Annotated in this window: 209 protein-coding genes, 2 tRNA genes, 2 pseudogenes and 1 riboswitch (2 of these 214 cut by a window edge); of the genes and pseudogenes, 135 read left to right on the top strand and 78 right to left on the bottom strand. The window is 71.5% G+C overall.

Annotation, left to right across the window (positions count from 1 at the left end; all coding sequences use genetic code 11):
* On the bottom strand, positions 1–246 hold the start of the coding sequence (locus QPJ90_RS17705; protein WP_354670496.1) for an IPT/TIG domain-containing protein. 333 nt of this gene lie to the left of the window's left edge; only the first 246 of its 579 coding nucleotides appear in the window; it begins with the start codon at positions 244–246; its stop codon lies beyond the left edge, outside the window.
* On the opposite strand from QPJ90_RS17705, the pseudogene QPJ90_RS17700 reads away from it, so the two are divergent.
* Positions 138–371: pseudogene (locus tag QPJ90_RS17700) on the top strand (hypothetical protein); the annotation flags it as partial. The gene QPJ90_RS17705 and the pseudogene QPJ90_RS17700 overlap by 109 nt on opposite strands.
* A gap of 157 nt (positions 372–528) precedes the next feature.
* Here QPJ90_RS17700 and QPJ90_RS17695 read toward each other — a convergent pair.
* Both QPJ90_RS17695 and QPJ90_RS01305 read right to left on the bottom strand, forming a co-directional pair.
* A pseudogene (locus QPJ90_RS17695) lies at positions 529–1,284 on the bottom strand (ParB/Srx family N-terminal domain-containing protein); the annotation flags it as partial.
* Positions 1,285–1,440: 156 nt separating this feature from the next.
* Positions 1,441–2,433 carry an NAD-dependent epimerase/dehydratase family protein gene (locus QPJ90_RS01305; protein WP_290132672.1) on the bottom strand — a complete coding sequence of 331 codons (993 nt, stop codon included), beginning with the start codon at positions 2,431–2,433 and terminating at the stop codon, positions 1,441–1,443.
* A gap of 124 nt (positions 2,434–2,557) precedes the next feature.
* On the opposite strand from QPJ90_RS01305, the gene QPJ90_RS01300 reads away from it, so the two are divergent.
* The 5 genes from QPJ90_RS01300 to QPJ90_RS01280 all read left to right on the top strand — a co-directional run bounded on the left by QPJ90_RS01300 (position 2,558) and on the right by QPJ90_RS01280 (position 8,945).
* Positions 2,558–3,298 carry a TetR/AcrR family transcriptional regulator gene (locus tag QPJ90_RS01300; RefSeq protein ID WP_290132671.1) on the top strand — a complete coding sequence of 247 codons (741 nt, stop codon included), beginning with the start codon at positions 2,558–2,560 and terminating at the stop codon, positions 3,296–3,298.
* 158 nt (positions 3,299–3,456) lie between these two features.
* A complete protein-coding gene (locus QPJ90_RS01295) occupies positions 3,457–5,415 on the top strand; it encodes a glycosyltransferase (protein WP_290134141.1) in 1,959 nt (652 codons plus the stop codon).
* Positions 5,412–5,819 (top strand): ATP-binding protein, encoded by a 408-nt coding sequence (locus tag QPJ90_RS01290; protein WP_290132670.1) that lies wholly within the window; start codon positions 5,412–5,414, stop codon positions 5,817–5,819. Before QPJ90_RS01295 ends, QPJ90_RS01290 begins: the two co-directional genes overlap by 4 nt.
* Positions 5,816–8,311, top strand: a complete 2,496-nt coding sequence (gene opgC / locus QPJ90_RS01285) for an OpgC domain-containing protein (protein ID WP_290132669.1) — start codon at positions 5,816–5,818, stop codon at positions 8,309–8,311. The genes QPJ90_RS01290 and opgC overlap by 4 nt, the downstream gene beginning before the upstream one ends.
* Before the next feature lie 124 nt (positions 8,312–8,435).
* Complete coding sequence (locus QPJ90_RS01280; protein WP_290132668.1) at positions 8,436–8,945, top strand: hypothetical protein; 510 nt, start codon at positions 8,436–8,438, stop codon at positions 8,943–8,945.
* 86 nt (positions 8,946–9,031) lie between these two features.
* Here the strand turns inward: QPJ90_RS01280 and QPJ90_RS01275 are convergent, their stop codons facing one another.
* From QPJ90_RS01275 to QPJ90_RS01255, 5 genes are read right to left on the bottom strand one after another with little or no spacing between them, the layout of a single operon-like run.
* Positions 9,032–10,150, bottom strand: coding sequence for a Gfo/Idh/MocA family oxidoreductase (locus QPJ90_RS01275; protein ID WP_290132667.1), 1,119 nt, complete (start codon positions 10,148–10,150; stop codon positions 9,032–9,034).
* The gene (locus QPJ90_RS01270) at positions 10,147–10,941 is read right to left on the bottom strand and encodes a ThuA domain-containing protein (protein WP_290132666.1); all 795 of its coding nucleotides are present in this window, start codon (positions 10,939–10,941) and stop codon (positions 10,147–10,149) included. The genes QPJ90_RS01275 and QPJ90_RS01270 overlap by 4 nt, the downstream gene beginning before the upstream one ends.
* A gap of 43 nt (positions 10,942–10,984) precedes the next feature.
* Positions 10,985–11,875 (bottom strand): carbohydrate ABC transporter permease, encoded by an 891-nt coding sequence (locus QPJ90_RS01265; protein ID WP_290132665.1) that lies wholly within the window; start codon positions 11,873–11,875, stop codon positions 10,985–10,987.
* Entirely contained in the window at positions 11,872–12,843 is a 972-nt protein-coding gene (locus tag QPJ90_RS01260) for a sugar ABC transporter permease (protein WP_290132664.1), read from the bottom strand. The genes QPJ90_RS01265 and QPJ90_RS01260 overlap by 4 nt, the downstream gene beginning before the upstream one ends.
* A 58-nt stretch (positions 12,844–12,901) precedes the next feature.
* Positions 12,902–14,134 (bottom strand): extracellular solute-binding protein, encoded by a 1,233-nt coding sequence (locus tag QPJ90_RS01255; RefSeq protein ID WP_290132663.1) that lies wholly within the window; start codon positions 14,132–14,134, stop codon positions 12,902–12,904.
* A gap of 217 nt (positions 14,135–14,351) precedes the next feature.
* Here QPJ90_RS01255 and QPJ90_RS01250 point away from each other — a divergent pair, with 217 nt between their 5' ends.
* The 4 genes from QPJ90_RS01250 (at position 14,352) to QPJ90_RS01235 (ending at position 18,848) form a co-directional block, all read left to right on the top strand.
* Positions 14,352–15,359 (top strand): LacI family DNA-binding transcriptional regulator, encoded by a 1,008-nt coding sequence (locus tag QPJ90_RS01250; RefSeq protein ID WP_290134139.1) that lies wholly within the window; start codon positions 14,352–14,354, stop codon positions 15,357–15,359.
* Between the two features lie 329 nt (positions 15,360–15,688).
* A complete protein-coding gene (locus QPJ90_RS01245) occupies positions 15,689–17,008 on the top strand; it encodes an ABC transporter substrate-binding protein (RefSeq protein ID WP_290132662.1) in 1,320 nt (439 codons plus the stop codon).
* Positions 17,005–18,000 carry a sugar ABC transporter permease gene (locus QPJ90_RS01240; RefSeq protein ID WP_290132661.1) on the top strand — a complete coding sequence of 332 codons (996 nt, stop codon included), beginning with the start codon at positions 17,005–17,007 and terminating at the stop codon, positions 17,998–18,000. The genes QPJ90_RS01245 and QPJ90_RS01240 overlap by 4 nt, the downstream gene beginning before the upstream one ends.
* Complete coding sequence (locus tag QPJ90_RS01235; protein WP_290132660.1) at positions 18,000–18,848, top strand: carbohydrate ABC transporter permease; 849 nt, start codon at positions 18,000–18,002, stop codon at positions 18,846–18,848. The genes QPJ90_RS01240 and QPJ90_RS01235 overlap by 1 nt, the downstream gene beginning before the upstream one ends.
* A 143-nt stretch (positions 18,849–18,991) precedes the next feature.
* Here QPJ90_RS01235 and QPJ90_RS01230 read toward each other — a convergent pair whose 3' ends face one another.
* Positions 18,992–19,147, bottom strand: coding sequence for a hypothetical protein (locus QPJ90_RS01230; RefSeq protein ID WP_290132659.1), 156 nt, complete (start codon positions 19,145–19,147; stop codon positions 18,992–18,994).
* A gap of 163 nt (positions 19,148–19,310) precedes the next feature.
* A complete protein-coding gene (locus QPJ90_RS01225; RefSeq protein ID WP_290132658.1) occupies positions 19,311–19,757 on the bottom strand; it encodes a MarR family transcriptional regulator in 447 nt (148 codons plus the stop codon).
* A gap of 83 nt (positions 19,758–19,840) precedes the next feature.
* Here QPJ90_RS01225 and QPJ90_RS01220 point away from each other — a divergent pair, with 83 nt between their 5' ends.
* Both QPJ90_RS01220 and QPJ90_RS01215 read left to right on the top strand, forming a co-directional pair.
* Positions 19,841–20,866: a helix-turn-helix domain-containing protein gene (locus tag QPJ90_RS01220; protein ID WP_290132657.1), complete on the top strand. Its 1,026-nt coding sequence runs from the start codon at positions 19,841–19,843 to the stop codon at positions 20,864–20,866.
* Positions 20,867–20,893: 27 nt separating this feature from the next.
* Complete coding sequence (locus tag QPJ90_RS01215; protein WP_290132656.1) at positions 20,894–21,787, top strand: NmrA family NAD(P)-binding protein; 894 nt, start codon at positions 20,894–20,896, stop codon at positions 21,785–21,787.
* Positions 21,788–21,798: 11 nt separating this feature from the next.
* Here QPJ90_RS01215 and QPJ90_RS01210 read toward each other — a convergent pair whose 3' ends face one another.
* The gene (locus tag QPJ90_RS01210) at positions 21,799–22,290 is read right to left on the bottom strand and encodes a MarR family winged helix-turn-helix transcriptional regulator (protein ID WP_290132655.1); all 492 of its coding nucleotides are present in this window, start codon (positions 22,288–22,290) and stop codon (positions 21,799–21,801) included.
* 104 nt (positions 22,291–22,394) lie between these two features.
* Here QPJ90_RS01210 and QPJ90_RS01205 point away from each other — a divergent pair, with 104 nt between their 5' ends.
* Entirely contained in the window at positions 22,395–23,588 is a 1,194-nt protein-coding gene (locus QPJ90_RS01205) for an FAD-dependent monooxygenase (protein WP_290132654.1), read from the top strand.
* Positions 23,589–23,606: 18 nt separating this feature from the next.
* Here QPJ90_RS01205 and QPJ90_RS01200 read toward each other — a convergent pair whose 3' ends face one another.
* On the bottom strand, positions 23,607–23,960 hold the full coding sequence (locus tag QPJ90_RS01200) for a hypothetical protein (protein ID WP_290132653.1): 354 nt from the start codon (positions 23,958–23,960) through the stop codon (positions 23,607–23,609).
* An 88-nt stretch (positions 23,961–24,048) separates the two neighbouring features.
* On the opposite strand from QPJ90_RS01200, the gene QPJ90_RS01195 reads away from it, so the two are divergent.
* Complete coding sequence (locus QPJ90_RS01195) at positions 24,049–25,008, top strand: helix-turn-helix domain-containing protein (RefSeq protein ID WP_290132652.1); 960 nt, start codon at positions 24,049–24,051, stop codon at positions 25,006–25,008.
* Positions 25,009–25,149: 141 nt separating this feature from the next.
* On the opposite strand, the gene QPJ90_RS01190 is transcribed toward QPJ90_RS01195, so the two are convergent.
* Positions 25,150–26,181, bottom strand: a complete 1,032-nt coding sequence (locus tag QPJ90_RS01190; protein WP_290132651.1) for a LacI family DNA-binding transcriptional regulator — start codon at positions 26,179–26,181, stop codon at positions 25,150–25,152.
* A gap of 150 nt (positions 26,182–26,331) precedes the next feature.
* On the opposite strand from QPJ90_RS01190, the gene QPJ90_RS01185 reads away from it, so the two are divergent.
* The 4 genes from QPJ90_RS01185 to QPJ90_RS01170 all read left to right on the top strand — a co-directional run bounded on the left by QPJ90_RS01185 (position 26,332) and on the right by QPJ90_RS01170 (position 32,128).
* Positions 26,332–27,627, top strand: coding sequence for an extracellular solute-binding protein (locus QPJ90_RS01185; protein WP_290132650.1), 1,296 nt, complete (start codon positions 26,332–26,334; stop codon positions 27,625–27,627).
* Positions 27,628–27,630: 3 nt separating this feature from the next.
* Positions 27,631–28,647, top strand: a complete 1,017-nt coding sequence (locus QPJ90_RS01180; protein ID WP_290132649.1) for a sugar ABC transporter permease — start codon at positions 27,631–27,633, stop codon at positions 28,645–28,647.
* A complete protein-coding gene (locus QPJ90_RS01175; protein WP_290132648.1) occupies positions 28,644–29,519 on the top strand; it encodes a carbohydrate ABC transporter permease in 876 nt (291 codons plus the stop codon). The genes QPJ90_RS01180 and QPJ90_RS01175 overlap by 4 nt, the downstream gene beginning before the upstream one ends.
* Positions 29,520–29,743: 224 nt before the next feature.
* Entirely contained in the window at positions 29,744–32,128 is a 2,385-nt protein-coding gene (locus QPJ90_RS01170) for a glycoside hydrolase family 3 N-terminal domain-containing protein (RefSeq protein WP_290134138.1), read from the top strand.
* Between the two features lie 121 nt (positions 32,129–32,249).
* On the opposite strand, the gene QPJ90_RS01165 is transcribed toward QPJ90_RS01170, so the two are convergent.
* On the bottom strand, positions 32,250–33,209 hold the full coding sequence (locus QPJ90_RS01165) for an AraC family transcriptional regulator (protein WP_290132647.1): 960 nt from the start codon (positions 33,207–33,209) through the stop codon (positions 32,250–32,252).
* 189 nt (positions 33,210–33,398) lie between these two features.
* On the opposite strand from QPJ90_RS01165, the gene QPJ90_RS01160 reads away from it, so the two are divergent.
* Positions 33,399–33,809, top strand: a complete 411-nt coding sequence (locus QPJ90_RS01160; RefSeq protein ID WP_290132646.1) for a DUF1801 domain-containing protein — start codon at positions 33,399–33,401, stop codon at positions 33,807–33,809.
* A 46-nt stretch (positions 33,810–33,855) separates the two neighbouring features.
* Here the strand turns inward: QPJ90_RS01160 and QPJ90_RS01155 are convergent, their stop codons facing one another.
* Complete coding sequence (locus QPJ90_RS01155; RefSeq protein WP_290132645.1) at positions 33,856–35,775, bottom strand: ABC transporter ATP-binding protein; 1,920 nt, start codon at positions 35,773–35,775, stop codon at positions 33,856–33,858.
* The gene (locus QPJ90_RS01150) at positions 35,772–36,416 is read right to left on the bottom strand and encodes an AAA family ATPase (RefSeq protein ID WP_290132644.1); all 645 of its coding nucleotides are present in this window, start codon (positions 36,414–36,416) and stop codon (positions 35,772–35,774) included. The genes QPJ90_RS01155 and QPJ90_RS01150 overlap by 4 nt, the downstream gene beginning before the upstream one ends.
* Positions 36,417–36,626: 210 nt before the next feature.
* Between QPJ90_RS01150 and QPJ90_RS01145 the strand changes: the two genes are divergently transcribed.
* Genes QPJ90_RS01145 through QPJ90_RS01130 form a run of 4 tightly spaced genes read left to right on the top strand, consistent with a single transcriptional unit; the run spans position 36,627 to position 38,402 of the window.
* The gene (locus QPJ90_RS01145) at positions 36,627–36,836 is read left to right on the top strand and encodes a hypothetical protein (RefSeq protein ID WP_290132643.1); all 210 of its coding nucleotides are present in this window, start codon (positions 36,627–36,629) and stop codon (positions 36,834–36,836) included.
* 5 nt (positions 36,837–36,841) lie between these two features.
* The gene (locus tag QPJ90_RS01140; protein WP_290132642.1) at positions 36,842–37,003 is read left to right on the top strand and encodes a hypothetical protein; all 162 of its coding nucleotides are present in this window, start codon (positions 36,842–36,844) and stop codon (positions 37,001–37,003) included.
* A 12-nt stretch (positions 37,004–37,015) separates the two neighbouring features.
* A complete protein-coding gene (locus QPJ90_RS01135) occupies positions 37,016–37,612 on the top strand; it encodes a TetR/AcrR family transcriptional regulator (protein ID WP_290132641.1) in 597 nt (198 codons plus the stop codon).
* A 16-nt stretch (positions 37,613–37,628) separates the two neighbouring features.
* Complete coding sequence (locus tag QPJ90_RS01130; protein ID WP_290132640.1) at positions 37,629–38,402, top strand: sulfite exporter TauE/SafE family protein; 774 nt, start codon at positions 37,629–37,631, stop codon at positions 38,400–38,402.
* Between the two features lie 57 nt (positions 38,403–38,459).
* Here QPJ90_RS01130 and QPJ90_RS01125 read toward each other — a convergent pair whose 3' ends face one another.
* Together QPJ90_RS01125 and xylA are read right to left on the bottom strand one after the other, a co-directional pair.
* The gene (locus QPJ90_RS01125; protein ID WP_290132639.1) at positions 38,460–39,929 is read right to left on the bottom strand and encodes an FGGY family carbohydrate kinase; all 1,470 of its coding nucleotides are present in this window, start codon (positions 39,927–39,929) and stop codon (positions 38,460–38,462) included.
* A complete protein-coding gene (gene xylA / locus QPJ90_RS01120) occupies positions 39,926–41,116 on the bottom strand; it encodes a xylose isomerase (protein WP_290132638.1) in 1,191 nt (396 codons plus the stop codon). The genes QPJ90_RS01125 and xylA overlap by 4 nt, the downstream gene beginning before the upstream one ends.
* A gap of 96 nt (positions 41,117–41,212) precedes the next feature.
* Between xylA and QPJ90_RS01115 the strand changes: the two genes are divergently transcribed.
* The 11 genes from QPJ90_RS01115 (at position 41,213) to QPJ90_RS01065 (ending at position 54,286) form a co-directional block, all read left to right on the top strand.
* Complete coding sequence (locus QPJ90_RS01115) at positions 41,213–42,406, top strand: Gfo/Idh/MocA family oxidoreductase (protein ID WP_290132637.1); 1,194 nt, start codon at positions 41,213–41,215, stop codon at positions 42,404–42,406.
* A complete protein-coding gene (locus QPJ90_RS01110) occupies positions 42,407–43,105 on the top strand; it encodes a ThuA domain-containing protein (RefSeq protein ID WP_290132636.1) in 699 nt (232 codons plus the stop codon).
* Positions 43,090–44,202 (top strand): Gfo/Idh/MocA family oxidoreductase, encoded by a 1,113-nt coding sequence (locus QPJ90_RS01105; RefSeq protein WP_290132635.1) that lies wholly within the window; start codon positions 43,090–43,092, stop codon positions 44,200–44,202. Before QPJ90_RS01110 ends, QPJ90_RS01105 begins: the two co-directional genes overlap by 16 nt.
* Positions 44,203–44,233: 31 nt before the next feature.
* Complete coding sequence (locus tag QPJ90_RS01100; RefSeq protein ID WP_290132634.1) at positions 44,234–45,283, top strand: sugar phosphate isomerase/epimerase family protein; 1,050 nt, start codon at positions 44,234–44,236, stop codon at positions 45,281–45,283.
* Positions 45,284–45,449: 166 nt separating this feature from the next.
* On the top strand, positions 45,450–46,736 hold the full coding sequence (locus QPJ90_RS01095; RefSeq protein ID WP_290132633.1) for an ROK family transcriptional regulator: 1,287 nt from the start codon (positions 45,450–45,452) through the stop codon (positions 46,734–46,736).
* Complete coding sequence (locus QPJ90_RS01090; protein WP_290132632.1) at positions 46,733–47,776, top strand: NAD(P)-dependent alcohol dehydrogenase; 1,044 nt, start codon at positions 46,733–46,735, stop codon at positions 47,774–47,776. The genes QPJ90_RS01095 and QPJ90_RS01090 overlap by 4 nt, the downstream gene beginning before the upstream one ends.
* Positions 47,777–47,802: 26 nt before the next feature.
* Positions 47,803–49,242, top strand: coding sequence for a glycosyltransferase family 39 protein (locus QPJ90_RS01085; RefSeq protein ID WP_290132631.1), 1,440 nt, complete (start codon positions 47,803–47,805; stop codon positions 49,240–49,242).
* A 206-nt stretch (positions 49,243–49,448) separates the two neighbouring features.
* Complete coding sequence (locus QPJ90_RS01080; protein WP_290132630.1) at positions 49,449–50,822, top strand: MFS transporter; 1,374 nt, start codon at positions 49,449–49,451, stop codon at positions 50,820–50,822.
* Between the two features lie 199 nt (positions 50,823–51,021).
* Positions 51,022–52,455: a bifunctional UDP-N-acetylglucosamine diphosphorylase/glucosamine-1-phosphate N-acetyltransferase GlmU gene (gene glmU, locus QPJ90_RS01075; protein WP_290132629.1), complete on the top strand. Its 1,434-nt coding sequence runs from the start codon at positions 51,022–51,024 to the stop codon at positions 52,453–52,455.
* A 54-nt stretch (positions 52,456–52,509) separates the two neighbouring features.
* Positions 52,510–53,487, top strand: a complete 978-nt coding sequence (locus QPJ90_RS01070) for a ribose-phosphate diphosphokinase (protein WP_290132628.1) — start codon at positions 52,510–52,512, stop codon at positions 53,485–53,487.
* Positions 53,488–53,503: 16 nt separating this feature from the next.
* Positions 53,504–54,286, top strand: coding sequence for a putative protein N(5)-glutamine methyltransferase (locus tag QPJ90_RS01065; RefSeq protein WP_290132627.1), 783 nt, complete (start codon positions 53,504–53,506; stop codon positions 54,284–54,286).
* 21 nt (positions 54,287–54,307) lie between these two features.
* Here the strand turns inward: QPJ90_RS01065 and QPJ90_RS01060 are convergent, their stop codons facing one another.
* Positions 54,308–55,924, bottom strand: coding sequence for a molybdopterin-dependent oxidoreductase (locus tag QPJ90_RS01060; protein ID WP_290132626.1), 1,617 nt, complete (start codon positions 55,922–55,924; stop codon positions 54,308–54,310).
* Between the two features lie 164 nt (positions 55,925–56,088).
* On the opposite strand from QPJ90_RS01060, the gene QPJ90_RS01055 reads away from it, so the two are divergent.
* Positions 56,089–56,745: a hypothetical protein gene (locus tag QPJ90_RS01055; protein ID WP_290132625.1), complete on the top strand. Its 657-nt coding sequence runs from the start codon at positions 56,089–56,091 to the stop codon at positions 56,743–56,745.
* A gap of 111 nt (positions 56,746–56,856) precedes the next feature.
* On the opposite strand, the gene gndA is transcribed toward QPJ90_RS01055, so the two are convergent.
* Entirely contained in the window at positions 56,857–58,314 is a 1,458-nt protein-coding gene (gene gndA, locus QPJ90_RS01050) for an NADP-dependent phosphogluconate dehydrogenase (protein ID WP_290132624.1), read from the bottom strand.
* Between the two features lie 114 nt (positions 58,315–58,428).
* Between gndA and QPJ90_RS01045 the strand changes: the two genes are divergently transcribed.
* The gene (locus tag QPJ90_RS01045; RefSeq protein ID WP_290132623.1) at positions 58,429–58,968 is read left to right on the top strand and encodes a gluconokinase; all 540 of its coding nucleotides are present in this window, start codon (positions 58,429–58,431) and stop codon (positions 58,966–58,968) included.
* On the opposite strand, the gene QPJ90_RS01040 is transcribed toward QPJ90_RS01045, so the two are convergent.
* Positions 58,955–59,209 carry an SHOCT domain-containing protein gene (locus tag QPJ90_RS01040; RefSeq protein WP_290132622.1) on the bottom strand — a complete coding sequence of 85 codons (255 nt, stop codon included), beginning with the start codon at positions 59,207–59,209 and terminating at the stop codon, positions 58,955–58,957. The two genes, QPJ90_RS01045 and QPJ90_RS01040, sit on opposite strands and share 14 nt — an antisense overlap.
* 215 nt (positions 59,210–59,424) lie before the next feature.
* Here QPJ90_RS01040 and QPJ90_RS01035 point away from each other — a divergent pair, with 215 nt between their 5' ends.
* From QPJ90_RS01035 to QPJ90_RS01025, 3 genes are read left to right on the top strand one after another with little or no spacing between them, the layout of a single operon-like run.
* Positions 59,425–60,687 carry a sensor histidine kinase gene (locus QPJ90_RS01035; RefSeq protein WP_290132621.1) on the top strand — a complete coding sequence of 421 codons (1,263 nt, stop codon included), beginning with the start codon at positions 59,425–59,427 and terminating at the stop codon, positions 60,685–60,687.
* A complete protein-coding gene (locus tag QPJ90_RS01030) occupies positions 60,677–61,354 on the top strand; it encodes a response regulator transcription factor (RefSeq protein WP_290132620.1) in 678 nt (225 codons plus the stop codon). The genes QPJ90_RS01035 and QPJ90_RS01030 overlap by 11 nt, the downstream gene beginning before the upstream one ends.
* A gap of 2 nt (positions 61,355–61,356) precedes the next feature.
* A complete protein-coding gene (locus QPJ90_RS01025; protein WP_290132619.1) occupies positions 61,357–61,941 on the top strand; it encodes a GNAT family N-acetyltransferase in 585 nt (194 codons plus the stop codon).
* Here the strand turns inward: QPJ90_RS01025 and uxaC are convergent.
* Both uxaC and QPJ90_RS01015 read right to left on the bottom strand, forming a co-directional pair.
* Positions 61,931–63,361, bottom strand: a complete 1,431-nt coding sequence (gene uxaC / locus QPJ90_RS01020; RefSeq protein ID WP_290132618.1) for a glucuronate isomerase — start codon at positions 63,359–63,361, stop codon at positions 61,931–61,933. The genes QPJ90_RS01025 and uxaC overlap by 11 nt on opposite strands.
* A gap of 57 nt (positions 63,362–63,418) precedes the next feature.
* The gene (locus QPJ90_RS01015) at positions 63,419–64,444 is read right to left on the bottom strand and encodes a LacI family DNA-binding transcriptional regulator (protein WP_290134137.1); all 1,026 of its coding nucleotides are present in this window, start codon (positions 64,442–64,444) and stop codon (positions 63,419–63,421) included.
* A 212-nt stretch (positions 64,445–64,656) separates the two neighbouring features.
* On the opposite strand from QPJ90_RS01015, the gene QPJ90_RS01010 reads away from it, so the two are divergent.
* The 13 genes from QPJ90_RS01010 to mfd all read left to right on the top strand — a co-directional run bounded on the left by QPJ90_RS01010 (position 64,657) and on the right by mfd (position 81,562).
* A complete protein-coding gene (locus QPJ90_RS01010) occupies positions 64,657–66,015 on the top strand; it encodes an extracellular solute-binding protein (RefSeq protein ID WP_290132617.1) in 1,359 nt (452 codons plus the stop codon).
* On the top strand, positions 66,015–67,067 hold the full coding sequence (locus QPJ90_RS01005) for a sugar ABC transporter permease (protein WP_290132616.1): 1,053 nt from the start codon (positions 66,015–66,017) through the stop codon (positions 67,065–67,067). The genes QPJ90_RS01010 and QPJ90_RS01005 overlap by 1 nt, the downstream gene beginning before the upstream one ends.
* Positions 67,064–68,011, top strand: a complete 948-nt coding sequence (locus QPJ90_RS01000; RefSeq protein ID WP_290132615.1) for a carbohydrate ABC transporter permease — start codon at positions 67,064–67,066, stop codon at positions 68,009–68,011. The genes QPJ90_RS01005 and QPJ90_RS01000 overlap by 4 nt, the downstream gene beginning before the upstream one ends.
* A 143-nt stretch (positions 68,012–68,154) precedes the next feature.
* The gene (locus QPJ90_RS00995) at positions 68,155–68,991 is read left to right on the top strand and encodes a sugar phosphate isomerase/epimerase family protein (RefSeq protein ID WP_290132614.1); all 837 of its coding nucleotides are present in this window, start codon (positions 68,155–68,157) and stop codon (positions 68,989–68,991) included.
* Complete coding sequence (locus tag QPJ90_RS00990; RefSeq protein WP_290132613.1) at positions 68,988–70,181, top strand: Gfo/Idh/MocA family oxidoreductase; 1,194 nt, start codon at positions 68,988–68,990, stop codon at positions 70,179–70,181. Before QPJ90_RS00995 ends, QPJ90_RS00990 begins: the two co-directional genes overlap by 4 nt.
* Positions 70,178–71,065, top strand: coding sequence for a sugar phosphate isomerase/epimerase family protein (locus QPJ90_RS00985; RefSeq protein ID WP_290132612.1), 888 nt, complete (start codon positions 70,178–70,180; stop codon positions 71,063–71,065). Before QPJ90_RS00990 ends, QPJ90_RS00985 begins: the two co-directional genes overlap by 4 nt.
* Positions 71,062–72,345, top strand: coding sequence for a mannitol dehydrogenase family protein (locus QPJ90_RS00980; protein WP_290132611.1), 1,284 nt, complete (start codon positions 71,062–71,064; stop codon positions 72,343–72,345). The genes QPJ90_RS00985 and QPJ90_RS00980 overlap by 4 nt, the downstream gene beginning before the upstream one ends.
* The gene (gene manD, locus QPJ90_RS00975; RefSeq protein WP_290132610.1) at positions 72,342–73,697 is read left to right on the top strand and encodes a D-mannonate dehydratase ManD; all 1,356 of its coding nucleotides are present in this window, start codon (positions 72,342–72,344) and stop codon (positions 73,695–73,697) included. The genes QPJ90_RS00980 and manD overlap by 4 nt, the downstream gene beginning before the upstream one ends.
* A gap of 31 nt (positions 73,698–73,728) precedes the next feature.
* Positions 73,729–74,712 carry a hypothetical protein gene (locus QPJ90_RS00970; protein ID WP_290132609.1) on the top strand — a complete coding sequence of 328 codons (984 nt, stop codon included), beginning with the start codon at positions 73,729–73,731 and terminating at the stop codon, positions 74,710–74,712.
* A gap of 202 nt (positions 74,713–74,914) precedes the next feature.
* Complete coding sequence (locus QPJ90_RS00965; protein WP_290132608.1) at positions 74,915–75,562, top strand: 50S ribosomal protein L25/general stress protein Ctc; 648 nt, start codon at positions 74,915–74,917, stop codon at positions 75,560–75,562.
* A 30-nt stretch (positions 75,563–75,592) separates the two neighbouring features.
* Entirely contained in the window at positions 75,593–76,177 is a 585-nt protein-coding gene (gene pth / locus QPJ90_RS00960; protein WP_290132607.1) for an aminoacyl-tRNA hydrolase, read from the top strand.
* A gap of 125 nt (positions 76,178–76,302) precedes the next feature.
* The gene (locus QPJ90_RS00955; RefSeq protein ID WP_290132606.1) at positions 76,303–77,868 is read left to right on the top strand and encodes a hypothetical protein; all 1,566 of its coding nucleotides are present in this window, start codon (positions 76,303–76,305) and stop codon (positions 77,866–77,868) included.
* Positions 77,869–77,953: 85 nt separating this feature from the next.
* Entirely contained in the window at positions 77,954–81,562 is a 3,609-nt protein-coding gene (mfd, locus tag QPJ90_RS00950) for a transcription-repair coupling factor (RefSeq protein WP_290132605.1), read from the top strand.
* 311 nt (positions 81,563–81,873) lie between these two features.
* On the opposite strand, the gene nhaA is transcribed toward mfd, so the two are convergent.
* A complete protein-coding gene (gene nhaA, locus QPJ90_RS00945) occupies positions 81,874–83,052 on the bottom strand; it encodes a Na+/H+ antiporter NhaA (protein WP_290132604.1) in 1,179 nt (392 codons plus the stop codon).
* Between the two features lie 124 nt (positions 83,053–83,176).
* On the opposite strand from nhaA, the gene QPJ90_RS00940 reads away from it, so the two are divergent.
* The 8 genes from QPJ90_RS00940 to QPJ90_RS00905 all read left to right on the top strand — a co-directional run bounded on the left by QPJ90_RS00940 (position 83,177) and on the right by QPJ90_RS00905 (position 91,737).
* Complete coding sequence (locus QPJ90_RS00940; protein WP_290132603.1) at positions 83,177–83,980, top strand: MazG family protein; 804 nt, start codon at positions 83,177–83,179, stop codon at positions 83,978–83,980.
* Positions 83,981–84,471: 491 nt separating this feature from the next.
* Complete coding sequence (gene hisS, locus QPJ90_RS00935; RefSeq protein WP_290132602.1) at positions 84,472–85,716, top strand: histidine--tRNA ligase; 1,245 nt, start codon at positions 84,472–84,474, stop codon at positions 85,714–85,716.
* Positions 85,717–85,853: 137 nt separating this feature from the next.
* Entirely contained in the window at positions 85,854–87,137 is a 1,284-nt protein-coding gene (gene eno / locus QPJ90_RS00930; RefSeq protein WP_290132601.1) for a phosphopyruvate hydratase, read from the top strand.
* A gap of 339 nt (positions 87,138–87,476) precedes the next feature.
* A complete protein-coding gene (locus QPJ90_RS00925) occupies positions 87,477–88,013 on the top strand; it encodes a septum formation initiator family protein (protein WP_290132600.1) in 537 nt (178 codons plus the stop codon).
* A 35-nt stretch (positions 88,014–88,048) separates the two neighbouring features.
* A complete protein-coding gene (locus QPJ90_RS00920) occupies positions 88,049–88,597 on the top strand; it encodes a DUF501 domain-containing protein (RefSeq protein WP_290132599.1) in 549 nt (182 codons plus the stop codon).
* 44 nt (positions 88,598–88,641) lie between these two features.
* Entirely contained in the window at positions 88,642–90,138 is a 1,497-nt protein-coding gene (locus QPJ90_RS00915; protein ID WP_290132598.1) for an FAD-dependent oxidoreductase, read from the top strand.
* A 74-nt stretch (positions 90,139–90,212) separates the two neighbouring features.
* Positions 90,213–90,286: transfer RNA gene (locus tag QPJ90_RS00910), tRNA-Leu, on the top strand.
* 119 nt (positions 90,287–90,405) lie between these two features.
* Complete coding sequence (locus tag QPJ90_RS00905; protein ID WP_290132597.1) at positions 90,406–91,737, top strand: threonine/serine exporter family protein; 1,332 nt, start codon at positions 90,406–90,408, stop codon at positions 91,735–91,737.
* An 80-nt stretch (positions 91,738–91,817) separates the two neighbouring features.
* On the opposite strand, the gene QPJ90_RS00900 is transcribed toward QPJ90_RS00905, so the two are convergent.
* Both QPJ90_RS00900 and QPJ90_RS00895 read right to left on the bottom strand, forming a co-directional pair.
* Positions 91,818–93,479: an AMP-binding protein gene (locus QPJ90_RS00900; protein ID WP_290132596.1), complete on the bottom strand. Its 1,662-nt coding sequence runs from the start codon at positions 93,477–93,479 to the stop codon at positions 91,818–91,820.
* A 121-nt stretch (positions 93,480–93,600) separates the two neighbouring features.
* Complete coding sequence (locus QPJ90_RS00895; RefSeq protein WP_290132595.1) at positions 93,601–96,147, bottom strand: hypothetical protein; 2,547 nt, start codon at positions 96,145–96,147, stop codon at positions 93,601–93,603.
* A gap of 264 nt (positions 96,148–96,411) precedes the next feature.
* Between QPJ90_RS00895 and QPJ90_RS00890 the strand changes: the two genes are divergently transcribed.
* The gene (locus QPJ90_RS00890) at positions 96,412–96,993 is read left to right on the top strand and encodes a LemA family protein (protein ID WP_290132594.1); all 582 of its coding nucleotides are present in this window, start codon (positions 96,412–96,414) and stop codon (positions 96,991–96,993) included.
* A gap of 28 nt (positions 96,994–97,021) precedes the next feature.
* Entirely contained in the window at positions 97,022–97,918 is an 897-nt protein-coding gene (locus QPJ90_RS00885) for a M48 family metalloprotease (protein WP_290132593.1), read from the top strand.
* A gap of 160 nt (positions 97,919–98,078) precedes the next feature.
* Here QPJ90_RS00885 and QPJ90_RS00880 read toward each other — a convergent pair whose 3' ends face one another.
* Positions 98,079–99,347, bottom strand: coding sequence for a crosslink repair DNA glycosylase YcaQ family protein (locus tag QPJ90_RS00880; RefSeq protein ID WP_290132592.1), 1,269 nt, complete (start codon positions 99,345–99,347; stop codon positions 98,079–98,081).
* 95 nt (positions 99,348–99,442) lie between these two features.
* Between QPJ90_RS00880 and QPJ90_RS00875 the strand changes: the two genes are divergently transcribed.
* The 3 genes from QPJ90_RS00875 (at position 99,443) to QPJ90_RS00865 (ending at position 102,607) form a co-directional block, all read left to right on the top strand.
* Positions 99,443–100,681, top strand: coding sequence for an AI-2E family transporter (locus QPJ90_RS00875; protein WP_290132591.1), 1,239 nt, complete (start codon positions 99,443–99,445; stop codon positions 100,679–100,681).
* Positions 100,682–100,746: 65 nt separating this feature from the next.
* On the top strand, positions 100,747–102,006 hold the full coding sequence (gene ilvA / locus QPJ90_RS00870) for a threonine ammonia-lyase (protein WP_290132590.1): 1,260 nt from the start codon (positions 100,747–100,749) through the stop codon (positions 102,004–102,006).
* A gap of 109 nt (positions 102,007–102,115) precedes the next feature.
* Entirely contained in the window at positions 102,116–102,607 is a 492-nt protein-coding gene (locus QPJ90_RS00865) for a hypothetical protein (RefSeq protein ID WP_290132589.1), read from the top strand.
* A 92-nt stretch (positions 102,608–102,699) separates the two neighbouring features.
* Here the strand turns inward: QPJ90_RS00865 and greA are convergent, their stop codons facing one another.
* Positions 102,700–103,188, bottom strand: coding sequence for a transcription elongation factor GreA (gene greA / locus QPJ90_RS00860; protein ID WP_058726479.1), 489 nt, complete (start codon positions 103,186–103,188; stop codon positions 102,700–102,702).
* A gap of 67 nt (positions 103,189–103,255) precedes the next feature.
* Positions 103,256–103,744 carry a DUF4307 domain-containing protein gene (locus QPJ90_RS00855; RefSeq protein WP_290132588.1) on the bottom strand — a complete coding sequence of 163 codons (489 nt, stop codon included), beginning with the start codon at positions 103,742–103,744 and terminating at the stop codon, positions 103,256–103,258.
* Between the two features lie 54 nt (positions 103,745–103,798).
* Between QPJ90_RS00855 and mca the strand changes: the two genes are divergently transcribed.
* On the top strand, positions 103,799–104,683 hold the full coding sequence (gene mca / locus QPJ90_RS00850) for a mycothiol conjugate amidase Mca (protein ID WP_290132587.1): 885 nt from the start codon (positions 103,799–103,801) through the stop codon (positions 104,681–104,683).
* Entirely contained in the window at positions 104,680–104,982 is a 303-nt protein-coding gene (locus tag QPJ90_RS00845) for a hypothetical protein (RefSeq protein ID WP_290132586.1), read from the top strand. The genes mca and QPJ90_RS00845 overlap by 4 nt, the downstream gene beginning before the upstream one ends.
* Positions 104,983–105,083: 101 nt before the next feature.
* On the opposite strand, the gene QPJ90_RS00840 is transcribed toward QPJ90_RS00845, so the two are convergent.
* Entirely contained in the window at positions 105,084–105,791 is a 708-nt protein-coding gene (locus tag QPJ90_RS00840; protein ID WP_290132585.1) for a hemolysin III family protein, read from the bottom strand.
* 87 nt (positions 105,792–105,878) lie between these two features.
* Between QPJ90_RS00840 and QPJ90_RS00835 the strand changes: the two genes are divergently transcribed.
* The 3 genes from QPJ90_RS00835 (at position 105,879) to QPJ90_RS00825 (ending at position 109,828) form a co-directional block, all read left to right on the top strand.
* Positions 105,879–106,664 (top strand): isoprenyl transferase, encoded by a 786-nt coding sequence (locus QPJ90_RS00835; protein WP_290132584.1) that lies wholly within the window; start codon positions 105,879–105,881, stop codon positions 106,662–106,664.
* Positions 106,665–106,830: 166 nt separating this feature from the next.
* Complete coding sequence (locus QPJ90_RS00830; protein WP_290132583.1) at positions 106,831–107,940, top strand: aminotransferase class V-fold PLP-dependent enzyme; 1,110 nt, start codon at positions 106,831–106,833, stop codon at positions 107,938–107,940.
* Positions 107,941–108,472: 532 nt separating this feature from the next.
* Positions 108,473–109,828, top strand: coding sequence for a PhoH family protein (locus QPJ90_RS00825; RefSeq protein ID WP_290132582.1), 1,356 nt, complete (start codon positions 108,473–108,475; stop codon positions 109,826–109,828).
* A 175-nt stretch (positions 109,829–110,003) separates the two neighbouring features.
* Here the strand turns inward: QPJ90_RS00825 and QPJ90_RS00820 are convergent, their stop codons facing one another.
* The 5 genes from QPJ90_RS00820 to xseA form a co-directional block, all read right to left on the bottom strand.
* Entirely contained in the window at positions 110,004–111,425 is a 1,422-nt protein-coding gene (locus QPJ90_RS00820) for a class II fumarate hydratase (RefSeq protein ID WP_290132581.1), read from the bottom strand.
* Between the two features lie 133 nt (positions 111,426–111,558).
* Positions 111,559–112,173 (bottom strand): carbonic anhydrase, encoded by a 615-nt coding sequence (locus QPJ90_RS00815; RefSeq protein ID WP_290132580.1) that lies wholly within the window; start codon positions 112,171–112,173, stop codon positions 111,559–111,561.
* Between the two features lie 46 nt (positions 112,174–112,219).
* On the bottom strand, positions 112,220–112,861 hold the full coding sequence (locus QPJ90_RS00810; protein WP_290132579.1) for a DUF4245 domain-containing protein: 642 nt from the start codon (positions 112,859–112,861) through the stop codon (positions 112,220–112,222).
* Positions 112,858–113,121: an exodeoxyribonuclease VII small subunit gene (locus QPJ90_RS00805; protein WP_290132578.1), complete on the bottom strand. Its 264-nt coding sequence runs from the start codon at positions 113,119–113,121 to the stop codon at positions 112,858–112,860. Before QPJ90_RS00805 ends, QPJ90_RS00810 begins: the two co-directional genes overlap by 4 nt.
* Before the next feature lie 125 nt (positions 113,122–113,246).
* Positions 113,247–114,485, bottom strand: a complete 1,239-nt coding sequence (xseA, locus tag QPJ90_RS00800) for an exodeoxyribonuclease VII large subunit (RefSeq protein WP_290132577.1) — start codon at positions 114,483–114,485, stop codon at positions 113,247–113,249.
* Between the two features lie 143 nt (positions 114,486–114,628).
* Here xseA and QPJ90_RS00795 point away from each other — a divergent pair, with 143 nt between their 5' ends.
* Together QPJ90_RS00795 and QPJ90_RS00790 are read left to right on the top strand one after the other, a co-directional pair.
* On the top strand, positions 114,629–115,687 hold the full coding sequence (locus tag QPJ90_RS00795) for a 4-hydroxy-3-methylbut-2-enyl diphosphate reductase (RefSeq protein WP_290134136.1): 1,059 nt from the start codon (positions 114,629–114,631) through the stop codon (positions 115,685–115,687).
* Positions 115,684–116,445 carry a DUF6264 family protein gene (locus tag QPJ90_RS00790; RefSeq protein WP_290132576.1) on the top strand — a complete coding sequence of 254 codons (762 nt, stop codon included), beginning with the start codon at positions 115,684–115,686 and terminating at the stop codon, positions 116,443–116,445. The genes QPJ90_RS00795 and QPJ90_RS00790 overlap by 4 nt, the downstream gene beginning before the upstream one ends.
* Before the next feature lie 135 nt (positions 116,446–116,580).
* Here QPJ90_RS00790 and QPJ90_RS00785 read toward each other — a convergent pair whose 3' ends face one another.
* Together QPJ90_RS00785 and fbaA are read right to left on the bottom strand one after the other, a co-directional pair.
* Complete coding sequence (locus QPJ90_RS00785; RefSeq protein WP_354670484.1) at positions 116,581–117,849, bottom strand: M18 family aminopeptidase; 1,269 nt, start codon at positions 117,847–117,849, stop codon at positions 116,581–116,583.
* A gap of 101 nt (positions 117,850–117,950) precedes the next feature.
* Positions 117,951–118,979, bottom strand: a complete 1,029-nt coding sequence (fbaA, locus tag QPJ90_RS00780; protein ID WP_290132574.1) for a class II fructose-bisphosphate aldolase — start codon at positions 118,977–118,979, stop codon at positions 117,951–117,953.
* A gap of 219 nt (positions 118,980–119,198) precedes the next feature.
* On the opposite strand from fbaA, the gene glpX reads away from it, so the two are divergent.
* Positions 119,199–120,188: a class II fructose-bisphosphatase gene (gene glpX / locus QPJ90_RS00775; RefSeq protein WP_290132573.1), complete on the top strand. Its 990-nt coding sequence runs from the start codon at positions 119,199–119,201 to the stop codon at positions 120,186–120,188.
* Between the two features lie 138 nt (positions 120,189–120,326).
* Here the strand turns inward: glpX and rmuC are convergent, their stop codons facing one another.
* On the bottom strand, positions 120,327–121,589 hold the full coding sequence (gene rmuC, locus QPJ90_RS00770) for a DNA recombination protein RmuC (protein ID WP_290132572.1): 1,263 nt from the start codon (positions 121,587–121,589) through the stop codon (positions 120,327–120,329).
* A 155-nt stretch (positions 121,590–121,744) separates the two neighbouring features.
* Here rmuC and iolC point away from each other — a divergent pair, with 155 nt between their 5' ends.
* The 11 genes from iolC to QPJ90_RS00715 all read left to right on the top strand — a co-directional run bounded on the left by iolC (position 121,745) and on the right by QPJ90_RS00715 (position 133,955).
* Entirely contained in the window at positions 121,745–122,800 is a 1,056-nt protein-coding gene (gene iolC, locus QPJ90_RS00765; protein WP_290132571.1) for a 5-dehydro-2-deoxygluconokinase, read from the top strand.
* On the top strand, positions 122,793–123,824 hold the full coding sequence (locus QPJ90_RS00760) for a deoxyribose-phosphate aldolase (RefSeq protein ID WP_290132570.1): 1,032 nt from the start codon (positions 122,793–122,795) through the stop codon (positions 123,822–123,824). Before iolC ends, QPJ90_RS00760 begins: the two co-directional genes overlap by 8 nt.
* Positions 123,821–125,332, top strand: a complete 1,512-nt coding sequence (locus tag QPJ90_RS00755; RefSeq protein WP_290132569.1) for a CoA-acylating methylmalonate-semialdehyde dehydrogenase — start codon at positions 123,821–123,823, stop codon at positions 125,330–125,332. Before QPJ90_RS00760 ends, QPJ90_RS00755 begins: the two co-directional genes overlap by 4 nt.
* Before the next feature lie 8 nt (positions 125,333–125,340).
* Positions 125,341–126,240: a 5-deoxy-glucuronate isomerase gene (gene iolB / locus QPJ90_RS00750; RefSeq protein ID WP_290132568.1), complete on the top strand. Its 900-nt coding sequence runs from the start codon at positions 125,341–125,343 to the stop codon at positions 126,238–126,240.
* Positions 126,237–128,162: a 3D-(3,5/4)-trihydroxycyclohexane-1,2-dione acylhydrolase (decyclizing) gene (iolD, locus tag QPJ90_RS00745; protein ID WP_290132567.1), complete on the top strand. Its 1,926-nt coding sequence runs from the start codon at positions 126,237–126,239 to the stop codon at positions 128,160–128,162. Before iolB ends, iolD begins: the two co-directional genes overlap by 4 nt.
* Before the next feature lie 32 nt (positions 128,163–128,194).
* Positions 128,195–129,121, top strand: a complete 927-nt coding sequence (locus QPJ90_RS00740; protein ID WP_290132566.1) for a sugar phosphate isomerase/epimerase — start codon at positions 128,195–128,197, stop codon at positions 129,119–129,121.
* 40 nt (positions 129,122–129,161) lie between these two features.
* Positions 129,162–130,235, top strand: a complete 1,074-nt coding sequence (locus QPJ90_RS00735) for a Gfo/Idh/MocA family oxidoreductase (protein ID WP_290132565.1) — start codon at positions 129,162–129,164, stop codon at positions 130,233–130,235.
* A gap of 3 nt (positions 130,236–130,238) precedes the next feature.
* On the top strand, positions 130,239–131,108 hold the full coding sequence (locus QPJ90_RS00730; protein WP_290132564.1) for a sugar phosphate isomerase/epimerase family protein: 870 nt from the start codon (positions 130,239–130,241) through the stop codon (positions 131,106–131,108).
* The gene (locus tag QPJ90_RS00725; RefSeq protein ID WP_290132563.1) at positions 131,105–132,220 is read left to right on the top strand and encodes a transaldolase family protein; all 1,116 of its coding nucleotides are present in this window, start codon (positions 131,105–131,107) and stop codon (positions 132,218–132,220) included. The genes QPJ90_RS00730 and QPJ90_RS00725 overlap by 4 nt, the downstream gene beginning before the upstream one ends.
* Complete coding sequence (locus QPJ90_RS00720) at positions 132,217–133,422, top strand: Gfo/Idh/MocA family oxidoreductase (RefSeq protein WP_290132562.1); 1,206 nt, start codon at positions 132,217–132,219, stop codon at positions 133,420–133,422. The genes QPJ90_RS00725 and QPJ90_RS00720 overlap by 4 nt, the downstream gene beginning before the upstream one ends.
* Before the next feature lie 125 nt (positions 133,423–133,547).
* Entirely contained in the window at positions 133,548–133,955 is a 408-nt protein-coding gene (locus QPJ90_RS00715) for a tautomerase family protein (protein WP_290132561.1), read from the top strand.
* 18 nt (positions 133,956–133,973) lie between these two features.
* Here the strand turns inward: QPJ90_RS00715 and QPJ90_RS00710 are convergent, their stop codons facing one another.
* The 3 genes from QPJ90_RS00710 to QPJ90_RS00700 all read right to left on the bottom strand — a co-directional run bounded on the left by QPJ90_RS00710 (position 133,974) and on the right by QPJ90_RS00700 (position 136,029).
* The gene (locus tag QPJ90_RS00710) at positions 133,974–134,732 is read right to left on the bottom strand and encodes a GntR family transcriptional regulator (protein ID WP_290132560.1); all 759 of its coding nucleotides are present in this window, start codon (positions 134,730–134,732) and stop codon (positions 133,974–133,976) included.
* 100 nt (positions 134,733–134,832) lie between these two features.
* Positions 134,833–135,471, bottom strand: coding sequence for an exonuclease domain-containing protein (locus tag QPJ90_RS00705; RefSeq protein ID WP_290132559.1), 639 nt, complete (start codon positions 135,469–135,471; stop codon positions 134,833–134,835).
* Between the two features lie 117 nt (positions 135,472–135,588).
* Entirely contained in the window at positions 135,589–136,029 is a 441-nt protein-coding gene (locus tag QPJ90_RS00700; RefSeq protein ID WP_290132558.1) for a MarR family winged helix-turn-helix transcriptional regulator, read from the bottom strand.
* 46 nt (positions 136,030–136,075) lie between these two features.
* Here QPJ90_RS00700 and QPJ90_RS00695 point away from each other — a divergent pair, with 46 nt between their 5' ends.
* The 4 genes from QPJ90_RS00695 to QPJ90_RS00680 all read left to right on the top strand — a co-directional run bounded on the left by QPJ90_RS00695 (position 136,076) and on the right by QPJ90_RS00680 (position 139,245).
* Positions 136,076–137,311 carry a multidrug effflux MFS transporter gene (locus tag QPJ90_RS00695; RefSeq protein ID WP_290132557.1) on the top strand — a complete coding sequence of 412 codons (1,236 nt, stop codon included), beginning with the start codon at positions 136,076–136,078 and terminating at the stop codon, positions 137,309–137,311.
* 168 nt (positions 137,312–137,479) lie between these two features.
* Entirely contained in the window at positions 137,480–138,553 is a 1,074-nt protein-coding gene (gene ychF, locus QPJ90_RS00690; protein WP_290132556.1) for a redox-regulated ATPase YchF, read from the top strand.
* A gap of 36 nt (positions 138,554–138,589) precedes the next feature.
* Positions 138,590–138,823 (top strand): hypothetical protein, encoded by a 234-nt coding sequence (locus tag QPJ90_RS00685; RefSeq protein WP_290132555.1) that lies wholly within the window; start codon positions 138,590–138,592, stop codon positions 138,821–138,823.
* Between the two features lie 56 nt (positions 138,824–138,879).
* Positions 138,880–139,245 (top strand): hypothetical protein, encoded by a 366-nt coding sequence (locus QPJ90_RS00680; protein WP_290132554.1) that lies wholly within the window; start codon positions 138,880–138,882, stop codon positions 139,243–139,245.
* A gap of 4 nt (positions 139,246–139,249) precedes the next feature.
* On the opposite strand, the gene QPJ90_RS00675 is transcribed toward QPJ90_RS00680, so the two are convergent.
* Positions 139,250–139,555, bottom strand: coding sequence for a hypothetical protein (locus QPJ90_RS00675; protein WP_290132553.1), 306 nt, complete (start codon positions 139,553–139,555; stop codon positions 139,250–139,252).
* A gap of 74 nt (positions 139,556–139,629) precedes the next feature.
* Between QPJ90_RS00675 and QPJ90_RS00670 the strand changes: the two genes are divergently transcribed.
* From QPJ90_RS00670 to QPJ90_RS00655, 4 genes are read left to right on the top strand one after another with little or no spacing between them, the layout of a single operon-like run.
* Positions 139,630–140,019, top strand: a complete 390-nt coding sequence (locus QPJ90_RS00670; RefSeq protein ID WP_290132552.1) for a DUF2510 domain-containing protein — start codon at positions 139,630–139,632, stop codon at positions 140,017–140,019.
* Between the two features lie 3 nt (positions 140,020–140,022).
* Complete coding sequence (locus tag QPJ90_RS00665) at positions 140,023–140,433, top strand: NUDIX domain-containing protein (protein ID WP_290132551.1); 411 nt, start codon at positions 140,023–140,025, stop codon at positions 140,431–140,433.
* 43 nt (positions 140,434–140,476) lie between these two features.
* A complete protein-coding gene (locus QPJ90_RS00660; protein WP_290132550.1) occupies positions 140,477–140,938 on the top strand; it encodes a phage tail protein in 462 nt (153 codons plus the stop codon).
* A 6-nt stretch (positions 140,939–140,944) separates the two neighbouring features.
* The gene (locus tag QPJ90_RS00655) at positions 140,945–141,427 is read left to right on the top strand and encodes a nucleotidyltransferase domain-containing protein (protein ID WP_290132549.1); all 483 of its coding nucleotides are present in this window, start codon (positions 140,945–140,947) and stop codon (positions 141,425–141,427) included.
* A 635-nt stretch (positions 141,428–142,062) separates the two neighbouring features.
* Here the strand turns inward: QPJ90_RS00655 and QPJ90_RS00650 are convergent.
* Positions 142,063–142,260 carry a hypothetical protein gene (locus tag QPJ90_RS00650; RefSeq protein WP_290132548.1) on the bottom strand — a complete coding sequence of 66 codons (198 nt, stop codon included), beginning with the start codon at positions 142,258–142,260 and terminating at the stop codon, positions 142,063–142,065.
* Positions 142,261–142,413: 153 nt separating this feature from the next.
* On the opposite strand from QPJ90_RS00650, the gene QPJ90_RS00645 reads away from it, so the two are divergent.
* On the top strand, positions 142,414–142,752 hold the full coding sequence (locus QPJ90_RS00645) for a hypothetical protein (protein WP_290132547.1): 339 nt from the start codon (positions 142,414–142,416) through the stop codon (positions 142,750–142,752).
* A gap of 124 nt (positions 142,753–142,876) precedes the next feature.
* Here the strand turns inward: QPJ90_RS00645 and QPJ90_RS00640 are convergent, their stop codons facing one another.
* From QPJ90_RS00640 to QPJ90_RS00630, 3 genes are all read right to left on the bottom strand, one after another.
* Positions 142,877–143,179: a hypothetical protein gene (locus QPJ90_RS00640; RefSeq protein WP_290132546.1), complete on the bottom strand. Its 303-nt coding sequence runs from the start codon at positions 143,177–143,179 to the stop codon at positions 142,877–142,879.
* A gap of 263 nt (positions 143,180–143,442) precedes the next feature.
* The gene (locus tag QPJ90_RS00635) at positions 143,443–144,051 is read right to left on the bottom strand and encodes an HD domain-containing protein (RefSeq protein WP_290132545.1); all 609 of its coding nucleotides are present in this window, start codon (positions 144,049–144,051) and stop codon (positions 143,443–143,445) included.
* Positions 144,052–144,131: 80 nt separating this feature from the next.
* A complete protein-coding gene (locus tag QPJ90_RS00630) occupies positions 144,132–144,908 on the bottom strand; it encodes an isocitrate lyase/phosphoenolpyruvate mutase family protein (protein WP_290132544.1) in 777 nt (258 codons plus the stop codon).
* Between the two features lie 111 nt (positions 144,909–145,019).
* Between QPJ90_RS00630 and QPJ90_RS00625 the strand changes: the two genes are divergently transcribed.
* Entirely contained in the window at positions 145,020–146,207 is a 1,188-nt protein-coding gene (locus tag QPJ90_RS00625; protein ID WP_290132543.1) for an aminotransferase class I/II-fold pyridoxal phosphate-dependent enzyme, read from the top strand.
* A 194-nt stretch (positions 146,208–146,401) separates the two neighbouring features.
* Here QPJ90_RS00625 and QPJ90_RS00620 read toward each other — a convergent pair whose 3' ends face one another.
* From QPJ90_RS00620 to QPJ90_RS00610, 3 genes are all read right to left on the bottom strand, one after another.
* Positions 146,402–146,605 carry a hypothetical protein gene (locus QPJ90_RS00620; RefSeq protein ID WP_290132542.1) on the bottom strand — a complete coding sequence of 68 codons (204 nt, stop codon included), beginning with the start codon at positions 146,603–146,605 and terminating at the stop codon, positions 146,402–146,404.
* A 41-nt stretch (positions 146,606–146,646) separates the two neighbouring features.
* Positions 146,647–147,102 carry a GNAT family N-acetyltransferase gene (locus QPJ90_RS00615; RefSeq protein ID WP_290132541.1) on the bottom strand — a complete coding sequence of 152 codons (456 nt, stop codon included), beginning with the start codon at positions 147,100–147,102 and terminating at the stop codon, positions 146,647–146,649.
* Positions 147,103–147,179: 77 nt separating this feature from the next.
* Positions 147,180–147,710 (bottom strand): GNAT family N-acetyltransferase, encoded by a 531-nt coding sequence (locus QPJ90_RS00610; RefSeq protein ID WP_290132540.1) that lies wholly within the window; start codon positions 147,708–147,710, stop codon positions 147,180–147,182.
* A gap of 68 nt (positions 147,711–147,778) precedes the next feature.
* Here QPJ90_RS00610 and QPJ90_RS00605 point away from each other — a divergent pair, with 68 nt between their 5' ends.
* Positions 147,779–148,654 carry a LysR substrate-binding domain-containing protein gene (locus tag QPJ90_RS00605; RefSeq protein ID WP_290132539.1) on the top strand — a complete coding sequence of 292 codons (876 nt, stop codon included), beginning with the start codon at positions 147,779–147,781 and terminating at the stop codon, positions 148,652–148,654.
* Between the two features lie 63 nt (positions 148,655–148,717).
* On the opposite strand, the gene QPJ90_RS00600 is transcribed toward QPJ90_RS00605, so the two are convergent.
* Positions 148,718–148,975 (bottom strand): hypothetical protein, encoded by a 258-nt coding sequence (locus tag QPJ90_RS00600; RefSeq protein WP_290132538.1) that lies wholly within the window; start codon positions 148,973–148,975, stop codon positions 148,718–148,720.
* A gap of 123 nt (positions 148,976–149,098) precedes the next feature.
* Here QPJ90_RS00600 and QPJ90_RS00595 point away from each other — a divergent pair, with 123 nt between their 5' ends.
* From QPJ90_RS00595 to QPJ90_RS00585, 3 genes are all read left to right on the top strand, one after another.
* Positions 149,099–150,097, top strand: coding sequence for a helix-turn-helix transcriptional regulator (locus QPJ90_RS00595; protein ID WP_290132537.1), 999 nt, complete (start codon positions 149,099–149,101; stop codon positions 150,095–150,097).
* 38 nt (positions 150,098–150,135) lie between these two features.
* Positions 150,136–150,849, top strand: a complete 714-nt coding sequence (locus QPJ90_RS00590; RefSeq protein WP_290132536.1) for an alpha/beta hydrolase — start codon at positions 150,136–150,138, stop codon at positions 150,847–150,849.
* A gap of 83 nt (positions 150,850–150,932) precedes the next feature.
* Complete coding sequence (locus QPJ90_RS00585; RefSeq protein WP_290132535.1) at positions 150,933–151,769, top strand: alpha/beta hydrolase; 837 nt, start codon at positions 150,933–150,935, stop codon at positions 151,767–151,769.
* Positions 151,770–151,811: 42 nt separating this feature from the next.
* Here QPJ90_RS00585 and QPJ90_RS00580 read toward each other — a convergent pair whose 3' ends face one another.
* From QPJ90_RS00580 to QPJ90_RS00570, 3 genes are read right to left on the bottom strand one after another with little or no spacing between them, the layout of a single operon-like run.
* On the bottom strand, positions 151,812–152,294 hold the full coding sequence (locus tag QPJ90_RS00580; protein WP_290132534.1) for an FBP domain-containing protein: 483 nt from the start codon (positions 152,292–152,294) through the stop codon (positions 151,812–151,814).
* A 12-nt stretch (positions 152,295–152,306) separates the two neighbouring features.
* Positions 152,307–153,047 (bottom strand): M56 family metallopeptidase, encoded by a 741-nt coding sequence (locus QPJ90_RS00575; protein ID WP_290132533.1) that lies wholly within the window; start codon positions 153,045–153,047, stop codon positions 152,307–152,309.
* Positions 153,048–153,059: 12 nt separating this feature from the next.
* Complete coding sequence (locus QPJ90_RS00570) at positions 153,060–153,434, bottom strand: BlaI/MecI/CopY family transcriptional regulator (RefSeq protein WP_290132532.1); 375 nt, start codon at positions 153,432–153,434, stop codon at positions 153,060–153,062.
* A gap of 93 nt (positions 153,435–153,527) precedes the next feature.
* Positions 153,528–153,627: riboswitch (glycine riboswitch) on the top strand.
* Between the two features lie 170 nt (positions 153,628–153,797).
* Between QPJ90_RS00570 and gcvT the strand changes: the two genes are divergently transcribed.
* From gcvT to gcvP, 3 genes are read left to right on the top strand one after another with little or no spacing between them, the layout of a single operon-like run.
* A complete protein-coding gene (gene gcvT, locus QPJ90_RS00565; RefSeq protein WP_290132531.1) occupies positions 153,798–154,913 on the top strand; it encodes a glycine cleavage system aminomethyltransferase GcvT in 1,116 nt (371 codons plus the stop codon).
* Between the two features lie 4 nt (positions 154,914–154,917).
* Entirely contained in the window at positions 154,918–155,295 is a 378-nt protein-coding gene (gcvH, locus tag QPJ90_RS00560; protein ID WP_290132530.1) for a glycine cleavage system protein GcvH, read from the top strand.
* The gene (gene gcvP, locus QPJ90_RS00555) at positions 155,292–158,216 is read left to right on the top strand and encodes an aminomethyl-transferring glycine dehydrogenase (RefSeq protein WP_290132529.1); all 2,925 of its coding nucleotides are present in this window, start codon (positions 155,292–155,294) and stop codon (positions 158,214–158,216) included. Before gcvH ends, gcvP begins: the two co-directional genes overlap by 4 nt.
* An 87-nt stretch (positions 158,217–158,303) precedes the next feature.
* On the opposite strand, the gene QPJ90_RS00550 is transcribed toward gcvP, so the two are convergent.
* On the bottom strand, positions 158,304–160,331 hold the full coding sequence (locus tag QPJ90_RS00550) for a S9 family peptidase (RefSeq protein WP_290132528.1): 2,028 nt from the start codon (positions 160,329–160,331) through the stop codon (positions 158,304–158,306).
* A 318-nt stretch (positions 160,332–160,649) separates the two neighbouring features.
* On the opposite strand from QPJ90_RS00550, the gene QPJ90_RS00545 reads away from it, so the two are divergent.
* From QPJ90_RS00545 to QPJ90_RS00535, 3 genes are all read left to right on the top strand, one after another.
* Complete coding sequence (locus QPJ90_RS00545) at positions 160,650–162,413, top strand: ABC transporter family substrate-binding protein (protein WP_290132527.1); 1,764 nt, start codon at positions 160,650–160,652, stop codon at positions 162,411–162,413.
* Positions 162,414–162,651: 238 nt separating this feature from the next.
* Positions 162,652–164,175, top strand: coding sequence for an ABC transporter permease (locus QPJ90_RS00540; RefSeq protein ID WP_290132526.1), 1,524 nt, complete (start codon positions 162,652–162,654; stop codon positions 164,173–164,175).
* A gap of 64 nt (positions 164,176–164,239) precedes the next feature.
* Positions 164,240–165,256 (top strand): ABC transporter permease, encoded by a 1,017-nt coding sequence (locus tag QPJ90_RS00535; RefSeq protein ID WP_290132525.1) that lies wholly within the window; start codon positions 164,240–164,242, stop codon positions 165,254–165,256.
* Between the two features lie 14 nt (positions 165,257–165,270).
* Here QPJ90_RS00535 and QPJ90_RS00530 read toward each other — a convergent pair whose 3' ends face one another.
* Positions 165,271–165,900: a PH domain-containing protein gene (locus QPJ90_RS00530; protein ID WP_290132524.1), complete on the bottom strand. Its 630-nt coding sequence runs from the start codon at positions 165,898–165,900 to the stop codon at positions 165,271–165,273.
* Positions 165,901–166,016: 116 nt separating this feature from the next.
* Between QPJ90_RS00530 and QPJ90_RS00525 the strand changes: the two genes are divergently transcribed.
* Positions 166,017–167,795, top strand: a complete 1,779-nt coding sequence (locus tag QPJ90_RS00525) for an ABC transporter ATP-binding protein (RefSeq protein WP_290132523.1) — start codon at positions 166,017–166,019, stop codon at positions 167,793–167,795.
* 93 nt (positions 167,796–167,888) lie between these two features.
* Here QPJ90_RS00525 and QPJ90_RS00520 read toward each other — a convergent pair whose 3' ends face one another.
* From QPJ90_RS00520 to QPJ90_RS00510, 3 genes are read right to left on the bottom strand one after another with little or no spacing between them, the layout of a single operon-like run.
* Positions 167,889–170,036, bottom strand: a complete 2,148-nt coding sequence (locus QPJ90_RS00520; protein WP_290132522.1) for a dipeptide ABC transporter ATP-binding protein — start codon at positions 170,034–170,036, stop codon at positions 167,889–167,891.
* Complete coding sequence (locus tag QPJ90_RS00515; RefSeq protein ID WP_290132521.1) at positions 170,029–170,967, bottom strand: ABC transporter permease; 939 nt, start codon at positions 170,965–170,967, stop codon at positions 170,029–170,031. The genes QPJ90_RS00520 and QPJ90_RS00515 overlap by 8 nt, the downstream gene beginning before the upstream one ends.
* Before the next feature lie 3 nt (positions 170,968–170,970).
* Positions 170,971–171,951, bottom strand: a complete 981-nt coding sequence (locus tag QPJ90_RS00510) for an ABC transporter permease (protein WP_290132520.1) — start codon at positions 171,949–171,951, stop codon at positions 170,971–170,973.
* Positions 171,952–172,210: 259 nt separating this feature from the next.
* On the opposite strand from QPJ90_RS00510, the gene QPJ90_RS00505 reads away from it, so the two are divergent.
* Entirely contained in the window at positions 172,211–173,923 is a 1,713-nt protein-coding gene (locus tag QPJ90_RS00505) for an ABC transporter family substrate-binding protein (protein WP_290132519.1), read from the top strand.
* 81 nt (positions 173,924–174,004) lie between these two features.
* Here QPJ90_RS00505 and QPJ90_RS00500 read toward each other — a convergent pair whose 3' ends face one another.
* The 3 genes from QPJ90_RS00500 to QPJ90_RS00490 all read right to left on the bottom strand — a co-directional run bounded on the left by QPJ90_RS00500 (position 174,005) and on the right by QPJ90_RS00490 (position 176,152).
* Positions 174,005–174,544 carry a PH domain-containing protein gene (locus QPJ90_RS00500; RefSeq protein ID WP_290132518.1) on the bottom strand — a complete coding sequence of 180 codons (540 nt, stop codon included), beginning with the start codon at positions 174,542–174,544 and terminating at the stop codon, positions 174,005–174,007.
* Positions 174,545–174,757: 213 nt separating this feature from the next.
* Complete coding sequence (locus tag QPJ90_RS00495; RefSeq protein WP_290132517.1) at positions 174,758–175,237, bottom strand: peroxiredoxin; 480 nt, start codon at positions 175,235–175,237, stop codon at positions 174,758–174,760.
* A 165-nt stretch (positions 175,238–175,402) separates the two neighbouring features.
* Positions 175,403–176,152 carry a CPBP family intramembrane glutamic endopeptidase gene (locus QPJ90_RS00490; RefSeq protein ID WP_290132516.1) on the bottom strand — a complete coding sequence of 250 codons (750 nt, stop codon included), beginning with the start codon at positions 176,150–176,152 and terminating at the stop codon, positions 175,403–175,405.
* Positions 176,153–176,277: 125 nt separating this feature from the next.
* On the opposite strand from QPJ90_RS00490, the gene typA reads away from it, so the two are divergent.
* The 7 genes from typA (at position 176,278) to QPJ90_RS00455 (ending at position 184,342) form a co-directional block, all read left to right on the top strand.
* On the top strand, positions 176,278–178,200 hold the full coding sequence (gene typA / locus QPJ90_RS00485; RefSeq protein ID WP_290132515.1) for a translational GTPase TypA: 1,923 nt from the start codon (positions 176,278–176,280) through the stop codon (positions 178,198–178,200).
* Between the two features lie 112 nt (positions 178,201–178,312).
* Positions 178,313–179,506 carry an amidohydrolase gene (locus QPJ90_RS00480; protein ID WP_290132514.1) on the top strand — a complete coding sequence of 398 codons (1,194 nt, stop codon included), beginning with the start codon at positions 178,313–178,315 and terminating at the stop codon, positions 179,504–179,506.
* 70 nt (positions 179,507–179,576) lie between these two features.
* On the top strand, positions 179,577–180,119 hold the full coding sequence (locus tag QPJ90_RS00475; protein ID WP_290132513.1) for a hypothetical protein: 543 nt from the start codon (positions 179,577–179,579) through the stop codon (positions 180,117–180,119).
* Between the two features lie 25 nt (positions 180,120–180,144).
* Entirely contained in the window at positions 180,145–181,377 is a 1,233-nt protein-coding gene (locus tag QPJ90_RS00470; protein WP_290132512.1) for a PIG-L family deacetylase, read from the top strand.
* A gap of 9 nt (positions 181,378–181,386) precedes the next feature.
* Complete coding sequence (fdxA, locus tag QPJ90_RS00465) at positions 181,387–181,704, top strand: ferredoxin (protein WP_071292706.1); 318 nt, start codon at positions 181,387–181,389, stop codon at positions 181,702–181,704.
* Positions 181,705–181,717: 13 nt separating this feature from the next.
* Positions 181,718–182,845, top strand: coding sequence for a succinyldiaminopimelate transaminase (dapC, locus tag QPJ90_RS00460; RefSeq protein ID WP_290132511.1), 1,128 nt, complete (start codon positions 181,718–181,720; stop codon positions 182,843–182,845).
* 198 nt (positions 182,846–183,043) lie between these two features.
* Positions 183,044–184,342 carry a citrate synthase gene (locus QPJ90_RS00455; RefSeq protein WP_290134278.1) on the top strand — a complete coding sequence of 433 codons (1,299 nt, stop codon included), beginning with the start codon at positions 183,044–183,046 and terminating at the stop codon, positions 184,340–184,342.
* A 153-nt stretch (positions 184,343–184,495) separates the two neighbouring features.
* On the opposite strand, the gene QPJ90_RS00450 is transcribed toward QPJ90_RS00455, so the two are convergent.
* Both QPJ90_RS00450 and dapD read right to left on the bottom strand, forming a co-directional pair.
* Complete coding sequence (locus QPJ90_RS00450; RefSeq protein ID WP_290132510.1) at positions 184,496–185,290, bottom strand: alpha/beta hydrolase fold domain-containing protein; 795 nt, start codon at positions 185,288–185,290, stop codon at positions 184,496–184,498.
* Positions 185,291–185,299: 9 nt separating this feature from the next.
* Entirely contained in the window at positions 185,300–186,265 is a 966-nt protein-coding gene (gene dapD / locus QPJ90_RS00445; RefSeq protein WP_290132509.1) for a 2,3,4,5-tetrahydropyridine-2,6-dicarboxylate N-succinyltransferase, read from the bottom strand.
* 211 nt (positions 186,266–186,476) lie between these two features.
* Here dapD and dapE point away from each other — a divergent pair, with 211 nt between their 5' ends.
* From dapE to QPJ90_RS00415, 6 genes are all read left to right on the top strand, one after another.
* Entirely contained in the window at positions 186,477–187,559 is a 1,083-nt protein-coding gene (dapE, locus tag QPJ90_RS00440; protein ID WP_290132508.1) for a succinyl-diaminopimelate desuccinylase, read from the top strand.
* Positions 187,544–188,800, top strand: a complete 1,257-nt coding sequence (locus QPJ90_RS00435; protein WP_290132507.1) for a hypothetical protein — start codon at positions 187,544–187,546, stop codon at positions 188,798–188,800. Before dapE ends, QPJ90_RS00435 begins: the two co-directional genes overlap by 16 nt.
* Positions 188,797–189,024, top strand: coding sequence for a hypothetical protein (locus QPJ90_RS00430; protein ID WP_290132506.1), 228 nt, complete (start codon positions 188,797–188,799; stop codon positions 189,022–189,024). The genes QPJ90_RS00435 and QPJ90_RS00430 overlap by 4 nt, the downstream gene beginning before the upstream one ends.
* A 419-nt stretch (positions 189,025–189,443) precedes the next feature.
* Entirely contained in the window at positions 189,444–189,749 is a 306-nt protein-coding gene (locus QPJ90_RS00425) for a hypothetical protein (protein ID WP_290132505.1), read from the top strand.
* 98 nt (positions 189,750–189,847) lie between these two features.
* Positions 189,848–190,297 carry a DUF4279 domain-containing protein gene (locus QPJ90_RS00420; protein ID WP_290132504.1) on the top strand — a complete coding sequence of 150 codons (450 nt, stop codon included), beginning with the start codon at positions 189,848–189,850 and terminating at the stop codon, positions 190,295–190,297.
* 237 nt (positions 190,298–190,534) lie between these two features.
* Positions 190,535–191,074, top strand: a complete 540-nt coding sequence (locus tag QPJ90_RS00415) for a glyoxalase superfamily protein (RefSeq protein WP_290132503.1) — start codon at positions 190,535–190,537, stop codon at positions 191,072–191,074.
* Here QPJ90_RS00415 and QPJ90_RS00410 read toward each other — a convergent pair.
* Positions 191,071–192,225: an AI-2E family transporter gene (locus tag QPJ90_RS00410; RefSeq protein ID WP_290132502.1), complete on the bottom strand. Its 1,155-nt coding sequence runs from the start codon at positions 192,223–192,225 to the stop codon at positions 191,071–191,073. The two genes, QPJ90_RS00415 and QPJ90_RS00410, sit on opposite strands and share 4 nt — an antisense overlap.
* Before the next feature lie 127 nt (positions 192,226–192,352).
* Here QPJ90_RS00410 and QPJ90_RS00405 point away from each other — a divergent pair, with 127 nt between their 5' ends.
* Together QPJ90_RS00405 and QPJ90_RS00400 are read left to right on the top strand one after the other, a co-directional pair.
* Positions 192,353–192,523 (top strand): DUF3117 domain-containing protein, encoded by a 171-nt coding sequence (locus QPJ90_RS00405; RefSeq protein ID WP_017887054.1) that lies wholly within the window; start codon positions 192,353–192,355, stop codon positions 192,521–192,523.
* 170 nt (positions 192,524–192,693) lie between these two features.
* Positions 192,694–193,431 carry an AAA family ATPase gene (locus QPJ90_RS00400; protein WP_290132501.1) on the top strand — a complete coding sequence of 246 codons (738 nt, stop codon included), beginning with the start codon at positions 192,694–192,696 and terminating at the stop codon, positions 193,429–193,431.
* A 51-nt stretch (positions 193,432–193,482) separates the two neighbouring features.
* On the opposite strand, the gene QPJ90_RS00395 is transcribed toward QPJ90_RS00400, so the two are convergent.
* Positions 193,483–194,115, bottom strand: a complete 633-nt coding sequence (locus QPJ90_RS00395; RefSeq protein ID WP_290132500.1) for a class I SAM-dependent methyltransferase — start codon at positions 194,113–194,115, stop codon at positions 193,483–193,485.
* Between the two features lie 64 nt (positions 194,116–194,179).
* Between QPJ90_RS00395 and QPJ90_RS00390 the strand changes: the two genes are divergently transcribed.
* A complete protein-coding gene (locus tag QPJ90_RS00390; protein WP_290132499.1) occupies positions 194,180–194,548 on the top strand; it encodes a Sec-independent protein translocase TatB in 369 nt (122 codons plus the stop codon).
* A gap of 94 nt (positions 194,549–194,642) precedes the next feature.
* On the opposite strand, the gene QPJ90_RS00385 is transcribed toward QPJ90_RS00390, so the two are convergent.
* From QPJ90_RS00385 to QPJ90_RS00365, 5 genes are all read right to left on the bottom strand, one after another.
* A complete protein-coding gene (locus QPJ90_RS00385) occupies positions 194,643–195,944 on the bottom strand; it encodes a carbohydrate-binding protein (RefSeq protein WP_290132498.1) in 1,302 nt (433 codons plus the stop codon).
* Between the two features lie 154 nt (positions 195,945–196,098).
* Positions 196,099–196,947 (bottom strand): class I SAM-dependent methyltransferase, encoded by an 849-nt coding sequence (locus QPJ90_RS00380; protein WP_290132497.1) that lies wholly within the window; start codon positions 196,945–196,947, stop codon positions 196,099–196,101.
* 43 nt (positions 196,948–196,990) lie between these two features.
* Complete coding sequence (locus tag QPJ90_RS00375) at positions 196,991–198,151, bottom strand: P-loop NTPase (protein ID WP_290132496.1); 1,161 nt, start codon at positions 198,149–198,151, stop codon at positions 196,991–196,993.
* On the bottom strand, positions 198,144–198,641 hold the full coding sequence (locus tag QPJ90_RS00370; protein WP_290134277.1) for a DUF1003 domain-containing protein: 498 nt from the start codon (positions 198,639–198,641) through the stop codon (positions 198,144–198,146). The genes QPJ90_RS00375 and QPJ90_RS00370 overlap by 8 nt, the downstream gene beginning before the upstream one ends.
* 34 nt (positions 198,642–198,675) lie before the next feature.
* Positions 198,676–199,995: a CBS domain-containing protein gene (locus tag QPJ90_RS00365; RefSeq protein WP_290132495.1), complete on the bottom strand. Its 1,320-nt coding sequence runs from the start codon at positions 199,993–199,995 to the stop codon at positions 198,676–198,678.
* A gap of 150 nt (positions 199,996–200,145) precedes the next feature.
* On the opposite strand from QPJ90_RS00365, the gene QPJ90_RS00360 reads away from it, so the two are divergent.
* Positions 200,146–201,165, top strand: a complete 1,020-nt coding sequence (locus tag QPJ90_RS00360) for a general stress protein (RefSeq protein WP_290132494.1) — start codon at positions 200,146–200,148, stop codon at positions 201,163–201,165.
* A gap of 407 nt (positions 201,166–201,572) precedes the next feature.
* Here the strand turns inward: QPJ90_RS00360 and QPJ90_RS00355 are convergent, their stop codons facing one another.
* Together QPJ90_RS00355 and QPJ90_RS00350 are read right to left on the bottom strand one after the other, a co-directional pair.
* Positions 201,573–202,055 carry a GNAT family N-acetyltransferase gene (locus QPJ90_RS00355; protein ID WP_290132493.1) on the bottom strand — a complete coding sequence of 161 codons (483 nt, stop codon included), beginning with the start codon at positions 202,053–202,055 and terminating at the stop codon, positions 201,573–201,575.
* Between the two features lie 9 nt (positions 202,056–202,064).
* Positions 202,065–203,549 carry an aminopeptidase P family protein gene (locus QPJ90_RS00350; protein WP_290132492.1) on the bottom strand — a complete coding sequence of 495 codons (1,485 nt, stop codon included), beginning with the start codon at positions 203,547–203,549 and terminating at the stop codon, positions 202,065–202,067.
* Positions 203,550–203,619: 70 nt separating this feature from the next.
* Between QPJ90_RS00350 and QPJ90_RS00345 the strand changes: the two genes are divergently transcribed.
* Complete coding sequence (locus QPJ90_RS00345; protein WP_290132491.1) at positions 203,620–204,492, top strand: PHP domain-containing protein; 873 nt, start codon at positions 203,620–203,622, stop codon at positions 204,490–204,492.
* An 88-nt stretch (positions 204,493–204,580) separates the two neighbouring features.
* On the opposite strand, the gene QPJ90_RS00340 is transcribed toward QPJ90_RS00345, so the two are convergent.
* On the bottom strand, positions 204,581–206,083 hold the full coding sequence (locus QPJ90_RS00340; RefSeq protein ID WP_290132490.1) for a DEAD/DEAH box helicase: 1,503 nt from the start codon (positions 206,081–206,083) through the stop codon (positions 204,581–204,583).
* Between the two features lie 84 nt (positions 206,084–206,167).
* Between QPJ90_RS00340 and QPJ90_RS00335 the strand changes: the two genes are divergently transcribed.
* Entirely contained in the window at positions 206,168–206,881 is a 714-nt protein-coding gene (locus QPJ90_RS00335; protein WP_290132489.1) for a ferritin-like fold-containing protein, read from the top strand.
* A gap of 71 nt (positions 206,882–206,952) precedes the next feature.
* Here QPJ90_RS00335 and QPJ90_RS00330 read toward each other — a convergent pair whose 3' ends face one another.
* Positions 206,953–207,249: a hypothetical protein gene (locus QPJ90_RS00330; protein WP_290132488.1), complete on the bottom strand. Its 297-nt coding sequence runs from the start codon at positions 207,247–207,249 to the stop codon at positions 206,953–206,955.
* 1 nt (position 207,250) lies between these two features.
* A complete protein-coding gene (locus QPJ90_RS00325) occupies positions 207,251–207,475 on the bottom strand; it encodes a DUF3107 domain-containing protein (protein WP_290132487.1) in 225 nt (74 codons plus the stop codon).
* 130 nt (positions 207,476–207,605) lie between these two features.
* On the opposite strand from QPJ90_RS00325, the gene QPJ90_RS00320 reads away from it, so the two are divergent.
* Positions 207,606–210,761: a UrvD/REP family ATP-dependent DNA helicase gene (locus QPJ90_RS00320; RefSeq protein WP_290132486.1), complete on the top strand. Its 3,156-nt coding sequence runs from the start codon at positions 207,606–207,608 to the stop codon at positions 210,759–210,761.
* Complete coding sequence (locus QPJ90_RS00315) at positions 210,758–213,973, top strand: ATP-dependent DNA helicase (RefSeq protein ID WP_290132485.1); 3,216 nt, start codon at positions 210,758–210,760, stop codon at positions 213,971–213,973. Before QPJ90_RS00320 ends, QPJ90_RS00315 begins: the two co-directional genes overlap by 4 nt.
* 279 nt (positions 213,974–214,252) lie before the next feature.
* Here the strand turns inward: QPJ90_RS00315 and QPJ90_RS00310 are convergent, their stop codons facing one another.
* On the bottom strand, positions 214,253–215,251 hold the full coding sequence (locus QPJ90_RS00310) for a phosphotransferase (RefSeq protein WP_290132484.1): 999 nt from the start codon (positions 215,249–215,251) through the stop codon (positions 214,253–214,255).
* A gap of 95 nt (positions 215,252–215,346) precedes the next feature.
* Here QPJ90_RS00310 and nudC point away from each other — a divergent pair, with 95 nt between their 5' ends.
* Positions 215,347–216,282, top strand: coding sequence for an NAD(+) diphosphatase (gene nudC, locus QPJ90_RS00305; protein WP_290132483.1), 936 nt, complete (start codon positions 215,347–215,349; stop codon positions 216,280–216,282).
* Positions 216,279–218,045, top strand: coding sequence for an ATP-dependent helicase (locus QPJ90_RS00300; protein WP_290132482.1), 1,767 nt, complete (start codon positions 216,279–216,281; stop codon positions 218,043–218,045). The genes nudC and QPJ90_RS00300 overlap by 4 nt, the downstream gene beginning before the upstream one ends.
* A gap of 855 nt (positions 218,046–218,900) precedes the next feature.
* On the opposite strand, the gene QPJ90_RS00295 is transcribed toward QPJ90_RS00300, so the two are convergent.
* Positions 218,901–220,343 carry a zinc-dependent metalloprotease gene (locus QPJ90_RS00295; protein ID WP_290132481.1) on the bottom strand — a complete coding sequence of 481 codons (1,443 nt, stop codon included), beginning with the start codon at positions 220,341–220,343 and terminating at the stop codon, positions 218,901–218,903.
* A gap of 104 nt (positions 220,344–220,447) precedes the next feature.
* Between QPJ90_RS00295 and QPJ90_RS00290 the strand changes: the two genes are divergently transcribed.
* The 5 genes from QPJ90_RS00290 to QPJ90_RS00270 all read left to right on the top strand — a co-directional run bounded on the left by QPJ90_RS00290 (position 220,448) and on the right by QPJ90_RS00270 (position 227,770).
* A complete protein-coding gene (locus tag QPJ90_RS00290; RefSeq protein WP_290132480.1) occupies positions 220,448–221,557 on the top strand; it encodes a S16 family serine protease in 1,110 nt (369 codons plus the stop codon).
* 253 nt (positions 221,558–221,810) lie between these two features.
* Positions 221,811–224,828 carry a UPF0182 family protein gene (locus QPJ90_RS00285; RefSeq protein ID WP_290132479.1) on the top strand — a complete coding sequence of 1,006 codons (3,018 nt, stop codon included), beginning with the start codon at positions 221,811–221,813 and terminating at the stop codon, positions 224,826–224,828.
* 63 nt (positions 224,829–224,891) lie between these two features.
* Positions 224,892–224,968, top strand: a tRNA-Met gene (locus QPJ90_RS00280).
* 120 nt (positions 224,969–225,088) lie between these two features.
* Positions 225,089–226,882, top strand: coding sequence for an AAA family ATPase (locus QPJ90_RS00275; protein ID WP_290134276.1), 1,794 nt, complete (start codon positions 225,089–225,091; stop codon positions 226,880–226,882).
* A gap of 60 nt (positions 226,883–226,942) precedes the next feature.
* A complete protein-coding gene (locus tag QPJ90_RS00270; protein ID WP_290132478.1) occupies positions 226,943–227,770 on the top strand; it encodes a carbon-nitrogen hydrolase family protein in 828 nt (275 codons plus the stop codon).
* Between the two features lie 89 nt (positions 227,771–227,859).
* On the opposite strand, the gene QPJ90_RS00265 is transcribed toward QPJ90_RS00270, so the two are convergent.
* A complete protein-coding gene (locus QPJ90_RS00265) occupies positions 227,860–229,062 on the bottom strand; it encodes an aminotransferase class I/II-fold pyridoxal phosphate-dependent enzyme (protein WP_290132477.1) in 1,203 nt (400 codons plus the stop codon).
* Positions 229,063–229,244: 182 nt separating this feature from the next.
* Here QPJ90_RS00265 and QPJ90_RS00260 point away from each other — a divergent pair, with 182 nt between their 5' ends.
* Positions 229,245–230,686, top strand: the 5' portion of a protein-coding gene (locus QPJ90_RS00260) for a trypsin-like peptidase domain-containing protein (protein ID WP_290132476.1). 607 nt of this gene lie beyond the right edge of the window; 1,442 of the gene's 2,049 nt are visible here — the first part of the coding sequence; its start codon is at positions 229,245–229,247; its stop codon lies off the right edge, out of view.

Raw genomic sequence — 230,686 nt, 5'->3', positions numbered from 1 at the left:
CGTGCCGCGGACGGTCACGGCGCCGCCGGCAACGAGGTCACCCGTGACCGTGACCGAGCCGCGGACGGTGGCCGGGTCGGTCGGGTCGGCGCTGCCGGGGTCGGCGGGCGTGGTGCCCGGGTCGGTGGGCGTGGTGCCCGGGTCGGTGGGCGTGGTGCCCGGGTCGGTGGGTGTGGTGCCCGGGTCGGTGGGCGTCGTGCCGGGGTCGGTCGGGTCGGTGCCGGGGTCGCCCGGCTCGGCGGCCAGGGTCTTCCGGTACTCCGTCATGTACGCGAGCTTGCCGGGCTTCTCCGACGAGTACGGCGCGGAGAGCTTCGCCCACTCGCCCTTCGTCACGGCCTTGCCGTCGTTCCAGTCGGTCAGCGTGCTGAGGTCCGCGGCGGTGTACCCGCTCTCGGCGTCGACGACCTCGTCGCGGGGGAGCGCCACCTGCGCCTTCGTGATGCGCTCGACGAGCGACAGCGAGCCCGCGAAGTCGTCCTGGTCCCAGTCGGCGAGGCCGAGCTCCGGGTGGGCACGGAGCCACGAGCCCCAGTAGAACTCCTGGAACGGCACGGCGCCGTCGGCGGTGTACCCGATGTCGCGGCCGAAGTACATGATGCTCCGGGCGCTGTCGTCCTGGAACTCCGCCAGCCCGACGTTCTGCGGCAGCTGGGCGGGGGTGATGGCCTTCCCGGCGGTGTCCCGGAGCCACACCCACCGGTTGTCCTGCATCGTCTGCCAGAACGCGGACTCGGTCATGCCGGAGAGGTTGCCGAGGACCCGGAGCCGGACGTGCACGTCCGGCCCGCTGTCCTCGTCGAAGGACGTGAGCGTGTGGTGCCCGTCGGTGAGGTACAGGGTGCCGCCGGGGCCGACCACGACGGTCTTCATCGGGGCGATGGTGTCCGCCGTCTCCGAGCCGACCGGCACCGTGCAGGTGAACGACGACGGGTCGGTGAGGGTCGAGGTCGCCGTGGTGGTCTCGGCTTCCTCCTGGCCGTTCGCCTCGCACCAGTCGTCGAACTTCTTGTTGACGGCGTCCTTGCTCAGCGCGGTCGAGTAGCGGCCGAGCTTGTAGTACACCTCGTCGTAGCCGAGCGACGGTTGCGTCGGGTGCACGTCGCCGATGCGGACGTCGAGCAGGGTGTCGGGCGCGGCGCAGAGGTCGGCGGTGCTCCCCGTCGTGCAGCTCGCGGCGCGGTCGTCGGTGATCGGGGTCGGGGCGGCGGTCGCGGTCTCGGTCGAGACGGCGGCGGCGCCGAGGGTGGCGGTCAGCGCGGTGGTGAGCGCGATGATCCGCATGGTCCGGAGTGCGGGCACGGGGTTCCTGTCGGGAGGAGGCGGGCGGGGCTGAGTGTCCTCGCATGTTCGCGACCCCGGTTGACGGGGCGGTGGCCGACGGGTGAACGACAGGTGTTGCGCCACCGCGCACCCGCGCGGCCCGCCGCGCCCTCGCGCCTACAGCCCCTCCACGGTGCGGCGGCAGACCTCTTCCCACGGCGTCGGCTCGATCCCGAAGTGCGCCCGCGCCGCCGAGTCGTCGAGGACGTACGGCCGGGTCCACTGGTAGGACATGTCGGACATCTCGCGGAGGAACGGCACCACGAGTCCGCCGGCGCGGATGACCCCCGCGGGCAGGCGCCGCACCGGCACCGGCGGCTTCCCCGCCACCGCCAGCATGTCGGTCACGGCCTGCTCCTGCGTGCGCGGCGGGTTCGAGGGCACGTTCCACGTCCGGCCGTGCGCGGTCTCGTCGAGCGCCGCCGCGACGAGGGTCCGTGCGACGTCGAGCACGTCCGTGAAGGTGTGCGGGAGGTCGGTCCGGCAGAGCATCGTCACGGCCTTCCCCTGCAGTGCCGCGGGGAGGACGCGGGTCACGTGCCCGTTCCCGCCGACGCCCGGCCCGACGTAGTCCGAGCCACGGACCTCGACCGCACGCACGCGCCCGGCCCGGTGTGCCGCGAGGGCGTCGGACCAGAGCTTCGCCCGGAGGATGCCCTTGTGGTCGGTGGCCGCGTCCGGCAGTCCCTCGTGCATCGGGCCGTCGACCGGGCCGTACGGGTAGAGGTTGCCCGTGATCGCGTAGACCGCCCCGGTCCGCTCCGCAGCGGTGAGCATCGCGGTCATGAGCGGCGGCCACGTGCGCTCCCACTGCGTGTAGTCGCCGGGGTTCGCGCAGTTGTAGAGGACGGCCGCGCCGTCCGCTGCCCGGGTGAGCGCGTCGGTGTCGGAGGCATCGAGCGCGACGTGACCCACTGCCTCTCCCCACGGCCTCGGCCGGCCCGCCGCTCCGCGGGCTCCGCGACGGTCCGGAACCGGGCCGAGGGGCCCCAGGCCGGTGTCGCGACCCGAGCGGGTGGCGACCGTGACGTCCTCGCCGCGCTCTGCGAGGACGGCGGCGACGTGCCGGCCCACCGGGCCGGCTCCGATGACGAGGTGACGAGCGGACATGGGTTCCTCCTGGAGTGATCGGGAGAGCGGTGCTCTCGCAGGAGCAGTCTGCACCGGTCGCCGTCGAATTGCAAGAGCACTGCTCTCGTTTGTGTGCAGTGCTCTCACATGGCATGGTGGAGGGATGGAGACGAAGCCGCCGACCGCCCGCGCCCTGGCGCGCGAGGCCGTGTACGCGAGCATCCTCGCCGCGGCCCGGGCACGGCTCACGCAGGAGGGTCCGAGCCAGCTCGCCCTCCGCGCCGTCGCACGGGACGTCGGGATGGTCTCGTCGGCCGTGTACCGCTACTTCGCGAGCCGCGACGACCTGCTCACCGCGCTCCTCGTGCTCGACTACGACGAGCTCGGGGCGGCCGTCGAGGCGGCCGACGCCGCGGTCGACCGGGCCGACGTCGGCGGACGCTGGCGTGCCGTGTGTCGTGCGATCCGGTCGTGGGCCGTGGCCCACCCCGGCGACTTCGCCCTGCTCTACGGGTCGCCGGTCCCCGGCTACGTCGCCCCGCCGTCGACGATCGAGCCCGCGTCGCGCACGACCCACGTGCTCATCCGGGTGGTCGCGGACGCGTGGACCGCCGGGAGGCACGGTGCCCGTCCGGCGCCGGCGTCGCCTCCCGACGGACTCCCGGCCGCCATCGGCGACGCCGTCGCCTACATGCGCGAGCGGGGGATCGCACCGGACCTGCCGGACGAGCTCGTGCTCCGGATCCTGATGGCGTGGACCACGGTGTTCGGGGTCGTCTCGTTCGAGCTCTTCGGGCACACGGTCGGGGCGGTGTCCGACGACGCGGTGTACTTCGACCACGTCGTGGCGCGGCTCGCGGACGACCTCGGGATCGGCGATCGCCGTTCGACGGGTGTCGGCTGACACGAGACCCCTGCCTGCGGTAGACAGTCCTGTACGTGATCACTCACCAGGTCGCGCCAGCAGGGGTGGACCCTCCCGAGGGAAGGACGTGGATGAGCGCGCTCGACGTCAGCCGGCAGGACCGGCGCCGACTCACCACCGGCACCCCACGCCGCCGCATGGTCGCGGTGCGCACCGTCGCCCTGCTCGCGTCGATCGCCGGCGTGAACTACATCGTCTGGCGGTGGGCGGCGTCGGTGAACTGGCACTCGTGGTGGATCGCCGTCCCGCTCATCCTCGCCGAGACCTACAGCGTCATCGACTCGCTCCTGTTCGCCTTCGGCGCGTGGCGGCTCCGCGAGCGGGGTGAGCCGCCGAGGTCGCCGGGCGACCACGTCACCGTCGACGTCTTCATCACGACCTACAACGAGCCGGTCGACCTCGTCCTCCGCACCGCCCGCGCCGCGAAGGCCATCCGGCACCCACACTCCACGTGGATCCTCGACGACGGCAACCGCCCCGAGATGCGCGAGGCCGCCGAGTCGCTCGGCATCGGGATCATCACCCGCGGAGCCGACTGGGTCGACCGTCCCCGCCACGCCAAGGCCGGCAACCTCAACAACGCCCTGCTCGCGACGCAGGGCGAGTTCCTCCTCATCCTCGACGCCGACCAGGTGCCGGACCCGGCGATCCTCGACCGCACGCTCGGGTACTTCAAGGACGATCGGATGGCGCTCGTGCAGACGCCGCAGTGGTTCGAGAACGTGCCGAAGGAAGACCTCCTCGGCAGCCAGGCCCCGCTCTTCTACGGCCCGATCCAGCAGGCGAAGGACGGCTGGAACGCCGCGTTCTTCTGCGGGTCGAACGCGATCCTCCGGCGCGAGGCGCTCATGCAGCTCGGCGTCACCCGGTACGTCCGCGAGGTCGAGGCGTCGGTGCAGCGGACGATCAAGACCTCCCGGACGCTGCTCGCCCGCGCCCGTGAGACCGAGACCGACCCGCGCGTCCTCGGAGCCCTCGACGAAGCCGAGGCCGTGGTCGAACGTGCCCGCGACCAGGTGTCCCGTGGTGAACCGCTCGGTGACGTCACCTACGACTTCCAGCGCGGCATCGACGCGATCTCGTTCCGGTTCGCCGCCGACGACCTCGAGTCCGTGCGGAACGACCTGCAGGAGCTCGCGGCCATGTCGACCGAGGCCGACACGTTCGCCGGTCTCGACGACGCCGCGCTCGACGTGCTCGGGCAGCGCGAGGCCTCCCCGGTCGCCGCGATCGAGTCCATCGCCGTGCTCGCCCGCGCGCTCGACGTGAACCGTGACGACGAGGCGCAGCCGATCATGCCGCTGGCGACGATCTCGGTCACCGAGGACATGGCCACCGCGATGCGCCTGCACGGCCTCGGGTGGAAGTCCGCGTACCACGACGAGATCCTCGCCACCGGCCTCGCGCCGGACGACCTCCCCACGATGCTCGTCCAGCGCCTCCGCTGGGCGCAGGGCACCATGCAGGTGTTCTTCCGTGAGAACCCGCTCGTCCAGAAGGGCCTCTCGTGGGGCCAGCGGCTCATGTACTTCTCCACGATGTGGAGCTACCTGTCGGGCTTCGCCGCGATCGTCTACATCGCCGCCCCGGTGCTCTGCCTGTCGTTCGGGGTGGTCCCCGTCCAGGCGTACAGCGTCGACTTCTTCGTCCGGCTCATCCCGTTCCTCGTGCTCAACCAACTCCTGTTCTGGGTCGTCGCGGCCGGCCGACCGACGTGGCGCGGGCAGCAGTACTCGCTCGCGCTGTTCCCGGTGTGGATCGAGTCGGTGACGAGTGCCTTCGAGAACGTGTTCCGCGGCAAGCCCCTCGGGTTCCGGGTGACGCCGAAGGTCCGCGACGAGTCTGACCAGAAGCCTCGGTGGGACCTCGTCAAGCCGCAGCTGTACGCGATGGGGGCCCTCGTCGCCGCGCTCGTCATGATCGGGATCCGCTACGCCACCGGCCAGGCCGACGGCATCGCACCGCTCGTCAACACCGCGTGGGTGGTCTTCGACCTCTTCATCTTCAGCATCGTGATCCGCGCCGTGCTCTACCGCGCACCGGTGTTCACGCCGCCCGTCGAGCACGAGTCGAGCACCGTGGGAGGACCCCTGTGACGAGCACGACGTTCGAGGTCCCCGCGACCGCAGAGTCCCTCGACGAGGTCCAGGACCGCTTCGGTTCGTGGTGGGACGGCCTCGGCATCGACGACGTCGCGCAGCGCTTCAAGCTCGAGACCGCGCTGGCCGAGATCGCGGCGAACATCGTCGAGCACACCCGACGGAACGACCAGGAAGCAGGCAGGCGCTACACCGTGCACCTCGAGGCCACCGACCACGAACTCACCGCCGTCCTCACCGACAACGGCCGCCCGGCCGACGTCGACCTCGCGGCGGTCACCATGGCGGACGTCGACGAGGAGAGCGGCCGCGGACTCGCGCTCGCCATCGCCGCGCTCGACCGGCTGGAGCACCGACACGAGCACGGACGGAACGTGTGGACCCTGGTGTGCGACCGGTGAGGCGGTTCCTCGCACTCCTCGTCGTCGTCGCTACGCTCGTCCTCGGTGGCGCGCTGCCCGCGTCCGCGACGACCGCCGCGAAGGACACCCCATCGGGTCCGGCCTCGGGTGAGCGCTGGTTCGGTCCGGACCTCGACTGGGGCGACGACGCGCCGGACGGCTACGCGGGCCGCCTCGGTGCCGTGCCGTCGATGTACGGCGTCGAGATCGACTACCCGATCGACCGCGCGGCCGAACGCGAGCTGCTCCGCTCGACCCGGGCCGCGGCCGCGCAGGGCGCCGTCCTCGTGGTCAGCCTCGAACCCGACCACGAGCTCTCGACCCTGACGACCGCGGACGCCCGGAAGGCGAACCGACTCCTCGAACAGGTCCATGAGCAGTACGGCACGAAGGTCCTCGTCCGGTACGCGCCGCAGATGAACGGCACGTGGGTGTCGTGGGGGCAGCAGCCGACCGACTTCACGCGCACCTTCCGGGCACTCGCGAAGCAGGTCCACGCCGGCACGTCCGACGCCGCGATGGTCTGGGCGCCGTCGTACGGCGCCGGGTACCCGTTCGGCGAGTCCGCCGGCCGCCTCCGTGACCTGTCCTCGACCGACGTCGACGCGCTCGACACGAACGGCGACGGCGAGCTCACCGCGGCGGACGACCCCTACGCCCCGTACTGGCCCGGGGCGTCGAGCGTCGACTGGGTCGGGCTGTCGATGTTCTCGTTCGGCAAGGGCAAGGCGACCGAGGCGGCTGGCCGCGACGTCCCGCTCACCCGGAACGACGCCCCGGAGTCCGGCGAGGTCCAGGCCCGCTTCGACGAGACCTGGGGCTACGAGCAGCCCGTGACCGAGGGCACCTTCTATGACCGGTTCGCGAAGGGCCGCGACCTGCCGATGCTCCTGGACACCGGCGCCCTCTACGACCACTCCCTGAAGGGCGCCGCGGAGCTCACCGTCAAGCAGGGCTGGTGGCGGCAGGTCATCGCGGCGGTGCAGGACAAGCCGCTCGTCGAGGGGATCACGTTCCTCGAGACGAACCGTCGTGAGCCCGAGGCGGGGAACCGGGTCGCCGACTGGCGCGACACCGCCGTCCCCGGCATCGCCGGCTCGTTCCGAACCGACCTCGAGCGCGCGGGCGACTTCGTGTTCGGCCCCGTCACCGAGCGGGTCACCCCGCAGGACGGCGCCGCGGCGACGAACCAGCAGTACGACACCGGCGGCGACCAGATGGCCTGGATCGTGTGGCTGGCGGTCGGCCTCGCCGCGGTGTTCCTGCTCAGCGGGCTGTTCGGTCGGCTCGTCCCGAGTTGGCGGTATCCCGACGACGGCAAGCCCGGGCGCGACCTCCGGCTCGACCTGTTCCGCGGGTTCATCATCCTCGCCGTCGTCATCACCCACATCGAGATCGGCGGACCGTACTCGTACATCACGCTGCACGCGGTGGGCGCCATCACCGGCGCCGAGATGTTCGTGTTCCTGTCCGGCATGGTCCTCGGCATGACCTACCCGTTCGCCATCAAGAAGTTCGGCGAGTGGGCGGCGGCCGTCGGCGCGTGGAAGCGGGCACGCAAGCAGTACCTCGTGACGCTCGTGGTGATCCTCGTGGTCTTCGCGCTGAGCTTCGTGCCGTTCCTCAACACGGACGCGATCACGACCTTCACGGACCGGGGCACCGGCACCGGGGGCGTCGGGGCCGAGGGTCGCGTGTACGACCTCTACCCGAACGCGATGCAGCTGCTGGCCTACCCGCCGCCGTGGTTCGCGATCCGGCAGTTCCTGCTGCTCGAGATGGGTCCGTGGCCGTTCAACATCATGGGCCTCTTCGTGGTGCTCAGCCTGTTCATCCCGGTCTTCATGTGGGTGATCCGGCGCGGGTTCTGGTGGGCGCTCCTCCTCGTCAGCTGGGCGCTGTACGTCTACCAGGCGCTCAACCCGGACTTCCGCCCGCTGAACTCGCAGTTCGAGGCGGTGTTCCCCCTGCTCACCTGGCAGGTCGTGTTCACCCACGGGCTCGTCCTCGGCACCTACCGGCGGCAGATCATCGGCGCACTCACCGGGCGGCTCGGCAAGGTGCTGATCGGCGTCGGGATCGTCGGCTACGCGCTGTTCCTGGTGTACGTGTGGGCGGGCAACCACTTCGGGTTCACGCCGACGCCGTTCCCCGCGACGATGTACGACCAGCTCTACAACACTGCGTACCAGCGCGTGGACCTGCAGTGGGGGCGCCTGGTCGACATCGCGTTCTTCGCCATCGTGTCGTACGCGATCCTCACGGTGTTCTGGAAGCCGATCGCGAAGACCATCGGTTGGCTGTGGATCCCGCTCGGCCAGGCGAGCCTCTACGTGTTCGTGTGGCAGGTGTTCTTCGCACTCGCCATCGCGTCGATCCCCGGCGTCGACTGGTTCAACGGCTGGATCGGCTTCGCCGCGCACACCCTGCTCATCCTGCTCGCCTGGTACATGGTCCGGAAGAAGTTCCTGTTCTCGGTCATCCCGCGCTGACGCCGCTACCCGAGTCTCGGCTCCGCGGACACGTTCGCGGTCTCGGAACCGCGAACGTGTCCGCCGGGCTGAGTCTCGAGCTACCGGTCGCCCTGCTATGGTTCGACCACCGGAGGGGGACGACATGCGGGGAACCGGGACGATCGTGGCGGCGACGGTGGTGGCACTGGCGCTCGCCGGGTGCACCCAGCACGGCGATCGGGCCGACAGCGACGCGCACACCGGCACGAGCCGGGCCGCGGGATCGACGCAGACCGCGACCGCTGTGGTGCCTGCCGCCGCTCGGTTCCACGTGCTGGACCGCGCGTTCGCGTCGAGTGACGCGCTGCCCGACGGGGCGGCCACCCCGGAGGACCTCGACGTCGACAGTCAGCGTCGTCTCGGCGAAGCGGACGGGACGACGTACTGGGTCGCCACGACCACGCACGACGCGGTGTGCCTCATCGGGAGCAACCCCGCGGAGGACAGCACCGGCACCTTCTCGGTCTGCGGCGACGTCCCCGTGGAGACCGACTCCGTCGTCACGTCCATGTCGGACGACCACGGCCACCAGACCGCCCTCGTCACCGACGGCTTCGAGGACCACGGCACCGACGCCCTGCGCGAGCTCGTGCCGAACGTCTGGACGCGCTGACGCGCACCGCGCCCGTGGCGCGGACGAACGGACGGGAGGCTCGGTGCCAGCTGGCACCGAGCCTCCCGTCCGTCGTGTGGTCGCGCCTAGCCGAGGGCGGCCGCGTCGGGTGACCCCGTCGACAGCGCGCCGCGGACCGACCCCCACGCGGTGAGCCGCTCGCGGATCGCGGGGTCTTGCTCGTGCTCGATCGCCGTGGCGTGCGCCTGCTCGAGCACCTCGTCGATGACGATGCGCCGTCCGGACCGGGCCGAGGCGATCGCCGCGTCCACCATGGTGAGGCTCATGACGTTGCCGTGCACCTCGCCGTCCGGGACCTCGCCGGTGCGGACCGCCCGCACGAAGGACGCGAGCGAGCCGGCGATCTCGTTGCCGACGCTCGGGGCGGCCGCGGGTGTGCCCGGCGTGCCGTCGAGGTCGCTCCACGGGTCGTGGTCGCCGTCCCAGAGCGCGGTGCCCGCCGCGCCGGAGGCCCGCCAGTCGCCGTTCCACGAGGTCTCGGCACCCGGTGCGCACCACGAGCCGTCGTACACGTACCGGACGTCGTCCTCGAAGGTGAACACGGCGGCGGCGGCGGCGTCGCCGCGGTACCAGGACCACGACGGGTTCCACGACTCGCAGTAGACCGACACCGGGTCGCGCTCGAGCACGTACCGGGCCGAGTCGAACGCGTGGATCGCCATGTCGAGGAGGAGCACGTCGTCCATCTCCTCGCGGAAGCCCCCGAAGTGCGGGGCCTTCGCGAACCGGGTGTCGAGGCCGCCGATGGCCCCGAGCCCCCGGACGTGCTGCCGGAACGCCACGAGCTGGTCGTTGTACCGGCGGGACTGCGACACCATGAACAGCTTGCCGGTGGCCTCGGCGGCGGCCGCGAGGGCGAGGGCCTCCGCGACCGTCTGCGCGGCGGGCTTCTCCCCGAGGACGGGCAGACCGGCCCGGAGCGCCTCGAGCGTCACCGGGTGGTGTGCGACGGGGACGGTGATGTCGAGCACCGCCTCCGCCCCCGTCTCGGCGATGAGCGCGCTGAGGTCGGTGCCGACGGGGATCGTCGGGTCGCCCGCGACGCCGGCTCCGGCCCGCGCGGCGTCGAGGTCGAGGTCGACGATGCCGACGAGCTCGACGTCCGGGTCCGCTGCGGCGGTGCTGAGCCAGGCACGGCCCATGCCACCGGCGCCGACCTGGACGACACGCAGGGGGGCGGTCACGCCGGCACCTCCCCGTCGGCGGGCGCGTCGTCGAACGGGCCGCGGTAGTGCTGGCCGTCGAAGTACTCGCCGAGGTCGTACCGGCGGAGCGTGGGCAGCTCGCGCTCCCGCTCCGGTCGGGCCCACTCGGCGGCGTTCGCGATCACGCGGCGGACGTCCTTGTGGTGGTACACGGGGAAGTCCTGGTCGCCGGGGGAGAAGTAGAAGATCTTCCCGGCGCCGCGGCGGTAGGTCATGCCGCTCCGGAAGACCTCGCCGCCGGTGAACCCGGAGATGAAGACGAGCTCGTCCGGGGTGGGGACGTCGAAGTACTCGCCGTACATCTCCTGCTCGGGGATGACGATCGGGTTGGGGACGCCGCGGGTGATCGGGTGCTGCGGGTTCACGGTCCAGACGAGTTCCTGGTCGTGCTCGCTGCGCCACCGGAGCGTGCACGTGGTGCCCATGAGCTTGCCGAAGATCTTCGACCAGTGGCCGGAGTGCAGGACGACGAGGCCCATGCCGGACAGGACGTGCTTGTGGACCCGGTCGACCACGGCGTCGTCGACGTCGGCGTGCGCGGCGTGGCCCCACCAGGTGAGGACGTCGGTCTCGGCGAGGACCTCGTCGGTGAGGCCGTGCTCGGGCTCCTGCATCGTCGCGGTCCGGACGACGGCGTCCGGCAGGTTCTCGCGGATGCCGTCCGCGATCGCGCCGTGCATGCCGTCGGGGTACCGCTCGGCGACGTGCTGCTCGACCTGCTCGTGGACGTTCTCGCCCCACACGGTGATGCGCAAGGGAGTGGAGGTCATGGTGTGCCTTTCTGGGCTGGGTTCGGGGAGCTCGTGCCGGCCGTCACTTGACGGCGCCACCGAGGGCACCCGCGGAGATGTACCGCTGCGCGACGATGAGCAGCACGGCGGCGGGCAGCGACGCCAGGACGGAGGTGGCCATGACGGGCCCCCAGTCGGTGACGTTCGAGCCGATGTAGTTGTAGATGCCGAGCGTGATCGGGCGCACGGCCGGTGTGGAGGTCAGGGTCAGCGCGATGAGGAAGTCGCCCCAGGCCCCGAGGAAGGTGAAGAGCGCCGCGGTGACGATCGCGTTGCGGCTGATCGGCAGGACGATCGACACGAACGCACGGAAGTCGTTCGCGCCGTCCACGAGCGCCGCCTCGACGAGGCTCGGCGGGATCGACTCCATGAACGCCCGCATGAGCAGGACGGCGAACGGGACCTGCACGGCGCTGTCCGCGAGGATGAGCCCGACGTAGCTGTTGAGCAGACCGATGTTGTTGAACAGCGTGTAGAGCGCGTTCGCGATGACGATCGCCGGGATCATCTGCGTGATGAGCAGCACGAGCAGGAACACCCGCGTACCGCGCATCCGGAACCGGGCGAGCCCGTACGCGGCGGGGGTCGCGACCGCGAGGGTGAGCACGACCGTGCCGAGGCCGATGATCATGCTCGACAGGAAGTTCTGCCCCTGCTGCTGGAACGCGGCCTCGTAGCCGGCGAACGTCGGGGACCACGGGAACCAGGTCGCGGTCGCCGCCCCGGACGTCGCCTGCAGGCTGGTGTTCACCATCCAGTAGACGGGGAACACCATGACCGCGAGGAACACGATGCCGAGGATCGTGAGCGGGATGCCCTTGACGCCGCGCTTCGGCCGGGGGAGTCGCGCCGTGCGCCTCGTGGTGAGGGCTCGGGTCGCGGTGACGGTCTGGTTCGCGAGTCCGACGCTCATTCGTCGACCGCCTTCCGGGAGATCGCGATGTAGATCATCGCGAAGACGAACGAGACGACGATGAGGACGTTGCTCACCGCGGCTCCGATGCCGAACTGGAAGTTGACGAACGACTGGTGGTAGGCGTTCGTGGCGAGGGTCTGCGTCGAGTTCGCGGGTCCGCCGCCGGTCAGGCCGAGGATGATGTCGACGACCTTGAGCGTGTAGACCACCCCGAGGACGATGACGATGCTCACCACGCTCCGGATGCTCGGCCACGTGATGTACCAGAACGCCTTGAACCCGGTCGCGCCGTCCAGCGCCCCCGCTTCGTAGAGCTCCGGCGGCACCGACTGCAGGCCGCTGTAGAGGATCGTCGTGTTGAACGGGATGCCGAGCCACACGTTGACGCCGATCACCGCGATGAGCGCGAGGCTCGGGCTGACCAGCCACGGCACCGGCGCGATCCCGACGAGGCCGAGCAGCTGGTTGAGCGCGCCGCTGTCCTGGTCGAGCAGCCACTTCCACACCGCGCTCGAGGCGATGAGGGGCAGCAGCCACGGCAGGAGGAGCAGCCCGCGCAGGAAGCCGGACAGCGGGAAGTGCCGGCGGAAGAACAGGGCGAGCCCGAGGCCGATCACGAACTGCAGGACGATCGAACCGGCCGTGAAGAGCGCCGTGTTCACCACGCTCGTCGTGAAGACCGAGCTGGAGAACACGGAGACGTAGTTCGCGAGTCCCACCCAGGGGGCCTCGCCGGTGAAGAACGTGGCGGTCGTGTAGTCCTGGAAGGACATCAGGATGTTCTTGACGACCGGGTAGCCGAAGAACACCGCGACGAAGAGCGCGGCCGGGATGACGAACAGCCAGCGGGTGATGCCGCTCCGGAGACGCGCGCGGCGCTGTCCGGGGCGGACGGGCGGGGCGACGGTGGTCCGTGTCGCCGGGCGGGACGGAGTGCGAGCGGGTGCCTGTGTCGAGGCGCTCATGCGGATCCTCTCCTGGAGCGGAGAGGGAGCCGGCCGGTCCGACCGGCTCCCTCGTGCACTACTGGTTCTGGGACTGCGCCTGCTGGAGCGCTGCCTCGGGGCTGGCCTTGCCGGTGAGGGCGAGCTGGACGGCGGTGTAGATCTTCGTCGCGGCCTTGGGCCAGTCGGGGCCGAGCTCACCGGTGCGGGCACGGGCGGTCTTGACCGTGGTGACGAACGAGGCGACCTGCGGGTGGCTCTCGGCCCACTTCGCGCCGGCCTCGAGGTTCGTCGGGACGTTCCCGCTGAGCTTCGCGAGGGCCTCCTGGCCCTTCACGGAGTGGAGGCAGCCGACGAACTTGCCGGCGAGCTGCATCTTCGCCTTGTCGCCGGTCTGCGGGACGGTGAACGCCTCGCCGCCGAGCGGAGCGACGGTGGCGTCGCCGGTGCGGGTCGGGATCGGCACGCTGTCGAACTCGAGGCCCTTCTTCTCGTTCAGGGCGGGGAGCTGCCACGGGCCGTTGATCATCATCGCGGCCTTGCCGGCGAGGAACTGGTTGTTGACGTCGGCTTGGGCCCAGTTGATCGAGCTCTTCGACATCGACCCGTCGTTCTGCAGGTCCTCGACGAGCTGCAGGGCCTGCGCTGCCTGCGGCGTCGCGATGTCCTTCTCGTCACCGCCGTTCGACCAGAAGAACGGCAGGAACTGCCAGGTGCCCTCGTAGGTGTTGATGTTGCTCATCGCGAAGCCGTAGGTCGATCCCTTGGTGAGCTTCTTCGCGGCGGCCTTGAGCTCGTCCCACGTCTTCGGCGGCTGGACACCGGCCTCGGAGAGCAGCTTCTTGTTGTAGTACAGCGCGATCGAGTTCGTGTTCGACTGCACGCCGTAGAGCTTGCCCTTGTAGGTGCTCGCCGCCTTGACGCCGGGGACGTCCCCGGAGGCGCTGAGCCCGTACGCGCTGAGGTCGGAGAGCGCACCCGACGACGCGATCTGCTGCACGTCCGGGTTGTCGAGCATGAGCACGTCGGGGAGGGTCTTCGACGACGCCTGCTGCAGCACCTTCGAGATCAGGCCGGCACCGGCGACGTGGTTGATGGTGACGGTGGCGCCGACGTCCTTCGCGCACTGCTTGTACACCGGGTTGTAGCTCGCGTCGTAGTAGTCCTCGATGGTGAGGGCCTTGCTCCCGCCGGAGGAGGCGGACCCGGAGCCGGAGCAGCCGGTGAGCACCAGGGGGACCGTCGCGAGGACCGCTGCCGCGCCGAGCAGGGCACGGATCCGGCGGGGCGACGAGGGGAACTTCTGCTTCATTGCACAGCTCTTCTCTTGGTGGAGTCATGGACTTCGGGAGCACGACCACGACTCGCTGACGTCGTCGTCCCTGCGTTCCTTGGGGCGAGACGCTAACAGATAAGCGCTTCACTCGTAAAGCGCTTTTTTCCGAACCTGGGAGCTATGCTGAGCGGGTCCGGAACGAGCGGTTCCGGGACGAGCGGGACCGGACCGAGCGGGAGTGGCAGTGGCAACGATGCAGCAGGTCGCCGACCGCGCCGGGGTCTCGATCGCCACGGTGTCGTTCGTCGTGAACGGCACGAAGTACGTCACCCCCGCGACGACCGCCCGCGTCCGGACCGCGATGCGCGAGCTGAAGTTCCGCGGCAACGTCGTCGCCCGCGCGCTCGCGAGCCGCCGGACCCGCATCATCGCGCTGCTCTTCCCGACCACGGGCAACCGGTTCAGCCCGACGACCTCGGAGTTCTTCATGAGCGCGGCCGAGCGAGCCTCCGAGCGCGGCTACCACCTCGTGCTCTGGCCGGTCGACCCCGCGGGGGACGACCTCGACGACCTCGTGTCCGGTGGGCTCGTCGACGGCGTGATCCTCATGGAGGTGCGGATGGACGACCCACGCGTGGCCGTCCTCACCGACCTCGACGTCCCGTTCACGCTCATCGGTCGCACCCGGGACAGCACGGGCCTGCCGTTCGTCGACATCGACTTCGAGACGACCATCGTGGACAGCATCGGCCACCTCGAGTCGCTCGGGCACCGCCGCTTCGGCATCGTCCTGGAGAACCTCGAGGGCACACCGATGGCCGGGTACGCCCCGCACCTCCGCGCCGAGTCCACGTTCCGAGCGATGATCGCCGACCGCGGCCTCACCGGGACCGTCGTCTACGCCGGGTCCGGCAGCGAGGGTGGTCGTGCGGCCGTGGGTGAACTCCTCTCGGCCGACCCGGACTGCACCGCGGTGCTCCTGATGAAGGACGACAGCGCCGGCGGACTGCTCGTCGGGCTCTTCGACGCCGGCCGCCGCGTCCCCGAGGACGTCTCGGTGCTGAGCATCGCGTCCTCCGCGGCGAACGCCGACCAGCACTACCCGCGGCTGTCGACCATGCTCGCGCCGGGTCGTGAGCTGGGCACCCGCGCCGCCGACGCCCTCATCGACCAGCTCGACGGCACCTCGGCGGAGCTGCCGCACTTCCTGCTGCCCTGCACGCTCCGCTCCGCGGAGTCCACCGCGCCCGCGCGGCGCTGACGCGCCCACCCGCCGGCCTGGCGCGCCCCGCTCAGCGGCGACGCGAAGCGTTGCGCGGGGCGCGCCGACCGAGCCTGCGAGGGAGGTCGGGTCGGGCCCGCATCGTGCCTCCCGTCCGCTGCTCGGCGCGTCGCCTTCGCGAAAGCGACATCTTCCCGCCGCGCTGCAGGGGGCATCTGTCGCTTTCACGACCGCTCCTGGTGCCGCTCTCGGGAAAGCGACAACGTGCCGCTTCCCGGCGCGCTGCGCGCGCTCCCAGCGACCGTTGGTTGAGTGGATGCACAGGTCCGGCAGCACCACGAGCACCACCACCCGTCGAGGAGGACGCGATGGCGATCGACCGCAGACTGTTCCTGCTCGGGGGAGCGGGGGTGCTGCTCCTCGCCGGGTGCTCCAGCCGACCCGAGCGGACCACCGTCGAGGACTGGCCCACCGACCCGCCCGAGGGTGACGTCACGATCAGCTGGTGGGCCGGGCAGGTGGCCTCGAAGGACGGCGGGGACCTCCGGCGACGCCTCATCGCGGAGTTCCAGAAGGAGCACCCGAACATCCGGGTCCGCATCGTCAGCGCGCCGAGCGACACCGACACGAACCGGACGAGCCTCACGACCCAGATCGCTGCGGGCAGCCCGACGCCGGACGTGTACCTCGGGGACGTCGCGTGGCCCGGGCAGTTCTCGAAGAACAAGCTCGCGACCCCGGTGAACCGGCTCGTCGGAGAGGACTTCTTCGACCAGTTCCCCGAGGGCCTGCGTGCCGCGGCGAGCGTCGACGGCACGTACTACATGTTCCCGCTCTACATCGACGAGTCGTTCTTCCTGTACCGCAAGGACCTCCTCGACAAGCACGGCTTCCAGGTCCCGCGCTCGTGGGAGGAAGTCCGCGAGACCGCAGCGAAGCTCGTCGACACGGGCGACGTCAGCTACGGGTTCGCCTTCCAGGGTGACGTCTACGAGGGCCTCACGTGCAACGTCACCGAGTTCGTCGCGGACGCCGGCGGCTCGTTGCTGAACGACGACCTGACGAAGCCGGAGACGACCAGCTCGGAGACGAAGCGCGCGTTCGAGTTCATGCGTTCGCTCATCACCGACGGCGCCAGCCCCCGGGCGACCCTGACGTACCAGGAGCAGGACACGAACGACGCCTTCTCGGGTGGCCGCGCGGCGTTCCTCCGCAACTGGTCGTACGCGTGGGGCATCGCGAACGGCCCGGACTCCGCCGTGGCGGGCAAGGTCGGGCTCGCCGCACGCCCGACGTTCGACGGACAGGACGAGCACCACTCGACGATCGGCGGGTGGGGGAACTACATCAACCCGCACACGCAGCAGCCCGCCGCGGCGCTGACGTTCGCGAAGTGGATGTCGAGCGAGACCGCGCAGCAGTTCCTCACCCGTGAGGGCGGCGTGCTCCCCGCCCGGTCGGCGTCGCTCACGAGCCAGGACGCGAAGCGGCAGAACCGTCCGACCTACGACACCGCCGCGGGCATCACGCTGGTGCCCCGCCCGACCTCGACGGCGTACTACCCGAAGGTCTCGCAGGGCGTCTACCAGAACGGCAACAGCATCCTCGGCGGCCAGGCGTCCGTCGACGGCGGCACGCGCTCGATGGCCTCGGCCATCTCGCTCGCCCTGGCCGGTGAGGCGCTGTGAGCGCCGGCACCGCGACGCGGGGCGGTTCCCGCGGACCGGCCGGCGGTCCGGCGCTCCGGCCTGGAGGCACGGGTCGCCGTGACGGGTACCGCCCGACGAGCGCGCGGTCGCGCATGGAGCGTGTGCGCGCGCGGGGCGCGTGGGGCTTCGCGGCCCCCGCGCTCCTGGTCGTCGCCGCGGTCACGATCTTCCCGGTGGTGTACTCGATCGTCCTGAGCTTCGCGGACGTCGAGGTCGGCTACGAGGGCTTCTCGATCCAGTCCTTCGGGCTCGGCAACTACGCGGCCCTGCTCCAGAGCGCCGACTGGTACCGGGCGCTCGGGTTCACGGTGCTCTACACGGTCGTGACGGTCTTCGTGGAGCTCGTCCTCGGCATGCTCGTGGCCCTCGTGCTCGAACGGCTCGGGGCGACCCGCGGCTGGATGCTCGCGCTCATGCTGATCCCGTGGTCGCTCGTCACGATCGTGAACGCGCAGCTCTGGAAGTACGTCTACGACTCCACGTACGGCGTCGCGACGTGGTTCTTCGGGCTGTTCGGGGACGCCCCGGTGATCCTCGGCGAACCGGTCCCCGCGATCACGGGCCTCATGGTCGCGGACATCTGGAAGACGACACCGTTCGTGGCGATCATCCTGCTCGCGGGCCTCGTGCAGATCTCGGAGGACCACTACGAGGCCGCCGAGCTCGACGGCGCGAACACGTGGCAGACGTTCTGGCGCGTGGTGCTCCCGCAGCTCACCCCGACGCTGACGATCGCCGTCCTCTTCCGCATCCTGCAGGCGTTCGGCGTCTTCGACCTGCCGTTCGTGCTGACGAACGGCGGACCGGGCACCGCCACGCAGTCCCTCGCGATCATGGGCTACAAGGTGCTCTTCCAGGACATCAACATCGGCCCCGGCGCCGCGATCGCCACGAGCACGGCGGTCATCGTCGCGGCGGGCTGTCTGCTGTTCCTCCGGGCCTTCCGGAACCAGGCGAAGGGAGGGGACTGATGCCCCGCACACGTGTCCGCAAGGGCTGGCGCAAGTGGGTCAACACCGTCAACGTCAGCGGTGTCGTCATCGCGGTGCTCACCGCGCTGCCGCTGTACTGGCTCGTCACGACGGCGCTCAAGCCCGCGTCGGAGATCTCCCGGAACCCGCCGACCGCGTTCCCGCAGTCGATCACGTTCGACAACTTCGTGGTGGCGTTCCGCGACAACGCCCTCGGGCAGTACATGGTGAACAGCGTCATCGTGTCGGTGTCGACGACCGTGATCGTGCTGGCGCTGTCGTTCCTCGCCGGCTACGCGCTCGCCGGGCGGTGGATCAAGGGCCGCACCGCGATCATGACGTCGCTGCTCATGCTGTCGGTGTTCCCGGCGATCGCGGTCCTCACGCCGCTGTACCTGCTCGAGCGGAACCTCGGCCTGCTCAACTCGTACCCGGGGCTCATCGTCCCGTACGTCGCGTTCAACCTGCCGTTCGCCATCTGGATCATGCGGAACTACCTGCAGGGCATCCCCTCCACGATCGAGGAGGCCTCCGAGATCGACGGGGCCGGCGCCTGGCGCACCGTGCTCAGCGTGATCCTGCCGATGGCGAAGCCGGGCCTCTTCACGGTCGGGGTGTTCACCTTCACGGCGTCGTGGAGCGAGTTCCTCATGGCGCTGACGTTCAACAGCGAGAACTCGTTCCGGACCATCCCGGTCGGGATCGCGCTGTTCGGCACGCAGTTCACCGTGCCGTTCGCGCAGATCTTCGCGGCGAGCGTCGCGGCCACCGTGCCGATCGTCATCCTCGTCCTGGTGTTCCGTCGTTCGATCGTCTCGGGCCTCACCTCCGGCGCGGTGAAGGGCTGAGGTCGCGGGGTTACCACCTGACGGACGGGAGCGCGCCCCGCTCGGCGGCGACGCGAAGCGTTGCGCGGGGCGCGCCGACCGAGCCTGCGAGGGAGGAGGTCGGATCCGACCCGGGCCTCCCGTCCGTCAGGTGGTGCCGCTGATCAGCGGCGACGCGCGTCGCGCGCCGTGTCGCGGAAGAAGTCGTCCGGGGTCGACGGCGCCTCGCGGAGTTCGCCGTGCTTCCAGCGACGACGCATGCCGCGGATCGTCTCGATGCGCACCGGTTCGATGCCGGGCTCGGTCTCGTACGCGCCCATGGGGAGCTCCTCGATCGTCGGCGGTGCCGAGGCGGTCGCCCCGACCGTGCCGACGGTACGTGCCCGTGACGGTGGCCGACCGGTCAACTAGGTAGCAAAGTTACCTTGTTGCGTATGCTGGACAAACGGTCTGGGAGTGTCTGCAGACGCCCGTACTCTGCCGTCAGGCGCCCGGGGATCCGAGGTCGATCGCCGCGACGACGCGGTCGACGATCCGCACGAACCTGGCGCGCTCCCGTTCCGAGAAGGAGGCCATGAGGTCGTGCAGGTGCTGGTTCGTGCCGTCCATCGCAGCGGCGTACGCCCCGCGTGTGGCCTCGGTCAGTTCGATGCGGCGACTGCGTCCGTCGTCCGGGTTGGGGACCCGGCACAGGTGACCGGAGCGCTCCAGGCGATCGACGAGTCCCGTGACCGCCGGTCCTGTCAGGCCGAGGTGCGTCGCGAGGTCCTTGACCCGGACCGTCCGCTCCGCGGTCTCGGCGCGGGCCACGAACTGGATCACCGTGAGGTCGCCCTGCGAGACCTCGAGTCGCTCGCGCAGTCGTGCGCGGAGCGCAGCCACCGCACCCTCGAGGCGGGTGAGCGCGCCCAGCAGGTCGAGGTCGCTCATGCGGAGACCCCCTCACTGCGGATCGACTCCGCGCAACTGTACGCTGCGGTCACCGGACAACCGTATCCGGATAGCGCGATCGAGTGCGCATCCGGGACAGGGGCTTCCGGAACAGGGCGGCGCTCGGCGGTGACCCGGTGAGCGAGGCGTTCCTCGAGGACCAGCCCGTCGAGGCCGTACGGTTCGAACTCGCCGGCGACGAGCCGGCCGCGGCCGTCCGCGATCTCGGTGGCGTCTACGGCGGTGACGCCTGGGTCGCCCGTGGTGGTGACCGCGGGTTCTCGTACCGGTACACCGTCGTCGGCGACTCCGAGGTGTCCGTCCGGCGCTCGCAGCTGACCGGCGCGATCCGCGGGCCGATGGCGCCGTCGGACGAGTACGTCGTGGGGTGGCTCACGGAGGGCCACACCGAGCTCGACCTGGCCGGCGACGCCGTCGAGATGCGTCCGGACGTGCCGGTGCTGTACCCGACCGACAAGACCTACACGTTCGCCGCGTCCGACTACGACCAGCGTCTGGTGCACTTCGACCGGGCCTTCGTCGAGCGGGTGGCGGCCCAACACCTCGACCTGGGCGACCGGCCACTGCGGTTCGACCACCTCGCCGAGCCGGTGCCCGAGGCCGTGCGGTCCTGGCGTGTCGCGATCACCGGGCTCACCCGGGCGTTGCGGGCCGCCGGACCCGACAGTGACGCCTGGCGCACCGCGAAGGAGTCCGCTGCCCGGGTCTTCCTCGAGATGTTCCCGCCGCACCTCGACCGGCTGCCCGCCGTCCTCGGGCTGCCGAAGAACGCCCGGCTCCGTGCCGCGGTCGAGCACATCCACGCGCACGCCGCCGAGGACGTCACCGTGGCCGAGCTGTCGGCGGTCGCCGGACTCAGCGTGCGGTCGGTGCAGGAGTCCTTCCGTCGGGTGTTCGACGTCTCCCCGCTGACGTACCTCCGCCAGGTCCGGCTCGACCGCGTGCACGAGGAACTCCTCGCGCTCGATCCGCAGGTCGGAGCGGTCGGCGACGTCGCCCGGCGGTGGGGGTTCGCGCACCTCGGTCGGTTCTCGGCGTCGTACGCGGAGCGGTTCGGCGAGTACCCGAAGCAGACGCTGCGGCGCTGATCGGAGGCGTCCCGTAGCGTTCGCTGCATGACCACCACCGTGCTCGTCGCCGGCGCCACGGGCGACCTCGGCCGTCGCATCGTCCGCGAGCTCATGGGCCTCGACGTCCGCGTCCGCGCCCTCACCCGCGGCGGGGCGGCCGCCGACCGCGTGCCCGCCGACGAGCGCGTCGAGGTCGTCACCGCCGACTACGCCGACCACGCCGCGCTCGTCGAGGTCCTGCGCGGCGTCGACGTCGTCGTGTCCGTGCTGAGCGGCACCCGGAAGGTCGTCGTGGACGCGCAGCGCGCCCTGCTCGACGCCGCGGTCGAGGCCGGTGTGCCGCGGTTCGTGCCGTCGGACTACTCCGCCGACTACCGGAGCGTCACGCCGGGCACGAACCGGAACTTCGAGCTCCGACGCGAGTTCGCCGCGGTCCTCGACGCCGCGCCGATCCGGGCGACCTCGGTGCTGAACGGGGCGTTCGCGGACATGCTCACCGGGCAGGCGCCGCTGGTCCTGTTCGATCGACGGCGGGTGCTGGCGTGGTCGAGCGCCGACCAGCCGCTGGACTTCACCACGAAGGACGACGTCGCGCACGTGGTCGCCCGGGTCGCCCTCGACCCCGATGCGCCGCGGTTCGTCGAGGTCGCGGGGGACCGGGTGACGTCGCGGAGCCTCGCGGACACCATGTCCCGGCTCACCGGGCTCCGCCACCGCGTGCTCTGGGCGGGGACGACGGGGTCGCTGTCCGCGATGGCGAGGGTCGGGCGGCGGCTGTCCCGTGACGACGACGAGCCGTTCCCCGCGTGGCAGGGCATGCAGTACTTCGTCACGATGTTCAGCGGCGAGGGCGAGCTCCGCAACCTCGGCGGCGAGCGGTACCGGCCGGAGCGCTGGACGAGCGTCGAGGACGTCCTCGCGGAGCACCTCGGGGTCTGACGCCGGGTCGGTCAGCGACCGGCGAGCCGCTGGTTCGCCGCGCTCGCCGCGGCAGTCATCCGGACGAGGAACGCACGGACGGTGCGGAGCTCGGCGGCGTCGGTGTCGCGGACGGTCGCGGCGAACTCCGCGCCCGCCGCGGCCAGGAACCGCCGGGTCTCCTCGCGGGCGTGCTCGGTCGGGCGGAGGGTCACCCGGCGACGGTCCGACCCCTCGCGGTGACGACCGACGTGCCCGGCGGCGACGAGCCGGTCGACGAGGATCGACGTCGCCCCGGTCGTCATGCCGATCCGGCGGGCGAGTTCGGCGGGGGAGAGCGGGTGTCCGCCCTGCTCGGCCCAGACCACCTGCCCGAGGGCGTTCGCGTCCGATCCCGGCAGCCCCGTCCACGTCGCGAGGTGCCGGTTCAGTTCCTCGAACGCGACGGCCCAGTCGCGGAGCGCGTGCATGGCGCCGACCTCGTCGTCGGACCAGTCGACGGACAGCGGGTCGAGCGGGGACACAGGCACCTCCAGGCGGTGATCGCTTTACTGTAAAGCGATCACCGTAGACGATCAGCGCAGACGATCAGCGCAGACGATCCGCGCTCCGACGAACAGGGAAGCACATGCAGCAGCACGCACTCGTCTCCGGGGCCAGCATCGCAGGCCTCTCCGCCGCCTGGTGGCTCACCCACGCGGGGTGGCGGGTGACCGTCGTCGAGCGAGCGCCCGCGTTCCGCGACGGCGGGCAGAACGTCGACGTCCGCGGTGTCGCGAAGGAGGTCCTCGACCGGATGGGCCTGGTCGAGGCGGTCCGCGCCCGCAACACCACCGAGACCGGCACGGTCCTCGTGGACGCCGACGGCTCCGTCCGGGCGGAGCTCCCCGACGGCGGCGGGGACGGCGCGACCGCGGAGCTCGAGGTGCTCCGTGGGGACCTCGCGCACGTGCTCCTCGACGCGCTGCCGTCCGACGTCACGATCCGGTACGGCGAGACGATCGCCGAGGTCACGGACGACGGCGCGTCGGTCACCGTGCGCACCGACGCCGGGACGGCGCTCGTGGCCGACCTGCTCGTCGTGGCCGAGGGCGTCCGGTCGAGCACCCGGTCGCTCGTGTTCGCGGAAGACGAGGTCGAGGCGCGGGACCTCGGCGTCGCGATGGTCTTCGGGACGATCCCGCGGGAGCCGTCGGACGACGACCGCTGGCGCTGGTACAACGCCGTCGAGGGACGGCAGGTCCACCTCCGACCCGATCCCCACGGCACGACCCGAGCGATCCTGGCCTGCACGAACGACGACGACCTCGCTGCGCTCCCGCGCGACGGGGCCCTGGCCCGGATGCGCGAGCGGTACCGAGGTGCGGGGTGGCAGACCGAGCGCGTGCTCGACGGGTTCGACGCCTCCGACGACGTGTACGTCGACCAGCTCACGCAGATCCGGATGCCGCGCTGGGCCCGCGGCAGGGTGTGGCTCGTCGGGGACGCCGCGTGGTGCGTGACGCCGATGGGCGGCGGGGGAGCCTCCCTCGCACTGACCTCCGGGTACGTCCTCGCCGCGTCGCTCAGCACGCACGACGACAGCGCCGCGGCCGCCACGGCGTTCGACGAGTGGATGCGTCCGCTCGTGTCCGACGTGCAGGACATCCCGAAGGGCATCGTACGGTTCGCCTACCCGCAGACGCGCCTCGGGCTGGCGCTCCGGCACGTGGTGGACCGCGCGATCACCCTTCCGGTGTTCGCACCGATCACGGCACGGCTGACGCGGGTCGCCGAGACCGAGCAGCCGTTGCCGCCGCTGCGGACGACCGCCCAGGGGTGACGGCCCGGGCCAGACGGCTCAGGAGCGCGGCGGGTCGGTCCGGAGGCGCTTGGCCTCCGGCTCCTCGGAGTGCGAGGACGCGGCATCCACGAACCGACCGCCACCCACCGCCGCCGTCCGCCGCACGAGCTCGTTGACGAGGTCCTCGTCCTCCGGCTCGAGCTCGTCGTCGGGAGCGGTCTCGACCATGACCTGCGACGCCGGTCCGAGCAGCAGCTCCGCGTTCACCGCGGTGCCGCTGTCGTCCGCCGTCGGGATCTCGACGATGTCGGTCGTCCCGTTCTCGCCGAGGGCCGCGGCGTACGCGAGCACCGCGTCCGCGATCGCGTCGCCGGTCATCACCTTGTTGTCCCCGTACACCACGTACTTCACCCGACCGAGCCAACTCCTCGGCGCCGGGATTGTCCGGAGTGCGCAGTCGCAGCGGGGTGTCGGGCGGTGCCGACAGAATGAGCGGTGCATGACGACGGACGCCGAACCCCTCATCCACGTCGACCGCCACGGACTCGACATCGACGAGGCGGTCGCGTTCTACGAGCGCGTGTACTCGAGCGAGGACATCAGCGTCGGGCGGTCGGGTGACGAACGGTTCACCTGGCGCTTCCGCGCGGTCGGTGACGACGAGGTCGTCGTGGGGACGAGTTCGGTCGATGCGCCGCGGTGGGGGACCATCGGGCAGGCGCAGAGCTACGTCCTCGCCTGGACGACCCGCCCGGGCCTCGCCGTCGACACGGCCGGCCGCGACCCCATCGTGATGGACCCGGGTGTCCCGGTGATGTGGCCGTCCGGTCGCGACGTGGCCTTCGACGGGGCGCCGACCACCCTGCACACCGTGCGCTTCGACGCCCCGTTCCTCGAGTCGGTGGCCGCGGCGCAGCGGCACTCCGTGCCGGGTCCGCTCCGGTTCTCGGTGACGGCCGACCCCGGCGAACTCGACCACCTGCGGGCCGTCATCGCCTCGGCGGCACCGGAGCTCCTGCGCGCCGACACCGCGCGCGGTCGACGTGCCGCCGTGAACATGCTCGTCGCCGAGGCGGTGGTCGACGCGTACGAGGTGACGCCCCAGCTCGACCTGGAGCTGCACGAGGGGCCGGCCACGATGCGGCTCGCGCAGGAGTGGATGGTGGCGAACGCCCACCGGCCGATCACCAGCACGGACGTCAGCCGGGTCGCGGGCGTCAACGCGCGGAGCCTGCAGGCCACGTTCCAGCGGCACACGGGCACGAGTCCCATGGCGTTCCTCCGGCAGGTGCGGCTCCACCGGGTCCGGGCCCAGCTCGTCGCCGGCGACCCCGCCGAGACCACCGTCGCGGCGATCGCGGGCACCTGGGGCTTCGGGCACCTGGGCCGGTTCGCGGGGTACTACGCGGACACGTTCGGCGAGCTCCCGTCCGAGACCCTCCGGCGCCGGACCCGCTGACGCACCTCGCCGGCGCGACCTGCGCGCGCGCCCAGACCGGCGCGACCTGCGCGCGCACCGCGGCCGGCGCGACCAGCACGCGCACCGCGGCCGGCGCGACCTGCACGCGCGCCGCGGCCGGCACGAGCGCCGCGACCGGTTTCAGTGGGTCGGGGCGGGCCCGGTGCTCTGCCGCACCCGGAGCGTCGTCGGGAGCCGCACGTGGTCGGAGGTCTGCTCGCCGCGGAGCATCGCGAGCAGCATCTCGACCGCACGCGACCCGAGCTCGACCAGCGGCTGCGCGACCGTCGTCAACGGCGGCGTCGTCGTCGCGGCCTGCGGGACGTCGTCGAACCCGACCACCGAGAGGTCCTCGGGCACCCGGAGCCCGAGCGCCGCGGCCGACCGCAGGACGCCGACGGCCGACGAGTCGTTCGCCGCGAACACCGCGGTCGGACGATCGGGGCCGGACAGCAGCGCGAGGGCGACCTCGGCGGACCGGTCCTCCTGGTAGCCGCCGTCGCGCACGAGCGACTCGTCCACCGTCAGCCCCGCGGCGACGAGTGCCCGTCGGTACCCGGCCTCGCGGAGCTGGGCGGACGCCAGGTCCGGTCGCCCGCGGAGGTGTGCGATCCGCGTGTGCCCGAGTGACACGAGGTGCTCGACGGCCTGGGCGGCCCCGCCCTCGTTGTCGGAGTCGACCGTGGCGTGGCCCTCGGGTCCGGTGTGCGGGTCGATGGCCACGACGGGGATGGACGAGGCCGACAGCGCGGTGCTCGGCGTGACGACGATCGCCCCGTCGATGAGCGTGCCGGACAGGCGGGAGAGCGAGCGACGTTCCCAGCCCTTCTGCTCGGCCCCGGTCACGAGTCCGGCGTAGGCGAGGAGCTCGTAGCCCGTGCCCGTCGTGGCACCGGACACCCCGCGCAGCAGCTCGGTGGAGAACGGCTCGAACTCGGTCACGAGGATGCCGACCACGCCGGTGCGCGAGCTCCGGAGGCTCCGTGCGACGAGCGAGGTCTCGTAGCCGAGCTGCTCGACGACCTCCTGCACGCGGAGGATCGTGCCCTGGGCGACGCCGTCCCGCTGGTTGATGACCTTCGACACGGTCGGGATCGAGACGCCGGCCGCCCGCGCGACGTCCGCGATGGTGACCCGGCCGGCGCCGGGGCGTGCGCCGATCGCCGTGTCCATCTGCACACCGTACCGCCGCTGGAGCCGCCGATCGGTAAAGAAAACGTTATCGATAACGATTGACAAGCCGCAGGACGCCCTGGCACGCTCTCCGCAGAGGCGGCAGTCGATGTCGCTGCGAGTCAACGACGACACAACAGGAGTTCCACGATGACGAGGAAGATCCGTGCCGCGGCAGCCATCGCGCTGATCGGGGCGACAGCACTGACCGCCGCTGGCTGTTCGGCAGGCAGCGACGCGTCGAGCGACGGCGGGAAGGTCACGATGACCTTCTGGCACAACTCGACCACCGGCCCGGGCAAGGCGTTCTGGGACACGACGGTGAAGGACTTCGAGGCGAAGAACCCGAACGTCACCATCAAGATCCAGGCGATCCAGAACGAGGACCTGGACGGCAAGCTCCAGACCGCCCTCAACTCGAACTCCGCCCCGGACGTCTTCATGCAGCGCGGCGGCGGCAAGATGGCCGCGATGGTCAACGCCGGCCAGGTCATGGACATCTCCGACTCCATCGGCTCGAACGCCGAGAGCGAGATCAGCAAGGGGTCGTTCAAGGCCTTCGAGCTCAACGGCAAGACCTGGGCGATGCCCACCAACGTCGACCCCGAGGGCATCTGGTACAGCAAGGACCTCTTCGAGAAGGCCGGCATCGACGGCACGCCGACCACGATCGACGAGCTGAACGCGGACATCCAGAAGCTCAAGGACAAGGACATCCAGCCGGTCGCGGTGGGAGCGAAGGACGCCTGGCCCGCCGCGCACTGGTACTACAACTTCGCGCTCCGCGCCTGCTCGTCGAGCGTCCTCACGAAGACCGCGCAGGACCTCAAGTTCGACAACGCGTGCTGGAAGCAGGCGGGCGAGGACACGAAGGCGTTCTTCGACACGGAGCCCTTCAACGACGGCTACCTCACCACCTCGGCGCAGCAGGGCGCCGGCAGCTCCGCCGGTCTCATCGCGAACCACAAGGCCGCGATGGAGCTCATGGGCGCCTGGGACCCGGGCGTGATCTCCTCGCTCACCCCGGACGGCAAGCCGCTGTCCGACCTCGGCTTCTTCCCGTTCCCGGAGGTCTCCGGCGGCAAGGGCGAAGCGGGCTCGATGATGGGCGCCGTCGGCGGACTCTCCTGCTCGGCACAGGCTCCGAAGAAGGCGTGCACCGACTTCCTCAACTTCGTGACCCAGAAGAGCGTCCAGGAGAACTACTACAAGGCGTTCAACTCGATCCCGGCGAACCAGTCGGCCCAGTCGGTCGTCACCGAGCCGTACCTGAAGACCGTGCTGAAGGCGTACAACGACGCCCCGTTCGTGTCGAACTACCTCGACACCCTCTACGGCCAGAACGTCGGCAACGCGCTCAACACCAGCGTCGTCAACCTCCTCGCCGGCAAGGGGTCCGTCTCGGACATCGTGTCGACCGTCAACCAGGCCGCAGCGAAGGGCTGACGCATGACCACCTCCGTCGCACCGCGCTCGAACGAGGCGCGGTCCGGGACGGGGCGTCGCACGGGCGGGGCCGACGGTACGCCGTCGGCCCCGGCCCGCCGGGTCCGCAAGGGCACCGACGTCCGAACCCGGGTCGAGATCGCCGTCCTCGCGGGCCCCGCGGTCATCATGTTCGTCGGGTTCGTCATCCTGCCCGTCGTGCTCGCCGCCTACTACGGCTTCTACAAGTGGCAGGGCTACGGCGCCCCCGTCGACTTCGTGGGCCTGCAGAACTACAAGGTCATCTTCACCGACCCGGACTTCCGGGCCGTCCTCTGGCACAACCTCTTCATCGTCATCGGCTCGCTCCTCGTGCAGGGGCCGATCGCGATCATCCTCGCGCTGCTGCTCAACCAGCGCATCCGCGGCCGCGGACTCATCCGCGTCCTCATCTTCCTGCCCTACGTCATCTCCGAGGTCATCGTCGGCACCGGGTGGAGCCTCATGCTCCAGTCGAGCGGCGCGGTGAACGACCTGCTGCAGTCGCTCGGCCTCGGGTTCCTGCGCAACGACTGGCTCTCGAACCCCGACATCGCGATCTGGACCCTCCTCGGGATCATCTCGTGGAAGTACATCGGCTTCGCGGTGATCCTGTTCCTCGCCGGCCTGCAGAGCATCCCCGAGGAACTGTTCGAGGCCGCGCAGCTCGACGGCGCGAGCTACTGGCAGATCCAGCGGCGCATCACGCTCCCGCTCCTCGGCCCGACACTCCGCATCTGGGCGTTCCTGTCGATCATCGGATCGCTCCAGCTGTTCGACCTCGTCTACATCATCTGGGGCCAGTACATCGCCTCGACCGCCGGCACCTCGACGATGGCGACCTACATGGTCGGCAACGGGCGGCTCTCCGGCAACTACGGGTACGGCAACGCCGTCGCCGTGGTCATCTTCCTCATCTCGCTGGTCGTCGCCCTCGTCTACCAGCGGTTCGTCCTGCGCCGCGACACCGCCGGCGCCCTGACCGAGAAGGGCGACCGATGACCGCCACCGCCTCCATCGTCGCGCCGAAGCGGCGGCCTCACGACAGCCGTCCCGTCAAGCGCGAGCGCAACCTCGGCACGTACTTCATCGCACTGCTGTTCATCGCCGTGTGCGTCGGCCCGGTCGCGTACATCGTGCTCGGAGGGTTCCGCACCAACTCGCAGATCACGGCGAGCCCCGCCGGCCTGCCGAACCCGTGGCAGATCGGCAACTACGTCAACGTCCTCACGAGCGGGGTGTTCTGGCAGCAGCTCGGCAACTCCGTCGTCGCGGGTGTCACCACGACCGTCGGCGTCGTGGTGCTCGGGCTCATGGTGAGCTTCGTCCTCGCCCGCTACCGGTTCCGCGGCCGCGAGGCGCTCTACTCCCTCTTCGCCGCCGGCCTCATGTTCCCGATCACGGTCGCGATCACGCCGCTCTACATCCTGGTGAAGGACCTCGGGCTGACGAACAACCTCGCCGGCGTGATCCTGCCCCAGATCGCCTTCGCGCTGCCGACGACGGTCATCATCCTCGTGCCGTTCCTCCGGGCGATCCCGGACGAGCTCGAGGAGGCCGCCGCCATCGACGGGGCGAGCCGCATCGGGTTCTTCTTCCGCATGGTCGTCCCGCTGTCCCTGCCCGGCGTCGTGACGGTCGGCATCCTCGCCTTCATCGGCAGCTGGAACAGCTACCTCCTACCGCTGTTCATCCTCAACGACGCGTCGACCTACACGCTGCCGCTCGGCGTCCAGGCGTTCGCGTCGCAGTACTCGGTCGACACGGCCCGGGTGCTCGCGTTCACGTCGCTCTCGATGATCCCGGCCCTGGTGTTCTTCGCGATCTTCCAGAAGCGCATCGTCGGCGGTCTCACCGGGGCGGTGAAGGGGTGAGCACGTTCGGCCCGACGACGGAAGCGACGGACGGCTCGACTGCGGAGGACGGCACGGTGACCACGGACGGCCAGGAGGCGCGCCCTGCGTCGACGACGCCCGTCGCCACCGCGACCGGTGACGGACGCCAGGCGCGTGGCGGGCCCGCACCGCGCCTCCAGTCCGAGGCCACCCACCTGACGGACGCGACCGCGTCCGACCGCGTCACCACCCTGCTGGCCGCGATGACGCTCGAGGAGAAGACGGCGCAGCTCGTCGGCTACTGGCTCGACCAGAACGGCGTCGTCGCCCCGATGCAGGGCGAGATGGCCGCCGCGCAGCACGGCACCACGCTCGCCGAGATCACGCGGCACGGCATCGGCCAGTTCACCCGCGTCTACGGCACACGGCCCGTCGAACCAGACGAGCGTGCGGCGTGGCTGTGGGCCGAGCAGCGTCGCCTCAAGCGTGAGACCCGTCTCGGCATCCCGGCGCTCGTGCACGAGGAGTGCCTCACCGGGCTCGCCGCGTGGAAGGCCGCGACCTTCCCGACCCCGCTCGCGTGGGGTGCGGCGTTCGACCCGGAGCTCGTCGAGCAGGTCGGCACCGCGATCGGCGACTCGATGCGCGAGCTCGGCGTGCACCAGGGCCTCGCGCCCGTCCTCGACGTCGTCCGCGACCCGCGCTGGGGGCGGGTCGACGAGTGCATCGGCGAGGACCCGTACCTCGTCGGCACGGTCGGCACGGCCTACGTCCGCGGGCTCCAGGCGGCCGGGGTCGACGCGACCCTGAAGCACTTCCTCGGGTACTCGGCGTCGCAGGCGGGGCGGAACCACGCGCCCGTGCACGCCGGACCGCGCGAGGTCGCCGACGTCTTCCTGCCGCCGTTCGAGATGGCGCTGCGCGACGGCGGCGCCCGGTCGGTGATGAACTCCTACGCCGAGGTCGACGGGGTGCCGGTCGCCTCCGACCCGGCGCTGCTGACGGACCTGCTGCGGGACGGGCTCGGCTTCGACGGCACCGTCGTGGCCGACTACTTCTCGGTCGCGTTCCTCGAGGTCATGCACGGCGTCGCGGCCGATCGTGGCGAGGCCGCCGCGCTCGCCCTCACCGCCGGGATCGACGTCGAGCTGCCGACCGGGGACGCCTACCTCGGGCCGCTCGTCGAGCGCGTCCGGTCGGGTGCGGTGGACGAGGCGCTCGTCGACCGGGCCGTGCTCCGGGTCCTGCGGCAGAAGGAACGGCTGGGGCTGCTCGACCCCGACGCGTTCGAGGACGACGCGCCGACCGGTGTCGAACTCGACACCCCGCGGCACCGTGCCCTCGCCGGGGCGCTCGCCGCGCGGTCGCTCGTGCTGCTGTCGAACGAGCGCGTGCGCGGAGCCGCTGGCATCGCGGCCGCTGCTGGCGGCGCGGCCGCTGCTGATGGCGCGGCGCCCGTCCTCCCGCTCCCCGCAGGCGCCTCGGTGGCGGTCATCGGCCCGAACGCCGACCGAGCCGAGGCCCTGCAGGGCTGCTACTCCTTCGCGAACCACGTGCTCGCCGCCCACCCGGACCTGCCCCTCGGGTTCGCGATCCCCACCGTCCGCGAGGCCCTCGCCGACACCCTCGGCTCCGCCGCGGTGCGGTTCGCCGCCGGCTGCTCGGTCACGGGCGAGGACCGCTCCGGCATCGCCGACGCGGTCGCGGTCGCACTGGCCTCGGACGTGGCGGTCGTCGTGGTCGGCGACCAGGCAGGGCTCTTCGGACGCGGCACCGTGGGGGAGGGCAACGACACCGAGTCGCTCGACCTGCCCGGCGTGCAGCGCGAGCTCGTGGAGGCCGTCGTCGCCACCGGCACCCCGACCGTCATGGTGCTCCTGACCGGCCGACCGTACGCGATCGGATGGGCGCTCGACGGACCTGGACCCCGACCGGCCGCGGTCGTCCAGGCGTTCTTCCCCGGTGAGGCCGGCGGCACCGCGATCGCTGACCTGCTGACGGGGGTGACATCCCCGTCCGGCCGGCTGCCGGTCACCCTGCCCCGATCCGCGGGCGCGCAGCCGTACACCTACCTGCACCCGCGGCTCGGCGGGCCGTCCGACGTCACGGCGGCGGACTCGACGCCCGTGCGACCGTTCGGCTTCGGCCTCGGGTACACGTCGTTCACGTACGAGGACCTCGTCGTGGACGGGTCCGTCGCGACCTCGGGTGCGTTCTCCGTCGAGGTCACCGTCCGCAACACCGGCGACCGTGACGGTGAGGACGTCGTGCAGCTCTACGGCCACGACGTCGCCGCGTCGGTCACCCGGCCGCTCGTGCAGCTGCTCGGCTACACGCGGGTCGCGGTGCCCGCAGGGGGAGCGGTGCGGGTCCGCTTCGACGTGCCCGTGCAGCGGTTCGGGTTCACCGACCGCGCGATGCGCCGGGTCGTCGAGCCAGGTGACGTCGAGGTGTGGGTCGCGTCGCACGCGGGGGCGTCCCGGCCGGGAGGCACGGTGCGCGCCGACGGGATCGTCGCGGTCGGGCGCGGAGCGGGTCCGATCCCCGCGCCCGGTACCGCGACGGACCGTGCGGTGGTGCGCGTCACCGGCCCGGTGCGCGAGGTGCTGCCGGCCGACAGACGGGTGGTGACCGCAACGGTGCGCTGAGGCGCTGCTGATCGCGGCAGCCCGGCCCGCGCCATCGCGGCGTTCGCACGACCGGAGGCACCCCGAACCGCGCTGCCTCGTGGTTCGGGGTGCCTCCGGTCGTGCAGCGGTGCGGTGCGGGTCAGGCGGAACGGCGGAGCGTCTCGCGGGGGTACTCGCCGTGCTGCTGGTGGTAGGTCGCCGAGAAGCGCCCGGCGTGCCCGAAGCCCCAGTGCTTGGCCACCTCGGCGATGCTCGTGGTCGCCGGGTCGCCTCGGAGCAGGTCGTCCCGGACGCGGTCGAGGCGCACGCGGCGGATGTAGGCGTTCGGTGAGCAGTCGAAGGTGCGCTGGAACGCGTGCTGCAGCGCGCGGAGGCTCAGCGACGCCACCTGGGCCAGGTCGGTGCTCGTGATCGGCAGGTGGCAGTGCTCGTGGACGTACTCGACCGCCCGTCGCAGGTGCGCGTTGCGGGGGAGCAGCAGCTCGTTCGGCAGCGTCGCCGACACCACCGGGTAGAGCTCGAGCAGGGCCAGCGCACCGAGCCGTCCCATCTCCGCCTGGAGCAGCGGCGACGCCTTCCCGTCGAGCACCGTGTGCGAGATGAGCTGTACCGCGTTCCGCCAGACCTGCAGCGCCCGGTCGTCCGGACGCACCCGGTGGTCGAGCTGCAGCGACTCCGGGTCGGAACCGCGCTCGCCGGCGACCTCGCGGAGCGCCGAACGGTCCACCTGGACGAGCCGCTGGTCGTAGTCCCGGTAGTCGAACCCCGCACCGCTCTGCGGCCACAGCTGCGGTCGGCCGGGTTCCATGACGATCGGTTCCTCGCCCGGCGGGGTGATCGTCGCGCGGCCGCGTGTCGTCCACTGCACCATGTGGTCGTCGGACCGGGACATGGTGCCGGACAGGTGGCCGTCGAACCGGATCGTCCGCAGGGTCATCGCGGCGTCGCCGACGGCCCGGAACCGGAAGCCGAACGGTTCGTCCGTCCGTTCCGCCCGCCACTCGCTGCCGGCGTACTCCTCCGCGAGGAGGTCGCGCGCGACGTCGAGGTCGTCGCTCTGCGAATCGACCTGGACTCGGGTTGGGGTGGGGTGGGTCATGGGGCTACCGGTGCAGCCTGCCCGTCCGCCCGACTTCTGTCCGCGGAGCGCCGAAAGCGGCCAGTGGACTGCACACCCCAGTCCGGGGGCAGGACGACGGTCTGCCCCGGGCCAGGTTCGCCGTGGTCCGTTGACCGCCGAGGTGCCCACGTCCCATGATGGGGTCGTCCGAACCGAGGGGAGTCGCCCGTGCCGGAACGATCAGATGCGCTGTCCGCCGAGGAGCGGAAGGCGATCCGTGTCCGCGCGGCCGAGCTGAAGAAGCGCGAGGACGGCGACGCTGCCGTCCGCGCGATCATCGGCGACATGACCCCGGGCGAGCAGGAGATCGCGCTCCGCATCCACGACGCGATCCTCGAACGGGTGCCCCAGTTGCAGCCCAAGCCGCGTTACGGGCAACCCGCGTACTACCGGGACGGCAAGGTCGTCTGCTTCTTCATGGCCGCGTCGAAGTACGGGACCACGTCGTGCACCTTCGGCTTCGACGACGCCACGCTCGTCCAGGACGGCGGCGTGTGGCCGAGCGCCTACGGGATCACGGCCCTCGGCGACGAGGACGAAGCGCGGCTGCTCGCGCTCGTCGAACGCGCCGTGGGGTGACGCCTGATCGGCCCGGCTGAGCGGTCACGGGCCTCCCGGTCGGCGGTCACGGCCGCTGCGTGGCCCCGCTCCCGCTGAACGCCTGCTCGTCGGGCGCCACGTCCTTCTGCACCGCGAACTGGGTGCGGTGCAGTTCCTCGTAGCGGCCGCCGACGGCGAGGAGCTCCTCGTGCGTCCCCCGTTCGACGATCGTGCCGTCCTCGACGACGAGGATCTGGTCGGCGCTCCGGATGGTGGAGAGCCGGTGCGCGATGACGAGCGCCGTCCGGGCCTCGAGTGCTTCGCCGAGCGCTGCTTGCACCGCCGCCTCGGACGTCGAGTCGAGAGCGGCGGTGGCCTCGTCGAGGATCACGACCCGGGGTTGCGCGAGCAGGAGCCGGGCGATGGTCATCCGCTGGCGCTCGCCGCCGGAGAGCCGGTACCCGCGCTCACCGACCATGGTGTCGAGCTGGTCCGGCAGCGACCGGACGAGCGGCTCGAGGCGGGCACGACGGACGGCGTCCCAGACCTCGTCGTCGGTCGCGTCCGGTCGTGCGAGGCGGAGGTTCGACCCGATCGTCTCGTGGAACAGGTGACCGTCCTGCGTGACCATGCCCATGGTGGACCGCAGGGACGCGAACGACACGTCGCGGACGTCCGCACCCGCCAGACGGACCGCGCCGGAGTCGACGTCGTAGAGGCGCGACAGCAACTGCGCGATCGTGGACTTCCCGGCACCCGACGTGCCGACGAGCGCGACGGTCTGCCCCGGCTCGATCCGGAAGGAGACGCCGTGCAGCACCTCGTCGCCGCCGCGGGTGTCGAGCGTCGAGACCTCCTCCAGCGAGGCGAGGGAGACCTTGTCCGCCGACGGGTAGGCGAACCGCACGTCGTCGAACTCCACCGCGACCGGTCCGTCCGGCACGGCGACCGCATCGGGCTTCTCCTGGATGAGCGGCACGATGTCGAGCACCTCGAACACGCGCTCGAAGCTCACCACTGCGCTCATGATCTCGACCCGGGCGTTCGCGAGACTCGTCAGCGGCACGTAGAGACGGGTGAGGAGGAGTGCCAGCGTCACGACGTCACCCGTGTTGAGCTGCCCGCCGAGCGCCAGTGCCCCGCCGAGGCCGTACACGAGCGCGAGCGCGAGCGCGGCGACGAGCGTCAGCGCCGTGACGAACACGAACTGCAGCATCGCGGTGCGGACCCCGATGTCGCGGACGCGTGCGGCACGGACCCGGAACTCCTCGGACTCCTCGTCCGGCCGCCCGAACAGCTTCACGAGCGTGGCGCCCGGCGCCGAGAAGCGCTCCGTCATCTGGGTGCTCATCGCCGAGTTGTGGTCGGCGGCCTCGCGGCGGAGCGCGGCCAGGCGGGTGCCCATGCGCCGCGCCGGGACGAGGAACAGCGGCAGCATGACCACCGCGATGACCGTGACGAGCCACGAGGTGCTGAGCATCACGATCAGCGTCAGCACGAGCGCCACGAGGTTCGTGACGACGCCGGACAGCGTGCCGCTGAAGGCCTGCTGGGCGCCGATGACGTCGTTGTTGAGGCGGCTGACGAGCGCACCGGTCCGGGTGCGGGTGAAGAACGCGATCGGCATCTTCTGGACGTGGTCGAACACGGCCGTGCGGAGGTCGAGGATCACGCCCTCACCGATCCGTGCCGAGTACCAGCGCGTCAGGAGCGAGGCACCGGCGTCGGCGACGGCGACGAGGGCGATCACGACGGCGAGCCGGACGATCGTGCCGACCTCGCCGCGAGCTGCGATGACGTCGACCACCTGCCCGGCGAGCACCGGTGTCGCGACCGCGAGGAACGCCCCCACGACCGACAGGGCGATGAAGACGACGAGCTTCCACCGGTACGGCACCGCGAACGTCATGATCCGCCGCAGTGAGGCGCGGGAGAGCCCGTGCTTCCCGTCCTTGGCGGTGGAGATCTTGTAGAGCGAGCTCCAGGCGGCGCCTTCCATGCTCATGGTCGTTCCTCCCTCGGCCGGCGCTCCGTCCGGGCAGCACCGGGGTCCGGGCAAGGATACGGCTCGGCACCGACGTCGCCGGCCGGATCGAGTCGTCCACGGCGGCCCGCGACGGCCCCCTCGACCACGTCGCGCACCGTCCGCTCGACGGACTGCTCCGCGGTGTCGATCCACCAACCGCGGTCACCGAACCCGGAGCGCATCGAGCGCCGAAGCCCCTCGTGGTCGTCGAAGTCGAAACGGTCCGCCGCAGGCCGCTGGGCGTTCCTCGCGCGACAGACCGCTCCACCGGGGTCGAGCACCACCAACGACACCGGTACCGCGGGCAGGTGTCCCAGCAGCCGGTCAAGGTGGTCCGCGTCCGGCACGACGCAGTCGATCACCGTCGAGAACCCGGCCCGAGCGAAGTTCGCGCTCAGTGCGCCGACGTTGCGGTAGCAGAGGTCCACCTGACGAGCGGCCTCGTCGGCCGGTTCGCCCAGCGCCCAGACCGCACCGGACACCAGCATCGCCTGCAGGTCGTCCGCCGCGACGCGTGCAGCGTGGTGCAGTGCGCCGGCGAGTCCCCGGCTGACGGTCGACTCCCCCGAACCCGGCGAGCCGGTGACGATCCAGATGCTCGCAGCCGTGTCGACGCCCATGCCTCGAGTGTGCACCGGTCGACCGGCACCCGAGGCGGACCTGCGACGCCGGATGTCCACGGAACGGCACCGCAGCCCGCCCGGACATCCACCTTTCGACGACGTCGCCCGGACCGCGTGCGTGACGATCGATGCGTTCGTACCGTCATGGTCGAGAGAGCCCACGGAACAGCCGGGGCCGACCACCGAGGAAGACCCGAGGAACCCGTCGTGACCACGATCGCCGACACCGACCTGCTGGTCGGACCGAAGAGCGCACACCAGTCCGTGTCCTTCTCCGGACGTCACCACCGGAGCCCGTTCAGCGAGGTCCGTGCAGCGCGCCGACAGCGCGTGCTCGCCGTGGTCGCGGTCTGCACGGGGATCGTGTCGGTGTCGGTCGCGGCGTCGGCCGCCGTCGTCCTCGGACTGGGAGCGTGAACCGCATGCCCGCACCGTCGCTCGAGGAACTCCGCCGCGATCCGCGCGAGTGGCACCGTCGGGGTCTGACGCACCCCGCGGTGTTGCGTGCCATGGTGGTGGCACGGGTGAACGGCCACGACGGTCCCGTGCAGGAACCGTCGTACGCCGACTTCTTCGCCGGCTGACCCGAAGGAATGATGACCTCCCCGACCCTGACCCCCGCGCGGAGCGCGACCGACGCGCAACGCGCCGTCGTCGACGCCGCCGATGCCCTGTACGCCGAGCACGGCATCGCGTCCGTGTCGACGGGGGACGTCGCTCGACGAGCCGGCATCGACGCTGCGGCCGTGACCGATGCCTTCCCGACGCAGCACGACCTCGTCGTGGCCGTGCTCCAGCGGTGGCACGCGACCTGGACCACCGCACTGGACCGGATCGCCGACGAGTCGGAGGACCCACGCGACGAGGTCCTCGCGGTGTTCGACCACCTCGAACGCTGCTTCGCCGCGGAGGACTGGCACGGGTGCGCGTTCATCAACCTGCACGCCGAGCTCGGCCGGCAGGACCCCGAGATCGCCGAACTCGCGCGTGCGCACGTCGTCCAGGTCGAGCAGCACCTGACGCAGGTGTGCTCCCGCGCCGGGCTCCCCGCGCACGTCGCGCAGACGATCGTGCTGCTGGTGGAGGGTGCACGGGTCGACTCGGCCGTGCAGCGGTCCCCGCAGGCGGCCCGCACCGCACGACTCGGAGCCGCGATGCTCATGGCCGTCTACGGGACCGAGCAGTCCGCCTGACCGCTTGCTCGCCGACGTGTCAGCATGGAGCGTGCTGACGGTCTCGGTCCTCGTCGTCGCCGGCGTCGTGGCCGGCATCATCGGCACGGCCGGCGGCATCACGTCGCTCGTGGCGTACCCGGCGCTCCTGGCGGTCGGACTCCCGCCGTTCGCCGCGAACGTCACGAACTCCGTGGCCCTGCTCGGCAGCGGCGCGAGTTCTGCGTTCCGCGCGCGGGAACAGCTCCGCGACCACCCCACCACGATCCGGCGGTGGCTGCCCCTGACCGTCGGCGCCTCGACGGCCGGTGCCGTGCTGCTCGTCGTCACCCCGGCGCACCTCTTCGACCGGATCGTCCCGTTCCTGGTGCTCGCGGGCGGCGCCCTGCTCCTGCTCCAGCCCGTCCTCGACCGACGTCGCCGCCGCACGCCGACCGGAGCAGCAGCCCCGACCGGGACCGGAGCGGCCGTGCCGAGCATCGCCGGGGTCGGCCTCTACAACGGGTACTTCGGAGCCGGTGCGGGCGTGCTGATGATCGCCGTGCTGCTCCTCACGGGCGAGCCGAGCCTGCCCCGGGCGAACGCGGCGAAGAACGTCCTCCTGGTGGCGGCCGACCTCGTCCCCGCCGTGGTGTTCGCCGTGTCCGGGCACGTCGTGTGGTCCGCGGCGCTGGCACTCGGGGCGGGCGCGGTCGTCGGCGGCCTGATCGGACCGACGGTGGCGGGGCGCGTGCCGCACGGGGTGCTGCGCATCGCGATCGCGGGCTGCTCGGTCGCGCTCGCCGTGTACCTGTTCGTCACCGTCGGCTGACCCGGGGACGACGAGCGCCCCGCCCCGGCGGACCGGAGCGGGGCGGGCGGAGGACCGTCAGGCAGCCGCCGAGCGGTACCGCTCGAGCACCTCGGGGCGCGGGTCCGCCGCGATCGTCGTCGTCGCGATGCTCCACGACGGCAGGGAGCCCGTGAGCACCCACGCCGCCTGCCGGGCAGCACCGGCGGCGACGTACTCGCCCGGCTCCGGCAGTTCGACGTCGCGGCCGAACACCTGCGCCGCGACGACGCGGACGGCCTCGTTCCGTGCGGCACCGCCGATGAGGAGCAGCCGGGACACCTCGACCCCGGTGCCCTCGACGGCGGCCAGACCGTCGGCGAGGGCGCAGAGCATCCCCTCGACCGCAGCGCGGGCGAGGTGCGCCCGGTCCGTGGTCGCCGGGGTCATGCCGAGCAGGGACGCGGTCGCGTCCGGTCGGTTCGGGGTGCGCTCGCCGACGAAGTACGGCACCAGGACGAGTCCGTCGGCACCGGCGGGCGCCTGCAGCGCCAGCTCGCCGAGCGCGTCGTGATCGACGCCGAGGAGGCCGCCGATCACCTCGAGCACGCGGGCCGCGTTGAGCGTCGTGACGATCGGGAGGCGCGACCCGGTCCCGTCGGCGAAGCCCGCCACGGTCCCGCTCGGGTCCGTCACCTCGGTGTCGGTCACGCCGAAGACGGTGCCGCTCGTGCCGAGGGACACCGCGACGTCACCCGGGCCCAGCCCGAGGCCGAGCGCTGCCCCGGCGTTGTCGCCGAGTCCCGCGCCGACGACCAGCCCCGCCCGTGCGACCGAGCCGCCCGGCAGCTCGACGTCGCCGTCGAGCGCGCCCATCGCCTCGTCCGGCGCGACCACCCGCGGCACCACGACGGCCTCCGCAGCGCCGCCGGCACCAGCGGCGACCCGCAGACCACGGCCGAGGGCGGCCTCGAACAGCTCCCCGTCGTACTCGCGGCGCACCGGGTCCCAGTACGCCGTGCCGCTGGCGTCCGAGCCGTCGGTCGCGAGCGCGTCGAGGTCGGGGCCGAGCGGGCTCTCGTCCGCCGGACCGTACCCGCGCAGCCGCCACGACAGCCAGTCGTGGGGGAGTGCGACGGCCGCGACGCGCGCCGCGTTCTCCGGCTCCGCCTCGCGGAGCCACCGCAGCTTCGTGCCGGTGAACGAGGCCACCGGGACCAGCCCCGAGCGGGCGACCCATGCCTCCCGGCCGAGTTCGCCGACCATCTGCGCGGCCGCGTCCGCACTGCGCACGTCGTTCCAGAGGAGCGCGTCGCGCACCACGCGACCGTCCGCGTCGAGCGCCACCATGCCGTGCTGCTGCCCCGCGACCGCGACGGACGCGACGTCGTCGAACCCGCCGGCGTCCGCGATCGCGGCGCCGAGCGCGTCCCACCAGTGGCGGGGGTCGACGGACGTGCCGTCCGGGTGGGCCGCTCGGCCCTCCCGGACGACCGCGCCGGTGTCGGCGTCGCGGATCGTGACCTTGCAGGACTGGGTCGACGAGTCGACCCCGGCGACGAGGGTCACCGAGCGCCCATGAGGTGCTCGATCGCGAGCTGCTGGAGGCGCACGAAGCCGAAGCCCTTGCCGCCGAAGTAGGCGTCGGCGTCGAAGTCCTCGAAGGCGGAGCGGTCGGCGAGGAAGTCGTCGTACGACTCGCCGCTGTTCAGCGTCGGGGTGCTCAGCTCGTCGACCTTCGCGGCGGACAGGGCCTCCTGGACCTCGGGGTCGGCGCGGAACGCCTGCGCACGCTCCTTGAGGAGGAGGTACATGCGCATGTTCGCCTTCGCCGAGTCCCAGACGCCCGTGATGTCCTCGGTGCGCGACGGCTTGTAGTCGAAGTGGCGGGGACCGTCGTAGGCCTGGCCGCCCTGCGGTGCGCCGTGCTCGAGCAGGTCGACGAGCGAGAACGCGTTCTGCAGGTCGCCGTGGCCGAACACGAGGTCCTGGTCGTACTTGATGCCGCGCTGCCCGTTGAGGTCGATGTGGAAGAGCTTGCCCTGGTAGAGCGCCTGGGCGATGCCGGCCGTGAAGTTCAGCCCGGCCATCTGCTCGTGGCCGACCTCGGGGTTGATGCCGAAGAGCTCGGGACGCTCGAGCGTCTCGGTGAAGGCGATCGCGTGGCCGAGGGTCGGCAGCAGGATGTCGCCGCGGGGCTCGTTCGGCTTCGGCTCGATCGCGAAGCGGATGTCGTAGCCCTTGTCGGTGACGTACTGGGCGAGGAGGTTGACGGCCTCGCGGTAGCGCTCGAGCGCCGCCTGGACGTCCTTCGCGGAGTCGTACTCGGAGCCCTCGCGGCCGCCCCACATGACGAACGTCTTCGCACCGAGCTCGGCGGCGAGGTCGATGTTGCGGAGCACCTTGCGGAGCGCGAAACGACGGACGGCGCGGTCGTTCGAGGTGAACCCGCCGTCCTTGAAGACCGGCGCCGAGAACAGGTTCGTCGTGACCATCGGCACGATGATCCCGGTCGACTCGAGGGCGCCCTTGAGTCGGTCGATCTGCGCCTGACGCTCGGCGTCGGTCGACCCGAACGCGAACAGGTCGTCGTCGTGGAAGGTCAGGCCGTAGGCGCCGATCTCGTCGAGCTTCTCGACCGCCTCGACCACGTCGAGCGCGGGACGGGTCGGGCCGCCGAACGGGTCGGAGCCGTTGTAGCCGATGGTCCAGAGACCGAAGGAGAACTTGTCGTCACGGGTGGGCGTCGTTGCCATGGTGGATCACCGTTCGTCGTCGAAACAAAATGTTGCCGCGCCCAACATAAGCGGTAGTGTTGACTCTGGCAAGCGTGATCGCAAAGGAGCGAACGAATGGCATCGGACCGACAGGCGCAGGATCGACTGCGTGTGGCGATGGTGGGCCACGGCTTCATGGGAGCCGCCCACTCGCAGGGGTGGCGGACCGCCCCCAGGTTCTTCGACCTCGGGGTCGAACCGGAGATGGCGGTGATCGTCGGCCGTGACCCGGAGCGGACCGAGGCGGCCCGACGGCAGTACGGCTGGCAGACCGCGTCGACCGACTGGCGCGCTGCCGTCACGGACCCGGACATCGACGTGGTGGACATCTGCTCGCCCGGCTCGTCGCACGTCGAGGTGGCCGTCGCCGCGCTCGAGGCCGGCAAGCACGTGCTCTGCGAGAAGCCCCTCGCGAACTCGGTCGCCGAGGCCGAGGCGATGACCGCGGCCGCCGCCGCTGCGCGGGCGTCGGGCGTCCGCTCGATGGTCGGCTTCAGCTACCGTCGGGTGCCCGCCATCGCCTCCGCGAAGCGGCTGGTGGAGGCCGGGAGGCTCGGCACCGTCCGACAGGTCCGCGCGCTCTACCTGCAGGACTGGTTGGCAGATCCCGACGGCCCGATGACCTGGCGACTCGACAAGTCGCTCGCGGGCTCCGGCTCGCTCGGCGACATCGGCGCGCATGCGATCGACCTCGTGGAGCACGTCACGGGGGCGTCGCTCGCCACGGTCTCGGGCACGCTCGAGACCTTCGTGACCGAGCGGCCGCTCATGGCGGAGGGCGTCGGGCTGTCCGGCACCGCCTCCGAGGAGCGTGGCCAGGTGACGGTCGATGACGCCGCGTTCTTCACCGCACGGCTCGCGGGCGGCGCTGCCGACGGTGCGATCGGCACGTTCGAGGCCACGCGGTACGCGACCGGCCGGAAGAACGGCCTCACGCTGGAGATCAGCGGGTCGGCCGGCGCGATCCAGTTCGACCTCGAGTCGATGAACGAACTGCGCTTCTACGACGCCGCCGCCCCGGCGGGCGAGCAGGGCTTCCAACGGATCATCGTGACCGAGCCCGAGCACCCCTACATGGCGGCGTGGTGGCCGACCGGGCACCTCATCGGGTACGAGCACACCTTCAGCCACGAGGTGAAGGACTTCGTGCAGGCGATCGTGGCGGGCGAGGACCCGTCCCCGTCGTTCGAGGAAGGGCTGCACGTGCAGCGGGTCCTCGACGCGGTCGAGCGCAGCGCGGCCGACGGCAGCGCCTGGACGGTGATCTGAATGGCGGACACCAGGAAGGCCCTCGTCGTCCGCGGCGGGTGGGACGGCCACATGCCGGTCGAGACCACCGACCTGTTCGTCCCGTTCCTCCGGGACAACGGCTTCGACGTCCGTGTCGAGGACGGCACCGCGGTGTACGCCGACGAGTCCGTGATGGGCTCCGTCGACCTCGTCGTGCAGGTCGTGACGATGTCGACCATCGCCGACGACGAGTTCGCCGGACTCCAGCAGGCGGTCCTCGGCGGTGCGGGCCTCGCGGGGTGGCACGGCGGGATCGCGGACGCGTTCCGGAACACCGCCGACTACCTGCACATGGTCGGCGGGCAGTTCGCGCACCACGCAGCGAAGCCACCGGCGGAGCGCACCGGCGAGCAGTCCGACAACTACATCCCCTACACGGTGCACATCACCGAGGCGGGGCACGAGCACCCGATCACGCAGGGCATCGAGGACTTCGACCTCGTGACCGAGCAGTACTGGGTGCTCTCCGACGAGTACAACGACGTGCTGGCGACGACCACGCAGGAGGCCCGGGACTTCGACGCCTGGAACCGCCCGGTCACCGCGCCCGCGATCTGGACCCGGCAGTGGGGGCAGGGGCGCGTGTTCGTCTCGGCTCCCGGGCACCGGCTCGAGGTCGTCGAGTCGCAGCCGCTCCGCACCATCATCGAGAGGGGACTCCTGTGGGCAGCCCGGTGAACGACCGACCGTTGCGGGTGGGGGTCGTCGGCGTCGGCGTCATCAGCCAGCAGTACTTCGAGCACTTCCCGGCGCTGCCCGGGCTCGAGCTCACCGCCGTCGCGGACATCGACGTCGCCCGGGCGCAGTCGGTCGGCGAGGCCCAGGGCGTCCGGGGGTCCTCGGTCGACGACCTCCTCGCCGCGGACGACGTCGACGTCGTGCTCAACCTGACGATCCCCGCCGCGCACGCCGAGGTCGCCACGCGGGCGCTGGAGTCCGGCAAGCACGTGTACGGCGAGAAGCCGCTCGCGATGTCCACCGCCGAGGCGCAGCCCGTGCTCGACCTCGCCCGACGCGCAGGCCTGCGGGTCGGCAGCGCACCGGACACCGTGCTCGGCACCGGGATCCAGACCGCCCGCGCGGCGCTCGACGACGGGCTGATCGGCACGCCGGTCGGCGCCGCGGTGTCGTGGTCCGCCCCCGGACACGAGCTCTGGCACCCGGCGCCCGCGTTCTACTACCAGCCCGGCGGCGGCCCGCTGCTCGACATGGGGCCGTACTACCTCACGAGTCTCGTGCAGTTCTTCGGCCCGGTGGTCCGCGTGAGCGGCGCCTCCACACGGTCGGACCGCGAGCGCACGATCGCGACCGGACCCGCTGCGGGCACCCCGCTCCGGGTCGACATCGACACGCACGTCGTCGCGGTCCTGGAACACGCGGACGGGGTCGTCTCCACGGTCACGGTGTCGTTCGAGGTCTGGGCCACGAGGGCCCCGCTGTTCGAGGTGTACGGCACGTCCGGCACCCTCGGCGTGCCGGACCCGAACCGGTTCTCCGACCCGGTGTCCATCGCGACCGCCGAGGACCGCGAGTGGCGCGAGCTGCCCGTGACCGCCGGCTACGCGGACGCCGGGCGGGGCTACGGGCTCGCCGACATGGCGCACGCGATCGCGACCGACCGGCCGCACCGGGCGAGCGGCGACCTCGCGTTCCACGTGCTCGAGGTGATGGAGGCCGTCGCGACCGCCGCCCGCGAGCACACCGTGGTCGAGGTGCGCTCGCACGTCGACCGCCCCGACACGGTGCCCGCGGGTGCCACCCCAGGGTCCTGGTGACCCGCTCGACAGGCGAGGAAGGACGACGACGATGACGACGACGGACGGAACCGACGAGACGGGGACGAGCCGCGCCTCCAGGCCGGTCACCCTGTTCACCGGCCAGTGGGCCGACCTGCCCTTCGAGGAGGTGGCGCGCCTCGCCGGCGAGTGGGGCTACGACGGACTGGAGATCGCCTGCTGGGGTGACCACCTCGACGTCCGGCGCGCAGCGACGGACCCGGACTACGTGGCGGACCGCAAGGCGATCCTGGAGCGCAACGGCCTCCAGGTCTGGACGATCGCGAACCACCTTGTCGGGCAGGCCGTCTGCGACGACCCGATCGACCAGCGGCACCAGGACATCGTGCCGGAGCACGTGTGGGGCGACGGCGACCCCGAGGGTGTCCGGCAGCGGGCCGCCGAGGAGCTGCAGTGGACGGCCCGTGCCGCCGCTGCCCTCGGTGTCCGCACGGTCACCGGGTTCTCGGGCTCGTCGATCTGGAAGACCGTCGCCGGGTTCCCGCCCGTGCCGCCGGGCATGATCGACGCCGGCTACCAGGACTTCCACGACCGCTGGTCGCCGATCCTCGACGTGTTCGAGGAGGTCGGCGTGCGGTTCGCCCTCGAGGTGCACCCGTCCGAGATCGCCTACGACTACTGGACGGCTCGTCGGACCCTCGACGTCTTCGCGGACCGGCCGGCGTTCGGTTTCAACTTCGACCCGTCGCACTTCGTGTGGCAGGACCTCGACCCCGCCGCGTTCCTGCTCGACTTCGCCGACCGGGTGTACCACGTGCACTGCAAGGAGTCGGTGAAGCAGCTCGACGGGCGCAACGGACGCCTGTCGTCGCACCTGCCGTGGGGCGACCCCCGGCGCGGCTGGGACTTCGTCACCGCCGGCCACGGGGACGTGCCGTGGGAGCGGGTGTTCCGCGTGCTGAACCACATCGGGTACGACGGGCCGACCAGCGTCGAGTGGGAGGACGCCGGCATGGACCGGCTCGTCGGCGGCCCCGAGGCGCTCGCGTTCGTGCGGCAGCTCGGGACGATCGCCCCGCCGGACGCCGCGTTCGACGCCGCGTTCTCGCGCTCGCGCTGAGCGGCGCGCGCGTCGCGCCGCGGCCCGCCGCGGCCGCGCCGCGCCGGCGCCGCCCAGCCCGAGACTCGGCCGGGCGGACAGTTTCGCGGTCTCGGTGCCGCGAAACCGTCCGCTGAGCCGAGACTCGGCACCGCTCACCACCACCACCACCACGAAGGAGGACCGCATGGCACCGCAGACCGCGCCCGGCAACGCCGCGCGCGTCCTCCGACTCGTGCACGAGGAGGGCCCGATCAGCCGCGCCGAACTCACCCGGCGCACGGGGCTGAACCGCTCGACGACCCTCGCGCTCGTCGGCGAGCTCGTCGACCTCGGCCTCGTGCACGAGGAGGCCCCGCCCGCCGGTCTCCGCGGCACCGGGGTCGGTCGACCGAGTCCGGTTGTGCGGGCCTCGGCGGACGTCGTGGCCGCGGCGGCCGTGGTCGAGATCGACGCCGTCACGGTCGCACTCGTCGGCCTCGACGGCTCCGTCCGCCACCACCGCACCGCCCCGCAGGACCGCCCGCCGACCGGGGCGGAGGCCGTCGACACGATCGCGGCGCTGCTCGAGGAACTGACGGCCGGAGCGGGCGAGCGCGCGGCCGGAGCGGGCGCCCGCGTGCCCACGGTCCGCGTCGTCGGCATCGGTGTCGCCGTCCCGGGCACCGTCCGGGTCGAGGACGGCACCGTCCAGTACGCCCCGCACCTCGGCTGGCGCGACGAACCCGTCGCCGGACCCCTGGCCACCCGCACCGGCCTCCCGGTGGCCGTCGCGAACGACGCCAACCTGGGCGCGTGGGCGGAACGACTCGCCGGGAGCGGTCGCGGCGTCGACGACCTCGTGTACCTCAACGGTGGTGCGAGCGGCATCGGTGGCGGCGTCATCGCCGCCGCCCGGCCCCTGAGCGGCGCCGACGGGTACGCCGGCGAGCTCGGCCACACCTTCGTCGCGGCCAACGGCATCCGCTGCCACTGCGGCGCGGTCGGGTGCCTCGAGACCGAGGCCTCCCGCGAGGCCCTCACGACCGCGGCCGGCACGGCACCGGACGACCTCCGTGGCCTCGCCGCGGCGCTCGCCGAGGGCCGACCGGAGCTCGAGGCCGTCGTCGACCGCCAGGTGTCCGCGCTCGCGACCGCCCTGCGCAACGCGATCCACACCGTCAACCCCGAGGTCGTCGTGCTCGGCGGGTTCCTCGGAGTGCTCCTCGCGCACGTCGGCGACCGGATCCTCGACGCCGTCCGGGCGCAGTCGATGCCCGGCACCGCCGATCGGCTCCGCATCGTCCCCGCGGCCCTCGGTGACGACGTCCTGACCCGCGGCGCGGCCGAGGTCGGCTTCCGGGACCTCCTGCGGGACCCGGCCGCGGTGGCGCGGACCGGCACGGCCGCCGTCCCGGGAACCAGCCCCGCCCCCAGCACGCACGACCCCCGGACCGACCGCGACGCAGCGGTCGAGGAAGCGAGACCCGCATGACCACGCAGCTCCCGGAGCACCAGCGCACGAGCGTGCTCCTCGGCACCCAGGACCTCACCGTCGAGGAGCGCCCCGTCCCGACACCGGAGCCCGGCGACGTGCTCGTCCGTGTCGCGGCGGTCGGCGTCTGCGGCTCGGACGTCCACTACTACCGACACGGACGCATCGGCGACTTCGTGGTCGAGGAGCCCCTCGTCCTCGGTCACGAGCTGTCCGGCACGATCGTCGCCGTGGGCGAGGGCGTCGACGCCTCCCGCGTCGGCGAGCGCGTCGCGGTCGAACCGCAGCGGCCGTGCCACCGGTGCGCGCAGTGCCTCGCCGGGCGGTACAACCTCTGCCCGAACATGCGGTTCTACGCGACGCCGCCGGTCGACGGCGCCTTCACGGAGTACGTCACGATCGAGTCGGTGTTCGCACACACCCTGCCCGACACGGTCTCGTTCGAGGCCGGCGCGCTCCTCGAACCCCTGTCGGTCGGGATCGCCGCGGCCCGCAAGGCCGGCATCGTCCCCGGCTCGTCGGTGCTCATCGCCGGTGCCGGTCCGATCGGCGTGATCTGCGCGCAAGTCGCCCGGGCCTTCGGCGCGACGCGCATCGTCGTGAGCGACCTCGTCGCCGAGCGTCGTGAGCGAGCCCTGTCGTTCGGCGCGACGGAGGTCGTCGACCCGACCGCGGTCGACGTCACCGCGGACATCGTGCCGGTCGACGCCTTCATCGACGCGAGCGGTGCGCCCCGCGCGGTCTCCGACGGCATCAAGGCGGTCGGACCCGCCGGCGCCGCGGTCCTCGTCGGGCTCGGCAACTCCGAGATGACGCTGCCCGTCGAGCACATCCAGAACCTCGAGGTCACCGTCACCGGGATCTTCCGCTACACGAACACCTGGCCGGTCGCGATCGGGCTGGTGGCGTCCGGGCAGGTCGACCTCGATGCGCTCGTCACCGGGCGCTACGGCCTCGACGACGTCCGCGAGGCGCTGGAGAGCGACACCGACCCGGCGTCGCTCAAGTCGGTCGTGCACCCGGGCGGCGTCCCCGCCTGAACACCGCGCTCGGCTAGGTTCGTCTGGTGCCGTCCCGAGTCCTCGCCCTCGCCGACGACGTCCGCGTCCGCATCGGCGCCCTCGTCGTCGTCGGCCTGTGGGCGCTCTTCCAGTGCCTGTGGAACCTCGGCGGCCCGAACGTCACGGGCGACGAGGACATCTACGTCCGCGCCGGCTGGCAGTACGTGCACGGTGACTTCACCGGCAACCGCGAGCACCCGCCGACCGCCAAGTACCTCTTCGGGCTGGCGCAGTTCGTCGCCGGGCAGGGGCCGACCGGACCGCGGGTCCTCGTCGGCCTGCTGACCCTCGCGGTCGGCGTCGTGCTGTTCGTCTGGCTCCGCCGTGAGGTCGGTTGGTGGGGCGGCCTGCTCGCGGCGGCACTGTGGTGGCTCACCCCGCGCGGCGGCGCCGGGCCCCGCGTCGACCGGCTGGCGCTCCTCGACCCGGTGATGACGGCGTTCGCGGTGTTCGCGATCGTCGCCGCCTGGTGGTGGATCCGCAGCGAGCGGGCCTGGTGGGCGGCGCCGGTGTCCGGCGTGCTCATGGCCGTCTCGGTCACGTCGAAGGTGTCGACGGTGGTCCTGCTGCCCGCGTTCCTGCTGCTGCCGTTCCTGTTCCGTGCCGTCCGGAAGGGACTCGTCGGCGGGGCGCTCTGGGCCGCGGCGTTCGCGATCACGTTCGTGGCGCTCTACGTGCCGATGGGCATCCGGTCCGCGATCACCTACATGGTGACCTTCCAGGAGGGCCAGAACACCAACGGGCACCCCATCACCATCGACGGGAAGATCTACACCTTCGCGCCGTGGTGGGCGAGCCTGCAGTTCATGGCGAACGGCACCGGGAAGGTCCTGCTGCTCGTGATCGTCGTCGGGGTCCTCGCCGCCCTCATCGTCCGGTTCGATCGACTCGTGGCGTACATCGGCGTCGCGTTCCTGCTCATCGCCGGGTTCTACGTCGTCGTCGCGAAGATCGCACTCCCCACGTACTACACGGCCTGGATGCCCTTCCTCCTGGTGCTCGCCGCGATCGGTCTCGCGCGCCTCGCCACCGTCCCGCCGCGGTGGCTGACGGTGCCCGTGGTCCTCGTGCTCGTCGTCGCCCTCGTGGTGCCGTCGGTCCGGCTCAGCCAGGCGGTGGTCCGTGCGCACCCGACCGGGATCGCCCTGCTGCCCGGGTACCTCGACCGCGAGGGCGTGCCGGACGGGCCGATCCTCTTCGTCGCCGCGACGCCGACGCTCTTCCGCCCGTACGTCGGGGACCTCGGCTCGAACCGCCTCGACCGCGGGCCGTACGTCGCGATCGTGGTCGGCAACGACCAGCGGTTGCCCGCGCCCGGCGCCGTGACGCGGCTCCTCCGCGAGGACCGCTCGGCCTTCACGACGACGTCGCTCGACGGGCTCCGGGTGTACGTGCCGAAGGACGGCCGCGTGCGGGAGTCCGGCGGGTCGCTCTCCGTCGGCTGAGACGGGGTCGCGCGGACCGCGCGTGCGTCCGGCGGGCCGACGGTCGGCGTCGCGCCCCGCGCCCGGCGCGACCCGGTGACGGCCTGGAGGCGCGTGGCGGCGCCGCCACGAGCCTCCACTCCGTCCCTCCGCACCAGCCGGGCGACCGGCGGTGCCCCCTCGTCGGGGACCACCCGCGCGACACCGGGACGCGCTACGGTTCGGCCATGACCGTGTCGCCCACCGCCGTGCCACCGCAGCGCACCGATCGCCGCGCGCTCGTCTCGTGGGCGCTCTGGGACTGGGGGTCCGCGGCGTTCAACGCGGTCGTGACCACCTTCGTCTTCAGCACGTACCTCGCGAGCCGGGCGTTCGTCGACCCGGCGCTGGTGGCCGACACCTCGGCTGCCGGGAAGGCAGCCGTGGAGCGCGAGCTCGCGCACAACGCGGCCGTGGTCTCGACGACGCTCGCGATCGCCGGGCTCGTCGTCGCCCTCGTCGCGCCCGCGGTCGGCCGGCTCGCGGACAGCACCGGACACCGTCGACGGTCCGTCCTCATCGCGACGATCGGGATCGCGCTGTCCATCGGCGGCATGGTGTTCGTCGCCCCGAGCCAGCCGTACCTGTACCTCGGCGCCGCACTGCTCGGCATCGGCACCGTCGCGTACGAGATCGCCAGCGTCGGTTACAACGCGATGCTCGGACAGGTCGCACCCGCGGACCGCACGGGTCGGGTGTCGGCGATCGGCTGGGCCGCGGGCTACTTCGGTGGCATCGTGCTCCTCGTCGTCCTGCTCGTCCTCTGCATCCAGGACTTCGGACGCGGCGACGTCGCGGGGCTCCTGCAGCTGCCGGCCACCGTAGCCACCGGGCAGTGGGACGTCCGCGTCGCGATCTGCATCGCCGCCGTGTGGCTCGCCGTGAGCTCGGTACCGCTCTTCCTCGTCGTGCCCGAGGCCGCCGCCGACCGGTCCCGCGGCGGCAACGTCTTCGCCGCGTACCGGGACCTCGCACGCGACGTCGCGCGGCTGTGGCGGGAGCGCCGCAACGTCCTCGGGTTCCTCGTCGCGAGCGCCGTGTTCCGGGACGGCGTCGGCGCGGTGTTCACCTTCGGCGGGATCATCGCCGCGCAGGTGTTCGGCTTCACGCCGTCGCAGGTGATCCTGTTCGCGATCGCCGCCAACGTCGTCGCGGGGGTCGCGACGTACGCCTCCGGTCGGCTCGACGACCGGTTCGGCTCCCGGGCGCTCATCATGGTCTCGCTCGTCGGCCTCGCGCTCTGCGGGCTCGGGGTGCTCGCCGCCGGCACCTCGTCCGCGCTGTTCTGGGTGCTCGGCCTCACCCTGGCGCTCTTCGTCGGGCCGGTGCAGGCGTCCTCCAGGGCCTACCTCGCGCGGCTCGCGACCCCGGGCCGCGAGGGCGAGCTCTTCGGGCTGTACGCCACCACCGGGCGCGCGGCGACGTTCCTCGCCCCGACGCTGTTCGCGCTCGCGGTGACGATCGGGGGATCGACGCGGTACGGGATCCTCGGCATCGTGGTGGTGCTCGTCGCGGGGCTCGTGTGCATGGCGTTCGTGCGTGCGGAGCCCGCCGGCCGCTGATCGCGTGGTGCGGTACCGCCGGCCGTTGATCGCGTGGTGCGGCACCGCCGGCCGCTGATCGCGTGGTGCGGCACCGCCGGCCGCTGATCGCGTGGTGCGGCACCGCCGGCCGCTGATCGCGTCGTGCGGCACCGCGCACGGTTCGCTCGACACAGCGGTCCGGGCCACCCGCCGAGCCGACGTGCGCCAGGATGGGGGCATGACCGACCAGCGCATCGCCGTCGTCGTCCTCGCCGCAGGCCAGGGCACCCGCATGAAGTCCGCCACGCCGAAGGTGCTGCACCGCCTCGCCGGACTGCCGCTCATCGCGCACGTGCTCCGCACCGCGTCGTCGCTCGAGCCCGAGCACGTCGCCGTCGTGGTCCGTCACGAGCGGGACCGCGTCGCCGCCGAGGTCGTCGAGCGTGCGCCGGGCGCCCTCGTGGTCGACCAGGACGACGTCCCCGGCACCGGCCGCGCCGTGGAGGTCGCGGTGCAGGCGCTCCCCGACGACTTCGACGGTGCCGTCGTGGTGCTCTCGGGCGACGTGCCGCTGCTCGACGCCGTGTCCCTCCGGTCCCTCGTCGACGCCCACGTCGGCGGCGGCAACGGCGCCACCTTCGTGAGCGCGATCGCCCCGGACCCCACCGGACTCGGCCGCATCGTCCGCGACGCCGACGGCGCGTTCGTCGGGGTCGTCGAGCACAAGGACGCGACGGCCGAGCAGCTGACGATCACCGAGGCGAACGCGGGCATCTACGCGTTCGACGTCACCCACCTCCGCGCGGTCCTGCCCGCGCTCACCACGGCGAACGCGCAGGGCGAGAAGTACATCACCGACGCGCCCGCGCTCATCGGCGAGCGGGGCGGGCGCATCGACGTCGTCACGCTCACCGACCCGTGGCTCGTCGCCGGCATCAACGACCGCGCGCAGCTGTCCGACGCCGCCCGCGAGCTGAACGCCCGGATCGTCCGTCGTCACCAGGTCGCCGGTGTCACCGTGCAGGACCCGGCGACGACGTGGATCGACCTCGACGTCACGATCGAGCCGGACGCCGAGGTCCTGCCGGGCACGCAGCTCGTGGGGGCCACCGCCGTCGCGTCCGGAGCCGTCGTCGGACCGGACACCACGCTCCGTGACACCGAGGTCGGCGCGGGCGCGACCGTGAACCGGGTCGACGCGACCCTCGCCGTGATCGGTGCGGGAGCCTCCGTCGGACCGTTCGCGTACCTGCGTCCGGGGACGATCCTCGGCGACCAGGGCAAGATCGGCACCTTCGTCGAGACGAAGAACGCGGTCATCGGCCGGGGCAGCAAGGTCCCGCACCTGTCGTACATCGGCGACGCCGAGGTGGGCGAGGACTCGAACATCGGCGCGAACACGATCACCGCGAACTACGACGGCGTCGCGAAGCACCGGACCGAGGTCGGGTCGAACGTCCGCACCGGGTCGCACAACGTGTTCGTCGCCCCGGTTAGGATTGGTGACGGAGCGTACACCGGCGCCGGGACCACCGTCCGCAAGGACGTCCCTGCCGGGTCGCTGGCGATCAGCTACGCCCCACAGCGCAACACCGACGGCTGGGTCGAGGAACACCGACCCGGAACGCCGGCGGCCGAGGCGGCTCGGCGCGCGCGCGGCGAACAGATCTGACGGCCTCCGGGTCGATCGACACGGCCCCTCGGGGTCAGGGAGTGAGCACGGCACTTGTCCGGAATCAAAGCCACTGGTCAGAAGCGACTCGTCCTCGTCTCGGGCCGGGCACACCCCACGCTGTCGGCGGAGATCGCGGAGGAGCTCGGTGTCGACCTCGTCCCGACCGACGCTCGCACGTTCGCGAACGGTGAGCTCTACGCGCGGTTCGACGAGTCGGTGCGCGGCTGCGACGCGTTCGTGATCCAGTCGCACACGGCGCCGATCAACGAGTGGCTCATGGAGCAGCTCATCATCGTCGACGCCCTGAAGCGTGCCTCCGCGAAGCGCATCACCGTCGTCGCGCCGTTCTACCCGTACGCCCGTCAGGACAAGAAGGGCCGTGGTCGCGAGCCGATCTCGGCCCGACTCGTCGCCGACCTCTTCAAGGCCGCGGGCGCGCACCGGATCATGAGCGTCGACCTGCACGCCGCGCAGATCCAGGGCTTCTTCGACGGCCCGGTCGACCACCTCTTCGCGATGCCCGTGCTGCTCGAGCGCTTCCAGGAGATCCTCGACCCGTCGACGCTCACCGTCGTGTCGCCGGACATGGGCCGCGTGCGGGTGGCCGACATCTGGTCGGAGAAGCTCGGCGCACCGCTGGCGATCATCCACAAGCGTCGCGACCCGCTGGTGCCGAACCAGGTGTCCGTGCACGAGATCGTCGGCGACGTGAAGGGGCGCGTCTGCCTGCTCGTCGACGACCTCATCGACACGGGCCGCACGATCGCCAAGGCCGCCGAGGCGCTCAAGGCGAACGGTGCCACCGGTGTCGTCGTCGCCGCGACGCACGCCGTGTTCTCCGACCCGGCCACCGAACTCCTGCAGAGCGAGTTCATTGACCGGGTCGTCGTCACCGACACGCTCCCGCTGCCGGAGGAGAAGCGCTGGGACCGCCTCGAGGTCCTGCCGATCGCCCCGCTCATCGCCCGCGCCATCCACGAGGTCTTCGACGACGGCTCCGTGACGTCGATGTTCGACGGCGCGGCCTGACCTGCACCGCACTCCGGTGAGTTCGGCAGCCCGGGACGCCCTCGCTGCCCGCCTCCGCGGCGGCGGCAGCGTCTACGCGGAGGACGAAGCAGATCTGCTCCTCGCCGCCGGGGACGGTGACCCCGTCCGGCTCCGCGGTCTCGTGCAGCGGCGGCTCGGCGGCGAACCGCTCGAGTACGTCCTCGGGTGGGCGGCGTTCGACGGGCACCGTGTGCGCGTGACGAGCGGCGTGTTCGTGCCCCGTGCCCGGACCGCCGTCGTCGTGGCCGAGGCGGCTCGACGACTGCACCGGTACGACCGCGTCGTCGACCTCTGCTGCGGGGCGGGTGCGATCGCCGTCGCACTGCTCGGGCGGGTCGGTGCGCTCGACCTCGTGGCGTCCGACATCGACCCGGACGCGGTCGACGTGGCGGCGGAGAACATCGGCGATCGCGGCATCGTCGTCGCGGGGGACCTGTTCGACGCCCTGCCCGAGCGTCTCCGCGGAACCGTCGACGTCATCGCCGTCAATGCGCCGTACGTGCCGACCGACGCCGTCGCGACGATGCCGACCGAGGCTCGCGACCACGAGCACCGGGTGGCCCTCGACGGCGGTCCGGACGGGCTCGATCTCCATCGACGGATCGCCGCGGGTGCGGGAGCGTGGCTCCGACCGGGCGGTGCCGTCGTCATCGAGGTGTCGGAGTCTCAGGCATCCGCGTCTGCGCGGACGTTCGACGCCAACGGGTTCGCGGCCGAGGTCGTCCACGACGACACGGTCGACGGGACGTGTGTGGTCGCGACGCTGCGGCAGGACTGAGGCGGCTGCGACCGCCCGCGCTCAGGACGCGGTGACCGTCACCTCGTGCCACCCCGTCGCCCCGTTCGGTGCCGGCGGCCGCTCGACGCTCGTCTGCACCTCGCCGTCCGCACTCGTCGCGCGGACCTGCAGGCGGTGCGTGCCCTTCGTCGGCGTCCACCTCCAGACCCACTGGCGCCACGTGTCCGCCGAGATCGAGTCGGCGAGCGTCGCGTCCTGCCACGCGCCGTCGTCCACCCGGACCTGCACGCGCTTCACCCCGGTGTGCGGGTGCCAGGCGACCCCTGCCACCGCGACCGTCGAGCCGGACCGCACGGTGCTGCCGCCGCGAGGGACGTCGATCCGCGACTCGAGCTTGACCGGCCCCCGCTCCGACCAGCCCCGAGGGGTCCAGTAGCCCTGCGCGTCGGCGAACCGGGTGACCTCGAGGTCGGTCACCCACTTGGTCGCGGAGACGTACCCGAACAGCCCGGGCACGACCATGCGCACCGGGAAGCCGTGCTCGGGCGGCAGCGGCTCACCGTTCATCCCGACAGCCAGGAGCGCCGCCGTCCCGCGGTCCTGGAGGACGTCGAGCGGGGTCCCCGCGGTGAAACCGTCGGTGCTCGTGGAGAGCACCATGTCCGCGGACTCGTGCGGCCCCGCCTTCGCGAGCAGCTCGCGTATCGGGTACCCGAGCCACCGCGCGGTCCCGATGAGGTCGCCGCCGACCTCGTTCGACACGCAGCTCATGGTCGCGACGTGCTCTTCGAGCGGGAGCGCGAGCAGTTCGTCCCAGGTGACCTCGACCTCTCGGTCGACCGCGCCGTGGATCCGGAGCTTCCACGTCGCCGGGTCGACCTGGGGCACGCTCAGCGCGGTGTCGATCCGGTAGAACGCTTCGTTCGGGGTGATGACGGGCGTGATGCCCTCGACGTCGATGGACGCTCCGGCCGGCACGGCCGGGGCCGGTGTCGCGGGACTCGGCAGGCGGATCGCCCGGCGCGCGGCGACCGCTGCCTGCATGGTCGCCGTCCCCAGCCGGGAGGCACCGCCCACCACGACCGCGAGCGCCGCGGTCGCGACGCCCCAGACCAGGAACGCTCGACGCTCGGGTCCCGCGACGCGCCCCTCGGGTCCTGCAGCGCGCCCGTCGGGCTCCGCGGCACGACCGGCCGGCTCCGCGGTGACCGCTGCGGGTGCCTGTGCGGTCGGGACGCCCGCGGTCGCCTCCCACCGGCGGAGCCGGGCGAGCAGCACCCGGAGCACGATGATCGCCGCGGCCACGCCGACCACGGTGGGGGCCCCGTCGAGCGAGCCGCTCCCGGACCGGGTCGTGACGGCGAGGAGCGACAGGACACCGCCGATCGCGAACACCACCGCACCGCCCGGGGGACGTCGACGTTCGAGCACACCGGCTCCGGCGCTGATCGCAACGACGAGGACGAACATCAGCGCGAAGAGCGCGACCTTGTCCCCGGTGCCGAAGAGGGTGACCATCAGGTCCTTCGCGCCCCGCGGCGCGAGGTCGATCACGGCTCCGCCCACCCCGACGAGCGGGCTGCCCGCGCCGCCGAGGAACACCGCCACGAGCTCGGCCGCAGCGAGGAACACGACGGCGGCGATCACCCCGACGACTGCTGCCCACGTCTTCCACACACCGCAGATCGTAGGTCGTCCCGCCCACGCGCTCGCTGGACGCTGTGCATCCGTGGAGAACGGCCGACCGTCCACGTTCATGACACGGCCAGCACACGCACCGCGATCCGTGCGACGATCAGGGGGTGCTGAGGCGACCCGACCGCGTTCCCCGGTCCGGTCGTGTGCGACGGGATGAGCGCACGCCGTGGTCGACGGCCCGCAAGTTCGCGGCCCTGCGATGGACCATCGTCGGGGTCTGGGCGGCGCTGCTCGCGGTCCGCATCGTCGTGGTCACCACCTCGCCGGACACCGATCTCGTGTGGTTCGGCATCACCGAGGCGGTCGCCATCGCGGTCGGTGTGGCCCTCATCCTGTTCGCCCTCGTGCGTGCTCGCGGCGTGCGGCTCCGTCGTGAGGACGAGGCGCTCGCGCTCGCGATCCGCCGCATCGACCCGACGGTGTGGCTCGTCCCGGCGGCGCCGACGGAGGAACTGCGGCGCTCCGTGGCCGACCTCCGCCCGGGCCTCGCGCTCGGCGACCGGGTGACGTGGGCGTTCGGCGCGACCGAGGCATCGCTCTGGGAGCTCGACGAGCGCCGGGCGACCCGGATGCTCGTGATCCGGTGGTCGCGGATGGTGCACGTCGGGCTCGAGGACGAACGGACGCCGACCGGCGCGCGCGGCACCGCGGTCGTGCTGCACCACGTCCGGATGGACGACACCCCGGCCGTCGCGACGTTCTTCGTCCGTTCCGGCCCGGGCTCCCGGCGCATGGTCGGTCGGGGTCCACGGCTCGAGCGGCTCGTCGCCGACCTCGCTCGCGAACGCATCGTCGCGTAGCGAGCACCGCAGGCGACGTCGCGCCGACCAGACGTGGCGAGGGCCCCGCCGGTCCGGCGGGGCCCTCGTGTCGGTGCGGTCTCGTGACGCGGGTCGGTCAGCGCCGGGCGCTCAGTGCGTCGACGGCTCCTGTTCGACCTCGCGGCGGTCGTCGTCGGACCACAGCGTGTGGAACGTGCCGTCCTTGTCGACCCGCTGGTAGGTGTGCGCGCCGAAGAAGTCCCGCTGCCCCTGGATGAGCGAGGCCGGCAGCCGGTCGGACGCGAGCGAGTCGAAGTACGCCAGCGCCGACGAGAACCCGGGCGCCGGGATCCCCGACGCTGCCGCGATCCCGACGATGCGACGCCAGGCCGCTTCACCCTCGGCGACGGCGTCCGCGAAGTACGGGTCGACCAGCAGGCTCTCCAGCGAGGGGTTCTTGTCGTACGCCTCGACGATGCGGTTGAGGAACTGTGCCCGGATGATGCAGCCACCGCGCCAGATCTTTGCGACGTTGCCGAGGTCGATGTCCCAGTCGTACTCCTTCGCCCCGGCGATGATGAGGTCGAACCCCTGCGCGTAGGCGACGACCTTCGAGGCGTAGAGCGCGGCGCGGACGTCGTCGGCGAAGGTGTCCGGCACCTCCGCGATCGACGGCCGGCTCTTCACGGACTGCTGCACGGCGGCACGCTGCGTCGGCTTCGACGACACCGCCCGGGCGAACACCGCCTCACCGATGCCGGACACGGGGATGCCGAGCCCGACCGCGTTCTGCACGGTCCAGACACCGGTCCCCTTCGACCCGGCCTCGTCACGGATGACGTCCACGAGCGGCTTGCCCGTGTCGGCGTCCCGCTGCTTGAGGACCTCGCCCGTGATCTCGATGAGGTACGACTCGAGGTCGCCCCCGTTCCACTCGTCGAAGACCTCCACGAGCTGCTCGACGGAGAGCCCGCCGGCGCGGCGGAGCAGGTCGTACGACTCGGCGATGAGCTGCATGTCGGCGTACTCGATGCCGTTGTGCACCATCTTCACGAAGTGCCCGGCGCCGTCGGTGCCGATGTGGGTCACACACGGCTCACCCTCGGCGACGGCGGCGATCGACTTGAGGATGGGCCCGAGCGTCTCCCAGGCCTCCTTGGAGCCGCCGGGCATGATCGACGGACCCTTGAGGGCGCCCTCTTCACCACCGGAGATGCCGGTGCCGACGAAGTTGAGGCCCTTCTCGCGGAGGTCGTGCTCGCGCCGGATCGTGTCGTGGAAGTTCGCGTTGCCGCCGTCTACGATGATGTCGCCCTCCTCGAACCGCTCCGCGAGCTGCTCGATGACGGCGTCGGTGCCCTTGCCGGCCTGCACCATGATGATCGCGGTGCGCGGCTTCGACAGCGACGCGACGAACCCGTCGATGTCCTCCGACGCGATGAACCCGGCGTCGCCGTGCTCCTGCAGCAGCTCCTCGGTGCGGGCGTACGTGCGGTTGTACACCGCCACCGTGTTGCCCTCGCGCGATGCGAGGTTCCGTGCGAGGTTCGAACCCATCACGGCGAGCCCGATCACGCCGATGTTCGCCTGTCCGTCGTTGTCTGCCACGAGGTCTCCTTCGTCCTGTCGTACCGGCCACCAACCTACGGCGCGCGCCCTGGGTCCGGGTGGGTGTTACGGCAACTTGGGGAGCACGTCGCCCGCCGTCAATACTGTGGAGGGATGACCGACAGCGCAGTCCTCCCGCCCGTCCTCGTCATGGGGGTGTCCGGTTCGGGCAAGTCCACCATCGGAGCCGCGGTGGCGGCGGCGCTCGCGGACCGCGGGGAGCCCGCCGAGTTCGTCGACGCCGACGACCTGCACCCGGCGGCGAACAAGGAGAAGATGCGCGCCGGCACCCCGCTCACCGACGAGGACCGCTGGCCCTGGCTCGACGCGTGCGCGGCCCGCATCGCGGCGATCGAGGCGTCCGGGCACCGCGCGGTGATGGCGAACTCGGCACTCAAGCGCGCCTACCGCGACCGTCTCCGCGTCTCCGCTCCCGGACTGGTGATCGCGTTCCTCGACGGCTCGCGCGAGCTCATCGCCGAGCGGCAGTCGCACCGGCACCACGAGTACATGCCGACCTCGCTGCTCGACTCCCAGTTCGCGACGCTGGAACGGCCGCAGCCCGACGAAGCCGCCCTCGCCGTGCCGATCGACGGGTCCGTCGACGACACGGTGCGGACGATCCTCGCGGGCCTCGCGGTCACTTCCGGCTGAGCTCGGACAGCCGCGCGCGGTACTCCTCGGCGCTGATGTCGCCCCGCGCGAACCGGTCGGCGAGGACTGCCCGCGCGTCCGACACGGCCCGCCACGACCCGCGTCGGAAGACCCCGAACACGAGGAACACGACGAGGAACGCGAGGGAGAAGAACGCCGGGAAGACGAAGAACGGGAACCCGCCGCCGTGCCAGTACGGCCCGGTCGCGGCGGCTGCGGTGGTGAGTGCGGTGGTGATCATGGCTGCTCCTGTGGTCGGTTCGGTCCGCCTGGTCGGCGACCGTTCCAGCGTCCGGCCTGGAGGCCCGTCACGCGTCCGCCCCGCAGCCCCACTTCCGCCTGCTCCCGCGGTCGTACGACGGGCCTTCCTGCACAGGCTCGTACTCCCGGGGGAGTAGTCCACAGGTCCTGCTGGCGCCCGATGCCGCAGCGGGCCGCCGACCCTAGGCTCGACGCATGACCGACACGACCTCCGCACCCGGCATCCGGCCGGGCGGCCGAGCCAGCTTCGCGCGGGTCGGTCGGGTCGTGCCCGTCGCGATCCTCCAGGTGGTCGGCACCGCCGTCGCGTCGGGGTGGTCCGGCGGCGGTCGTGTCGGGCCACCGTGGCTCGCACACGGCGTCGCGACGGCGGCCGCGCCGGTCGAGCTCGGCCCGTCGGCGCTGGCGCTCCTCGTCGCCGGCGTCGTCGCCCTGCCGTTCCGCTGGTGGCGTCCGCGGGGCGTGCTCTGGTTCGTCCTGGCGACCACGCTCGGGTTCGCCGCGGTCGTCAGCCCACGGGGCCCCTTCGTCGCCGCCGTGACCATGGCACTCGCGAACGCCTGGTTCCGCGGACGTCGGGTCGAGGTCGTCGTCGCCGCCGTGCTCGCGGTCCTCTGGCTGCCCTCCGCCGACGTCGTGCTGGGCCGCTCACCCGCCATCGACCCCGCGGCCGTGCTGCTGGCGCTCGCGTGGGCGGTCGTGACCATCGTCGTGACCGAGCTGGTCCGGGTGCGCGTCGAACGTGTGGCCGAGCGTCGCCGTGCCCGGACGGACGCCGAACGTCGCCGCGCGGGGGAGGAACGCGTGCGGATCGCCCGGGAACTCCACGACTCGGTCGCGCACAGCATGTCGCTGATCAACCTGCAGTCCGGGGTCGCGCTGCACCTGGGTGCTGACCTGCCGGAGTCGACGCAGCAGGCCCTCGGGAACATCCGCGACACCAGCCGTGAAGCCCTGGTCGAGCTGCGGACGATCCTCGGCGTGCTGCGGAGCGTCGACGGCGAACCCGGGTCCGAGCGGAACCCGACGCCGGGCCTCGATCGTCTCCCGGACCTCGTCGAGCGTGCGCGGGCCGCTGGTGTCGCGGTCGACGTCGACCTCACCGGGGACCCCGCCGCCATCGACGGCACCGTGGACCGGAGCGCCTTCCGCATCGTGCAGGAGGCCCTCACGAACGTCATGAAGCACGCTCCCGCGAACCGTGCCGAGATCTCCGTGACGATCGGGGTCGAGACGGTCGACGTCGCGGTCACCGACCAGCCCCTCGACCCGGGATCCCGAGCCTCGTCCCGCACCGCCCCGATGGGTGACTCGGGGAACGGCCTGATCGGGATGCGCGAGCGTGCGACAGCTGTCGGCGGGGCGTTCCGCGCCGGACCACACCCGGACGGCGGGTGGTCGGTCGAGGCACGCCTGCCGTCGACGACCGCACGACCGGAGGCCCCCGATGAACACTGAACCGCTGCGCGTCGCGCTCGTGGACGACCAGGTCCTCGTCCGGGCCGGGCTCCGCGCGCTCGTCGAGGCCGAGCCCGGCATGACCGTCGTCGGAGAGGCCGGGGACGGGGACGAGGCCGTCGCACTCGCGCGTCGCGAGCGACCGGACGTCGTGCTCATGGACATCCGCATGCCCGGGACCGACGGCCTCGCCGCGACCCGACGCATCTCGGCCGACCAGGACCTCGCCGCCGTGCACGTCGTCGTGCTGACCACCTTCGAGGAGGACGACTACGTCTTCGAGGCCATCCGCGGCGGCGCTGCCGGGTTCCTGGTCAAGGACACCGAGCCCGCCGAACTGCTCCGCGCCGTGCGGACGGTCGCTCTGGGGGAGTCCCTGCTGTCACCGCGTGCGACCCGCTCCCTCGTCGAGGCGTACGCGACGCACGCGAAGCCGTCCTCGCTCTCGCCGGAGCTCGACGTCCTCACCGTCCGGGAACGCGAGGTGATGCGACTCGTCGCCGCCGGGCTCTCGAACGCCGAGATCGCCGAGCGGCTCTTCGTCAGTCCGATGACCACGAAGACCCACGTCTCGCGGGCGATGATCAAGCTCGGCGCCCGCGACCGTGCGCAGCTGGTGGTCTTCGCCTACGAGACCGGACTCGTCACACCCGGCTGGACACCCTGACCATGGCCGTCGAGGTGCGCCCAGCGACGTCCTTCGAGGACGTCCGGACCATGGTCGGCCCGAAGCGCCCGGACGCGAACGTCTGCTGGTGCCTGAGCTACCGCCTTCCCGGTTCGGAGAACCGGGCGCTGGCGGGGCCGGCACGCGGCGACCGCGTCCGGCGGCTGGTCGGCGAGGACCCACCGCCGGGCGTCCTCGCGTACGACGGGGACGACGTCGTCGGCTGGGCCGGCGTGCACCCACGAACCGACACGTCGTTCGCGACGAACCGCCGCATCCCCCACCTCGACGACCCGCACGACACGAGCGTCTGGTCGGTGTGGTGCCTCCGCGTCCGACCGGGACACCGCCGGCAGGGCATCGCGCACGTCCTGCTCGCCGGCGCGGTCGACTTCGCTCGCGACCACGGTGCGCGGGTCCTCGAGGGCTACCCGGTCGACAACGGCGGCGAACGTGTGGACCTGACGATGGCCTACGTCGGCACCCGCTCGTTGTTCGAGGCCGCGGGCTTCACGGTCGCCGCCGAGACGACGTCCGTGCTCGCCGGGTTCCCCCGCGTGCTCGTACGGCACCCGCTCACAGCTTGAACGTCGCCCGCGGGATGTCCGAGACGATCCGGTGCGCCGTGCGGACCGCATCCTCCTCGGACAGCTGGTGCGTGACGACGAGCGAGGCCAGGTACGCCGCGTCCGCCCGCCGCGCCATGTCGTGCCGCGCCGGGATCGAGCAGTACGCGCGGGTGTCGTCGATGAAACCGGAGGTCTTCGTGAACGACGCCGAGTCGGTGACCGCCGCCCGGTACCGGCCGATCGCCGCCGGGGTGTCGATGAACCACCAGGGCGCCCCGGCGTACACCGCGGGGTAGAACCCGGCGAGCGGGCCGATCTCGCGGGAGAACACCGTCTCGTCGACGGTGAAGAGCACGAGGTGGAAATCCGGCGCCGTCCCGAAGTCGTTGAGGAGTGGCCGGAGCGGCTCGGTGAAGGACCCGACCGCGGGCAGGTCGTGACCGGTGTCCGGCCCGAAGCGGTCGAGCGTCGGCTGGTGGTGGTTGCGCAGCACGCCGGGGTGCAACTGCATGACGAGTCCGTCGTCGACGCTCATCTCGGCCCAGCGGTAGAGCATGTCGTGTCGGTAGGCGGTGGCCTCCGCGGCGGTGACGGCGTCCGGCCCGCGCATCGCCGCGGCGTGGATGCGCTCACGCTCGGCGGCGGGCAGGGGTGCGGACCCGGCGTCGAGCACCCCGGTGTCGGTGGCCGTCGCGCCGTGCTCGATGAAGTACTGCCGCCGGGCGCGCAGCGCAGCGAGCAGGCCGTCGTGGGTGCCGGTGTCGATGCCCGCGGCCTCACCGACCGACGTCACCACGTGCCTCCAGTCCGATCGCGACGGGTCGAACACGGCGTCCGCGCGGAAGGTGGGCAGCACCCGACCGCGGAACGTGGGGTCCGCGGCGAGCCGCGCGTGCGCGGCGAGGTCGGCGTCCGGTCCGTCGGTGGTGGCGAGGACCTCGATGCCGAAGGCGTCGAAGAGGGCACGGGGCCGGAACTCGGGGGAGCGCAGGAGCGCGGCGAGGTGGTCGTACTGCTCGTCGGCGTTCTCGGCGGACGGCGCCGAGCGCAGGCCGAAGACGTCGTGGAGCTCGGTCTCGAACCAGTACCGGACGGGGGTGCCGAGGAAGTCGTCCCAGTGCGCGGCGAGGTGCCGCCAGACCTCGCGTCCGTCGACCTGCGTCCCGGAGCCCCGTCCGAGCTGGTCGAGCGGGACCCTGTTGGCGTGCAGGAGCCGGAGGACGTAGTGGTCGGGGGTGATGAGGAGCGCCGCCGGGTCCGGGAACGGTTCGTCGTCGGCGATGAGTGCCGCGTCGACGTGGCCGTGCGGGGAGATGATCGGCGCATCGGCCACCGCTTCGTACACCGACCGGGCGATGTCCCGGGCCACCGGGTCGGCTGGCAGGAGCCGGTCGGGGTGCGGTGCCAGGGGTGTCGTGGTCGTGCTGTTCCGGGTCATCGTCGACTCCTTCAGGACGGACGGTGGGACGAGCTCAGGACGGAAAGTGGGGCGAGCTCAGGACGGACGGTGGGGCGAGGTCGGCGCCGGGCCGGTGGACTCGCGGACGGTGAGGTGGGTGGGCAGGGCGACGGCCCCGGCGGCGTGCCCGTCGGGCAGGTCGTCGCCGGACGCCGAGGGCGCGGCGCCGAGCCGGCCGAGGAGCATGCGGATCGCCACCCGTCCCGCGCGCTCGATCGGCGACGTCATCGTGGTGAGCGGTGGGTTGCAGAAGTCGGCGCCGAAGATGTCGTCGCACCCCACGACCGACATGTCCTCCGGCACACGGACACCACGCTCGCGGAGTCGCGTCAGCATCCCGATCGCGATGAGGTCGTTGAACGCGATGCACGCCGTCGCCCCCGCGTTGACCGCGGCGTCGGCTGCCGCGGCGCCCGAGTCGACGAACGGGGCGTGCGGTCCGATCCGCGCGACCCGCACGCCGAGCCGCTTCGCGACCCGGACGAGCGCCCGCCACCGGCGTTCGTTCGACCAGGAGCTGTCCGGACCGGCGACGTAGAGGACGTCACGGTGCCCGAGGCTCACGAGGTGCTGCACGGCCTGCTCGACGCCGCCCGGGGTGTCGATGAGGACGGAGGGCACGCCTGCGGGCCTGCGGTTCACAACGACGAGCGGGGTGCGTTCGGCGAACCGGGCGATCTGCGCGTCGGACAGACGAGAGGCCGTGAGCACCGCGCCGTCCGCCTTCGTGGCGATCGCGCTGAGGGCGGCGAGCTCGGCGTCGGCGGACTCCTCGGTGTCGACGAGCAGCTGCGTCCACCCCGCGGCGGAGAGCTGGTGCTGCGTCCCACGGATGACGTCGAAGTAGAACGGGTTCGTGATGTCCGAGACGAGGACGGCGACCGCGCGGGTCCGACCGGACGTCAACGCCCGCGCCTGCGAGTTCGCGACGTAGCCGAGCTCCCGGGCGGCCTGCTGGATCCGCTGCTGCGTGACGTGGTTCACGCGGTCCGGGAGTGAGAGGGCGCGGGACACCGTCGACGGTGCCACGCCGGTCGCGTCGGCGATGTCCCGGATCGTCACCCGACGGCCGACACCAGCCTCGGCATCGTCGGCGACGACGCCGGTGCCGCTGTCTGTCCTGCTCACCTGGCCGAAGCTAGGCGCTCGTGGCAACAAGTGGCAACCGGTTGCCGGATGTTGCCACGAGCGGGACAGTGGACGGACCCGGGCAGCGCCGCCGACGGTCGGTCGTCCAGCGCAGCCCTCGGAGGTCTCGAGGAGGAAACCCCCGCATGAGGACACGAAGACTGAAGGCCCGCTCCGTGGCCGGAGCCGCCGCCGTCGTCGCGCTCGCAGCACTGTCGCTGCAGGGCTGCGCGATCGTCAACGGCAGCGGCGACGACCCGAACACGCTCCGCGTCATGATGGGCGCGGACACCACCTACCCCAAGGAACGCAAGCAGTGGCAGCAGGACGTCGCCGCCGAGTTCCAACGCACCACGGGCGCGAAGGTGCAGTGGGAGACGTACTCCTCGGCGCAGGAGGAACTCACCGCCATCCAGACGAGCGTCATCTCCGGGCAGGGCCCCGACGTCTACGCGATCGGCACCACGTTCACCCCCACCGCCTACGCCACGGGCGCGTTCGTCGAGATGGGGAAGGAGCAGTGGGACGCCGTCGGCGGCAAGGACCAGTTCGACCCGGCGTCGTTCGGCATCTCCGGCCCGAGCTCGTCGAAGCAGATCGGCATCCCGCTCGCCAGCCGGCCGTTCGTGATGGCCGTCAACAAGGACCTGCTCGCGAAGGCCGGGATCACCGAGATGCCGACCACGTGGGACCAGTTGACCGCTGACGCGGAGAAGACGACCAGCGGCGACGTGCACGGCATGGCGATCGCCTACGCCGACGGCTTCGACCCGTGGAAGTTCATCTGGGGCATGGCCCAGAACGCCGGCAACACGATCGTGTCGAAGGACGGCAAGGCCGAGATCGACGCGAAGGCCGTCGAGAACGCCTACCGCACCTACTTCGACTGGGTCACGAAGGACGGCGTCGTCGACAAGGCCGCCATCGGGTGGAACAACGCACAGGCCCTCGCGCAGTTCACCGACGGCAAGGCCGCGTTCTTCCCGATGACCACCACCACCGCGATCAACTCGTTCAAGGACACGAAGGTCGACGGCAAGTACGAGTTCGCGCTCCTGCCGACCGTCCCGCCCGGTGCGACGTCACGCCCGAGCGACGGGATCGAGGCCGCGAGCATCCTGTCCGGCGACAACTGGGTCGTCGCCGACTACGGCAAGAAGCAGGACCTGTCGTTCGACTTCATCAAGCAGCTCAGCACGCCGAAGGCCCAGCTCGAGTACTACCGGCTGTTCGGCAACCTGCCCACGAACGCCGACGCGGCCGCGCAGCTCGCCGCCGACAACCCGCAGCTCGCGCCGATCATCCAGGCCGGCAAGCTCTCGAAGCCCACCGCCTTCACCGGCGCCTGGTCGGACATCCAGCTCGCTCTCGTCGACGTCGTCGTCCAGTCCATCCCGCAGCTCAAGAGCGGCGAGGTCAGCGACGAGCAACTCCGGTCGCGCCTCGAGGCCGCGCAACGGGACGCCCAGTCCACCCTGAACCGCCAGAAGAACGGAGGGCTGTGATGACCGCCACGCAGACCCGGCCGGAGACCGAGCGCGCCCCACGCCGAGCGATCCGGCCACACGGCAAGACGCCGCTGTACAAACGCGAGCGTCCCCTCTGGATGCTCCTCCCCGGCGGTGTCCTCATGCTCGCCGTCATCGTGGTGCCGCTCCTCGTCGGCGTGTACATCGCGATGCTCGACCTCGACCAGTACACGCTGCGGCAGTGGTTCAGCGCTCCCTTCATCGGGCTCGCGAACTTCGCCGAGGCCTTCACCGCCTCCCCACTGCTGCACTCGATCTGGATCTCGGTGTCGCTGTCGGTGCTCGTCACCGCCGTGACGGTGCCGATCGGGGTCGCCGCCGCGATCTCGACGCAGAACCGGTTCCCCGGCCGCGGGCTCGTCCGCTCGGTCTACCTCATCCCGTACGTGCTCCCCGCGTTCGTCGTCGGCACGTTCTTCCGGACCATGCTCCAGCCGCAGGGCGTCGTGAACTCGGTGCTGCACACGGACGTGCTCTGGCTGAACGGCTCGGCGTCGTACTGGGCGCTCGCCGGCGTCATGGTGTGGACGAGCTGGCCGTTCGTGTACCTGCTGTCCCTCGCCGGACTGCAGGCCGTCGACAACGAGGTCCACGAGGCAGCGGCGCTCGACGGCGTGACCTGGTGGGCGAAGCTCCGGTACATCATCTTCCCGTACCTGCGCGGCCCGCTGTCGCTGGCGGTGATCATCTCGATCCTCCACAACATCAACAACTTCACGCTCCCGTTCGTCCTGTTCGGCATCCCGCTGCCGTCGAGCGTCGAGGTGATGCCCGTCCTGACCTACATCGCGAGCTTCCAGTCGTTCCGCTTCGGCCTGTCCGCGGCCATGGCGATCTGCTCGCTCGTGATCGTCGCCATCCCGCTGTTCGTCTACCTCCGGGCCGTCAAGCTCGACACCGGTGACGACGCGGGCCCCACCCGCAAGCAGCGACGGGCCGACCGGGCAACGCTCGCGGCAGCGGACCCGACCACGCTCGCGGCAGCCACCCCGGCCGCAGCCGCCGACATCGACGGAGCCCGCGCATGAGCACCCAGAGCACCTTCCGCACCCGCCCGACCGCGACGCTGACCGAGAGCATCACGGCCCGGAACGGCCGACCGGCGAAGCGGCCCTACGACACCGACGTCACCCGGCTCCTGCCGCGCTGGCTGCTCATCGTCGTCATCGCCGTGATCGTCGCGTTCATCGCCGGCCCGGTGCTGTACATCCTGTTCGGCTCCGTCAACTCCGACGTCGCGGTCGCCCGCGGCGAGTACTTCCCCTCCGAGTTCACGCTGGCGAACTACGTGAACATCTGGTCGACGGTCGCGCTCGGCCAGGGGCTCGTGAACTCGATCCTCACGGCCGGGGCGGTCGCCGTCGCGAGTGCGGCGCTCGCCGTGTCGACCGCGTACGTCCTCGTCCGTTTCCGGTTCCTCGGCCGCCTCACGATCCTCCGCGGGCTCCTCGCCCTGCAGTCGATCCCGGGCACGCTCCTGCTCCTGCCCGTGTTCGTCGTGTTCTCGAACATCGCGAGCGCCACCGGCGTGCAGATCATCGGCACACGCTGGGGCCTCTTCGTCACCTACCTCACCTTCGCCCTGCCGTTCTCGACCTGGGTCATGGTGACGTACCTCCGCGGCCTGCCGAAGGAGCTCGAGGAGGCCGCCCGCATCGACGGCGCCTCGAGCGGACGCATCCTCCGCAGCGTGGTCCTGCCCCTGTCGTGGCCCGGGATCGTCGTGTCCGCGATCTTCGCGTTCCTGCTCGGCTGGAACGACGTCCTGTTCTCCACGATCATGACGACCCCGAACACGCGCACAGTCGCGGTGGTGCTCCAGGTGCTCGGCACCACCCAGGAGGGCGGCGCCGTCCCGATCTACGGCCAGATGATGGCCGCGTCGATCGTCTGTGCCGTGCCGGTCGTCGCGCTCTACCTCATCTTCCAGCGCTACCTGGTCGGCGGCCTCACGGCCGGCTCGGTGAAGTAGCGACAGTTCTCCACAGACTGCCTGGAGGCGCGGTGCCAGCCCGCCCCGCGCCTCTCCCCACCGGCACGGCCGGTCCGCCGCTGGCGCGTCGCACCGGAACCGGCGGCGGGGCCCCGGCCGGTCCACACAATGAAGGGAACGCAATGACCCAGCCCAGTTGGGAACTCTCCGGGTTCGGCGACGAGATCGACGCCGACCCGGCGATCCAGGTCGCCGTGCTGCAGGCGCTCGGCGCCAGCGCCATCGAGGTGCGGAGCGCCTGGGGGGTGAACGTCGTCGACCTCGACGACGACCAGCTCGCCGGACTCCACCGCCTCTTCGAGGAGCGCGGGCAGACCGTGTCCGCCATCGCCTCGCCGATCGGCAAGGTGTCCGTCGACGAACCCGTCGAGCACGAGGTCGGCCGGCTCGGCCGTGCGATCGCCGCGGCGCACGCCCTCGGCACCACGAACATCCGGATCTTCTCGTTCTACTTCGAGGGCCGCTCTCCGGAAGACGTCCGCGACGACGTCCTCACCCGGATGCGCGCGCTCGCCGACCTGGCTTCGCGGGAAGGGGTGACGCTGCTCCACGAGAACGAGAAGGACATCTACGGCGACGTCCCCGCTCGCGTGCTCGACATCGTCGAGAGCGTCGGCTCGTCGTCGCTGCGGCTCGCCTGGGACAACGCGAACTACGTCCAGTGCGGCGTCCGCCCCTTCACCGACGGGTGGGCGCAGCTCGCCCCGTACGTCGACTACCTGCAGGTCAAGGACGCACTCGCGGCCGACTCGTCCGTCGTGCCGGCGGGCGAGGGTGACGGCGAACTCCTGGAGACCCTGACCGCGCTCCGCGACGCCGGGTACTCCGGGTACGCGTCCCTCGAACCGCACCTCAGCGACTTCACCTCCCTCGGCGGGTTCTCCGGTCCCGCGGCCTTCGGTCGCGCCGGACGCGCCTTCCGTTCCCTCACCGACCAGATCGGAGTCACCCTGCGATGACCACCCCACTGAAGTTGGCAGTCGTCGGCGCCGGCGTCATCGGACGCCACCACGCCCGCGTCGCCGTGCAGCACCCGGACCTCGAGGTCGTCGCCCTCGTCGACGCGATCCCCGCCGCGGCCACCAGCGCCGCGGACGAGCTCGAGTCGATGGGCGTCACGCGACCGATCACGACGTCCACCATCGAGGACGCGATCGAACAGGCCGACATCGACGTCGTCGCGATCTGCTCGCCGTCCGGCATGCACGTCCAGCTCGCCGAGGCGGCACTCGCCGCCGGCAAGCACGTCGTCATCGAGAAGCCGCTCGACACCACGATGCCGCGGGCCCGGCAGATCGCCGCGCTCGCCGCGGACGCCCGGGCGCGTGGGTTGGTGACGAGTGTGATCAGCCAGCACCGATTCGACCCGGCCTCGGTCGCCGTCGCCGGGGCCGCGCACGACGGCTCGTTCGGCACGGTCACCTCGGGCGTCGCGAGCGTCGCCTGGTACCGCTCGCAGGGGTACTACGACTCGGGCGACTGGCGGGGCACGTGGGACCTCGACGGCGGCGGCGCGGTGATGAACCAGGGCGTGCACACCGTCGACCTGCTCGTCTGGGCGCTCGGTCGTCCGGAGGAGATCTCGGCGCAGACCGGGCTCCTCGCCCACGACCGGATCGAGGTCGAGGACACCGCGGTCGCCACCGTCCGGTTCCGGAACGGTGCCCTCGGGGTCATCCACTGCACGACCGCCGCCTACCCGGGTCTCTCCGCCCGGTACGCGGTCTACGGCACGCACGGTTCGGCGATCGTCGACGACGACCGGCTCGCCTACTTCCACGTCGCGCCCGACTCCGCGACGCTGGAGTCCGCGTCCACCACCGCGAACGCCACCGCCGTCGCGGACGCCGTCGACCAGAAGTCCGACGTCGTCCCGCCTGAGCACGTCGTCGGCGGCCCGACCGAGCCCGAGCACTTCGCCGCCGGCCACGCACGGCAGTACACCGACATCGCGGCCGCGATCCGCGAGGGCCGCGAGCCCGGCGTGACCGTCGACGCCGCCCTCGTGTCCCTCGCGACCGTCCGCGGGCTCTACGTCAGCGCGACGCTCGGCAAGCCGGTCCGGATCGACGACGTCATCGACGGCACGTACGACGACGTGGTGCCGGTCGTCGGCGCCGGAGCCCACACCGAAGGAGCAGTCTCGTGAAGTTCTCCGTGTTCACCGCCTCCACCCCGGACTGGACGCCCACCGAGGCGGCGCAGACCCTCGCCGGACAGGGGTGGGACGGCATCGAGTGGCGTGTCGTCGACGACCGCCCCGCCGACGGCGCAGCGGTGCCCCCCGGCCGGTCGTTCTGGGCCGGCAACAAGTCGACGTGGCAGTTCACCGGCGTCGCCGACCGGGTCGGCGAGATCGCCAGCACCACCGACGCAGCCGGGCTCGAGTACTCCGGCATCGGCGGCTACCAGCAGGTGTCCGACCACGAGGGCGTCGAGACGATGCTCCGCGTCACCGCCGAACTCGGTGCCCGGCAGGTCCGCGTGACGATGCCGATGTACCGCGCCGAGAAGGAGCGCACCGGCGAGACCTACACCGCGATGTTCGACCGCACCCGGGCCGACCTCGAGTGGGCGACCGGCCGCGCCGCCGAGCTCGGCGTCAAGGCGCTCGTCGAGCTGCACCACATGACGATCACCCCGTCGGCGTCGGCGGCCCTCCGGCTCGTCGACGGCCTCGACCCGGAGCACGTCGGCGTCATCCACGACCTCGGCAACCTCGTCATCGAGGGGCAGGAGGACCACCTCGCCGCGTTCGAGCTCCTCGGCCCGTACCTGGCACACGCCCACGTGAAGAACGCGCGCTGGGTCGACACCGGCGACACCCGGGCCGACGGCAGCCGGGTCTGGCAGAACGAGTGGGCACCCCTGCGTGACGGTCAGGCCTCGGTCGCCGAGTACCTGGACGCCCTGCGGCAGCACGGGTACGACGGCTGGGTCACGATCGAGGACTTCTCCACCGACCTCCCGCTCACGGAGCGCACGGCCGACAACCTCGCGTACCTCCGGTCCCTCGTCCCGGTGACCGCATGACCGACCGCCGCGCCGGCATCGTCCACCTCGGCATCGGTGCGTTCGCGCGAGCCCACCTCGCCTGGTACACGGGTCGCACGGACGGCGAGCGGTGGGGGATCACCGCCTTCACCGGGCGCTCACCCGAGGTCGCCGAGGCGCTCGACGCACAGGACTGTCGTTACACCCTCGTGACCCGCGGCGCGGACGGCGACACCGCCGAGGTGGTCGACACGGTCGTGGCGGCCCACCCCGGCACTGACGACACGGCCTGGAGGCACGTGGTCGCGTCCCCGGAGACCACCATCGTCACGCTGACGGTCACCGAACAGGGCTACCGGTCCGGCTCCGACGTCCCGGCGCGGCTCGTCGCGGGGCTCGACGCCCGGCGTGCCGCCGGCGCCGGGCGGATCGCCCTCGTGTCGCTCGACAACCTGACGCACAACGGCGAGGTGCTGCGGGACGCCGTCACGTCGACCGTGTCCGACGCCGAGCTGCTGGCGTGGATCGAGGCGAACGTCGCGTTCCCGTCGTCGATGGTCGACCGGATCACGCCGGCCACGACGGCGGCCGACGTGGACGGCCTCGCCGGGTTCCCGGGAGCGCTCGAGGGCGACCGGGTGCCCGTGGTCACCGAGCCCTTCGCCGAGTGGGTGCTCGAGGACCGCTTCGACGGCATCGACCGGCCCGCGTGGGAGACCGCGGGTGTGCGGCTCGTCGACGACGTCACCCCGTACGAGCAGCGGAAGCTCTGGCTGCTCAACGGGTCCCACTCCCTGCTCGCGTACCTCGGTCTCCTGCTCGGGCACGAGACCGTGGCGCAGGCGATGGACGACCCCCGGTGCCGTTCGGCCGTCGAGCAGCTCTGGGACGAGGCCGCCGCCGAGCTCCCGCTGCCGGACACCGAGGTCGACGCCGCCCGCGCCGCCCTCGTCGAGCGGTTCGCGAACCCGCGCATCCGGCACACCCTCCGGCAGATCGCGTCCGGGGGCTCGCAGAAGCTCCCGGTCCGGGTGGGCGACGTGCTGCGGCACCGACTCGCCCGCGATCCCGACGCCGGCATCGGTCCCGGCGCGGCCACGGCCCTCGCGGCGTGGTGGTTGCACCTGACCGAGCAGCCCGAGGCCGTGGACGACGCCGGAGCCCCCGGGCCAGACTCGGACGTGCACGACGTCCTGGGGGTCGTCGCGCCCGACCTCGACACCACCCCCGTGGTGGCCGCCGTCACCGCGGCCGCTGAACGCATCCGCGCCGCCGCGGCACCCGCGCGCGGCACCGTCGACGAAGGAGTCCACGCATGACCGACACCGGCACCACGAACCCCGCCGCACCCGTCCCCGGTGCGACCGACGGCGGCGCCGCGACGGACCCGACCGCCGGGCGTCCGGACACGTGGGCGTCGACCGACCGCGGGCAGCTCATCGACCGCGCCGAGGTCATCGTCACGAGCCCGAACCGCAACTTCGTCACGCTGAAGATCACCACCGCGGACGGCGTCACCGGGCTGGGCGACGCGACCCTCAACGGCCGCGAGCTCGCCGTCGCGGCGTACCTGTCCGAGCACGTCGTCCCGCTGCTCGTCGGTCGCGACGCCAGCCGGATCGAGGACGCCTGGCAGTTCCTCTACCGCTCGTCGTACTGGCGCCGGGGACCGGTCACGATGGCCGCGATCGCCGCCGTCGACATGGCCCTCTGGGACATCAAGGGCAAGGTCGCCGGGATGCCCCTCTACCAGCTGCTCGGCGGTGCCTCCCGCACCGGGCTCATGGCCTACGGGCACGCATCCGGCAAGGAGCTCCCGGAGCTGTTCGACTCCATCCGCGAGCACCAGGAAGAGGGCTACCGCTCGATCCGCGTCCAGACCGGCGTCCCCGGGCTGGAGAGCATCTACGGCATCGCCTCGAACACGACCACCGAGGGCAACGCGGGTGTCCGGTACGACTTCGAGCCGGCGCAGCGCGGGGCCTTCCCGGCGATGGAGGACTGGGACACCCGCGCCTACCTCCGCCACGTACCCACCGTGTTCGAAGCCGTGCGGAACGAGTTCGGCCCCGAGCTCCCGCTGCTGCACGACGGGCACCACCGGATGACCCCGCTGCAGGCCGCGAAGCTCGGCAAGAGCCTCGAGCCGTACGACCTGTTCTGGCTCGAGGACTGCACCCCCGCCGAGAACCAGGAGGCCCTCAAGCTCGTCCGGCAGCACACCACGACGCCGCTCGCGATCGGTGAGGTGTTCAACACGATCTGGGACTTCAAGGACATCATCCGCGACCAGCTCATCGACTACGTCCGCGGGGCCGTCACGCACATGGGCGGCATCTCCCCGCTGCGCAAGACGATGGACTACGCCGCGATGTACCAGATCAAGTCCGGGTTCCACGGGCCGACCGACATCTCCCCGGTCGGCCTCGCCGCCCAGATGCACCTCGGGCTCGCGATCCACAACTTCGGCATCCAGGAGTACATGCAGCACGGCCCGAAGACGAACCAGGTGTTCCGGCAGACGTTCACCTTCACCGACGGCTACCTCCACCCGGGCGATGAACCGGGCCTCGGTGTCTCGCTCGACGTCGACGAGGCCGGCAAGTACCCGTACGAGCAGGCGTACCTGCCGTTCAACCGTCTCGCCGACGGCACCGTCCACGACTGGTGACCCACCGGGGGAACGCGGGCATGCTGGGCTGATGGAGTTCAGCGAGGTCGTCGGGGAGCTGCTGCTCGTGGCCCCCGGCGACTTCGTGCGTGCCCGGACGGAACGGCAGCGCGCCGTGCGGAAGGACGACCGGGCCCTGGCCACCCGGATCGACGGGCTCCGGAAGCCGGCACCGGCCGCGTGGGTCGTCGACCTCCTCGTGCACGACGCGGCGCTCGACGAGGCGATCGACCTCGGGCCGGCTCTCCGCGACGCCCAGGCGAGCGCGGACCCCGAGGAGATCGCCACGCTCCGGAAGCAGCGCGCACGACTCGTCCGCTGCCTGACCGATCGGGGCGCAGCACTCGCTGCCGAAGCCGGGCACGACGTCACCCGAGCCGTCCTCGACCAGGTGGCGGCCACGATCGAGGCAGCCATGATGGACCCGCGCGCCGCCGCGGCCGTGCGGTCGGGGCTGCTCGTCCGCCCACTCGAGAGCGTCGGCTTCGACGGCGTGGACCTCGACGGCGCGCTGGCGGACCCCGACGCCGTACCCGACGCGTGGTCCGGGTCCGACGCGGAGCCGATCCCGATCGACCACGCCCCGAGTCGCCAGCGCTCGCGCCGTGGTGGCGACCACGGGGACGACGGGAGCAGCGCGACGGGGTCGACCCGTGCCTCCAGGCCGACGGCGCGGCGACGCGCAGCCGAACCCGCGACGGGACCGGACGACGACGTGCCGGTGCCGGACCGTGGGGCCCTGCGCCGCGCGGCGGCGGACGCACGTCGGGCGTCCCGCGAGGCGGATGCGGCGCTCGACGCGGCCGAGGAGGCGCTCGACGCAGCGGACACGCGGCGGCGGGACCTCGAGGAGCGGCGCGAGGGACTCGCGGCCGAACTGGAGCGGCTGGACCGCGACCTCGCCGACCTCGCCGACGAGGCCGAGCGCCTACGTGGCACCCGGGACGACGCCGAGGCCGCGAGCGACCGGGCCCGTGCCGAACTCGACGCCGCACGCGACCGCCGGCGGGCCTGAACGTGCGACACGCCCGGTCAGCGCCTGGTAGGGTTGGCGACTGACTTCGGCGAGGGCCGCGTACGCGCGGCCGTGATCGACGCAGTGGGAGACCCGGCCCAGTCCTGGGAGCGTTCCTCACGCGTGCACGCGTTCGAGTTGCAACACCACAGACCCCCCGATGCCGGCACCCCGGCGTCGACCACGACACCAGGAGGCAACCATGGCCGACAACACGAAGCTCGCGGCGGAAGTCCGCACCAAGTTCGGCAAGGGCGCGGCCCGCAAGATCCGTGCGAACGACAAGATCCCCGCGGTCGTCTACGGCCACGGCACCGAGCCGAAGCACATCACCCTCCCGGGCCACGAGACGATGCTCATCGTCCGTACCGCCAACGCGATCATCGACCTCGACATCGAGGGCACCGCGCAGCTCGCCCTCGTGAAGGACGTCCAGCGCGACCCGGTGCGCCAGATCATCGAGCACATCGACCTCGTCGTCGTGCGCCGTGGCGAGAAGGTCACCGTCGACGTCCCCGTCGTCGTCGAGGGCGAGTCGTTCTCCGGCACCATCCACGTCCAGGACCTCAGCTCGGTCTCCCTCCTCGTCGAGGCGACGAAGATCCCCGAGCACGTCGTGGTGGACGTCGAGGGTCTCGAGGACGGCAAGCAGGTCCTCGCGTCCGACATCGAGCTCCCGTCGGGCGCCGAGCTCGAGACCGACGCCGACGCGCTCGTCGTCCAGATCGTCACCCCGCGTGCGACCGCCGACGACATCGCTGCCGACGAAGAGGCCGCCGAGGCCGGTGCCGAGGCCGGCGCCGAGGGCGAGGCAGCTGCCGCCGACGAGTCCGCCTCGGACTCCGAGTAACACCTCTCCGCGGACCTCTGGTCGACGCTGATGGCTGACAAAGTGTTCGTCGTGGTCGGGCTCGGGAACCCCGGGCCCGGCTACGCGGGCAACCGCCACAACGTCGGCCAGATGGTCCTCGACGAACTCGCTGCCCGGATGGGCGCGACGTTCAAGAAGCACAAGACGCCGAACCAGGTCGCCGAGGGGCGCCTGGTCCCCGGCGGGCCGAAGCTCGTGCTCGCGAAGCCCGGCTCGTTCATGAACACGTCCGGCGGCCCCGTGTCGTCGGTCCTCGGGTTCTACGGACTCGACGCCCGGTCGCTCGTGGTCGTGCACGACGAGCTCGACCTGCCCTACGACACCGTGCGGCTCAAGGGCAACGGCGGACACGGCGGCCACAACGGGCTCCGCGACATCATCAAGGCGACCGGCACGAACGAGTTCGCCCGGGTGCGGATCGGCATCGGCCGTCCCCCGGGCCGACAGGACCCCGCCGACTTCGTGCTGCGCGACTTCTCGCCCGCCGAGAAGAAGACGCTCCCGAACCTCCTCGCCGACGGCGCCGACGCCGTCGGGGCGATCGCCGACCTCGGCCTGCTCGCCGCCCAGCAGCGGATCCACGCCCCCTCCTGACCGCAGCACCGATCCGGACGGTCTGATCCCAGCGGTCCCCGAACTGGGGGACCGCTCCGTCCCCCACGGTCGGTAGGTTCTGGCCGGGGGTGCCCGACCCCCGTGATGAACGAGGGGGTCCTCCCGTGGCGCTGCACCGATCCCGCCCGTCCGCCCGACGAGCCGCGCTCCCCGCCGTCGTCACTGCGGCAGCGCTGCTCGCGGTGGCCGGACTCGGCGCTGCGACGGTCGGGGCCGCGTCCGCAGCCCCTGCGACCTGGACCCCGAGCGCGGCGACGACGGACGCACCCGGTGCGGCGGCGGCGTTCTCGGCGCCGAACGACGTCCGGTACACGCACTCCGGGGCACTCCTCGTCGCCGACTTCGCCGGGAACGGCGTGCTGCGCCGGGACACCGACGGCACGTGGTCGGTCGTCGCCGCGTTCGGCACCGACGACCGGTCGATGTGGAACCCGTCCGCGTTGGCCGAGTCCGACGACGGGCGGCTCATCGTGGCCGAGGCCGGTCGGCGTCCGACGCCGGGCGGGCCCGGGACCATCGCCGTGCTCGACGGGCACGACGTCGAACGGCGGTTCGCAGCCCCGTCCGACCTCGCGGTGTCGGAACTCGCCGTCGACGGCACACGACTCGTCGCCGCGGTCGCCGGGAGCCGGTCGCTGTGGGAGACGGACACGGCGGCGGAGGCCCCCGTGTGGCGCGCCGTCGACGGCCCGTGGGTGGACCCCGCGGGTGTCGCGGTGTCCCCGGACGGCTCGGTCCTGATCGTGGCGGACGAGGCGACCGACGTCGTGTGGCAGTTGGACCGGACGACCGGGGTCGCGACGTCGCTCGGGACCGTCCAGGACGACCAGGGGCGGGTCCGACTCCGCGGCATCGCGTTGCTCGGGGACGGGTCGGTCGTGGTGGCCGACAACGGTGGTGGCCGGGTCTTCGTGCGGCAGGACGGCGAGTGGACGGTCGCGTTCGCGGGGGCACCGGACGGGACGACGCTGGCGAACCCGACGGGGGTGTCCGTCGGACCGGGGGACCGGATCGCCGTGGCGGACTACAACCGGCAGCGCGTCGTGGAGGCCGAGCGGACGCCGACGGGGACTCCGGCGCCGGACGTGACCTCGGCGCCGGCGCCGGACGTGACCTCGGCGCCGACGCCCGACGTGACGCCGACGCCGACGCCGGACGTGACATCGACGCCGGACGCGACCTCGGCGCCGACGCCGGACGTGACGCCGACGCCGGACGCGACCTCGACGCCGACGCCGTCGCCTGGTGCGGGGCAGCCGAGCGCCACCCCGACAGCCGGTGCGACTCCGACACCGTCCGCGCCCGCGACCGCCGCCCCGACCGCCACCCCGACCCCGAGCCCGAGCGCACCCTCGACCCCGCCGACGGCGGTGACCCCGACCCCGACCCCGTCCTCGACCCCGACCACGTCCACGTCCCCGGGTCCCCTCGACCCCGGAAGCACCACATCCGCGGGGAGCGGTGGCAACAGTGATGGCACCGGTGGGCACACACGCCCCCGCGCCGAGACCGACGCCTCGACGGCACCGCCGCGCTCGGCCACGAACGCCCGGACGCTCGCCAGCACGGGCGCGGGCCCGGTCGGTGCCCTCGCCCTGGCGGCCGCCACGGCCGTCCTCGCCGGCACCCTGCTGCGATCGACCACTCGCCGGCCCCGGCACCGCCGCTGAGGCCGGCGCGCTCGACCCGGCGCTCGGTGTTCGCCGCCCGCGCACGCCCGCCCGTCTGTCGGAGGCCGCCGGTACCATGTCCTGAGTGACGATCTCGGGCATCATCCCTGCGCTCTCGCGCGCCTCCGCGTTCGATCGCGTCCTCCGCGCCGCCCCGCGTGACGCCGACTTCTCGGTCGTCGACGGCCTGCGCGTCCCGCTCCTCGCTGCCCTGCTCGCCGAGCGGAACGGACCCCAGTGCGTCTTCGTCATCACCGCCACCGGGCGTGAGGCCGAGGCCGTGCGTGAGGCGGTCGGCAGCTACGTCCCCGACGCCGACGTCCTGGAGTTCCCGGCGTGGGAGACCCTGCCGCACGAGCGCCTCAGCCCGAGCGCGCAGACCGTCGGCACCCGGATCGCGACGCTGCGCAAGCTCGCCGCCTGGCAGGACGCGTCCGCCGCCGACCGCCGTACGACCGTGGTCGTCGCGAGCGTCCGCGCGGCGCTCCAGCCGATCGCGGGCAACCTCGTCGCCCTCGCGCCGGTCGTCCTCCGCACCGACTCCCGCGGCAACGACCTCGGCGCGATCGCCTCCCAGCTCGTCGACCTCGCGTACGCCCGGGTCGACCTCGTCACCCGCCGCGGTGAGTTCGCCGTGCGCGGTGGCATCCTCGACGTCTTCCCGCCCACCGCCGACCACCCGGTGCGCGTCGACTTCTTCGGCGACGAGATCGAGGCGATCAAGGCCTTCTCCGTCGCGGACCAGCGCACGACGGACGACGACCTCGGCCAGGTCGAGCTGACGGCGTCACGTGAACTCCTGCTGTCCGACGACGTCCGGCAGCGGGCGCGCGAGATGCTGCACGAGTTCCCGAACCTGTCGCAGATGCTCGCGAAGATCGCCGAGGGCATCCCGGTCGAGGGCATGGAGTCGCTCGCGCCCGCGCTCGTGCAGGACCTCGTGCCGGTGACGAGCTACCTCCCAGAGGACGCCACCATCGCGGTGTTCTCGCCCGAGCGGGTCAGCGGTCGCGCGCACAGCCTGGCCGAGACGAACACGGAGTTCCTCCAGGCCGCGTGGAGCGCCGCCGTCGCGGGGGCCCAGGCGCCGATCGACCTCGACGCCGGCAACTTCCTGACCGTGCAGCAGCTCAAGAGCGGCCGCGGGCAGCGCACGTGGTGGACGGTTTCGCCGTTCGACTCCGGCCTCGACGAGGGCGACCGTGACCGGGTGCTCACCGACGCCGAGGCAGCCGCCGAGGCGGGCGAGTACATCCGCGTCCGCGCCGAGGCGATCCCGGCGTTCGCGGGCAGCGCCGACGGCGCGATCGCGCACGTCAAGCAGCTGACCGACGACGGTTGGGCCGTCGTCGTGACCGCCCAGGGCAAGGGGCTGGTCGAACGTGCGGTGCAGGTCCTCGCCGACGCCGGGGTCGCAGCCCGTGCCGAAGCCCTCACCGCGCCTCCCGAGCCGGGGGTCGCCATCGTGACCACCGCGAGCGTCGAGCACGGTTTCGCCACCCCGGATCCGCGCATCGCGGTCCTCAGCGAGGCCGAGTTCTACGGCCGCAGCGTCCAGCAGGGCGCCCGCACGGTGAAGAAGCTCGCGGGGCGGCGCAAGAACGTCGTCGACCCGCTGCAGCTCAAGGCGGGTGACGTCGTCGTGCACGCCACGCACGGCATCGGCAAGTTCGTGGAGCTCGTCTCGCGCGAGGTGAGCTCCGGTGGCCGGAACGCCGTGAAGACCCAGCGCGAGTACCTCGTCCTCGAGTACGCGCCGTCGAAGCGCGGCTACCCGGGCGACAAGCTGTTCGTCCCGACCGACCAGCTCGACCAGCTCTCCCGGTACGTCGGCGGCGAGAGCCCGACCCTGTCGAAGATGGGCGGCTCGGACTGGGCGGCCGCGAAGTCGAAGGCGCGCAAGGCCGTCCGCGACATCGCCGTCGACCTCGTGAAGCTGTACTCGGCGCGCATGGCGTCGAAGGGCCACGCGTTCGGTCCGGACACCCCGTGGCAGCGCGAGCTGGAAGAGGCGTTCCCGTTCGCGGAGACCGCCGACCAGCTCACCACCATCGACGAGATCAAGCGCGACATGGAGCGTCCGATCCCGATGGACCGCCTGCTCTCCGGCGACGTCGGCTACGGCAAGACCGAGGTCGCGATCCGTGCCGCGTTCAAGGCCGTGCAGGACGGCAAGCAGGTCGCGGTGCTCGTCCCGACGACCCTGCTCGTCCGCCAGCACATGGAGACGTTCCAGGAGCGCTTCGCGGGCTTCCCCGTCCACCTCCGGGCACTCAGCCGGTTCCAGTCCGAGAAGGAGTCGAAGGAGACGATCGCGGGCCTCGCCGACGGCACCGTCGACATCGTCATCGGCACGCACCGGATCCTGTCACAGGCCATCCAGTTCAAGGACGTCGGCCTGGTCATCATCGACGAGGAGCAGCGGTTCGGCGTCGAGCACAAGGACCAGCTGAAGAAGCTCAAGACGAACGTCGACGTCCTCGCGATGTCGGCGACGCCGATCCCGCGCTCGCTCGAGATGGCCGTGACCGGCATCCGCGAGATGTCGACGCTCGCGACACCTCCGGAGGACCGCCACCCGATCCTCACCTTCGTCGGCCCGCAGTCCGACCTGCAGGTCGCGGCGGCGATCCGGCGCGAGCTCCTGCGCGAGGGCCAGGTGTTCTACGTGCACAACCGCGTGAAGGACATCCAGTCGGTCGCGGCGCACCTCGCCGAGATCGTGCCGGACGCCCGCATCGCGGTTGCGCACGGGCAGATGTCCGAGGGCACGCTCGAGCAGGTGATGGTCGACTTCTGGGAGCGTCGCTTCGACGTCCTCGTGTCCACCACCATCGTCGAGACCGGGCTCGACATCGCGAACGCGAACACGCTCATCATCGACAAGGCGGACAAGTACGGTCTGTCGCAGCTGCACCAGCTCCGTGGCCGCGTCGGTCGTGGGCGGGAGCGTGGCTACGCGTACTTCCTCTACGACGCCGACAAGCCGCTGTCCGAGACCGCGCAGGACCGCCTCGAGACCATCGCGGCGAACAACGAGCTCGGCGCGGGCATGCAGGTCGCGATGAAGGACCTCGAGATCCGCGGCGCCGGCAACCTGCTCGGCGGGGAGCAGTCGGGGCACATCGCGGGTGTCGGCTTCGACCTGTACCTCCGCATGATCGGCGAGGCGGTGTCGCAGTTCCGTGGCGACGTCGCCGAGGGGCAGACCGAACTCCGGCTCGAGATCCCGGTCGACGCGCACATCCCGGAGGACTACGTCGAGTCCGAGCGCCTCCGACTCGAGGCCTACCAGAAGCTCTCCGCGGCCTCCGCCCCGACGGCGCAGCCCGAGGCGATCGACATGGTCCTCGACGAACTCACCGACCGCTACGGGCAGCCTCCGCAGGCCGTGCTCACGCTGGTCGAGGTGTCCCGGCTCCGGCGCATGGCGCAGCAGGTCGGCCTGTCCGACGTCGTCGTCATGGGCTCGAACCTCCGTGTCGCGGGCAAGGAGCTCGCGGACTCGGCGCAGGTGCGGCTGAAGCGGATGTTCCCGGGCGCGCGGTGGTTCCCGCAGCAGAACGCGACGAGCATCCCGATGCCGCGACCGCACGGCGAGGCCCTGCCCGACGGCGCGCTCATCGAGTGGGTGGAGAGCATCCTCACCGCGGTGTACGGCGCGTCGAAGGCGCCGGCCGAGACGGCCGCGTAGCGCGCGGTCGGCCGGGAGGCGTGTGGCGGGCTGGCGCCGTGCCTCCCGTCGGTCGCGCTGTCGGCCGGGAGGCGCGTGGCGGGCTGGCGCCGTGCCTCCCGTCGGTCGCGCTGTCGGCCGGGAGGCACGTGGCGGGCTGGCGCCGTGCCTCCCGTCCGGCCCGTGGTCGCGGAACGACGTGACCGTCGTCGTGCGACGACGGTCACGTCGTCGGTTGCGCCGTCTGGTAGCCGGCGTGCGCAACGACCGACCGGCTCGCTGTCGGACGACAGCGGTCGCGTCGTCCAGCAGCGGCACCGGGCCGCCGAGACCTACTCCGTCGACTCGGCCTCGGAGAGCTCGCGGCGCGCCCGGTACCGGCGCGCACGCAACGACACCACGACGGCGGAGGCGACCATCGCGATCCCCGAACCGACGAGCACCGCGAGGACGCCCTCGTCGAGGATCTCCTCGTTGCGGGCGAACGCCAGCTCGTTCATGAGGAGCGACACCGTGAACCCGATGCCACCGAGCACGCTCACGGTCATGATCGAGCCGAACGACAGCGTCGAACGGCCGGGCGCCCGGAATATCCGCGTCGCGATCGACCCGAAGACCGTGATGCCGACCACCTTGCCCACCGGCAGCGCGAGCACCACCGCCCAGAACGTCGGGGAGAGCTCCCCGAGGCCGACGTCGGGGACGACCACGGCGGCGGACGCGAACGCGAAGACCGGCAGCACCAGTCCGTTCGACCACGGCTCGACCCGCTCGTACACGGTGTGCCCGGAGGGTCGGGGGAGCAGGAGCCCGAGAGCGACCCCGGCGATGGTCGCGTGGACGCCCGAGTGGTACACGAGCCACCACGCGAGGAGGCCGAGCACGACCATCGCGACGATCAACAGCCCTCGGCGTCCGTCCGCCCGGCCCAGTCGTCGACCGAGCAGCCAGAAGAGCGCGAGCACGACCACCGCGCCGGCGAGCGAGAGGAAGTCGGTGTCGTGCGCGAACACGACCGCGATGATCACGATGGCGATGAGGTCATCGAGCACGGCGAGGGCGAGCAGGAAGACGCGGATCGTCGAGGGCAGGCCACGGCCGAACACCGCGAGGAGCCCGAGGGCGAACGCGATGTCCGTGGCGGTCGGGATCGGCCATCCGTGCTGGTACTGCGTCCCCGCCGTGACCGCGAGGTAGATCCCCGCCGGGACGACCACCCCGCCGACCGCTGCGATCGCCGGGATCACCGCCGTCTTCGGGTTCGACAGCTCCCCGGCGACGAGCTCCTGCTTCAGCTCGATCGCGACCAGCAGGAAGAACACCGCGAGGAGGCCGTCGCTGATCCAGTGCGCGACCGAGAGGTCGAGACCGACCGCACCCCACGGGGAGTGCGCGTCGAGTGCGCGCTCGAGCCCGGGTCCGAGGGGCGAGTTGGCGACGAGGAGGCCGAGGACGGCAGCGGTGAGCAGCGCGATGGCGCTGAACCGCGGGGAACGGAGGAGTGCAGGCATGGAGCTCCGGTTCGAGGGGTCGGTGATCGGTCCGTCGACCAGACTTCCCGACACGCCTCGACCAGCGTACCGGAGGGGGCTGACGCGCCGTCCCCGGCGGCTCGGCTCGTGCGAGCATGACGCCATGAGTGCCCTCACCGACCTCGAGGCCGTCGTCGACCGCTTGCTCGCCCCCGAGGGCGGCTGCGTGTGGAACCGGGAGCAGACGCACGCCTCCCTCGCGCGCTACGCCGTCGAGGAGGTCTACGAACTGGTCGACGCGATCGACGACGGCGACGAGGACGATCTGCGCGAGGAACTCGGCGACGTGCTCTACCAGGTGGTGTTGCACGCCGGGCTCGCAGCGACGTTCGACCTCGAGGACGTCGCCGCCGGGGTGCGGGACAAGATGGTCCGGCGGCACCCGCACGTCTTCGGGGACGAGCGAGCGGACACGGTGGCCGAGGTCGAACGGGTGTGGCGTGCGGCGAAGGCGGTCGAGAAGGCCTCCCGGCGGAGCGCGCTCGACGGGGTCCCGCGGGCGATGCCGCCGCTCGAGCGCGCGGTGAAGCTGCTGGAACGCCTGGAGGCGCGGGTCGACACCGGTGCGCTCGTCGCGTCCCTGGGTGCGAGGCCGAGCGCCGGGGGCGAGGACGGCGCCGGGGGTGGAGACGACGCCGGGGGTGGAGACGACGCCGGGGGTGGAGACGACGCCGGGGGTGGAGACGACGCCGGGGGTGGAGACGACGCCGGGGCGTCCGGTCCGACGGGCGTCGCCGCATCGACGACGACCGGGTCGATCGCGGGCGCCGGACGAAGCGACCTCGAGTGGGGGACCGGTGTGCTGCGCACGGTGGCGGCGGCTCGGGCGGACGGGATCGACCCGGTCGCCAGCCTCCGCGCTGCCGTCGCCGCGCTCGAGGCCGAGGGGCGGGCCGCGGGGGCGTGAGGTGTGGCGCGGGGCCGTGAGGCGTACCGCGGGGCGTGGGGCGTGGGCGTGCGGCGTGCCGCGGGGCGCGAGGAGTGCCGTTGGGCGTGGGGCGGGGCGCGAGGAGTGCCGTTGGGCGTGGGGCGGGGCGCGAGGCGTACCGCGGGGTGGTGAGGCGTGCGGCGGGGTGTCAGGCGTGCCGCGAGGCGTGAGACGACTCGGCGTCGCGTGATCGGTCGCGAGACCGGTCACGCCGATGTGCGGCGGGACCGAGAAGAGCGGGCGTCCTCCCAACCCGAAAAAAGGAGGACGCCCGCGAGCGGGCCGTCCGTACCGACAGGGATACCGGTGTGGACGGGGGACCCCGCTCACCGCGGGGCACACTGCAGCACGTTGCCCTCGCGATCGGTCCGCGGGTGGATCAGGCACCTGCGGACCGAAGTTGTGTGTTCACAATATCAGCGGACACCGAGCGGCGCAAACCGCCGTGGTCGTTCTGGCAGGATTGCCGCATGGCGACGACCGTGACGGCACCCCGTGGCATGCGCGACTTCCTCCCGGCGGACAAGGCTCGTCGGGAGCACGTGCTGGGGGTCGTCCGCGGCGTGTACGCGCGGCACGGGTTCGACGAGATCGAGACGCCCGTGGTCGAGGACGCGGCGCGGCTCCACTCCGGACTCGGCGGCGACAACGAGAAGCTCGCGTTCGCGGTGATGAAGCGTGGACTGACCGTCGAGGACCTCCGTGCGGCCGACGCGCCGCTCGACCTCGCCGACCTGGGCCTCCGCTTCGACCTGACGGTGCCGCTCGCCCGCTTCTACGCCTCGCACCGCGCCGAGCTGCCGACGGTCTTCCGCTCCGTGCAGATCGCGCCCGTCTGGCGAGCCGAGCGTCCGCAGAAGGGGCGCTACCGGCAGTTCGTGCAGTGCGACATCGACATCCTCGGCGAACCCGGGCAGCTCGCCGAGGTCGAGCTCATCCGTGCGACGACGGACGCCCTCGACGCGCTCGGCGTCTCCGGGACGTCGATCCGCATCAACGACCGGCGCATCCTGCTCGGGCTCCTCGCGTCGTGGGGGATCACCGACGCCGCCGAGGCCGACCGTGCGCTGATCACGATCGACAAGATCGACAAGATCGGGCCGGACGGGGTCGCAGCGGAGCTCCGTGAGACCACCGGATCGGACCTGCCCGGGCTCGAGGACACCATCCGTGCGCTCGAGTCCGCCGACTGGGACTCTGTCGGGGGAGCAGCGTGGCTCGACGAGGGTGCGTTCGTTGAGCTGCTCGGCCTCCGTGGAGCGCTCGACGGGGTGGACCTCCGGTTCGACCCGACGCTCGTGCGCGGCATGGGCTACTACACCGGCACGATCTTCGAGGTCGCGCACCCCGACTTCGGGTACAGCCTCGGCGGTGGTGGTCGCTACGACGGAATGATCGGGCGCTTCCTCGGCCAGGACGTCCCGGCGGTGGGGTTCTCGCTCGGGTTCGAGCGGCTCGTCGACCTCGTCACGCTGCCGGACGCCGAGTCCGCGGACGCCGTCGTGCTGCTCTACGACAAGGACGTCGAACCGGGCCGACTCGCCGCGCTCAAGACCGAGGCGCTCGCGACGCACCAGCGCGTCCGGCTCGAGAAGCGCACGAAGAACACGAAGAACCAGCTCGCCGCGCTCGAGGCGCAGGGCTTCGGCGCGTTCGCGTCGGTCCGCGCCGACACGACCTCGCTCGACGGGGTCGAGTTCCGTCCGCTCGGCTGACCGGTCGGACCGACCGGTCGGGGCCTGTGCGTCACGGGCCGCTCTCCACAGTGAGCGTCACGCGGAGTGTCCTGTCCACCGGGCCTCGGTAGGATCGGACCCGCAATCACCACAACCGAACTCGTAGGGAGTACCCCGTGGCCCAGATCGATGCCGTAGGCGCACGCGAAGTCCTCGATTCCCGAGGCAACCCGACGGTCGAGGTCGAGGTCCTCCTCGACGACGGCGTCGTCTCGCGCGCGCTCGTCCCGTCCGGTGCCTCCACCGGCGCGTTCGAGGCGTACGAGCTCCGTGACGGAGACAAGTCGCGGTACGGCGGCAAGGGTGTCCTCAAGGCCGTCGACGCCGTCCTCGACGAGATCGGCCCGGCGCTCGAGGGCTTCGACGCCACCGACCAGCGCCTCGTCGACGCCGCGCTCATCGAGCTCGACGGGACCGAGAACAAGTCCCGCCTCGGCGCGAACGCGATCCTCGGCGCCTCGCTCGCCGTCGCCCGCGCCGCCGCCGACTCGGCGGACCTGCCGCTGTTCCGCTACCTCGGTGGCCCGAACGCGCACACGCTGCCCGTCCCGCTGATGAACGTCGTCAACGGTGGCGCGCACGCCGACACCAACGTCGACATCCAGGAGTTCTTCCTCGTGCCCTACGGCGCCGAGTCGTTCTCCGAGGCGCTCCGCTGGGGTGTCGAGACCTACCACGCCCTCAAGGGTGAGCTGAAGAAGCAGGGCCTCGCGACCGGCCTCGGCGACGAGGGCGGCTTCGCGCCCGAGCTCGCGTCGAACCGCGCGGCGCTCGACTTCCTGCTCGCCGCGATCGAGAAGGCCGGCTTCACCCCGGGCAAGGACATCGCGCTCGGCCTCGACGTCGCCGCGACCGAGTTCTTCCAGGACGGCAAGTACGCGTTCGAGGGCAAGCAGCTCTCGAGCGAGGAGTTCACGGGCTACTTCGCCGACCTCGTCGCGAACTACCCCCTCGTCACCATCGAGGACGCCCTGGCCGAGGATGACTGGGAGGGCTGGAAGCACCTCACCGCGGAGCTCGGCTCGAAGCTCCAGCTCGTGGGCGACGACCTGTACGTCACGAACCCGAAGCGTCTGCAGCGGGGTATCGACGAGCAGGCCGGCAACTCGATCCTGGTGAAGGTGAACCAGATCGGCACGCTCACCGAGACGCTCGACGCCGTGTCGCTCGCGCACCGTCACGGCATGACCGCGATCCTCTCGCACCGCTCGGGCGAGACCGAGGACACCACCATCGCGGACATCGCGGTGGCGGTCGACGGTGGCCAGATCAAGACCGGTGCGCCGGCTCGTTCCGACCGCGTCGCGAAGTACAACCAGCTGCTCCGCATCGAGGAGGAGCTCGGCGACGCCGCGGTGTACGCCGGTCGCTCGGCCTTCCCGCGCGCGGCGGCCCTGTAACACTTCAGCGCCACCACGAGACGCCGTCCTCCGCACGGAGGGCGGCGTCTCGTCGTTCCCCGACGTCGATCAGCCGTCCGCGACGCCGCACCGGCGCCGCTGCCGGCGCCGGTGCGGCGTGGCGCCGCACAACCGGAGCCCGTCGGAACCACGCGGAACCGCGGTTCAGCGTGACGTTGGTCGTGCGGTGGCGAGCGGCGGCCAGCGAGCGGTAGTGCGGCGCGGCGGGGTGCGGGGCGCGCCGGGGGTGAGCCGTGCCTCCAGGCCGACGCTGGGAGGCTGCCCGACACCCGCGTGCCGGTGCCGACCCCCTGCCCACCGCGGGTTATCGTCAGCGTCGTGCCCAGCCAGAAGCCCCGCGTCCGCCGCGTCCCCGTGGCGATGCCGCACGCCGGTGCGGCCGCACACCAGCCCTGGTACCGCTCGATCCGGTTCTCCGGGTTCAGCCTGCTCATGCTCGCGATCATCGTGCTGTTCGTGGTCGTGCTCGCGCCGTCGCTCCGCACGCTCATCCAGCAGCAGGAGCAGATCGCGCAGCAGCAGCAGCAGGTCGCCGCGCAGAAGGACGACGTGTCGCAGAAGAAGCAGGACGTCGCGCGGTGGGACGACCCGGCCTACATCGAGGCACAGGCCCGTGACCGGCTGCTCTACGTGTACCCGGGCGAGGAGAGCTACCTCGTGATGGGGAGCGAGGACGCGAAGAGTTCCGGGCGTCCGGAGACCGACTCGGGCACGCCGGTGAGCTCGACCGTGCAGACGCCGAAGGTCGACTGGGTGCAGGCGATGCTCTCGTCGGTGTTGAAGTCCGGGCTCAGCGACGAGAGCACCGAGAAGCTCGTGGCACCCGACGTCTCGGGTACCGGCGACACGAAGTAGGACGACGCTCCGGACTCGGGTAGGCTCACGTACCCGTGACGACCCCTCCCTTCGACCCGCCCACCGAGCACGACGTCCGCGTCGTGTCGGCGCAGCTCGGGCGACCGGCTCGCGACGTCATCGGGATCGCGGCACGCTGCGTCTGTGGCAACCCCACGGTCGTGTCCACGAAGCCCCGGCTGTCGAACGGCACCCCGTTCCCGACGCTGTACTACCTGTGCCACCCCGCGGCCACCGCCGCGATCAGCACCCTCGAGGCCAACCAGGTCATGCCGGAGCTGGCCGCCCTGCTCGAGGACCCGGATGTCGCACAGCAGTACCGCGCCGCCCACGAGTCCTACCTGGCCGATCGTGAGTCGATCGAGCACGTCGACGAGATCCACGGCATCAGCGCCGGTGGCATGCCCACCCGCGTGAAGTGCCTGCACGCCCTCGTCGGCCACGCCCTCGCCGCCGGACCCGGCGTCAACCCCATCGGTGACCTCGCGCTCGAGCGCGTCGACTGGTCGCCCTCCCGGTGTGAGTGCCGGGCGTATGATGAGGCTGCAGACGCCGGAGTCGGGGCGGGTGGCGGCGAGTTCTGACCAGCCTCCCGGCAAACCACCCCACTCCAAGGAGATCATCCCCCGTGCCCAAGATCCTCGTCGTCGGCGGCGGTTACGCCGGTTTCTACACCGCCTGGAAGCTCGAGAAGCACCTGCGTCAGGGCGAAGCCGAGGTCGTCATGGTCGACCCGCTGCCGTACATGACCTACCAGCCGTTCCTGCCCGAGGTCGCCGCCGGGTCGATCGAGCCGCGTCACGCGGTCGTCTCCCACCGCCGTCACCTCAAGAAGACCCGGGTCGTCACGGCGAAGGTCACGAAGGTCGACCACGCCACCAAGACGGCGACGATCACGCCGACCGAGGGCGAGCCGTGGGAGGAGACCTACGACCAGATCGTCATGACCGCCGGTGCCGTCTCGCGCACGTTCCCGATCCCGGGTGTCGCGGACGAGGCGATCGGCCTCAAGACGATCGAGGAGGCCGCGGCCATCCGCGACAAGATCCTCGTCAACTTCCACAAGGCGGCGAACCTGCCGGCCGGTCCCGAGCGCGACCGCCTGCTGACCGTCGTCGTGGTCGGCGGCGGCTTCGCCGGCATCGAGGTGTTCGCGGAGCTCCGCTCGTTCGTCTCCGACCTGCTCAAGAGCTACCCGCAGCTGTCGTTCGACGACACCCACTTCCACCTCGTCGAGGCGATGGGGCGCATCATGCCCGAGGTGTCGCTCGAGACCTCGCACTGGGTGCTCGAGAACCTCGCCCAGCGCGGCGCGACCGTCCACCTCGAGACGCAGCTCGCGTCGGCCGAGGGCGGCGTCTGCCAGCTCAAGGCGAAGGACGAGTCGATCCAGACGATCCCGTCCGACCTCATCATCTGGACCGCCGGCGTCATGGCGAACCCGATGGTCAAGGGCACCGACTTCCCGCTCGAGCAGCGCGGCCGCATCCGCGTCCAGCCCGACCTCCGCGTGGTCGACGACAACGGCGTGGTCGCCGATGCGTGGGCCTGCGGTGACGTCGCGGCCGTGCCGGACCTCACGGGCGGCGGCGTCGGCGGGTTCTGCGTGCCCAACGCCCAGCACGCGGTCCGTCAGGCGAAGCAGCTCGCGAAGAACCTCGTCGCCGTCATCCGGGGCGAGGCGACGACCGACTACAAGCACGAGAACCTCGGCGCCGTCGCGGGCCTCGGTCTCGGCATCGGCGTGTTCCAGTCCGGCAAGTTCGCGATGAAGGGCTTCCTCGCCTGGGGCGCGCACCGTGGCTACCACGGTCTCGCGATGCCGTCGTGGGAGCGCAAGTGGCGCGTCATCGGCGACTGGGTGGGTGGCTTCTTCCTCGGCCGCGACATCGCGTCGCTCGACGACCGCGAGACCCCGCGGGCTGCGTTCGAGGCGTTCGCGTCGCGTCCGAAGCCGGCCGTCGAGGCGTCCGCCCCGGCCGCTGCCGCTCCGGCTGCCGCCGCTCAGGCCCCGGAGGAGGGCAAGCCTGCCGACGCTGCGGGCCCCGCGTACGCGACGCCCGCCGAGGACGTCTCCAAGGAGGCCGAGCCGGTGAAGGCCGAGGCTTCGGCCGACGCCAAGTAGGCACCCGTCCGACGCGAGAGGCGGTCACCCCCGGTGGGTGGCCGCCTCTCGGCGTCGGTAGGCTGTTGCGGCCCGCCCCCGTGGCCCAACCGGTAGAGGCATGCGACTTAAAATCGCCGAGTTGTGGGTTCGAGTCCCACCGGGGGTACGTGGTGCCGCCGCGAGTCTCGGGGTGAGCGACACTTCTCGCGGCCCGACCCGCGAGAACTGTCGCTGAGCACGAGACTCGGTACGCCCGCCCCTCCGCGCGAGCTACGATCGACACTCGTGGTCGGACTCGGAAGCGCCATCGCCCAACTGCGCAACACCCTCCGCCGCCCCGAACCGCACGTCGAGGTGATCGACGGCGAAGCGGTCCCGGTCGGCATGCTCCTCGGCACCCTCGGAGCGCTCCTCCTCGACGCCGGCAGCTCGGTCACCGACGTCCGATCGGCACTGGAGAAGGCCCGCGACGCCGCCGGCATCGGCCCCGAGCTGGCGGTGGGCGTCCTCCCCGCACTGGTCATCGTCAGCGAGACCGCCACCGGTGCCGCGACCATCGTCAACGCCGAGGGCGTCGAGCTCTCCGCACGCCAGTCGGCCCGTGCGAACCGGATCGTCCTCGGCCTCGAGAGCGGTTCGATCGGCCTCGCCGAGATCCCCGCCCGCGTCCGTGCCATCCGGGCGAGCACCCGGCTGCCGGCCCCGCTGCCGTGGATCCTCGGCAACGCTCTGACCTCGGCGGGCCTCGCGGTCGTGTTCCGCTGCCCGTGGTGGGCGATCCTGCTGGCGCTCGGCGTCGGCGCGCTCGTCGGCGTGATCGGCATCGTGCTGCGGCGCTTCCGCGAGGCCCTCGCGATCGTCCCCTTCCTCGCAGCCTTCGTGTCGACGTCGATCGTCGGGCTCGTCGCCGCGGGGACGGGGTTCGGCCACGTGCCGCTCTTCGCGGTGTGCGCCCCGGTCGCGGTGTTCGTCCCGGGCGCGCTGATCACGAACGCCCTGCTCGAACTCACGGCCGCCGACATCGTCACGGGGTCGTCGCGGCTCATGCAGGGCATCATCATGCTCGGCTTCATGGCCGCGGGCATCGCCGCCGGGAGCGCCCTCACCGGCCTGCACGTCGACCCGTCGTCCGCAGCGCTCGTCGGCGAGGTCGCCGGGGTCGGCACCGACCGCGGCGGGTGGGAGGCCGTACCGCCCTACTGGGTCTCGTGGGTCGCGGTGGTGTTCCTCGCGGTCGGCCTCGGGCTCGTGTTCCAGTCCGGCTGGCGGCTCACCCTCGTGTCCGTGGTCGTGATGACGTCGGCCTACGGCCTCCTCACCGGCATCACCCCGCTCGGTGGCAGCGTGGTCGCGACGGGCGCGACCGCCGCGCTCCTGTTCGTCGCCACCCGCATCCTCGAACGCATCGTCCCGGTGATCCCCGCGAACGTGTCGTTCTTCCCCGCGTTCCTCCTGCTCGTCCCGGGCACGGTCGGTCTGGTCGCGGTCGCGACGCTGTCCCCGGTGGCGCTCGCCACCCCGCTCGCGACCTTCGTCAGCCTCTGCGTCGGCACGAAGATCGGCGGACTGCTGCCCGGTCTGTTCCGGCGCAACGCACCGCACCGCGGCCAGGTCTGAACCCGTCTGCCGGGAGGCCCGGTGCGGGCCCGCACCGCGCCTCCCGGCCGTCATGCGGCGCGTCTGCGCCGGGGCGACCCTCAGGGCGCGATGAGGCGGCCGGCCGCCTGGTCCTCCGCCGCCCTCGCCTTCGCGAGGTAGTGCACCTTCTTGCCGGTGGCGTTGTAGGGGAGCTCGCTGACGAAGCGGTAGCGGCGCGGTCGCTTGTACCGGGCGAGACCCGGGTGACCGGCGGTCCACTCCTCGAGAACGGCCGCGGCCTCGGTGTCGTCCTCCGGCAGCCGTCCGGGAGCACGGACCACGAACGCGGTGACGACCTCGCCCCACTGCTCGTCCGGGACGCCGACCACGATCGAGTCCGCGACGCCGGGGTGTTCCTGCAGCGCCGCCTCGACCTGCACCGGGTGGACGTTCTCGCCGCCGGAGATGATCATGTCGTCCTTGCGCCCGACGATCGTCACGCGCTCGTGCTCGTCCCACGTCGCGAGGTCACCCGGGTAGAACCAGCCGTTCGCGAACTTCTCCGCCTCGAGCCCCGGGTTCCGGTACGAGTAGCCAGACTTCACGGTGCGGACCGCGAACTCGCCGATCTCGGTACCGTCCTTCGCGACCGTGTCGGACGGGTCGGCGAGCCGGTCCTCGTGGACGCGCACGACCGCGACGTCGTCGTCGGTGCTCGCGCGGCCGGTGGAGCCCGCGCCGTCGGGGAAGTCCTCGGGGCGGAGGAAGGTGTTCCAGAACGTCTCGGTCGTGCCGTAGCCGTTGAAGATCCGCGGGGACAGCAGCTCCTGGTAGCGCAGTGCGGCGGCGCGGTCGAGCGGAGCGCCCATCGTCACGATGCCGTGCAGGCTCGACAGGTCGCGGGGCCGGGCCTCCTGGGCGTTCGCGAGACCGACGAGGTTCGGCGGAGCGCCGATGAGGAACGTCAGCCGCTCGGACTCCACGAGGTCGAGGACGCGGTCGGGGTCGAAGTGCCGGAGCGTGGTGAGCTCGGCGCCGACGTAGAACACCGGGTTCGGGCCACCCGAGTACAGGCCGCCCCGGTGGAACAGCGGCGACATGTTGAGCGTCTTGTCGAACGGGCTCAGCGGGAAGTGCATGACGACGTCGTGCGCGCTGAGCACCTCGACGAGGCTCGGCAGCGGGACCGGCTTCGGGCGACCGGTCGTGCCGCTCGTGTAGAGCCGTGTCGTCTCCGCGTAGGTGTTCCGCGGCTCGGTGGCGGCGAGCTCCTCGGCCGTGACGGGATCCGCGGCCAGGAGTTCCGCGAACCGGTCGTCCTCGCCACCGACGGTCACGACGTGGGCCGGTCGGTGGTCGGATGTCTCGAGCGCCTGGGCGATCTCGGCGGTGCGTGCGGCGTCGTGGAGGAGGACGACGGGAGCGGAGTCCTCGACGATGAAGGCCACCTCGTCGGGTGCGAGCCGGAAGTTCGTCGGCGAGAACACCGCACCGATCCGGTGGCACGCGAGGTAGGCGATGGCGAGCTCCGGGCCGTTGAAGAGCTCCACCATCACGACCGACCCCGGGCCGGCACCGTGCCGGACGAGCCATCCGCCGACCCGGTCGACCGCGTCGCCGAGCTCGGCGTACGTCCACGAGCGGCCGGTGTCCGGGTCGCGGAGTGCCGGGCGGCCGGCGAAGCGGTGGGTGTTCCGGGTGAAGCCGTTCGCGTACGTGTAGCTGCCCTCGAACACCTCGCGGAAGCGTGTGGCGTCGTAGTCGGATCGGGTGTCGGTCATCGTCGCTCCATCGTGGCGTCCACCCACGGGGCGCTCACCGATCGTCAGCGTAGCGACGGCCCCGGCACCGCGCTCGCTGCAGTGGTGGCTGGTGCGAGGACCGCGGCTGCGGCGGTGGGTCTCACCCGTCGGCTGCGGCCGCGGACCGTGCCCACAGACGAGCGACCAGGCCGGCGGCGACGCACAGCATGACGGCGACCGCCCACGTGATCGGGGCGACGTGCGTGCCCGCGGCGCCGGAGTACACGGCGGCGGTGAGCGCAGCGGCGACGGACGCGAGGACGGCGTACCGTGCTCGGGCCTCGGCGAGGAGGACGGCCCCGACCGAACCGGTGAAGGGCAGCAGCGAGGCGACCGCCGCCCCGAGGCCGCCGACGCACAGCGTGATCGCGACGTCCGACACGAACGACGTCCAGACCCCGCCACGCGTCGCGACGCTGTGCACGCCCCACCCGGCGACCGCGAGGACGAGGAACGCCGCCGACCGCCACGTGGCACCGCGGACACGACCGACGACCTCCGACCCGAGCCGCATCGGACCCGTGCCGAGGTCCGCGCGTCCGGTCGGGACGAGGACGACCCCGACGACGAGCGCGGGGGACAGGTCGCCCGCGCGGGTCAGTGCACACGCGACCAGCGCGGCCAGGACGAGCACGGGGGAGACACGGTGGCCGACGAGGTGCCGGTCGCTGCCGGCCGCCCACCGGGTGGCGAGCACCGTCGCCGCCGTCAGGAGCGAGGAGCCGAGCGCGATGGCGAGCGCGAGTCGGACGTACCGGGCCTCCAGCGAGACCCCGGTGCCGAGCAGGGTGCAGAGCGTCGCGATCGTCACCGACGACACGATCGACACCCACGTCGGCAGGGCATCGTCCGCGCGCGACCGGGCCCGCGGCAGGTTGCGGCCGAGCAGCGCGGAGAAGGGCGACCGGATCCGCCCGCGGACCACACCGGCGACCATCGCGAGCGGCACGAGGACGAAGACCAGGAACCCGGCGGCGACGGCGGTCGCGACGAGCACGGTCCGCCACGAGAACACGGATTGGATCGTCGGGACGGCCTGGTCGTACGCGGTCCGGGCACCCCAGTCGCCGGCCGGGCCGGACCAGTCGAGTCCGCCGGGACCCGCGCCGGGACCGCCAGCGTGCGCTCCACTGCCCGTCGTGCCGGCGGCACCGCCGGACCCGGTGCTGCCGCCCGCCGCCGAGCCGGTACCGGACCCGCTCCCGGTCGGGGTGCCCGCTGCGGAGGAACCGGTGTCGCCCGGACCGGTCCCCGCTGAGCCGGACGGACCCGAGGTGCCCGTCGCGCTGCCCGTGCTGCTCGGGTCGGACGAGCCGGAGCCCGACGGCGTCGCCGACGACGCGGTGACGAGGACCCGGACCCCGGACGAGGACCGCGAGGTGTTGCCCGCCGCGTCGCGCTGCACGGCCGAGAGGATCCGTGACCCGGGGGCGATCGTCGTGCCGGACGACGAGCACGCCCAGCCCCCGTCGGTGTCCACCGTGGCGATGCAGACCGGGGAACGGCCGACCGAGACGGTGACGACCGCCCGTGGTTCACCCGTGCCGGAGACCCGGAGCGGCTGCGCCCGGACGCTGTCGGCGGCGCGGGGGTCGAGGATGCGGGGCGCAGCGGGGGCGCTCCGGTCGAGGGTGATCGTCCGTGGGGACGACGCGGCGCTCCGGAGGTCCGACCGGTAGCCGGTCGCCGTGCTGCCGGTCTGGGTCGCCACCAGTGTGAGCGTGCCGTCCCGGACGTCCCGGGGCAGCGACACAACCCAGCGGCCGTCCGGTCCGACCGTCGCGTCCCACTCGGCAGCGGACCCCGAGGCGCTGAGGTTCACGGTCGCGCCGGGGTGCCCGTCCCCGGCGACGGTGCCGGTCGAGGTGCTCCGGGTCGCGAGCGTCGGCGGCGTCACGACGTCCGACGAGGGCGTGGCTGCGGACCCGAGCGACGGTGCCGTGCGGTCGGTCACCGTGAAGACCTGCGCCGGGCCGGACACGACGCTCCCCAGGCACGACCAGGACCCGTCCCGCTGCACCGTGGTCGAGCAGGTCGCAGCCGAGCCCGAGGCCACCCGGAGCGCGTGGCCGGGAGTGCCCCGCCCGTGGAAGCGTGCGGTGCCGGTGGTGATGTCGCCCGGGTCGGCGATGGTCGGGGCGACCGGCGGCGTCGTGGTCGGCGGGGTCGTCGGGGTGGGGTGGCCGAACACCGGGCCGGTCGGGCTGTCGGACGGGTCCGGGGTCGCGCCGGGCAGGAACCCGCCGGACGAGCCGCCGTCGCCGCCGCCGTTCGGCGCCGCGGCACGCAGCACCTCGCCGGCGCTCGAGTCGGAAGCGGCCGGGCTGTCGGACGCGGTCGGGGCGTCGGTGGCGGCCGGGCTGTCGGACACGGTCGGGCTGTCGGAGGCGGCCGGGCTGTCGGAAGCGGTCGGGGCGTCGGTGGCGGTCGGCGCTCCAGCGGCGGTGCTGACCGCGCTCGCCGCCGGGACCGGTCCGAGGCCGACCGCGCCGACCCCGACCACTGCCCCGGCGAGGACGACGGCCGCGAGCACCGTCGCGCCCGCGAGTCGGAGCGGTGCCGGACGGAGCGGCTGCGTGCGGGGTCGACGGACCGGACCGTCGCCCCCGACGGCCCACTCGTCCACGTGCTCCCCGGGCGTGTTCACCGTGTCCATCCCACGCGATCTCGGCGCTCGCGTCAATCCGCCGCGCGGACGATCCGCCCCGCGCGGCCGCACCCCGAGCGTCCGGTGTGTACGACTCGGGAATCGCCCGTGAACCAGCAAGCGGGACGAGGACGCGTCCTGTGCGTCGGTAGACTCTGCGATGGCCCGCGCGGCCGCTGCACGACCGTCCCCGGCCGTCCCCGCCGCCGGTCCAGCCGACCGCGGTCACCGCGCGGTTCCCGACGCGCAAAGGAGTACGCCCGCATGGACACCGGACTCGTCACGACGTTGATCGTCGTCGGAGTGGTCGTCGTCGTCCTCGTGGTCGTCGGGATCTACCTCTGGGTGACGTACAACTCGCTCGTGACGCTGAAGGTCCGCGTCGACGAGGCGTGGAGCGACATCTCGGTGCAGCTCAAGCGCCGGGCAGACCTCATCCCGACGATCGTCGACACCGTGAAGGGCTACGCCGCGCACGAGAAGGCGGTGTTCACCGACGTGACCCAGGCCCGGGCGGAGACGCTCAGCGCGGGCGACGCCAGCGCGGCCTCGGCAGCCGAGGGACACATGCAGAAGGCTCTCAAGAGCGTGTTCGCCGTGGCGGAGGGCTACCCGCAGCTCCAGTCGAGCCAGAACTTCCTGCAGCTGCAGACCGAGCTGGTCGACACCGAGGACAAGATCCAGTCCGCCCGACGCTTCTACAACGGTGGCGTCCGCGAGCTGAACACGAAGATCCGCGTCTTCCCGAACTCGGCGTTCGCGAAGAACCGTGGCTTCACCGAGGCGTCGTTCTTCGAGACCGCGGAGCCGGCGGCCATCGCCGAGCCGCCGCGCGTCCAGTTCTGACGCGCCCGCTCGACCGCAGCGTCCGGCCGTGTACCGCGCGATCGCGCAGAACAAGCGCAACACCGTCCTGATCGTCCTCGCGTTCCTGCTGCTCGTGGGAGCGCTCGGCTTCCTCGGCGGGTACCTCGCGGGCAACGTCTCGATCGGCGTCATCGTCCTCGTGGTCGCGATCGGGTACGCCGTGCTGCAGTACTTCACGGCGGCCCGGCAGGCCACCGCGATCGCCGGGGCCGTCGAGATCGACCGCACCACGGAGCCACGGCTGTGGCGGACGGTCGAGAACCTCGCCATCTCCACCGGGATGCCCATGCCCCGCGTCTACGTCATCGACGACCCGTCGCCGAACGCGTTCGCGACCGGACGGGACCCCGAGCACGCGATCGTCGCGGCGACCACCGGCCTGCTCGCGATCATGGACGACCAGGAGCTCCAGGGCGTCATGGCCCACGAACTCGGGCACGTCCGGAACTACGACATCCGGGTGTCCACGATGGTGTTCGGCCTGGTCGTCGCCGTCGGGCTCATCGCGGACGTACTGCTCCGGATCTCGATCTTCAGCGGCCTCAGCGGGCGGAACCGCAACGACAACAACGGCGGCAACAACCCGATCCTGCTCATCGCGGGGCTCGTGGCGGTCATCGTCGCGCCCATCGCGGCCGTGGCCGTGCAGGCGGCGGTGTCCCGGCAGCGCGAGTACCTCGCGGACGCCACCGGTGCGATGACGACCCGGCACCCCGAGGGCCTCGCCCGAGCGCTCGAGAAGCTCGGCGCGTACGGGCGGCCGATGCGCACGCAGAACTCGTCGATGGCGCACCTGTGGATCGCGGACCCGATGCGTCCGGGTGTGATGGACCGGCTGTTCTCGACGCACCCGCCGCTGCCCGACCGCATCGCTCGCCTGCGCGGCAGCCTCGACCGGTTCTGACAGCGGCGGCGCGGCGAGCGCGGCGCGGCGCGAACCGGGTGCGGCGAGTGCACCGAGCGCGCCCCGCGCCCGACGGCGTGCCCACCCGCGCGCCCGCGCCCGACGGCGTGCCCACCGGCCGGGAGGCCCGTGGCGGCGTCCGCACGGGCCTCCCGGCCGGTCAGGCGGTCGCGTCCACGGCAGGGGCCGGCTCCGCCGCGTCCGCGTCGTCCGCCGCCTCGTGCGGGACCAGACCCACGCCGAGCGCACCGGCCAGTGCGGCCGCGGCCGTCCCGCGATCCGTGACCTCGATGCCGTCGAGGCCCTGCCACGCCGCCGTCCGCCGGAGCACGTCGGCCAGCCGCTCGGCGTCGAGCTGCTCGCCCGGCTCCTGCCACGCCGTCCGGACGCGGAGCACCCCCCGCTGCCGGTCGCTCTTCAGGTCGATGCGCCCGGTGAGCCGGTCGTCCTGCAGCACGGGCAGCACGTAGTACCCGAACACCCGCTTCGGCGCCGGCGTGTAGATCTCGATCCGGTAGTGGAAGCCGTACATCCGCTCGGCCCGGCGTCGGAACCACACGACCGGGTCGAAGGGGCTGAGGACCGCGTCGGCCGTCAGCGCCCGGGGCACCCGTGCGTCGGGGTGCAGCCACGCCCGGTCCGCCCAGCCCTCGACGCGCACGGGCACGAGCTCGCCCGCGTCGGTGAGCTCGGTGAGGGCACGGCCGGTGTCGTCCGACCGCAACCGGTAGTAGTCCGCGATGTCGGCCCGGGTCCCGACCCCGAGCGCCCGCGACGCCCGGCGCACGAGTTCCCGCACGGCGTCGGCGCGGTCCGGTGCGTCGTCGAGGAAGCGTTCGGGCAGGACCTGCTCGGGCAGGGCGTAGACCCGCTCGAAGCCGGACCGACCGGCGCTGACGACCTCGCCCCAGCGGAACATCTGCTCGAGACCGATCTTGACGTCGCTCCATCCCCACCACGGACCGCGGCGCACGTTCGACTCGTGCTCGACGTCGCTCGCCCGCATCGGGCCTTCGGCACGGAGGAGGGCCCGGAGCTCCCGCCGGACGCCCTCGGTCCGGACGACGGACTCGATGCGGTTCGGGCGTGCGTCGCGCTCCCGGAAGGCGTCCATGCGCCACCGGAAGAGGGGGAGGTCGTCACGCGGGACGAACGCGGCCTCGTGCGCCCAGTACTCGAGGTACGGACCGCGCCGAGTGGTGGAGAGCCGGTCGAGCGTCGCCCGGTCGTAGGCGCCGAGGCGGGCGAACAGCGGCAGGTAGTGGCTCCGTTCGAAGACGTTCACCGAGTCGATCTGCAGCAGCCCGAGCCGGGCGAACCCGGCGTTCAGCGCGCGGGTCGAGACCGCCGGGGAGGGGGCGGCGCCGAACCCCTGCGCCGCGAGGGCGACCCGGCGTGCCTCGGCGGCGGAGAGCGTCGTCCTGACCATGCCCCGACGCTACCGATCCGCACCGACATGCCCGGCCACCGACCCGTATGCCTGATCCGGAACCTGTCAGGTTGCACATCGGTACACTCGCGGGCATGGCCTGGGGCAAGAAGACTCATCCGGATCCCGTCGTGGAGGACTCGGTGCCCACGGGCATGCGGATCGCGGGGGCGTGGTCGTGGCGCGTGCTCGTGGTGCTCGGCGTGGTGGCGGTGTTCATCTACCTCGTCACGCTCTTCAGCGAGGTGCTCATCCCGTTCCTCATCGGCATCGTGGTGGCGTCGCTGCTCGTGCCGCTCTCGAACTGGATGCAGCGGCACCACGTCCCGAAGTGGGTCGCCGTCGTCGTGAGCCTGGTCGGCGGTCTCGCGGCCGTCGGTGGGCTGATCTGGCTCGTCATCGACCAGATCGCCGCCGCGTGGCCGTCGCTCCGCGATCGTGCACTGCAGCAGTACGACTCGGTGCAGCAGCTCCTGCAGAACTCCGGACTCGACATCAGCGAGAAGGACTTCAACAACTACCTGAACCAGGCGACGAACTGGCTGCAGGACAACTCCGGGTCGATCCTGTCCGGGGCCGCGAGCGTCGGCTCGTCCCTCACCCACGTGCTGACCGGCCTGTTCGTCGTCATCTTCACGGTGATCTTCCTGCTCATCGACGGCAAGAACGTCTGGCGTTGGGTCGTACGGATCTTCCCGAAGAAGGCCCGCTCGGCGATCGACGGCGCGGGGGTCGCCGGCTGGACGACCCTCACGAGCTTCGTGAAGGTGCAGATCTTCGTGGCGTTCGTCGACGCGGTCGGCATCGGTATCGGTGCCGCCGTCCTGCAGCTGCCGCTCGTCGTCCCGATCGCGGTGTTCGTCTTCCTCGGCGCGTTCATCCCCGTCGTCGGTGCGATCGTGACCGGCATCCTCGCCGTCATCGTCGCGCTGCTCTTCAACGGGTGGGTCGCAGCGGTCTGGATGCTCCTCGTCGTCCTCGCGGTGCAGCAGATCGAGGGACACATCCTCCAGCCGCTCGTCATGGGCAACGCCGTGAAGGTGCACCCGCTGGCCGTCGTCCTCGGCGTCACCGCGGCGTCGGGTCTCGCGGGCATCGCAGGTGCGTTCTTCGCCGTCCCGCTCATCGCGACCGTGAACTCGATGGTGACGACGATCGCCAGTGGCAAGTGGCGGGGCATGGACTCGGACCACGTGCTCGAGGCGCAACGGCGGAACCACGACGCGAACGCGAAGGAGAAGCGCGAGCGGAAGTGGCGCAAGCGGCACCGGAACGACGTCCCGGAGCCGGGCAGTGACGAGCAGCCGACGGCCGCGAAGGGCACGGCCGGCTGACCCCGATCGACCCGAGCAGACGTCACGAGTTCGCGGCGACGACCGCGAGCGACGATGATGAGCGGGTGACCGACACCACCGCGCCCCAGATCCCGACCGCAGCGATCCCCACGCTCGCGGACATCGAGGCCGCTCGCACCACCATCGCCGGGGTCGCCCGTGTCACGCCGATGGAGTCGTCGCAGTACCTTGCGGAACTGCTCGGCTCGCCGGTGCACCTGAAGTGCGAGAACCTCCAGCGCACCGGCGCGTACAAGGTCCGCGGTGCCTACAACCGGCTCTCCGCCCTCACACCGGAGCAGCGCGCGAAGGGCGTCGTCGCCGCGAGCGCCGGCAACCACGCCCAGGGCGTCGCCTTCGCCGCACGCGCGCTCGGCATCCCCGCGACGATCTTCACCCCCGTGGGCGTGGCCCTGCCGAAGCTCCAGGCCACCCGCCACTACGGCGCCGAGGTCGTCCTCCGCGGTCACTCCGTGGAAGAGGCCCTCAGCGCCGCGAAGGACTTCGCCCACCGCACCGGTGCCGTCTTCATCCCCCCGTTCGACCACCCCGCGGTGATCGCCGGCCAGGGCACCCTCGGCCTCGAGATCCTCGACCAGGTCCCCGACGCCGACACGGTCGTCGTGCCGATCGGCGGCGGCGGGGTCATCGCCGGCATCGCCCTCGCGGTGAAGGGCATCGCCGAGCAGCAGGGCCGCACCATCCGCGTCATCGGCGTGCAGGCCGCGAACGCCGCCGCCTACCCGAGCTCGCTCCGGGCGGGCGAGCCGGTGACCGTGCAGACCACCCCGACGATCGCGGACGGCATCGCGGTGGCCCGACCCGGCGACATGAACTTCCCGATCATCCGCGACCTCGTCGACGAGATCGTCACCGTGACCGAGGACGACGTCGCCCGGGCGCTCCTCGTGCTGCTCGAGCGTGCGAAGCTCGTGGTCGAGGCCGCCGGCGCGGTCGGGGTCGCGGCGATCATGGCCGGGTCGGTCCGCGACACCGGCAAGACCGTGGTCCTGCTCAGCGGCGGCAACATCGACCCGCTCATGATGGAGCGGATCATCACCCGCGGTCTCGTCGCCGCGTCGCGTTACATCGGTATCCGCATCATGCTGCCGGACCGTCCGGGGCAGCTCGCGCGGGTCGCGCAGGTCATCTCCGACGCCGGCGCCAACGTCGTCGAGGTGCTCCACACGCGGCACGGCCAGGGGCTCGTCATCAACGAGGTCGCGCTCGACCTGTCGGTCGAGGCGCGCGGTCCCGAGCACGCCCAGGAGGTCCTCGGACGCCTGCAGGAGGCCGGCTTCCGCCCGGAGATGATCGAGCGCTGACGCCGCGCTCCCCGCGGGCCCGTCAGGGGACCGCACGGGAGCGGCCGCGGACCGTCAGGGTTCCGTTCGCGACGGCGTCACGGGCCTGGAGGCGCGTGAGGCTGCCGTCATGACCCTCACGTCGATCCTCCCCACCCTCCGCGCCTCGCTGCCCAATCCGCTCGACCCGACGCTGTGGCCCGCTGTCACCGTGGCGACCGTCGACGACGTCACGGTCCGCGCGGTCTCGATGCAGCGGCTCGCCGACGTGGTGGGGACGCCGTGCGTGCACACCGCCGAGGAGGCCCCGCCCCGGTACCGTCCCCGCGACTGGCGGCCCCGCGAGGTCTGCGTCACCGTCGCCGCCGTCACCCGCGTCCGTCGGCCGTGGGGCGTGCTCCTCGTCGAGCTCGACGCCGTGCTGCCGGACTGCGCCGTGCTGACCGAGGCGCGGGTCATCGGCCGTTCCTCGGTCGCCCCCGCCGCCGTCGTGACGCTCACGACGAACCCGGCCGGTACCGCGGGCGTCGACGCGGTGCTGCCCGCGGACGTGGCGGTCGGCGACCTCGTGTGCTTCCCGTGCCGTCGGGCGGTCACCCACCGCGACCTCGCCGTGCACTGAGCAGCGGCGCCGCGCTGCACCACACCGCAGAACGGACGCAGCACCGCGGAGTCCCGCGGTGCTGTGTCCGTTGCGTGGTACTGCGCGAGGCCCTACGGCTCGTAGCGCTCGACCTTCGTGACCTCGACGGCGATCTCCTTGCCGTTCGGCGCCGTGTACGTGGTCTTCTCGCCGGCACGGAGGCCGAGGATGGCGGCGCCGACCGGGCTGACCGGGCTGTAGACGGTGAGGTCCGAGCCCTCGCCGACGATCTCGCGGTTGCCGACGAGGAACGTCGACTCGTCGCCCGCGATCACGGCCGTGACGACCGTGCCGGGCTCGGCGGTGCCGTCGAAGTCGGCCTCGCCCACCGTGGCGTGCTTGAGCAGCTCGGTGAGCTGGCGGATGCGGGCCTCGATCTTGCCCTGCTCGTCCTTGGCAGCGTGGTAGCCGCCGTTCTCCTTGAGGTCGCCCTCTTCACGCGCCGCCTCGATGCGGTCCGCGATCTCCTTGCGCGCCGGGCCGGAGAGCTGCTCGAGCTCCGCCTGGAGGCGGTCGTGTGCCTCCTGGGTCAACCAGGTGCCCTGGGTGTCGTTGCTCATCGTGATCCCTTCGACAAAGAGCGAGACCGGCCGGTGTGGCCGGTCTCGCTCTGCGGATCACAGCAGTCTAGGGAACCCAGCAGTCGTGGATCAAGCCGGTCACGCCGCGCGTCGTCGTGCGGACCTCGGTCGAGATGGTCCGCGATCGCTGCTCGCTCGCCGGGATCGTCACGACCTTCCAGCCGACGATCGTGAACGACTTGTCGAGCACCTGCACGGCGCACTCGGCCTCGGTGCCGGGGTCCAGCGACACCTGTGAGTGGACCACCGTCGCGTGGTCGGAGAGGACCTCGTACCCGACGTCGTCCGTGTCGAGTCCGTGGCTCGTCTGCCCCGGACCGGCCCAGATCGCCCACACCGCGAACACGACCACGACCGCGATGGCCGCGGCGATCGCCAGTGCACGTGCACGGCGATTCCGTGACGGCGTGCGGCCGTAGCGGTCGTCGAGCGCGGCGGCGGTGGTGGCCGCGGCGGGCGCCGGCGCGGCGGGGTGCTGCTGATCGGACAGTTCGGGGCTCCCGGGGTGATTATCCTGATGACCAGGGTAGTTCACGCCTGGCTGTGCGCCGCCCGCGTCCGCGACCGTCCCCGACCGCGAGGAACCCCCGTGCCGTACCGTCTGCTCGCCGTCCACGCCCACCCCGACGACGAGTCGAGCAAGGGAGCGGCGACGGCGGCGAAGTACGTGTCCGAGGGCAACCAGGTCCTCGTCGTGTCCTGCACGGGCGGCGAGGCCGGCGACATCCTCAACGACCAGCTCGGCGAGCCCGCGACCACGCGCGCGCACCGTGACATGGCCGGGTACCGCCGCACCGAGATGGCCGCCGCGCAGCAGGCCCTCGGCATCGACCACGTCTGGCTCGGCTACCACGACTCCGGGCTCCCGGAAGAGGGCGAGTCGGTCCGCCCCGGCACGTTCGCGACCGTGCCGCTCGAGTACTCGACCGAGGCCCTCGTCCGCGTCGTGCGCCGCTTCCGTCCGCACGTGCTCGTCACGTACGACGAGAACGGCGGCTACCCGCACCCCGACCACATCCGCACGCACGAGGTCTCCGTGGCCGCCTGGCGCGACGCCGCCGACCCCGCGAAGTACCCGGAGGCGGGCGAGCCGTGGGCGGTCGCGAAGCTCTACTACGAGCGGACGATGAACCCCCGGCGCTTCACCGCCATCTACGACGCGATGCGCGAGCGGGAGCCGGACAGCGCCGCCGTCGAGCAGCTCCGCGAGTGGGTCGAGCGGTTCGCCGACCGGCCGGACCTCGCGACGACGCACGTCGACGTCCGCGACTGGTTCGACGCGCGTGACGCCGCCCTCCACGCGCACGCGAGCCAGGTGCCGCCGGACAGCTTCTTCTTCTCCTGGCCGAACGACCTCCTCGCGACGGTGTGGCCGACCGAGGACTACCAGCTCGTCGAGGCCCGTGTGCCCACGTCGACGCCGGAGTCCGACCTCTTCGCGGGGATCCCGGCAGACGAGGACACCACTGCGTGAGCACCACCTGGGCGGCACACGCCGCCGCCACCCCCAGCCCGAGCCCGACCTCGGTCGTCCCGGACGTCGACGTCACCCCGGGAGTCGCCGGGTTCATCGCGATCGCGGTCGTCGCGGTCGTGACGATCCTGCTGGTCATCGACATGACGCGGCGCATCCGTCGGACCCGCTACCGCGCCGAGATCCGGGAGCGGCTCGAGGCCGAGGCCGGCGCCGAGGGCGCCGCGACGGACGAGCCGGAGCGGCGTGCCGCCGAGGACGGCCGGGCCGACGTCGGCGACGACACCGAACGCGGGTAGACGCGACCAACGACGGCTGGAGGTTCGTGGCGGGCCCGCACCGCGCCTCCAGGCCGTCAGGTGCGCACGTCAGTGCGTGGCGCGCACCTGCGGGCGCAGGCTCAGCGCACCGGGTCGAGCGCCACGATGAGCACGCCGACCCACTGCGCGGCGAAGGCGACCACCGTGAAGGCGTGGAAGATCTCGTGGAAGCCGAAGACCGTCGGCGACGGGTCGGGACGCTTGAAGCCGTAGACGAGCGCGCCGAGGATGTACGCCAGGCCGCCGGACAGCACGAGCACGGTCATCGGCACGCTCGCGGCGAAGAACTGCGGCAGCAGGCCCAGCGCGGCGCACCCGAGGACGAGGTAGATCGGCACGTAGAGCCAACGCGGCGCACCGATCCACAGCACGCGGAAGGCGATGCCGAGCGCTGCACCCGACCACATCACCCAGAGCACCACGACCATGAGCGTGTGCGGCAGGGCGCAGATCGCGATCGGCGTGTACGTGCCCGCGATGAGCAGCAGGATGTTCGTGTGGTCGATCCGCTTGAGGACCTTCTTCACCGTCGGGCCCCACGGGAACCGGTGGTACGTCGCCGAGACGCCGAACAGCAGGAGCGAGCTCGCCATGAACACGGCGCTGCCCGCCTTCGCCGCAGGTGACGCCGCGAGGCACACGAGCACGACGCCCATCGCGATGGCGAACGGGAACGTGCCGAGGTGGATCCAGCCGCGCCAGGCAGGGCGGGGCGGTTCGGTCGCGGTCGACGCCTCTTCGGTGAAGGGGACGTGCGGGAGGGTCCCGGTGTCGTTCGTGGCCTGCATGGGGCGACAGTAGGGCCCCAGTCCGAACGTCCGCCGAACACGCTCCCGTCCTGCGGGTTCGCGGGTGCGGTGCACTACAGTCGTCCCGTGGCGAGCAGGGTGGGACCGACGGGGCGGGGACTCCTCTACCGCGCCTACCAGCGCCGCATCCGGAAGCAGATCGACGGCGCCCCGATGCCGAAGCACGTCGCCATGATCGTCGACGGCAACCGTCGCTGGGCGAAGCAGCTCGGGCTCGAGACCGCGGCGCACGGACACCGTGCCGGCGCCGCGAAGATCCCCGAGTTCCTCGACTGGTGCGACGACCTCGGCATCGAGGTCGTGACGCTCTACCTGTTGTCTGCGGACAACCTCACCGGCCGCGGCGGCGAGGAGCTCGAGGACCTCGTCGGCATCATCGGCGAGCTCGCCGGGGTGCTCGCGGACCACCGGGACTGGCGGGTGCAGCACGTCGGCGCCGACGAGGGGCTGCCGGCCTCCCTCGTCGAGGCGCTCTCCGCCGCCGAGCACCGCACGGCCGACCACACCGGTCTGCACGTGAACCTCGCCGTCGGGTACGGCGGACGGCGGGAGATCGCCGACGCCATGCGCAGCATCGTGCGGGCACACGGCGAGGGTGGCGGGACGCTCGACACCCTGGCCGAGGTCCTCACGCCCGAACTCATCGGCGACCACCTCTACACGCAGGGGCAGCCCGACCCGGACCTCGTGATCCGGACCTCGGGGGAGCAGCGGCTGTCCGACTTCATGCTGTGGCAGAGCGCGCACAGCGAGTTCTACTTCGTCGAGGCGTTCTACCCGGACCTCCGCGAGGTCGACTTCCTCCGCGCGGTCCGTGACTTCGGGCTGCGGTCCCGGCGGTTCGGCGGCTGATCGCGCGGTGCCGCTCGTGCGGCCGCGTTCGTGCGGCCGCGTTCGTGCGCCCAGTCGTGCGGCCGCTCGTGCGGTGCCGCTCGTGCGCACAGTGGACCGGGTTCGGCCACCTGACTGCCGTCCCAGTAGACTCACAGGGTTTTTCGTCCCACGGAAGGTTGCACCTGTGAACACCGACGAGTACGCCGCCGGCTTCGCCGAGGAGCCCGGCTACCTCGACCACGCCGCGTTCGGCCCGGTCCAGACGGCGGTGCTCGAGGAGCAGCGGGTGCTCGGCACCATCCAGGAGCACATGCGCTTCGGAGCGATGGAGACCCTGGACGAACAGGACGCGCGCGTCCGCACCGTGGCCGCCCGTCTCGTCGGACGCCGCGAGGACCAGGTCGTGTCGCAGACCGCGACGACCCCCGGCCTCGTGCACACCGCGTTCGGGCTGACCGGCGGCGTGCTCGTGTCGGCCGACGACTACCCGTCGATGCCGCTCGCCCTCGCATCGGCCGCGTCGTCCACCGGTGGCCGCGTGCAGTCCGTGGTGATCGAGTCCGGCGCCGGGTGGACCACGCCGTCGCTCATCGCGGAACGGCTCACCGACGACGTCACCGCCGTCGCGGTCTCGCTCGTCGACTGGCGCACCGGCTACCTGGTCGACCTCGCCGCCGTCCGCGAGGTCATCGGCGACCGCCTGCTCGTCGTCGACGCGATCCAGGGCTTCGGCGTCGTGGACGTCCCCTACGAGGTCGCCGACGTCGTCGCCACGGGCGGCCAGAAGTGGCTGCACGCCGGCTGGGGGACCGGCTTCGTGGCCTTCAGCGACCGCGCGTTGAACCGGCTGCGTCCGGCGCTGTCCGGCCCTGCGGGGACCACCGGGTGGCCGGACGAGGTGCCCTCGGTCCGCCCTGGTGCCGCCGGCTTCCGCTCGACGCGGATCGACCCCGTCGCCCAGGCACGGCTCGCGGTGTCGCTCGAGCGGCTCGCCGCCGTCGGGGTGTCCGCCGTGCAGGAGCGGGTGTCGGACCGGGTCGAGCGGGTGTTCGACATCGCCGACGAGTTCGGCCTCGTCGTGGAGTCCAGCCGCGACCCGCGCGAGCGCGCCGGCATCGTCGTGCTGCGCCCGCCGCAGGGGCGGTTGACGGCGCTCTCCGCAGCGATGCACAACCACGGGGTGACGGTGACGACGCGCTCCGGGACCGCCCGGGTGTCGCCGTTCGCCTCCACGACGGACGAGACGCTCGACATGTTCCGCGACGCCTGCCTGTCGTACGCCACGATGCCGTAGCGGCGCGAGGCGCGCGGCGCGCGGCGCGCGGCCCGGCAAAGCGACAGATTCCGCTCCACGCACCAGCGGATCCTGTCGCCTTCGCGGAGCCGCAGGTCGCCGGACGGGCGGCACCCGGCACGGGGCGCGCGGCGAGCGGAGCGGTTCGCGAAAGCGACATGTGCGGCGGTGAGCACCAGCGGATCCTGTCGCCTTCGCAGAAGCGACCGTTCTGACTGGACGCACCGACGCACACTGTCGCTCTCGCGGAAGCGGCAGGCCGCCGGACGGGAGGCCAGTGGCGGGCCCGCACCGCGCCTCCAGGCCTGTGGGTCGGCACGTCGGGCGCGGGGCGCACCGCTCAGGTCGCGTTCACGCGACCGTAACCCGCCGCGCCGCGTGTCGCGTGCGCCGTGTCAGGGGTCGGACGTAGTTTGACGGCATCGGGCACCGCGCCCGATCGAAGCGGCCGCAGCAGGTGCTTCGAGACCCGCTCCAGTGGCCGCGTCGAGGACAAGGACCGGGTCCTTCGCGGCCCGGGGATGGAGTGGTCGTGACCTCTCAGAACGTCTCTCGCGGAACGCAGCAGCAGCCCACCGCGGACTCGTCCACACCGGTCGCCCAGCGCACGTACGTGCTCGACACCTCGGTGCTCCTCAGCGATCCGCGGGCACTGTTCCGCTTCGCCGAGCACGCGGTCGTCCTGCCCGTGGTGGTCGTCAGCGAGCTGGAGTCGAAGCGCAACGACCCGGAGATCGGGTACTTCGCCCGGCAGGCACTCCGGATCCTCGACGACCTCCGGGTCGAGCACGAACGACTCGACTTCCCGATCGCGATCGGTGACGGCGGCTCGCTGCGGGTCGAGCTGAACCACTCCAACCAGGCGGTGCTGCCGTCCGGGCTGCAGCTCGGCGACAACGACTCGCGGATCCTCGCGGTCGCGATGAACCTCGCGAACGACGGCCTCGACGTCGTCGTGGTGTCGAAGGACCTCCCGCTGCGGGTCAAGGCGTCGTCGATCGGCATGGCCGCCGAGGAGTACCGGGCCGAACTCGCGGTCGACAGCGGCTACACGGGCCTCACCGACCTCCAGGTCTCCGGCGAGCAGATGGCCGACCTCTACGAGCACGAGGAGATCCGCTCCGGTGCACTCGCCGACGTGCCGGTGAACACCGGGGTCGTCATCCACTCCGAGCGTGGCTCCGCCCTCGGCCGCGTGCACACCGCGGGCTCGGTGGCGCTCGTGCGGGGCGACCGCGAGGTGTTCGGCCTCCGCGGACGGTCCGCGGAGCAGCGGCTCGCGATCGACGCGCTCCTCGACCCGGAGATCGGCATCGTGTCCCTCGGCGGCGCGGCGGGCACGGGCAAGTCGGCGCTCGCGCTCTGCGCCGGCCTGGAGGCGGTCCTCGAACGCCAGCAGCACAAGAAGATCATGGTCTTCCGGCCGCTCTACGCGGTGGGCGGTCAGGAGCTCGGGTACCTGCCGGGCGACGCCGCGGAGAAGATGAACCCGTGGGCGCAGGCGGTCTACGACACCCTCGGCTCGGTGGTGTCGGACAACGTGCTCGACGAGGTGGTCGAGCGGGGGATGCTCGAGGTCCTGCCGCTCACCCACATCCGCGGTCGGTCCCTCCACGACGCGTTCGTCATCGTCGACGAGGCTCAGTCGCTCGAACGGAACGTCCTCCTCACGATGCTGTCCCGGATCGGGCAGAACTCGCGGGTCGTCCTCACCCACGACGTCGCGCAGCGGGACAACCTGCGGGTCGGCCGGCACGACGGCATCGCGTCCGTGATCGAGCGGCTGAAGGGTCACCCGCTGTTCGCGCACGTGACGCTGACGCGCTCGGAGCGGTCGGCGATCGCGGCACTCGTGACGGAGATGCTCGACTCGCCCGACCTCGTGTAGCGGGCGCGGTCCTTCGCGCCACGAAAGCGACATCGAACCGGCTCTCGAGGCCGGTTCGATGTCGCTTTCATGGTTCCCACGCCACGAGACGGACGGGAGGCGCGGTGCCGGCTGGCACCGCGCCTCCGTCCGTCCGGTGGTCGCGTCGCGCGCTCGGCGCGTCAGCTCGGGCGCGTCAGTTCGGGTGCGTCATCGAGAGCACGTCGAGGGCGCTGTCGAGCTGTTCCTCCGTGACCTCGCCCCGCTCGACGTAGCCGAGGGCCACGACTGCTTCACGCACGGTGATGCCCTCCGCGACGGCGTGCTTCGCGACCTTTGCGGCGGCTTCGTACCCGATCACGCGGTTGAGCGGCGTCACGATCGACGGGGAGGACTCCGCGAAGGCGCGAGCACGGTCGAGGTTGGCCTCGAGCCCGTCGACCGTCTTGTCGGCGAGGACGCGCGAGCTGTTCGCCAGCAGACGGATCGACTCGAGCAGCGCCGTGCCCATCACCGGGATCGCGACGTTCAGCTCGAACGCGCCCGACGCACCGGCCCACGCCACGGTCGCGTCGTTGCCGATGACCCGGGCCGCGACCATCAGGGTGGCCTCGGGGATGACCGGGTTCACCTTGCCGGGCATGATCGACGATCCGGGCTGGAGGTCCGGGATGTGGAGCTCGCCGAGGCCGGTGTTCGGCCCCGAACCCATCCAGCGGAGGTCGTTGTTGATCTTCGTGAGGCTGACCGCGATGACCTTCAGCGCGCCGGAGGCCTCGACGAGTGCGTCCCGCGCCCCCTGCGCCTCGAAGTGGTCGAGTGCCTCGGTGATCGGCAGCCCGGTGTCCTCGGCGAGCTGTGCGATGACCTCCTGCGGGAAGCCCTTCGGGGTGTTGATCCCGGTGCCGACCGCGGTCCCGCCCAGGGGCACCTCGGCGACGCGGGGGAGGGTCGCCTCCACACGCTCGATGCCGAGCCGGATCTGTCGCGCGTACCCGCCGAACTCCTGCCCGAGGGTCACCGGGGTGGCGTCCATGAGGTGGGTGCGCCCGGACTTCACGGCGTCGGCCCAGAGCGTCGCCTTCCGCTCGAACGCCTCGGCGAGGTGCTCGAGCGCGGGGACGAGCGTGCGGATCAGGGCCTCGGTCACGGCGACGTGCACCGACGTGGGGAAGACGTCGTTCGAGGACTGCGACGCGTTCACGTGGTCGTTCGGGTGCACCGGCGTGCCGGCGACGTCGGAGGCCAGCGTCGCGAGGACCTCGTTCATGTTCATGTTCGACGAGGTGCCGCTGCCGGTCTGGTAGACGTCGACGGGGAACTGGTCGTGGTGCTGGCCGCCGATGATCGCGTCCGCGGCCGCGACGATCGACCCCGCCACCGACTCGTCCACGATCCCGCGGGCTCCGTTCACGATCGCGGCGGCACGCTTCACCCGTGCGAGGGCGACGATCTGCGACGGCTCGAGGCCGCTGCCGGAGATCGGGAAGTTCTCGACGGCCCGCTGCGTCTGGGCGCGGTAGAGCGCCGACTTCGGCACCCGGACCTCGCCCATGGTGTCGTGCTCGATGCGGAACCCGTCATCGGTGGTCGCTGCGGTCTCGGTGGTGTCGGTCACGTCGTCGTGGTCCTTCCTGGGTGTGCTCCGGCGCGGTCGCGTCGGTCGGTGCTGCGACGGTGCTGGTCCGTCGTGCCGGTCGTGGGGCTGGTCGCCGTCGTACCGGTGGTGTTCGGGGCTGGTCGCGCCCTGGTCAGGCCTCGCCCACGACGGTGTCGATCGTGACCTCGCCCGAGGCCAGGTCGTACGTCGCCCCCACGACCGCCAACCTACCCTCGGCGACGGCGTCCGAGACGGCGCCCGACCGCTCGAGGACCTGCGCGAGGGTGTTCTCGAGGTGCGCGGCACCGATCGACTCCTGCGACAGGTCGGCGTCGGTGGCGCGGACCTTCTCGACGCTCGGGGCGATGGCGTCGACGAGCGACTGGAGGTGCGGGGCCGGCACCGGCTCGCCCGAACGAGCTGCGGCGACCGCGCCACAGCGGGTGTGGCGGAGGACGACGACGAGCGGCGTGCCGAGCGCGACGACCGCGAACTCGATCGAGCCGAGGACCACGTCGTCGACGATCTGACCGGCGTTGCGGATCGCGAAGAGGTCGCCGATGCCCGCGTCGAACACGTGCTCGAACGGCACGCGGGAGTCGGAGCAGCCGAGGACCGTCGCGAAGGGCGCCTGCGAACCGGTGAGCTCCGAGCGACGGTCGGGATCGGTCCGGCCCGTCCGACGCTTGTCGGCGGCGAACCGGGCGTTGCCCTCGACGAGCAGTCGGAGGGCGTCGGACGGGGTGGAGGCGGCGCGGTCGGGCATGGGGTTCCTCGGGGTGCTGCGGTCGGTCAGGGGTGGACGATGGGGGTCACCGGTCCGCGAACTGCTCGGACACGGCGGTCGCGAGCGTGCGGAACGAGGCGTCGTCGGCGGTGCCGGCGAGGACGAAGGTGTACTTGCCGGTGGTGCGCACGAGCGCGTAGGCGTTGTTGCCCGCGTCCTTGCCCTCGTCGCGTCGGTCGTAGACGGTCCACTTCGTGCCGTCGATCGTCGTCGAACCCGTCGCGGGCTTCTGGTCGAGCTGGTTCGCGACCCAGGACGCGTTCGCGGAGACGCCCTGCTGCAGCCCGATGTACTGCTTGTCCGGCGTCAGGAAGCCGACCGTCCAGACGTCGACGCCGTCGCCGGACTTGTCCGTCCAGTCGGCGCGGTTCGCGGAGAAGCCCTTCGGCAGCGTCGGAGCGGCGAGCTCGACGCCCCGGACGTCCGCGTCGGCAGCGACCTGCTGGTAGTCCACCGTGCGGTCCACGATCTGGGTGTCCGGTCGGACGACGACCGCCACGAGGAAGAGGACGATCCCGAGCGACGCGATCAGCGCGATGACGAGGTTGAACGCCGTCTGGTGCTGCCGGCGAGCCGTGCGCGCGGCGTCCTTGCGCGCCCAGGTCTCCTCCGGGGTCTCGGCTCGACCGAGCTCCGCGACGATGGGCCGTCCGTCCGCGTCGGTCATCGGGCGTCACCGCCGTCCGTCGCGGTGCCGCGCTCGTCAGACGCCGCGCGGGCCGCGTCGAGCCGTGCGCGGGCGCCGACCAGCCACTCCTCGCACCGGGCGGCCAGGGCCTCGCCCCGCTCCCACAGCCCGAGGGAGCGCTCGAGCGTCGCGGAGCCCTGCTCGAGCTCGGCGACGACGCGCACGAGTTCGTCGCGCGCGGCCTCGTAGCTCAGCGTGGCGACGTCGACGACCTGCTCGGGTTCCTGCTGGGATGACACACCACGATCCTACCGAGCAGCCACCGACGCGGCGTCGCCGACCCGAGCCTGTGCAGGCCCCTCGCGGAACCGGCCCTGTGCAGGACCGGTGCTGCGAGGCGGACGCGCCCGGTGCCTCCCGGTCGTCACACCGCGCCGTCCGGACCCGGCCCGTCCGGCTCGAGCGTCCCGGTGGCCGTGCCGGCCCCGAGCGTGACGTGGACCGGAGTCGCGCCGTCGAGGTCCTCCGACGCGCGCACCACCCCGCCGTCCGCCGTCTGCACGATCGCGTACCCGCGACGGAGCGTGTCCCGCGGCGACAGTGCACGGAGCCTGGCCGTCAGGTGTCCGACGTCGGAGTGGGACCGTTCGAGCCGGCGGTCGAGGAGTTCGCGCGCGCGGGAGAGGTCGCGTGCCACCTCCTCCGCGCGGGTGTCGACGAGCCACGCGGTCGAGGCGAGCGCCGGACGCGAGCGGAGCGCCGCGATCCGGTCCGCTTCGACCGAGAGCGTGTGCGAGAGCCGGAGGCCGAGCCGAGCACGTGCCTGCCGGACGTTCGCGAGCTCCTCGGCGACGTCGGGCACGACCCGCTTCGCCGCGTCGGTCGGTGTCGAGGCGCGGAGGTCGGCGACCTCGTCGAGGATCGGGCGGTCGGCCTCGTGCCCGATCGCCGACACGATCGGTGTGGTGGCCGCCGCTGCTGCGCGCACGAGCGTCTCGTCGCTGAAGCCGAGGAGGTTCTGGAAGTCGCCACCGCCGCGTGCGATGACGATCACGTCGACGGTCGGGTCCGCGTCGAGCTCGAGGATGGCGGCCGTGACCTCGCCCACGGTCCGTTCGCCCTGCACCGCGGTGTGCACCGTGCGGAACTCGACCTGCGGCCACCGCAGCTGCGCGTTGCGCTTGACGTCCTTCTCGGCGTCGGAGTCCTTGCCGGTGATGAGGCCGATCCGGTGCGGGAGGAACGGCAGCCGCTTCTTCCGCGACGGGTCGAACAAGCCCTCGGCCGCGAGGGTGCGACGGAGCCGTTCGAGCCGCTCGAGGAGGTCGCCGAGCCCGACGTGCTTCATCTCGACGACCTGCATCGTGAGCGAGCCGCCCTTGACCCAGTAGTTCGGCTTGACGGCCGCGACGACCCGGTCGCCCTGCTTGAGGTCGGCCGGCACGCGCGAGCGCACGCTCGACCAGATCGAGAACGACACGGTCGCGTCGACCTCGACGTCCTTGAGCTTGCCGTAGACGTTGCCGCCGGCGACGTTCCACTGCGTGACCTCGCCCTCGACCCACGCGGTGCCGAGACGGTCGATCCAGTCGCGGAGCTTGGCGCCGAGCAGCGCGACGGGCCAGGGGTTGTCGGCCGTCGGCGGGCCCTGTTCGATCGCCATGTCGCTCCTTCCGAACGCGGGACACCCATGCTGCCGCAGACCGGTGACACGGCCGGTCGCACCGCGCCGCGCGGGAGTTCTCCACAGGGGTGGTCGCGCCCAGGTCGTGCGGGTGCCGCTCACCTATCATCGGGGACGTGACGATCACCAACGGCCACACGGTCCCCCTCGCCCCGCCGCGGGTGCACGCGGCGCGCGGGCGGCTGCGGGACGAACCGGTCGCCGGGACGAAGAAGGTGCTGCTCGCCGCGCCGCGCGGGTACTGCGCCGGCGTCGACCGGGCGGTGGTCGCCGTCGAGCAGGCCCTCGAGCAGTACGGCGAACCCGTCTACGTCCGGAAGCAGATCGTCCACAACGTCCACGTCGTGTCGACGCTCGAGCAGCGCGGGGCGGTGTTCGTCGACGACGTCGCCGAGGTCCCCCGCGGAGCCCACGTGGTGTTCAGCGCGCACGGGGTGTCCCCGGCGGTCGTCGCCGGCGCCGCCGACCGCGACCTGCACGCGATCGACGCCACGTGCCCGCTCGTCACGAAGGTCCACCGCGAGGCCACGCGCTTCGCCAAGGCCGACCGCACGATCGTCCTCATCGGGCACGAGGGGCACGAAGAGGTCGAGGGGACGATGGGCCACGCGCCCGACCGCACGATCCTCGTGAACGGTCCGGAGGACGTCGCCGCGCTCGAGGTGTCCGACCCCGACAACCTCGTCTGGCTGTCGCAGACCACGCTGAGCGTCGACGAGACCATGGAGACGGTGCGGCTGCTCCGCGAGCGGTTCCCCACCATCCAGGACCCCCCGTCGGACGACATCTGCTACGCCACGCAGAACCGTCAGGTCGCGATCAAGAAGGTCGCCCCGGCAGCCGACCTCGTCATCGTCGTCGGGTCCGCGAACTCGTCGAACAGCGTCCGCCTCGTCGAGGTCGCGCTCGAGCACGGCGCCGCAGCCGCGCACCGCATCGACTACGCCGAGGAGATCCGGCAGGACTGGCTCGACGGCGTCGCCACCGTCGGCGTGACGAGCGGCGCGTCCGTGCCCGAGGAACTCGTGACCGAGGTGCTCGAGCAACTCGCCGACGCCGGGTACAGCGCCGTCGAAGAGGTCGTCACCGCCCACGAGGACCTCATGTTCTCGCTCCCGAAGGAGCTCCGGACGGATGCGGCCGGCCAGCCGACCCGCGCGCTCGGCGGGCGGCGCGCATGAGCGGCGACTGGTCCTCGACACCGGCCCACGACCCGGCCGCCGGGCGGTCGGCAGCGGGCGGGTCGACGGCCGGCAGTCCCGGGGACGGCCTGGAGGCACGGCGCGGCCCCGTCACGTCGGCCGCCGCCCCGGCAACGGGTCGCGCCCACGGCACACCGGCTCCGCAGTACGGCGAGTACGCGCCCGAGGGGTGGGTGAACCCGGTCCTCGTCGAGCAGGAACGTCAGGAGCGCGAGGCGGCGTCCCGTGCGCTCCGCGAGCAGGCGGCGCGCGAGGCCACCGCGGGCCCCGGACGGACCACTGATGGGCGTCCCCGCACCGGGCGTTCGGCCGGCACGCCCGCGGGCACCCCGGGAGCGACCGACGTCGTGCCGACCAGCCGGTTCGGCGCGTCGCCGCTCGACTTCGGCCTCACCGTGGGGCTCCTCGTCCTCGGGTTGTGGAACGTGCTCGGGTCCCTGCGGGTCGGCACCACGGCGTCGCAGGTCCGGCAGACGTTCGAGCGGCAGTACACGACCTTCTCGGACCCCTCGGCGCTCACCACCGCGGCCGTCGTCATCGCGGTCGCCGCGGTCGTGCTCTTCGCACTGACGGTGTGGTGGTCGGTCCGCCGCCTCCGCGCGCGCCGGCGGACGTTCTGGGTGCCCCTGCTCGGCGGGGTGGTCTGGACCGCCGTCAGCGTCACCGCGTTCTTCGTGGTGCTGATGCAGGACCCACGGATGGTCGACGCGATGCTGCGGCAGGCGAGCGGCGGCTGACCCGGCCGGGCCCTCCTGCACAGCCCGCGAGGAAGACGGCGACCGCGCTCAGCCCGCGAGGAAGGCGGCGACCGCGCTCAGCCCGCGAGGAAGGCGGCGACCGCGCTCAGCTCGCGAGGAAGGCGGCGACCGCGCTCAGCCCGCGAGAAAGGCGGCGACCGCCCCGTGCAGCGCGGCGAGGTCGTCGACGTGCACGAGCTCGCGCACCGAGTGCATCGACAGCAGCCCGACGCCGATGTCGATCGTCGGGATCCCGAGTCGGGTCGCCGCGATCGGCCCGATGGTCGAGCCACCCGGGATCGTGTTGACGTTGACGAACGGCTGGTACTCGACACCGGCCTGGTCGCACGCCGCCGCGAACACCGCCTCGCCCTTCGCCTCCGTCATGTAGCGCTGGTTCGCGCTGATCTTCAGGAGCGGGCCCCCGCCCGGCCGCGGTCGGTTCGTCGGGTCGTGCTTCTCCGGCTGGTTCGGGTGCACGAGGTGCCCGGCGTCACTCGAGAGCAGCCACGACGCGCGGAACGCCCGCGCGGCTTCGGACCGGGTCGCCCCGAGGCCCTCCTGCACGCGGCCGAGGACGTCCTCGAGGAACGGCCCACCGGCACCCGACGGCGTCGAGGAACCGATCTCCTCGTGGTCGAACGCGGCGAACACCGGGATGTGCTCGGCGTCGGACGGAGCAGCGATGACGCCGAGCAGTCCGGCGTGCACGCTGGTGAGGTTGTCCATCCGGCCGGACGCCAGGAATTCTTGGTCGATGCCGATCCGGGCGGGCGCCTGCGTGTCCGCGAGGAAGAGGTCCCACGACACGGCTTCGTCGCCGACCTGGTCACGCAGCCACGCGAGCACGTCGGTCCCGCCGACGTCGCCACCGACGCCGACCACCGGGATCGTGTGCCGCTGCCGGTCGATCTCCTTGCCGTCGTTCACACCACGGTCGAGGTGGATCGCGAGGTTCGGGATGCGGGCGACGGCGCCGGTCGCGACGAGCCGCACGGTGCCGTCGGCGTCGACCACCCGGCCGGCGATCGCGAGGTCGCGGTCGAACCACGTGGAGAGCAGGGCGCCGCCGTAGACCTCGACGTTCAGCTGCTCCCAGCCGAGCGTCCGCACCGCGGGGTTCGGCTTCACCCGGAACGTCGGCGAGTCGGTGTGCGCGCCCAGGATCCGGAACGGCGTGGTCGCGGTCGCGCCCTCCGGCAGCCGCCAGGCGATCACCGCGCCGTCACGGACGACGACGTACGCGCCGGGAGCGGTCGGCCAGGCGTCGAGCTCGGACAGCTCGGTGAAGCCGGTCTCCACGAGTCGGTCCCGCGCCACCGCCGCCGCGTGGAACGCGGTGGGGGACTCGGTGACGTACTGGGCGAACTCGGAGGCGATGGCGTCGGCGGTCACGCTCCCCATCGTGGCACGCGGCGTCGCCCACCGCGGCCAGGGGCGACCGGACGCAGCACGGGGCGCGTCCGTCGGACGCGCCCCGTGCCTCCCGGCTGCTGCCTGCCGGATCAGCCCTTGGTGTGGCCGGCCGAGCCGAGGACCTTCGCGGCCTCGCCCACGCGGGCGGCCATGGCGGTCTCGGCGACCTTGCCCCAGGCGCGCGGGTCGTACTGCTTCTTGTTGCCGACCTCGCCGTCGATCTTCAGGACACCGTCGTAGTTGCGGAACATCGAGTCGGCGATCGAGCGCGTGAACGCGTACTGCGTGTCGGTGTCGATGTTCATCTTGATGACGCCGTTGCGGACGGCCTCGTGGATCTCGTCGTCGGTCGAGCCCGAGCCACCGTGGAAGACGAGGTCGAGCGGGTTCTCGCCGGTGCCGTGCTTCTCGGCGACGGAGGCCTGGATCTCGCCGAGGAGTTCCGGACGGAGCTTGACGTTGCCGGGCTTGTAGACGCCGTGCACGTTGCCGAAGGTCAGCGCGGCGATCCAGCGACCCTGGTCGCCGAGGCCGAGCGCGTCGACGACCTTCTCGACGTCGTTCGGGGTCGTGTAGAGCGCGTCGTTCGTGCCCTCGTGCTGGACGCCGTCCTCCTCGCCGCCGACGACGCCGATCTCGACCTCGAGGATGGCGTTGATGTTCCGCGTCTTCGCGATCATCGTCTTCGCGATCTCGATGTTCTCGTCGAGCGGCACCGCGGAGCCGTCCCACATGTGCGACTGGAAGATCGGGTTGCGGCCCTGACGGACCTCCTCCTCGCTCGCGGCGATGAGGGGGAGGACGAAGCCGTCGAGGGCGTCCTTCGGGCAGTGGTCGGTGTGGAGGGCGACCGTGATGTCGTAGTTCTTCGCGACCTCGTGGGCGAACTTCGCCATCGCGAGGGCTCCGGCGGCACGGTTCTTGACCGTGTGGCCCGCGAAGTAGTCCGCACCACCGGTGGTGACCTGGAGGATGCCGTCGGAGCCGGCCTCCTGGAGCCCCTGGAGGACCGCGTTGATCGTCTGGGACGACGAGACGTTGACCGCGGGGTAGGCGAACTTGCCGGCCTTCGCTCGTTCGAGCATCTCGGCGTACTGTTCCGGCGTTGCGATGGGCACTGCGATCTCCTTCGACGTGGTGGTGTCCTCGCTGAGCCTAGTCAGCCGGACTGGGCCCCGCCGGCCGGTTCCGGAGCGACGCGCCAGCGGCGGTCCGGCCGTGTCTGGTGGGAGAGGCGCGGTGCGGGTTACACGCGCCGCGTTCGTCGGTGCTGCACATGCGTTCACGGCGCTCGCGACCGGCCCGCCTCGCGGCTGTCCGTCGGTACGCTGGGCGCTGTGACTCCCACGACTGAGACCGGTTCCCTGTTCCTCCAGCCCGACCGCAACCTGGCGCTCGAGCTCGTGCGTGCGACGGAGGCCGCCGCGATCCGTGCGCAGCCGTGGGTCGGCCGCGGTGAGAAGAACCTCGCGGACGGTGCCGCCGTGGACGCGATGCGGAAGTTCCTCGGCACGGTGAACTTCGACGGTGTCGTCGTGATCGGTGAGGGCGAGAAGGACAACGCCCCGATGCTCTACAACGGCGAGCACGTCGGCAACGGCCACGGCCCGGCGTGCGACATCGCGGTCGACCCGATCGACGGCACCTCGCTGACCGCCGCGGGCCGGCAGAACGCGATCAGCGTGATGGCCGTCTCGGACCGCGGGTCGATGTACGACCCCAGCGCCGTGTTCTACATGGACAAGATCGCTGCCGGGCCGGAGGGGCGTGGGGTCCTCGACCTGGAGAAGCCGATCGGGGAGAACATCCGGGCGCTCGCGAAGGCGAAGCACAAGGACATCGAGGACATGCAGATCGCGGTCCTCGACCGCCCCCGCCACGACGAGCTCATCCGCGCGATCCGCGCGACGGGTGCCGGCACGCGCCTGCTGCTGGACGGTGACGTCGCCGGCGGGATCTCGGCGGCGCTGCCGGGGTCGAAGATCGACATGTGCGTCGGTGTCGGCGGCACCCCGGAGGGCATCATCACCGCGTGCGCGATCAAGGCGCTCGGCGGGGTGATCCTCGGCAAGCTGCAGCCGAAGGACGACGAGGAGCGTGAGCAGGCGATCGCTGCCGGGCACGACCTCGACAAGGTCCTCGACCAGGACGACCTCGTCATGGGTGACAACACGTTCTTCGTCGCCACGGGTGTGACCGACGGCGTGCTCGTCGACGGGGTCCGCCGTTCGCGGGGTGTGATCCACACCGACTCGCTCGTGCTCCGCAGCCGCTCGAACACGATCCGCCGCATCCAGGCCGACCACCGCGCCGAGAAGTGGTTCTGATCCGCTGAGGCCGCGGACGCACCGCACCGTGCGGTGAGGTGCGGTGCGGTGCGGTGCGATTCACGTTCGCACAACCACAGTCCGTCCGAGCCATGTTCCCGCGTGGTTCGGACGGATCGTGGTTGTGCGGCGTGCGGGTCAGTCCTCGTCGAGCGCCCCGACCAGCTCCGGCGCCGTGAGCAACCGCGGCTCGTCGTCGATCGAGGCGGGGTCGGCGATGACCTTCGACTCGTCGAGCAGGGACAACCGTCGGGCACTCGGCAGCACCTGCCGTTCGAGCGACCCCACGAAGCGGTTGTAGTCGACGACGGTGCCGCGGATGGCCCGACCGAGCTTGTCCACGTGCCCGGCGAGCGTCGACAGGCGTCCGTAGAGCTCCCGCGAGACACGGAAGAGCTCGCGGGCCTCGGCCGTGACGACGTCTTGCTGCCACGAGAACGCCACGGTCTTGAGGACCGACCACAGCGTCACGGGGGAGGCCAGCGCGACCCGCTTCCGGAAGGCGTGGTCGAGCAGCCCCGGGTCCGCCGCGAGCGCACTGGCGATGAGCGACTCCGACGGGATGAACGCCACGGTCAGCTCGGGTGAGGCGTCGTACCCGGACCAGTACTCCCGCGCCGCGAGGGCGTCCACGTGCGCCCGCAGCGCCCGCACGTGCTGCTGCAGGAGCTGGTCGCGCCGGGCGCCCTCCGCCCCGGTGGCGGTCGCGGGGATCTCGGCTGCCTGCAGGTAGGCGCTGAACGGCACCTTCGCGTCAACGGCGATGGTCTTGCCGCCGGGCAGGTGCACGACCATGTCCGGTCGCGCGGACCCGGCGGACGTCGTCACGGAGGACTGCACGTCGAAGTCGACCCGTTCGAGGAGCCCGGCGGCTTCGACCACGTTGCGGAGCTGCGTCTCGCCCCAGACGCCCCGCGTGCTGTTCGAGGACAGTGCGCTCGCGAGCGTGTCCGCGGTGGCGCGCAGACGTTCCTCGGACTCCGCTGCTGACCGCAGCTGCGCGGAGAGCACGCCGTACTGCTCGCTCCGCGACTGTTCGAGCTCGGCGATCTTGGCGCGCATGACGTCGAGGGTCTGCGCGACCGGGCTCAGCGCGGAGAGGACCTTCGACTCGTTCTGGTTCCGTGCCGCATCGGCGCCGTGCATCCGCTGTACGAGGTGCTCGAGCTCCGCCGCCCGGCGCTCGAGCGAGTCGACCTGCCGGCGGTACTGCGCGTCCTGCGCGTCGAGGCGTTCCTCGGCGTCCGCGCGGACGGTGTCGAGCTGCGCGCGCAGCGCGTCCGCCGTGGCGTGCGCGGCGGCGGCGTCGACACCGGCGCGCGAGCGGGCGAGCGCCCAGGCGAGGACGGCACCGACGGCCAGGCCGATGACGAGGCCGATGACCAGGGCGAGGATCTGCATGACGCGACCCTGGCAGGAGCCACCGACACCGCGCCTCCAGGCCGTGTCGCACCCCGATGCGGCGCCGAGCAAACCATGTAATGACATTAGGGCAAACGAGGTGTACAGTCGTGATCGTCCGCCGATGAAGCCGCACGGAAGGTCCATCCCGTCGCATGACGAACGAAGCACCGCACGCCTACGACGTGATCACGATGGGACGCGTGAGCGTCGACGTCTACCCGCAGCAGACCGGTCCGCTCGAGGACGTCACCACCTTCTCGAAGTCCGTCGGCGGGAGCGCGACGAACGTCGCGATCGCCGCGGCCCGACACGGCGCTGACACCGCCGTGATCACCCGCACGGGCAACGACCCGTTCGGCCGCTACATCGCCCGCACCCTGCCGGAGTTCGGCGTCGCGAACGACTTCGTCGAGACCGTGGACGGGCTGAACACCCCCGTCGCGTTCTGCGAGATCTTCCCGCCGGACGACTTCCCGCTGTACTTCTACCGGGCGCCCAAGGCACCGGACCTCATGATCACCGCGAAGTCGCTGCCCCTGCACGAGATCGAGCGGGCCCGGATCTTCTGGACGACCGTCACGGGTCTCAGCGAGGAGCCGAGCCGGCACGCCCACCACGTCGCGCTCGCGGCGCGGAGCGCCTCCACGAGCGGGACGAAGCAGCACACCGTGCTCGACCTCGACTACCGGCCGATGTTCTGGTCGTCGCCCGAGGCCGCCACGCGCGAGGTCGCGGTGGCACTCGAACACGCGACCGTCGCGGTCGGCAACCGCGAGGAGTGCGAGGTCGCGGTCGGGGAGACCGACCCGGTCCGCGCCGCCGATGCCCTGCTCGAGCGGGGCGTGGAGATCGCCATCGTGAAGCAGGGTCCGAAGGGCGTCCTCGCGAAGACCCGCGACGAGTTCGTCGAGTTCCGCCCGCACACGATCGACGTCGTCAACGGCCTCGGCTCCGGCGACGGCTTCGGCGGCGCGCTCACCCACGGCCTGCTCGAGGGCTGGGACCTCGGGCGGATCCTCGCGTTCGCGAACGCCGCCGGCGCGATCGTCGCCACCCGGTTCGAGTGCTCGACCGCGATGCCGACGAGTGACGAGATCGAGCAGTTCATCGCGTCCAACCCGGCCGAGAGCACCACACACAGCACCGCGTCGCAGGCCACCGCGTCGCAGACCACCGCGTCGCACACCGAGGAGACGGCCGATGCCTGAGCTCACCACCGCTGACTTCCAGCGCCTGCGCGACGTCCGCGCCGCACAGCCCGACGTCGTCCAGCAGACGTTGCACGCCCGTCGGAAGCGCGACCTGCTCGCCGAGGACGGCAAGCTGTTCGTCGTCGCCGCCGACCACCCCGCCCGCGGTGCCCTCGCCGTCCGCGACGACGCCTCTGCGATGGCCGACCGGTACGACCTCCTCGAACGACTGGTCGTCGCACTCGGCCGACCCGGTGTCGACGGGGTGCTCGGGACGCCCGACATCATCGAGGACCTCGCGCTCCTCGGCGCGCTCGACGACAAGGTCGTGGTCGGGTCCATGAACCGCGGCGGCCTGCGCGGGGCGACGTTCGAGATGGACGACCGCTACACCGCCTACTCGGCACGCGCCATCAAGGACGACGGGCTCGACTTCGCGAAGCTCCTCGTCCGGATCGCGCTCGAGGACGCCGGCACCGCACCGACCCTCGAGGCCACCGCCCGGGCAGTGAGCGAGGCGGCCGCACTCCGGCTGCCGATCATGCTCGAGCCGTTCATGTCCTCGTGGCGGGACGGGAAGGTCGTCAACGACCTCACGGCCGACGCCGTCATCACGTCGATGGCCATCGCGGCCGGCCTCGGTGAGTCCAGCGCGTACAGCTGGCTGAAGATCCCCGTCGTCGACGACATGGAACGGGTCATGGCCGCCACGACCCTCCCGACGCTGCTGCTCGGCGGTGACCCGTCGGGCAGCCCCGAAGCGACCTACCGCACATGGGCCGACGCCCTCGCCCTGCCGGGCGTGCGTGGACTCGTCGTCGGACGGACCCTGCTCTACCCGCCGGACGGCGACGTGGCCGCCGCCGTCGACGTGGCCGCCGGACTCGTCCACAGCGCGGACGCGACGGCAGGCGTCGCCTCGCCGTCCGTCCACAGCCTGGAGGCCCGGGTCGGGTCGTCCACAGATCCTCGCGACCGCGACACGCGGCTCGCCGACGCCACCACCATGGACTCGTCCATCCCGGAAGGAAGCAACGCATGACCACCACGGAGCAGACCACCACCACGGTCGGGCACTGGATCGACGGCGCGCACGTCGTCTCCGCGTCCGGCAACACCGCTCCCGTGTTCGACCCGGCGCTGGGTGTCGCGACCAAGCAGGTCGCCCTGGCCGACGAGTCCGAGATCCAGGCCGCGATCGCGAGCGCGAAGGCTGCGTTCCCCGCGTGGAGCAACCTGTCCCTGTCGAAGCGGCAGCAGATCCTGTTCGCGTTCCGCGAGGTGCTGAACCGCGACAAGGCCGAGCTCGCCGAGATCATCACGAGCGAGCACGGCAAGGTCATCGACGACGCGCTCGGTGAGATCGCACGCGGGCAAGAGGTCGTCGAGCTCGCCACGAACATCCCGAGCCTGATGAAGGGCGAGTTCTCCGACCAGGTGTCGACGGGCATCGACGTGTACTCGATCCGCCAGCCGCTCGGTGTCGTGGGCATCATCTCGCCGTTCAACTTCCCGGCGATGGTGCCGCTGTGGTTCCTGCCGATCGCGATCGCGGCCGGCAACACCGTGGTGCTGAAGCCGTCCGAGAAGGACCCGTCGGCCGCGATCTGGCTGGCGTCGAAGTTCAAGGAGGCGGGACTGCCGGACGGCGTGTTCAACGTGCTGAACGGCGACAAGCTCTCCGTCGACGGGCTGCTCACCAGCCCCGACGTCGAGTCGATCTCGTTCGTCGGGTCCACCCCGATCGCGCAGTACGTCTACGAGACCGGCACGAAGCACGGCAAGCGGGTGCAGGCCCTCGGCGGTGCGAAGAACCACATGCTGGTGCTGCCGGACGCCGACCTCGACCTCGTCGCGGACAACGCGATCAACGCGGGCTTCGGTTCCGCGGGTGAGCGTTGCATGGCGATCTCGGTCGTCGTCGCCGTCGAGCCCGTGGCGGACGAGCTCATCGAGAAGATCACGGAACGTGCGGCGACGCTGCGCATCGGTGACGGGCGTCGCGGCTGCGACATGGGCCCGCTCGTCACGGAGCAGCACCGCGACAAGGTCGCCTCGTACATCGAGGTCGCAGAGCAGGACGGTGCGGTGGTTGTGGTGGACGGCCGCACCGTCCGACCCGACGGCGACGAGAACGGCTTCTGGCTCGGCCCGACGCTCATCGACCGGGTGCCGACGACGAGCCGGGTCTACACGGAGGAGATCTTCGGCCCGGTGCTGAGCGTGGTCCGCGTCGCTTCGTACGAAGAGGGCCTGGAGCTCATCAACTCCGGCGCGTTCGGCAACGGCACGGCGATCTTCACCAACGACGGCGGCGCCGCTCGTCGGTTCCAGCGCGACGTGCAGGTCGGCATGATCGGCATCAACGTGCCGATCCCGGTGCCGGTGGCGTACTACTCGTTCGGCGGCTGGAAGAACTCGCTGTTCGGCGACCACAAGGCGTACGGCGCCGACGGCGTGAGCTTCTTCACCCGCCAGAAGGCCATCACCTCACGGTGGCTCGACCCCTCGCACGGCGGCATCAACCTCGGCTTCCCGTCGAACGGCTGACGCACCCGATGACGAACGACAACTGGTTCATCGCCGCCGGCTCCCGCCCCGAGGCGGGCTGGACGGACGTGGTGGACGGACGTGTCGCGGGGTGGGCGCACACCGGTCTCCGGACCGGCACCCTCCGTGACGGGGGCGAGCTGCGTCTCCCGGCCGACGCCGTGGAACGCCTGGTCGTCCCGCTCGCCGGCAGCTTCACCGTGGCGTACGACGACACGACGCAGGTCCTCGAGGGACGCGCCAGCGTCTTCGAGGGGCCGACGGACGTCCTGTACGTCGGGTCCGGGACCGCAGCGACGATCACCGGCACCGGTCGTGTCGCCGTGGCCGAAGCACCGACCGAAACGGTCAAGCCGAGCACCTACATCGCCCGTCGGGACGTCCCGGTGGAGCTCCGCGGTGCCGGCCAGTCGAGTCGACAGGTGCACAACTTCGGCACCCCGGCGGCGCTCGACGCGGTGAAGTTCATCGTGTGCGAGGTCATCACCCCGGCCGGGAACTGGTCGTCGTACCCGCCCCACAAGCACGACACCACCGTGCCCGGCGCGGAGTCGAACCTCGAGGAGATCTACTACTACGAGGCCGCGGTGTCCCGCGGGGTAGCGGACATCGCCCCGGAGGCCGCGGACCCCTTCGCGCTGCACCGGACGTACGCCTCGGACGACCGCGCGATCGACGAGTTCCGGCAGGTCCGCACGGGCGACATCGCGCTCGTGCCCTACGGGTGGCACGGCCCCGCCGTCGCCGCCCCCGGCTACGACATGTACTACCTCAACGTGATGGCCGGGCCCGACCCGGAGCGCGTCTGGAACATCACCGACGACCCGGCCCACGGCTGGGTCCGTCAAGCGTGGGCGAGCGAGCAGCTCGACCCCCGCCTGCCCTACGAGAAGGAGTCCTCCCGATGAGCCAGCACACCGGCCCGGCGCAGACCCGTCGGATGACCGTCGGCCAGGCACTCGTCGAGTTCCTGGCGAACCAGTGGACCGTCGACGGTGACCACCGTGAACGCACCATCCCGGGGATCTTCGGCATCTTCGGGCACGGCAACGTCGCCGGGCTCGGGCAGGCCATCAAGCAGCTCCACGTCGAGCAGCCGGGCCTGCTGCCCTACCACCAGGCCCGCAACGAGCAGGCGATGGTGCACGAGGCCGTCGGCTTCGCGCGCATGCACCGCCGCCGTGCGACCTTCGCGTCGACGGCGTCCGTCGGCCCGGGCGCCGCGAACATGCTGACAGCCGCCGCCCTCGCGACGACGAACCGGCTCCCGGCGCTGCTGCTGCCGTCCGACACCTTCGCGACACGGACCACCGACCCGGTCCTGCAGCAGATCGAGATGCCGCACGACACCTCGTTGCAGGTGACCGACGCGTTCCGGCCCCTGTCGCGCTTCTTCGACCGCGTCGAGCGGCCCGAGCAGCTGTTCTCGATCGCCCTCGCCGCGATGCGCGTCCTGACCGACCCGGCCGAGACCGGCGCCGTGACGATCGCCCTGCCGGAGGACGTGCAGGCCGAGGCCCTCGACGTCCCGGTGTCGTTCCTGCAGCCGCGCGAGTGGCACATCCGTCGCCCGCTGCCGGAGCACGGTCCCCTGGCTCGTGCGGTGGCGGCGATCCGTGCGGCGAAGCGTCCGGTCATCGTCGCCGGTGGCGGCGTGCTGTACTCCGACGCGTCGGAGCAGCTCGCCGCCTTCGTCGAGGCGACCGGGATCCCCGTCGGGACCTCGCAGGCCGGCGGCGGCTCCCTGGTCTGGGACCACCCGCAGTACCTCGGCGGGGTCGGCGCGACGGGCACCGCGGCCGCGAACGCGATCGCCGCACAGGCCGACGTGGTGATCGGCATCGGCACGCGGTACAGCGACTTCACGACGGCGTCGCGGACGGCGTTCCAGAACCCCGACGTGACCTTCGTCAACGTCAACGTCGCTGCGTTCGACGCCTACAAGCACGGCACGCAGCTGCCGCTGATCGCGGACGCCCGGGAGGCACTGGTCGCCTTGACCGCGTCGCTCACGACCGACTCGTCGTACGCCGTCGACGCCGGCTACGCGGCCGAGATCGCGCAGCGGAAGCAGGAGTGGGACGCCGTGGTCGATGCCGCCTTCGCGCCGTCCGGGCTCGCGCTGCCCGGGCAGTCGGAGATCATCGGCGCCGTGCAGGCCGCGACCGACCCCCGCGACGTCGTCATCCAGGCCGCCGGTTCGCTGCCGGGCGACCTCCACAAGCTCTGGCGGGTGCGGGACGCCCTCGGCTACCACGTCGAGTACGCGTTCTCGTGCATGGGCTACGAGATCGCCGGCGGCATCGGCGTGCGCCGTGGTGCCCCGGACCGCGACGCCATCGTCATGGTCGGCGACGGCTCGTACCTCATGCTCCACACCGAACTCGTCACCGCGGTCGCCGAGGGCATCAAGATCGTCGTCGTCCTCATCCAGAACAACGGGTACGCGTCGATCGGGCACCTGTCCGAGACCGTGGGGTCCGAGCGGTACGGCACGAAGTACCGCTACCTGGACGAGACCGGCTCGTTCGAGAACGACGCGGTGCTGCCCGTCGACCTCGCGGCGAACGCCCGCTCGTACGGCGTCGACGTGATCGAGGTCCAGCCCGGGCCGGACGCGGTCGCCGACCTCACGGCAGCGGTCCGCCAGGCGAAGGCGAACGACCACACCACCCTCGTGCACGTGCACTCCGACCCGCTCGTCTACGCCCCCGAGGGCGACGGCTGGTGGGACGTCCCGGTCGCCCAGACCTCGACCCTCCCGAGCACGCAGCAGGCCCGCACCGAGTACGAGCAGCAGGTCGCTGCCCAGCGGCCCCTCCTCGGCTGAACCACCCTCCACCCACGAAGGACGACGACGTCATGACCGACACCGCCACCGCCACCGACGCCATCCGCATCGGCACCGCCCCGGACTCCTGGGGCGTCTGGTTCCCCGACGACCCGAAGCAGGTGCCGTGGCAGCGCTTCCTCGACGAGGCCGCCGCCGCCGGGTACGAGTGGATCGAGCTCGGCCCCTACGGGTACCTGCCGACCGATCCGTCGCAGCTGTCCGACGAGCTCGAGTCCCGCGGGCTCAAGCTCTCGGCGGGCACGGTCTTCACCGGCTTCCACAAGGGCGACGACCAGTTCCAGCGGGCGTGGGACCAGGCGGTCGCGGTCGCAGGCCTCGCGTCGAAGCTCGGCGCCGAGCACCTCGTCACGATCCCGGACCTCTGGCGTTCCGACGCCACCGAGGAGGTCCTCGAGTCCCGCACGCTGACCGACGAGCAGTGGGAGCGCCTCGGCAAGGGGCACGACCAGCTCGGCAAGGCGCTGCTCGAGGAGTACGGCGTCCACCAGCAGTTCCACACCCACGCGGACAGCCACGTCGGCACCTACCGCGAGACCGTCCGCTTCCTCGAGGTCACCGACCCGCGGTACACGAACCTCTGCCTCGACACCGGGCACTTCGCCTACTACGGCGGCGACAACCTCCGCATGATCGCCGAGCACCCGGAGCGCATCGGCTACCTGCACCTCAAGCAGGTCGACACCGAACTGCTCTTCGACGTGCTCAAGAACGACGTGCCGTTCGCCACCGCGGTCGCGCAGGGGATCATGACCGAGCCGCCGCACGGGACGCCCGAGCTCGCGCCGATCATCGAGGCCGTCGCGAAGATCAACCCCGACGTCTTCGGGATCGTCGAGCAGGACATGTACGGCTGCTCCGTCGATGCCCCGGGCCCCATCGCCGAGCGGACCTTCCAGCACATCTTCGGGTCGACCTCGGCCGCCCGGGTCTCGTAGCAGCGCCGTCCACCACCAGTCGTCCAACCAGGAGAACCCCATGAGCACCACCGAGAACCTCCGCGTCGCCGTCGTCGGTGCCGGCGCGATGGGCAGCGACCACGTGCGTCGCATCACGTCCACCATCGCCGGCGCCGACGTCGTCGCCATCGTCGACCCGGACACGGCGCGCGCCACGGCCGCTGCCGAGAAGGCACCCGGCGCGATCACCGCCGCGTCGTTCGAGGACGCCCTCGACGCCACACCGATCGACGCGGTCATCGTCGCGACGCCGGGCTTCCTGCATGAGCCGGTCCTCGTCCCGGCCCTCGAGCGCGGGCTCGCCGTGCTGTGCGAGAAGCCCCTCACCACGAGCGCCGAGGACTCCCTCCGCATCGTCGAGCTCGAGCAGGCGCGGTCCGACCGCCCGCGGATCCAGGTCGGGTTCATGCGTCGGTTCGACAAGGGCTACCAGGAGCTCAAGGCCCTCCGCGAGTCCGGGGCGAACGGCGCCCTGCTCGCCCTGCACCACGCGCACCGGAACCCGACGACGCCGCCGAACTTCAGCGAGTCGATGCTCATCCACGACTCCGTGATCCACGAGATCGACATCATCCCGTTCCTCACCGGCGAGCCGATCGTGTCCGTCGAGGTGAAGAAGCCGCGGAAGAACTCACTCGCTCCGGCGGACCTCCCCGAGCCGCAGTTCGTGCTGTTCACCACGGAGTCGGGCACGATGGCCATCGTCGAGATCAACGTCAACGCGCAGTTCGGCTACCAGGTCACGACCGACGCCGTGTTCGAGTCGGGCGTCGCGTACATCGGCCGCGAGACCGCGATGAACGTCGTGTCCGCCGGCGTCTCCGGCCAGGGCGTCACGCCGTCGTTCGTCGAGCGGTTCGGCGCGGCCTACGACGAAGAGGTCCAGCGCTGGGTCGACGCCGCGCGCACCGGTGGGATCGACGGCCCGAGCGCCTGGGACGGCTACACGGCGTCCGTCGTGGCCGAGGTCGCGGTCCGCGCCCAGCAGTCGGGTGCGCTCGAGCAGGTCACGTACGCCACCGCGAAGCCCGCCTTCTACGCGACGGAGACGGCGACGGCGGACGGCGTCGTCGACGCGCTCGCCGGAGCCTGACGCATGCCGAAGATCGCCCTCGACCCGACGCCGTTCCACCACGACCTGTCGCTGCTCGAGTTCCCGCGGAAGGTGGCGGACCTCGGGTACGAGTACCTCCAGCTCACCCCGCACCGGGACTTCATCCCGTTCTACCGGCACCCCAAGGCGGACGACGACCTCGTCGACGCGTTCGCCGCCGCGTGCCGTGACGCCGGGGTCCAGGTGGCGAGCGTGCTCCCGGTGCTCCGCTGGTCCGGCCCCGACCGGGACGCCCGCGAGGCGGCGGTGACGAAGTGGAAGCGCGTCATCGAGATCACGAAACGACTCGGGGTCGACACCATCAACACCGAGTTCTCCGGCCGTCCCGAACGCGCCGAGGAGTCCGAGGACGCCTTCTACCGCTCGATGGAGGAGCTGCTGCCGATCATCGAGTCCTCGGACCTGCGTGTCCTCATCGACCCGCACCCCGACGACTTCGTCGAGGACGGGCTCGAGGCGCTCCGGGTGATCCGCGGCCTCAACTCGAAGCACGTCGGGTTCGTCTACGTCGCCTGTCACACGTTCCACTACGGCGGGAACATGGACGCGATCATGGACGCAGCCGGTGACTCCCTGCAGCTCGTCCACGTCGCCGATGCGTTCGACCACACCCGGTCGCACGGCCTCCGTTACATCTCGAACCCGCCCGGCAACACCGCGCGCGTGCACCAGCACCTGCCGGTCGGTCAGGCCGACGTCGACTTCGACGCGTTCTGGGCCGGCCTCGCCCGCATCGGGTTCACCGACCGCGACGACACGGTCGCGGTGTCCAGCGTCTTCGCCGAGGACGAGAACGCCGACGCGGTGTCCCGCTTCCAGCTGGACGCGATCACGAAGGGACTGACCCGATGACCACCACGCTCGAGACGTCGACCGACCGGACCGGGACGGACACCCGTCCGGTGACCCTGCAGGCCGCGGAACGGACCCCTACCGCGCTCTGGAACGACTCCGCCGACCCGCGCGAGCTGTCGACCGCGATCCACGAGTACGGCGCGGTCGGAGCGACGTGCAACCCGGTGATCGCCTTCACCTGCATCCAGCAGGACCCGGAGCGGTGGGTGCCGCGGATCCGCGAGATCGCCGCCGAGCACCCGACCGCGGGGGAGTCCTGGATCGGGTGGAAGGCGGTCGAGGAGCTCTCGATCGCCGCCGCGGAGCAGCTGCTGCCCGCGTTCGAGGCGTCGGGCGGGCGCAACGGCCGACTGTCGATGCAGACCGACCCGCGGCTGCACCGGGACGCCGACGCACTCGTCGAACAGGCTGTGCGGTTCTCGCAGCTCGCCCCGAACATCATCGTGAAGATCCCCGCCACGAAGACCGGCATCGCCGCGATCGAGGAGGCCGCGTACCGCGGGGTCTCGATCAACGCCACCGTGTCGTTCACGGTGCCGCAGGTCGTCGCGGTGGGCGAGGCCATCGAGCGTGCCCTCGACCGACGCGCCGCCGACGGACTGCCCGAGCAGGAGTTCGGTCACGTCGTCACGCTCATGGCCGGCCGGTTCGACGACTGGCTGAAGACCGTCGTCAAGCGTGACCACGTCATGGTCGACCCGGGGATCCTCGAGTGGGCCGGGGTGGCCGCGGTGAAGAACGCCTACCGGGTGTTCCAGGAGCGCGGCTTCCGCTCACGGGTGCTCGTGGCGGCGTTCCGGAACCCGCTGCAGTGGTCGGAGTTCCAGGGCGGGGACCTCGTGGTGTCGCCGCCGTTCCAGTGGTCGAAGGACATCAACGACAACGCGTTCCCGTGGCGTCCGGACGCGATCGACGACGAGGTCCCGGCGGAGGTCATCGCGGCGCTGCGTGCGGCGACGCCCGAGTTCGCCCGTGGCTACGACGTCGACGGGATGACGATCGACGAGTTCGACCGCTTCGGCGCGACCGTGACGACGCTCCGGCAGTTCCTGGATGCCGACGCGAAGCTCGACGCCCTCGTCCGCGACATCATCGTCCCGGCCGCGTGAGCGCCGTCACGGACACGCTCGGCGTCGGGCTGGTCTCGGTCGGCTGGATGGGCCGACTGCACTCCCGCGCGTACCGGGCTCTCCCGGACCACTTCCCGGAGCTCGACGTCCACCCGCGGCTCGTCGTCGCGGCCGACCCGATCGACGCCGCCCGCGAACAGGCCACGACCCGGCTCGGCTACGAACGCGCCGTCGCCGACTACCGGGAGGTCCTGACCGACCCCGAGGTGGACATCGTGTCGATCTGCGCGCCGAACTTCCTGCACCGCGAGGTCGCCGTCGCGGCGGCCGAGGCCGGGAAACCGTTCTGGATCGAGAAGCCGATGGGCCGGTACGCAAGCGACTCCCGCGCGATCCACGACGCCGTTCGGTCGGCTGGGGTCGTCACGAGCGTCGGCTTCAACTACCGGCACGCCCCGGCGATCCAGCGGGCACGCGAGCTCTTCCGGAGCGGGCGGCTCGGCCGGATCACGAACGTCCGAGGGTCGCTCCTCGCCGACTACTCGTCCGACCCGGACGCGCCGCTGACCTGGCGGTTCGAACGGGAACGTGCGGGGTCCGGCGTCCTCGGCGACCTGCTCTCGCACGGGCTCGACCTCGCGCAGTACGTCGTCGGTCGGATCGCGAGCGTGACCGCGCTCGCCGAGACCTTCATCGAGACGAGGCCCCGACCGGGGCAGGGGATCGTCGACCGCTCGGCCGCTGCGAGCGGTGAACACGGCCCGGTGGAGAACGAGGACTACGCGGCGCTCCTGTTCCGGTTCGAGGACGGCGCGGTCGGCACCATGGACTCGAGCCGGGTGATGCGCGGCCCGCACGCCGAGTACGCGCTCGAGGTCTACGGGACGAAGGGCTCGGTCCGGTGGGACTTCCAGCGGCTGAACGAGCTCGAGGTGTACCTCGACGGCCAGGAGGTCGACGGGTACGCCACCCACTACGTCGCCCCCGGTGACGGCGAGTTCGGCCGGTTCCAGCCCGGAGCCGGCACAGCCATGGGCTACGACGACCTCAAGACGATCGAGGCTGCCCAGTTCGTCGCGAGCGTGCGACGTGGGGAGCAGCTCGCGCCGTCCGTCGCCGACGGACTGGCGACCGCGAGCATCGTCGAAGCGGCCGAGGCGTCGCTCCGCGACGGCGCCTGGCACGACGTCGCGCAGGTCGACGGGGCGCTGACGTACTCCGCGGCGACCCCGGTGCTCTAGAACGCACCACCGACGGCCTGGAGGCACGGTGCACGCTGGCACCGTGCCTCCAGGCCGTTTCGTGGTTGCTTCAGTGACGCGCTTTTGTTAGATTGTCCTAACAAAGTTCGACTGTTGGAGGAACCATGCCGCTCGTCCGAATCGACCTCGCCGCCGGTCGTACCCCCGAAGCCGTCCGTACGATCGCCGATGCGATCCACACCGCCGTCGTCGACGAGTACGGCATCCCGGAGCGCGACCGCTTCCAGATCGTCACGGAGCACCCGGCGCAGCAGATCATCGCCGAGGACGCCGGGCTCGGGTTCGAGCGCACCGAGGGTGTCGTCATGATCCAGGTGTTCACCCAACGCGGACGCTCCGACGTGGCGAAGCAGGCGCTGTACGCCGCGGTCCACGACCGTCTCGCCGAGGTCGGCGTCGCGAGCGAGGACGTCTTCATCGGCTACGTCGAGAACGGGCCGCAGGACTGGTCGTTCGGGTTCGGCCGCGCGCAGTACGTCACGGGCGAGCTCGGCGTCCCGTCCCTGGTCTGACGGGTGGCGCCGCCCCGTCTACTTGTCGACGAGCGTGACCTCGAACGAGTAGCGGTCCGGCCGGTAGCAGTGCACCCCGTACTCCACCGCGCGCCCCGACGCGTCGTACGCCGTCCGGCTCATCGTCAGCACGGGGTCGCCGTCCTCGATCTCGAGCAGCGAGGCCTCGTCGTCGGTGACCGCCCGGGCGCCGATCCGCTGCTTCGCGACGCGCATCGTCACCCCGCGGCCGCGGAGCAGTTGGTAGAGGCCGTGCGCCGCGAGGTCCTCGTCGGTGATGTCACTGAACTCCGGCGGGAGGAAGTTCTCGAGGATGGCCATCGGCACGTCCTCGGCGAACCGGACCCGGCGGATGTGCGGGACCACCGTGCCGGGCTCGACTCCGAGCGCCTCGGCCACCGCGTCCGTCGCGGGCACGTCGTCGCGGACGAGGAGCTTCGTCGTCGGCACCTGCGACCCCTGTGCGAGGTCGTCGTAGAGGCTCGTCAGCTCGACCTTGCGGGTGACCGGACCGTGCACGACCTGCGTGCCGATGCCGCGACGGCGCACGAGCAGACCCTTGTCGACGAGGTCCTGGATGGCGCGCCGGATCGTCGGCCGGGACAGCCCGAGCCGTTCACCGAGTGCGATCTCGTTCTCGAGCCGGGCGCCGGGGGGCATCGCGCCGGAGCGGATGGCCTCCTCGATGCGCGACGCGACCTGGAAGTAGAGGGGCATCGGACCCGACCGGTCCAGGTCCATGAACAGGTCGGACGGCAGCTGGCCTTCGTTGGTCATCGGCGTCCTTCGGGGGAGATCGAGCGCGGCACCGCTGCCGCCAGGGATTGTCGTGACAATACCACCGGGGCTGCCCGGGACCGGTGAAGCCGACTCGCCGTCAGTCCGAGCAGACCATCGGCCGACGGGAGAGCCTCGGCTGCGGTGCGGCTGCCCGGGGCTTCTCCTCACGCGGCCGCACCGGGGACAGGTGGACGCGGGTGGCGGCGCCGAGGGCCTCGACCGTGTCGGCGCGGTGCAGCTCGGCGGCGTGCACTACGATCGCGGCGCAGGCTTCCGCGTCGGCCGCTGCGTCGTGGTGTGCGAAGCCGACGTGCCCCGCGGCCCGAGCGGCCATCGGCAGCCGGTACGAGTCGAGGGTGTAGGTCTTCCGCGCCACCTGCAGTGAGCACAGCGAGTGGTGCTCGCTGAGCGTGGTCCCGGTGGCGGCGCAGCCGCCGGCGATCACCCCCATGTCGAAGCGGGCGTTGTGGGCGACCAGGACGTCGCCGTCGGCGAAGGCGACGATGTCGGCGTACTGCTCCGCCCAGCCCTTCGCGCCGACGACGTCCGACGCGACGATGCCGTGGATGCGGGTGTTCCACTCGAGGAAGGTGTCGTGCCCGATCGGCGGCTGGATGAACCACGAGGCGCGCTCGACCACTCGGCCGGCGCGGATCTTCACGAGCCCGACGGAGCACGCGCTCGCGGGGGAGCTGTTCGCGGTCTCGAAGTCGATCGCGGTGAAGTTCAACGGCACGGGTCCGATCGTCGCACGGGGCTCCGACATCGGCTGCGCAGCACCTCGGCGTTGCGGCTGCCGGCTCCGACGCCGATCCGGCCGCAGCCCCGGCAGGGCCTCAGCCCCGGCAGGGCGTCAGTCCCGCCGCAGCCCCTCGTCGATCCGCTGCAGCAGCGCGAGCGCCTCCGTCGTGCCGTCCTCGTCGCCGCCCAGTGCTCTCCGGATCGTCGTCGCCCAGTGCTCGTGCAGGCGTTCGATGCTCTCCGCCGCGACCTCCGTCGGGAGCAGCTGCACCGTGCGGGCATCGGACGGGTGCTGCCGCCGCTCGACCATGCCCTTGGCGACGAGCGAGCGGAGCGCGGCACTGAGGTTGCTGCGCTGCAGGGCCGTCGCGTCCGCGGTGGCACTCGGAGAGGTCCCCGGGTTGCGCGCCACCCAGCGCATGACGATCGCCTCCGTCCCGGTGAGCGGCACGATGTCGAGCGGGTCCGGGCCGTGCGGGTCGATCTCGCGCGAGATCCGCAGCACGACGTCCGCGAGCTCGGCGAGCTGCCGGTCGGTCACCTGGGAGGGCATGGCCGTACTGTACCGACCGTCTCGAATCAGTTATGCTTTCATAACAATGACCACGGACACCGGAACCATCCGCGCGCACGCCGCGACACCCACGACCGCTCGGCAGGGCATCACCGCCGCCCTGCTCCTCGTGCTCGGCCTGCTCAGCGCCGTCGCGCCCTTCGCCACCGACCTGTACCTGCCGGCGTTCCCGAGGATGACCACCGACCTCGGTGCGAGTGCGACCGCCGTGCAGCTCACCCTGACCGCCTTCCTCGTCGGGGTCACCGCGGGGCAACTCGTCTTCGGCCCGCTCTCGGACCGGTTCGGCCGCGTTCCCCCGCTCGTCGCCGGCGCCGCACTGTGCGTGATCGCGAGCCTCGCCGCCGTGTTCGCACCGAACATCGGCGTCCTCATCGCCGCCCGCCTCCTGCAGGGCCTCGGCGGAGCGGCCGGCATGGTGATCAGCCGCGCCGTGATCTCCGACCTCGCGACCGGGAAGGCCGCGGCGCGCGCGTTCTCGCTCATGATGATCGTCGGCGGTGTGGCGCCGGTCGTCGCACCGCTGCTCGGCGGGCTCCTCACCGGAGCGATCGGCTGGCGTGGGTTGCTCACGATCGTCCTCGGACTGTCGGTCGTGATGCTCGTCGCCGTGCTCGCCGTCGTGCGCGAGACCCACGTGCGGGAGCGCCGCGACGCACTCCGAGCGGAACGCCGGGGGTCCGGTTCGGGTCTGCGGGCGCTGCGTTCCCGTGCCTTCCTCGCCAACACCGCCGTGTTCGGGTTCGCGTTCGCCGTCATGATGGCGTACATCTCCGCGTCACCGTTCCTGTACCAGGACATGATCGGCTTCGGGACCGTCGGCTACGGCCTCGCGTTCGGGCTGAACGCCCTCGCCCTCATGGGCGTCAGCATCCTGTCCGCGAAGCTCACCGCGACGCGATCGGTCGCGGGTGTCCTCGGCCTCGGGATCCTGCTCGTGCTGGCGTCGACCGTCGCCTTCGCGTTCCTCGTGGTGACCGGCGCCCCGGCCATCTGGCTCGCCGTGCCGCTGTTCACCGCCGTCGGCTCGCTCGGTCTGGTGCTCGGCAACGCCACCGCGCTCGCCCTCGGTGCCGTGCCCACGGCTGCCGGCAGCGCATCGGCCGTGCTCGGCGCGCTCCAGTTCGGCCTCGCGGCACTCGTGTCCCCGCTCGTGAGCATCGGCGGATCGGCCACGGCCGCCCCGCTCGCCGTCGTCATGCTCGCGTCCGCCGTGGTCGCCCTGGGTGCGCTCCTCGTCGCGCGGGGTCGCCGGGCCTGACCGGCCGAGTCGCGCGACTGCAAGCCCGGCCACCGTGGTGGGCGACACGACGGTCGGGCGCGTGGCGCGCCTCCAGGCCGGGTCGCGTGGTCCTGACAGCCACCTGACGATCCGGACTGGAGGCCCAGGGTCGGCCCCGGCGGGCCGCCGCCGGTAGGCTGTCCTCCCGTGGCTCTCACCATCGGAATCGTCGGTCTCCCGAACGTCGGCAAGTCGACCCTGTTCAACGCCCTGACCAAGAACCAGGTCCTCGCCGCGAACTACCCGTTCGCGACGATCGAACCGAACGTCGGCGTGGTGAACCTGCCCGATCCGCGGCTCGACCAGCTCGCGACGCTCTTCAACTCCGAGAAGACCGTGCCCGCGCCCGTGTCGTTCGTCGACATCGCCGGCATCGTGAAGGGCGCCAGCGAGGGGGAGGGGCTCGGCAACAAGTTCCTCGCGAACATCCGCGAGGCCGACGCCATCGCGCAGGTCGTCCGCGGCTTCGCTGACGACGACGTGGTGCACGTGGCGAACAAGGTCTCGCCGAAGGACGACCTCGAGGTCATCAACACCGAGCTGATCCTCGCCGACCTCGAGACCATCGAGAAGGCACTGCCGCGGTACGAGAAGACCGTGAAGCTCAAGCAGGCCGAGCCGATCGTGCTCGACACCGCCCGTGAGGCGAAGGCCGCGCTCGAGCAGGGGACGCTGCTGTCCGCGACCTCGATCGACCTGACGCCGATCGCCGAACTCGGGCTGCTCTCCGCGAAGCCCTTCATCTTCGTGTTCAACGTCGACGAGTCGATCCTCACCGACGAGTCGCGCAAGGCCGAGCTGTCCGCGCTCGTCGCCCCCGCGCAGGCCGTGTTCCTCGACGCGAAGATCGAGTCGGAGCTCATCGACCTCGACCCCGAGGACGCCGCCGAGCTCCTCGAGTCGACCGGGCAGACCGAGTCCGGGCTCGACCAGCTCGCGCGCATCGGCTTCGACACCCTCGGGCTGCAGACCTACCTCACGGCCGGGCCGAAGGAGTCGCGGGCGTGGACGATCGGCAAGGGGTGGAAAGCGCCCCAGGCTGCCGGGGTCATCCACACCGACTTCGAGAAGGGCTTCATCAAGGCCGAGGTCATCTCGTTCGAGGACCTCATGGAGGCCGGCTCGATCGCCGAGGCCCGTGCGCACGGCAAGGCGCGGATCGAGGGCAAGGACTACGTCATGCAGGACGGCGACGTGGTGGAGTTCCGCTTCAACAACTAGTCGCCCGACATCCCGAGGTCGAGTACCGTCGCCCCCGTGGGCACCGTGTTCCAACTTGTTGTCGGGGCGATACTTGTGCTCTGGGGTGCCTTCGTGGTCGCCTTCCCGCGGGTGGTGATCAGACTCGCGCTGGCGGCTGAGAAGGCGGGCCTGGCGTGGAATCCGCAAGCTCGATGGGGCACTGCTTGGGTGCGGCTCTTGGGGGCGATGCTCGGCATCGGAGGTGTGATCACGATCGTGACCGCGTTCTTCGGGACCCATCCGCGCTGAGGTCGAGCCGCGACGGAACGTGGTGGAATCGTGGTTCAACAACTAGTCGGGGATCGATGAGCCAGCAGTTCGTCTTCTGGCGGGCCGAGCGTGCGCTCGACTCCGCTGCGGTCTACTCGTCCCTGCTGGAAGACGGCGTGACCGTCGACGGCCTCGAGCCGCTCGACGCGGGCCGTGCCGAGCGCGCGATCATCGCCGCGTTCCCGACGTGGACGGTCGAGCTCGCCCGGGCTGACGGGGGCAACCAGACGATGCTCGCCGGTCCGGGCGAGCGGGGTGCGATCGATGTGGGCTATCTGCCGCAGGCCGTCGTCGCGACCTGTTACGGCATGGATCCCGAGGAGTGGAACGTCGTGATCCGGGCGTTCACCGACCTCGGGATGCCGCTCTACGACCCGCAGATCGGCCACCGGTTCGACTGACCGGTCACTCCTGCACTTCGTGCATGTTCTGTGCCTGCCAGCCCTCGGGCACGGTGCTCCGGTACGCGGCCAGGGCGGCGTCGTAGTTCGCCCCCGTCGCCTCGTGTGGCCGGAGCGCGGTCGAGCGGGCGATCGCCTTCACGGTGGACTCGCCCGTCGCCTTGCTCGTCACGGTGTTGACCTGGAGCAGCTGGAACCCGTCGAGGTCGAGCGCCGCGATCGCAGCCTCTCGTGCATCGCCGATGGTGTCGCCGCTGCCCTCGGCCTCGCGGGTCTCGGTCGAACGCAGGGTGCCTCGCAGTGTCGTCACCCCTCCAGTATGGATCGGTCGGACCCCCGTTCTGGACGGTGCGGGGCGTCGCCGGGCTCGGCCAGGATGAGCGCATGACGAACACGCAGGCGGGTTGGTACGACGACGGGTCCGGCACCATGCGGTGGTGGGACGGCACGGCGTGGACGGAGCAGGTGCAGCCCCCGGCCGCACCCGCACCGGGGATCGGCGGGGTGATCGGACGCATCCAGGCCGAGGCGTCCGCCGGTGGGCAGGCACGCCTGGCGCCGACGGGGATGAGCTACGTCGTGCTGCAGGTCGTGCTCAAGGAGAAGTTCTTCGGGACCGGGTCGGGCAACCTCACGGAACTCGAGCGGTCGATCAACGCGCAGGCGGCACTCGGCTACCGCCTCCACACGATCACGACGTCGTCCTCGGGCAGCACCGGGTTCGGCGGGGGTGACCGCATCCAGGCGACGATGGTGTTCGAGAAGCTGGTCTGACGGGTGGCGGTCCACGAGCACTTCGGCGTGTACGGCGCATGGCTGCAACACGGCCGGCTCGTGACGGTCGAGAAGGCTCGAGGTCCGTTCACGGGCTGGCTCGACCTGCCCGGAGGGTCGCCCGAGGCCGGGGAGACGGACGTCGACACGCTTCGCCGTGAGCTGGACGAGGAGTGCGGCGTGTCGGTGTCCGAAGTGCTCAGGTGGTCAGACTTCGACGTCCGCGTCGACCGCGCGAGCGACGGCACACCGATCGACTTCCGGCACCGGGGGCGGATCGCCGTCGTGTTGGTGGACGGGCCGGTCGCGGCGGTCGAGGGCGTCGAGGACGTCGCACGGGTCGTGCTCCTGGCACCTGGCGATCCCCGTCCGGTGACGCCGACGGTCTCGTCGGCGTGGCGCTCGCTTGCGTAGCAGCGCTAGGTTGACGCTGATCACCGAACAGTCAGGAGGCGCCATGTCGTCCGTCGTCGACTTCGTCAACGTGTCCACCGTCGGGTTGGAGTCGTCACCCGTGGCGGACGCGCTCGCCGGTCTCCGGGCGAACGAGGCGAGGTACTTCACGAACAAGTACGACCTCGAGTTCACGACCGAACGAGCAGCGGACGTCCCGGACCTCGTCGAGTACGTGGCCCGGGTGCTCCGGGAGCGGGACATCGAGATCGCGTCGACGCCGCTCGAGGCCACCGAGTTCGAGGTCGAGGGCGTCCGGTGGACCTACGTCTTCTACGAGTCCGGTCTGTCGATCAACGTCCTGTACACGCTCGAGCCGGGCGGGAAGCGCGCGGTCGGGTTCAAGCTCTCCGACGGCATGGAGGTGCCGGAGGAACTCGCGGACAAGTTCAAGTTCGTGCGGCAGCGGTCGAAGCTCGCGGGGACGATCCGTGGCTCGTACTTCGTGGTCAAGGGCGAGTACTGACCGGGGATGTCGGTGGAAGAGGACACGGTTCACGAGAAGGTCGCCGCGCTCCTGTGTGCGGCCCGTTCGGACATCGGCATGACGTTGGAGGACGTCGCGGCGGCGGCCGACATCGATCCCGCGCTGCTCTCCGCGTGGGAAGTCGGGGACGGCACCCCGGAAACGTCGGAGCTGGCGAGGATCCTGCGGACAGTCCGGCTCCGCCCGGGCGTTCCTCTCGCGCTCCATGCCGACGAGATCCTCGACGCCGCCGACCGGCATCACCTGGTCAACGTCCGCGTGTTCGGGTCGGCTGTTCGTGGGCACGACACCGAGGACAGCGACATCGACCTCTTCGTCGGCGCAACGTCATCGACGAGCCTGTTCGACCTCGGCGGCTTCGCGCTCGCGGTCGAAGGTCTGACCGGTATCGAGGTCGACCTCTTGATCGATGACCTCGGGGACGATCCGCACTTCGCACATGTGCTCGCCGAGGCAGTGCCGCTCTGAGTCGGCGCGACCTCACCAGCACGAGGCGGGTGAGCGGCCAGTTCCGTCAATGCGACATTCCAACTTGTTGGCTGTGACGTCCGGCCCGTTGCAGGATCGTTCGCGACCGAGAGGCGAGGATGGGACATGAACACGAGAGTTGTGCAAGCGCTGACACACGGGGCGTTCGTGGGCCTGACGGGGGACACCACGCGCCTTCGGAGAATGCAGGAAGCGCTCCGTCAGCAGCGGTCGAGCCGAACGCTGGCCTCGCGGCAGACAGCGCCTTCGGCTTCAAGCTCGCGGAACACTTCAGCGGGCCGGTAGCCGCGCCGCAGGTCCTCGCTGGCTACGAACGCTTGGTCCCGGGTGCGGCTCGCGAGTTGATCGCCTGCCACGTGCGGTCGGAGGCAGTCGCTTCAGACGCGCTCGAGCGGACGAGTCGCGCGGAAGCGACGGCAGTCGTGGTCGGGGTGGTCGGTGCACAGGTGCTCACCGTGGGAGCGCTCGTCGCGGGCTGCGTCCTGATCATGAACGGACAGGGCGCCACTGCGCTTCTCGCGCTCGTGCCGGGAGTGCTCGCCGCAGCAGCGCAACTCCTGAGCGCGTCTCGCCGCAGATCGTCCGGTCAGGAGTAGTCGAGCGTGCCGACCTGCCTACCGCCCGCTCCACCGCACGTATGCCTGCACCTGCGCGCGAGCCCCTTCGAGCGACGAGTGCGCCCCACGGATCGAGCGGTCGGGCGATGAGACGACGTACTGCCGTGCCCGGGTCACCTCGCACAACTGGTCGGCGCCGAACGACACCTTCCAGTGGTCCTCGGCGTCCCTGACCCACTCCAGACGGTTCGGCATGTCGGCTCCCTGTCCTCCGCGTCGGTTCCGCGGTCCTCGTCGTGACAGTAGCCCTCGGACCCCGTGAGGTCGGGGTACGCCCTGGCCCGGATGCGCGGACCTCGGAGGGCGGCCCTCCCCGTGGCCGTACCGTCGCGCAGAGGGAGGGCAGTGGTGAAGTACATCAGCTACGAGAACGTCGACATCATGACGGGGGACCGGATCGCCGATGCGGTCCTCGACTACGCGGCCGTGCTCGGCGCGAACGGGCGGACCGACACCGTCGCGGTGCCGTCCGTCGGGTTCGACGGCTCGCTGACGGAGACGGTGATCCTGATCGGTCCGGCCAGTGAGCTCGTCGTCTCGGTCGCGCCGGACGACGTGCTCGAGCCGGAGGATCCGGCCTTCGTCCGGCGGCTCCGCGATGCGGCGGCTCGGGCGGGGGACACCCGGCCGCTGAACGCGGACGGGCGCACGCGGTTCGCCGGAGCGGACGACCCGCCCGCTCCCTGATACCAGCGACGAAGCGCGCTGGCGCCGACGAGGAAGCAGAGCACAGGCGGACGACGAAGCAGACGGACGCGGACGACGAAGCGCGCCGCCGGCGGACCGGCGACGCGCTTCGGGTACGAGTCGATCAGGCAGCGAGCAGCAGCTCGCCGGCCGCGACGTCCTGCGCCTGCAGGAGCGTCCGGCTGGCCTCGCCGCGCCAGGACCGCCCGGGGATGGTCCAGCCCGCCTCGCCGCGCACCTCGATGCGGGCGCCGGCGGTGACGAAGACCCCGAGGTCGTCGGCGTCGATCCGGACGAGGTACTCCCGGCCGGTCCAGACGTCGCGGACGGGGAACTCGGCGATGTTGTCAGGCGTGGTGACGGGCGCCGCGAGTGCGGTCCCGATGATGCTGAGTCGGTCGTTGCCGACGGTGGTGTTCGTGTTCATGGTGCTGGTCTTTCTCAGTCGTTCGGCGCCGTCGCGGTCTCCGCCGGCCGCTCCCGGACATCGTGGTCCGGGTCGTCCGCGGTTGCCCGCTGGCGCGCACGTCGTGTGTCGACGTGCGACTCGTCCGTCTGGACGAGGGTGGTCTCGGAGGAATGCGATCCCGGTTGGATCGGTGTCGAGACGGTCGGTGTGCGCGAGTCAGATGGGTTCGCTGCAGTGCACCAACGGAACACTATACGGCGGACTCGGGGAGAAGTCCAGGTTCAGGCCAGGAACGCGTCCCAGCGTGCTCCACCGACGGCGACGTTGCCCGAGCCGTCGAGTCGTGCGGCCGCGGATGACGGCTTGCGCTCCGCCTGCTCGTGGACGAGCCCGTCGAAGGCGCTGGAGAAGTCGAGACGGGGGACCGCGGCGGTCACTGCGCGGAGCACGGCGTCGGGCACGAGGTCGAACCCCGCGCCGGACACGTCGAGCGACGTCGCGACCTCGAGCAGGTGCCCCTCGATGTCGACGTCGGGGTCCACCGAGGTCCACATGTGGCGCTCGATGACCTCGCCGACACGGCGGGCCCGAGCCGCGTCCCACCCCGCGCCGAGGGCGAACACCGAGCCGACGGCGCCGCCGGCGTCCTCGAACGGCACCGCGTGCGCGTCGAACGACGGCGTCACCCCGAGGTCGTGCAGCATCGCCGACACGAACAGCAGCTCGCGGTCCGGCTCGAGCCCGGAGGCGTCGGCGATGACCGTCGCCCATGCCCAGGAGCGGAGGCAGTGGTTGGCGAGTGCGGGCGTCGACCATGCGCGCACGACGTCGAGCGCGCGAGCGGCGACGGCGGTCGGCGGGGCCAGCAGGGCGTCGACGTCGGTGGTCACGGCACGACGGTAGCGCAGACGGCGAGGCGGCCGGGAGGCGCGGTACGGGCCCGCACCGCGCCTCCCGGCCGTCAGCCGGTTCAGTTGAGGGCCGGGGTGTCCTCCGGCACGACGCCACCGCCGTACAGGTCGGTCGCGAGGTCGCGCAGCGCGCGGAGCGCGACGCGCTGCGTCAGCGGGCCGTAGGAGATGCGGGCGACGCCGAGCTCCTCGTACTCGGCTGCGGGGAGGGCACCCGGCAGGCCGATCACGGAGAGCTTGCCCCGACCGAGGCCGTCCACGAGCCGCTCGACGACGTCGCGCTGGATCGCTCCCGGGACGAACACGAGGGCGGCGCCGTTGTCGAGGAACGCCTTCCCGCGGGCGATGGCGTCCTCGATGCTCTCGTCGATCGGGCGGTCACCGCCGCGGGCGATGGCATCGGTGCGGGCGTTGAGCTGGAAGGCGATGCCCTCGGCCTCGGCAGCGGCGGTGATCGCCGCGACCCGCGCGACGGCCTCGTCGAAGGGGCGCAGGCGGTCCTCGACGTTCGCGCCGACGATGCCGGCGCCGATCGCGCGGCGGATCGTCTCGGCGGGGTCCTCGTAGCCGTCGTCGAGGTCGGCGGTGACGGGCAGGTCGGTGGCGGCTGCGACGGTCGCGGCGCCGGCGAGGGCGAGGTCGAGGGGCATGCCGCCGTCGTCGTAGCCGTGACTCGCGGCGATCGAGTGTCCGGCGGTGGCGATCGCCCGCGTCTCCGGCAGGTCGCTCACCACCTTCGCGCTGATCGCGTCCCACACGTTGACGACGCGGAGGATCTCGGGGGCTTCGTGCAGCTGCTTGAGGGTGGATGCCTTGTCGGCGGTGCTCGTGCTCATGCCGCCGACAGTAGGCGGCGACCGGTGCGGGGGACCAGGGTGCGTGCCCACGCGACGCAGGATGACGTCGGGAGTCGCGCCGTGCCTCCAGGCCGGTGCATCCTGGGACGCATGGCGCACGACGAGCAGGACCCGGTCGGGGACCTCCGCGGGGTCCGCACGAGCATCAAGTGGACGCGGTACGCACCCGACGTGCTGCCGCTGTTCGTCGCCGAGATGGACCACGAGGTGGCGCCGGAGATCCGGCAGGCGCTCATCGAGCGGGTGCAGCAGTCCGACCTCGGCTACCTCGACGGGCCCGGGCCGCTCGCGCCGGCCTTCGCCGGCTTCGCGCGCGACCGCTGGGGCTGGGACGTCGACCCGGGGCGGGTGTACCTCGCGACGGACGTGAGCGTGGGCATCGTCGAGTCGCTGCGGCTGGCGCTGCCGGACGGTGGCAGGGTCGCGATCACGCCGCCGGTCTACCCGCCGTTCTTCGAGCTGGTGGAGGAGGCTCGATGTCAGGTCGAGGAGGTGCCGCTCCTCGAACAGTGGGGCGACTACCGGCTCGACCTCGCGGGCCTCGAGCGGGCCTTCGCCGACGGCGTCGGGGTCTTCCTGCTCTGCAACCCGCACAACCCGGTCGGGCTCGTGCACGACCGCGCCGACCTCGTGGCGCTCGCCGAACTGGCCGCGCGGTACGACGTGCTCGTCATCAGCGACGAGATCCACGCGCCGCTCACGCACCCGGGCGTGCGGTTCACCCCGTTCGCGATGGTCGCGGAGCCGCTCGGCGCCCGGAGCGTGTGCGTGACGAGTGCGAGCAAGGGGTGGAACCTCGCGGGTGTGAAGTGCTCGGTCATCGTCGCCGGGGACGATCGGACCGCGGCGCTCCTCGACACCCTGTGGGAGGAGGTCGCCTGCCGGACGAGCATCCTCGGGCTGCACGCCAACACGGCGGCGTTCACCCTCGCGACCGGGTGGCTCGACGACGTCGTCGCGCGGATCGTCGCGAACGAACGGCTGCTCGGGTCACTGCTCGCCGAGCACCTGCCCGGTGTCGTGTACACCCGGCCGCGTGCCGGCTACCTGGCGTGGCTCGACTTCCGGGGCATCGGGCTCGGGGACGACCCGGCGGTGCCGCTGCGGGAGCACGCGTACGTCGCCCTGAACTCGGGGCTGGGGTTCGGGTCCGAGGGACGGGGGTTCGCGCGCCTGAACCTGGCGTGTTCGCCGGAGACGCTGCGCGAGGCGGTGTTCCGGATCGCGGCGGCGTACCCGTCGAGCACGCAGGAGGGGCTCGTCTGGCACGTGGCGTGAGTCGCGGCCGGCGGCGGGCCGGGCCGGCCGGGCCGTGGTAGGGGGTGCGAGACTCGCGGTGAGCGACGCGTCTCGTGCTCCGGAACGCGAGCGACGTCGCTCACGCCGAGTCTCGTGGGCCGGGCCCCGAGTCTCGTGGGCGGGGCCCCGAGTCTCGTGGGCGGGGCCCCGAGTCTCGTGGGCGGCGCGGCGCCTCAGGCCTCGCCGGGGTCGTCGTCGATGTACTGGTTGCGACCGACCACGCGGATCTTCAGGTCGTCGTCGCGGTCCATCGCGAGGAACTCACGCGCCACGGGACCGACCGACGGCCAGCGGGTGACCTCGGTGACGAGCAGCCCGTCGATGAACACCTGCCACGCGCCGCGCTCACGGACGGCCTGGACCTCGTACGTCGCCATGCCGTGAGCGTACCGAACGACCGGCACGCCGGACGGCCCGCTCAGCCGATGCGCTTCGCGTAGAAGCGGAGGGTGGGGACCTCGCCCGACGGCGTGCACCAGTCCGCCGGTCCGCGGCCCGTCAGACACCAGCCGCGCCGTTCGTAGAGCCGCCAGGCGCCGGGGGCGTCCTCGGTCACGTCGAGCCGGAGGTGCGAGCCGGGCACCGACTGCTCCGCGGCGTCGAGCAGCGCGTCGGCGATGCCCCGACCGCGGTGGTCCGGGTCGACGAAGAGCCGTGTGACCTCGGGCATGCGGCCCGGTGCCGGGACGGCGATGCCGACGTGCCCGACGACCCGGTCGTCGACGACGGCGACCCACGCGGCGCGGAGACCCGTCGGCGCCAGCCACGCGGCAGGATCGTCCGGCCAGACGGCGGGGTAGCCGAACACGTGGACGCGCCAGAGGACCTCGACCAGGGCGTCCTGGTCGGCATCGGCCCGTTCGTGGATGCGCATCTCCGCCGACGCTATCGGCCGGTGGTGAGGCGTCGTCAGGTGGACGGCTTGTTCGTCCCCCGAGGGGGACCGTGGGGTCAGGCGAGGTCGAGTCGCATGTGGACGTCGGCGCGGGCGTACGGACTCGGCGCGACCTCGTGCGGTTCGAGGTGCCGGAAGCCGAACGCCTCGTACAGGTGCACGGCGCTCGCGAGCCCGGAGTTGCTCTCGAGGACGACCCGGCGGGCGCCGAGCTCCCGCGCCCGGCCCAGTGCCGCGGCGATGAGGCGACGACCCGTGCGGTGCCCCTGGTGGTCGGTGGAGACGGCCATCTTCACGAGCTCGTACTCGCCGGGTGCTGTGGGGGCGAGGCCGACGCAGCCGATCACGGTCTCGGCGCCGCCGCCGGCGTCCGCGGCGAGCCGGGCGACGAGCACCGCGCCGCCCGGCTCGACGATGTGGCCGAGCGGGTCGCCGAGGTACCGGCGGTCCTCGTCCTCCAGTGCGAAGAACCGGGTGATCCACGCTTCGTTGAGGGTGCGGAACGCCTCGGCGTCGGCCTGCGTGGCGAGGTCGGCGATCGTGACCGTGGCGGGAGCGGTGGCGGCGGGAGCGGTGGTGTCGGGCATGCATCCATGATCGGCACCGGGTCCGGTCGGGTCCAATACTCGTTCTCGCAGATCGATACGCTGCGTGCATGGATGTCGACCTCCGCCAACTCCGCGCGTTCCTCGCGGTCGCGGACGAACTGCACTTCGGACGCGCGGCGGCCGTCCTGCACATGGCCCAGCCCGCGCTGTCGCAGCAGATCCGGCGGACGGAGCGGGAGCTCGGCATCGACCTGTTCGTCCGGACCTCGCGGAGCGTCGCGCTCACCCCTGCCGGCCGCGTGCTGCAGGGTCGCGCGCGGTCGCTGCTCGAGCAGGCGGCGCGGGACCTCGACGAAGCGGTGCGGGTCGGCCGTGGAGAAGTCGGGCGACTCGACGTCGGCTTCGTCGTGTCCGCGCTGCCCCTCGGCCCGATCGAGCGGGTGCAGGCGTTCCGGGAGCGTTTCCCGCTCGTCCGGGTCGAGCTGACCGAGGGCTACACGTCGCACCTCGTCGCACGGATCCTCCGGGGGGAGCTCGACCTCGCCGTGGTCCGCGACCCCGACCCGGATCCGCGCGTCCGGCTGCTGCCGTTCCGGAGCGAGCGGTTCGTCGCCGCCGTCCCCACCACGCACCGGTTCGCGGGCCGGTCGGAGGTCGAGGGGCCCGAGCTCGTCGACGACCCGTTCGTGTTCTTCCCGGCCGAGGCCGGCGCGCTCGCGACCGAACGGAACCTCGCGCCGGTGACCGCTGGCGGCCGTCGCCCCACCGTCGTGCAGGAGGCCACGACCTGGGCGACGGTGCTGCACCTGGTCGGCGCGGGGCTCGGGGTCACGGTCGTCCCGGAGAGCGCCGCGCTCGCCGCACCGTCGACCGTGTCCCTCTTGCCGCTCGCGGGCAGCGAGCACCGCAGCGAGCTGTCCTGGGCGACGCGGGCGGACGACGATCGCGAGATCCTGCGGAACTTCGTCGCGGCGACCGAGTAGCCGCGCGCGGCGACCGAGGAGCCGCGCGCGGTGTCCGCGTCGGCCCGGCGTCGGCCGCTTCCGTCAGGCGAGCGGCAGCACCGGCGCCCGGTGGTGTCCGAGCTCGTCGTCCTGCCAGGGCCGGGACCCGGCGAGCTCGAGACCGAGCTGCACCAGCACGAACCGCACGTGCGGTTCGACGTCAGGTTCCCAGGACCCCTCGACGCCCAGCCCGATCGTGCCGAGCTCGTCGTCGGCCTCGTCGGTGACGGTCAGCCGCCAGCGGCCGTCGCCGTCGTCGGACACGACGGCCCATCGTGCGGCGGTGAATCGGGACGGCATGCCGTCACCGTACCGGCGACCCCCGACCGTCCGGGGGCCCGGCTCGTCCCCGTGACGCGGGCACGCATCGCCCGACGTCGGTACCGGTCGCGCGAGGCGGGCAGGACCCGGGAGAATCGGACCGTGGAGACCCCTCGCGGACAGCACGAGCAGAGCGCCCTCGCGAGCTTCCTCCGTGCGCGTCGTGCGGCGCTCGCGCCGGACGACGTCGGGTTGCCCGTCGATCCGCGGCGACGCGTCACCGGGCTCCGGCGCGAGGAGGTCGCCCGCCTCGCGGGCATCAGCGTCGAGTACTACCGCCGACTGGAGCAGGGCAGCGGGCACCAGATGTCCTTGCAGGTGTGCGCGTCGCTCGCCCGGGCGCTGCGCCTCGACCGGTCGGGCGTGGCCTACCTGCAGCGGCTTGCGCTCCCCGGCGCCGAGGCCGTGTACGACGTCCACCGCGGCGAGGCGCCTCCGCCGGACCTCGTCGAGATGATCACGCTCTGGGACCACACCGCGGCGTACATCATCGACCGCAACCAGGACGTCCTCGTCCTCAACGACCTGATGCGTGCCGTCGCTCCCGGGTACATGGAGATCGGCAACAACCTCGGTCTCATGCAGTTCGAGGCGCCGCCCGAGGTCAGGGCGCTGCCGTCGTGGGTCGAGGGGGCGCGGACGACCGTCTCCCGCCTGCGCTACTACGGCAACCCCTCCGACCCGCGCTGGCAGGAGATCATCGCGCTGCTCCTCGACGACGAGGACTTCGCCGACCTGTGGCGTCGGCACGAGGCGCACCCCATGACCTCCGGTCGTGCTCCGAACTTCTTCCCCGACCACGGATGGGTCGACCTGCGATGGCAGGTGCTCGAGGCGCACCCCGGGCTCTACACGCTCGTCTGCTACGGCGCGCCGGGAAGCCTCGGGGAACGGGCGCTCGCCGAGCTGCGAGCCGGTCGCGGAGCCAGCCGAAGCGCCGACAGCGGCGAGGGACGCGACACCGACCGCGACACCGACCGCAGCGACGGCCTCGTCGGACCGCCGCGCGACAACGTGACGACTCCCACCGACGGCAGCCGACTCGCGCGGTACCGAGCCGGGTACTCGCAGGGGCACGACAGCCCGGCACAGCACCCCTAGCGTCACTCGCATCCGCACCGACGAGAGGATGCACCACCATGACATCGCCCACCATCGTGCTCGTCCACGGAGCCTTCGCGGACTCCGCGAGCTTCGCTCCCGTGACCCGGCTGCTGCTCGACCGCGGCTTCACCGTCCGCGTCCCTGCCGTCCCGAACCGGAGCCTGTCGGGCGATGCGGCCGCGATCCGAGCCGTCGTTGAGCAGATCGACGGACCCGTGCTCCTCGTCGGCCACAGCTACGGCGGCGCCGTCATCACCGTCGCCGGGGTCGCCGAGAACGTCGTGGGCCTCGTCTACGTCGCGGGCTACGCGCTCGAGGAGGGGGAGAGCCTGGCACAGCTGCAGGGCGGCTTCCCGGACTCGGACCTCGCGCAGAACCTCGTGTACGCGCCGTACCCGGTCGAGGGCGGCGAGCCGGGCACCGACGTCTCGGTCGTCGTCGAGGCGTTCCCGGACGTGTTCGCCGCCGGCATCGACCGGGCGACCGCGGAGGTACTCGCGGTGTCGCAGCGACCGCTCTCGGCGGTGGCGTTCGGCGAGCCCGCGTCCGTGACGGCCTGGCGGACCAAGCCGGGTTGGGGCATCGTCTCCGCCGCGGACCACACCATCAACCCGGACGTCGAGCGCTTCGGGTACGAGCGCGCCGGCCTGCGCTCCGTCGTGGAGCTCGACGCCCCGCACCTCGTGATGCACTCGCACCCCGCCGAGGTGACCGAGGTCATCACGACCGCGATCGCCGAGCTCGGCTGACGAGCGCACGAACGAGCGCACGAACGACCACAGACCCGAGCACCCCACCGACCACCACCGAACGAGAGACCGGAGACGAACGCATGGCCTTCATCACCACCGACGACGGCGCCGAGATCTACTACAAGGACTGGGGCAGCCACGACGCCCAGCCGATCGTGTTCCACCACGGATGGCCGCTGTCGTCCGACGACTGGGACGCGCAGATGCTCTTCTTCCTGTCCCAGGGCTTCCGCGTCGTCGCGAGCGATCGCCGCGGGCACGGGCGCTCCTCGCAGATCGACACCGGGCACGACATGGACCACTACGCGAGCGACGTCTCGGCCGTGGTCGAGCACCTCGACCTGCACGACGCGGTCCACGTCGGCCACTCCACCGGCGGTGGCCAGGTCGCCCGCTACGTCGCCCAGTACGGCCAGCCCCAGGGCCGGGTGGCGAAGGCCGTGCTCGTCGCCGCGGTGCCGCCCCTCATGCTCAAGACCGAGGACAACCCCGAGGGCACGGACATCTCGGTGTTCGACGGCTTCCGTGAGGCCCTCGCGGCCAACCGCGCCGAATTCTTCCAGGCAGTCGCGTCCGGCCCGTTCTACGGCTACAACCGTCCCGGCGTCGAGCTGTCCGAGCCGGTCGTCGCGAACTGGTGGCGGCAGGGCATGACCGGCAGCGCGCTCGCCCACCTCGAGGGGATCAAGGCGTTCTCGGAGACCGACCAGACCGAGGACCTCCGGGCGATCACGGTGCCCGTGCTCGTCCTGCAGGGCGACGACGACCAGGTGGTGCCGTACCAGGCGGCTTCCGTCAAGCAGGCCGAGCTGCTGCAGGACGCGACGCTGAAGATCTACGAGGGGTACCCGCACGGCCTGCTCACGACGCACGCCGACGTCCTCAACCGGGACATCCTCGAGTTCATCCAGCAGTGAACGCGCCGACCGCGTGGTCGGTGCAGCCCAGCGCTGTGCCGACTACGCGGTCTTCGCGACGTCCTCGGTGAAGCTGCGGACCCGACGCAGCAGCGCCTCGCCGCGCATCGCGATCGTCGCCGGCGGGTTGAGGTGCGGCGGCGCCGTGCGGATGAGCATGGAGCAGCCGAGGTCCTCGCAGATGTACGACCCGATGGTGTTGCCGTTCCGACCGGACTCCCCACCTCGGGCCGCGGAGAAGAGACGCACCTGCGTCGCCGGCTGCGGGGAGTGGCAGAACGAGCACATCGCCGCGATGCCCGGACGCAGCGAGCCGCCGGCGGACCGGACCACGATGCCGACGGGAAGGTCGTCGATCCACGACACGATGTAGCCGCGGCGTGCGGCCTGCGGGTCGCGCCACCCGAGGAACTCGCGCTCGTCCCAGAGCATCTCGTGCAGCCCCGGGATGGGGAGCTGCTCGAGCTCCTCCGGGGTGGCGTTGACGAACGACGAGCGGATGTCTGCTTCGGTCAGTGGCTTCACGGTGCCGCCACCCTAACCCTCCAGCCTGGAGGCGCGGATCACCCCGAGCGCACTCGTCCCGTCCGCCACGAGCACGGCCCGGCGCACTGCGTCGCGGCCGAGCCGCCGGGCGGCGGCGTCGTCCGCGGCGAACTCGACGAGGACGCGCGTCGAGCGCGCCATGGCGCGCGCACCGGGCACCCACGGGACCGCACGCTCGATCGACTCGGCGACCGCGACCGCGACCGCGTGGTGCTGGGACAGGTGAGCGCGTTCGTGGGCGACCACGGCCTCCAGTTCGTCCGTGCGGAGCTGGTCCGCGAGCCCGGTGCTGACGAGCACCCCGCCGGCGCGGCCGGGGACCGCGCACGCGAGTGCGTGGTCGGCCTCGACCAGCGCGACCGGGACACCCGCGATCTCGCGGTGCGGGGCTGCGCCGGAGCGCATCGCCTCGCGCACGGCGTCGTGCTCCGGACCGGGCCGTACGCGGACCGCGACGACGAACGCGAGCACCGCGACGAGGGCGACCCCGACGTTGAGGCCGTGCGACGGCGAGGCCGCCAGGCCGAACGGATCGGTGAGCGGACGGTTCGCGAGCACGACGAGCGCGATGCCCGCGACGAAGCCGGCGACGCCGAGCAGCACCGCGACGGACCACGACACGAGCGCGGTGCGGGGGCGGTCGATCGTCCAGGCCGAACGGGTCAGGACGCGCGGCGCGAGGACGACGACCGCGAGGGCGAGCACGATCAGGACGACACCGGCGACGACCACGGACGCTCCCGATCAGCCCCGGGAGCGGGCGTCGAGGGCGCGGCGGAGGACGTCGAGGTCGTCCGAGGCGAGCGAGCCGGTGAACTGCAGGAGCGCGGCCTCGCGGTCGGTGGCGGCGGCGAGGGCGTTCGACATGAGGGAGGCCGTCTGTTCCTCCCGGCTGTTCGTCGCGCGGAAGGTCAGCGGGGCGTCGTCGTGCTGCTCGCGCTCGACCTGGCCCTTGCGTCCGAGGCGGTCGAGCACGGTCAGGACGGTCGTGAGGGCGGGTCGCGGCTCGGGGAACGCGTCGAGCACCTGCCGCGCGCTCAGGCCGTCGGGTGCCGACCAGAGGGCGTCGAGCACCGCCTGTTCGAGCTGCCCGCGAGGGCGCGATCGCTGTCCTGCCACCCGGGCATTCTACGAGATGTCGAATCGCGAGCACGACACCTCCCGGAAACACGGCGGCGGTATGCTCGACGGCGACAACTGAAGCACGGCCGATCACCCGTCGCGGGAGACGCCGGACCCCGGTTCGCCGGTGTCCTGCACCGAAGGAGCAACGTCCCCGCCAATCTCTCAGGTCCAACACCGCGACGGACAGGCCACTCTGAAAAGCAGGTGCTCCCGACCCACCGGTCGGTCCGGCTCCTCGCCCACGGTGAAAGCCGACGGACCTCACGGGCCGCGGTGAAACTCTCAGGCCCATGACAGAGGGGGAGTTCCCACCCGACGACGGTCGTCGGGTGTCGTCGAGGACGAGAGAACTCCGCCATGCGTTCATCACCGCTCGAGGCCGCGCACGAAGCCGCCGGAGCCACCTTCACCGACTTCGCCGGGTACCGGATGCCCGTCCGCTACTCGTCCGACCTCGCCGAGCACCACGCGGTCCGCAGTGCCGCCGGGGTCTTCGACCTGTCGCACATGGCCGAGATCGGCGTGACCGGCCCCGACGCCGTCGCGTTCCTCGACCACGCGCTCGCCGGGTCCTTCGGCGCGATGCCCGTCGGCCGAGCGAAGTACTCGCTGCTGCTCGGGGAGGACGGCGGGATCCTCGACGACCTCGTCGTGTACCGCACCGAGGAGCACGTCTTCCTCGTGGTCGCCAACGCCGCGAACCGGTCCGTCGCCGTCGATGCCCTGACCTCCCGGGCCGACGGCTTCGACGTCCGGGTCTCCGACGACTCCGACACGACCGCCCTCGTCGCGATCCAGGGCCCCGCCGCCGCGGGCACGCTCGACGCCCTCGTGGTGGCCGACCGACTGCAGCCCGAGACCCCCCTCGACGAGCTCCGCTACTACCGCGTGCTGCACGCCCTGTTCGACGGTGCCGAGGTGTTGGTCGCCCGCACCGGGTACACGGGCGAGGACGGGTTCGAGATCTACTCCGACCCGTCGGTCGCGACGACGATCTGGGACGCCCTGCTCGAGACCGGCGCCGACCGCGGCGTCGTCCCCGCCGGGCTCGCCGCCCGTGACACCCTGCGACTCGAGGCCGGCATGCCCCTCTACGGGCACGAGCTCGGCACCGACGTCCGACCCGCACAGGCCGGACTCGGCCGGGTCGTCGCGACCGAGGGCGACTTCGTCGGTGCCGCCGGCGTCTCGCCGGCCGAGGGCGCCCGCGTGCTCGTCGGACTCGTCACCGAGGGGCGCCGTGCTCCGCGTGCCGGCTACGACGTGGTGCTCGACGGCGAGGTCGTCGGCACCGTCACCTCCGGCGCACTCTCGCCCACCCTCGGCCACCCGGTCGCGATGGCCTTCGTCGACCCGGCTGCGCTGGAGGCGGTGTCCTCCGGTGACCGAGTCCTGCACATCGACGTCCGTGGCACGGCCATCCCCAGCACCGTGACCCCGTTCCCCTTCTACCGCCGTTCCCCGAGAGGCTGAACCTGTGACCGACCAGACCGCACTCCAGTACACCGCCGACCACGAGTGGCTGCTCGTCGAGGGCGACACCGTCACCGTCGGCATCACCGACCACGCCGCCGACCAGCTCGGTGACGTCGTCTTCGTCGAGCTCCCCGCCGTCGGCACCGCCACCACCGCGGGCGAGCAGATCGGCGAGATCGAGTCGACCAAGAGCGTCGGCGAGCTCTTCGCCCCGATCGAGGGCGAGGTCGTCGAGGTCAACGACGCCGTCGTCGACGCTCCCGACACCGTCAACCACGACCCGTTCGGCGCCGGTTGGCTCGTCAAGATCAAGGTCGACGGCACCTCGTTCCCCGAGGACCTCATGGACCACGACGCGTACCGGGCCTCCCTCGCATGAGCGACGCGCAGCAGAACCTCCAGACGTCCTTCGCCGACCGCCACATCGGCACGACGAGCGCCGACCAGCAGATCATGCTCGACGCCGTCGGCCAGCCGTCCCTGGACGCGCTCGTCCGCACCGCCATCCCCGAGTCGATCCACGCCGCACCGGTCACCGCGTCCGTCATCCCCACGGCCGTCGGCGAGACCGAGGCGCTGGCCGAGCTCCGCGCGAAGGCGGGCCGCAACACCGTCCGGCGCGCGATGATCGGCCTCGGCTACCACGGCACCCACACCCCCGCGGTGATCCAGCGGAACGTCCTGGAGAACCCGAGCTGGTACACGGCGTACACGCCGTACCAGCCGGAGATCTCGCAGGGTCGCCTCGAGGCACTCATCAACTTCCAGACGATGGTGTCCGACCTCACCGGCATGGCCACGGCCGGCGCGTCCATGCTCGACGAGGGCACCGCCGTCGTCGAGGGCATGCTCCTCGCCCGCCGCGCCTCGAAGGTCAAGGGCGACGCGTTCCTCGTCGACGCCGACCTCCTGCCGCAGACCCGCGCGCTCCTCGACCACCGCGCCGACGCCGTGGGCATCACGCTCCGCGCGTTCGACGCCGCCGAGGGCCCGACCGACGAGCAGCTCGACGGCGCGTTCGGCGTCGTCCTGCAGTACCCGGGCGCCTCCGGACGCATCGTCGACCCGAGCCGCACCATCGAGCGCGTCCACGCCGGCGGGGGCATCGCAGTCGTCGCCGCGGACCTCCTCGCGATGACGCTCCTCGCCAGCCCGGGTGACCTCGGCGCCGACGTCGCCGTGGGGACCAGCCAGCGCTTCGGCGTGCCGCTCGGCTTCGGCGGACCGCACGCCGGGTACCTGGCTGTCCGTGCCGGTCTCGAGCGCCAGCTGCCCGGCCGACTCGTCGGGGTCTCCTTCGACGCCGACGGGCAGATGGCCTACCGCCTCAGCCTGCAGACCCGCGAGCAGCACATCCGCCGCGAGAAGGCGACGAGCAACATCTGCACCGCCCAGGTGCTCCTCGCGGTCATGGCGTCGATGTACGCCGTGTACCACGGACCCGAGGGCCTGCGCTTCATCGCCGACCGGGTCGCCCGCACGACGTCTGCGCTCGCCGACGCCGCACGCGTGGCCGGGCTCGACGTCGTGCACGAGGCGTGGTTCGACACCCTGACGCTCCGCGCGGCCGGTCGTGCCGCCGCCCTCGTCGACGCCGCGCGTGAGCGGGACTACCTGCTGCACCTCGTCGACGCCGACACCCTGCAGGTGTCGGTGGACGAGACGACGACGCCGGACGACGTGACGGCGCTCGCCGGCGTGTTCGGGGCGGTGGACCAGACCGTCCCGGCGACCGAGACCGCCGTGCGGGACGCAGCCACGGGCCTCCCGGCCGGTCTGCTGCGCAGCAGCGAGTACCTCACCCACCCGGTCTTCAGTGCGCACCGCAGCGAGACCCGGATGATGCGGTACCTCAAGCACCTGTCCGACAAGGACTACGCGCTCGACCGTGGCATGATCCCGCTCGGCAGCTGCACGATGAAGCTCAACGCGGCGACCGAGATGGCCGCGGTGACGTGGCCCGAGTTCGCGAACGTGCACCCGTTCGCGCCCGCCGAGGACGTCGCCGGCTACCTCGACATGATCGGCGACCTCGAGTCGTGGCTCGCCGAGGTCACCGGGTACGACACCGTGTCACTGCAGCCGAACGCCGGCAGCCAGGGCGAGCTCGCGGGCCTCCTCGCGATCCGCGGCTACCACCTCGCGAACGGCGACACCGAGCGCACGGTCTGCCTCATCCCGTCCAGCGCACACGGCACGAACGCCGCGTCGGCCGTCCTCGCGGGCATGCGGGTCGTCGTCGTGGCGTGCGACGAGGACGGCAACGTCGACCTCGACGACCTCCGGGCGAAGACCGCACAGCACGGCGACCAGCTCGCCGCGCTGATGATCACGTACCCGTCCACGCACGGCGTCTACGAGCACGACATCACCGACATCACCGCCGCCGTCCACGACGCGGGCGGTCAGGTGTACGTCGACGGCGCGAACCTCAACGCGCTGCTCGGGCACGCCCGGTTCGGCGACTTCGGCGGCGACGTCTCGCACCTGAACCTCCACAAGACGTTCTGCATCCCGCACGGCGGCGGCGGCCCCGGCGTCGGGCCCGTCGCGGCGAAGGCGCACCTCGCGCCGTACCTGCCCGGCCACCCGATGGCGCAGCAGGCCGACCGTCGCTCCGGCGCAACCGCGGCGGATTCGGACGGTCGCCTCGCGCACGCCGGTGGCCCGGTGTCGAGCGCGCCGTACGGCAGCCCGAGCATCCTGCCGATCACGTGGACGTACGTCCGGATGATGGGGCTCGAGGGGCTCACCCGTGCGACCGAGGTCGCGGTGCTCGGGGCGAACTACATCGCCGCACGGGTCCGCGACGCCTACCCGGTCCTCTACACGGGGCAGGACGGGCTCGTCGCGCACGAGTGCATCCTCGACCTCCGGCCGCTCCGCGACAGCACGGGCATCACGGTGGACGACGTCGCGAAGCGCCTCGTCGACTACGGGTTCCACGCGCCGACGATGTCGTTCCCGGTGGCCGGCACCCTGATGGTCGAGCCGACCGAGAGCGAGGACCTCGCGGAACTCGACCGCTTCGTCGACGCCATGCTCGCGATCCGCGCCGAGGCCGCCGCCGTCGAGCGGGGCGAGTGGAGCGCGGACGACAACCCGCTCGTGCACGCGCCGCACACCGCCTCGTCGGTGATCTCGGGGGAGTGGACGCACGCGTACACCCGCGAGCAGGCGGTCTACCCGCTGCCGGGCATCAGCACCAGGAAGTACTGGCCGCCGGTGCGCCGCATCGACCAGGCGTACGGCGACCGCAACCTCGTGTGCGCGTGCCCTCCGGTGGAGGCGTTCGCGTAGCGGCCCGCGTCGTCCGCGACGCGCCAGTGAACACGCGGGAGGCCCGTGGCGGATCCGCCACGGGCCTCCCGTCCGTCGTCAGCAGCGTCAGGCGACCGGCGCGATTGGCAGGTGCTGCGCCCACCAGGCGAGGACGTGCTCGAAGCGCTGCACGCGGTGGCGGGGGCGCCCGGAGCGCGAGAGCTCGTGGCCCTCGCCGGGGAACACGAGGAGCGACGCGTCGACCCCGGCCCGCTTGAGTGCGACGAACTGCCGGTGCCCCTGCTCGATCGGGCAGCGCCAGTCCTCCTCGGAGTGCGCGACCATGAACGGGATCGACACCTGGGCCGCGTACGTGAGCGGGCTGCGGCGGCGCTGCTCCTCCGGGTCCGCCCCGACGTACGCGTCGGCGAAGAACCAGCCGATGTCGGAGCTGCCCGCGAAGGAGTCCCAGGCGTTGACCGCGCGTTCGCTCCACGCTGCGACGAAGCGCTCCCCGTGGTGGGCGGCGACCCAGCTCGTCATGAAGCCGCCGTACGAACCGCCCATGATGCCGACCCGGCTCGCGTCGAGGTCCGGACGCTCGAGCGCCGCGTCGAGCAGGGCGAGCACATCGTCCACGTCGACCGTCCCCATCGCGCCGATCACCGCGCGGCCGTGGTCGAGTCCGTAGCCACCGGAGCCCCGGGGGTTGCCGATCACGACCGCGTAGCCGGCGCTCGCGTAGACCTGCGCCTCGTCGAAGAACGCCCAGGTGTCCTGGCCGAACGGTCCGCCGTGCACGACGCGGAGGACCGGGTGCGGGCCGTCGCCCTCCGGCAGCACGACCCAGCCGTGCACCGTGGTGCCGTCCGGGGAGGTGCCGGTGACCTCCTCGATGCGCCGGACACCAGGAGCGGTCGCGGTGTCGCGGAGGGGAGCCGCGAAGTCGGTGAGGACGGTCGGCTCGGCGTTCGCGCCCCGGTCGGCGTCGGCGGTCGGCTCGGTGTTCGTGCCGCTCGTGAGGTCGACGACGATGACCTCACCCGGGGAGGCCGTGGTCGCGGCGGTCGCGAGGAGCACGTCACCCGCGACGTCGAACCCGGACACGACGATGTGCCCGCCGAGCACGACCTCGAGCTCGTCGAGGCCGAGCGGCGCGTCGGCGGCGCCGGGCACCCGGCGGACGCCGACCGTGCCGCGGTCGAGCACCGCGACGAGGACATCGGCCCCGTGCACGACCGGGGTCCCGGTCACGTCGACCGTCTCCCGGGCGGTCAGCAGCACCGGGTCCGACCCGTGGTCGGCGCGCCAGAGTCCCTGCGGCTCCGCGACGACCTGGCCGTCCGCGTGCGTTGCGCCCGTGTAGAAGACGGAGCCGGTCGACGTCACCGCCACCGAGCCGATCGACCCTTCGGAACGGATCGCGAGCGACAGCGACCCGTCGGCCACGTCGACGCGGTACAGGTCGTCGTCGTGCGTCTCCCGCTCGCCGAGGGCACGGGGAGCGACGACCAGGAGGGCGCTGCCGTCGGGGTACCAGACGGGGGAGCCGAGCGAGCAGGTGGTGCTCGTCAGCGCGGTCCGGACCGGCTCGGCGTCCCGGTCGGTCACATCCACGACGACGACCTGCTGCGGCTTGTCGAGCAGGTAGCCCGCACCGTCGACGTGGAAGTCGAGACGTGTGATGAGGCGCGGGGCCTCGGCGGCCGAGGCGGGCCGTCGGTCCTCGTCGCCCGTGGCCGCGGAGCCGTACCGACCCGGCTCCGGGAAGCGGGCCGTCACGGCGACGCGCGTGGAGTCCGGCGACCAGACGGGGGCACCGGCCCCGAGCGGCAGCGCGGTGACGACGCGTGCCTCGCCGCCGTCGACGGGTGCGACCGCGACCTGCGGACGGTCGGCTCCGTGCTCGTCCGTGACGACCCGGAGGAAGGCGAGCGACCGGCCGTCGGGCGAGAGCACCGGAGCGGAGTCACGGTCGCCCGCGGTCCAGCGCACGGGCCCGGAAGCGGTCACCTGCTCGACGGTGGTGCGGTACGTGTCGGCGTCGACGTCCGGACGGGACACCGAGACGAAGGCCGCACCGCCGGTGCGCGGGTCGCCGGAGAGGGTCGGAGAAGACGGGACGTGGAGGTGGTGGATGTCGTTGGCGAGCACGCTGCCACGCTACGGCCACCACGGTCCGACGCGTCCGGAACTGGCCGCCGAGCGTTCCGCGACCATTCACCCTCGGGAGGTGTGTCCGCAAGACTGCGGACAATCGCGGGCGCAGTCAAGCACCCACGTTGCGCATCCTGGCCCGCAGACGCAGGTTTCCACAGTCTCACGCAACGATCCGCAGGCTACGTTTCCGGTGTGTAACAACTTCTTCCGGGATTTTGAGGCCCCTCCGACGGACACCTATGGTTCTTGCGAACGCGCCGTGGAGCCTGCCTCCTGTCGTGTTCGGTCACATTCCATCAGGAGGATCACAGAGTGAACATCACCAAGAAGCGAGGGCGCCAGCTGCTCGGCGCCGTCGCCCTGGCCGGGGCGGCCGCGATCGCCCTCGCCGGTTGCACCACTTCTCCCAGCGCCAACGAGTCGGGTTCGGCGTCGAACAAGACCATCACCGTCGCACAGGTCAACGAAGTCACGTCGTTCAACTACAACACCCCCCAGGGCAACCTGGACATGAACGGCATGATCAACTACATGACCCAGCCGCAGTTCGTGACGCTGGGGTCGGACTACAAGATCACGCCGAACACCGACCTCGGCACCGTCAAGAAGCTCAGCGACGACCCGCTGACGGTGAAGTACACGCTGAACAAGGACGCGAAGTGGTCCGACGGCAAGCAGATCACCTCTGACGACCTCCTCCTGGGCTGGGCACAGGCCTCCGGTTACTACGACTCCGCGACGCAGGACGAGAGCACCGGCAAGGTCACGAGCGGGACGCAGTACTTCTCGCTCGCGTCGGCGTCGCCGTTCAAGACGGACTACCCGACGGACATCACCAAGGACTCCATCACCATCAAGTACAAGGAGCCCTACGTCGACTGGCAGCTGGTGAACCCCATCCAGTTCCCGGCGCACGTCGTGACGGAGGAGGCCGGCACCACGGTCGACGACCTCCTCAAGGCGCTCAAGGACACCCCCGCCGGTGACCCCGCCAAGCCCGCCGCTGCGAACTCGGTCCTCAAGAAGGTCGCCGACTTCGTCAACACCGGCTACGACAAGACCAGCCTGCCGAGCGACAAGAAGCTGCTCGTCTCGGGCGGCCCGCTCATGGTCTCCGCGTGGACCCCGAAGCAGTCGATGACCCTCGTCCCGAACCCCGAGTACACGGGCAACCACAAGGTCAAGTTCGGCAAGCTCGTCGTCCGCTTCATCGGTGACGCCAACGCCCAGGTGACGGCCCTCCAGAACGGCGAGGTCGACGCGATCCAGCCGCAGGCCTCGGCCGACACGGTGAAGGCGCTCGACGCGGCCTCCGGTGTGAAGACCATCGAGGGCTCGCAGGTCGCCTACGACCACCTCGACCTGAACTTCGGCTCGTCCGTGTTCAAGGACGAGAACGTCCGCAAGGCCTTCCTCCTCACGATCCCGCGTGAGCAGATCCTGAAGTCGATCGTCACCCCGATCAACAAGGACGCCAAGGTCCTCGACTCGCAGCTCTACCTGCCCGGCCAGGACGGCTACGACGAGAGCGTCAAGAACAACGACTCGTCCGAGTACAGCAAGGTCGACATCGACGCGGCGAAGAAGCTCCTCAACGGTGCCACGCCGACCGTCAAGATCCTCTACAACACCGAGAACCCGAACCGCGTGGACACGTTCCAGGCGATCCAGGCCTCGGCTGCGAAGGCCGGCATCAAGGTCGTCGACGGCGGCTCGCCCGACTGGTCCTCGCTCCTCGCGGGCGGCGACTACGACGCCTCGATCTTCGGTTGGGTCAACCCGGGTGCCGGCAACGCCGCGATCCCGCAGCTCTTCCAGACGAACAACTCGGGCAACTACAACAAGTTCAACGACGCCACTGCCTCGAAGCTCGCTGTCGAGACCCAGAGCACGCTGGACGAGTCCAAGCTGAACGACATGAAGATGGAGATCGACAAGATCGCCTTCGACAAGGCGTACGGCCTGCCCCTGTTCCAGAGCCCCGGCCTCTTCGCCACGGGTTCGAACCTGAAGGGCGTCCAGTACTTCGGCGGCCAGACGGGCATCTTCTGGAACGTCTGGGACTGGACCAAGTGACCCTGACCGGTCGCTGATCAAGCACCACGCACGAGGGGGCGCCGGACTCGACGAGTCCGGCGCCCTCCCGTGAGCCGGGACCCAGACCGGCACACCACCTCTGGCCGAGACCCGGCCCCACACCGCTGAGCATCGTCGAAGACGACGATGCGGCGGGACCCAGTACCCTTGCTGCTCGGGTCGCCCGATCGGACGATCAGCAGCTCGAACCACCACACCGGAGAGGCACCCATCGCCCATGGTGAGTTTCATCGCGAGACGGATCCTCGTCTCGGTCCTCATCCTCATCGCCGCGTCGTTCATCATGTACAACCTGGCGGCGATCGCGGGGAACCCCCTGCAGGACCTCCAACAGAGCAACTCGCCGAACCGTGAGCAGCTCATCGCCGCACGAGTCGCAGCGCAGCACCTCGACCTGATCCCGCCGCTCCGCTGGGGTCTGTGGATCAGCGGCGTCGGCAAGTGCGTCATCGGCCAGTGCGACCTCGGCGTCACGTTCCAGAACCAGCCGGTCGCCCAGCTGCTCCCGCAGGCCGTCGGCTCCACCATCCAGCTGGTGACGTTCTCGTTCATCCTCGCCATCATCTTCGGCATCGGTCTCGGCGTCGTGACCGCGCTGCGCGTCTACTCGGGCTTCGACTACTCGATCACCCTCGTCAGCTTCTTCCTGTACTCGCTGCCGTCGTTCCTGATGGCCGTGCTCCTGAAGTCGTTCATCGCGCTGGACTACAACAACTTCCTCGTCGACCCGAAGATCCCTCCCGTCAACCTCGTCGTGATCGCCGTCGTCGTCGGTCTCGTGATCCAGTTGATCGTCGGTGGCATCCTGAAGCGTCGCCTGATCGTCTTCGCGATCAGCGCGGTCGTGACCGCTGGCATGCTCCTGCTCATGCAGGCCACGGGCTGGTTCACCGACCCGTCGCTCGGCCCGGTCTTCGTGATCCTCTTCAGCGCGGGCATCGGCCTGGCGATGGTGACGCTGCTCGCCGGCACGAAGAACCGGCGTGCGTGGCTCGTCGCGGGCATCAACGTCCTCGTCGCGATCATCTGCTACTTCGCGCTGCAGGGCCTGTTGAACATCTCGTCCGCCGGGACGATCGTGATCCTGGCCGTCGCCACGATCGCCGTGGGGCTCATCTCGGGCTTCCTCGTCGGTGGCCACGACCGCGGGCTGATGATGCGCATCGGCGCACTCACCGCGTTCCTCAGCGCCGGCGTCATCCTGCTCGACCGCTTCATGCGATCCTGGATCGACTACACGCAGAACTACGTGTCCCGTCCGATCGCGACCGTCGGCTCGCAGACGCCCGGTCTGACGGGCGACTTCTGGATCACCGGCATCGACACCTACACGCACCTGCTGCTGCCGACGATCTCGCTCCTGCTCATCAGCTTCGCGAGCTACACCCGGTACTCGCGATCGGGCATGCTCGAGGTCCTCGACCAGGACTACGTGCGGACCGCACGTGCGAAGGGCCTGCCGGAGCGCACCGTCATCGTCCGCCACGCCCTCCGCAACATGCTCATCCCGATCGCGACCCTCGTCGCCACCGACATCGGTGCGCTGCTGGGCGGTGCGATCATCACCGAGCGCGTGTTCGCCATCTCGGGCATGGGCAGCCTGTTCAACAGCGGCCTGTCGATCACCGACGTGAACCCGGTGATGGGGTACTTCCTCGTCATCGCGATCACGGCGATCGCGTTCAACTTCCTCGCCGACCTGGCCTACTCGGCCCTCGACCCGCGGGTGCGTGTCCGATGACCGCCGACGCCGCGGTCACGGACCCGACCAGCCTGACGGACCTGCACCTCCAGGAGGACCACCGATGAGCACCATCCAGGGCGGCGCGCCGCTCGAGCCGAACATCGGCGACGGCACCGACGTCGGCCAGACCCCCGACTCGCACGAGAAGCGCGTCGGGGAGAGCCAGGGGCGGATCATCCTCCGCCGCTTCCTCGCCAACAAGCTCGCGGTCATCGCACTCATCGTGTACGTCCTCGTGCTGGTCTTCGCCGTGTCCGCGGTCGGCCTCGGCCCGATCCCGGGCTGGTGGCACTACTCGTACAAGGCCCTCGAGGACCTCCAGAACGGTGGCGCGCCGACGGCCGACCACCCGTTCGGGCAGGACCGCATCGGCAAGGACTACTTCGCCCTGACGATGCGCGGGATCCAGAACTCCGTGCTCGTCATGATCGTGATCGGCCTGTTCGCCACGTTCATCGGCGTCGTCGTCGGCGCGATCGCGGGCTACTTCCGCGGCACCGTCGACGCGGTGCTCATGCGCATCACCGACATCTTCATCGTCATCCCCGCGATCGTCATCGGCGCCGTGGTCGGCAAGACGGCGAACGGCCTGGGCGCCTGGGGCCTCGCGCTCCTGCTCGGCCTGGTGTCGTGGATGGTCATCGCCCGACTCGTCCGCGCCGAGTTCCTCTCGCTCCGTGAACGCGAGTTCGTCGAGGCGGCCCGGGTCGCCGGGGCGTCCGACGCGCGGATCATCTTCCGCCACATCCTGCCGAACGCGATCGGCGTGATCATCGTCTCCGCGACGCTGCTCATCGCCTCCGCGATCCTGCTCGAGACGGCGCTCAGCTACCTCGGCTACGGCATCAAGGCGCCGGACTCCTCCCTCGGCCTGCTCATCAGCCAGAACCAGTCGGCATTCCAGACCCGCCCGTACCTGTTCTGGTGGCCGGCCTCCTTCATCGTGCTGCTCGCGCTCTGCGTGAACTTCATCGGTGACGGCCTGCGCGACGCGTTCGACCCGCGCTCGAAGCGGTTCAGCCTCCGCAAGACGCGGGAGCCGCAGAACAGCGCCGGCTCGGAGATGATCAGCGCGTGATGTCCCGCGCCCTCCTAGCGTGCCGCGACGGCGAACCAGCCGCCGACGGCCGTCACCGCGAGCAACGCGATCGACGCCCAGTGCAGCGTGACCGGGACGCGGACGGCGTCGGCCGTGCCGAGTTCGATCGCGTCGCGCTCGCGGAGCTCCTCCCAGCGGTGCCGGACGAGGTACGCGGCGTCGCCGGACGCCGTGGACAGCAGGTCGCCGGCCCGTCGGTGTCCGCCGTCGAGGTCCGGGACACTGCGGCCGTGACGCTGCTCCTGGCGACGGGCGAGGGCGACGCCGGCACGTCCCGGCGCGGGGGCCGCCCACACCGAGACGCGCCGACCCGGCGTGACGAGCGTGAGGGCGAAGCGCGTCTCGACGTGCACGAGTGCCGCCCAGGGCACGCGGACGGTGTGGAACACGTTGACGACCTCGATGCCGTCGTCGTCGACGGTCATCCGCGGTCGCCAGAGCACGATCCAGCCCAGTGCGACGCCGAACAGCGACGGCACGACGGCCAGGGCCCGGTCCGACCAGGTCGTGTCGGTCGCGGTCGTCGTGGCGAAGAGCAGGGCCACGATCAGCCAGAGCGCGATCGCGAGGCCGCGGTTGAACTTGGACACGAACACATCGCGCGTCGACGGGGAAGCAGGCATGCCTCCATCGTCGCAGGTCAGGGCCCCGTGACCCGACGCCTGCCGCTCCGTCGTCAGCGCCCCACCAACACCACCCACGCGGCCGCCACGAGCGGTCGGGAAAGGACCGGACGTCGTTGAGCACGCCCGCCTCCGCGGCCACCACCCCGGCCGCCACCAGCACCCCCGTCGTCAAGGTCTCCGGACTGGACGTCGACTTCGCGGTCGACGACGTCTGGACCCCCGCGGTCAAGAAGCTGTCGTACGAGATCCGTTCCGGTGAGGTCCTCGCCCTCGTCGGTGAGTCCGGCTCGGGCAAGTCCGTGAGCTCGATGTCGATCCTCGGGCTCCTGCCGCGGAACGCCCGCGTGAACGGCTCGATCGAGTTCAACGGCAAGGAGCTCCTCGGCCTGCGGTCGGCGCAGCTCCGGGAGTACCGCGGCAAGGAGATCGCGGTCATCTTCCAGGAGCCGATGACGGCCCTGAACCCGGTCTTCACCGTCGGCTCGCAGATCGTCGAGACCCTCCGGATCCACTACGGCATCTCGCCGAGCGAGGCGAAGGACCGCGCCATCGAGCTGCTGACGCTCGTGGAGATGCCCGACCCGCAGAAGGCGTTCAACTCGTACCCGCACCAGCTCTCGGGCGGCCAGCGGCAGCGTGCCATGATCGCGCAGTCGATCTCCTGCGACCCGAAGCTGCTCATCGCCGACGAGCCGACCACGGCCCTCGACGTGACGGTGCAGGCCGAGATCCTCGACCTCATCCGCGACCTCGCGGGCAAGCTCGGCAGCGCGGTCCTCCTGATCACCCACGACATGGGCGTCGTGGCGGACCTGGCGGACCGGATCGTCGTGATGCAGCAGGGCGTCGCCGTCGAGACCGGGTCCGTCCGCGAGGTCTTCGCAGAGCCGAAGCACGAGTACACCCGTACGCTCCTCGACGCCGTCCCGCGCCTCGGCCAGGCCGGCGACACCGTGATCGACCTCACCGAGACCCTCGAGTCCGTCGTCGAGAGCGACGCGCCCGTGCACGTCGGCGCGGAGCCGGTGCTCCACACCGACGTCGTGCCGACGCTCGGTCCGGCCGTGCTCGAGTTCTCGAACGTCGTCATCGAGTACCCGGGCCGCGGCCGCGTCAAGGCGTTCCGCGCGATCGACGGTGTCGACCTCTCCGTCCACGAGGGAGAGGTCGTCGGCCTCGTCGGCGAGTCAGGGTCGGGCAAGTCGACCCTCGGCCGCGCGGCCATCGGGCTGCTGCCGATCACCTCGGGTGGTCTCGAGGTGACGGGCGTCGACCTGTCGAAGCCGACCCGCTCGCTCGTCCGCAAGGTCCACCAGAACGCGGGCATCGTCTTCCAGGACCCCTCGTCGTCGCTCAACCCGCGCATGACGATCGGCCAGTCCATCGGCGAGCCGCTGCTCCTCGCCAAGGGCATGAAGGGCCGCGAGCTCGAGCGCGAGGTCGAGTCCCTGCTCGAGGCGGTACGGCTGCCCACGTCGTACTCGACGCGCTTCCCGCACGAGCTGTCCGGCGGGCAGAAGCAGCGCATCGGCATCGCCCGGGCGCTCGCCCTCCGCCCGAAGCTGCTCATCGCCGACGAGCCGACCTCGGCCCTCGACGTCTCGGTGCAGGCGACGGTGCTCGAGCTCCTCAAGGACCTCCAGCGCGAGTTCCGCTTCGCGTGCCTCTTCGTCACGCACGACCTCGCGGTCATCGACGTGCTCGCCGACCGCATCGCGGTGCTGCACCACGGGCACCTGGCCGAGGTCGGCACGCGCGACCAGATCCTCCGCGACCCGCAGGACCCGTACACCCAGCGACTCATCGCCGCGGTGCCGCTGCCGGACCCCGACGTCCAGCGCGAACGGCGCGAGCTGCGTCGTCAGATCCTCGCGGCCGGCTCGGACGAGTAGCGCTGACCGCGCAGGACGCCCCCTGGCACCGTGCGGTGCCAGGGGGCGAGCTGCGTCCGGCCTGGAGGCACGGGGCGCGCCCGACCCGTCTGCTCAGCGGGTGACGGCGGCGGTGCGCTCCGTGAGCAGGTGGTTCTGGTCCGTCTGGACACACGCCACACCGCGACCGTGCACGTCCTGCAGCCTCGGGTCGACCGAACGGCACTGCTGCTGCCGACCGTCATCGAGGAGTTGGTAGAGCGGGCACCGGGTGCGGAACCGGCAGCCCTCGATCCGGTCCGTGGGGGAGGGCAGGTCACCGTCGAGCAGGATCCGCCCACGAGCAGCCTCGGCCGAGGGGTCCGGCACGGGCACCGCTGAGAGCAACGCGCGGGTGTACGGGTGCTGCGGGTCGTCGAACACCCGGTCGCCCTCCCCGTACTCGACGATCCGTCCGAGGTACATCACCGCGACGTCGTCGGCGATGTGCCGAACGACCGAGAGGTCGTGCGCGACGAACAGGTACGAGAGGCCGAGGCGGTGCTTGAGGTCCTCGAGCAGGTTGATGACGCCGGCCTGCACGGACACGTCGAGTGCGGAGACGGGCTCGTCGAGCACGAGGATCTTGGGCTCCACGATGAGTGCCCGGGCGATGCCGATGCGCTGCCGCTGGCCGCCGGAGAACTCGTGCGGATACCGGTCGATGTAGCTCGGCTCGAGTCCGACGAGTTCGAGCGAGTCACGCACCCGGCGGCGGATCTCGTCCTTCGGGACCCCGTGCACGGTGAGCGGCTCGCCGATGACGGAGCCGATGTCGAGGCGCGGGTCGATCGAGGCCATCGGGTCCTGGAAGACGACCTGGATGTCGCTCCGGAGCGCCCGGCGGTCCTGCTTCGTCAACGTGCTCGTGTCGACGCCGTTGACCTTGATCGTGCCCTGCTGCGCCCCGGCGAGCTCGAGGATCTCCATGATCGTCGTCGTCTTGCCGCAACCGGACTCACCGACCAGGCCCAGGACCTGGCCGCGCTTGAGCGTCAGCGAGATGCCGTCGACCGCGTGCACCTCGCCGATCCGGCGGCGGAAGACGGCGCCCTTGGTGAGCGGGAAGGTCTTCACGACGTCGTCGAGCTCGAGCACCACCTCGTCGCCGTGGTCGATCGACGCCTCGGGGACGTCCGCGGGGCGGGGGAAGATCTCGGAGCGGGCGAGCGTGCCTGCGGCGATCTCGTCGCGCCGGATGCAGGCGGCCGTGTGCTCGTCGGCGGGGAAGCCGTTCGTGATCGTCGGCGTGGTGCCGGTCAGGACCGGGTTGTCGGCGCTGGAGGCCACCGTCGGTGCGACCAGCGCCGGCTCGCCCTCGCGGCAGGCGTCGAGCACGGCAGGGCAGCGGTCGGCGAACGGGCAGCCGGTCGGCTTCTGGGTGAGGAGCGGCGGACGGCCGTCGAGCGGCACGAGGCGCTCGGCTCGCGACGACGCCATGTTCGGCATCGACCGCAGCAGGCCGATCGTGTACGGCATCACCGGTTCGCGGAACAGCGGCTCGACCGGGGCCGTCTCCACGATCCGGCCCGCGTACATCACCGCGACCCGGTCCGCGTTGCCCGCGACGACGCCGAGGTCGTGCGTGATGAGGACGACGGCGGCACCGGTCAGGTCCTTCGCCTTCTGCAGGACGTCGAGGATCTGCGCCTGGATCGTCACGTCGAGTGCCGTGGTGGGCTCGTCGGCGATGATGAGCTTCGGGTCGTTCGCGATCGCGATGGCGATCATCGCGCGTTGGCGCATGCCGCCGGAGAACTCGTGCGGGAAGGCGTCGAGCCGTCGTGCCGGGTTCGGGATGCCGACGGCGCGCAGGAGCTCCTCGGCGCGGGTGCGAGCGGCGTGCGGGGTGAGCGCCCGGTCGTGGAGCCGCAGCCCCTCGATGATCTGCTGGCCGATCGTGTAGACCGGTGTCAGGGCCGACAGGGGGTCTTGGAACACCATGGCGATGTCGCGGCCGCGGAGCTTCGACAGCTCGCGGTCGTTCAGCCCGAGGAGCTCACGACCGCCGAACCTGATGCTGCCCTCGACCTTGGCCGACGACGGGAGAAGCCCCATCACGGCCATCGACGACACCGACTTGCCCGAACCGGACTCGCCGACGATGCCGAGGAACTCGCCCTGGTTCACCGTGTAGTCGACCCCGCGGACCGCGTACACGGGCTTCGTCGACGAGTTGAACGTGACGGAGAGGTCGGAGACGGTGAGCAGCGGCTCAGTCACGGTTGGCTCCAGAGGTGGGGTCGATGGCGTCGCGCAGGGCGTCGCCGAGCAGGCTGGTGGAGAGGACGGTGGCGACCAGGGTCGCGGCCGGCAGGACGAACAGCCACGGCCGGGTGACCGCGGACTGGCTGCCGGCGGCGAGCAGGGTGCCGAGGGACACGTCCGGCACCTGGATGCCGAAGCCGAAGAAGCTCAGGGCGCTCTCGGACAGGATCATCGCCCCGACGCCCAGCGTGGCGTCGATGATGAGCAGCGACGCGACGTTCGGCAGGATGTGCCGACGGATGATCGTGAACGACGGCACGCCCATGAACCGCGCGGCCTTGACGTAGTCGCGCTCGCGCAGCGACATCGTCTGCCCGCGGATCACGCGCGCCATGATCATCCAGCCGAAGATCGCCAGACCGATGATGAGCGCCAACCAGCTGAGGCTCTTGAACAGCGGGCTGAGGAGCACCAGGGCGTAGAACGACGGGATCACGAGCAGCAGGTCGATGCCCCAGACGAGGGCTCGGTCGACGAAGCCGCCGAAGTAGCCCGCGATGGCCCCGACGATGCCCGCGATGAGGGTCGCGGCCGGGCCGGCGATGAGGCCGATGAGCAGCGACTTCTGCAGGCCGACGAGCGTCTGCGCGTAGATGTCCTGGCCGATGTCGTTCGTGCCGAACCAGTGCGACGTGCTCGGCGGCATGCCGAAGGCCAGGCCGTCCGAGTCCACCGCGTTCCAGTGGTAGAGGTACGGGCCGACGAACGCCCAGAGGATGATGAGCAGGAGGGCGCCACCGCCGATGCGGGCGCGCCAGGTGCCGAACACCTTGCGCCAGAGCGGCGTCCGGCCTCCCTTCACCTCGACGACGTGCGCCGGCTCGCCGGCCTTGCCGTCGCCGGGGTCACCGGCGGTGGTCGTGGTCGTGGGGTCGAGTACGGACACGGGTCACACCCTCACTCGCGGGTCGAGCGCGGCGTAGAGCAGGTCCGCGAGGGTGCCTGCGATGAGCACGAGGATCGCCGTGAAGAGGATCGTGCCGGCTGCCGCGTTGATGTCGTTGTTGCTGATGCTCTGGACGAAGTACTCACCCATGCCGTGCCAGCTGAAGACCAGCTCGGTGATGCTCGCACCGGTCAGAATGAGGCCGAACGAGTAGGCGAAGAAGGTCGACATCGGGATGAGCGCCACGCGGACCCCGTGTCGCATGATGGCGGATGCCCGCGTCCGACCCTTGGACCGCGCGGTCCGGATGTAGTCGCTGGACAGGACGTCGAGCATCGCCGAGCGCTGGTACCGGGAGTACGAGGCGACCGCTCCGACCGTGAGCGAGATCGTCGGCAACAACAGGTGCACGAGCCGGTCGCCGAGGACCGGGAAGAACCCCGTCACCCCCGGGGTGTACTCGCCGGTGAAGCTGATCACCTGTGTGCCGACGGCGTTGTTCGTGGTCGTCGCGAGGATCATCAGGACCACCGCGATGACGAACGGCGGGGTCGCGAGCACCGCGAACGACAGGTAGGTCGAGACCTGGTCGGACGCCTTGTACTGGCGGACGGCGTTCCAGACGCCGAGCAGCACGCCGAGGAGCGCACCGAGCAGCGTGCCGATGACGAGGAGCCGGAGACTGGTGCCGGCCCGGGCGAAGATGTCGGCGGTGACCTCGGTCCCCCGCGAACTGATCCCGAGGGAACCGTGCGTCAGGAGGTTCACCCACCAGTTCCAGGTGCGGACGAGGAGCGGCACGTTGGGGTCGGCGCCGAGCTTCTGGAGCGACGCGTCGATGGTGCCCTGGGGAACCGCGGGGTTCCGGCCCAGGAACCGTGCTGCGGGGTTGAGCGTCGCGCTGGCGAGGATGTAACCGAGGGTCGTCGCGACGATCGTCAGGATCACGTAGTTGACGATCCGCTTCGCGAGGAAAGCAAGCATGTACGGGGACCTCTTGGGTGCGGCCGTCCGTCCGGACGGCGTTGTTCGGTCCGGACAGGCTAACGGGTCCGGACCGCGGAGGGTGATCGACAGCGACGCTATGCGGCCCGCGTTACGAGCATGTTTCGATCTCGTACGAACGCCCGCTTCGACGGTGGACGTGTGCCAGGGTTCTTCACCAACAGGCGTGTCAGCCGGGGGCTGCCGCGCGTCTGCGCCTCGGCGCGAACCACACGGAAAGGGAATCCTCGCCATGCGAATGAGGATCAAGACGACGGCCGTGCTCGCCACGGCAGCCGCAGCAGCACTCGTGCTCGCGGGCTGCTCGGGCGGCGGGAACGCCGGAGGAAGCAGCTCGGCCGTCGCCCAGTCGACGCTGAAGTCGACGGGCTGGACGACTGCCGACCGGAGCGACATCAAGGACGGCGGCTCACTCACGCTGCCGATCGACTCGGCTCCGGCGAACTTCCAGGTCAGCAACCTCGACTCCGGCACGGTCGACGACGCCACCATCTCGGGTGTCTACCTGCCTGGGTTCATCCAGTTCAAGGAGAACGGCGAGTGGGAGGTCAACAAGGACTTCGCCACCTCGGTCGAGCTGACGAAGGACTCCCCGCAGACCGTCGAGATCAAGATCAACCCGAAGGCCACCTGGTCCGACGGCACCCCGATCACCGAGAAGGACGTCGAGGCCAACTGGAAGGCCCTCAACGGGACCAACAAGGCCTTCGCGCCCCTCGCCACCAACGTGTGGGAGGACGTCGAGTCGGTCAAGCAGGGCTCGGACGAGCGTGACGTCGTCATGACGTTCTCGAAGACGAACGCCGACTGGCCGAGCGTCCTCGGGACGATCTACCCCTACTGGGCCGTCGACACCCCCGACCACTTCAACAAGGCGTGGGCCAAGGGCCCGTACGCGGCCGACGGCAAGACCTACGTCTCGGGCGGTCCGTACATCGTCAAGTCGTTCGACAGCAACGGTGGCGTCCTCACGTTCGAGAAGAACGCGAAGTGGTGGGGCGACGCGCCGAAGCTCGACACGATCGTCTTCAAGACGGTGTCGCGTGACGGTGTCGCCCAGGCGTACGCCAACAAGGAGTTCGACGCGTTCAACCTGAACGGCTCCGCCGACAACTTCAAGACCGCGAACACCCGCAGCGACTCGAAGATCGAGCGCTCGCTCGGCACGACGCAGCGGCAGATCACCCTGAACGGCACCTCCGACGTCTTCAAGGACAAGGAGGTCCGCCAGGCGTTCGCGCAGGCGATCAACCGACAGACCCTCGCCCAGGCGATCCTGTCGCCGGTGAAGAGCCCGGTCACGGTGCTCAACAACCTCATCTACCTGCCGGGTCAGAAGGGTTACACCGACCACGCCTCCAGCGTGTACGGCTACAGCGTCGATAAGGCCAAGCAGAAGCTCGAGGACGCCGGCTGGAAGATCGGCTCGGACGGCTACGCGGCGAAGGGCGGCAAGACGCTGTCGGTCCGCTTCGTGATCCCGTCCGACAACCAGAACTCGGCGAACATCGCGCAGCTCGTGCAGCAGCAGACCAAGGCCGCCGGCTTCAAGGTGACGATCGACACCGTGCCGACCGACGACTTCTTCACCAAGTACATCACCACGACGACGCGCGACTTCGACGCGACGTACTTCGCCTGGCAGGGCACGCCGTTCCCGGTGTCGTCCACCAAGTCGATCTACTACCCGGCGAACTCGGGCCAGAACTACATGGGCATCACCGACGACTCGCTCGGCGGCCTGTGGGACACCGCGAACGGTGAGCTCGACGCCGATGCCCGCATCAAGGACGCGAACGCGATCGACAAGGTGATCGTCTCGCTCGCCGGCACGATCCCGCTGTTCCCGGAGCCCTACGCGTGGGGCGTCCGCAAGGACCTCGTGAACTACGGTCCGGCGCAGTTCCAGCAGTCCTCGGTGAAGTGGCAGGACGTGGGCTACAAGAAGTAGTCCGCGGCACGCACCGCGAACGACGACACCCCCGGCGCCTCGGCGTCGGGGGTGTCGTCGTGTGCGGAGCGTCGAACGCGCTCAGAGCTGTGCGGCCGCCATCGCCCCGACGAGACCGAGCACGATCAGCGCGAGCACCGACCAGCCGTGCGCCCGGTGCGCGATCGGCGCGGCGGTGACGCTCGCCGGGGGCGGGCCGTCCTGCACGGCCGCCGCGGGGACCATCGCGCGCACCTCGTCGGCCGCACCGTCGACGGTGAGCCGCGCCGTGCCTCCCGGCCGGTGCGCCGCGAGGCGGGCCGTCGGCCGTGTCGCGATCCAGGTGCGGCGAACGCCCTCGCTGGTGACGACCTCGAGGCCGTACTTCGTCCGGACCTCGGTGACGCGCTTCCAGGCGTAGGTGCTGGTGCGGCGGACGTCGACGACGCGGAGTGCGTCGGGCGTGAGTTCGATGCGGGGGCGCCAGAGCACGGCCCAGGCGAGGAACGCGATGAAGACGCTCGGGATCGGGGCGAGCCAGGGCGATCCGTCACCGACGAGGGCGAGGGGGACGAGCGCGACGGAGGCGGCCCAGAGCACGAGGGCGAGCACGCGCATCCCGGGCGCGACGATGACGGTCACGCACACAGCGTAGGAGAGACCGATCGAGTGTTCCGAGAGTGCCTCCCCGGAGACATCCGGGGAGCGGGTGTGACACACCGGCGCGTATCTCCGGATGACCCGATTCTCCGGGGAGGCAAGTCCTACGTGGACCTCTCGTTCCACCAATGGTCCCCGGACCCCCGTTCGGGTGTCAATACCCCAGGCTGGGAGATTCCGGAGATCGACACGCCGTCAGGAGACGAGTTGCTCGATCTGCTCGCGGATGACCTCGGCCTTGGGGAACCGCAGCCCGACGAGACCGATGTGCCGCCAGCGTACGATGCCGTCCGGTCCGATGACGAAGACCGACCGACGGAGACCGATCCCCGGGGCGCGGACGCCGTAGGACCGGACGACCGCGCCGGACGGGTCGCTCAGGAGCGGGAAGGTCAGCGAGGAGCCGCGGGCGAAGGCCTCGTGCGAGTCGAGCGCCTGCGGGCTGATGCCCCACACGACCGCTCCGAGGTCGTCGAAGTCGTCGAGTTCCTCCTGGTAGCTGCACAGCTGCGCGCTGCACACCGGGGTGGCGTCGCCCGGGTAGAACGCGAGCACCACGGTGCGGCCGATCTGCGAGGAGAGGTCGTAGACGCCGTCGGTGCGCGTGCCGTCGCGGACGACGGTGCCGGCCAGGCTGAACGCCGGTGCGGGTTCGCCGACCTCGGGGATGCTCATGTGCTCACGGTACGGCCGGCGGCGACGCCGCTGTCCGCGGAGCGCTGTGGATCTGCTGTGCGTCCCCATGAATGGGGTGCACGGTGTCCGTGAGGTCGCTGACGCCCGGACAGGGGGTACGCGGTGCAGCGGAGCGTGCGCGCGAGTCAGCGCAGTGCGCCGCCGTCACCGGAACAGCTGGGGGAACGCGGCCGCCACCCACGGGTAGCCGACGAACACGACGGCGTCGAGCAGGCAGTGCGTGATGACCAGAGGGAGGAGCCTGCCCCACTTCGTGTAGATCCACCCGAACACGACGCCCATCACCGCGTTCCCGACGAAGGCGCCGAAGCCCTGGTACAGGTGGTAGCTCCCGCGGAGGACCGCAGTGGAGAGGATGACCTGCCACCGGCCCCACCCGAGTCCGCCGAGTCGCTCGTAGAGGTAGCCGATGACGATGACCTCTTCCTGCAGCCCCGACCGGACCGCCGAGAGCAGCAGAACGGGGATCGTCCACCAGTACGAGTCGAGCGCCGCGGGGTCGACGTTCACCGTGAAGCCGAGGGCCCTGCCCGTGAAGTACAGCGCGAGCCCCGGGATGCCGATGCACAGTGCGATGAGCGCCGCGCCGCCGAGGTCCGGACGCACCCGGAAGCGGTCGATGCCGAGCCGGGACAGGTGCGGGCGCGTGGTGCTCCACAGGAGGTAGCAGACGAGCGCGACCGGGGCGAGGTCCACGGCGATGCCGACGAGCTGCCGCGCGAGGTCGACGTACTGCACGGTCGTCGTCGACTGGTTGAGCGCGGTGGACTGCTGCCCGAGCGGCGTCGTCTGGGACAGGTCGTCGATGATCTGGAGGATCGAGTACAGCGCGCTGCCGCCGAGCGACAGCAACAGGACGATCGTGATCTCGGTCCACGTTCGCCGTCGGCTCATGGTCTGTACTCCTGCTGGTTGCGAACTACCGGTAGACTGGCGTGTCGGGCGTTCTGCCCACGGGTGCCATGTGTCCACGACGACCGGCTGCCCGATCTTCTCCGAACACTTGAAGGATGTCCTGTATGGCGCTCGCCACCCGGTCCGACCTGCGCAACGTCGCCATCGTGGCACACGTCGACCACGGCAAGACCACCCTCGTCGACGCGATGCTCACGCAGACCAACTCGTTCGACGCCCACTTCGAGGGCGAGGACCGGATGATGGACTCGAACGACCTCGAGCGCGAGAAGGGCATCACCATCCTCGCGAAGAACACCTCGGTGCTCTACAACGGGAAGCACGCCGAGGAGTTCAACCCGGGTGGTCGCATCACGATCAACGTGATCGACACCCCCGGCCACGCCGACTTCGGCGGTGAGGTCGAGCGCGGCCTCTCCATGGTCGACGGTGTCGTGCTGCTCGTCGACGCGTCCGAGGGTCCGCTGCCCCAGACCCGCTTCGTGCTCCGCAAGGCCCTCGCCGCGAAGCTCCCGGTGATCCTGCTCGTCAACAAGACGGACCGCCCGGACTCCCGCATCGACGAGGTCGTCTCCGAGTCGCAGGACCTCCTGCTCGGCCTGGCCTCCGACCTCTCGGACGAGGTCGACGACCTCGACCTCGACGCCATCCTCGACGTCCCCGTGGTGTACGCCTCGGGTCGCGCCGGTGCCGCGTCGCGCAACAAGCCGGAGGACGGCAGCCTGCCGGACAACGAGGACCTCGAGCCGCTGTTCGAAGCGATCCTCCAGCACGTGCCGGCCCCGACGTACGACGACGAGCACCCGCTGCAGGCGCACGTCACGAACCTCGACGCGTCGCCGTTCCTCGGTCGCCTCGCGCTGCTCCGCATCTTCCACGGCACGATGAAGAAGGGCCAGACCGTGGCCTGGGTGAAGCACGACGGCAGCGTCGTCAACGCCCGCATCACCGAGCTCCTCATCACGAAGGCGCTCGACCGCTACCCGGCCGAGTCGGCGGGCCCCGGCGACATCGTCGCCGTCGCCGGTTTCGAGGACATCACCATCGGTGAGACCCTGACCGACCCCGAGGACGTCCGTCCGCTGCCGACCATCACGGTCGACGACCCGGCGATCTCGATGACGATCGGCACGAACACCAGCCCGCTCGTCGGCAAGGTCAAGGGCCACAAGCTCACCGCCCGCATGGTCAAGGACCGCCTCGACCGCGAACTCGTCGGCAACGTCTCGCTCAAGGTCCAGGACATCGGCCGCCCCGACGCGTGGGAGGTCCAGGGCCGCGGCGAGCTCGCGCTGGCGATCCTCGTCGAGCAGATGCGCCGCGAGGGCTACGAGCTCACGGTCGGCAAGCCGCAGGTCGTCACCAAGCGTGACGAGAACGGCAAGCTCCTCGAGCCGTACGAGCACATGACGATCGACACGCCGGAGGAGCACCTCGGCGCCATCACCCAGCTCATGGCCGCCCGCAAGGGCCGCATGGAGAACATGGTGAACCACGGCACCGGGTGGATCCGCATGGAGTTCATCGTGCCGTCGCGCGGCCTGATCGGCTTCCGCACGTCGTTCCTCACCGAGACCCGCGGCACCGGCATCGCCAACGCGATCTCGCACGGCTACGGCGAGTGGGCCGGTTCGATCCAGACCCGCATCAACGGCTCGATCGTGTCCGACCGCTCCGGTGTCGTCACGCCGTTCGCCATCACGAACCTCCAGGAGCGGATGACGTTCTTCGTCAACCCGACGGAGGAGGTCTACGAGGGCATGGTCATCGGCGAGAACTCGCGCGCCGACGACATGGACGTGAACATCACGAAGGAGAAGAAGCTGACGAACATGCGTTCGTCGACGGCCGACACCTTCGAGTCGATGACCCCGTCGCGGCAGCTGTCGCTCGAGGAGTGCCTCGAGTTCGCGCGCGAGGACGAGTGCGTCGAGGTCACCCCCGACGCGGTCCGCATCCGCAAGGTGGAGCTGGACGCGCAGGCGCGCCAGCGTGCGTACGCCCGCCTCAAGCGCCAGGACGCCTGAGCAGCAGGACACGGCAGCAGCCGGGAGGCGCGCCCTCCGTCCGACGGCCCGGTCACCTCGTCGAGGTGGCCGGGCCGCGGTCGTGTCACGGCGCGGTTGTACGGTGGTCTGCGTGACGTTCGATCTGCTTGCCATCTACCAGGACCTCCACGCACACCCGGAGCTCGGCTTCCAGGAGCACCGGACCGCGGGGGTGATCGCCGAGCGGCTCGCGGAGCTGTCCGGTGTCGAGGTCACGACGGGCGTCGGCGGCACGGGCGTCGTCGCCGTGCTGCACAACGGCGAGGGTCCGACGATCTGGCTCCGCGCCGACATGGACGGACTGCCCGTGCAGGAGCGCACCGGCCTGCCGTACGCGAGCGAGCACACCGGGCAGGACGAGTCCGGCGCCACGGTCGCGACCATGCACGCCTGCGGGCACGACATCCACGTGACCTGGCTCCTCGGCACGCTCGAGCGGCTCGTGTCGACCACGGACGAGTGGCACGGCACCGTCGTCGGCGTGTTCCAGCCGGCGGAGGAGGTCATCTCCGGCGCCCGCGCGATGATCGACGACGGCCTCGTCGAGCGCTTCCCGGCGCCCGACGTCGTCCTCGGGCAGCACTCCGCGCCCGCCCCGGTCGGCACCGTCGCCGTGGGCTCCGGTCCGGTGATGGCGTCGAGCGACCGGCTGACGGTGACGTTCAACGGCCGCGGTGCCCACGGGTCGGCGCCGCAGGCCTCCCTCGACCCGGTCGTCACCGCGGCCTCGGCCGTGGTCCGGCTGCAGACCGTCGTGTCGCGCGAGGTCGCCCCGAGCGACGCCGGCGTGGTCACGGTCGGCTCGTTCCACGCGGGGACGCGGGCGAACATCATCCCCGACCAGGCGGTGATCGAGATCTCCACCCGCGCCCGCAACGAGGAGACCCGCGGCCGGATCATCGCGTCGATCGAGCGGATCGTCCGCGCCGAGAGCGAGGCGGGTGGGCTGCCCGAGCCGACGATCGAGCGCGCGCCGGGTGCCGACGTCCTCGTGAACGACCCGGAGCAGGCCGCGAAGGTCCTCGCCGCCGTCCGCGACGCCGTGCCGAACGCCATCGACCTCGAGTCGGGCCTGGCGATGGCGTCGGAGGACGTCGGACAGCTCGCCACCGCCGCGGGCGTGCCGATCGTGTACTGGTTCACCGGCATCACCGACCCGGAGCTCTTCCGCACCGGGCAGGAGATCCCGAGCAACCACTCGCCCTTCTACGCACCGCAGGCCGAGACGTCGATCCCGGTCGGCGTGGACGCGGCCGTGGCCGCGGCGCGCGCGTACCTGGCCTGACCGTCGCCGGACGGGAGGTTCACAGCGAACGTCCGCCGGGCCTCCCGTCGGACCATCTAGGGTGCTGCGCATGCGCACCCCGACCCGCACCCTGATCGCCGCCGTCGCTGCCGGCATCGCCCTCGCCGGGCTGAGCGGCTGCTCCTCCGACACCGTCCGTCAGGCGACCGACCTCGGTTCGTCGGTCGCGTCGGACGTGTCGAGCGCGGTGCAGGGCATCGACGGCAAGGCGATCCAGGACGGCATGGCCTCGGTCGCCGGCGGCATCGACGGGGCGCTCGACACGGCGCTCAAGGGTGCGAAGGTGACCTCGGACGGGCAGCTGCCGGACGGGTTCCCGACGAAGGACGTGCCGCTCGTCGACGGAACGGTCCTCGGCGGGGGATCGGGCCCGGACGGTTCCGGCTGGGTCGCACAGGTCCGGGTCGGGTCGGTCGACGAGTTCCAGGCCGCGGCCGACGCCCTGACCGGTGCCGGGTACACCGAGTCGGTGAAGCGGGCGGACTCGACGAGCGCGTTCGGCCTGTTCCGGAGCGACGGGTACCGCGTCGTCCTGACGTTCGCGAAGACCGACGCCGGGGTCACCGCGACCTACATCGTGACCCCGCGGTAGGGGCCGTCCCGTACGCTGGGCACCGATGTCCGAGGCCCCCGTCACCCGCCCAGAGCGCGTCCTGTTCGTGCATGCCCACCCCGACGACGAGACCCTCGTGTCGGGCGGGACGATCGCCACCCTGCTCGAGCTCGGCGCCGAGGTCACCGTCCTCACGGCGACCCGCGGCGGGCGGGGCGCGATGCTGACCGCCGAGCTCGCGCCGCTCGAGGGCGACGGCCCCCGTGTCGCCGCCCACCGCGAGGGAGAGATCGCCGCGGCGCTGGCCGCACTCGGTGGCCCGGCGCACCTCTGGCTCGGGGGAGCGGGAGCGCGCCCGACCGACCTGCCCGAGCGTCGGTACGCCGACTCGGGGATGCAGTGGGGACCGGACGGACGCGCGACGGCCGCCGACGACGCCCCGGCGGACTCGCTCACGATGGCCGACCTCGGCGAGGTCGTGGACGACGTCCGTGCCGCGATCCGGTCGACGATGGCGGACGCCGTCGTGAGCTACGCCGACGACGGCGGCTACGGACACCCCGACCACGTGCGGGTGCACCACGCGGCCCGGTACGCGGCGCGCGCCGAGGAGGTCCCCTTCTCGATGATCGTCACGCCGGAGTCCGGGCAGGCCGACCTGACCGTCGACGTCCTCCCGGTGCGGGCGAAGGTCCGTGCGGCGCTCGAGCAGTACCGCTCACAGCTGACGGTGGACCCGGTCGACCCGTCCGACCCGATCGCGCTCTCGTGGATGATGCCGCACGGCGAACGGCAGCACGCCCCCGCCGTCGAGGCCTTCCGCCACGACGCCGACCCGTTGCCACCGGCACCGCAGACCTTCGCCGAGTTCTCGCCGCAGGGCAAGGCCACCGCGGTCGTCGTGTCGTTCGTGCTCGGACTCGTCGCGGGTGGCCTGGGCTCCGTCACCCACCAGCAGACGATCGGCACGTTCCCGATCGGCGTCTTCCTGCCGACGCTCGTCGTGGTCGGGCTGCTCGCGGGCATCCGACTGCTGTACCGCTCGCGGGTGCTCGTCGTGGCGGTCTGGCTCGGCATCGCGCTCGCGACGACCTTCCTGCTCCAGCTCGTGCTCGCGAACGCCGCGGGCTACACGTGGATGATCGCGCCGACGGCCGTCGCGTTCGTCGTGCTCGTCTGGCCGGACTTCGGCGACACCCGTCGTCCGGGGCGCGCGGCCGCCGTGCCAGCGGAGTCCACCCCCGGGGCGGCGGGGTCGGCTGCCGGCCTGTCCGGATCCGCCCAGGGCCGCGAGTAGGATCGACCCGTGACGTACGTGATCGCTCAGCCCTGTGTGGACGTCAAGGACCGCGCCTGCATCGACGAGTGCCCGGTCGACTGCATCTACGAGGGCGACCGCTCGCTGTACATCCACCCCGACGAGTGCGTCGACTGCGGAGCCTGCGAGCCGGTCTGCCCGGTGGAGGCGATCTACTACGAGGACGACCTCCCCGAGGAGTGGGCCGACTACTACAAGGCCAACGTCGAGTTCTTCGAAGAGGTGGGCTCGCCCGGCGGCGCCGCGAAGGTCGGAGTGATCCACAAGGACCACCCGGTCGTCCTCGCCGAGCCCCCGCGCGGCTGACCCGGACCCGCCCGTGGCGCTCGACCTCCCCGACTTCCCCTGGGACCAGCTCGTCCCGTTCAAGCAGCGCGCAGCAGCCGTCGAGGGCGGCATCGTCGACCTCAGTGTCGGCTCGCCCGTCGACCCGACGCCCGAGCTCGTCCGCCGCGCCCTCGCCGAGGCCACCGACGCGCACGCCTACCCGCAGGTCGCCGGCACCCCGGCCCTGCGCGAGGCGATCGCCGACTGGTACGGCCGCCGGCAGGGCGTGACGCTCACGGCCGAGCAGGTCCTCCCGACGATCGGCTCGAAGGAGTTCATCGCCGGACTCGCGCTCTGGCTCGGCATCGGCCGCGGTGACACCGTCGTCTTCCCGGAGGCCGCCTACCCCACGTACGAGCTCGGTGCTGCCCTCGTCGGCGCAACCGCACTCGCCTCGGACGACCCCGCTGCGTGGCCGGCGACGACGAAGCTCGTGTGGCTGAACTCCCCGGGGAACCCCGACGGTCGCGTTCTGTCGATCGAGCAGCTACGGGCCGCGGTCGAACGTGCCCGCGAGCTCGGCGCCGTGATCGTCGGCGACGAGTGCTACGCCGAACTCGGGTGGGAGCCGCCGTACGACACCGCGCCGACGCCGACCATCCTCGACCCGCGCGTCGTCGGCGACTCGGTCTCGGGCGCCCTCAGCGTGTACTCGCTCTCGAAGCAGTCGAACCTCGCCGGGTACCGCGCCGCGTTCGTGGCCGGCGACGCCGAGTTGCTCGCCGAGGTCCTCGCGGTCCGCAAGCACACCGGGATGATGCCGCCGCTGCCGGTGCAGCAGGCGATGATCGTCGCGCTCGAGGACGAGACGCACGTGCAGCAGCAGAAGGCGCGGTACCGGGCGCGCCGGAACATGCTCCGACGGGCACTCGACGGCGCCGGCTTCCGTGTCGACCACAGCGAGGCCGGACTCTACCTCTGGGCGACCCGCGGTGAGCCCGCGCTCGACACCGTCGCGTGGCTCGCCGACCGCGGGATCCTCGTCGCCCCCGGGACGTTCTACGGTCCCGCCGGGGCCGAGCACGTCCGTGTGGCCCTCACCGCGACCGACGAGCGCATCGCCGCGGCCGCGCAGCGGCTCGCGAGTGCGCGACGCACCAGCCGGGTGGACGCGGACTGAACGGTGCCCGTCGGGCGGGTGTCGTGCCTCCCGGCAGTCGCCACCACGCAGTGCGCTACCAGCGCAATCCGTGGTTCCCACCAATCCCGGAGCACCTGGGTGTGCACGACCGACAGTGGGCGCGATTAGGCTGTCACCGTGACTGACACTGCCAACGACGCTCAGAAGACGGCCACACCGCCCACCACGCCCGTCCCCGTGAGCCCGGCTGCGGAACAGCAGACCGAGACCGCGACGCTGACGTTCCCGGGCGGCTCGGCGGAGTTTCCGATCCTGCCGAGCGTCGACGGCGCGTCCACCGTGGACATCTCGACCTTCAAGAAGCAGACGGGGATGAACACCCTCGACTACGGCTTCGTGAACACCGGCTCGACGAAGAGCGCGATCACGTACATCGACGGCGACCAGGGGATCCTGCGCTACCGCGGCTACCCGATCGACCAGGTCGCGTCGAACTGCACCTTCCTCGAGGTCGCCTGGCTCCTCATCTACGGCGAGCTGCCGACAGCCGCCGAGCTCGAGTCCTTCGACGCCCGCATCCGCCGCCACACGCTGCTGCACGAGGACCTCCGTCGTCTGTTCGACGCCCTCCCGCACTCGGCGCACCCGATGTCGGTCCTGTCGAGCGCCGTCAGCGCCCTGTCGACCTACTACGAGGACGACATGAGCGTCGACGATCCGGAGAAGGTCGAGCTGCAGACCGTGCGGCTGCTCGCGAAGCTCCCGGTGATCGCCGCGTACGCGCACAAGAAGTCGATCGGGCAGGCGTTCCTGTACCCGGACAACTCGCTGTCGTTCGTCGACAACTTCCTCCGGCTGAACTTCGGCACCATGGCCGAGACGTACGAGCCGAACCCGGTGCTCTCCAAGGCGCTCGAGCGGCTGCTCATCCTGCACGAGGACCACGAGCAGAACGCCTCGACCGCGACCGTGCGGCTCGTCGGCTCCACGAAGGCGAACATGTTCGCGTCGATCTCCGCGGGCATCAACGCGCTCTACGGTCCGCTGCACGGCGGAGCGAACGAGGCCGTGCTCGAGATGCTCCAGCAGATCAAGGACTCCGGCGAGCCGGTGTCGCGCTTCGTCGAGCGGGTGAAGAACAAGGAGCGCGGGGTGAAGCTCATGGGCTTCGGGCACCGCGTCTACAAGAACTACGACCCGCGTGCCAAGCTCGTGAAGGAGTCCGCGCACGAGGTGCTCGAGGCGCTCGGCGTGCAGGACGATCTACTCGACATCGCGATGGAGCTCGAGGGCATCGCACTCGAGGACGAGTACTTCGTCAGCCGCAAGCTCTACCCGAACGTCGACTTCTACACGGGCATCATCTACAAGGCGATGGGTTTCCCGCCGCGGATGTTCACCGTCCTGTTCGCGATCGGGCGGCTTCCGGGCTGGATCGCCCAGTGGCGGGAGCTCAACAACGACCCGCTGAACAAGATCGGGCGCCCGCAGCAGCTGTACGTGGGGTACCCCGAGCGGGACCTGCCGGCGCGCTGAGCCGCGGGGCATCTCGTCGTCTTCGAACCGCGAAAGCGACATCGAACCGGCAACGCGAGTCGGTTCGATGTCGCTTTTCTGGTTCGACTCCACAAGCAGGCCGGCGGCTCGGACGCGGCGGACACGCCGGACGCGAGGCGCCGTGACCCGCGGCTAGCGGGTGGGCTGCGTCAGCGCCCAGGCGGTCACGAGGTCGAGGGCGGTGTCCGAGTCCGGCGTGCCCGGACGGTTGAGGAATGCGTGCCGGGCACCCGACAGCACGTGTCGTTCGACGTCGACACCGGCGGTCCGCAGTTCCGTCACGAACCGATCCCCGGACGGACGCATTGAGTCGTGTTCGGCGTCCACCATCAGGACGGGCGGGAACCCCGTCAGGTCCTGCCCTCCGGGGAACGCGGTCTCCGTCGGGGCCCCGCGCCCCACGAAGTTGCGGTTCGCCCGGTCGAGCAGCGCGGGGTGGTGGGTCACGCGACGATGGCCGCGGACGGAGCGGGTGACGGCGGGGTCGCGCGGGGTCACTGCGTGGAAGAAGCCGTAGGCCAGGAACAGGCCGTCGGGTCGGGACTCCGCAGGCAGCGTCCGGGTGACGGCCGCGGCGAGGCACGCTCCGGCGCTCGCTCCGCCGAGGAGCAGCGGTCGTTCGTCCAGGGTTCGGAAGGCCGTCAGCACGGCGCGGACGTCGTCAGCGGCGACCGGGTGACGCTGCCGGCCGCGGGGCCCACGGCGCCCGACGAACGGCAGGCCGGGCAACGGTGCGAGACGGTAGTCGACCGTGACCGCGTCGATCCCGCGGTCCGCCAGGGTCGTCGCCACCGCGTGTGACTCGGGGAGGTCGAGGTCGCCGCGGAAGAACCCGCCGCCGTGCAGCCACACGAGGGTGACCGCAGATCCCGACCCGTGGCGCCGGACCGGGACCGGACCGTGTGGGCCCTCGATCGTCGCCCCCACGGGCATCGGCTAGGCGTGCAGGGCGGTGTTCAGCTGGATGCCCTGGCCCTGCCGCTGGAGGGCCTCGACCGCACCGGTGACCGAGTTGCGGCGGAACAGCACGTTCGGGGTGCCCGAGAGCTCCGCGGCCTTGACGGTCTTCGGGGTGCCGTCCGGGTTCGGGGCGGCACCGACGAGGACGACCTTGGTGCCTGCGGTCACGTAGAGGCCGGCCTCGACCACGGAGTCGTCGCCGAGGGAGATCCCGAGACCCGCGTTGGCGCCGAGGAGCGCCCGTGCGCCGAGCGACACCCGGTGCGTCCCGCCGCCGGAGAGCGTGCCCATGATGGAGGCTCCGCCACCGATGTCCGTGCCGTCGCCGACGACGACGCCCTGGGACACGCGCCCCTCGATCATCGCGTCGCCGAGGGTGCCGGCGTTGAAGTTCACGAAGCCCTCGTGCATGACCGTGGTGCCGGGGGCGAGGTGCGCGCCGAGACGGACCCGGTTCGCGTCGCCGATGCGCACACGGTCGGGCACGACGTAGTCGACCAGGCGCGGGAACTTGTCGATCGCGTGCACCGCGATGCCCGCACGCTGGAGGGACGGACGCAGGCGCGTGAGGTCGGTTGGGGAGACGGGGCCGGCGTTCGTCCACGCGACGATCGGCAGGTGCGCGAAGACACCGTCGAGGTTGACCTCGTTCGGGCGGACGTGCAGGTGACTGAGCAGGTGCAGCCGGAGGTAGGCGTCCGGGGTGCTCGTCGGGGCCGCGTCGATCGTGACCTCGGTGGTGACCGCCTCGATCCGGACGGCGCGACGCGGGTCGTCGCCGACGTGTGCCAGCAGTTCCTCGGGGAAGGCGGCGTCGGACGGCCGCGCGCCGAGGTGCGTCTGCGGGTACCAGGTGTCGAGCGTCGTGCCGTCGGCGGCGATCGTCGCGAGGCCGTGGCCCCAGGCGGTGGTCGGGCGGGCGGAGGCGGTCGTGTCGGTCACGTGGACAAGGGTAGCGAGGTGCGAGCGGCGACCACCGTCCGGCCGGACGGCCTGTGGAGAACGCGCCACGGGCCTCCCGTCCGGCACGCGCGGAACGGGATCCGCGCCTCCGCACCGGCCTGGAGGCACGCCCCTGTGAACGGATCCCTCGCCGTCCACGGGGCGGCCGGCTCGGCGGCGACCGGCAAGGGTCGGCCGGTAGGCTGCCCGCATGCCGGAGCAGCTCGACCTCACCGCCTCGTCCATCGACATCACGCGCGCCATCTGCGACATCGAGTCGGTGTCGGGCAACGAGGGCGCGCTCGCCGACGCCGTCGAGGCGGCGCTCACGCCGCTGCCGCACCTCGAGGTCGTCCGGGACGGCGACGCGATCGTGGCGCGGACGAACCTCGGCCGTGACCGCCGCGTCGTCATCGCCGGGCACATCGACACCGTGCCGCTGAACGACAACCTGCCCACCGAGTTCCGCACGACGGAGGACGGCACCGAGATCCTCTGGGGCCGCGGCACGGTGGACATGAAGGCCGGCGTCGCCGTGCAGCTCAAGCTCGCGTACGACCTCGCCGAGCCGACCAACGACGTGACCTGGGTCTTCTACGACCACGAAGAGGTCAGCGACTCGCTGAACGGTCTCGGCCGACTCGCGCGGACCCGACCGGAGCTCCTGGCCGGTGACTTCGCGATCCTCGGCGAACCGTCCGGTGCGCAGATCGAGGGCGGGTGCAACGGCAACCTCCGTGCGGAGATCCGTACGTTCGGCAAGCGGTCGCACAGCGCCCGGAGCTGGATCGGCGACAACGCGATCCACAAGACAGCGCCGATCCTCGCGACACTCGCCGCGTACGAGCCGCGTACGGTGACGGTCGACGGACTCGACTACCGCGAGGGGCTGAACGCTGTGGGCATCTCCGGCGGGATCGCGGGCAACGTCATCCCGGACGAAGCCATGGTCCACGTGAACTACCGGTTCGCGCCCTCCCGCAGTGCGGACGAGGCCGTCGCGCACATCCGCGAACTCTTCGACGGGTACGACGTGCAGATCGTCGACCTCGCCGCCGGAGCTCGCCCTGGCCTCGACGCGCCGCTCGCGCAGGAGTTCGTCGCCGCGGTCGGCGGTCCGGCGCCCCGGCCGAAGTACGGCTGGACCGACGTCGCGCGCTTCTCGGCGCTCGGCGTGCCCGCGGTCAACTACGGCCCGGGCGAGCCCGTCTTCGCGCACCACGACGACGAGCAGGTGCCGCTCGCGCAGATCATCTCGGTCGAGGACGGCCTCCGTCGGTGGCTGACCGCCTGACCACCGGCGGGACCCTCCGCTCCCGGTCCGACGCAGCCGTCCGGTGGCGAGCCCGCTACCGAGCGGTGCCGTGGTGGGCCCGGATCACCGTCGTCTACGTCCTCGCGCGGATCGTGACCGGCGCGATGATGCAGGGCTTCGCGGCCGTGCAGTCGGCGAACTCCTTCACGTCGGACCACCCGTCGTACCTGTCGTTCGCCGCGATCTGGGACGGTGCCTGGTACCGCGTCATCGCCACCGGCGGGTACCCGTCGGCGCTGCCGGTGGACGCCGCCGGACACGTCACCGAGAACGCGTGGGCGTTCATGCCCGCCTACCCGTTCCTCGTGCGCGGTCTCATGCTGCTCACGGGGGCGTCGTTCGAGGCCGTGGCGGTCTCGGTGTCCCTCGTAGCGGGCCTCGGCGCCGCGCTGGTCTTCCGGCGGCTCGTCGGACGCTTCCTCGATGCGCCGCGGGCGACGTTCGCCACGGTGCTGCTCTGCGTCGCGCCGACCTCGGTCATGTTCCAGGTCGCCTACGCCGAGTCGATGGGGCTGTTCCTCCTCTTCGTCGCACTGCTGCTCGCGGTGGACCGTCGCTGGTGGACGATGCTGCCGGTGGTGCTCCTGCTCGGCATGACGCGGCCGACGGGGTTGGCGTTCGCGTTCTTCCTCGCGCTGTTCCTGGCCGTGTGGTGGTTCCGTCCCGCCTGGGTCCGCGAGGGCGCTCGACCCACGCTCCGCACCGGTCTGCCCCCGCTCGTGGTCGCCGTCGTGTCCGGGCTCGTCGGGCTGGCGTGGCCGGCGATCGCCTGGGCCGTCACCGGCGTGCCGAAGGCCTACACCGACACCGAGCTCGCCTGGCGGTCATCGTACGTCGGCTGGGGGGAACTCCTGCCGTTCTCGCCCTGGGTCGAGGGGTTCTCGTGGTGGCTGCGCTACCCCGGCGGCTGGCCGGCAGCGCTCGCGATCCCGCTCGGCCTCGCCGCGATCGCGTTCCTCGTGTGGGTGCCCGCGGCACGTCGGGTGGGGCTCGAGCTACGCCTGTGGGTCGTGGCGTACGTCGTCTACCTCCTCGCGGTGTTCTTCCCGCAGTCGAGCACCTGGCGCATCCTCATGCCGATCGCGCCGCTGCTCGCGGTCGTGGCGCTGCCGCGGTCCCGGGTGTACCGGGTGGTGCTGGTCGTCGTCGCCCTCGTGCTGCAGTGGGTGTGGCTGTACGCGAACTGGTGGGTGGACGGCTACGACTGGACGCCGCCGTGATCGGTGCCGTCCGGCGGTGCTCACGACCTGATGATCGGGACCCGAGCCGTCGCACACCCGCCTGGCTGTGGGTCCTGTTCGCGTTCGGCCTTGCCCTGTTCGCGGCGGGGTCCTTCCTGGCACGACTCGAGGGCCACCTCTCCGGCGTCCTCATCCTGGCCGTTGGTCTGGCGATCGTCGTGACCTTCGTCGTGCTCCGGGGCCGTCACACCGGCAAGCGGTAGGAGGGTCGACCGACAGCTGGCTCCGAAGGCGGCAGAAGCCGATCGGTCACCGGACGCCCGGCTCGTCGCGCCTCAACGGGTGCCCCGGAGACGGACGAGTCCTCGAATACCGAGCGCGATGCAGACGATCCCTGCGACGGCTGCGACGGCCGCCAGGACGACCCCTGGAAGCTGACTTCGCCCGGCGGGTGCGTAGGGGTGGTTCGTGATCACGAACAGCAGAGCGACACCGAGCGAGACGATGCCCAACACCAACATGGTCGCTGCGCCCGAACGACTCGGCTCGTCCCGCGGCTCTGCCGGGCCTGGCTTCGTCATGGTCCGAACCTAGACCAGTGCGCCTTGCCGCCTCGGAGGCGGGTTGCGAACGCGGAGCTTGGTGCGACGCCCGACGGCTGAGCGCGAGCTACCATCTCGTCGTGACTGAAGCGGTCCTCCTTGCGGCGAGCATCGTGATCCTCGTGGGGACCGTCGCGCTCCTCCTGTGGCGTGTGCGGGATCCGACGTGGGTACGGGACACGCGGCTCACGCAGAACGCCAGTCCAGTGATCAGCCTGGTGACGCTCGTACTCGGCGCGATCCTGGTCGCGCTCATCTCCGCCTTCGGGATCGTCTTCATCGCCACTGGACGCAGCATCATCGGATGGGCGCTCATCTGCGCTGCTGGCAGTGGTCTCGCTCACGTGTGGGTCGCCGTCTGGACACGAAGGCAGCCGCTTCCGTAGGAGAACTCTGCGCCGCGAGTCCGGAAGGGAAGCGTCGAGCGACCGGCAGGGGGCACGCGGATACGCTGTCGTCACCGCACGGGAGGGAAGTTGCAGGAGTGATCAAGAGCATCCGCGTGGAGTTGAGCATCCACGGACAGCGTGGCTCGTCGACGCACGTGACGCAGCTCCTGGGTGTCACTCCCGATGAGCAGTACGAGATCGGCGATGTCAAGGGTGAGGGTCCTCGAGTCTTCGACGTCTCCATCTGGAACCTGTTCAGCAACCACCACATCGACGAGATCAGCGCAGAGCACGGGCAAGACCCTTGGGGGCGAGTGCAGTGGATCCTCCGGCTGCTCCCTCGGAACGCGGCGGATGGCTTCACGCGTCTGCGAGGCGAGGGCTACGAGATCACCCTGTCCGTGTCGCTCATCACCGACCACAGGGAGAACACCTTCACCGTGCCGGTGGAGACCTTGCGACAGGTGGCTGCTGCGGGGCTCGATCTCGAACTGACGGCCGTCTCGACCGAACACATGAACATCATCTCCGACGACGCCTGGTGAACTCCGACGGCCCGTGCTGCGCGTCGACGAGTCAGGCGTGGCGAATCCTCGACCATGCGCCAGGAATTCGCTCGACGCGGAGCAGCCGGGAGCGCATACTGGACCCGGCTCCGGTGGCCTGCCTCCTGCGACGAACGGTGAACACCGGCGACGTACCGTCACGACCTTGCTGATCACCCTCAGGTCCGCGACGCCCGGCAACGCAGGACCCGGTGACGATCGCTGGAGAGGTCTGTCGTGATCACCATCGAAGAAGCCAAGCGGCTCGCCCGCGAACTCTCGTCCGTGTCGGACGTCGGACACTCGCGCGTCCTGGAGGCAGCGGCGCACGCGTCGGGGTTCCGTGACTGGAACACGATGGCAGCGGCCGCACCGGGCGCGGTGCCGGCGCCGGCGGCCGGGCCCGACGCGCCCCTCGTGGTCCCGGTGCTGCGGGTGTTCGACCACGCCATCGCGCGGTCGTTCTACTGCGACCACCTCGGCTTCACGTGGCAGTGGGAGCACCGCTTCGAGCCGGACCTCCCGGTGTACGCCGAGGTCTCCCTCGACGGTCGCGTGCTGCACCTCAGCGAGCACCACGGCGACGCGACCCCCGGTGCCGGGGTCATGATCACCGTGCCGGACCTCCAGGCCTACCGCTCCGGGCTGCTCGCCCAGGCGCACCCGAACTCCCGCCCGGGCATCGAGGGGAACGCCTGGGGCCTGACGATGCTCGTCACGGATCCGTTCGGCAACCGTCTGACCTTCCGGGAGCGCTCGGCCCCGGACCGGACCTAGTCCGCTTCCGGAGCCGTCTCGTGCCGCTCTTCGCGCTCGATGTCGGAGAGCGGCACACCGTCCTCCGGGCGCCACGCGGCGGCGGCGTTCACCATCGCGTTGACGGTGGCGATGAACGGTACCGCGAAGAACGCCCCGACGACACCGGCGATCGTCGTGCCCGCGGTGACGCCGAGCACCACACCGAGCGGGTGCACCTTGACGGCGCTGCCGGTGAGGAACGGGTGCAGGACGTGGCTCTCGAGCTGCTGCACGAGGACGATGATGCCGAGCATGATGAGCGCCGGCACCCAGCCGTTGAACACGAGGGCGATCACCACCGCGACGATGCCCGCGACGATCGCTCCGACCACGGGGACGAACGCGCCGAAGAACACGATGACGCCGATCGGGATCGCCAGCGGGATCTGGAGGATGAGCGCGCCGATGACGACGCCGAGCGCGTCCGTGACCGCGACGACGAGCTGCACGCGGATGAAGCTCGTGAGGGTCTTCCAACCGGCGTGCCCGGCGACGTCGAGCCGAGCTCGCGCACGTCGGGGGAAGATGCGGACGACCCACTGCCAGATGCGGGGGCCGTCGATGAGCACGAACAGGGTCGTGAAGACGATGATGAACAGACCCTCGAAGACGTGGATCGCGCCCGAGCCCGCCGCGAGGAACCCGGAGAAGATCGACGATGCGTGCGACTGCAGGTAGTCCGCGCCGTCCGAGATCCACTTGTTGACCTGCGTCGCCGTGATGCCGAACGGCTCCGAGGCGAGCAGTGACTGCAGCGAGGAGATGCTCGCGTGCAGGCGCTTCTCGAGCGAGGGCAGGTCGTAGCGGATCTGCGCCGTCACGATGAGGCCGAGGCCGCCGATCGCCACGACGACCGACACCAGGCTGGTGAGGATCGCGACCCACTTCGGCCAGCGGTGGCGGCGCAGGAACGACGACATCGGCACGAGCAGGGCGCACAGCAGCAGCGCGATGAGGAACGGCACGATGATGTCCTGCAGGAGGATCACGAGCAGGACCAGCACGGCCAGGGCCGCGCCGACGACGAGCAGACGCCACGAGAACGCCGCCGCGATCCGCATGCCCGCGGGCACCGCGTTGTCGGTGGGCGCGGGGTCGCTTCCGCGGAGCATGGAGCGGATGTTCGGCATCCGCATAGGTTAGGGAGCAGAACCGCGAGAACGTCGCGTTTCACGACCCCCAACCTGGGCGGTTTCGCAGTTGCCCCTCCGATACGGGATAATGGGCAGGCATGTACTGCACGAAAGGGGACATCTGATGGCAGCCATGAAGCCGAGGACCGGTGACGGGCCGATGGAGGCTGTTAAGGAGGGTCGACTCATCATCGTGCGGGTTCCGCTCGAGGGTGGAGGCCGCCTGGTCGTCTCGGTCAACGATGCCGAGGCCAAGGAACTCCACGACGCACTCGCCGAGGTCGTCTCGGCCTAGTCCGTCGAAGCACTGAACGACGAAGCCCGGAGCGCGTACGCTCCGGGCTTCGTCGCGTCCCGGCGCGGACGCGGGCGGCGCCGACCGACGGCTCCGCATCCCCGCGCGCACGAGGCCGACGGCAGCCGACGGCTCTGCGTCCGGTCGGTGGTACCGGGCAGGATGTTCCCGTGCGCAGGTCCCACATGCCGATCACCCGGGTCGAGGAGTTCAACGACCCGGGCCCGATGCCCCGTGACGTCTGGCCCGCGACGTTGCCGCCCGTCCGGCAGCTGCTCGACGAGGGCCTCGACCTCGACCCCGTGACCGTGTTCGTCGGCGACAACGGCGTCGGCAAGTCCACGATCGTCGAAGCGATCGCGCTCCAGTTCGGCATGGGGCCGGAGGGTGGTGGGACCGGGTCGCAGCACTCGACCCGCCCGTCCGAGTCGACGCTGTGCGAGCACATCCGCCTCCGTCGCGACTTCGGTGCACCGAGGGGCGGGTTCTTCCTGCGTGCCGAGACCATGCACGGCTTCTTCACCTACCTCGAGGAGCACCCGAACCTCAGCCGCCCCGAGCCGGTGTTCCACGAGCGCAGCCACGGCGAGTCCTTCCTCGACTTCGTGATCGACCGTGCGCGGTGGCCCGGGCTCTGGATCCTCGACGAGCCCGAGTCGGCGCTGTCGTTCTCCGGGTGCCTCGCGCTCATCGGGCTGCTGCAGTCGATCGTCGAGAGCGGCGTCGGGCAGGTGATCCTCTCGACGCACTCACCCGTGCTTGCGGCGTTCCCGGGAGCGACCATCCACGAGGTGGGGGAGTGGGGCCTCCGTCGGACGGCGTGGGAGGACCTCGACCTGGTGCGGCACCAGCGGTCGTTCCTCGAATCGCCGGAGCGCTACCTGCGTCACCTCAGCGACGACGACTGACCGGACCCGGGCGCCCGACGGCAGAGCCGCCCGGCGAACGCAGACGCGCCGCTACGCCGTGAGCTTCGTCAGCTGCAGCAACCCGTCGCCCGCGGGCGACAAGGCACTCCGCACCGCCCCCGAGGTCGACACCTCGGTCAGCAGCAGCCGGAAGTCGGTCGTCGCACGGTCCCGCTTCACGGGGTCCGCGACACGTCCCCGCCACAGCGCGTGCGGCACGAGCACGGTCCCGCCGAGCCGCGCGAGCCGCAGCCCGTGCTCGACGTACTCGATCACGTGCTCCGGGTCGGCGTCGACGAGCACGACGTCGTAGGAGGCCTCGTTCATCCGCGGGAGCACCTGGTTCGCCCGGCCGGGGATGAGCCGGATGCGCGCGGGGGCGGTGCCGGCCGCGATGAACGCGTCACGCGCGGCCTGCTGGTGGTCCACCTCGACGTCGATCGTGGTGAGCGTGGCCTCGGGCGCACCGGCGAGCAGGTACAGCCCGGAGACGCCGAGTCCGGTGCCGATCTCGATCATGCTCGTCGCCCGTGAGGCCGCGGCGATCACGCTGACCTGCGCGCCGATGGCAGGGGAGATCGCCTCGACCCCGAGCTCCAACGAGTGTTCACGCGCGCGGGCGATCGTCTCGGGCTCGGCGACGATGTCCTCGGCGAACTTCCAGTTCGACTCTTTCTCTGACACGCACACTCCGTTCGGGTGCCAACTCTACGGGTGTTGCGCGGGGAGGACGGGTTACGCTCGTACCGTGTTCGACGGCTTCGAGAAGTTCCTGGTCATCGGGATCATCGGTGTCCTGATCGTCGGGCCGCAACGCTTGCCCACGTACGCCGCGAAGCTCGCCGAGTTCGTGAAGGCCGTCCGCCGGTTCGCCGACACCGCGAAGGAGCGGATGCGCGACGAGATGGGCCCGGAGTTCGACGACATCGAGTGGCAGAAGCTCGATCCGCGGCAGTACGACCCGCGGCGCATCATCCGCGACGCCCTCCTCGACAGCGGGGGCAGCGTGGCCGCGGTCGAGACCGCGCAGGTCACCGCGTCGAAGGTGCGGGCGACGGCGCCCGTGGTGCCGCTCGCCGCGGGCGAGGCCGCGCCCTTCGACGACGAAGCCACCTGATCGCGCGGGCTGACGGCCCGTCAGGTGACCGGAAGACGGACCGGAGGCGCGGTGCCAGCTGGCACCGCGCCTCCAGTCCGTTGACGGGTCGCGTCTACTTCAGGTCCGCGAGGAACCGGTCGGTCCACGCCAGTGCCGGTGCGCTCGGGACCGAACTGCACGTCGCCATCGCCGTGGTCGAGGAGCACGGGGTGTCCCGGTCGAGCGACCACACGTGGACGCCGGCGAGGCCGTTCGCCTTCGCGTAGGACGTCAGCGTGTCGACGTCGGCGAGGGTGAAGACCTCGTCGGAGGCGTCGTTCACGCCGAGCATCGGGGTGACCTCGATCTTCGACGGGGCGATGCCGTAGGTGTGCTCGAGGTTGGTGACGGCCTGGATCGCCGACTGCCCCATCTCGCAGGTCGAACCCGAGAGCACGCAGTTCGCAGCGGTCGCGCGGCCGAAGTCCATCGTCATGAGGTTGACCGTGTAGTGCGTCAGGCTCGACGCCTTGATGGCCTTGACCACGGCGTCACCGGTGCTGTTCAGGCCGCCGTACGACCCGTCGGACGCGGCGAGGGTCGCGAGGGTGAACGAGAACCGCATGCCCGGGTACTTCGACTGCGCGAGCGCCGCGGCGTCCACGAGGTTCTGCACGTCGGCGACGGACTGCCCGCTCTCGATGTCGAAGTCGACGCCGATCATGTGGGAGGTCGCGTACCGGGCGATGAACGACTGCAGTGCCGTCCCCGAGCACGTGAACGAGCCCGCAGCCCCGCCGGTGCTCACGATGTAGTTCACCCCCGCGGCGTCGAGCTTCGGGATGTTGGCGCTCGCGAACGCATCCGCGGCGACCCCGCCCCAGTTCTCGCTGCCGCAGGTGCCGGTGGCGAAGGCGAGGGTGATCGCCTTCAGGCCCGGTTCGCGGGTGGAGACGAAGCTGTTCGACGAGCCGACGACGGGGATGCGCGTCCCGGTGACCGCCGTGTTCATGACGTTCGTGTTCCAGTCGAGGTTCACCGTGACGTCCTTGTACGGGCTGAACACGAGGCCGCTCGCGGTCCCGGTGCTGCCGCCGGTCCCGGTGCTGCCGCCGGTCCCGGTGCCGCCGCCGGTCCCGGTGCCGCCACCGGTCCCGCCGCCCGTGCTCGTGCCGCTGCACGCGCCCGTCGACGTCCACGGCTGCCCGCTGCCCGTCGCGCCCGAGTGGGTCGCCGGCTCGTCGCCCTGCGTCCACCAGTTCGCGGTGTAGTTCGCGCCGTTCTCACTGACGGTGGCGCCGCCCGAGTACGCGGTGCCCGCGCTCCACGCGGTCGCGCACGTCGGCGTGGCCGCCGTGGCCGGAGCCGCGGCGACGGCCCCGCCCGCCAACGCGGCCGCGACCGCCGCGACGATCCCGATCCTGGTCCTGGTCATGTTGATCACACGGTTCTCCTGTCCTCGGCCCGGCGACGTTGCCGAGCGGGGTGGAGCTCCTGCGGACCCGATTCCGCAGGAGCATTGTGGAATACCCCTGCACAATGCACCCGTGTGGAACGACCTGTCCATGAAAGGACGTACAGCCGGAGGTTCAGTCCTTCGTCGCGACGATCGTGAAGGTCGCGGGGATGCGGTCCCGATCCGCGCCCGGCCACGCGAAGTTCCCGTCCCCGGTCTCCTCCATGCGCGCGCTGAACCGCCACGGGAGTGTCCGGCCCTCGTCCAGGAAGCGCAGTCGGAGTCCGGTTCCGAGGAGCGCGTTCACGATCTCGGACAGCGGGTGCGGCCACTCGTACGTGCGGGTGTTCGCGACCGTCCCGTCGCCCGCGTACGTTCCGGCGTCGTCCCACTGCTGGGCCGTCCCGTCGGCGAAGTACCGGTGCCGTGAGACGAGCTCGTCGGCGTCCTCGTCCAGGGCGTACAGCGCCGGGTGGCCGTCGCGGATGAAGAACACCCCTCCCGGACGGAGGAGCGCCGCGACCTGGGCGGCCCAGCGGTCGAGGTCGTCGAGCCAGCAGATCGTCCCGATGCTCGTGTACACGACGTCGAAGTCGCCGGTGACCGCGGCCCGGGCGTCGAGGACGTCCGTCTCGACCCAGGTGGCCTCGACGCCGAGGCGGTCGGCCAGGGCACGGGCGGAGGCCAGGGCGGCAGGGGAGAAGTCGACGCCGGTGACCCGAGCACCCTCGCGCGCCAGCGACACCGTGTCCGTACCGATGTGGCATTGCAGGTGGCAGAGGTCGAGCCCGTCGAGGGAGTCCCCGGGGAGCCAACGGGCGAGGACGGGCAGGTCCTCGCGGACGACGCCGGAACGGTGGTCGGGGTCGCTCAGCGCGTCGATGTCGTAGGCGCCCTCGTGGATCGGGACACGGTCGTCCCAGTTCGCGCGGTTCGTGTCGCGGGCCTGGTCCCAGTCGACGCTGACGTGATCAGTGCTCATGGACTCGACCCTACCGAGCGGACGGTCCGACCCTCGGCGACCGTCAGCCGACGGACAGCCCGAGCTTCCGCCCCGCGAGGCCACGGCCCATCGTCGTCACCCGGTCCGCGATGGCTCCGAGGGCCACCGCTGCCGGATCGTCCGGCGCGCCGGTCACGACCGGCACCCCGGCGTCCCCGCCCTCCCGGAGCGGCACCGACAGCGGCACGCTGCCGAGGACCGGCACCGGGGTGTCCTGCCCGCGCGACAGCCGAGCGGCGGTCTCGGCGCCGCCGCCCTCGCCGAAGAGGTGCAGGACCGAGCCATCGGGCTGGACGAGCCCAGCCATGTTCTCGACGACGCCGATCACCCGCTGCCCGGTCTGCCGTGCCACGACCCCGCTGCGCTCGGCCACGTCCGCGGCAGCCGCCTGGGGCGTGGTCACGACCAGGACCTCGGCGTGGGGGAGCAGCTGGCCGACCGAGATCGCCACGTCGCCGGTGCCGGGCGGGAGGTCGAGGAGCAGCACATCGAGGTCGCCGAAGAAGACGTCGGTGAGGAACTGCGACACCGTCCGGTGCAGCATCGGCCCCCGCCAGGACACCGCGGTGGAGACGTCGTCGACGAACATGCCGATCGAGACGACCTTCACGTCGTGGGCGACCGGCGGCAGGATCATGCTGTCGACCCGGGTCGGTCTCGGGGCCACGCCAGCGGCGTCGGTGAGGCCCATGAGTCCGGGGATGCTGAAGCCGTGCACGTCGACGTCGACGATGCCCACCCGCTGTCCGCGGGCTGCGAGCGCGACGGCGAGGTTCGCCGTGACGGTGGACTTGCCGACGCCGCCCTTCCCGCTCGTCACCGCGATCACCCGCGTCAACGAGTCCGGCGTGAACTGCACGCCGCGCGGGCGACCGGCACGGAGCCGCTCGGAGAGGGCGGCCCGGGTCGCCGGGGACATGACGGAGACGTCCACGTCGACCGCGGTCACGCCGTCCACGGAACCGGCGGCCGCACGGACGTCGCGCTCGATCGTGTCGGCGGCCGGGCACCCCGTGATCGTGAGCTGCAGGTCGACGCGCACCGTGCCTCCCGGCTGGACGTCGACACCACGGATCATGTCGAGCTCCGTGACGGGCCGGCGGATCTCGGGGTCCACGACGCGGGCGAGCGCCGCGAGGACCGCGCCGCCCAGCTGCTCGTCGGATCGGCCGGGGTCAGCCACGGGCCGCGGTGCCGGGCTCGTCGGCGAAGCCGGCGGAGTCCGCGTCTCGCCGGTCGAGCTCCTCGAGCAGCGACCGGATCTCGGCGCGGATGAAGTCCTTCGACGCCATGTCCCGCATCGCGAGGCGCAGCGCGACGACCTCGCGGGCGAGGTACTCGGTGTCGGCGAGGTTCCGCTCCGCGCGCTGTCGGTCCTGCTCGAACTGCACGCGGTCACGGTCGTCCTGCCGGTTCTGCGCGAGCAGGATGAGCGGAGCCGCGTACGAGGCCTGCAGCGAGAGCACGAGGGTGAGAGCGGTGAAGCCGATCGCCGCCGAGTCGAACTGCCACGGCTTCGGCGCCACCGTGTTGTAGATCATCCAGACCGCACAGAAGAGGGTCAGGCCGACGAGGAACCACGGCGTGCCCATGGCCCGTGCGATGCCCTCGGTGGCGCGACCGAACGTGTCGCCCCGACCGCGACGGCGGGTCGGGAGCACACGGGTGCGCATGCCCTTCGGGGAGTCGAGGCGCTCCTGGCGGGTGTCATCCGTTCGGGCCACTGGTGGTCCTCCTTCCCGTGGTCACGGGCGTCTTGCGCGAGCGTTGGCGAGGCAGGGGTGAGGGTTCTCCCTCACCCTGACTTCGCCAGTCGTCGGGCAGGACGTGGTCGAGGACGTCGTCGATCGTCACCACCCCGACGAGACGGTGGGCGTCGTCGACCACGGGGACGGACAGCAGGTTGTAGGTCGCCATGATCCGCGTGACCTCCGCGGCGCTGGCGTCGACCCGGACCGGTTCGGTCTGCTGGTCGATGAGCGTGCCGAGCCGCTCGTTCGGCGGGTAGCGGAGCATCCGCTGGAAGTGCACGAGCCCGAGGAAGCGACCGGTCGGCGGCTCGTACGGCGGGAGCACGACACAGACGCTCGCGCCGAGGGCCGGTGCGAGCTCGTGGCGTCGGACGAGCGCGAGCCCCTCGGCCACCGTCGCGTCGGCCGAGACGATCACGGGCTCGGTCGTCATGAGACCACCGGCCGTGTCGGGCTCGTACTCGAGGAGCATGCGGACGTCCTGCGCCTCCTCCGGCTCCATGAGCTGGAGGAGGGCCTCGGAGCGGTCGTCCGGGAACTGCGCGAGCACGTCGGCGGCGTCGTCCGGCTGCATCTGGTCGAGCACGTCGGCGGCGCGGGCGTCCTCGAGGCGGCTCAGGATCTCGATGCGCTCCTGGTCGGGCATCTCCTCGAGGACGTCGGCGAGCCGGTCGTCCGGGAGTTCCTCGGCGACCTCGAACCGGCGCTCCTCGGGCAGGTCGAGCAGCGTCGACGCGAGGTCGGCCGGCAGCAGGTCGGAGTAGGCGGCGATGACGTGCTCGGCGGACTGTGCCTCGCCGGGGAGTTCGTCCTCGGTGACCTCGTTCCAGGTCGCGAACGTCGTCGGGCCCTTGCCGAACGGGGACGGCGTCGTCTTCGGCTTGCGGAGGAAGAGCTGCGACACCTCCCAGTCGCCCTGCCCGCGGTCCTCGATCGCGACGTCCTCGATCGTCGCCCGGATGCGTTGGTTCTTGATGAGCACCTTGCGGCCGAGCATCTCCGCGATCACGCGGACCTCGCCGCCGCGCTGCTCGAAGCGGCGCATGTTCACGAGGCCGGTGGTGATGACCTGGCCGGCACCGATCGACGTGATGCGGCCGACGGACACGAAGATGCGGCGCTTGCCGGGGACCTCGACGATCAGCCCCACGACGCGCGGGGAGTCGACGCGTCTGTAGACGACCAGGACGTCCCGGACGCGGCCCACGCGGTCGCCCGCGGGGTCGAAGACGGAGCACCCGGCGAGGCGGGCGACGAAGACCTTCGTGGCGCTCACCCGACCAGCGTAGCCGTTCGGTCCTGCGCCGACGCCGCCGCACCTGTGCGGGCTCACCGATCGGACCGGCCGCCCCCGGGTACGAGCCCGGTCGGCGGCTTCCCTGGGAGCGCACGTGCGATTGCAAGGTGTCCGGTGGATGATGGCTGAGTGAGCAATCAGAGCCCCTTCGGCGGCCGGACGGCCCAGGCATTCCCGACGCTGCCGCGTGGCGACGTCCTCGGCACCTACGACAGCTACCCGGAGGCGCAGCGCGTCGTCGCGAAGCTCGCCGAGTCGGACTTCCCGGTCGCCAAGATCGCGATCGTCGGCAACGACCTCAAGACCGTCGAGCGCGTCACCGGCAAGATGACCTACGGCCGCGCCGCCATCGCGGGCGCGCTGTCCGGCCTCTGGCTCGGCATCTTCTTCGGCATCGTCCTCACCCTCTTCTCGCCGACCGCCGGCGGCCTCATCATCGCCGCGGCCATCATCGGCGCCGCGTTCGGCATGCTCTACGGCATCGTCTCGTTCGCGATCACGAAGCGGCAGCGGGACTTCACGAGCGTGCACCAGGTGCTCGCGACGAACTACCAGATCGTGGTGGACCCGCAGCTGACCGGGCAGGCGCAGAAGATCCTCGGGCAGTTCGGTGCGACGCAGTCCACCCACTGGGACTCGCCGTCGTCCTCGTCCTCGCAGGGTGCGCCGGTGAACCGGCAGGAGCCCTGGCGGCCCGAGCCGCGCCAGCAGCAGGAACCGTGGCGGCCTGACCCGCGCCAGCAGCAGGCGCCCTACGGCGGGCACGCGACGCCCCACCAGCAGCCTGGAGGCACGCAGCAGTCCGGTACGTCGGCCCCCGGCGCGCAGACGGGAGCGCCGCGGTACGGCACGAACGACGGCCCGCGGTACGGCGAGGTGCCGTCCGGCGCTCCGGTCGGTCCTGCCGCCGGGCAGCCCGGGGCCTCGTCGAGTGCTCCGGCCGGCCCCCCGCGCTACGGCACGAACGACGGTCCCCGGTACCAGCCGCCGGCAGCCGGGGCCGACCGCCCCGCCGAAGCGGCACGTCCCGACGAGCAGCCCCAGTTCGGCGAACGGGTGACTCCCACGTCCGCGCCCTCATCGGCGCCGGAGCAGGGCCGTGGCGACGGGGAGCGACGTCCGGGTGACGAGGAGTCTCCGCGCTCCTGACGGGTGCCCCGCCGCTGGGACGACCCGCCGCTGGTCGCACGACGTGCCGTGCGCCGAACGGCGCTGGGACGACGCGCCGCTGGTCGCACGACGTGCCGTGCGCCGAACGGCGCTGGGACGACGCCGCTGGTCGCACGACGTGCCGTGCGCCGAACATGTCGGTCGCGCGATGTGTCGGCCCGCCCGGAGTCGAGCCGCATGTCGTGCGACCAGCCGCGGGGCGCGGGCGCGGGCCTGCGCTGGGTCGGCGTCCCGCTGTTGGCACGGAGCTGGTCGCACGGCGTGCCGCGCGCCGGACGTGTCGGTCGCGCGAAGTGTCGGCCCGCGCGGAGTCGAGCGGCATGTCGTGCGACCAACCGAGGACGCGGTCGCGGACGCGGCGCCAGTCAGCCCGACGCGGCCCGGGGTCAGAGGACCTTCGAGTAGCAGACGGAGGTCGGCACGCCCGCGTACGGGCCGAAGTTCGCGATCCGCGTGAAGCCCTCGCGTTCGTAGAACCCGATCGACCGCTTCTGCTCCGTGCCCGTCTCGAGCACGAGCGCCGGTGAACCGAGGTCGAGCGCTGCCTCTTCCAGGCGACGGAGGAGCGCGGTCGACACCCCGGCGCCGCGCGACTCCGGCCGCACGTACATCCGCTTGATCTCCGTGATGCCGTCCTGCACGACCCGCAGCCCACCGCAGCCGAGCGGCGTGCCCGAGGCGTCCCGCGCGACGAAGAACACCGCGATCGACTCGGCCGTGGGCTTCTCACCCGGCTCGGTGTCCTGCCCGTAGGCGCGGTCGATCTCCAGGCGCTGCGCGGCACGGAGGCGCTGGGCGTCCGGGGAGTCGAAGTGCTCGACCTCGATGTCGAGGTCGTCCGTCGTCGGCGTGTGCTCGGGCGTGGTCACCCGCTCAGGCTAGCGGCCGGAGCGGGCGATCCACCCCTCCACTTCCGAGGGGGTCCGGGGGATCCCGATCGACAGGTTCTCGGCGCCGTCCTCGGTCACGAGGATGTCGTCCTCGATGCGCACACCGATGCCGCGGAACTCCTCCGGCACCGTCAGGTCGTCCTGCTGGAAGTACAGGCCGGGCTCGATCGTGAACACCATGCCGGGCTGCACGACGCCGTCGATGTACATCTCACGGCGGGCCTTCGCGCAGTCGTGCACGTCGAGTCCGAGGTGGTGGCTCGTCCCGTGCACCATGTACCGGCGGTGGAACTGGTTCTCGGGCTGCAACGACTCGTCCGCAGTGCCGGGCAGGAAGCCCCACTCGGCGGTCTTCCGGGCGATGACCTCCATCGCGGTGGCGTGCACCTGGCGGAAGGTGATGCCCGGCTTGACGATCGCGAACGCCGCGTCCGCCGCTTCGAGCACGGCTTCGTAGACCATCCGCTGCACCTCGGTGAAGGTGCCGCTCACCGGCAGGGTCCGGGTGATGTCGGCGGTGTAGAACGAGTCGACCTCGACCCCCGCGTCGATGAGGATCAGGTCGCCCGGCTGCACGGCGCCGTCGTTCCGGGTCCAGTGCAGGATGCAGGCGTGGTGCCCGGACGCCGCGATCGTGTCGTACCCGACGGTGTTGCCGTCCGCGCGGGCACGGCGGTTGAAGGTGCCCTCGACGATGCGCTCGCCGCGGGGGTGCGCCAGCACGGCGTCGAAGTCGGCGATGACGTCGTCGAACCCGGCCTTCGTCGCCGCCACGGCCTGGCGGAGCTCGTGCACCTCGTACGCGTCCTTCACCAGGCGGAGCTCCGAGAGGTCGCGGGCGAGGACGTCGTCCGTCGCCGGGGCGCCGTCCTGCTCGGGGGCGCCGCCGACCGCGCTGCCGAGGCGCTCGTCGAAGGAGCGGGTCAGGTCGGTGTCGGCGTCGCGGACCACGAGCACGGTGGCGTCGAGGCCGTCGACGACCGCGTCGAGGTCGCCCAGGTCGGCGGTGGCGACGCCGAGGTCGGCTGCGACCTCGGCCAGGGACGGACGCGGCCCGACCCAGAACTCGCCGATCTCCGGGTTGGCGTAGAACTCTTCGGAGTCGCGGCCCGCCGTCGCCCGGAAGTACAGGGTGGTGTCGTGCCCGGAGCCGTTCGGCGTCATCACGAGCACGGAGCCGACGACCGTGTCGGAGCCCCAGCCGGTGAGGTGCGCGAACGCGGAGTGCGGTCGGAACGGGTAGTCGCAGTCGTTCGAGCGGACCTTCGCCTGGCCGGCCGGCACGACGATCGTGCGGCCGGGGTGCAGCTCGGAGATGCGTGCCCGACGTGCGGCGGCGTGCGCGGCCTGCTCGCGGGGTTCGGGGAGCGGGCGCTCGCGCTCGGCCCACTGCGACCCGATGTAGTCCTTGAAGGTCGAGGAGCCGGGGGTCGTGGAACGGTTGCTCGTCGCGCGGGGAGTGGTGTCGGCCATGCACCCATCCTCGCACCGTCCCGACCACCGCGGCCTGTGCGCGTGCTCACCTGTGGATACCATTGGCGACGTGCCCGATCCGTTCATCGACCTGCACACGCACTCGAGCGTGTCCGACGGCACCGAGCGCCCCGCCGAGCTCGTCCGGGCCGCCGCAGCCGCCGGGTTGGACGGCGTCGCACTGACGGACCACGACACCACCGCCGGCTGGGACGAGGCGATCGCGACCGCCCGCGAGCTCCCGGTCACGCTCCTGCCCGGCCTCGAGCTCAGCACCCGCATCGGGTACCGCAGTGTGCACGTGCTCGGGTACCTCGTCGACCCGACCGACCCCGCGCTCGTCGCCGAGACCACCCGCATCCGCGACGGCCGCCTGGCCCGCGCACGCCGCATGGTGGAGCGCATCGGCGCCGACCACCCGCTGACCTGGGACGACGTGCTCGCGCAGGCCAGTGAGGGCGCGACGATCGGACGCCCGCACATCGCGGACGCCCTGGTCGCCCGCGGCCTCGAACCCGACCGGAGCGCGGCGTTCCGCGGCATCCTGCACCCGGCCTCCGGGTACTACGAACCGCACGAGGCTCCGTCGCCCCTGCGTGGTGTCGAGCTCATCCGCGGTGCTGGCGGCGTCCCGGTCATCGCGCACCCGGCAGCGTCGTCGCGAGGCATCGTCATCGACGAGGAGATGCTGCGCGCGCTCGTCGGCGCGGGGCTCGGCGGCCTCGAGGTCGACCACCGCGAGAACGTCTCCCACGGCAAGCGCACCCTGCTCGACTGGGCGGTGCGCTTCGACCTGTTCGTCACCGGGTCGAGCGACTACCACGGCACCGGCAAGCCGAACCGACTCGGTGAGCACCGCACGTCCCGCGCTGCGTTCGACGCGATCGTCGCCGAGGCCTCCGGTTCCGCACCCGTCTCCGGTCCGGGCGCCCGCCTGGCCTGACCCGGCGACCCGGTCCCTTCCCGACCCCGGTGGGCGGGGACGACGAAGGGCCCGTCGCGTCAGCGACGGACCCTTCGGCCTGGAGGCGCTACTCGCCCTCGCCGGCGGCCTGCGGTGCCGAGGCGGTCGCCTCGGACGAGCCGGCACCGCTGCGGCGACGACGCCGACGGCGGCGCTTGGCGGCCCCGTCACCGGAACCGGCCTCGACGGTCGCGCCGTCCGCGGAGGGAGCGGTGGGCGCCTGCGCGTCGGACGGCTCCGTCGTGGCCGGTGCCGAGCCTCCCGAACGGGTGCGACTGCGCGAACGCGACCGCGAGCCGCCGGAACGCCCCTCGCCCTGCTGACCGCCGCGCTGGCGGTCGCCACCCTTGCCCTCGCCGGTGCCGGCCGACGCGGCGTGCGCCGACGAACCGGGGAGGCGGCCCTTGGTGCCGGCGGGGATGTCGAGGTCGGCGAAGAGGTGCGGGGACGACGAGTAGGTCTCGACGGGCTCCGGGATGCCGAACTGGAGCGCCTTGTCGATGAGCGTCCACTTGTGCAGGTCGTCCCAGTCGACGAACGTGACCGCGATGCCGGTCTTGCCGGCGCGACCCGTGCGGCCGGCACGGTGCAGGTAGGTGTCGGGGTCGTCCGGGATCGTGTGGTTGATGACGTGCGTCACGTCGTCGACGTCGATGCCGCGGGCCGCGACGTCGGTCGCGATGAGGACGTCGCGCTTGCCGGCCTTGAAGGCGGCCATGGCACGCTCGCGCTGCTCCTGGTTGAGGTCGCCGTGGACGGCAGCGGCGTTGAAGCCGCGGTCCTTCAGCTCTTCGACGAGCTTCGCGGCGGCACGCTTCGTCCGCGTGAAGATCACGGTCTTGCCGCGACCCTCGGCCTGCAGGATGCGGGCGATGACCTCGTCCTTGTCGAGCGAGTGCGCGCGGTAGATGACGTGCTTGATGTTCGCCTGCGTCAGGCCCTCGTCCGGGTCGGTCGCGCGGATGTGCACCGGGCGCGACATGAAGCGACGGGCGAGTGCGACGATCGGGGCGGGCATCGTCGCCGAGAACAGCATCGTGTGCCGCACGGCCGGGACGGCCTGGAAGATGCGCTCGATGTCCGAGAGGAACCCGAGGTCGAGCATCCGGTCGGCCTCGTCGAGGACCACCTCCTGCACGTGGGAGAGGTCGAGGAGGCGCTGGCGCTGCAGGTCGATGAGGCGGCCCGGGGTGCCGACGACGATCTGCGCGCCGGCCTTGAGCTGCTCGATCTGGCCCTCGTACGCCTTGCCGCCGTAGATCGACACGATGGTCGTCGGGCGGTTCGAGGTGGCCAGCTCGAGGTCCTCGGTCACCTGGACCGCGAGCTCGCGGGTCGGGACGACGACGAGGGCCTTCACGCCCGGCTCCGGAGCGGCTCCGAGGCGCTGGATGAGCGGCAGGCCGAAGCCGAAGGTCTTGCCGGTGCCCGTCTTGGCCTGACCGATGATGTCCTGCCCGGTCAGGGCGAGCGGGATCGTCTGCTGCTGGATCGGGAAGGGCTCGATGATGCCCTTCGTCGCGAGCGCGTCGACGATGTCCTGCTCGATGTTGAGGTCTGCGAAAGTCAAAGAATCACCTTAGTCCTGGTGGAAGTCCCGACCAGTCTACCGACGCGGACCGGGGTCCCGGGTCCGGACCCCTATGCTGCTGGCGTGGTCTCTTGGTGGAACCGGAAACGTGCTGCGCGGCTGGCTGCCGCCTGGCTCGCCTCGCGCAACCCGAAGAAGGCGTCCGGTGAGCGGCTCCGGCTGGACGACGTCAGCCCCGAGCTCGACGTCTACCTCGGTCAGGCCGCGTACCTGCAGCTGTCGATGTACGAGACGATGGGCCGCGCAGGCGCAGCGGCGCCGACGCTCTCCGGACGGCTGGTCACGGGCGTGCTCGCGACGACCGCGCTCGAGCGACACCGGACCATCGTCGCCGAGATCGAGCGGAACGGGCAGGACCCGGCCGAGCTCATGGCGCCGCACCGCGAGGCGATCGACCGCTTCCTCGAGCGGACCAGCGGTGCCGACTGGTACGAGTCGATGCTCACCGGCTACGTCACCGCCGGCATCCTCAACGACCTGTTCGACGACCTGCTGCGCTCGCTCCCGATCGACGTCCGGCAGCGGCTCCGCACGGTGTTCGACGCACGTGAGGCGGCGGCGGTCGTGGAGGAGCTGACCGCGCACATCGAGGCCGATCCCCGCGTGGGGTCGCGACTGGCGATGTGGGGCCGGCGACTCGTCGGGGACACCCTGCTCGTGGCGCGGTCGGCGCTCGCGTCGCACGCCCGGGAGGACCAGTCGCGGCTCGAGCCGGTCTGGACGGAGCTCATCGCGGCGCACAGTCGGCGGATGGACGCGCTCGGCCTCACCGCCTGAGTCGCACAAGAGCGCCGGCGGCTCTGCTGAGTTCGCCGGCGGAGCGGTCGGCTGCGGCGCGGCTCAGCGGTTCAGGCGCCGTTCGCCCGGACGCGCTCGTAGTACGCGTCGTCGGCTGCCCGGCGACGGCTGCCGAGCGCCCACGCGACCACGGCCGCCGCGACGGCCGCGCCGACGAGTGCCGCGACCCAGATCCAGCCGCCGTCGTACGGCCACCCGGCCCAGGTCAGGGCCTCCCAGAGCACGGCCGAGGCGACGCCGCCGACGACCGGACCCACCAGGACGCCCCGGCTCGCGCGCCACGGCAGCACGACGTGCGCGACGGCCCCGACGAGCAGGCCGCCGAGCACGGCGAAGAGCAGCTCCACGTCAGGCGACGAAGCCGATGCGACGAGCCTCTTCCGCGCCGACCTCGACGTACGCGAGCGACGCGACCGGCACGATGAAGCGACGGCCCTTCTCGTCCTGCAGGGAGACGTGCGTGGCCTTCGCCGTGAGGGCCTCCGACACCGCCTGCTCGATCTGGTCAGCGGTCTGCGCGCTCTCGAACGCGATCTCGCGCGGGCTGTTCATGATGCCGATCTTGATGTCCACGACCACAGCGTAGCGGGGCGGTCCCCGGCTGCTCCGGCCGTTCGCCGCGGGCGCACACCACCCGCGCGGAACGGTCCACGGCGCCGTGTCGGGCGTCGGCGGTGTCGGCCGTCGTGGGTACCGTACGAGCGTGCCCCGGACCACCCTCACGCCCACCCCCGACGACACGGGCGTCGCGCGTGCGCTGGCCCCCGACGCGGCCCAGGACGCCGTGCTCGCGCTGCCCCCGGACCGGCACGCCGCGGTCATCGGCGCCCCGGGCACCGGCAAGACCACGACCCTGGCCCGGTTCGTCGCCCAGCGCCTCCGGGCAGCGGACGCGATCTCCTCGGACGGGTACGCCACGGTCCTCGCGCTCACCTCGGCGCGCACCGCCGCGACGGCCCTGCGCGACCGCCTGGCGACCGCGGTGGACCGCGTGGTCCCCGGGGCCCTCGCCCGCACGGTGAACTCCCTCGCGTTCCAGGTCGTCACGCACGCCGCCGTCGCACAGGGGCAGGAGGTCCCGACGCTCCTCACCGGCGGCGAGCAGGACCGGATCATCGCCGACCTCCTCGCCGGGCACGAGTCCGACGGCACGGGCCCGGACTGGCCGGAGCCGATCACGGCCGTGGTCCGCGAACGCGTCGGGTTCCGCACGGCACTGCGCGACGTGATGATGCGCGCCGTCGCCGCGGGGATCGAGCCGGACGAGATGCGCGAACTCGGCGACGAGACCGGCCACCCGGAGTGGCGCGCGGTCGGGGACTTCGTCGACGGGTACCGCGCCGCGCTCTCGGCCTTCCGCGCGACCAGCCTCGACGCCGCCGAGCTCGTCGCGTACGCCACCGCCGCCGTCCTCCGCGGGCAGGTCCCGCCGGCGGTCGCCGCACTCCGGACCGTCGTGGTCGACGACACGCAGGAGCTCGTCGAGGGCGAGATCGCGCTGCTCGGAGCGCTGGCCCGCTCGGGCGTGCAGGTCGTGGCCTTCGGCGACCCGGACATCGCGGCGTCCGCGTTCCGCGGCGCCGTGCCGGACGTGCTCGGTCGGCTCGGCGCACGGCTCGGCGTCGCCGACGTCGAGCAGGTCGTCCTCGGGACGGTCCACCGGCACGCCGCACCGGTCCGGGCCCTCGTCACCGGCATCACCGCACGGATCGGCGCGGCGGCGGCCGGTCGGCAGCGCTCCGCGGTCGCCACGGTCGCCGACGCCCGGTCCGACGCGGTCGTGCACGTGCAGGGCGCGAGCCGTGCGGCGCTCGTCGTCGCGATCGCCCGGCGACTCCGCGAGCACCGGCTCCTCGACGGCGTGCCCTGGCACCGGATGGTCGTCGTGACCCGCAGCGGCGCCGCGATCCCCGAGCTCGTCCGGGCCCTGTCCGTGGCCGAGGTGCCCGCGACCGCGGGGGCAGCGCCCGTGCGGGTCCGCGACGACTCGGCAGCGCGGTCACTCCTCGACGCGGCGGCCGTCGCCCTCGGGGTGCTCCCGCTCGACGCGGACCTCGCCACCGCGTTCGCGACCGGGCCGCTCGGCGGCCTCGACACCCTCGCGATGCGGCGGCTGCGGCTCGCCCTCCGCCGCGAGGAACTGGCGGGTGACGGCACGCGCACCGCCGACGAGCTCCTCGTCGAGGCGCTCGGCGCTCCGGAACGCCTCGCGACGATCGACGCCGGGTTCGCGCGGCGGGCCACCCGGCTGGCGAAGAGCCTCGTGCAGGCCCGCGCCGACGCCGAGGCGGACGCCAGCATCGAGGAGATCCTCTGGGGGCTCTGGGAGCGCAGCGGTCTCGCGGAGGTCTGGCGGTCGCAGTCCGAGGCCGGCGGCGTGGGCGCGGGGGAGGCCGACCGGCACCTCGACGCCGTGGTCGGGCTCTTCACCGCAGCGAAGCGGTTCGTCGAGCGCACGCCGGACGCGCCAGCGCGGGTGTTCGTCGACGACCTGCTCGACGCGGACCTCCCGGAGGACTCCATCGGACCCGACCGGACCGCCGGCCGGGTGCGCGTGCTCACCCCGTCGGCGACCGTCGGCCTCGAGTGCGACGTGGTGGTGGTCCTCGGGCTGCAGGACGGCGTGTGGCCGAACACCCGGGTGCGCGGCAGCCTGCTCGACCCCGACGGCATGGTCCGCGCGGCCGAGGGCACCGAGCGCTCGGCCGTGGACGACCGCGCCGCGGTGATCGCCGACGAGCTCCGCCTCTTCGCCCGCGCGGTGTCCCGGGCGACGACCCAGGTGGTGATCGGCACGGTCGCGAACGACGACGAGTCCCCGTCGCCGTTCGTCCGCCTCGTCCCGGAGCCGCCGGACCGCGCCGCGACCGTGCACCCGCTGTCGCTGCGCGGTCTCGCCGGTTCGCTCCGACGACGGGTCGTGGCCTCTGGTGACCCGGAAGCCGCGTCCGCGCTCGCCCGTCTGGCCGAGGCCGAGGTCCCCGGCGCCGACCCGGACGACTGGTACGGCACGGCGGAACCGACGACCGACGCACCGCTCGTCGACCTCGACGCCGAGCCGGCGCCGGAGTACGAGGGCGGACCGGTGGTCGCGCCGACCGTGAGCGTCTCGCCGTCGCGCATCGGCACGTTCGAGGAGTGCCCGGTGCACTGGTTCGTGCAGACGTTCGGCGGCGGCGCCCCGAGCCCGGCGATGGGCATCGGCACGATCGTCCACGACGCCATGGAGCACGCCACGAGCGTCGACGTCGAGTCCCTCTGGGCGCACGTCGAGTCCCGCTGGGGCGAGCTCACCTTCGAGTCCCCGTGGATCGCCGACCGCGAGCGCGCCCGCACCCGCCGGATGATCGAGGGGCTGAGCGACTACCTCCGCACCTTCGCCGCGGCCGGCCGGCGCCTCCTCGGTGCCGAGACCGCGTTCTCCCTCGTGACCGGCCCGGCACGGATGCGCGGCAGCATCGACCGCATCGAGGTCGACGCCGACGGACGCATCAGCGTGGTCGACCTCAAGACCGGTCGGTCGATGCCCAGCGAGAAGAACGACATGCCGGAGCACCCGCAGCTCGGCGCGTACCAGCTCGCGGTCGAGGACGGCGCCGTCGAGGGCGTCCCGGCGGGTGCGCCGATGGCGGACGCCCGGCTGGTGTTCGTGCAGAACGCCCGGAGCACCCACGCGTACTCGGAGCGGACGCAGCACGCGTTCGACCCCGACGCGCGTGAGGCCTACCGGGAGCGCCTGCACGGGGTCGCCCGCGGGATGGCCGGTCGGACGTTCCTCGCGAACGTGGACGACCACTGCGAGCAGTCCCGGACCGGCGCCGAGTGCCGGATCCACGTGGTCGGGGAGGTCACCTGGTGAGCACGGAACAGGTCGCCGTCGCTGTCGCACGCAGCGCCGACGAGATCGCCGACGCCCTCGGCCGTCCCCGTCCCACCGCCCAGCAGCGCGCCGTCATCGAGTCGCCGCTCGCCCCCGCCCTCGTCGTCGCCGGGGCCGGCAGCGGCAAGACCGAGACCATGGCGTCCCGGGTCGTGTGGCTCCTCGCCAACGGGCTGGTCCGCCCCGACGAGGTCCTCGGCCTGACCTTCACCCGCAAGGCCGCGGGCGAGCTCTCGGTACGCATCAACGACCGCATCCGGGCCCTCGAGGACGTCGGCCTGATCACCCCTGGTGACGCGTTCGAGGCCCCGACCGTGTCGACCTACAACGCCTTCGCCAACTCGGTGTTCCGCGAGAACGCACTCCTGGTCGGCCGGGACGGCGAGTCGCAGGTCCTCACCGAGCCCTCCGCCTGGCAGCTCGCCCGCCGGGTCGTGGTCGACGCCCGGGACGACCGGCTCGCCGGCCTGGACCGCGACGTCGACACCGTCACGGCGGCCGTCGTCGCCCTCGCCGGAGCAGCGTCCGAGCACCTCGTCGAACCCGAGCAGCTGCGGCGGTTCGCGATCGAGTTCGCGGAGGTCCTGGAACTGCCGGGCAACCGTGGCAAGCCCTACGCCGACGTCGCGAAGGCCGTGGCGGCGGTCGGCGGTCTGGAGCCCCTCGCCGACCTCGTCGAGCGGTTCCGTCGGCAGAAGGTCGACCGGGGGTTCGTCGAGTTCTCCGACCAGATCGCCCTGGCGCTCGCCGCGGCCGAGTCGGCGCCCCGCGTGGTCGACGACCTCAGGAGCCGGTTCGGCGTGGTGCTCCTCGACGAGTACCAGGACACGTCCGTCGTCCAGACCCGGTTCCTCGCACGACTGTTCCGGGGGCACCCGGTGATGGCGGTCGGTGACCCGCACCAGTCGATCTACGGCTTCCGGGGCGCGAGCGCGGCGAACCTCGGCCGGTTCCCGCGTGACTTCGGCGGTGACGACCAGCCGACCCCGGTGACCTTCCCGCTGTCGACGAGCTGGCGCAACCCGGTCGACGTCCTCGCGGCCGCGAACGCCGTCGTGTCGCCGCTGTCCGAGGCCTCGGACGTCGCGGTCGAGCGGCTCTCCCCGCGACCCGGTGCCGACGACGGTTCGGTCGAGGTCGTCTTCGCCGAGACCCTGCCGGAGGAAGCCGCGTCGGTGGCGCAGTGGTTCCGTGCTCATCGGCGGCGGGATCCCCGTGCGTCGATGGCGCTGCTGCTCCGGGCCCGGAAGGACCTCGCGGCCTTCACCGGGGCGCTCGACGAGCTCGGGGTGCCGTTCCACGTGCTCGGCACCGGCGGGCTGCTGCAGCGTCCGGAGATCGTGGACCTCGTCGCGTGTCTCCGGGTGCTGCACGACCCGGCGGCCGGCAACGACCTCATCCGGTTGCTCGCGGGTGCTCGGTGGCGGGTCGGCGCCGCGGACATCGCCGCACTGCACGACCTCGCGAAGTGGCTGTTCGGACGCGACCACACCCAGCAGCGGCTCGACGACGACCTGACCGCGGCGTTCCGGGCGTCGGTCGCCGCGGGGGAGCACGGCTCGGTCGTCGACGCGCTCGACTTCGTGGCGACCGTGCCCGACGAGCACGGGGCCCTCGACCGGATCTCGCCGGCCGGACGGTCACGCATGCGCGCGCTCGGTCAGCAGCTCCAGGCCCTGCGGCAGCGTGCTCGTGGGGACCTCGTCGACTTCGTGACCCTCGTCGTGCAGGAGATGCGGCTCGACGTCGAGGTCGCCGCCCACGAGCAGGGCAGCCAGGCGTTCCTCGACGCCTTCCTCGACGAGCTCGCCGGCTTCGTCACCACCGACGACCGTGCCGACCTCGGTGCGTTCCTCGGCTGGATCGACGCCGCCGCCCGACGGGACGACATGGGACCGCGGTCGGAGGAACCCGAGGCCGGGACGGTCCAGATCCTGACGATCCACGGGTCGAAGGGCCTCGAGTGGGACGCCGTCGCGGTGCCGCGCATGGTCGAGGGGGGCCTCCCCGCGCGGCCGCAGGAGGGCTCCTCGGGTTGGATCGGCTTCGGCCGGCTGCCGTACGAGTTCCGCGGTGACGCCGACGAGCTGCCCCGGTTGGCGTGGCGCGGGCGGGAGACCCAGAAGGACGTCCGCGACGCGATCGAGGCGTTCAAGGCCGAGATGCAGGTCCGCAACGAGGACGAAGAGCGACGCCTCACCTACGTGGCGCTCACCCGGGCGAAGCACGACCTGCTCGTGTCCGGCTCGTTCTGGTCCGGCGGTGTGAAGCCGACCGCGCCGAGCCGGTACCTCGTCGACCTCCGGGACGCCGGGGTGATCGCGGCCGATGCCGTTCCGGAGCAGTCGCACCACGAACACGACCCGCTGGGCGAGTCCGGTGCGACCCAGTCGTGGCCGCACGTGCCGTTCGGCCAGCGGGCGGCGCGGGTGCACGCCGCGGCCGACCGTGTCCGGAACGCGAACCCCGGTGCCGCCGGCCGGTTCGCCGCGGACATCGACCTGCTGCTCGCCGAGCGGGCCGCGGTCCGCAGCGCCCGGCACGCCGTGGTGGTGCCGCACCGCGTGCCCGCCTCCGGGTTCAAGGACTACCTGTCCGAGCCGGACCGGGTCGCCGAGCGGCTCCGACGCCCCATGCCGGAGCGGCCCTACCGCGCGACCCGGCTCGGCACGCTGTTCCACCAGTGGGTCGAGCAGCGTGCGCGCGCGGGCGGCTCGCTGGAGACGCTCGACCTGTGGGAAGGCGAGGCGGATCTCGACACGGACGACCTACCGGACGCCTCGGCGACGGCACCCGTCACCGACGACGACGCCCGGCGGCTCGCGGCGTTCCAGGAGACCTTCGCGCGCTCGCGGTGGGCTGAGCTGACGCCGGTCGAGGTCGAGCGCGAGATCCACATCCCGTTCCTCGGGCACAGCGTGATCTGCAAGCTCGACGCCGTGTACGAGATCGACGGGCGGGCGGAGGTCGTCGACTGGAAGACCGGCAAGGCGCCGAGCGGACGCGACGACCTCGCGAAGCGGCAGTTGCAGCTCGCGCTGTACCGCGTCGCCTACGCGGAGTTCACGGGGCGGCCGCTCGCCGAGGTCGATGCGGTGTTCTACTTCGTGGCCGACGACCTCGAGGTGCGACCGACCGGACTCCTCGACCGCGCCGGTCTCGAGCGGGCGTGGCAGGACGCGATCGGCTGACCCCGCCCCTCGGCGCAGGCCGACCCGAACCGGCGCACGGGTCGGTACCCCGGCGTCTGTCAGCACCGCCTGGAGGCCCGGTGCCCGTCTCGCAGACCGGCACCGGGCCTCCAGGCGGTCGCGTCGACCACCCGGCGGAAGCCGGGCACCCGCGCCAGCCCCGGTCATGACACCCCGCGTGCAGAGTGGCGAGTGGTCACGACCCGTCGGTTCCGGGCGTCCGCGGCGACGGTTCGTGACCGCCCGGCGGAGTTGAGCGGGGAGTCGCGACCGGTGGCGTCAGCCGTGTCGACGCTCGGTCGACGACAGCAGCTGCTCGACCTCGCCGATCTCCATCGTCTCCGGCGAGACCGACTGCAGCGGTGCCGCGCTCGGTGCGTGCACCGCGTCGACCAGCCGATGCATCATCGCGACCGCGTCGTCGACGACCTCGGTGCTCTTGACCTGCACGCCGTGCAGCAGCCACTGCGCAGTCTCGAGCTCGTGGTGCACGCGAGCGCGCTGCGCGAGCTGGCGGTCCCGGCCGCCACCGTTCGCCTCGTACGCGCTGAGGACGGTGTCGAACGCCTCCGCGCGACCGGCGAGCACCCACGCGAGGTCCTTCGCCGGGTCGCCGAGCCGCAGCTCGCCCCACCCGAGGACACCCGACACGGCGTCGCCCTCGACGAGCACCGACTCGGTGCCGAACGAGCCGTGCACGACGGTCGGCGTGAACTGCCAGAGCTGCTGGTCGCGGGCCGCGCCCTCCCAGCGCTCCTTGAGCGCCGCCGGGACGAGCTTCGTGGCGACCGCACGGTCCATCACCGAGACCGCGGAGCGCAGCACCTCGAAGGGGGTGAGCGACGGCAGGCCGGCGTCGGTGACGAAGCTCGTGGGGAGCTGGTGGACGGCGGCGACGGCGCGGCCGACGGAGGTGGCGAGGTCGGGCCGGTCCGCGAGCGACCGCAGCGTCGGGTGCGTGCCGGGCACGTAGGTGGTCACGATGGCGCGGGTCGACCCGATCGGCGCCTGGCCGCGGTACTCGGCCACCGCGAACGGGAGGCGCGTGCGGATCCCGGCGCTCAGCGCACGGATCGCGACGAGGTCGGCGGACTGCCGCGCCTCGGCGCGCTGGTTGCGTGGTCGGCGGATCGCGAGCGCGGTGCCGTCGGCGTCGCGGAGGACCGCCGACTCGTAGTCCCCGGACGCCGCCGAGCCGAGCGTGCGCGTGCCCGTGACGACGAGCCCGGGCACGGCCGTCGTCGCCAACGCGGCTAGAGTGAACTGGGATCCCGCCATGCCCATCAGGGTAGGTCCGTGTCGTCGCCATCCGGGCGCGCCACGCTGACCCGGGCGCTCCCGGCCGAAGCCGCTGATCTGAGGAGCCCTCCGCCGTGACCGTCGAGTTCGCCGCCAGACTGCCGCTGTCCCGGAACGAACTCGACCGCGATGCCGAGTTCCGCACCACGCCCGACCTCGACCGTGTCCTGCGCGAGGACCCCTCGACCCGGTACCTGCCGCTGCGTGGAGCCGAGATGCTCCGGAACGCCGACGGCACGCTGCGCTTCGTGTCCGCGGCGGACGTCCCCGCGGACACCGTGACCCTCTACCTCGGGCGTGCGATCACCGACGCGGCCGATGCCCCGGCCGGCACCCGGTTCGTCGCGGCCTTCGTCGACGCGGACACCGCACGGACGATCGAGCCGGACGAGGACGCCTGGGAGAGCCTGCGCATGTTCGGCACCGAGCTGTCCGCGCGGGACCAGGGCCTCGCGGTCGAGGCGGTCGCGATGGCGAACTGGCACGCCGTGCACGGCTTCTCACCCCGCACCGGGTCCCCGTCGGAGGTCACCACGGGCGGCTGGGTCCGCCGCGACCCGGAGGGGCACGAACTCTTCCCGCGGACCGACGCGGCGATCATCGTGGGTGTGACGGACGCGGACGACCGCATCCTGCTCGGCTCGAACGCCGCCTGGGACGCCGACCGCTACTCGCTGCTCGCGGGTTTCGTCGAACCGGGGGAGTCCCTCGAGGACGCCGTGCGCCGCGAGGTCTGGGAGGAGTCCGGCGTCCGCGTCGAGGAGCCCGAGTACCTCGGGTCGCAGCCGTGGCCGTTCCCCGCGTCCCTCATGCTCGGGTTCCGCGCCCGTGCGGTCGACGGCGACCCGACCACGGCGCGTCCGGACGGCGTGGAGATCCTCGACGTGCGGTGGTTCTCGCGCGACGAGATCCGCGAGCGCGCCGGTGACACCCTGCTGCTGCCCGGTCGGACCTCCATCGCCCGCGCCATCATCGAGGAGTGGTACGGCGGGCCGCTGGACCTGCCGTGAGCGGAGTCGGCGCGGACCGGGCTCCGAACGCCCCAGCCGTCGGTCCGGCGTCGCCGTCGCCGGACGAGCTGCTCGCCGCCCTCGACCCGGAGCAGCGCACCGTCGCCCGGACGCTGCTCGGCCCCGTCGCGGTGCTCGCCGGTGCCGGTACCGGCAAGACGCGGGCGATCACGCACCGGATCGCGTACGGCGTCGCGACCGGCACCTACTCGCCGAACCACGTCCTCGCCCTGACCTTCACCACCCGGGCCGCCGGCGAGCTCCGGTCGCGACTCCGAGCGCTCGGCGCCGGGACGGTACAGGCACGCACGTTCCACTCGGCGGCGATGGCCCAGCTCAGCTACTTCTGGCCGGACACCGTCGGCGGCCACGCCCCGCGGCTCGTCGACAAGAAGGGGCGGGTGATCGCGCACGCCGCGGACACCGTCGGACTGCACGTCGACACCCCCGTGCTGCGGGACCTCGCCGCCGAGGTCGAGTGGCGCAAGGTCCAGATGCTCACGCTCGACGAGTACGAGGCCGCCGCTGCCGAGCGCACCATGCCGCGGGACACCACCCCGCGGCGGGTGGTCGACCTCATGCGCGCCTACGAGCAGCTCAAGGACGACCGTCGGCAGCTCGACTTCGAGGACGTGCTGCTCGCGACGCTCGGCATGGTCGAGTCGGAGCCCCGGGTCGCGTCCTACGTGCGGCAGCAGTACCGCTTCTTCGTGGTCGACGAGTACCAGGACGTCTCGCCCGTGCAGCACGCACTGCTCCGCGCCTGGCTCGGCGGCCGGGACGACGTGTGCGTGGTCGGCGACGCGAGCCAGACGATCTACTCGTTCGCGGGGGCGTCGAGCGGGTTCCTGCTCGGGTTCGGGTCGGAGTTCCCGCGTGGTTCCGTCCTGCGGCTCGAGCGGAACTACCGCTCGACACGCGAGGTCGTGCACGCCGCCAACACGCTCATGCGCGGGCAGCCGGGTGCGCTCGACCTCGTCGCCCAGAGCACGTCCCCCGGGCCGGAGCCGGCCGTCGTCGCCTGCGTCCACGACGGTGACGAGGCGCAGACCGTCGCGCGGACGATCGGTGACGTCGTCGCCGGTGGTGCGGCCTTCGGTGACGTCGCGGTGCTCTTCCGGGTCGGCGCGCAGTCGGCGGCACTCGAGTCGGCGCTCGGCCGTGCGGGCATCCCGTACCGGGTCCAGGGCGGCACCCGCTTCTTCGACCGACCCGAGGTGAAGCTCGCGGTGCACCACATGCGGGGCGAGGCCGTCCGGCAGACCGACGACGAGCTGACACGTCGTGTGGGTCTCGTGCTGCAGGTCAGCGGTTGGACGCCGACACCGCCGGAGGGGACCGGCGCGGTGCGCGAGCAGTGGGAGGCGCTGCAGGCGATCATGGGTCTGGCCGAGGACGCCCCCGCCGGCACGACGATGCAGCAGTTCACCCAGGACCTCGTCGACCGCGCGGCCACGCACCACGAGCCGGAGCTCGACGCCGTGACGCTCGCGACCCTGCACTCCTCGAAGGGGCTGGAGTGGCCGCACGTGGTGATCGTCGGCGCCGCCGAGGGGCTCCTGCCGATCTCGCACGCCACCACCGACACCGAGGTCGACGAGGAACGACGCCTGTTCTACGTGGGCCTCACCCGAGCGCGTCGCTCGGTGACGGTGACGTGGTCGCGGCAGGGTTCGGTGCGCGGGGGCAGCCGGGCGCCGAGTCGGTTCCTGGCAGCGCTCGACACGCACAGCGTGGATGGGGCGGCACCGAGCGGCGTGTGACCGCCAGGTCGGACCGGTCGAGGACGAGCTGGTCCCGGCGGTCCGCGTCCCCGGGACGACCGCGGGCGACGGTCGTACTCGGCAGCCGTCCGAGCACGACCCGCACCGCGGCGACCGCGACCGCCGCCGTGCGCCAGGGGCCGAGGGCGGCAGCAGGACGCCCCCACACCTGCGCGGCGACGGCGGGCCACGCAGGGTCCTCGTCCGAACGGGCGTACTCGAGGCACTGCAGGCACGGACCGCCGTCGTCCGACACCACCGGACCGATCCGGACCGTGCCGTCGCCCACCACCACCGCCAGGTGCGGGACGTCGCGCCGCGTCCACGACGCCCGGAGCGCGGGGTCGACCACGTGGTCGGCGACGACGACGGCGAACGCCAGCGGAACGTCGTCGGGCTCCGTGACCGCGGTCGGCCGGTCGCGCGCGGTCGGGGAGGGCTCCGTCCGGACCACCTCCGTGCCCTCGCCGGCGAGTTGTGCGGCGATCACGTCGGCCAGCGACCCCTTCCCGTGCACCTGCACGCGGGGCGAGGGCGGCGGCAGGACCTCGACGACGGCGGGGGAGGCGGCCGCGAGCACGGACGCCGCGACCTCCGGTCGGCAGCCGAGCGTGTCGGCGAGCGCGGTCAGCGCGTCGCGGCCGGTCTCACGGCGCAGCGCGCAGAGGAAGCGCTCCTCGGCCGTCGTGGGCACGGGGACGACGGCCCGTGGCGGGTCGACCCCGAGCTGCACGGTCGCCGGATCACGCCACACGAACTCGAGCGTCGGGTCGATGCGGATGCCCATGCACCCACCGTCGCGCACCCGGGCCGTGCTCGGGGCGGGCGGTGGCGATCTGTGGAGAACCCGCGCCGCTAGGCCTTCGGCCCCGCGCTGCCCTCGTCGCCGTCGGCGTCCGCGCCGCCCTCGTTCCCGTCGGCTTCCCCGCTGCCGTCGGTGTCCGCGACCCGGCCCTGCTCGTCCTCGTGCGGACGGCTGCCGGTGCTGTCGTCGAGGAGGTCCTGCAACGCCTTGTCGAACTCGTCGTCCTCCGCGGAGAAGCCCGGGTTCTTCAGGCGGAGCACGAGCGCGTCCGGGGCGTCGATGTCCTCGGACGTCGGCACCGCGTCGAAGTGCGACCACAGGGCGTCCCGGCCCTCGGCGCCGAGTTCGTCGGTGACCCGCTGCCACATCGCCGCGGCCTCGCGGAGACGGCGCGGCCGGAGCTCGAGCCCCACCAGCGTGGCGAACGCCGACTCGGCCGGACCGCCGGCCGCTCGACGCCGCCGGACCATCTCGGCGATCGCGTCCGCGCGGGGGAGCCGGGCGGTGGCTGCCGCGGTGACGGTGTCGACCCAGCCCTCGACGAGCGCGAGCATCGTCTCGAGGCGGGCGAGTGCGGCGTCCTGCTCGGGCGTCCGCGGGGGGATCAGCGCGCCGGACGCGAGGGCGTCGCGGAGCTGCTCCTGGTCGGTCGGGTCGATGTCGGCGGCGAGCTCCTCGACGCGGTCGAAGGGGATGTGGATGCCCTTCGCGTAGTCGGTGATCGAGGAGATGATGTGCAGTCGCAGCCACCGGGCCGAGCGGAAGAGCCGGGCGTGCGCGAGTTCGCGGACGGCCAACCAGATGCGGACCTCGTCCTCGGGGACGTCGAGCCCCTCGGCGAACTCCGCGACGTTCTGGGGGAGGAGCGCCGCGACCTGCTCGTCGAGCAGCGGGACGCCGACGTCGCCGCCGGAGACGACCTCCTTCGAGAGCTGTCCGACGACCTGCCCGAGCTGGATCGCGAACAGGGCACCGCCGACGCCGCGCATCGCCTTCGAGACGTCGCCGAGCATGGCCTTGAGCTCCTCGGGCGCGCGCTGGTCGATCGCCTCGGTGAGGGCGTTCGCGATGCTCGAGGCGACCGGCTCCGCGATCTGCGTCCACACCGGAGCGGTGGCCTTCGCCCACTGCTCGCGGGTGTAGAGGCTCGGGGTGGCCGTGAGCTCGGCGACGGTCGTGACCTCGTCGAGCCACAGCGCCGCGACCTGGAACGCCTGGTCCGACGCCTGCGAGGTCGCGGGGTCGACCGCGTGGCCGCCCTCCCGCGCGATCGCCGTCGCACGCTCGGCGGTGACCGAGAAGTCGATGCCGTCGCCACCCGACTGCGCGGCCCGCTGGAGCTGGCTCATCAGGTTGGCCACGAACGCCGGGTCGTCGGGGAGCCCGGCCGCACCGGCGAGCTGCGACGGGTCGATCTGGCCCTCCCCGGACAGCAGCTTGCGCAGCATCTCCTGGAAGTCGTCGTCCGGCCCCGGCTGCGGTTCATCAGGCATGCCGACTACGCTAACCGCTGCTCACGGGCACCGACCTGGGACGCTCCCGTGGGAACGCCCGAACCGCTGCGCCGAGGGCGAACACCCCCGTGGAAGGACCCTGCGTGACGCTCTTCGCCCCCGAGCCCCGTCGTCGATCGCGTGCCCGGACGCTCGGTTGGGCGTTCGTCATCGGCGCCGTCGTGCTCGGCCTCCTCGCCAGCTTCCTGCCGAGCCCGTACCTCATCGAGGTGCCCGGTCCGGTCTACAACACCATCGGCACGCAGGAGCAGGGCCAGGGCAAGGACGCGAAGGAGGTCGAGCTCATCCAGATCTCCGGGCGGAAGACCTACCCGACGTCCGGTGCGCTCGACATGCTGACCGTCGGCGTCCAGGGCGACGCCACGCACCGGCCGAGCTGGACGAGCGTCATCCGCGCGCTGTTCACGAAGTCCCAGGCCGTGGTCCCCGCGTCGCAGATCTACCCGCCCGGCACCACGAACGAGCAGATCAGCCAGCAGGACACCGCCGACATGCAGCAGTCGCAGCAGTCCGCCGTCGCCGCAGCCCTCGTCCAGCAGGACATCCCGGTGCCGACCGAACTCGAGGTCGGGACCGTCCAGAAGGGGTCGGCGGCCGACGGCACGATCGAGAAGGGCGACGTCATCCGCGCCTTCGACGGCACGCAGCTCACCGAGGACGTCGACGCGTCGAGCCTCCGTGCCGCCGTGGCGAAGCACGGGACGAGCAGCCCGGCGACGGTCACCATCGAACGCGACGGGACGGAACGCCAGGTCCGGGTCACGCCGCGCGAGCAGGACGGCACCGCGCTCCTGGGCGTCGGCGTCGTCGAGCGCTACGACTTCCCGTTCGACGTGAAGATCACCCTGCAGGACGTCGGCGGCCCCTCGGCCGGCATGATGTTCGCGCTCGGGATCATCGACGAGATCACCCCCGGCAAGCTCAACGGCGGCAAGCACGTCGCCGGTACCGGAACGATCACGGCGCAGGGGCAGGTCGGGCCGATCGGCGGCATCCGCCAGAAGATGTACGGCGCGAAGGACGCGGGCGCGACGATCTTCCTCGCTCCGGCGGACAACTGCGACGAGGTCGTGGGGCACGTGCCGGACGGGCTCGACGTCTACAAGGTCGGCACGCTCGACCAGGCGGTCACCGACCTGCAGACCATCGCGGCGGGGAAGAGCACCGCGGGGCTCGCGCGCTGCACGTCCTAGACCGGCCACACCGTCCACGCGACGTGCGCGCACGTCGCGATCCGCGCCTCCAGGCGGTCTGCCGGGAGGCGCGGGTCGCCTTCCTGAGTCCCCGTACAGTTTCACTGTCGGTCGCGACCAATAGGATCGACGCACTGACGGCCCGCCGCGCCGGGCCCGCCGGTCCGACACGTCTGGAGCACATCAAGTGACGACCACCTCGTCCACCTCGGGTCCATCCTCCTCTGGGCGGCGCTCGCCGCGGGTCCCCATCGTGGTCACGATCATCGTGCTGGCGGCACTGGTGATCGCCTTCTTCATCTTCGCCAGCCTCTACACCGACTACGCGTGGTTCGCGCAGCTCGGGTTCCAGCAGGTCCTCACCACACGGTGGATCGCCGGCACGCTGATGTTCGTCGCCGGGTTCCTCGGCATGGCGGTCCCGGTGTACCTCAGCATCGCGCTCGCGTTCCGGTTCCGGCCGGTCTACGCGAAGCTCAACTCGCAGCTCGACCGCTACCAGCAGGTCATCGAGCCGCTCCGGCGCGCGGTCATGATCGGCATCCCGGTCGTCCTCGGCGTCTTCGCGGGGCTCTCGACGTCCGGGCGCTGGAGCATGGTGCTCGAGTACTTCAACCGGACCCCGTTCGGCAAGAAGGACCCGCAGTTCGGCCTCGACATCGGGTTCTACGTCTTCGAGCTGCCGTTCTGGCGGTCGATCGTGGCCTACTCCTCGGCGGTCGTGCTCATCGCCGGGCTCGCGGCGCTCGCTGCCCTCTACCTCTACGGCGCCATGCGCTTCGGCGGGCGTGAGGTCCGCATCTCCCGCGCCGCCCGCGTCCAGCTGGCGGTCACGGCCGCCGTGTACATCGCGCTCCAGGCGGTCAGTCTCTGGCTCGACCAGTACGCGACCCTCGCGAAGAACAACTCGCTCATCACCGGTGCGCAGTACACCGACGTCAACGCGGTCATCCCCGGCCGCGAGATCATGGCGGGCATCGCGGCGATCGTCGCGGTCCTCTTCATCGTGACCGCGGTCATCGGGCGCTGGCGCATCTCGATCGTCGGGACCGGGCTGCTCCTGGTCGCCGCGATCGTGGTCGGCGGCATCTACCCCTGGATCGTCCAGCGTCTGCAGGTGAAGCCGTCCGAGGGCTCGTACGAGTCGTCGTACATCCAGCGGAACATCGACGCGACGCGGGACGCCTACGGGGTCGCCACCACGCAGGAGCAGAACTACGACGCGAAGACGAGCGCGTCCTCGGGCGCGCTGGCCTCCGACGCCCAGACGACGGCGAACATCCGTCTGATCGACCCGAAGATCGTCTCGGACACCTTCAGCCAGCTCCAGCAGTACCGGCAGTACTACAAGTTCCCCGACACCCTCGACGTCGACCGTTACGACATCAAGGGCCAGACCGAGGACACCGTGATCGCCGTGCGCGACATCAACCTCGACGGGCTCAGCGCCAAGACGAACACGCAGTACAACCGCACCTTCGTGTACACGCACGGCTACGGTGTGGCTGCGGCGTACGGCAACCAGCGTGCGAGCGACGGCAAGCCGGTGTTCCTCGAGTCGGGGATCCCCTCGAGCGGAGCGCTCGGCGACTTCCAGCAGCGCGTCTACTTCGGTGAGAACTCGCCGCAGTACTCGATCGTCGGTGCGCCGAAGGGCTCCAAGAACATCGAGCTCGACTACCCGTCCGGGTCCGAGGAGAGCGACGACGCGAACAGTGGCGGCAACGCCACGACGACGTACGCCGCGAACGGCGGACCGAGCATCGGCAACTTCTTCAACCGCCTCGTCTACGCGGCGAAGTTCCAGTCCGAGCAGATCCTGCTGTCCCAGCGGGTGAACGCCGACTCGCAGATCCTGTACGACCGGAACCCCGTGCAGCGCGTCCAGAAGGTCGCGCCGTACCTGCAGACCGACCAGGACGCGTACCCGGCCATCGTCGACCACCGCATCGTGTGGATCGTCGACGGCTACACCACCACGAACGCGTACCCGTACTCGCAGAGCGCGAGCCTGCAGGCGAGCATCAGCGGGGCCGAGTCGTCGGCCTACAGCACCGACCAGGTCAACTACATCCGGAACTCGGTGAAGGCGACGGTCGACGCGTACACCGGCAAGGTGACGCTCTACGCGTGGGACACCTCGGACCCGCTGCTCAAGACGTGGCAGAAGATCTTCCCGACGTCGCTCGAGCCCGTGTCGTCCATGAGCGCCGAACTGCTCGACCACGTGCGCTACCCGACCGACCTGTTCAAGGTCCAGCGGTCGATCCTCGCGACCTACCACGTCACGGACGCGAACTCGTTCTACTCGGGTGACGACGCCTGGCAGACGCCGCAGGAGCCCACCAAGGAGGCGAACAGCGACTCGTCGTCCTCCGACTCGTCGGCGATCACGAACACGACGACGAACGGTCTCGGTGTGCAGAGCACGACGACGACCAACGCCGACGACCTGCAGGACCCGTACTACCTGACGATGAAGGTGCCCGGGTCCGAGACGAAGTACTCGCTCTACACCACGTACATCCCGCAGCAGTCGGGTCGTGGTGCGGACAGCCGGAACGTCCTGACCGGGTACCTCGCGGTCGACTCGGACGCCGGCGGAGCGGGCAAGGGCAAGAAGGCGTCCGGGTACGGCAAGCTCACGCTGCTGACCATGCCGAAGACCGACAACATCCCCGGTCCGCTGCAGGTGCAGAACCTCTTCAACTCGGACACGAACGTGTCGCAGGAGCTGAACATCCTGAAGCGGGGCAACTCGACCGTGAAGCAGGGCAACCTGCTGACGCTCCCGGTCGGCGGCGGCTTCCTCTACGTCCAGCCCGTGTACGTCCAGTCGACGTCGAGCGGTTCGTACCCGCTGCTGCAGAAGGTCCTCGTGGCCTTCGGTGACAAGATCGCGTTCGAGGACACCCTCGACCAGGCGCTCGACACGCTCTTCGGTGGCAACTCCGGAGCGAATGCGGGTGACCAGGGTGTCTCGGACGGCTCGTCGGACTCGGGTTCTGGGTCCGGTTCGTCCGACTCGGGGTCCTCGGACTCCGGTTCGTCCGACTCCGGATCGACCGGTTCGGGCTCGACGGACTCCGGTTCGTCCGGGTCGGGCAGCACGGACAACGCGGCGCTGCAGAAGGCCCTCGACGAGGCGAAGCAGGCGCTGTCCGACCGTCAAGAGGCGTACGCGAACAACGACCTCGTGGCCGCTGCCGAGGCGGACCAGCGACTGCAGGACGCGATCGAGGCCGCGACGAAGGCCGAGGGCGGCAACTGACACGCCGTGGCGGGGCGCTCGATTTGCACCCCGCCACGGGCCCCGCTAGGCTATTGGATGTGCCGCGGGGTGGAGCAGTTCGGTAGCTCGCTGGGCTCATAACCCAGAGGTCGTAGGTTCAAATCCTGCCCCCGCAACCAAGCGTCACACGAAGGCCCCGGTCCGATGGACCGGGGCCTTCGGCGTTCCTGGCTGACGGTTTGGATCGCCATCAACTAGCCTGGGGTCTCTCGCGGGATGACGGAAGTGGGCAAGTGGCAATGGTGGGGGACCTCGTTGGCGTGGCGGTAGATGGCTTCAGGAGTTTCGGCTCCGGTCTGCAGTACGTGGGCCCGATGGCGAAAGTTCACTTGCTAGCCGGAAAGAATAACGTCGGCAAATCGAATTTTCTTCGCTTCGTACGCCTGCTCATAAATGAGTCATTCCGTGGTCGCCACTTCGAGCCGAGCGCTGGTGGGGTGTTCACACCGCAAGACATACCCGCGGAGTCGGGCTCCGATTATCGCTTCGATTTTAGCATCGCGTTCCGACGTGGCGCGCTCGATAACATTCTGCATATAGAAGACGACCTGTCGAGAAAGGCGTTTGACGGTCTATTTGACACCCCGGCATATTCGCGTGATGACAAAGATGTTGTCTGGTTCCAGATGCAAAGCGCGGTCGGTCCGGAAAGCTATCGATATCCTATCCGGCTGTCGACTGAACAGTTCCAGCTTGCCTTGAACCAGGGTGCCGATCCCGGAGTGCTTCAGCAACTCAACATGTCCCGCCGTTTGACGACCGGGGATCCGTGGCAAAACTATACAAACCTCGTCACCCCCGCGAGTCTCTGGACGCTTGTTCCTCCGTTCGAGTGGATCGAAGCTAAGCGTGAAGTGGGGACAAATGACGCAATTCGAAACGGCGATGAGGTCGGCACGGGCTGGCGTCATGGCCGCGGTGTGATATCGCTCCTGGCGGCCCTGCAAAGTCCCGAAACGGCGGATCGACGACGTGACCGACCGAAGTTTGACGCCCTTCAAGAGTTCGTTCGAGTGGTGCTCGATGACCCTACCGCGGAGATCTCCATTCCTTCGTCTCAGCGGGATTTACAAGTCGAGACGGGCGGTCGATTGGAGTCGTACCGTGACCTTGGTACAGGAATCACTGAGATTATTCACATTGCGGCGGTTGCGACCGCGCATTCGGAGCACGTGATCGGCATCGAGGAGCCCGAGGTGCACCTTCATCCGAGTCTCCAGCGGCAGTTGATCGCATATCTGACGACACAGACCGACAATCAGTACATCATCACAACGCATTCGTCATCTTTTCTTGACGCCGAGCGGGCTAGCGTGACGCATATTCGGCTTGACGAGGATGGCTGGAGCAAAACTCGGAACGTGATTGTGCGAGACGACAGGGCCCGGCTTGTCGCCGATCTAGGTAGCCGCGCCTCAGACATCGTGCAGAGTAACTATCTCATTTGGGTGGAGGGGCCGTCCGACCGGATCTACGTTTCCGCATGGCTCCGATCGATAGATCCCGATCTGATTGAGGGTGCGCACTTCTCTATCATGTTTTATGGTGGGGCCTTGCTGAGTCACCTCACTGCTTCCGACGACCCGGAGCTGAGTGACTTTATTGACTTGCTGCAAATCAATCGTCAGATGGCAATGCTGATTGACTCAGATGCCTCGGTCGATGGACAGTCCGTTAATGCCACGAAGGCGCGAGTTATCGGCGAGATTCGTTCCACGGGAGGATTGGCGTGGGTGACTAGTGGGTACACAATCGAGAACTATATCCCGACCGAAGTGATACGGAGCGCGATTGATAGGTTGTATCCAGGGAAGCAATATCGCTTGCCGGATGATGACTTCGCTTCGCCTCTCGGTAACAGCTTCGAAGGGTCTGGGGCAAGGCCGAATAAAGTGGCGGTCGCGCGTGAGGTAACGAGAGCGCTGTGCTCAGCTGCTGACTGGGCTCCCCATTTGCGCGAAATGGTCACGGATGTCGCCAACCGGATAAGAATTGCAAATGGTCTCCCCTTGGCGGTTCGCGGCCGGCGGTAGCTGGAGCTTCGTAACCGCCTGATAAGGAACGACCCTTCGTCAACGCAGTACGCTCGCGTCATGGGCACCCTCACGATCGCCGCCGCGCAGTTCGCGCCCGGAGACGACCCGGCGGCCAACCTCGACACGATCCGGACATTCGCGGAGCAGGCGGCCGAGCGGGGCGCACAGCTCCTCGTGACACCGGAGTACAGCTCGTACTGCACGGCGGACATCGACGACCGGTTCGTCGCCGCCGCGCAGCCGCTCGACGGGTCGTTCGTCACCGGCCTGCAGCGGATCGCACGGGACGCGGGGCTCGCGCTCGTCGTCGGTGTCGCCGAGACCTCCGATGATCCGGCACGCTTCCGGAACACCCTCGTCGTCGTCCGGTCCGACGGGACGCTCGACTCGACGTACCGCAAGGTGCACCTCTACGACGCGTTCGGGGCCCGCGAGTCCGACCGCATTGACGCCGGCGACCCGGAGCAGGTGGCCGTGTTCGAGCTCGACGGCGTCCGCGTGGGGCTCGAGACCTGCTACGACCTCCGCTTCCCGGAGGTCACGCGGCGGCTCGCGGCGCCGGAGCACGGTGCGGCCGACGTCGTCGTGCTCCCGGCCGAATGGGTCCGCGGTCCGGGCAAAGAGCACCACTGGCGCACGCTGCTCACGGCACGCGCGATCGAGAACACCGTCTGGGTCGTCGGGGCCGGGCAGACGCCGCCGATCGGCGTCGGCGGCTCGGTCGTGCTCGACCCGTCCGGCGTCGCGGTGGCCGCAGTCGGGGCGACGCCGGGGCTGCTCGTCGCGACGATCGACACCGACACGACGGCCGCGGTGAGGTCCGTGAACCCGTCGCTGTCCCTGCGGCGCTACGCGGTCGTGCCCGCGACTGACCCGGTGACGTGAGCGGTCCGTCGGTGGCGAGCCGTGCCTCCAGGCCGGGCCTGCCGCGACCGCCCCGAGGACCGTGTCCAGCGCGATCGCCGCGCCGGCGCTCAGCCGGTGGGGGCGAGGGCCGCGAGGCGGGACACGGCGTCCTCGAGCACGGAGCGCCGCTTGCAGAACGCGAACCGCACGAGGGAGCGGTAGCTCGCTGCGTGCTCGGGCCGGACGAACGCCGACACCGGGACGCCGACCACACCCGCGCGCTCGGGCAGGGCGATGCTGAACGCGCGGGCGTCCTCGAAGCCGAGTGGAGCTGCGTCGGCGATGACGAAGTAGCCACCGTCGGGGCGCATGACGTCGAAGCCGGCGCTCCGGAGCCCGGCGGCGAGGAGCTCGTGCTTCGCCGCCAGTGTCGACGCGATGCCCGTGAAGACCTCGGTCGGCAGTCGGAGCCCGGCCGCGACCGCCGGTTGGAACGGCGACCCGTTGACGAAGGTGAGGAACTGCTTGACCGACGTGATCGCGTCGACGAGCGCCGGGGGAGCGGTCAGCCAGCCGATCTTCCAGCCCGTCGTGCTGAAGGTCTTCCCAGCGCTCGAGATCGTGACGGTGCGGTCGCGGGCCCCGGGGAGCGTGGCGATCGGCACGTGCGGGGTGGCGAAGGTGAGGTGCTCGTAGACCTCGTCGGTGACGATCAGGGCGTCGTGGCGCTCGGCGAGTTCGACGACCGTCCGGAGGACCTCGGCGGGGAGGACGCGGCCGGTCGGGTTGTGCGGGGTGTTCACCAGCACGACGCGGGTGCGGTCCGTGAACGCCGCGCGGAGGGTCGCCTCGTCGGGCAGGAAGTCCGGTGCCGTGAGCGGGACGGTGACGTGGGTGCCGCCGGCGAGCCGGACCAGGGCGCCGTAGGCGTCGTAGAACGGCTCGAACGTGATGACCTCGTCGCCGGGCTCGACCAGGGCGAGGAGCGTCGCCGCGAGGGCCTCGGTCGCCCCGGCGGTGACGAGGACCTCGCGGTCGGGGTCGACCTCGAGGCCGTACCAGCGCGTCTGGTGCTCGGCGATCGCGAGCCTGAGGTCCGGGGTGCCGCGACCCGGCGGGTACTGGTTCGCGCCGTCCCGGATCGCCTGGACGGCGGCGTCGAGGACCTCCTGCGGACCGTCCTCGTCCGGGAAGCCCTGTCCGAGGTTGATCGCGCCGGTCGCGGCGGCGAGGGCGCTCATCTCCGCGAACACGGTGGGTGCGGGCACGCCGTCGGGGCCGAGGAGCATCGCTCCCTCCGCTGCACGCAGCCAGGGTCCGTCGAGTCGCATGGTGGTCCTCCGCCGTGGGTCGTCGTGCCGGTCGCCACCCAACCTAGCGGCGGGGCCGACGACTCCCCGGGAAGCGCCCACAGCGCACGCATACGATCGCCATAGGTCGCGTGCAGCCCGGCCAGGACCGGCGCTCAGGTGCGTGCGACAGACTGCACGAGCTTGAGAGGAGCACGTCCAGCATGAGCGACAACACGCCCCACGGGCAGGCCGACGACGACCGCCGCGCTGAGGAGACCACTTCTGCGGAGACGAACGGTGCCGAGCGCACCACGAACGGCTCCGCCCCCGACGAGCACGGCCAGGCGGACCACACCGACGTGATCGAGCCGGCGGCCGCGAACGAGACCGACGTGTTCCCGCGCGCGGACGACCAGCAGACCTCGCAGTACACGGCGCCCTACCCGTCGGTGGGCGACGGCCGTCAGGGCGCGTACGGGCAGGACGCAGGCCGGTACGGGCAGGGCGGCCAGTACGGGTCCGGCCAGTCGAGCCAGTACGGCCAGGCGAGCCAGTACGGGTCCGGCCAGTCGAGCCAGTACGGCCAGACGGGCCAGTACGGCTCGGGTCAGACGAGCCAGTACGGCTCGGGTCAGACGAGCCAGTACGGCTCAGGTCAGACGAGCCAGTACGGTCAGTCGAGCCAGTACGGCCAGACGAGCCAGTACGGCCAGACGAGCCAGTACGGCCAGCAGGGTCAGTACGGCTCGGGCCAGTACGGGTCCGGCCAACAGGGCCAGTACGGGCAGCAGAACCCCTACGGCACCCACGGCTCGGCGTACGGCCAGCAGACCGACCGGTCGCAGCAGAACGGCCAGGACCGCCCCCGCTACGGCGAGTACGCCCAGCAGACCGGTTCCGCCGCCGCTCCCGCCTCCGCCAGCGCGTACGCGTCGGCCCAGGCCCCCGGCTCCGCGACCGGCGCTCCCGCGTCCGCCTCGTCCTTCGGAGACGTCGACGGCTCGAACCAGCGCAACGGCCACTACTTCGCCGATTCCGCCACCGCAGCACCGGCGGGCACGAAGGCCGAGGGCCGCAACCGCCTCGTCCTGCCCCTCGTCGCCGGCATCGTCATCGCCGGTCTGGTCGGCGGCGGCGCCGGCTGGCTCGCGGGCTCGGCGACGGGCGGCAACGGCACCCCGACGAGCAGCGCCGCGCAGGGTGGCAACCTGACGGTCAACGACTACAACAACGCCACCGTGGTCACCGCCGTCGCCGCGCAGGCCACGCCGTCCGTGGTGACGATCAACGTCTCCGCGAGCAGCGAGGCCGGCACCGGCTCGGGCGTCGTGTTCAGCAAGGACGGCTACATCGTCACGAACACCCACGTGGTGACGCTCGACGGTGACAGCGGGAACGGCAAGATCACCGTCACGACCTCGGACGGCAAGATCTACGACGCCAAGCTCATCGGCACCGACCCGACGGTCGACCTCGCGGTGATCAAGATCGACGCGACGGACATGAAGCCGATCTCGTTCGCGGACTCGTCCGACCTCAACGTCGGTGACACCGCCGTCGCGATCGGTGCGCCGCTCGGCCTGTCGAACACCGTCACGGACGGCATCGTGTCCACGCTGAACCGGAGCATCCAGGTCACGTCGAGCGCCCCGAACCCCGGCGG

The organism is Curtobacterium sp. 458 (assembly GCF_030406605.1).
Taxonomy (GTDB): domain Bacteria; phylum Actinomycetota; class Actinomycetes; order Actinomycetales; family Microbacteriaceae; genus Curtobacterium.
This window is presented reverse-complemented; position numbering and strand designations above follow the sequence as displayed.

Excerpts from the sequence above, each read along its gene's own strand:
- QPJ90_RS01265 (WP_290132665.1), bottom strand. The coding sequence starts at position 11,875 with ATGAGCGTCGGACTCGCGAACCAGACCGTCACCGCGACCCGAGCCCTC.
- QPJ90_RS00350 (WP_290132492.1), bottom strand. The coding sequence starts at position 203,549 with ATGGCCGACACCACTCCCCGCGCGACGAGCAACCGTTCCACGACCCCC.
- QPJ90_RS00510 (WP_290132520.1), bottom strand. The coding sequence starts at position 171,951 with ATGCTTGCTTTCCTCGCGAAGCGGATCGTCAACTACGTGATCCTGACG.
- QPJ90_RS00530 (WP_290132524.1), bottom strand. The coding sequence starts at position 165,900 with ATGCCTGCTTCCCCGTCGACGCGCGATGTGTTCGTGTCCAAGTTCAAC.
- QPJ90_RS00600 (WP_290132538.1), bottom strand. The coding sequence starts at position 148,975 with ATGCCGTCCCGATTCACCGCCGCACGATGGGCCGTCGTGTCCGACGAC.
- QPJ90_RS01045 (WP_290132623.1), top strand. The coding sequence starts at position 58,429 with ATGACCGACAGCGCAGTCCTCCCGCCCGTCCTCGTCATGGGGGTGTCC.
- QPJ90_RS00990 (WP_290132613.1), top strand. The coding sequence starts at position 68,988 with ATGACCACCCCACTGAAGTTGGCAGTCGTCGGCGCCGGCGTCATCGGA.
- QPJ90_RS00370 (WP_290134277.1), bottom strand. The coding sequence starts at position 198,641 with ATGCGCACCCGTGTGCTCCCGACCCGCCGTCGCGGTCGGGGCGACACG.
- QPJ90_RS00295 (WP_290132481.1), bottom strand. The coding sequence starts at position 220,343 with ATGCCTGATGAACCGCAGCCGGGGCCGGACGACGACTTCCAGGAGATG.
- QPJ90_RS01245 (WP_290132662.1), top strand. The coding sequence starts at position 15,689 with ATGGCGATCGACCGCAGACTGTTCCTGCTCGGGGGAGCGGGGGTGCTG.
- QPJ90_RS01100 (WP_290132634.1), top strand. The coding sequence starts at position 44,234 with ATGACGACGACGGACGGAACCGACGAGACGGGGACGAGCCGCGCCTCC.
- QPJ90_RS00680 (WP_290132554.1), top strand. The coding sequence starts at position 138,880 with ATGAGCCAGCAGTTCGTCTTCTGGCGGGCCGAGCGTGCGCTCGACTCC.
- QPJ90_RS00970 (WP_290132609.1), top strand. The coding sequence starts at position 73,729 with ATGGAGTTCAGCGAGGTCGTCGGGGAGCTGCTGCTCGTGGCCCCCGGC.
- QPJ90_RS00940 (WP_290132603.1), top strand. The coding sequence starts at position 83,177 with ATGAGTGCCCTCACCGACCTCGAGGCCGTCGTCGACCGCTTGCTCGCC.
- QPJ90_RS00590 (WP_290132536.1), top strand. The coding sequence starts at position 150,136 with ATGACATCGCCCACCATCGTGCTCGTCCACGGAGCCTTCGCGGACTCC.
- QPJ90_RS01180 (WP_290132649.1), top strand. The coding sequence starts at position 27,631 with ATGACCACCTCCGTCGCACCGCGCTCGAACGAGGCGCGGTCCGGGACG.
- QPJ90_RS01025 (WP_290132619.1), top strand. The coding sequence starts at position 61,357 with ATGGCCGTCGAGGTGCGCCCAGCGACGTCCTTCGAGGACGTCCGGACC.
- QPJ90_RS00655 (WP_290132549.1), top strand. The coding sequence starts at position 140,945 with ATGTCGGTGGAAGAGGACACGGTTCACGAGAAGGTCGCCGCGCTCCTG.
- QPJ90_RS01175 (WP_290132648.1), top strand. The coding sequence starts at position 28,644 with ATGACCGCCACCGCCTCCATCGTCGCGCCGAAGCGGCGGCCTCACGAC.
- QPJ90_RS01235 (WP_290132660.1), top strand. The coding sequence starts at position 18,000 with ATGCCCCGCACACGTGTCCGCAAGGGCTGGCGCAAGTGGGTCAACACC.
- QPJ90_RS00495 (WP_290132517.1), bottom strand. The coding sequence starts at position 175,237 with ATGAGCATCCCCGAGGTCGGCGAACCCGCACCGGCGTTCAGCCTGGCC.
- QPJ90_RS01300 (WP_290132671.1), top strand. The coding sequence starts at position 2,558 with ATGGAGACGAAGCCGCCGACCGCCCGCGCCCTGGCGCGCGAGGCCGTG.
- QPJ90_RS01000 (WP_290132615.1), top strand. The coding sequence starts at position 67,064 with ATGAGCACCCAGAGCACCTTCCGCACCCGCCCGACCGCGACGCTGACC.
- QPJ90_RS00640 (WP_290132546.1), bottom strand. The coding sequence starts at position 143,179 with ATGAACACGAACACCACCGTCGGCAACGACCGACTCAGCATCATCGGG.
- QPJ90_RS01095 (WP_290132633.1), top strand. The coding sequence starts at position 45,450 with ATGGCACCGCAGACCGCGCCCGGCAACGCCGCGCGCGTCCTCCGACTC.
- xseA (WP_290132577.1), bottom strand. The coding sequence starts at position 114,485 with ATGGCGATCGAACAGGGCCCGCCGACGGCCGACAACCCCTGGCCCGTC.
- gcvP (WP_290132529.1), top strand. The coding sequence starts at position 155,292 with ATGAGCGACGCGCAGCAGAACCTCCAGACGTCCTTCGCCGACCGCCAC.
- QPJ90_RS01205 (WP_290132654.1), top strand. The coding sequence starts at position 22,395 with ATGCAGCAGCACGCACTCGTCTCCGGGGCCAGCATCGCAGGCCTCTCC.
- QPJ90_RS00995 (WP_290132614.1), top strand. The coding sequence starts at position 68,155 with ATGACCCAGCCCAGTTGGGAACTCTCCGGGTTCGGCGACGAGATCGAC.
- gcvT (WP_290132531.1), top strand. The coding sequence starts at position 153,798 with ATGCGTTCATCACCGCTCGAGGCCGCGCACGAAGCCGCCGGAGCCACC.
- QPJ90_RS01140 (WP_290132642.1), top strand. The coding sequence starts at position 36,842 with ATGCCCGCACCGTCGCTCGAGGAACTCCGCCGCGATCCGCGCGAGTGG.
- QPJ90_RS01195 (WP_290132652.1), top strand. The coding sequence starts at position 24,049 with ATGACGACGGACGCCGAACCCCTCATCCACGTCGACCGCCACGGACTC.
- QPJ90_RS01190 (WP_290132651.1), bottom strand. The coding sequence starts at position 26,181 with ATGGACACGGCGATCGGCGCACGCCCCGGCGCCGGCCGGGTCACCATC.
- QPJ90_RS01035 (WP_290132621.1), top strand. The coding sequence starts at position 59,425 with ATGACCGACACGACCTCCGCACCCGGCATCCGGCCGGGCGGCCGAGCC.
- QPJ90_RS00385 (WP_290132498.1), bottom strand. The coding sequence starts at position 195,944 with ATGACCAGGACCAGGATCGGGATCGTCGCGGCGGTCGCGGCCGCGTTG.
- QPJ90_RS00700 (WP_290132558.1), bottom strand. The coding sequence starts at position 136,029 with ATGCCCTCCCAGGTGACCGACCGGCAGCTCGCCGAGCTCGCGGACGTC.
- QPJ90_RS00670 (WP_290132552.1), top strand. The coding sequence starts at position 139,630 with ATGACGAACACGCAGGCGGGTTGGTACGACGACGGGTCCGGCACCATG.
- QPJ90_RS00470 (WP_290132512.1), top strand. The coding sequence starts at position 180,145 with ATGTCCGAGGCCCCCGTCACCCGCCCAGAGCGCGTCCTGTTCGTGCAT.
- uxaC (WP_290132618.1), bottom strand. The coding sequence starts at position 63,361 with ATGACCCGGAACAGCACGACCACGACACCCCTGGCACCGCACCCCGAC.
- QPJ90_RS01250 (WP_290134139.1), top strand. The coding sequence starts at position 14,352 with ATGCAGCAGGTCGCCGACCGCGCCGGGGTCTCGATCGCCACGGTGTCG.
- QPJ90_RS01295 (WP_290134141.1), top strand. The coding sequence starts at position 3,457 with ATGGTCGCGGTGCGCACCGTCGCCCTGCTCGCGTCGATCGCCGGCGTG.
- QPJ90_RS01040 (WP_290132622.1), bottom strand. The coding sequence starts at position 59,209 with ATGATCACCACCGCACTCACCACCGCAGCCGCCGCGACCGGGCCGTAC.
- QPJ90_RS01030 (WP_290132620.1), top strand. The coding sequence starts at position 60,677 with ATGAACACTGAACCGCTGCGCGTCGCGCTCGTGGACGACCAGGTCCTC.
- QPJ90_RS00505 (WP_290132519.1), top strand. The coding sequence starts at position 172,211 with ATGAGGATCAAGACGACGGCCGTGCTCGCCACGGCAGCCGCAGCAGCA.
- QPJ90_RS00310 (WP_290132484.1), bottom strand. The coding sequence starts at position 215,251 with ATGGCGGGATCCCAGTTCACTCTAGCCGCGTTGGCGACGACGGCCGTG.
- QPJ90_RS01010 (WP_290132617.1), top strand. The coding sequence starts at position 64,657 with ATGAGGACACGAAGACTGAAGGCCCGCTCCGTGGCCGGAGCCGCCGCC.
- iolC (WP_290132571.1), top strand. The coding sequence starts at position 121,745 with ATGACGAACGAAGCACCGCACGCCTACGACGTGATCACGATGGGACGC.
- QPJ90_RS00660 (WP_290132550.1), top strand. The coding sequence starts at position 140,477 with ATGTCGTCCGTCGTCGACTTCGTCAACGTGTCCACCGTCGGGTTGGAG.
- QPJ90_RS01150 (WP_290132644.1), bottom strand. The coding sequence starts at position 36,416 with ATGGGCGTCGACACGGCTGCGAGCATCTGGATCGTCACCGGCTCGCCG.
- QPJ90_RS00785 (WP_354670484.1), bottom strand. The coding sequence starts at position 117,849 with ATGGGGAGCGTGACCGCCGACGCCATCGCCTCCGAGTTCGCCCAGTAC.
- iolB (WP_290132568.1), top strand. The coding sequence starts at position 125,341 with ATGACGAACGACAACTGGTTCATCGCCGCCGGCTCCCGCCCCGAGGCG.
- QPJ90_RS00875 (WP_290132591.1), top strand. The coding sequence starts at position 99,443 with ATGGCCTGGGGCAAGAAGACTCATCCGGATCCCGTCGTGGAGGACTCG.
- QPJ90_RS00735 (WP_290132565.1), top strand. The coding sequence starts at position 129,162 with ATGAGCACCACCGAGAACCTCCGCGTCGCCGTCGTCGGTGCCGGCGCG.
- QPJ90_RS01155 (WP_290132645.1), bottom strand. The coding sequence starts at position 35,775 with ATGAGCATGGAAGGCGCCGCCTGGAGCTCGCTCTACAAGATCTCCACC.
- QPJ90_RS01005 (WP_290132616.1), top strand. The coding sequence starts at position 66,015 with ATGACCGCCACGCAGACCCGGCCGGAGACCGAGCGCGCCCCACGCCGA.
- QPJ90_RS00760 (WP_290132570.1), top strand. The coding sequence starts at position 122,793 with ATGCCTGAGCTCACCACCGCTGACTTCCAGCGCCTGCGCGACGTCCGC.
- QPJ90_RS01115 (WP_290132637.1), top strand. The coding sequence starts at position 41,213 with ATGGCATCGGACCGACAGGCGCAGGATCGACTGCGTGTGGCGATGGTG.
- QPJ90_RS00980 (WP_290132611.1), top strand. The coding sequence starts at position 71,062 with ATGACCGACCGCCGCGCCGGCATCGTCCACCTCGGCATCGGTGCGTTC.
- QPJ90_RS00610 (WP_290132540.1), bottom strand. The coding sequence starts at position 147,710 with ATGCCCGACACCACCGCTCCCGCCGCCACCGCTCCCGCCACGGTCACG.
- QPJ90_RS00890 (WP_290132594.1), top strand. The coding sequence starts at position 96,412 with ATGGACACCGGACTCGTCACGACGTTGATCGTCGTCGGAGTGGTCGTC.
- QPJ90_RS00880 (WP_290132592.1), bottom strand. The coding sequence starts at position 99,347 with ATGGTCAGGACGACGCTCTCCGCCGCCGAGGCACGCCGGGTCGCCCTC.
- QPJ90_RS01135 (WP_290132641.1), top strand. The coding sequence starts at position 37,016 with ATGACCTCCCCGACCCTGACCCCCGCGCGGAGCGCGACCGACGCGCAA.
- QPJ90_RS01185 (WP_290132650.1), top strand. The coding sequence starts at position 26,332 with ATGACGAGGAAGATCCGTGCCGCGGCAGCCATCGCGCTGATCGGGGCG.
- QPJ90_RS00475 (WP_290132513.1), top strand. The coding sequence starts at position 179,577 with ATGCGCACCCCGACCCGCACCCTGATCGCCGCCGTCGCTGCCGGCATC.
- QPJ90_RS00965 (WP_290132608.1), top strand. The coding sequence starts at position 74,915 with ATGGCCGACAACACGAAGCTCGCGGCGGAAGTCCGCACCAAGTTCGGC.
- QPJ90_RS00540 (WP_290132526.1), top strand. The coding sequence starts at position 162,652 with ATGGTGAGTTTCATCGCGAGACGGATCCTCGTCTCGGTCCTCATCCTC.
- QPJ90_RS00410 (WP_290132502.1), bottom strand. The coding sequence starts at position 192,225 with ATGCCGAACATCCGCTCCATGCTCCGCGGAAGCGACCCCGCGCCCACC.
- QPJ90_RS00730 (WP_290132564.1), top strand. The coding sequence starts at position 130,239 with ATGCCGAAGATCGCCCTCGACCCGACGCCGTTCCACCACGACCTGTCG.
- QPJ90_RS00710 (WP_290132560.1), bottom strand. The coding sequence starts at position 134,732 with ATGACCAACGAAGGCCAGCTGCCGTCCGACCTGTTCATGGACCTGGAC.
- QPJ90_RS00615 (WP_290132541.1), bottom strand. The coding sequence starts at position 147,102 with ATGCGCATCCACGAACGGGCCGATGCCGACCAGGACGCCCTGGTCGAG.
- QPJ90_RS00630 (WP_290132544.1), bottom strand. The coding sequence starts at position 144,908 with ATGAGCACGAGCACCGCCGACAAGGCATCCACCCTCAAGCAGCTGCAC.
- QPJ90_RS00725 (WP_290132563.1), top strand. The coding sequence starts at position 131,105 with ATGACCACCACGCTCGAGACGTCGACCGACCGGACCGGGACGGACACC.
- QPJ90_RS00815 (WP_290132580.1), bottom strand. The coding sequence starts at position 112,173 with ATGCCCGACCGCGCCGCCTCCACCCCGTCCGACGCCCTCCGACTGCTC.
- QPJ90_RS00790 (WP_290132576.1), top strand. The coding sequence starts at position 115,684 with ATGAGCGGCGACTGGTCCTCGACACCGGCCCACGACCCGGCCGCCGGG.
- QPJ90_RS00275 (WP_290134276.1), top strand. The coding sequence starts at position 225,089 with ATGGTGGGGGACCTCGTTGGCGTGGCGGTAGATGGCTTCAGGAGTTTC.
- QPJ90_RS00900 (WP_290132596.1), bottom strand. The coding sequence starts at position 93,479 with ATGACCGACACCCGATCCGACTACGACGCCACACGCTTCCGCGAGGTG.
- QPJ90_RS01280 (WP_290132668.1), top strand. The coding sequence starts at position 8,436 with ATGCGGGGAACCGGGACGATCGTGGCGGCGACGGTGGTGGCACTGGCG.
- QPJ90_RS01230 (WP_290132659.1), bottom strand. The coding sequence starts at position 19,147 with ATGGGCGCGTACGAGACCGAGCCCGGCATCGAACCGGTGCGCATCGAG.
- QPJ90_RS01305 (WP_290132672.1), bottom strand. The coding sequence starts at position 2,433 with ATGTCCGCTCGTCACCTCGTCATCGGAGCCGGCCCGGTGGGCCGGCAC.
- QPJ90_RS01215 (WP_290132656.1), top strand. The coding sequence starts at position 20,894 with ATGACCACCACCGTGCTCGTCGCCGGCGCCACGGGCGACCTCGGCCGT.
- QPJ90_RS01090 (WP_290132632.1), top strand. The coding sequence starts at position 46,733 with ATGACCACGCAGCTCCCGGAGCACCAGCGCACGAGCGTGCTCCTCGGC.
- QPJ90_RS00405 (WP_017887054.1), top strand. The coding sequence starts at position 192,353 with ATGGCAGCCATGAAGCCGAGGACCGGTGACGGGCCGATGGAGGCTGTT.
- QPJ90_RS00865 (WP_290132589.1), top strand. The coding sequence starts at position 102,116 with ATGACCCTCACGTCGATCCTCCCCACCCTCCGCGCCTCGCTGCCCAAT.
- QPJ90_RS01255 (WP_290132663.1), bottom strand. The coding sequence starts at position 14,134 with ATGAAGCAGAAGTTCCCCTCGTCGCCCCGCCGGATCCGTGCCCTGCTC.
- iolD (WP_290132567.1), top strand. The coding sequence starts at position 126,237 with ATGAGCCAGCACACCGGCCCGGCGCAGACCCGTCGGATGACCGTCGGC.
- QPJ90_RS00715 (WP_290132561.1), top strand. The coding sequence starts at position 133,548 with ATGCCGCTCGTCCGAATCGACCTCGCCGCCGGTCGTACCCCCGAAGCC.
- QPJ90_RS01170 (WP_290134138.1), top strand. The coding sequence starts at position 29,744 with ATGACGCTCGAGGAGAAGACGGCGCAGCTCGTCGGCTACTGGCTCGAC.
- hisS (WP_290132602.1), top strand. The coding sequence starts at position 84,472 with ATGGCGACGACCGTGACGGCACCCCGTGGCATGCGCGACTTCCTCCCG.
- QPJ90_RS01080 (WP_290132630.1), top strand. The coding sequence starts at position 49,449 with ATGACCGTGTCGCCCACCGCCGTGCCACCGCAGCGCACCGATCGCCGC.
- QPJ90_RS00265 (WP_290132477.1), bottom strand. The coding sequence starts at position 229,062 with ATGCGACTCGACGGACCCTGGCTGCGTGCAGCGGAGGGAGCGATGCTC.
- QPJ90_RS01165 (WP_290132647.1), bottom strand. The coding sequence starts at position 33,209 with ATGACCCACCCCACCCCAACCCGAGTCCAGGTCGATTCGCAGAGCGAC.
- nhaA (WP_290132604.1), bottom strand. The coding sequence starts at position 83,052 with ATGCCTGCACTCCTCCGTTCCCCGCGGTTCAGCGCCATCGCGCTGCTC.
- QPJ90_RS00585 (WP_290132535.1), top strand. The coding sequence starts at position 150,933 with ATGGCCTTCATCACCACCGACGACGGCGCCGAGATCTACTACAAGGAC.
- QPJ90_RS00620 (WP_290132542.1), bottom strand. The coding sequence starts at position 146,605 with ATGGCGACGTACGAGGTCCAGGCCGTCCGTGAGCGCGGCGCGTGGCAG.
- manD (WP_290132610.1), top strand. The coding sequence starts at position 72,342 with ATGACCGACACCGGCACCACGAACCCCGCCGCACCCGTCCCCGGTGCG.
- QPJ90_RS00625 (WP_290132543.1), top strand. The coding sequence starts at position 145,020 with ATGGCGCACGACGAGCAGGACCCGGTCGGGGACCTCCGCGGGGTCCGC.
- QPJ90_RS01225 (WP_290132658.1), bottom strand. The coding sequence starts at position 19,757 with ATGAGCGACCTCGACCTGCTGGGCGCGCTCACCCGCCTCGAGGGTGCG.
- QPJ90_RS00840 (WP_290132585.1), bottom strand. The coding sequence starts at position 105,791 with ATGCAGGCCACGAACGACACCGGGACCCTCCCGCACGTCCCCTTCACC.
- QPJ90_RS00740 (WP_290132566.1), top strand. The coding sequence starts at position 128,195 with ATGACCGACACCGCCACCGCCACCGACGCCATCCGCATCGGCACCGCC.
- typA (WP_290132515.1), top strand. The coding sequence starts at position 176,278 with ATGGCGCTCGCCACCCGGTCCGACCTGCGCAACGTCGCCATCGTGGCA.
- QPJ90_RS01260 (WP_290132664.1), bottom strand. The coding sequence starts at position 12,843 with ATGAGCGCCTCGACACAGGCACCCGCTCGCACTCCGTCCCGCCCGGCG.
- xylA (WP_290132638.1), bottom strand. The coding sequence starts at position 41,116 with ATGGCAACGACGCCCACCCGTGACGACAAGTTCTCCTTCGGTCTCTGG.
- QPJ90_RS01110 (WP_290132636.1), top strand. The coding sequence starts at position 42,407 with ATGGCGGACACCAGGAAGGCCCTCGTCGTCCGCGGCGGGTGGGACGGC.
- QPJ90_RS00755 (WP_290132569.1), top strand. The coding sequence starts at position 123,821 with ATGACCACCACGGAGCAGACCACCACCACGGTCGGGCACTGGATCGAC.
- dapE (WP_290132508.1), top strand. The coding sequence starts at position 186,477 with ATGCCGGAGCAGCTCGACCTCACCGCCTCGTCCATCGACATCACGCGC.
- QPJ90_RS00270 (WP_290132478.1), top strand. The coding sequence starts at position 226,943 with ATGGGCACCCTCACGATCGCCGCCGCGCAGTTCGCGCCCGGAGACGAC.
- QPJ90_RS00605 (WP_290132539.1), top strand. The coding sequence starts at position 147,779 with ATGGATGTCGACCTCCGCCAACTCCGCGCGTTCCTCGCGGTCGCGGAC.
- QPJ90_RS00380 (WP_290132497.1), bottom strand. The coding sequence starts at position 196,947 with ATGAGCACTGATCACGTCAGCGTCGACTGGGACCAGGCCCGCGACACG.
- QPJ90_RS00650 (WP_290132548.1), bottom strand. The coding sequence starts at position 142,260 with ATGCCGAACCGTCTGGAGTGGGTCAGGGACGCCGAGGACCACTGGAAG.
- greA (WP_058726479.1), bottom strand. The coding sequence starts at position 103,188 with ATGAGCAACGACACCCAGGGCACCTGGTTGACCCAGGAGGCACACGAC.
- QPJ90_RS01270 (WP_290132666.1), bottom strand. The coding sequence starts at position 10,941 with ATGACCTCCACTCCCTTGCGCATCACCGTGTGGGGCGAGAACGTCCAC.
- pth (WP_290132607.1), top strand. The coding sequence starts at position 75,593 with ATGGCTGACAAAGTGTTCGTCGTGGTCGGGCTCGGGAACCCCGGGCCC.
- QPJ90_RS00490 (WP_290132516.1), bottom strand. The coding sequence starts at position 176,152 with ATGAGCCGACGGCGAACGTGGACCGAGATCACGATCGTCCTGTTGCTG.
- glmU (WP_290132629.1), top strand. The coding sequence starts at position 51,022 with ATGACCGACCAGCGCATCGCCGTCGTCGTCCTCGCCGCAGGCCAGGGC.
- QPJ90_RS00535 (WP_290132525.1), top strand. The coding sequence starts at position 164,240 with ATGAGCACCATCCAGGGCGGCGCGCCGCTCGAGCCGAACATCGGCGAC.
- QPJ90_RS00810 (WP_290132579.1), bottom strand. The coding sequence starts at position 112,861 with ATGACCGACGCGGACGGACGGCCCATCGTCGCGGAGCTCGGTCGAGCC.
- QPJ90_RS00695 (WP_290132557.1), top strand. The coding sequence starts at position 136,076 with ATGACCACGGACACCGGAACCATCCGCGCGCACGCCGCGACACCCACG.
- rmuC (WP_290132572.1), bottom strand. The coding sequence starts at position 121,589 with ATGCAGATCCTCGCCCTGGTCATCGGCCTCGTCATCGGCCTGGCCGTC.